This is a genomic window from Streptomyces enissocaesilis, assembly GCF_039533765.1.
GTDB classification, from domain to species: Bacteria; Actinomycetota; Actinomycetes; order Streptomycetales; family Streptomycetaceae; genus Streptomyces; species Streptomyces enissocaesilis.
Window position 1 is genome coordinate 229,836 of the sequence record NZ_BAAAUD010000047.1, and the last position, 225,638, is coordinate 455,473.

213 protein-coding genes, 6 tRNA genes, 3 pseudogenes and 3 riboswitches (2 of these 225 cut by a window edge) are annotated in these 225,638 nt (G+C 71.8%); of the genes and pseudogenes, 105 read left to right on the top strand and 117 right to left on the bottom strand.

The window, feature by feature from the left end; all coding sequences use genetic code 11:
• The 3 genes in view from ABD374_RS23440 to ABD374_RS23450 are tightly spaced (at most 35 nt apart) and all read left to right on the top strand, a layout consistent with a single transcriptional unit that may run on beyond the window.
• Nucleotides 1-2,481: the 3' portion of an ABC transporter permease gene (locus ABD374_RS23440; protein WP_344497556.1), read on the top strand. Its footprint begins 945 nt before the window's first position; only the last 2,481 of its 3,426 coding nucleotides appear in the window; its start codon lies beyond the left edge, outside the window; its stop codon occupies nt 2,479-2,481.
• 1 nt (nt 2,482) lies between these two features.
• Complete coding sequence (locus tag ABD374_RS23445) at nt 2,483-5,281, top strand: FtsX-like permease family protein (RefSeq protein WP_425577316.1); 2,799 nt, start codon at nt 2,483-2,485, stop codon at nt 5,279-5,281.
• 35 nt (nt 5,282-5,316) lie between these two features.
• Nucleotides 5,317-6,279, top strand: a complete 963-nt coding sequence (locus ABD374_RS23450) for an ABC transporter ATP-binding protein (RefSeq protein ID WP_344497557.1) — start codon at nt 5,317-5,319, stop codon at nt 6,277-6,279.
• A gap of 69 nt (nt 6,280-6,348) precedes the next feature.
• Here the strand turns inward: ABD374_RS23450 and ABD374_RS23455 are convergent, their stop codons facing one another.
• The 7 genes from ABD374_RS23455 to ABD374_RS23485 all read right to left on the bottom strand — a co-directional run bounded on the left by ABD374_RS23455 (nt 6,349) and on the right by ABD374_RS23485 (nt 14,998).
• Entirely contained in the window at nt 6,349-7,056 is a 708-nt protein-coding gene (locus ABD374_RS23455) for a DUF8010 domain-containing protein (protein WP_344497558.1), read from the bottom strand.
• Nucleotides 7,053-7,505: an acyl-CoA thioesterase gene (locus ABD374_RS23460; protein ID WP_344497559.1), complete on the bottom strand. Its 453-nt coding sequence runs from the start codon at nt 7,503-7,505 to the stop codon at nt 7,053-7,055. The genes ABD374_RS23455 and ABD374_RS23460 overlap by 4 nt, the downstream gene beginning before the upstream one ends.
• A 2-nt stretch (nt 7,506-7,507) precedes the next feature.
• Nucleotides 7,508-9,172, bottom strand: a complete 1,665-nt coding sequence (ettA, locus tag ABD374_RS23465) for an energy-dependent translational throttle protein EttA (RefSeq protein WP_344497560.1) — start codon at nt 9,170-9,172, stop codon at nt 7,508-7,510.
• A 159-nt stretch (nt 9,173-9,331) separates the two neighbouring features.
• A complete protein-coding gene (locus ABD374_RS23470) occupies nt 9,332-10,699 on the bottom strand; it encodes a Cys-Gln thioester bond-forming surface protein (RefSeq protein ID WP_344497561.1) in 1,368 nt (455 codons plus the stop codon).
• Nucleotides 10,700-10,958: 259 nt separating this feature from the next.
• Nucleotides 10,959-11,420 (bottom strand): single-stranded DNA-binding protein, encoded by a 462-nt coding sequence (locus ABD374_RS23475; protein ID WP_344497562.1) that lies wholly within the window; start codon nt 11,418-11,420, stop codon nt 10,959-10,961.
• A 108-nt stretch (nt 11,421-11,528) separates the two neighbouring features.
• A complete protein-coding gene (locus ABD374_RS23480) occupies nt 11,529-13,367 on the bottom strand; it encodes a GTPase (protein ID WP_425577317.1) in 1,839 nt (612 codons plus the stop codon).
• 8 nt (nt 13,368-13,375) lie between these two features.
• On the bottom strand, nt 13,376-14,998 hold the full coding sequence (locus ABD374_RS23485) for a dynamin family protein (protein ID WP_344497564.1): 1,623 nt from the start codon (nt 14,996-14,998) through the stop codon (nt 13,376-13,378).
• 318 nt (nt 14,999-15,316) lie between these two features.
• On the opposite strand from ABD374_RS23485, the gene ABD374_RS23490 reads away from it, so the two are divergent.
• Nucleotides 15,317-15,389, top strand: a tRNA-Arg gene (locus ABD374_RS23490).
• Nucleotides 15,390-15,505: 116 nt separating this feature from the next.
• Nucleotides 15,506-15,964: an archease gene (locus ABD374_RS23495; RefSeq protein WP_344497565.1), complete on the top strand. Its 459-nt coding sequence runs from the start codon at nt 15,506-15,508 to the stop codon at nt 15,962-15,964.
• Between the two features lie 45 nt (nt 15,965-16,009).
• Here the strand turns inward: ABD374_RS23495 and ABD374_RS23500 are convergent, their stop codons facing one another.
• A complete protein-coding gene (locus ABD374_RS23500) occupies nt 16,010-17,422 on the bottom strand; it encodes an RtcB family protein (RefSeq protein ID WP_344497566.1) in 1,413 nt (470 codons plus the stop codon).
• Nucleotides 17,423-17,953: 531 nt separating this feature from the next.
• Here ABD374_RS23500 and ABD374_RS23505 point away from each other — a divergent pair.
• The 4 genes from ABD374_RS23505 (at nt 17,954) to ABD374_RS23520 (ending at nt 19,946) form a co-directional block, all read left to right on the top strand.
• Entirely contained in the window at nt 17,954-18,253 is a 300-nt protein-coding gene (locus ABD374_RS23505) for a hypothetical protein (protein WP_344497567.1), read from the top strand.
• A gap of 246 nt (nt 18,254-18,499) precedes the next feature.
• Nucleotides 18,500-18,769: a hypothetical protein gene (locus ABD374_RS23510; protein ID WP_344497568.1), complete on the top strand. Its 270-nt coding sequence runs from the start codon at nt 18,500-18,502 to the stop codon at nt 18,767-18,769.
• A gap of 290 nt (nt 18,770-19,059) precedes the next feature.
• Entirely contained in the window at nt 19,060-19,329 is a 270-nt protein-coding gene (locus ABD374_RS23515) for a hypothetical protein (protein ID WP_344497569.1), read from the top strand.
• Between the two features lie 347 nt (nt 19,330-19,676).
• Nucleotides 19,677-19,946, top strand: coding sequence for a hypothetical protein (locus ABD374_RS23520; protein WP_344497570.1), 270 nt, complete (start codon nt 19,677-19,679; stop codon nt 19,944-19,946).
• A 195-nt stretch (nt 19,947-20,141) separates the two neighbouring features.
• Here the strand turns inward: ABD374_RS23520 and ABD374_RS23525 are convergent, their stop codons facing one another.
• From ABD374_RS23525 to ABD374_RS23540, 4 genes are all read right to left on the bottom strand, one after another.
• Nucleotides 20,142-20,333: a hypothetical protein gene (locus ABD374_RS23525; RefSeq protein WP_344497571.1), complete on the bottom strand. Its 192-nt coding sequence runs from the start codon at nt 20,331-20,333 to the stop codon at nt 20,142-20,144.
• 746 nt (nt 20,334-21,079) lie between these two features.
• Nucleotides 21,080-21,550, bottom strand: a complete 471-nt coding sequence (locus ABD374_RS23530) for an anthrone oxygenase family protein (protein ID WP_344497572.1) — start codon at nt 21,548-21,550, stop codon at nt 21,080-21,082.
• Nucleotides 21,551-21,574: 24 nt separating this feature from the next.
• Nucleotides 21,575-22,492, bottom strand: coding sequence for an ABC transporter permease (locus tag ABD374_RS23535; RefSeq protein ID WP_344497573.1), 918 nt, complete (start codon nt 22,490-22,492; stop codon nt 21,575-21,577).
• Nucleotides 22,489-25,140 (bottom strand): alpha/beta fold hydrolase, encoded by a 2,652-nt coding sequence (locus ABD374_RS23540; protein ID WP_344497574.1) that lies wholly within the window; start codon nt 25,138-25,140, stop codon nt 22,489-22,491. The genes ABD374_RS23535 and ABD374_RS23540 overlap by 4 nt, the downstream gene beginning before the upstream one ends.
• A 45-nt stretch (nt 25,141-25,185) precedes the next feature.
• Here ABD374_RS23540 and ABD374_RS23545 point away from each other — a divergent pair, with 45 nt between their 5' ends.
• Nucleotides 25,186-25,779, top strand: a complete 594-nt coding sequence (locus tag ABD374_RS23545; RefSeq protein WP_344497575.1) for an ATP-binding protein — start codon at nt 25,186-25,188, stop codon at nt 25,777-25,779.
• Between the two features lie 10 nt (nt 25,780-25,789).
• Nucleotides 25,790-26,056 carry a hypothetical protein gene (locus tag ABD374_RS23550; RefSeq protein WP_344497576.1) on the top strand — a complete coding sequence of 89 codons (267 nt, stop codon included), beginning with the start codon at nt 25,790-25,792 and terminating at the stop codon, nt 26,054-26,056.
• A gap of 123 nt (nt 26,057-26,179) precedes the next feature.
• Here ABD374_RS23550 and ABD374_RS23555 read toward each other — a convergent pair whose 3' ends face one another.
• The 7 genes from ABD374_RS23555 to iolC form a co-directional block, all read right to left on the bottom strand.
• Nucleotides 26,180-26,767, bottom strand: coding sequence for a DUF4291 domain-containing protein (locus ABD374_RS23555; RefSeq protein ID WP_344497577.1), 588 nt, complete (start codon nt 26,765-26,767; stop codon nt 26,180-26,182).
• 11 nt (nt 26,768-26,778) lie between these two features.
• The gene (locus tag ABD374_RS23560) at nt 26,779-27,267 is read right to left on the bottom strand and encodes a GNAT family N-acetyltransferase (RefSeq protein ID WP_344497578.1); all 489 of its coding nucleotides are present in this window, start codon (nt 27,265-27,267) and stop codon (nt 26,779-26,781) included.
• 99 nt (nt 27,268-27,366) lie between these two features.
• Nucleotides 27,367-28,866, bottom strand: coding sequence for a CoA-acylating methylmalonate-semialdehyde dehydrogenase (locus ABD374_RS23565; protein ID WP_344497579.1), 1,500 nt, complete (start codon nt 28,864-28,866; stop codon nt 27,367-27,369).
• 32 nt (nt 28,867-28,898) lie between these two features.
• A complete protein-coding gene (iolD, locus tag ABD374_RS23570) occupies nt 28,899-30,776 on the bottom strand; it encodes a 3D-(3,5/4)-trihydroxycyclohexane-1,2-dione acylhydrolase (decyclizing) (protein ID WP_344497580.1) in 1,878 nt (625 codons plus the stop codon).
• Nucleotides 30,773-31,654 (bottom strand): 5-deoxy-glucuronate isomerase, encoded by an 882-nt coding sequence (iolB, locus tag ABD374_RS23575; protein WP_344497581.1) that lies wholly within the window; start codon nt 31,652-31,654, stop codon nt 30,773-30,775. Before iolB ends, iolD begins: the two co-directional genes overlap by 4 nt.
• 27 nt (nt 31,655-31,681) lie before the next feature.
• On the bottom strand, nt 31,682-32,554 hold the full coding sequence (locus ABD374_RS23580) for a Cgl0159 family (beta/alpha)8-fold protein (RefSeq protein WP_425577339.1): 873 nt from the start codon (nt 32,552-32,554) through the stop codon (nt 31,682-31,684).
• Between the two features lie 8 nt (nt 32,555-32,562).
• The gene (iolC, locus tag ABD374_RS23585) at nt 32,563-33,606 is read right to left on the bottom strand and encodes a 5-dehydro-2-deoxygluconokinase (protein WP_344497583.1); all 1,044 of its coding nucleotides are present in this window, start codon (nt 33,604-33,606) and stop codon (nt 32,563-32,565) included.
• 126 nt (nt 33,607-33,732) lie between these two features.
• On the opposite strand from iolC, the gene ABD374_RS23590 reads away from it, so the two are divergent.
• The 4 genes from ABD374_RS23590 to ABD374_RS23605 all read left to right on the top strand — a co-directional run bounded on the left by ABD374_RS23590 (nt 33,733) and on the right by ABD374_RS23605 (nt 38,208).
• On the top strand, nt 33,733-34,644 hold the full coding sequence (locus ABD374_RS23590; protein ID WP_344497584.1) for a sugar phosphate isomerase/epimerase family protein: 912 nt from the start codon (nt 33,733-33,735) through the stop codon (nt 34,642-34,644).
• 243 nt (nt 34,645-34,887) lie between these two features.
• The gene (locus ABD374_RS23595) at nt 34,888-35,085 is read left to right on the top strand and encodes a MerR family DNA-binding transcriptional regulator (protein WP_344497585.1); all 198 of its coding nucleotides are present in this window, start codon (nt 34,888-34,890) and stop codon (nt 35,083-35,085) included.
• 410 nt (nt 35,086-35,495) lie between these two features.
• Nucleotides 35,496-35,810, top strand: a complete 315-nt coding sequence (locus ABD374_RS23600; RefSeq protein ID WP_344497586.1) for a heavy-metal-associated domain-containing protein — start codon at nt 35,496-35,498, stop codon at nt 35,808-35,810.
• 85 nt (nt 35,811-35,895) lie between these two features.
• Nucleotides 35,896-38,208, top strand: a complete 2,313-nt coding sequence (locus ABD374_RS23605) for a heavy metal translocating P-type ATPase (RefSeq protein ID WP_344497587.1) — start codon at nt 35,896-35,898, stop codon at nt 38,206-38,208.
• Between the two features lie 363 nt (nt 38,209-38,571).
• On the opposite strand, the gene ABD374_RS23610 is transcribed toward ABD374_RS23605, so the two are convergent.
• On the bottom strand, nt 38,572-39,861 hold the full coding sequence (locus ABD374_RS23610) for a citrate synthase (RefSeq protein ID WP_344497588.1): 1,290 nt from the start codon (nt 39,859-39,861) through the stop codon (nt 38,572-38,574).
• Between the two features lie 208 nt (nt 39,862-40,069).
• On the bottom strand, nt 40,070-42,319 hold the full coding sequence (recD2, locus tag ABD374_RS23615) for an SF1B family DNA helicase RecD2 (protein ID WP_344497589.1): 2,250 nt from the start codon (nt 42,317-42,319) through the stop codon (nt 40,070-40,072).
• Nucleotides 42,320-42,461: 142 nt separating this feature from the next.
• Between recD2 and ABD374_RS23620 the strand changes: the two genes are divergently transcribed.
• Together ABD374_RS23620 and ABD374_RS23625 are read left to right on the top strand one after the other, a co-directional pair.
• Entirely contained in the window at nt 42,462-42,959 is a 498-nt protein-coding gene (locus tag ABD374_RS23620; RefSeq protein WP_344497590.1) for a DUF2975 domain-containing protein, read from the top strand.
• Nucleotides 42,959-43,180 carry a helix-turn-helix domain-containing protein gene (locus ABD374_RS23625; protein ID WP_344497591.1) on the top strand — a complete coding sequence of 74 codons (222 nt, stop codon included), beginning with the start codon at nt 42,959-42,961 and terminating at the stop codon, nt 43,178-43,180. Before ABD374_RS23620 ends, ABD374_RS23625 begins: the two co-directional genes overlap by 1 nt.
• A gap of 127 nt (nt 43,181-43,307) precedes the next feature.
• Here ABD374_RS23625 and ABD374_RS23630 read toward each other — a convergent pair whose 3' ends face one another.
• From ABD374_RS23630 to ABD374_RS23655, 6 genes are all read right to left on the bottom strand, one after another.
• Entirely contained in the window at nt 43,308-43,628 is a 321-nt protein-coding gene (locus tag ABD374_RS23630) for a hypothetical protein (protein WP_344497592.1), read from the bottom strand.
• A complete protein-coding gene (locus tag ABD374_RS23635; protein ID WP_344497593.1) occupies nt 43,625-43,963 on the bottom strand; it encodes a hypothetical protein in 339 nt (112 codons plus the stop codon). The genes ABD374_RS23630 and ABD374_RS23635 overlap by 4 nt, the downstream gene beginning before the upstream one ends.
• 187 nt (nt 43,964-44,150) lie before the next feature.
• Nucleotides 44,151-45,329 (bottom strand): helix-turn-helix domain-containing protein, encoded by a 1,179-nt coding sequence (locus ABD374_RS23640; protein WP_344497594.1) that lies wholly within the window; start codon nt 45,327-45,329, stop codon nt 44,151-44,153.
• A 284-nt stretch (nt 45,330-45,613) separates the two neighbouring features.
• Complete coding sequence (locus tag ABD374_RS23645; protein ID WP_344497786.1) at nt 45,614-46,450, bottom strand: sugar phosphate isomerase/epimerase family protein; 837 nt, start codon at nt 46,448-46,450, stop codon at nt 45,614-45,616.
• A gap of 5 nt (nt 46,451-46,455) precedes the next feature.
• Nucleotides 46,456-47,625 (bottom strand): dihydrodipicolinate synthase family protein, encoded by a 1,170-nt coding sequence (locus ABD374_RS23650; protein WP_344497595.1) that lies wholly within the window; start codon nt 47,623-47,625, stop codon nt 46,456-46,458.
• Nucleotides 47,622-48,773: a Gfo/Idh/MocA family protein gene (locus ABD374_RS23655; RefSeq protein WP_344497596.1), complete on the bottom strand. Its 1,152-nt coding sequence runs from the start codon at nt 48,771-48,773 to the stop codon at nt 47,622-47,624. The genes ABD374_RS23650 and ABD374_RS23655 overlap by 4 nt, the downstream gene beginning before the upstream one ends.
• Nucleotides 48,774-48,868: 95 nt before the next feature.
• On the opposite strand from ABD374_RS23655, the gene ABD374_RS23660 reads away from it, so the two are divergent.
• The 3 genes from ABD374_RS23660 (at nt 48,869) to ABD374_RS23670 (ending at nt 50,784) form a co-directional block, all read left to right on the top strand.
• Complete coding sequence (locus ABD374_RS23660) at nt 48,869-50,008, top strand: LacI family DNA-binding transcriptional regulator (protein ID WP_344497597.1); 1,140 nt, start codon at nt 48,869-48,871, stop codon at nt 50,006-50,008.
• Between the two features lie 83 nt (nt 50,009-50,091).
• Nucleotides 50,092-50,211: a PmrA gene (locus ABD374_RS23665; RefSeq protein ID WP_344497598.1), complete on the top strand. Its 120-nt coding sequence runs from the start codon at nt 50,092-50,094 to the stop codon at nt 50,209-50,211.
• A gap of 135 nt (nt 50,212-50,346) precedes the next feature.
• Nucleotides 50,347-50,784 carry a TetR/AcrR family transcriptional regulator C-terminal domain-containing protein gene (locus ABD374_RS23670; protein WP_344497599.1) on the top strand — a complete coding sequence of 146 codons (438 nt, stop codon included), beginning with the start codon at nt 50,347-50,349 and terminating at the stop codon, nt 50,782-50,784.
• 100 nt (nt 50,785-50,884) lie between these two features.
• Here ABD374_RS23670 and ABD374_RS23675 read toward each other — a convergent pair whose 3' ends face one another.
• Nucleotides 50,885-51,727 (bottom strand): substrate-binding domain-containing protein, encoded by an 843-nt coding sequence (locus ABD374_RS23675; RefSeq protein WP_344497600.1) that lies wholly within the window; start codon nt 51,725-51,727, stop codon nt 50,885-50,887.
• 259 nt (nt 51,728-51,986) lie between these two features.
• On the opposite strand from ABD374_RS23675, the gene ABD374_RS23680 reads away from it, so the two are divergent.
• Nucleotides 51,987-52,769 (top strand): sugar phosphate isomerase/epimerase family protein, encoded by a 783-nt coding sequence (locus tag ABD374_RS23680; protein WP_344497787.1) that lies wholly within the window; start codon nt 51,987-51,989, stop codon nt 52,767-52,769.
• Between the two features lie 411 nt (nt 52,770-53,180).
• Entirely contained in the window at nt 53,181-55,013 is a 1,833-nt protein-coding gene (locus ABD374_RS23685; RefSeq protein ID WP_344497601.1) for a glycoside hydrolase family 3 protein, read from the top strand.
• 189 nt (nt 55,014-55,202) lie between these two features.
• On the opposite strand, the gene ABD374_RS23690 is transcribed toward ABD374_RS23685, so the two are convergent.
• From ABD374_RS23690 to ABD374_RS23700, 3 genes are all read right to left on the bottom strand, one after another.
• Nucleotides 55,203-56,636, bottom strand: a complete 1,434-nt coding sequence (locus tag ABD374_RS23690; protein WP_344497602.1) for a S28 family serine protease — start codon at nt 56,634-56,636, stop codon at nt 55,203-55,205.
• Between the two features lie 67 nt (nt 56,637-56,703).
• A complete protein-coding gene (locus tag ABD374_RS23695) occupies nt 56,704-57,066 on the bottom strand; it encodes a hypothetical protein (RefSeq protein WP_344497603.1) in 363 nt (120 codons plus the stop codon).
• Nucleotides 57,067-57,224: 158 nt separating this feature from the next.
• Nucleotides 57,225-60,962, bottom strand: coding sequence for an ABC transporter ATP-binding protein (locus ABD374_RS23700; protein ID WP_344497604.1), 3,738 nt, complete (start codon nt 60,960-60,962; stop codon nt 57,225-57,227).
• Between the two features lie 189 nt (nt 60,963-61,151).
• On the opposite strand from ABD374_RS23700, the gene ABD374_RS23705 reads away from it, so the two are divergent.
• Both ABD374_RS23705 and ABD374_RS23710 read left to right on the top strand, forming a co-directional pair.
• Nucleotides 61,152-61,280, top strand: a complete 129-nt coding sequence (locus ABD374_RS23705; RefSeq protein ID WP_344497605.1) for a hypothetical protein — start codon at nt 61,152-61,154, stop codon at nt 61,278-61,280.
• 133 nt (nt 61,281-61,413) lie between these two features.
• On the top strand, nt 61,414-61,755 hold the full coding sequence (locus ABD374_RS23710) for a helix-turn-helix domain-containing protein (protein WP_344497606.1): 342 nt from the start codon (nt 61,414-61,416) through the stop codon (nt 61,753-61,755).
• Between the two features lie 12 nt (nt 61,756-61,767).
• Here ABD374_RS23710 and ABD374_RS23715 read toward each other — a convergent pair whose 3' ends face one another.
• From ABD374_RS23715 to ABD374_RS23730, 4 genes are all read right to left on the bottom strand, one after another.
• A complete protein-coding gene (locus ABD374_RS23715; protein ID WP_344497607.1) occupies nt 61,768-62,685 on the bottom strand; it encodes a serine hydrolase in 918 nt (305 codons plus the stop codon).
• A 457-nt stretch (nt 62,686-63,142) separates the two neighbouring features.
• Nucleotides 63,143-64,825: a thiamine pyrophosphate-binding protein gene (locus ABD374_RS23720; protein WP_344497608.1), complete on the bottom strand. Its 1,683-nt coding sequence runs from the start codon at nt 64,823-64,825 to the stop codon at nt 63,143-63,145.
• A gap of 124 nt (nt 64,826-64,949) precedes the next feature.
• Complete coding sequence (speB, locus tag ABD374_RS23725; protein ID WP_344497609.1) at nt 64,950-65,948, bottom strand: agmatinase; 999 nt, start codon at nt 65,946-65,948, stop codon at nt 64,950-64,952.
• Between the two features lie 52 nt (nt 65,949-66,000).
• Nucleotides 66,001-67,488: a sodium:solute symporter family protein gene (locus tag ABD374_RS23730; RefSeq protein ID WP_344497610.1), complete on the bottom strand. Its 1,488-nt coding sequence runs from the start codon at nt 67,486-67,488 to the stop codon at nt 66,001-66,003.
• 182 nt (nt 67,489-67,670) lie between these two features.
• Here ABD374_RS23730 and ABD374_RS23735 point away from each other — a divergent pair, with 182 nt between their 5' ends.
• From ABD374_RS23735 to ABD374_RS23750, 4 genes are all read left to right on the top strand, one after another.
• The gene (locus ABD374_RS23735; protein ID WP_344497611.1) at nt 67,671-69,188 is read left to right on the top strand and encodes a PucR family transcriptional regulator; all 1,518 of its coding nucleotides are present in this window, start codon (nt 67,671-67,673) and stop codon (nt 69,186-69,188) included.
• Nucleotides 69,189-69,306: 118 nt separating this feature from the next.
• Nucleotides 69,307-70,464, top strand: a complete 1,158-nt coding sequence (locus tag ABD374_RS23740) for an acyl-CoA dehydrogenase family protein (RefSeq protein ID WP_344497612.1) — start codon at nt 69,307-69,309, stop codon at nt 70,462-70,464.
• Between the two features lie 5 nt (nt 70,465-70,469).
• Entirely contained in the window at nt 70,470-71,342 is an 873-nt protein-coding gene (gene tesB, locus ABD374_RS23745; RefSeq protein ID WP_344497613.1) for an acyl-CoA thioesterase II, read from the top strand.
• A 20-nt stretch (nt 71,343-71,362) separates the two neighbouring features.
• Nucleotides 71,363-72,310, top strand: a complete 948-nt coding sequence (locus ABD374_RS23750; RefSeq protein ID WP_344497614.1) for a cation diffusion facilitator family transporter — start codon at nt 71,363-71,365, stop codon at nt 72,308-72,310.
• On the opposite strand, the gene ABD374_RS23755 is transcribed toward ABD374_RS23750, so the two are convergent.
• The 3 genes from ABD374_RS23755 to ABD374_RS23765 form a co-directional block, all read right to left on the bottom strand.
• Nucleotides 72,253-73,059, bottom strand: coding sequence for a phosphatase (locus tag ABD374_RS23755; RefSeq protein ID WP_344497615.1), 807 nt, complete (start codon nt 73,057-73,059; stop codon nt 72,253-72,255). The genes ABD374_RS23750 and ABD374_RS23755 overlap by 58 nt on opposite strands.
• A gap of 146 nt (nt 73,060-73,205) precedes the next feature.
• Nucleotides 73,206-73,826 carry an SACE_7040 family transcriptional regulator gene (locus tag ABD374_RS23760; RefSeq protein WP_344497616.1) on the bottom strand — a complete coding sequence of 207 codons (621 nt, stop codon included), beginning with the start codon at nt 73,824-73,826 and terminating at the stop codon, nt 73,206-73,208.
• Nucleotides 73,827-73,848: 22 nt separating this feature from the next.
• Entirely contained in the window at nt 73,849-75,015 is a 1,167-nt protein-coding gene (locus tag ABD374_RS23765; protein ID WP_344497617.1) for a DUF418 domain-containing protein, read from the bottom strand.
• Nucleotides 75,016-75,293: 278 nt separating this feature from the next.
• Here ABD374_RS23765 and ABD374_RS23770 point away from each other — a divergent pair, with 278 nt between their 5' ends.
• From ABD374_RS23770 to ABD374_RS23815, 10 genes are all read left to right on the top strand, one after another.
• Nucleotides 75,294-76,910, top strand: coding sequence for a carboxyl transferase domain-containing protein (locus ABD374_RS23770; RefSeq protein WP_344497618.1), 1,617 nt, complete (start codon nt 75,294-75,296; stop codon nt 76,908-76,910).
• Between the two features lie 13 nt (nt 76,911-76,923).
• A complete protein-coding gene (locus ABD374_RS23775; protein ID WP_344497788.1) occupies nt 76,924-79,215 on the top strand; it encodes an ATP-binding protein in 2,292 nt (763 codons plus the stop codon).
• A complete protein-coding gene (locus tag ABD374_RS23780) occupies nt 79,212-80,150 on the top strand; it encodes a hydroxymethylglutaryl-CoA lyase (RefSeq protein ID WP_344497619.1) in 939 nt (312 codons plus the stop codon). Before ABD374_RS23775 ends, ABD374_RS23780 begins: the two co-directional genes overlap by 4 nt.
• A gap of 2 nt (nt 80,151-80,152) precedes the next feature.
• The gene (locus tag ABD374_RS23785; protein ID WP_344497620.1) at nt 80,153-81,313 is read left to right on the top strand and encodes an acyl-CoA dehydrogenase family protein; all 1,161 of its coding nucleotides are present in this window, start codon (nt 80,153-80,155) and stop codon (nt 81,311-81,313) included.
• 266 nt (nt 81,314-81,579) lie between these two features.
• On the top strand, nt 81,580-82,602 hold the full coding sequence (locus tag ABD374_RS23790; RefSeq protein ID WP_344497621.1) for an ABC transporter substrate-binding protein: 1,023 nt from the start codon (nt 81,580-81,582) through the stop codon (nt 82,600-82,602).
• Between the two features lie 2 nt (nt 82,603-82,604).
• Nucleotides 82,605-83,486, top strand: a complete 882-nt coding sequence (locus tag ABD374_RS23795) for a siderophore-interacting protein (protein WP_344497622.1) — start codon at nt 82,605-82,607, stop codon at nt 83,484-83,486.
• A gap of 141 nt (nt 83,487-83,627) precedes the next feature.
• Entirely contained in the window at nt 83,628-85,082 is a 1,455-nt protein-coding gene (locus ABD374_RS23800; protein WP_344497623.1) for a pyridoxal phosphate-dependent decarboxylase family protein, read from the top strand.
• The gene (locus ABD374_RS23805) at nt 85,066-86,340 is read left to right on the top strand and encodes a lysine N(6)-hydroxylase/L-ornithine N(5)-oxygenase family protein (RefSeq protein WP_344497624.1); all 1,275 of its coding nucleotides are present in this window, start codon (nt 85,066-85,068) and stop codon (nt 86,338-86,340) included. Before ABD374_RS23800 ends, ABD374_RS23805 begins: the two co-directional genes overlap by 17 nt.
• Nucleotides 86,337-86,924, top strand: coding sequence for a GNAT family N-acetyltransferase (locus ABD374_RS23810; protein WP_344497625.1), 588 nt, complete (start codon nt 86,337-86,339; stop codon nt 86,922-86,924). The genes ABD374_RS23805 and ABD374_RS23810 overlap by 4 nt, the downstream gene beginning before the upstream one ends.
• Complete coding sequence (locus ABD374_RS23815) at nt 86,921-88,741, top strand: IucA/IucC family protein (RefSeq protein WP_344497626.1); 1,821 nt, start codon at nt 86,921-86,923, stop codon at nt 88,739-88,741. The genes ABD374_RS23810 and ABD374_RS23815 overlap by 4 nt, the downstream gene beginning before the upstream one ends.
• Nucleotides 88,742-88,810: 69 nt before the next feature.
• Here ABD374_RS23815 and ABD374_RS23820 read toward each other — a convergent pair whose 3' ends face one another.
• Nucleotides 88,811-90,430, bottom strand: a complete 1,620-nt coding sequence (locus ABD374_RS23820) for a beta-N-acetylhexosaminidase (protein ID WP_344497627.1) — start codon at nt 90,428-90,430, stop codon at nt 88,811-88,813.
• A 228-nt stretch (nt 90,431-90,658) separates the two neighbouring features.
• On the opposite strand from ABD374_RS23820, the gene ABD374_RS23825 reads away from it, so the two are divergent.
• Both ABD374_RS23825 and glmS read left to right on the top strand, forming a co-directional pair.
• A complete protein-coding gene (locus tag ABD374_RS23825; protein WP_344497628.1) occupies nt 90,659-90,940 on the top strand; it encodes a hypothetical protein in 282 nt (93 codons plus the stop codon).
• Between the two features lie 34 nt (nt 90,941-90,974).
• Complete coding sequence (gene glmS / locus ABD374_RS23830; RefSeq protein ID WP_344497629.1) at nt 90,975-92,792, top strand: glutamine--fructose-6-phosphate transaminase (isomerizing); 1,818 nt, start codon at nt 90,975-90,977, stop codon at nt 92,790-92,792.
• Between the two features lie 121 nt (nt 92,793-92,913).
• Here the strand turns inward: glmS and ABD374_RS23835 are convergent, their stop codons facing one another.
• Nucleotides 92,914-93,435 carry a universal stress protein gene (locus ABD374_RS23835; protein WP_344497630.1) on the bottom strand — a complete coding sequence of 174 codons (522 nt, stop codon included), beginning with the start codon at nt 93,433-93,435 and terminating at the stop codon, nt 92,914-92,916.
• 812 nt (nt 93,436-94,247) lie between these two features.
• Between ABD374_RS23835 and ABD374_RS23840 the strand changes: the two genes are divergently transcribed.
• The 4 genes from ABD374_RS23840 to ABD374_RS23855 all read left to right on the top strand — a co-directional run bounded on the left by ABD374_RS23840 (nt 94,248) and on the right by ABD374_RS23855 (nt 96,821).
• The gene (locus ABD374_RS23840; RefSeq protein WP_344497631.1) at nt 94,248-95,468 is read left to right on the top strand and encodes a helix-turn-helix domain-containing protein; all 1,221 of its coding nucleotides are present in this window, start codon (nt 94,248-94,250) and stop codon (nt 95,466-95,468) included.
• A gap of 5 nt (nt 95,469-95,473) precedes the next feature.
• Complete coding sequence (gene orn / locus ABD374_RS23845; RefSeq protein WP_344497632.1) at nt 95,474-96,085, top strand: oligoribonuclease; 612 nt, start codon at nt 95,474-95,476, stop codon at nt 96,083-96,085.
• Between the two features lie 89 nt (nt 96,086-96,174).
• Nucleotides 96,175-96,247: transfer RNA gene (locus ABD374_RS23850), tRNA-His, on the top strand.
• A gap of 310 nt (nt 96,248-96,557) precedes the next feature.
• Complete coding sequence (locus ABD374_RS23855; RefSeq protein ID WP_344497633.1) at nt 96,558-96,821, top strand: polysaccharide deacetylase family protein; 264 nt, start codon at nt 96,558-96,560, stop codon at nt 96,819-96,821.
• Nucleotides 96,822-96,887: 66 nt separating this feature from the next.
• Here ABD374_RS23855 and ABD374_RS23860 read toward each other — a convergent pair.
• A pseudogene (locus ABD374_RS23860) lies at nt 96,888-97,374 on the bottom strand (hypothetical protein).
• Between the two features lie 277 nt (nt 97,375-97,651).
• Between ABD374_RS23860 and ABD374_RS23865 the strand changes: the two are divergent.
• From ABD374_RS23865 to ABD374_RS23880, 4 genes are all read left to right on the top strand, one after another.
• Complete coding sequence (locus tag ABD374_RS23865; protein ID WP_344497634.1) at nt 97,652-97,864, top strand: hypothetical protein; 213 nt, start codon at nt 97,652-97,654, stop codon at nt 97,862-97,864.
• A complete protein-coding gene (locus ABD374_RS23870) occupies nt 97,861-98,061 on the top strand; it encodes a hypothetical protein (protein ID WP_344497635.1) in 201 nt (66 codons plus the stop codon). The genes ABD374_RS23865 and ABD374_RS23870 overlap by 4 nt, the downstream gene beginning before the upstream one ends.
• A gap of 67 nt (nt 98,062-98,128) precedes the next feature.
• Entirely contained in the window at nt 98,129-98,365 is a 237-nt protein-coding gene (locus ABD374_RS23875) for a hypothetical protein (protein WP_344497636.1), read from the top strand.
• 100 nt (nt 98,366-98,465) lie between these two features.
• Nucleotides 98,466-98,702 (top strand): hypothetical protein, encoded by a 237-nt coding sequence (locus ABD374_RS23880; RefSeq protein WP_344497637.1) that lies wholly within the window; start codon nt 98,466-98,468, stop codon nt 98,700-98,702.
• Between the two features lie 216 nt (nt 98,703-98,918).
• Here ABD374_RS23880 and ABD374_RS23885 read toward each other — a convergent pair whose 3' ends face one another.
• The gene (locus ABD374_RS23885; protein WP_344497638.1) at nt 98,919-99,050 is read right to left on the bottom strand and encodes a hypothetical protein; all 132 of its coding nucleotides are present in this window, start codon (nt 99,048-99,050) and stop codon (nt 98,919-98,921) included.
• A 125-nt stretch (nt 99,051-99,175) separates the two neighbouring features.
• Between ABD374_RS23885 and ABD374_RS23890 the strand changes: the two genes are divergently transcribed.
• Nucleotides 99,176-99,952: an HAD family hydrolase gene (locus tag ABD374_RS23890; protein WP_425577322.1), complete on the top strand. Its 777-nt coding sequence runs from the start codon at nt 99,176-99,178 to the stop codon at nt 99,950-99,952.
• 450 nt (nt 99,953-100,402) lie between these two features.
• On the opposite strand, the gene ABD374_RS23895 is transcribed toward ABD374_RS23890, so the two are convergent.
• Nucleotides 100,403-101,458 carry a LacI family DNA-binding transcriptional regulator gene (locus tag ABD374_RS23895; RefSeq protein WP_344497789.1) on the bottom strand — a complete coding sequence of 352 codons (1,056 nt, stop codon included), beginning with the start codon at nt 101,456-101,458 and terminating at the stop codon, nt 100,403-100,405.
• Between the two features lie 272 nt (nt 101,459-101,730).
• On the opposite strand from ABD374_RS23895, the gene ABD374_RS23900 reads away from it, so the two are divergent.
• The 6 genes from ABD374_RS23900 (at nt 101,731) to ABD374_RS23925 (ending at nt 107,505) form a co-directional block, all read left to right on the top strand.
• Nucleotides 101,731-103,068, top strand: a complete 1,338-nt coding sequence (locus ABD374_RS23900; protein WP_344497639.1) for an ABC transporter substrate-binding protein — start codon at nt 101,731-101,733, stop codon at nt 103,066-103,068.
• Entirely contained in the window at nt 103,068-104,090 is a 1,023-nt protein-coding gene (locus ABD374_RS23905; protein WP_344497640.1) for a carbohydrate ABC transporter permease, read from the top strand. Before ABD374_RS23900 ends, ABD374_RS23905 begins: the two co-directional genes overlap by 1 nt.
• A complete protein-coding gene (locus ABD374_RS23910) occupies nt 104,087-104,935 on the top strand; it encodes a carbohydrate ABC transporter permease (protein ID WP_344497641.1) in 849 nt (282 codons plus the stop codon). The genes ABD374_RS23905 and ABD374_RS23910 overlap by 4 nt, the downstream gene beginning before the upstream one ends.
• A 31-nt stretch (nt 104,936-104,966) precedes the next feature.
• A complete protein-coding gene (locus tag ABD374_RS23915) occupies nt 104,967-106,451 on the top strand; it encodes a GH1 family beta-glucosidase (protein ID WP_344497642.1) in 1,485 nt (494 codons plus the stop codon).
• A 119-nt stretch (nt 106,452-106,570) separates the two neighbouring features.
• On the top strand, nt 106,571-106,951 hold the full coding sequence (locus tag ABD374_RS23920; protein WP_344497643.1) for a cupin domain-containing protein: 381 nt from the start codon (nt 106,571-106,573) through the stop codon (nt 106,949-106,951).
• A 116-nt stretch (nt 106,952-107,067) separates the two neighbouring features.
• Nucleotides 107,068-107,505 (top strand): CBS domain-containing protein, encoded by a 438-nt coding sequence (locus ABD374_RS23925; RefSeq protein ID WP_344497790.1) that lies wholly within the window; start codon nt 107,068-107,070, stop codon nt 107,503-107,505.
• Nucleotides 107,506-107,589: 84 nt separating this feature from the next.
• Here ABD374_RS23925 and ABD374_RS23930 read toward each other — a convergent pair whose 3' ends face one another.
• The 3 genes from ABD374_RS23930 to ABD374_RS23940 form a co-directional block, all read right to left on the bottom strand.
• A complete protein-coding gene (locus ABD374_RS23930) occupies nt 107,590-107,886 on the bottom strand; it encodes a DUF3303 family protein (RefSeq protein ID WP_344497791.1) in 297 nt (98 codons plus the stop codon).
• Between the two features lie 240 nt (nt 107,887-108,126).
• Nucleotides 108,127-109,533 carry a sensor histidine kinase gene (locus ABD374_RS23935; RefSeq protein WP_344497644.1) on the bottom strand — a complete coding sequence of 469 codons (1,407 nt, stop codon included), beginning with the start codon at nt 109,531-109,533 and terminating at the stop codon, nt 108,127-108,129.
• Complete coding sequence (locus ABD374_RS23940; RefSeq protein ID WP_344497645.1) at nt 109,530-110,219, bottom strand: response regulator transcription factor; 690 nt, start codon at nt 110,217-110,219, stop codon at nt 109,530-109,532. The genes ABD374_RS23935 and ABD374_RS23940 overlap by 4 nt, the downstream gene beginning before the upstream one ends.
• A 77-nt stretch (nt 110,220-110,296) precedes the next feature.
• Between ABD374_RS23940 and ABD374_RS23945 the strand changes: the two genes are divergently transcribed.
• Nucleotides 110,297-110,902, top strand: a complete 606-nt coding sequence (locus ABD374_RS23945) for a hypothetical protein (protein WP_344497646.1) — start codon at nt 110,297-110,299, stop codon at nt 110,900-110,902.
• A gap of 33 nt (nt 110,903-110,935) precedes the next feature.
• On the opposite strand, the gene ABD374_RS23950 is transcribed toward ABD374_RS23945, so the two are convergent.
• Nucleotides 110,936-111,802 (bottom strand): spermidine synthase, encoded by an 867-nt coding sequence (locus tag ABD374_RS23950; RefSeq protein WP_344497647.1) that lies wholly within the window; start codon nt 111,800-111,802, stop codon nt 110,936-110,938.
• A 24-nt stretch (nt 111,803-111,826) separates the two neighbouring features.
• Nucleotides 111,827-112,318: a hypothetical protein gene (locus ABD374_RS23955; protein ID WP_344497792.1), complete on the bottom strand. Its 492-nt coding sequence runs from the start codon at nt 112,316-112,318 to the stop codon at nt 111,827-111,829.
• A gap of 237 nt (nt 112,319-112,555) precedes the next feature.
• Here ABD374_RS23955 and ABD374_RS23960 point away from each other — a divergent pair, with 237 nt between their 5' ends.
• Entirely contained in the window at nt 112,556-113,917 is a 1,362-nt protein-coding gene (locus ABD374_RS23960; protein ID WP_344497648.1) for an NsdA family TPR-like regulatory protein, read from the top strand.
• Nucleotides 113,918-113,954: 37 nt separating this feature from the next.
• On the opposite strand, the gene ABD374_RS23965 is transcribed toward ABD374_RS23960, so the two are convergent.
• Nucleotides 113,955-114,551 carry a histidine phosphatase family protein gene (locus ABD374_RS23965; RefSeq protein ID WP_344497649.1) on the bottom strand — a complete coding sequence of 199 codons (597 nt, stop codon included), beginning with the start codon at nt 114,549-114,551 and terminating at the stop codon, nt 113,955-113,957.
• 203 nt (nt 114,552-114,754) lie between these two features.
• Between ABD374_RS23965 and ABD374_RS23970 the strand changes: the two genes are divergently transcribed.
• The 7 genes from ABD374_RS23970 (at nt 114,755) to ABD374_RS24000 (ending at nt 121,051) form a co-directional block, all read left to right on the top strand.
• The gene (locus ABD374_RS23970; protein WP_344497650.1) at nt 114,755-115,705 is read left to right on the top strand and encodes a phosphatase PAP2 family protein; all 951 of its coding nucleotides are present in this window, start codon (nt 114,755-114,757) and stop codon (nt 115,703-115,705) included.
• Nucleotides 115,590-116,798, top strand: a complete 1,209-nt coding sequence (locus ABD374_RS23975) for a hypothetical protein (RefSeq protein WP_425577323.1) — start codon at nt 115,590-115,592, stop codon at nt 116,796-116,798. Before ABD374_RS23970 ends, ABD374_RS23975 begins: the two co-directional genes overlap by 116 nt.
• Nucleotides 116,789-118,393, top strand: coding sequence for a hypothetical protein (locus ABD374_RS23980; protein WP_344497651.1), 1,605 nt, complete (start codon nt 116,789-116,791; stop codon nt 118,391-118,393). Before ABD374_RS23975 ends, ABD374_RS23980 begins: the two co-directional genes overlap by 10 nt.
• A complete protein-coding gene (locus ABD374_RS23985; RefSeq protein ID WP_344497652.1) occupies nt 118,390-119,745 on the top strand; it encodes an AAA family ATPase in 1,356 nt (451 codons plus the stop codon). The genes ABD374_RS23980 and ABD374_RS23985 overlap by 4 nt, the downstream gene beginning before the upstream one ends.
• Before the next feature lie 93 nt (nt 119,746-119,838).
• Nucleotides 119,839-120,180, top strand: a complete 342-nt coding sequence (locus tag ABD374_RS23990; protein WP_344497653.1) for a hypothetical protein — start codon at nt 119,839-119,841, stop codon at nt 120,178-120,180.
• Between the two features lie 153 nt (nt 120,181-120,333).
• A complete protein-coding gene (locus tag ABD374_RS23995; protein ID WP_344497654.1) occupies nt 120,334-120,987 on the top strand; it encodes a bifunctional DNA primase/polymerase in 654 nt (217 codons plus the stop codon).
• Nucleotides 120,978-121,051: transfer RNA gene (locus ABD374_RS24000), tRNA-Lys, on the top strand. The genes ABD374_RS23995 and ABD374_RS24000 overlap by 10 nt, the downstream gene beginning before the upstream one ends.
• A gap of 119 nt (nt 121,052-121,170) precedes the next feature.
• Here the strand turns inward: ABD374_RS24000 and ABD374_RS24005 are convergent.
• Nucleotides 121,171-122,475 carry a M6 family metalloprotease domain-containing protein gene (locus ABD374_RS24005; protein WP_344497655.1) on the bottom strand — a complete coding sequence of 435 codons (1,305 nt, stop codon included), beginning with the start codon at nt 122,473-122,475 and terminating at the stop codon, nt 121,171-121,173.
• Between the two features lie 329 nt (nt 122,476-122,804).
• Here ABD374_RS24005 and ABD374_RS24010 point away from each other — a divergent pair, with 329 nt between their 5' ends.
• The gene (locus ABD374_RS24010) at nt 122,805-124,607 is read left to right on the top strand and encodes a putative bifunctional diguanylate cyclase/phosphodiesterase (protein ID WP_425577325.1); all 1,803 of its coding nucleotides are present in this window, start codon (nt 122,805-122,807) and stop codon (nt 124,605-124,607) included.
• Between the two features lie 24 nt (nt 124,608-124,631).
• Here ABD374_RS24010 and ABD374_RS24015 read toward each other — a convergent pair whose 3' ends face one another.
• From ABD374_RS24015 to ABD374_RS24025, 3 genes are all read right to left on the bottom strand, one after another.
• Nucleotides 124,632-125,693 (bottom strand): LLM class flavin-dependent oxidoreductase, encoded by a 1,062-nt coding sequence (locus tag ABD374_RS24015; protein WP_344497656.1) that lies wholly within the window; start codon nt 125,691-125,693, stop codon nt 124,632-124,634.
• Nucleotides 125,694-125,890: 197 nt separating this feature from the next.
• Nucleotides 125,891-126,316: a VOC family protein gene (locus tag ABD374_RS24020; RefSeq protein ID WP_344497657.1), complete on the bottom strand. Its 426-nt coding sequence runs from the start codon at nt 126,314-126,316 to the stop codon at nt 125,891-125,893.
• A 96-nt stretch (nt 126,317-126,412) separates the two neighbouring features.
• On the bottom strand, nt 126,413-127,147 hold the full coding sequence (locus ABD374_RS24025; protein ID WP_344497795.1) for a maleate cis-trans isomerase family protein: 735 nt from the start codon (nt 127,145-127,147) through the stop codon (nt 126,413-126,415).
• A gap of 538 nt (nt 127,148-127,685) precedes the next feature.
• Here ABD374_RS24025 and ehuB point away from each other — a divergent pair.
• The 6 genes from ehuB to ABD374_RS24055 all read left to right on the top strand — a co-directional run bounded on the left by ehuB (nt 127,686) and on the right by ABD374_RS24055 (nt 131,740).
• Nucleotides 127,686-128,588, top strand: a complete 903-nt coding sequence (ehuB, locus tag ABD374_RS24030) for an ectoine/hydroxyectoine ABC transporter substrate-binding protein EhuB (RefSeq protein WP_344497658.1) — start codon at nt 127,686-127,688, stop codon at nt 128,586-128,588.
• Nucleotides 128,585-129,265, top strand: coding sequence for an ectoine/hydroxyectoine ABC transporter permease subunit EhuC (ehuC, locus tag ABD374_RS24035; protein ID WP_344497659.1), 681 nt, complete (start codon nt 128,585-128,587; stop codon nt 129,263-129,265). Before ehuB ends, ehuC begins: the two co-directional genes overlap by 4 nt.
• Nucleotides 129,262-129,912, top strand: a complete 651-nt coding sequence (ehuD, locus tag ABD374_RS24040; RefSeq protein WP_344497660.1) for an ectoine/hydroxyectoine ABC transporter permease subunit EhuD — start codon at nt 129,262-129,264, stop codon at nt 129,910-129,912. Before ehuC ends, ehuD begins: the two co-directional genes overlap by 4 nt.
• Entirely contained in the window at nt 129,902-130,657 is a 756-nt protein-coding gene (gene ehuA / locus ABD374_RS24045; protein WP_344497661.1) for an ectoine/hydroxyectoine ABC transporter ATP-binding protein EhuA, read from the top strand. The genes ehuD and ehuA overlap by 11 nt, the downstream gene beginning before the upstream one ends.
• Nucleotides 130,658-130,824: 167 nt before the next feature.
• Complete coding sequence (locus tag ABD374_RS24050; protein WP_344497662.1) at nt 130,825-131,583, top strand: IclR family transcriptional regulator; 759 nt, start codon at nt 130,825-130,827, stop codon at nt 131,581-131,583.
• An 83-nt stretch (nt 131,584-131,666) separates the two neighbouring features.
• Nucleotides 131,667-131,740 (top strand) — tRNA-Lys (locus ABD374_RS24055).
• Here the strand turns inward: ABD374_RS24055 and ABD374_RS24060 are convergent.
• The 5 genes and pseudogenes from ABD374_RS24060 to ABD374_RS24080 form a co-directional block, all read right to left on the bottom strand.
• On the bottom strand, nt 131,706-132,206 hold the full coding sequence (locus ABD374_RS24060) for a hypothetical protein (protein ID WP_344497663.1): 501 nt from the start codon (nt 132,204-132,206) through the stop codon (nt 131,706-131,708). The genes ABD374_RS24055 and ABD374_RS24060 overlap by 35 nt on opposite strands.
• Nucleotides 132,207-132,236: 30 nt before the next feature.
• Nucleotides 132,237-133,505: a sensor histidine kinase gene (locus ABD374_RS24065; protein WP_344497664.1), complete on the bottom strand. Its 1,269-nt coding sequence runs from the start codon at nt 133,503-133,505 to the stop codon at nt 132,237-132,239.
• Nucleotides 133,506-133,634: 129 nt separating this feature from the next.
• The gene (locus tag ABD374_RS24070) at nt 133,635-134,225 is read right to left on the bottom strand and encodes a lytic polysaccharide monooxygenase auxiliary activity family 9 protein (protein WP_344497665.1); all 591 of its coding nucleotides are present in this window, start codon (nt 134,223-134,225) and stop codon (nt 133,635-133,637) included.
• A 138-nt stretch (nt 134,226-134,363) separates the two neighbouring features.
• Nucleotides 134,364-135,662: pseudogene (locus tag ABD374_RS24075) on the bottom strand (SPFH domain-containing protein); the annotation flags it as partial.
• A gap of 29 nt (nt 135,663-135,691) precedes the next feature.
• A complete protein-coding gene (locus ABD374_RS24080) occupies nt 135,692-137,035 on the bottom strand; it encodes a peptidoglycan-binding protein (RefSeq protein WP_344497666.1) in 1,344 nt (447 codons plus the stop codon).
• 168 nt (nt 137,036-137,203) lie between these two features.
• Between ABD374_RS24080 and ABD374_RS24085 the strand changes: the two genes are divergently transcribed.
• Nucleotides 137,204-137,277 (top strand) — tRNA-Lys (locus tag ABD374_RS24085).
• Nucleotides 137,278-137,355: 78 nt separating this feature from the next.
• A pseudogene (locus ABD374_RS24090) lies at nt 137,356-137,532 on the top strand (galactose oxidase-like domain-containing protein); the annotation flags it as partial.
• A gap of 69 nt (nt 137,533-137,601) precedes the next feature.
• Here ABD374_RS24090 and ABD374_RS24095 read toward each other — a convergent pair.
• Nucleotides 137,602-138,636, bottom strand: a complete 1,035-nt coding sequence (locus tag ABD374_RS24095) for a glycoside hydrolase family 6 protein (RefSeq protein ID WP_344497667.1) — start codon at nt 138,634-138,636, stop codon at nt 137,602-137,604.
• Nucleotides 138,637-138,822: 186 nt separating this feature from the next.
• Nucleotides 138,823-138,951, top strand: a riboswitch (cobalamin riboswitch).
• Nucleotides 138,952-138,984: 33 nt separating this feature from the next.
• Between ABD374_RS24095 and ABD374_RS24100 the strand changes: the two genes are divergently transcribed.
• Nucleotides 138,985-139,203 (top strand): hypothetical protein, encoded by a 219-nt coding sequence (locus ABD374_RS24100; protein WP_344497668.1) that lies wholly within the window; start codon nt 138,985-138,987, stop codon nt 139,201-139,203.
• Between the two features lie 17 nt (nt 139,204-139,220).
• Nucleotides 139,221-140,027 carry a CbtA family protein gene (locus tag ABD374_RS24105; protein ID WP_344497669.1) on the top strand — a complete coding sequence of 269 codons (807 nt, stop codon included), beginning with the start codon at nt 139,221-139,223 and terminating at the stop codon, nt 140,025-140,027.
• Here the strand turns inward: ABD374_RS24105 and ABD374_RS24110 are convergent.
• The 6 genes from ABD374_RS24110 to ABD374_RS24135 all read right to left on the bottom strand — a co-directional run bounded on the left by ABD374_RS24110 (nt 139,991) and on the right by ABD374_RS24135 (nt 145,148).
• Complete coding sequence (locus ABD374_RS24110) at nt 139,991-140,668, bottom strand: class F sortase (RefSeq protein WP_344497670.1); 678 nt, start codon at nt 140,666-140,668, stop codon at nt 139,991-139,993. The two genes, ABD374_RS24105 and ABD374_RS24110, sit on opposite strands and share 37 nt — an antisense overlap.
• 1 nt (nt 140,669) lies before the next feature.
• The gene (locus tag ABD374_RS34720) at nt 140,670-141,524 is read right to left on the bottom strand and encodes a hypothetical protein (RefSeq protein ID WP_425577341.1); all 855 of its coding nucleotides are present in this window, start codon (nt 141,522-141,524) and stop codon (nt 140,670-140,672) included.
• 126 nt (nt 141,525-141,650) lie between these two features.
• A complete protein-coding gene (locus ABD374_RS24120) occupies nt 141,651-142,430 on the bottom strand; it encodes an HAD-IIA family hydrolase (protein WP_344497671.1) in 780 nt (259 codons plus the stop codon).
• 73 nt (nt 142,431-142,503) lie between these two features.
• A complete protein-coding gene (locus ABD374_RS24125) occupies nt 142,504-142,752 on the bottom strand; it encodes a hypothetical protein (protein ID WP_344497672.1) in 249 nt (82 codons plus the stop codon).
• 146 nt (nt 142,753-142,898) lie between these two features.
• Complete coding sequence (locus ABD374_RS24130; RefSeq protein ID WP_344497673.1) at nt 142,899-143,789, bottom strand: hypothetical protein; 891 nt, start codon at nt 143,787-143,789, stop codon at nt 142,899-142,901.
• Nucleotides 143,790-143,966: 177 nt separating this feature from the next.
• Nucleotides 143,967-145,148, bottom strand: a complete 1,182-nt coding sequence (locus ABD374_RS24135) for an ROK family transcriptional regulator (protein WP_344497674.1) — start codon at nt 145,146-145,148, stop codon at nt 143,967-143,969.
• Nucleotides 145,149-145,204: 56 nt separating this feature from the next.
• On the opposite strand from ABD374_RS24135, the gene ABD374_RS24140 reads away from it, so the two are divergent.
• Nucleotides 145,205-146,302: a Gfo/Idh/MocA family protein gene (locus tag ABD374_RS24140; RefSeq protein ID WP_344497675.1), complete on the top strand. Its 1,098-nt coding sequence runs from the start codon at nt 145,205-145,207 to the stop codon at nt 146,300-146,302.
• Nucleotides 146,299-146,799: a heme-degrading domain-containing protein gene (locus ABD374_RS24145; protein WP_344497676.1), complete on the top strand. Its 501-nt coding sequence runs from the start codon at nt 146,299-146,301 to the stop codon at nt 146,797-146,799. Before ABD374_RS24140 ends, ABD374_RS24145 begins: the two co-directional genes overlap by 4 nt.
• Nucleotides 146,800-146,965: 166 nt before the next feature.
• Here the strand turns inward: ABD374_RS24145 and ABD374_RS24150 are convergent, their stop codons facing one another.
• The 3 genes from ABD374_RS24150 to ABD374_RS24160 form a co-directional block, all read right to left on the bottom strand.
• Nucleotides 146,966-147,826, bottom strand: coding sequence for a fumarylacetoacetate hydrolase family protein (locus ABD374_RS24150; RefSeq protein WP_344497677.1), 861 nt, complete (start codon nt 147,824-147,826; stop codon nt 146,966-146,968).
• Nucleotides 147,827-147,947: 121 nt separating this feature from the next.
• A complete protein-coding gene (locus ABD374_RS24155; protein ID WP_344497678.1) occupies nt 147,948-148,787 on the bottom strand; it encodes a YidC/Oxa1 family membrane protein insertase in 840 nt (279 codons plus the stop codon).
• 118 nt (nt 148,788-148,905) lie between these two features.
• Entirely contained in the window at nt 148,906-149,190 is a 285-nt protein-coding gene (locus ABD374_RS24160; RefSeq protein ID WP_344497796.1) for a DUF6412 domain-containing protein, read from the bottom strand.
• A 376-nt stretch (nt 149,191-149,566) separates the two neighbouring features.
• On the opposite strand from ABD374_RS24160, the gene ABD374_RS24165 reads away from it, so the two are divergent.
• Both ABD374_RS24165 and ABD374_RS34900 read left to right on the top strand, forming a co-directional pair.
• Nucleotides 149,567-150,583: an SEC-C metal-binding domain-containing protein gene (locus ABD374_RS24165; RefSeq protein ID WP_344497679.1), complete on the top strand. Its 1,017-nt coding sequence runs from the start codon at nt 149,567-149,569 to the stop codon at nt 150,581-150,583.
• A gap of 387 nt (nt 150,584-150,970) precedes the next feature.
• Nucleotides 150,971-151,873, top strand: coding sequence for an SRA domain-containing endonuclease (locus tag ABD374_RS34900; protein WP_486388633.1), 903 nt, complete (start codon nt 150,971-150,973; stop codon nt 151,871-151,873).
• A 93-nt stretch (nt 151,874-151,966) separates the two neighbouring features.
• Here the strand turns inward: ABD374_RS34900 and ABD374_RS24175 are convergent, their stop codons facing one another.
• Nucleotides 151,967-152,626 (bottom strand): ATP-binding protein, encoded by a 660-nt coding sequence (locus ABD374_RS24175; RefSeq protein WP_344497797.1) that lies wholly within the window; start codon nt 152,624-152,626, stop codon nt 151,967-151,969.
• A gap of 207 nt (nt 152,627-152,833) precedes the next feature.
• Here ABD374_RS24175 and ABD374_RS24180 point away from each other — a divergent pair, with 207 nt between their 5' ends.
• Both ABD374_RS24180 and ABD374_RS24185 read left to right on the top strand, forming a co-directional pair.
• Complete coding sequence (locus ABD374_RS24180; RefSeq protein WP_344497798.1) at nt 152,834-153,679, top strand: helix-turn-helix domain-containing protein; 846 nt, start codon at nt 152,834-152,836, stop codon at nt 153,677-153,679.
• On the top strand, nt 153,679-153,879 hold the full coding sequence (locus ABD374_RS24185) for a DUF397 domain-containing protein (RefSeq protein ID WP_344497681.1): 201 nt from the start codon (nt 153,679-153,681) through the stop codon (nt 153,877-153,879). Before ABD374_RS24180 ends, ABD374_RS24185 begins: the two co-directional genes overlap by 1 nt.
• A 67-nt stretch (nt 153,880-153,946) precedes the next feature.
• On the opposite strand, the gene ABD374_RS24195 is transcribed toward ABD374_RS24185, so the two are convergent.
• On the bottom strand, nt 153,947-155,002 hold the full coding sequence (locus ABD374_RS24195; protein ID WP_486388634.1) for an alpha/beta fold hydrolase: 1,056 nt from the start codon (nt 155,000-155,002) through the stop codon (nt 153,947-153,949).
• Nucleotides 155,003-155,193: 191 nt separating this feature from the next.
• Here ABD374_RS24195 and ABD374_RS24200 point away from each other — a divergent pair, with 191 nt between their 5' ends.
• Nucleotides 155,194-155,547 carry a hypothetical protein gene (locus ABD374_RS24200; protein ID WP_344497682.1) on the top strand — a complete coding sequence of 118 codons (354 nt, stop codon included), beginning with the start codon at nt 155,194-155,196 and terminating at the stop codon, nt 155,545-155,547.
• 371 nt (nt 155,548-155,918) lie between these two features.
• Here ABD374_RS24200 and ABD374_RS24205 read toward each other — a convergent pair whose 3' ends face one another.
• Entirely contained in the window at nt 155,919-157,310 is a 1,392-nt protein-coding gene (locus ABD374_RS24205; protein WP_344497683.1) for a DUF445 domain-containing protein, read from the bottom strand.
• 203 nt (nt 157,311-157,513) lie between these two features.
• Here ABD374_RS24205 and ABD374_RS24210 point away from each other — a divergent pair, with 203 nt between their 5' ends.
• Complete coding sequence (locus ABD374_RS24210) at nt 157,514-158,800, top strand: SGNH/GDSL hydrolase family protein (RefSeq protein ID WP_344497684.1); 1,287 nt, start codon at nt 157,514-157,516, stop codon at nt 158,798-158,800.
• A 106-nt stretch (nt 158,801-158,906) separates the two neighbouring features.
• Here ABD374_RS24210 and ABD374_RS24215 read toward each other — a convergent pair whose 3' ends face one another.
• From ABD374_RS24215 to ABD374_RS24230, 4 genes are read right to left on the bottom strand one after another with little or no spacing between them, the layout of a single operon-like run.
• Nucleotides 158,907-159,632, bottom strand: coding sequence for a DUF1707 SHOCT-like domain-containing protein (locus tag ABD374_RS24215; RefSeq protein ID WP_344497685.1), 726 nt, complete (start codon nt 159,630-159,632; stop codon nt 158,907-158,909).
• A 39-nt stretch (nt 159,633-159,671) separates the two neighbouring features.
• Nucleotides 159,672-160,637: an ABC transporter ATP-binding protein gene (locus tag ABD374_RS24220; protein ID WP_344497686.1), complete on the bottom strand. Its 966-nt coding sequence runs from the start codon at nt 160,635-160,637 to the stop codon at nt 159,672-159,674.
• 6 nt (nt 160,638-160,643) lie between these two features.
• Nucleotides 160,644-161,522 (bottom strand): ABC transporter permease, encoded by an 879-nt coding sequence (locus ABD374_RS24225; RefSeq protein ID WP_425577327.1) that lies wholly within the window; start codon nt 161,520-161,522, stop codon nt 160,644-160,646.
• A complete protein-coding gene (locus tag ABD374_RS24230) occupies nt 161,515-162,315 on the bottom strand; it encodes an ABC transporter permease (RefSeq protein ID WP_344497687.1) in 801 nt (266 codons plus the stop codon). The genes ABD374_RS24225 and ABD374_RS24230 overlap by 8 nt, the downstream gene beginning before the upstream one ends.
• 201 nt (nt 162,316-162,516) lie before the next feature.
• Between ABD374_RS24230 and ABD374_RS24235 the strand changes: the two genes are divergently transcribed.
• Nucleotides 162,517-165,009, top strand: a complete 2,493-nt coding sequence (locus ABD374_RS24235; protein ID WP_344497688.1) for a transglycosylase domain-containing protein — start codon at nt 162,517-162,519, stop codon at nt 165,007-165,009.
• 42 nt (nt 165,010-165,051) lie between these two features.
• Here ABD374_RS24235 and ABD374_RS24240 read toward each other — a convergent pair whose 3' ends face one another.
• From ABD374_RS24240 to ABD374_RS24250, 3 genes are all read right to left on the bottom strand, one after another.
• On the bottom strand, nt 165,052-165,372 hold the full coding sequence (locus ABD374_RS24240; protein WP_344497689.1) for a DMT family transporter: 321 nt from the start codon (nt 165,370-165,372) through the stop codon (nt 165,052-165,054).
• 36 nt (nt 165,373-165,408) lie between these two features.
• Nucleotides 165,409-165,477: riboswitch (guanidine-III (ykkC-III) riboswitch) on the bottom strand.
• A gap of 68 nt (nt 165,478-165,545) precedes the next feature.
• On the bottom strand, nt 165,546-165,881 hold the full coding sequence (locus ABD374_RS24245) for a GroES family chaperonin (protein ID WP_093800676.1): 336 nt from the start codon (nt 165,879-165,881) through the stop codon (nt 165,546-165,548).
• Between the two features lie 44 nt (nt 165,882-165,925).
• Nucleotides 165,926-166,246, bottom strand: coding sequence for a DUF3618 domain-containing protein (locus tag ABD374_RS24250; RefSeq protein WP_344497690.1), 321 nt, complete (start codon nt 166,244-166,246; stop codon nt 165,926-165,928).
• A gap of 204 nt (nt 166,247-166,450) precedes the next feature.
• Between ABD374_RS24250 and bcp the strand changes: the two genes are divergently transcribed.
• The 5 genes from bcp to ABD374_RS24275 all read left to right on the top strand — a co-directional run bounded on the left by bcp (nt 166,451) and on the right by ABD374_RS24275 (nt 170,167).
• The gene (gene bcp / locus ABD374_RS24255) at nt 166,451-166,918 is read left to right on the top strand and encodes a thioredoxin-dependent thiol peroxidase (protein ID WP_344497691.1); all 468 of its coding nucleotides are present in this window, start codon (nt 166,451-166,453) and stop codon (nt 166,916-166,918) included.
• Between the two features lie 107 nt (nt 166,919-167,025).
• Complete coding sequence (proP, locus tag ABD374_RS24260; protein WP_344497692.1) at nt 167,026-168,528, top strand: glycine betaine/L-proline transporter ProP; 1,503 nt, start codon at nt 167,026-167,028, stop codon at nt 168,526-168,528.
• Between the two features lie 156 nt (nt 168,529-168,684).
• On the top strand, nt 168,685-169,374 hold the full coding sequence (locus tag ABD374_RS24265; protein WP_344497693.1) for an HNH endonuclease signature motif containing protein: 690 nt from the start codon (nt 168,685-168,687) through the stop codon (nt 169,372-169,374).
• The gene (locus ABD374_RS24270) at nt 169,371-170,027 is read left to right on the top strand and encodes an HNH endonuclease (RefSeq protein ID WP_425577329.1); all 657 of its coding nucleotides are present in this window, start codon (nt 169,371-169,373) and stop codon (nt 170,025-170,027) included. The genes ABD374_RS24265 and ABD374_RS24270 overlap by 4 nt, the downstream gene beginning before the upstream one ends.
• Before the next feature lie 56 nt (nt 170,028-170,083).
• Nucleotides 170,084-170,167, top strand: a tRNA-Leu gene (locus ABD374_RS24275).
• A 59-nt stretch (nt 170,168-170,226) separates the two neighbouring features.
• Here the strand turns inward: ABD374_RS24275 and rdgB are convergent.
• The 4 genes from rdgB to ABD374_RS24295 form a co-directional block, all read right to left on the bottom strand.
• Nucleotides 170,227-170,829: an RdgB/HAM1 family non-canonical purine NTP pyrophosphatase gene (gene rdgB, locus ABD374_RS24280; protein WP_344497695.1), complete on the bottom strand. Its 603-nt coding sequence runs from the start codon at nt 170,827-170,829 to the stop codon at nt 170,227-170,229.
• Nucleotides 170,830-170,851: 22 nt separating this feature from the next.
• Nucleotides 170,852-171,229, bottom strand: coding sequence for a hypothetical protein (locus ABD374_RS24285; protein WP_344497696.1), 378 nt, complete (start codon nt 171,227-171,229; stop codon nt 170,852-170,854).
• A 116-nt stretch (nt 171,230-171,345) separates the two neighbouring features.
• Nucleotides 171,346-172,077 (bottom strand): ribonuclease PH, encoded by a 732-nt coding sequence (gene rph / locus ABD374_RS24290; RefSeq protein WP_344497697.1) that lies wholly within the window; start codon nt 172,075-172,077, stop codon nt 171,346-171,348.
• A gap of 105 nt (nt 172,078-172,182) precedes the next feature.
• On the bottom strand, nt 172,183-172,416 hold the full coding sequence (locus ABD374_RS24295; protein ID WP_344497698.1) for a PTS sugar transporter subunit IIB: 234 nt from the start codon (nt 172,414-172,416) through the stop codon (nt 172,183-172,185).
• Between the two features lie 221 nt (nt 172,417-172,637).
• Between ABD374_RS24295 and ABD374_RS24300 the strand changes: the two genes are divergently transcribed.
• Both ABD374_RS24300 and ABD374_RS24305 read left to right on the top strand, forming a co-directional pair.
• Nucleotides 172,638-173,900: a PTS transporter subunit EIIC gene (locus ABD374_RS24300; RefSeq protein WP_344497699.1), complete on the top strand. Its 1,263-nt coding sequence runs from the start codon at nt 172,638-172,640 to the stop codon at nt 173,898-173,900.
• A gap of 265 nt (nt 173,901-174,165) precedes the next feature.
• A complete protein-coding gene (locus ABD374_RS24305) occupies nt 174,166-175,443 on the top strand; it encodes a PTS transporter subunit EIIC (protein ID WP_344497700.1) in 1,278 nt (425 codons plus the stop codon).
• An 84-nt stretch (nt 175,444-175,527) separates the two neighbouring features.
• Here the strand turns inward: ABD374_RS24305 and ABD374_RS24310 are convergent, their stop codons facing one another.
• Nucleotides 175,528-176,280 carry an MBL fold metallo-hydrolase gene (locus ABD374_RS24310; RefSeq protein ID WP_344497701.1) on the bottom strand — a complete coding sequence of 251 codons (753 nt, stop codon included), beginning with the start codon at nt 176,278-176,280 and terminating at the stop codon, nt 175,528-175,530.
• A 178-nt stretch (nt 176,281-176,458) separates the two neighbouring features.
• Between ABD374_RS24310 and ABD374_RS24315 the strand changes: the two genes are divergently transcribed.
• Entirely contained in the window at nt 176,459-177,001 is a 543-nt protein-coding gene (locus tag ABD374_RS24315; RefSeq protein WP_344497702.1) for a type II toxin-antitoxin system PemK/MazF family toxin, read from the top strand.
• 225 nt (nt 177,002-177,226) lie between these two features.
• Here ABD374_RS24315 and ABD374_RS24320 read toward each other — a convergent pair whose 3' ends face one another.
• From ABD374_RS24320 to ABD374_RS24350, 7 genes are all read right to left on the bottom strand, one after another.
• Nucleotides 177,227-178,177, bottom strand: a complete 951-nt coding sequence (locus tag ABD374_RS24320) for a PLP-dependent cysteine synthase family protein (protein ID WP_344497703.1) — start codon at nt 178,175-178,177, stop codon at nt 177,227-177,229.
• Complete coding sequence (locus ABD374_RS24325) at nt 178,177-178,455, bottom strand: MoaD/ThiS family protein (protein WP_344497704.1); 279 nt, start codon at nt 178,453-178,455, stop codon at nt 178,177-178,179. Before ABD374_RS24325 ends, ABD374_RS24320 begins: the two co-directional genes overlap by 1 nt.
• A gap of 93 nt (nt 178,456-178,548) precedes the next feature.
• Nucleotides 178,549-178,659: a putative leader peptide gene (locus ABD374_RS24330; RefSeq protein ID WP_344497705.1), complete on the bottom strand. Its 111-nt coding sequence runs from the start codon at nt 178,657-178,659 to the stop codon at nt 178,549-178,551.
• A 44-nt stretch (nt 178,660-178,703) separates the two neighbouring features.
• Nucleotides 178,704-179,513: an ABC transporter ATP-binding protein gene (locus tag ABD374_RS24335; protein WP_344497706.1), complete on the bottom strand. Its 810-nt coding sequence runs from the start codon at nt 179,511-179,513 to the stop codon at nt 178,704-178,706.
• Complete coding sequence (locus ABD374_RS24340; RefSeq protein ID WP_344497707.1) at nt 179,510-180,550, bottom strand: FecCD family ABC transporter permease; 1,041 nt, start codon at nt 180,548-180,550, stop codon at nt 179,510-179,512. The genes ABD374_RS24335 and ABD374_RS24340 overlap by 4 nt, the downstream gene beginning before the upstream one ends.
• 8 nt (nt 180,551-180,558) lie before the next feature.
• Complete coding sequence (locus tag ABD374_RS24345) at nt 180,559-181,569, bottom strand: ABC transporter substrate-binding protein (RefSeq protein WP_344497708.1); 1,011 nt, start codon at nt 181,567-181,569, stop codon at nt 180,559-180,561.
• 41 nt (nt 181,570-181,610) lie between these two features.
• Nucleotides 181,611-181,746, bottom strand: a riboswitch (cobalamin riboswitch).
• Nucleotides 181,738-182,049, bottom strand: coding sequence for a hypothetical protein (locus ABD374_RS24350; RefSeq protein WP_344497806.1), 312 nt, complete (start codon nt 182,047-182,049; stop codon nt 181,738-181,740). (Overlaps the previous riboswitch by 9 nt.)
• Here ABD374_RS24350 and ABD374_RS34725 point away from each other — a divergent pair.
• On the top strand, nt 182,040-182,399 hold the full coding sequence (locus tag ABD374_RS34725) for a helix-turn-helix domain-containing protein (RefSeq protein ID WP_425577331.1): 360 nt from the start codon (nt 182,040-182,042) through the stop codon (nt 182,397-182,399). The genes ABD374_RS24350 and ABD374_RS34725 overlap by 10 nt on opposite strands.
• Here ABD374_RS34725 and ABD374_RS24355 read toward each other — a convergent pair.
• The 5 genes from ABD374_RS24355 to clpS all read right to left on the bottom strand — a co-directional run bounded on the left by ABD374_RS24355 (nt 182,288) and on the right by clpS (nt 187,439).
• Nucleotides 182,288-182,704 carry a M67 family metallopeptidase gene (locus ABD374_RS24355; protein ID WP_344497709.1) on the bottom strand — a complete coding sequence of 139 codons (417 nt, stop codon included), beginning with the start codon at nt 182,702-182,704 and terminating at the stop codon, nt 182,288-182,290. The genes ABD374_RS34725 and ABD374_RS24355 overlap by 112 nt on opposite strands.
• Nucleotides 182,705-182,780: 76 nt before the next feature.
• Complete coding sequence (locus ABD374_RS24360; protein WP_344497710.1) at nt 182,781-184,229, bottom strand: amino acid permease; 1,449 nt, start codon at nt 184,227-184,229, stop codon at nt 182,781-182,783.
• A gap of 369 nt (nt 184,230-184,598) precedes the next feature.
• On the bottom strand, nt 184,599-186,143 hold the full coding sequence (locus tag ABD374_RS24365) for an alanine/glycine:cation symporter family protein (RefSeq protein WP_344497711.1): 1,545 nt from the start codon (nt 186,141-186,143) through the stop codon (nt 184,599-184,601).
• A 379-nt stretch (nt 186,144-186,522) separates the two neighbouring features.
• Nucleotides 186,523-187,125: a DUF2017 domain-containing protein gene (locus ABD374_RS24370; protein WP_344497712.1), complete on the bottom strand. Its 603-nt coding sequence runs from the start codon at nt 187,123-187,125 to the stop codon at nt 186,523-186,525.
• Nucleotides 187,125-187,439: an ATP-dependent Clp protease adapter ClpS gene (gene clpS / locus ABD374_RS24375; RefSeq protein WP_344497713.1), complete on the bottom strand. Its 315-nt coding sequence runs from the start codon at nt 187,437-187,439 to the stop codon at nt 187,125-187,127. The genes ABD374_RS24370 and clpS overlap by 1 nt, the downstream gene beginning before the upstream one ends.
• Nucleotides 187,440-187,520: 81 nt before the next feature.
• Between clpS and ABD374_RS24380 the strand changes: the two genes are divergently transcribed.
• Nucleotides 187,521-188,849, top strand: coding sequence for a nicotinate phosphoribosyltransferase (locus ABD374_RS24380; RefSeq protein WP_344497714.1), 1,329 nt, complete (start codon nt 187,521-187,523; stop codon nt 188,847-188,849).
• Nucleotides 188,850-189,014: 165 nt separating this feature from the next.
• On the top strand, nt 189,015-189,599 hold the full coding sequence (locus tag ABD374_RS24385; RefSeq protein ID WP_344497715.1) for an isochorismatase family protein: 585 nt from the start codon (nt 189,015-189,017) through the stop codon (nt 189,597-189,599).
• A 59-nt stretch (nt 189,600-189,658) separates the two neighbouring features.
• On the opposite strand, the gene ABD374_RS24390 is transcribed toward ABD374_RS24385, so the two are convergent.
• Nucleotides 189,659-189,973 (bottom strand): hypothetical protein, encoded by a 315-nt coding sequence (locus ABD374_RS24390; protein WP_093800654.1) that lies wholly within the window; start codon nt 189,971-189,973, stop codon nt 189,659-189,661.
• A gap of 151 nt (nt 189,974-190,124) precedes the next feature.
• On the bottom strand, nt 190,125-192,521 hold the full coding sequence (locus ABD374_RS24395) for an immune inhibitor A domain-containing protein (protein ID WP_344497716.1): 2,397 nt from the start codon (nt 192,519-192,521) through the stop codon (nt 190,125-190,127).
• Between the two features lie 377 nt (nt 192,522-192,898).
• Here ABD374_RS24395 and ABD374_RS24400 point away from each other — a divergent pair, with 377 nt between their 5' ends.
• Nucleotides 192,899-193,186, top strand: a complete 288-nt coding sequence (locus ABD374_RS24400; RefSeq protein WP_344497717.1) for a hypothetical protein — start codon at nt 192,899-192,901, stop codon at nt 193,184-193,186.
• Here ABD374_RS24400 and ABD374_RS24405 read toward each other — a convergent pair.
• The 3 genes from ABD374_RS24405 to ABD374_RS24415 all read right to left on the bottom strand — a co-directional run bounded on the left by ABD374_RS24405 (nt 193,175) and on the right by ABD374_RS24415 (nt 197,242).
• Nucleotides 193,175-193,840, bottom strand: a complete 666-nt coding sequence (locus ABD374_RS24405) for an RDD family protein (protein WP_344497718.1) — start codon at nt 193,838-193,840, stop codon at nt 193,175-193,177. The genes ABD374_RS24400 and ABD374_RS24405 overlap by 12 nt on opposite strands.
• A 70-nt stretch (nt 193,841-193,910) precedes the next feature.
• Nucleotides 193,911-195,614 carry an RDD family protein gene (locus tag ABD374_RS24410; protein WP_344497719.1) on the bottom strand — a complete coding sequence of 568 codons (1,704 nt, stop codon included), beginning with the start codon at nt 195,612-195,614 and terminating at the stop codon, nt 193,911-193,913.
• A gap of 260 nt (nt 195,615-195,874) precedes the next feature.
• Entirely contained in the window at nt 195,875-197,242 is a 1,368-nt protein-coding gene (locus ABD374_RS24415; RefSeq protein WP_344497720.1) for an FAD-binding oxidoreductase, read from the bottom strand.
• 97 nt (nt 197,243-197,339) lie between these two features.
• Here ABD374_RS24415 and ABD374_RS24420 point away from each other — a divergent pair, with 97 nt between their 5' ends.
• Nucleotides 197,340-198,770 carry a tetratricopeptide repeat protein gene (locus ABD374_RS24420; protein ID WP_344497721.1) on the top strand — a complete coding sequence of 477 codons (1,431 nt, stop codon included), beginning with the start codon at nt 197,340-197,342 and terminating at the stop codon, nt 198,768-198,770.
• Between the two features lie 285 nt (nt 198,771-199,055).
• On the opposite strand, the gene ABD374_RS24425 is transcribed toward ABD374_RS24420, so the two are convergent.
• Both ABD374_RS24425 and hppD read right to left on the bottom strand, forming a co-directional pair.
• Complete coding sequence (locus ABD374_RS24425; RefSeq protein ID WP_344497722.1) at nt 199,056-199,988, bottom strand: phage baseplate protein; 933 nt, start codon at nt 199,986-199,988, stop codon at nt 199,056-199,058.
• 81 nt (nt 199,989-200,069) lie between these two features.
• Nucleotides 200,070-201,218 carry a 4-hydroxyphenylpyruvate dioxygenase gene (gene hppD / locus ABD374_RS24430; protein WP_344497723.1) on the bottom strand — a complete coding sequence of 383 codons (1,149 nt, stop codon included), beginning with the start codon at nt 201,216-201,218 and terminating at the stop codon, nt 200,070-200,072.
• A gap of 143 nt (nt 201,219-201,361) precedes the next feature.
• Between hppD and ABD374_RS24435 the strand changes: the two genes are divergently transcribed.
• The 8 genes from ABD374_RS24435 to ABD374_RS24470 all read left to right on the top strand — a co-directional run bounded on the left by ABD374_RS24435 (nt 201,362) and on the right by ABD374_RS24470 (nt 207,988).
• Nucleotides 201,362-201,847: an Lrp/AsnC family transcriptional regulator gene (locus ABD374_RS24435; RefSeq protein ID WP_344497724.1), complete on the top strand. Its 486-nt coding sequence runs from the start codon at nt 201,362-201,364 to the stop codon at nt 201,845-201,847.
• A 66-nt stretch (nt 201,848-201,913) separates the two neighbouring features.
• Entirely contained in the window at nt 201,914-202,561 is a 648-nt protein-coding gene (locus ABD374_RS24440) for an ABC transporter permease (protein WP_344497725.1), read from the top strand.
• A complete protein-coding gene (locus tag ABD374_RS24445; RefSeq protein ID WP_344497726.1) occupies nt 202,554-203,795 on the top strand; it encodes a betaine/proline/choline family ABC transporter ATP-binding protein in 1,242 nt (413 codons plus the stop codon). The genes ABD374_RS24440 and ABD374_RS24445 overlap by 8 nt, the downstream gene beginning before the upstream one ends.
• Entirely contained in the window at nt 203,792-204,628 is an 837-nt protein-coding gene (locus ABD374_RS24450) for an ABC transporter permease (protein ID WP_344497727.1), read from the top strand. Before ABD374_RS24445 ends, ABD374_RS24450 begins: the two co-directional genes overlap by 4 nt.
• Nucleotides 204,629-204,684: 56 nt before the next feature.
• Nucleotides 204,685-205,629 carry a glycine betaine ABC transporter substrate-binding protein gene (locus tag ABD374_RS24455; protein ID WP_344497800.1) on the top strand — a complete coding sequence of 315 codons (945 nt, stop codon included), beginning with the start codon at nt 204,685-204,687 and terminating at the stop codon, nt 205,627-205,629.
• A 94-nt stretch (nt 205,630-205,723) separates the two neighbouring features.
• Nucleotides 205,724-206,386: an ArsR/SmtB family transcription factor gene (locus ABD374_RS24460; protein WP_344497728.1), complete on the top strand. Its 663-nt coding sequence runs from the start codon at nt 205,724-205,726 to the stop codon at nt 206,384-206,386.
• Nucleotides 206,387-206,453: 67 nt separating this feature from the next.
• Nucleotides 206,454-206,645 (top strand): hypothetical protein, encoded by a 192-nt coding sequence (locus ABD374_RS24465; protein WP_344497729.1) that lies wholly within the window; start codon nt 206,454-206,456, stop codon nt 206,643-206,645.
• Nucleotides 206,642-207,988 (top strand): MFS transporter, encoded by a 1,347-nt coding sequence (locus ABD374_RS24470; protein WP_344497730.1) that lies wholly within the window; start codon nt 206,642-206,644, stop codon nt 207,986-207,988. The genes ABD374_RS24465 and ABD374_RS24470 overlap by 4 nt, the downstream gene beginning before the upstream one ends.
• On the opposite strand, the gene ABD374_RS24475 is transcribed toward ABD374_RS24470, so the two are convergent.
• From ABD374_RS24475 to ABD374_RS24545, 15 genes are all read right to left on the bottom strand, one after another.
• Complete coding sequence (locus ABD374_RS24475; protein WP_344497731.1) at nt 207,915-208,706, bottom strand: S16 family serine protease; 792 nt, start codon at nt 208,704-208,706, stop codon at nt 207,915-207,917. The genes ABD374_RS24470 and ABD374_RS24475 overlap by 74 nt on opposite strands.
• Before the next feature lie 81 nt (nt 208,707-208,787).
• Nucleotides 208,788-209,429, bottom strand: a complete 642-nt coding sequence (locus tag ABD374_RS24480) for an IclR family transcriptional regulator (RefSeq protein ID WP_344497732.1) — start codon at nt 209,427-209,429, stop codon at nt 208,788-208,790.
• Nucleotides 209,430-209,777: 348 nt separating this feature from the next.
• Nucleotides 209,778-211,559, bottom strand: coding sequence for a DEAD/DEAH box helicase (locus ABD374_RS24485; protein ID WP_344497733.1), 1,782 nt, complete (start codon nt 211,557-211,559; stop codon nt 209,778-209,780).
• Nucleotides 211,560-211,678: 119 nt separating this feature from the next.
• Nucleotides 211,679-212,089 (bottom strand): type II toxin-antitoxin system death-on-curing family toxin, encoded by a 411-nt coding sequence (locus ABD374_RS24490; protein WP_344497734.1) that lies wholly within the window; start codon nt 212,087-212,089, stop codon nt 211,679-211,681.
• Nucleotides 212,090-212,124: 35 nt separating this feature from the next.
• On the bottom strand, nt 212,125-213,609 hold the full coding sequence (locus ABD374_RS24495; RefSeq protein WP_344497735.1) for an MFS transporter: 1,485 nt from the start codon (nt 213,607-213,609) through the stop codon (nt 212,125-212,127).
• Between the two features lie 117 nt (nt 213,610-213,726).
• Nucleotides 213,727-214,914: a lactonase family protein gene (locus ABD374_RS24500; protein WP_344497736.1), complete on the bottom strand. Its 1,188-nt coding sequence runs from the start codon at nt 214,912-214,914 to the stop codon at nt 213,727-213,729.
• Between the two features lie 137 nt (nt 214,915-215,051).
• On the bottom strand, nt 215,052-215,600 hold the full coding sequence (locus ABD374_RS24505) for an AAA family ATPase (protein ID WP_344497737.1): 549 nt from the start codon (nt 215,598-215,600) through the stop codon (nt 215,052-215,054).
• A gap of 67 nt (nt 215,601-215,667) precedes the next feature.
• Nucleotides 215,668-217,983 carry a xanthine dehydrogenase family protein molybdopterin-binding subunit gene (locus tag ABD374_RS24510; protein WP_344497738.1) on the bottom strand — a complete coding sequence of 772 codons (2,316 nt, stop codon included), beginning with the start codon at nt 217,981-217,983 and terminating at the stop codon, nt 215,668-215,670.
• On the bottom strand, nt 217,980-219,362 hold the full coding sequence (locus ABD374_RS24515) for a (2Fe-2S)-binding protein (RefSeq protein ID WP_344497739.1): 1,383 nt from the start codon (nt 219,360-219,362) through the stop codon (nt 217,980-217,982). Before ABD374_RS24515 ends, ABD374_RS24510 begins: the two co-directional genes overlap by 4 nt.
• Nucleotides 219,359-220,243: an FAD binding domain-containing protein gene (locus ABD374_RS24520; protein ID WP_344497740.1), complete on the bottom strand. Its 885-nt coding sequence runs from the start codon at nt 220,241-220,243 to the stop codon at nt 219,359-219,361. The genes ABD374_RS24515 and ABD374_RS24520 overlap by 4 nt, the downstream gene beginning before the upstream one ends.
• 287 nt (nt 220,244-220,530) lie before the next feature.
• On the bottom strand, nt 220,531-222,189 hold the full coding sequence (locus ABD374_RS24525) for a beta-N-acetylhexosaminidase (protein WP_344497741.1): 1,659 nt from the start codon (nt 222,187-222,189) through the stop codon (nt 220,531-220,533).
• 4 nt (nt 222,190-222,193) lie between these two features.
• Nucleotides 222,194-223,027 (bottom strand): carbohydrate ABC transporter permease, encoded by an 834-nt coding sequence (locus ABD374_RS24530; RefSeq protein ID WP_344497742.1) that lies wholly within the window; start codon nt 223,025-223,027, stop codon nt 222,194-222,196.
• On the bottom strand, nt 223,024-223,917 hold the full coding sequence (locus tag ABD374_RS24535; RefSeq protein ID WP_344497743.1) for a carbohydrate ABC transporter permease: 894 nt from the start codon (nt 223,915-223,917) through the stop codon (nt 223,024-223,026). The genes ABD374_RS24530 and ABD374_RS24535 overlap by 4 nt, the downstream gene beginning before the upstream one ends.
• Before the next feature lie 5 nt (nt 223,918-223,922).
• A complete protein-coding gene (locus tag ABD374_RS24540; RefSeq protein ID WP_344497744.1) occupies nt 223,923-225,227 on the bottom strand; it encodes an extracellular solute-binding protein in 1,305 nt (434 codons plus the stop codon).
• Nucleotides 225,228-225,461: 234 nt separating this feature from the next.
• A protein-coding gene (locus tag ABD374_RS24545; protein ID WP_093800630.1) for a DUF3039 domain-containing protein crosses the window boundary here: on the bottom strand, nt 225,462-225,638 show its 3' portion. 126 nt of this gene lie beyond the right edge of the window; only the last 177 of its 303 coding nucleotides appear in the window; the start codon falls outside the window, past its right edge — the gene reads right to left on this strand; the stop codon is at nt 225,462-225,464.

Sequence of the window (225,638 nt, forward strand, 5' to 3'; positions counted from 1 at the left end):
CTCCAGCTGGTGCTGCTCGCCGGTTGCGCGCTCCTGCTCGTCGCCCGCCTGCTCAGCGCCGAACGGACCGGCGAGACCGCCCTGTTGCGGGCGCGCGGCGGCTCCCGGCGGCGTATCACCGTGCTCGCCGCCGTCGAGGCCGTGCTGCTGGCCGTGCCCGCCGGGCTGTGCGCGCCGCTGCTCGCGGGGCCGCTGACCCGGCTGATCGCGGGCCAGGGGTCGCTGTCCCGGATCGGGCTGCGCCTGGACACCGCCCTGACCGGGCAGGTCTGGCTGGCCGGCGCCGCGGTGGCGGTCGGCTGCGCCGCGGCCGTGGTGGCTCCGGCGCTGGGCGCGGGCGCCGGGGAACGCGGCCGGGCCCGCGCGCTGCCCGGCCCGCTGCGGGCCGGCGCGGACCTCGCTCTCCTGGTGATCGCCGGTGTCGCGTACTGGCAGCTCGACCGGCAGACCTCCGGCAGCGGCGCCCTCGGCGGCGACCGCGAGGGCGAGCTGGGCATCGATCCGCTGCTGGTCGCGGCCCCCGCGCTGGCCCTGCTGGCCGGCACACTGCTCACCCTGCGGCTGCTGCCGCCCGTCGCCCGCCTCGCCGAGCGCCGCGCCGCCCGGGGCAGGGGCCTGTCCGTCGCGCTGGCGGGCTGGCAGCTCAGCCGCCGCCCGACGCGCGGCGCGGGCCCGGTGCTGCTGCTCGTGCTGGCCGTGGCGATGGGCATGCTGGCGATCGGCCAGGGGGCGACCTGGGACCGTTCGCAGGACGACCAGGCGGACTTCCGGGCGGGTGCGCCGGTACGCGTACTGGGCAGCCGCACCGCGCAGTTGGGCCAGGGCGGGGTGTACGACGGGATGCCGGGCGTGCGCTCGGCGGCGCCCGCCACCCGGACCGGCCTGGAGTTGTCCGACGGGCGCTCCGCGACCGTCCTCGCCCTGGACACCGCGCTCGCCGCCGAGGGGCTGCGGCTGCGCGACGACCTGGCCGGCGGCGAGGACCCGGACCGCGTGATCGGCGCCCTGCGCGAGTCGGGGCAGAAGCCGGGACAGGGGCCTGGGCAGGGGCAGGGGCAGCGGCAGGGACAGCGACCCGCCGCGCGCGACGGACTGCTGCTGCCCGGGGACACCGCCCGGCTCGCCCTCGACGCGACGTTCCGCTCGACAAGCCAAGGCGTCGGCGACGACCTGGCCCCGGGCCTGCGACTGACGCTGGAGGACCGCTACGGCGTGCCGTACCAGCTGTCGGCGGGACAGCTCCGGCCCGGCGGTCGCCCGCACACCTACAGCGTGGACATCGCCGGAGCGGCGGGCGCCCCCGAGGGGAAGCCGGCCGGCCCGCTGGCGCTCACCGCGATCGACATCGACCAGGAGCTGCTGGACGTCACCGACTCGCGCGAGCGGCTGACCATCGGCGCCGTACGGTCCATCGGCGCGGACGGCGCCTCCCGTGAGGTCCCGCTGCCCGAGGGGATGAAGTGGCACGCCGAGGCGTCCATCGGCTCGACGAGCCGCGCGGCCGTCGACGTCATGCCGGGCATCGGACGGCTGGACTCCTCCCCGGCCGAACCGCTGGACCTCACGTACCGCACGGGCAGGGCGAAGGACCCCGGCATCCGGTTCGCCGACCCGCGGGCCGTCAACGTCCGGATCACCACCGGCGCCGCGAAGCCGCCGCTGCCCGCCGCCGTCGTGACCGACCGGTTCCTGGACTCCAGCGGCGCCGAGACCGGTTCCCTCCTGGAGATCCCGCTGGCGGGCGAGTCCGTGAAGGTGAGGATCGCCGCGGTCGTACGGGAACTGCCGACCACGGGGCCGAGCACCCGTACCCTCGCCCAGGCCGAGGACCCCAGGACCGAGGGCGGCGCGGTCCTGCTCGACCTGCGGGCCGTCAACCGGGTGCTCGCCGCGCTGCCCGACGCCTCGCTCCCGCCCACCGAATGGTGGCTGTTCACCGAACCCGGCGCGTCCGGCCACGTGGCGTCCGCGCTGCGCGAGCGGCGCGACCTGGACCCCGCGCAGGTCCAGGTGCGCGAGGAGATCGCCCGGGAGCTGCACGACGACCCGCTGGGCGCGGGCCCGCAGGCGGCGCTGCTCGCGGCCGCCGTCGTCGCGGCGGCGCTGGCCGCCGTCGGGTTCTCGGTCAGCGTGGCGGGAGCACTGCGGGAACGTTCCGCCGAGTTCGCCGTGCTGCGCGCCCTGGGCACGCCCCGGCGGAGGCTCGCGCGTCTGCACGCCGCCGAACAGGGCCTGCTGGTCGGCCTGGCGCTGCTGGTCGGCCTGGCCCTGGGCACCGTGCTGACGCGCGCCGTGGTCCCGCTCGTCGTGCTCACCGAGCAGGCCGCCCAGCCCGTCCCGCGCGTCCTGGTCGTGCTGCCTCCGGGCCAGGTGGCGGCGCTGCTGGCCGGCGTGGCCGCCCTACCCCTGCTGATCGTGGTGGTGCTCGCGCTGCGCCGCGGCGATCCGGCGACCGCCCTGCGCACCCGAGGAGGCAACTGACATGGGCGGTGTGAGTGACATGGGGAGCGGCGGGAGCAGCGGGGGCAACGAGGGCAGCGGGAAGAAGGCCGCCGCCCCCTGGATCCGCACCCGGCTGCGTGCCGCGCCCGGCCCGGCGATCGCGCTCACGCTGCTCGTCCTGCTCACCTCGGCCCTCGCGGCGGCGTTCCCGCGCGCGGTCGACACGTACGAGGACCGGGGCCTGCGCCACGCGGTCACCACCGCACCGGCCCGCCAGAGCGTCGTCGAACTGACCAGCGACCTGTCGGACCCCACCGTCGATCCGGCGCGGCGCGACGCGTACGCCCGGCCCGCGCTCATGTCCGAGCAGTACCGCAAGGCGATGGCGCTGCTCCCGGAGGGGTTGCGGGCCGACGCCCGGCAGTCGGCGTACGGCGTGCGCACCATCGAGCCGTTCGCCGCGAACGATCCCTGGCTGCCCCGCCCGGACGGCCTGCCGCCCAGGTTCTCGCTGAACACCCGGGCCGCGCTGCCCGAGCACTCCCGGCTGCGCGAGGGACGGCTGCCCCGGGCCGAGGCCGGTGCGGTCAGCTGGCGGACGCGCGCGGTGGAGGCGGCGGTCACCGCCGCGACCGCCGAGGCGCTGAAGCTCGAGGTCGGTTCGACGGTCCACGTCGACTCGCCCGTACAGAGCGAGGACCTCGCGGTGACCGTCACCGGGATCGTCGAACCGCGCCTGCCCGAGTTGGGCTACTGGTCCGTCGAACCGCTGCTGCGCACCCCCGGCCTGAAGGTGGAGGCCGGTGGGGCCGACCCGAAGCGGTACTGGGTCGCGGCACTGCTGCTGGCCCCCGACGCCGGGCCCGCGGTCTTCGGCATCGACCCCAGACCCGAGCTGTACTGGCACTTCGCACCCCGGGCCGACGCGTTCACGGCCAGTGAACTGCCCACGCTCAGAACACGTGTCGCCTCCCTCGAACACGGTCCCGACCTGGCCCGGATGAGCGCCGAGGCCGTACCCGGCGTGCGGGTCGGCTCCCGGCTCGACGACATCCTCGGCTCCTTCTCCGGCACCCTCGGCGCCATCGGCCCCGTCGTCGCCGTGGCGGCGTTCGGCATCGGCACCGTCGCGTCCGTGGTGCTGCTGATGGCCGGCGGCCTGGCCGCCGCGCGCCGCACCGCCGAACTCGGCCTGCTGCGCTCACGCGGCGGCTCCCTGCGCGGCATCGCCGGACGGCTGTTCGCCGAGACCGCCGTCCTGGCGGTGCCCGCGGCCGCCGCGGGCTGGGCGACGGCCGCGCTGCTGCTCCCGGAAGGCCGCGCGCTGCCCGCGGCTCTGGCCTCCGGCGCCGTCGCCCTGATCGCCTGCTGCGCGCTGCCGCTGCGCGCCGTGTACGCCCACCGCAGGCCCCGGGTGCACGGCGGGCGCGACGACCTGATCCGCGCGAGGCCCTCCCGGCGGCGCACGGTCGCCGAACTCACCCTGCTGGTCCTCGCCGCCGGAGCGGTGACCGCGCTGCGCCGCCGGGGCACGGGCACGGGCCGGGTCGACGAGCTGGTCAGCGCGGCCCCGGTGCTGGTCGCGGTCATCGCGGCGCTCGTGCTCGTACGCCTCTACCCGCTGCCCCTGCGGCTCGCGGCCCGGGCCGTGGCGCGACGGCGCGGGGCGGTCGGCTTCCTGTCGCTGGCCCGCACGGGCCGCTCCCCCGCCGCCGCGCTGCCGCTGCTCGCCCTGCTGACCGCGCTGACCACGGCGGCCTTCGGCGGCTCCGTACTCGCCGGGATCGCGGACGCGCGGGAGCGGGTGTCGACGCTGGCGGTCGGCGCGGACGCACGGATCACGGGGCCGAAGGCCCTGCCGCCGTCGCTGGCGGACGCGGTGCGCGAGGTGGACGGCGTGCGTGAGGTGACGCCCGTACTCATCGACTACGACCTGAACCTGCACGACCGCAAGGGCTCGGTGTCGATGGTGGCCGTGGAACCCGAGGCGTACGCCCGGCTGGCCCGCCACACGGACCTGGGCGCTTTCCCCGCCGGGATCCTGAAGAGGCCCGGCTCCTCCTCCACCGGCTCCACCGGTCCGGTGCGGGCCGTCGCGTCCCCGTCCGTCGCCGAGCGGCTCGGCCCCGGTACGACGCGGCTCTCGTCGTCGGCCGGACCGTTCGACGTACGGGTCGCGGCCCAGCGCCCCGCCACACCCGCGCTGCCCGACGAGGGATTCCTGCTCGTCAACGCCGCCGACCTGGACCGTCCGGAGCCGAACACGCTGCTGGTCACGGGCGAGGGCATGGACACGGCGGCCGTGTCGGCGGCGGTGCGGGGCGCGGGCAAGGACGTCGTGGCCCAGTTCCGCTCCGAGGAGCGGGCCGCGCTCGCCGACTCACCGGTCCAGGCGGGCGCCGGCCGCGTCTACACGGCGGCCGTGGTGGCGGGCGCCGGGTACGCGGTACTGGCCGTCCTGCTCTCCCTGCTCCAGACCGTCCCCGAACGCCGGGCGCTCCTCGCCCGGTTGCGCACCATGGGCCTCACCCGTGCCCAGGGCAGGCGCCTGCTCGTCCTCGAATCACTCCCGCAGGCGCTGCCGGCGGCGCTCGGCGGGGCGCTGGTGGGCTGGGCGGCGATCGGGCTGCTGGGCCCGGGACTCGACCTGGCGGAGCTGGCGACGGCGCCGCAGCGGCTGGACGCGCTCGGCGCCGTACACCTGCGCACGGATCCCTGGTCGTTGCTGCTGCCCGCGCTGGGCGTGGTGGCGATCGCGGCCGCGGTGGCGGTGACGCAGGCGTGGTGGACGACGCGGCTCAGGACGACGACGGAACTCAGGGCAGGAGACGCACGATGACGACCGGGACCTCTCCCACATCCCCCACATCCCCCATGTCCCCCCTCCCCCCGGCCTCTCTGGCAGAGCTCGAACAGCGGGCGGCGAGCCGCCGCGACCGCCCGGCGTACGGTCACGACGCGCTGATCTCCTGCGACCGCCTGGTACGCGTCTTCACGACGGACGGGGTGGAGGTGCAGGCACTCCAGGGCCTGGACCTCCTGGTCGAGGAGGGCGAGCTGATGGCCCTGGTGGGCGCGTCGGGCAGCGGCAAATCCACCCTGATGAACATCCTGGCGGGCCTCGACGAGCCGACGGCGGGCGCGGCGAAGGTGGCGGGGTGCGACCTGCTGACGATGGGCGCGAAGGAACGGCTGCGCTACCGGCGGGACGTGGTGGGCTTCGTCTGGCAGCAGACGGCCCGCAACCTTCTCCCCTATCTGACGGCGGCGCAGAACGTGGCGCTGCCGATGCAGCTGCGTGGTCGGGGCCGGGGCCGTACGGCACGCGCCGACGCGCTCCTGACCATGCTGAAGGTCGCCCACTGCCGCGACCGCCGCCCGCACCAGATGTCCGGCGGCGAGCAGCAGCGCGTGGCGATCGCGGTGGCCCTCGCCAACAGCCCCTCGGTCCTCCTGGCCGACGAACCGACCGGCGAACTGGACTCGTCGACCGCGGAGCAGATCTTCGAGGCGTTCCGTACGGCGAACGAGGAGCTCGGCACGACGATCGTGATCGTCACGCACGACCAGCAGGTGGCGGGCGAGGTCCGCCGCACGGTGGCCATCCGCGACGGCCGTACGTCGTCCGAGGTCCTGCGCCGCACGGAGGTCGACGCGACGACGGGCCAGGAGTCGGTGGTGGCGAGGGAGTACGCGATGCTGGACCGGGCGGGCCGCCTGCAACTGCCCGCCGAGTACGTCCAGGCCCTGGGCATGGAGCACCGGGTGGTGCTGGAACTGGAGCAGGACCACATAGAGATCCGCCCCGACAGCGCCCCCGACAGCACGCCGGGCTGAGCCGGCCGGGAGAAACCACCCCGTCCGCATCCGCGCCACCTGCGCCGGGACCACCTGCACCGGGACCATTTACACCGGGGCCACCGAAAGCACCCCGAGCCCCGCCCGCCGCACCGCGATCGAGCCGTACGGCGTACGCAGCCGAAGCCAGCCCCCCGCGGCCAGCAGCGCCACCGCACCCGCGGCCGCGGTCGCGTCCGCGCCCACCGGCCCGGCCCGCAGGAACCCCAGCGACTGCGCCGCGTGCACCGCACGCAACGGCAGCTCCGTGTCGCCCAGCGTCCGCGCCCAGATCTCCCGGCCGATACGGTCCCGCGCGGCCCGCGTCCGCTCCTCCGGCGCCAGCGCCTCGTCCCGCGCCCGGAACTCCGCGACCGCCGCCGCGAGCGCCGCCCGCATCGCCTCGGGCTCCGGAAGCCCCGGGACCTGCCGCCAGCCGCCGCGCGGCGGCAGCACACCGGCCCAGGGCGGCCCCGTGACCGCGCCGGGCACCGCCACGGTCCCCGTGGACTCCTCGATGCCTTCGAGGAACTCCCCGGCGGACACGGTGACGTCCAGCTCGTCCACGCCCGTGCCCGGGCCGACGTCCGCGAGCCGCGACGTCCGCACGGCCAGCACCTCGAACGCCGGCGGCCGCCCGAAGACGGCCACCGCCCCGTCGCCCACCTGGAGACGGACCGCCGCGGCCCGGTCGTAACGGATCAGCCGCCCGAGGAACGCGGCGAGATCCGCCGCCTCCCCCGCGTCGGCAAGCGCCAGCCGCCCGAGCGCCGTCATGCGGCGACAGCCCCCCGCCGGCCGCCGCGGTCGCCGTCGTCCAGGTACTCCTGGAGGAACGCCTTCTCCTCGGCCGAGATCCGCCGCGGCCGGGCCGCTTCGAGGTCGTACGGCACGACGACGGTCGAGGCCCGGACGTACACCCGCTCGGAGCCTTCGGCGTCCTTCACCTCGTACGCGATCGTCAGCGACGCCGCGCCGATCTTCGTCACCCACGACTCGACGGTCACCGGCTCGTGCCGGTGGACCAGCGGCAGTTTGTAGTCGATCTCGTGCCGGGCCACGACGGACCCGCCGGCGAACGACGGCGAACCGTCCCCCGGCGCCAGCCGGAACATGAAGTCGATCCGCGCTTCCTCCAGGTACCGGAGGAAGACGACGTTGTTGACGTGCCCGAAGGCGTCCATGTCCGACCAGCGCAGGGGACAGCGGTAGATATGGCGGGACAAGATCAGCCTCGCGTCAGCTTCTTGTACGTCGCACGGTGCGGCCGCGCCGCGTCCGCGCCGAGGCGCTCGATCTTGTTCTTCTCGTACGACTCGAAGTTGCCCTCGAACCAGTACCACTTGGAGTCGCCCTCGTACGCGAGGATGTGCGTCGCGACGCGGTCCAGGAACCAGCGGTCGTGGGAGATGACCACGGCCGCGCCCGGGAACTCCAGCAGCGCGTTCTCCAGCGAGGACAGGGTCTCGACGTCCAGGTCGTTCGTCGGCTCGTCGAGGAGCAGCAGGTTGCCGCCCTCCTTGAGCGTCAGCGCCAGGTTGAGGCGGTTGCGCTCACCACCGGACAGGACACCGGCCGGCTTCTGCTGGTCCGGGCCCTTGAAGCCGAAGGCGGAGACGTACGCCCGCGAGGGCATCTCGACCTGGCCGACGTTGATGTAGTCCAGCTCGTCCGACACGACCGCCCACAGCGACTTCTTCGGGTCGATGTTGGAGCGGTTCTGGTCGACGTACGAGATCTTGACGGTCTCGCCGACCCGGATCGCGCCGGAGTCCGGCTTCTCCAGGCCCTGGATCATCTTGAACAGCGTGGTCTTGCCGGCGCCGTTCGGGCCGATGACGCCCACGATGCCGTTGCGCGGCAGCGTGAAGGACAGGTCGTCGATCAGGACCTTGTCGCCGAAGGCCTTCGACAGCTTCTCGACCTCGACGACGATCGAGCCCAGACGCGGGCCCGGCGGGATCTGGATCTCCTCGAAGTCCAGCTTCCGCATCTTGTCCGCCTCGGCGGCCATCTCCTCGTACCGGGCGAGACGCGCCTTCGACTTGGTCTGGCGGCCCTTGGCGTTGGAGCGGACCCACTCCAGCTCTTCCTTAAGCCGCTTGGCGCGCTTCTCGTCCTTGCGGCCCTCGACCTTGAGGCGGGATGCCTTCTTGTCGAGGTACGTGGAGTAGTTGCCCTCGTAGGGGATCGCGCGGCCGCGGTCGAGTTCGAGGATCCACTCGGCGACGTTGTTCAGGAAGTACCGGTCGTGGGTGACGGCCACAACGGCGCCCGCGTACTTCGAGAGGTGCTGCTCCAGCCAGTTCACCGACTCGGCGTCGAGGTGGTTGGTGGGCTCGTCGAGGAGGAGCAGGTCGGGCGCCTCGATCAGCAGCTTGCAGAGCGCGACACGGCGCTTCTCGCCACCGGAGAGGTTGTTGACCGGCCAGTCGCCGGGCGGGCAGCCCAGCGCGTCCATGGCCTGCTCCAGCTGGGCGTCGAGGTCCCAGGCGTTGGCGTGGTCGAGGTCCTCCTGGAGCCTGCCCATCTCTTCGAGCAGCGCGTCGGAGTAGTCGGTCGCCATGAGCTCGGCGACCTCGTTGAAGCGCTTGAGCTTGCCCATGATCTCGGCGGCGCCGTCCTGGACGTTCTCCAGGACGGTCTTGGACTCGTCGAGCTTCGGCTCCTGCATGAGGATGCCGACGCTGAAGCCGGGCGACAGGAACGCGTCACCGTTGGAGGGCTGCTCCAGGCCCGCCATGATCTTCAGCACCGTGGACTTACCGGCACCGTTGGGTCCCACCACACCGATCTTCGCTCCCGGCAGGAAGCTCAGCGTGACGTCGTCAAGGATCACCTTGTCGCCGTGCGCCTTGCGCGTCTTGCGCATCGTGTAGATGTACTCAGCCAAGAGAAACCGTCCGGCAATCGATGTGTGGGCAGATACACCCCATCTTGCCTGACGTCCACCCCGGGACGGAAACGGGTATGCCGACGGCCCCGGTACGCCGAAGCGCACCGGGGCCGCGGTAACCGCTCGGCGACCGGATGCCGCCGTGTCCGTTCCTCTTTACTCGGCGCCCGAACCCGGGGCGGACTCCTTCTTGCGGAAGAAGAAGACCGCGGCGCCGCCGAGGACGACGAAGACGGCCGCGATGCCCAGGATCATCGGTGTGGCGTTGGAGCTGCCGGTCTCGGCGAGGTCCGGACCGTCGACGGCGACGGCGACGGGGGCGTCACCGGCCGCGGCGGGGCTGGGCTGGTTCCGGGGCTCCTCCGTGGTGCCGACGCCCGTGGCGGCGGAGGTCTTGCAGTCGAGGATGCCCTTGAAGTTCTTGTTCAGACCGCCGGGACCCTTGATCGTGAAGCTGTACGGCTGGTCCTCCTGGACCGGGACCGTGACGGTCTGCGACTGACCGGCCTCGACGGTGTGCTCGGTGCCCATGAGCTCGAAGCTGAACGGCTCGTCGCCCTCGTTGGCGGCGGTGACGTCCACGCCGCCCTTCGCGCAGTTCTTCTTGGCGGAGAGCGCCGGAATGGCTCCCTTCTTCGCCCAGGTGGCGGTGGCGCCGGCGGAGACGGTGGACTCGCTGGAGCCGGCCAGGATCTGGGTCTGGCTCTGCGTGACACCGGTGAAGGCCCGGCCTACCGGCACCGGGGTGGTGGCCTGCACGGTCAGCGCGGACGAACCGTCGGCCGCGGCGGCGGGAACGTCGAAGTACAGCTCGCTGCCGTCGGCGGCGGCGGTGACGGGCTCGCCGTCCTTGCCGACGACCTCGACGCCGCTGGCGGCGGCGTCGGCGGGCGGGGCCACGGTGACGCGGTCCGCGTCGGTGCGGACGGTGACCGGGCCGAGCTTCTCGCCGGCCTTGCCGGAGACCGCGTTCGGCTCCAGGGTCAGGGACGGCCTGGGCTCGGCGGCGTCGCGCGCGTTCTTCTCCAGGTAGTCGGCGAGCTTCTCCGCCTTCGGGTCGAGCGCGTCGACCTTGACGTGGTCGGAGTACCGCCAGATCGCGACCTGCGTGCCGGCCGCGGCCGTCTGCTCGGTGAGCGAGTCGACTCCGGCCTGCTCGGCCAGCGCGCTCAGGTCGTCGACCTGCGGGTAGGAGTGCTCCAGGATCCAGCGGATCTTGCCGGCGTCGCCGTTCGTGCCGAGCGACGTCTGGCCCCAGGAGGTCTCCAGGTACTTCGCCTGCTCCTGCGTCGGGCGGTGGATGTCGATGCAGTACGTCTTGAGGGTGCCGCCGCCGTCGACGGTCATCTCGAACAGACCGGCGGGAATCCGCTGGTCACCGCCGTCCGTGTGGATGACGGCCTTGTCATAGGTCTTCAGCCCGTCGAGCGTGGCCGCCGCACCGCCCTGGTGCTGCGGCGCCTCCTCCGCGGCTGCGGGGCCCGCGGCGGCTATTGCCCCCACGGCGAGGAGGCCCGAAGCCACGGCCGTGGCGGTGAGACGGGCGGAACCCCGTCCCCGTACGGAGAACGCGCGGTACGCAGAGGACGCAGAAAATCGAGAAAAAGCAGAGAGCGAAGCAAACACAGAATTCCCCTTCGGGCGAGGCTCTCTCGCGTGGTGCGAGTGTGGGGAGGGCCTCGCCGGCAGACTCAAGTGCCCCGTGAGTATGCGGAAATCCTAGAGACGCGTGGAACGGCAGCGCCCTGTCATGCCGTCAGAGGGTCATTCCGAATCGGAATCGTTATCGCTCCTCGCTTCCCTGGACTGACGCTGTCGACAAATCGCCGTACGAATCAGCCGAGTTGTGGTCTTCTGTCACCGGACGCCGCGTCAGGGCCGGATCTCCCTTCACCACCCGCCTGAACGCGGATGTCCCGCGCGTCATGTCGTGTCCCACCGCCAGCGCCTCGATGTCCGCGGAGAATCTGCGCTGCCCGCCCTTCTCCTCGTCCCGGATCCTCAACCGCCCGTGCACGAGCAACGGTTCACCGATGGAGAGCGAACCGGCCAGGTTCGTCGCCAGTGACCTCCGTGCCCATACCGTGTAGAAGCTGGCGTGCCCGTCCGCCCAGCTCTCCTTCTGGCGGTCCCAGTACCGCGCCGTCACCGCGAACCGGAAACGGGCCACACCGCCCGCCGCCGAATCCCGGTAGTCCACACCGGTCGCGGCATTGCCCACCAGCGTCACCCAGGTGTCACTCATCCCAGCACCCCTCACCCCTGCGCCCTCGGCCGTCCCGGCCGGCCACCTCGACCCGCCGACTGGTCCCCATGCTGGACCGGACGCGGCGAGCCCGCCGGGGCCTGTGGACTACCGGCCGGTTGTGGACACTCCCGTCACCGCCACGTACTGCTCCCGCACCTCCCGGTACCGCAGCAGCTCCGCCGACACCGGATCCAGTACGCGCGCCCGGCCGCACCCGGCGGCCGCCTCCCGCAGCCGGCGTTCGGCGTCCTGCCCGTACCGCCGCGCCGGCCCCTTGGCCGCCGCCGAGCACGCCCACTCCACCAGCGGGCCGCCGATGATCCCGGCGAGCATCACCAGTACGGGAGGCAGCAGTTCCGGCTCCAGCACGCCCACGATCTGGCCCACCAGCCACAGCCCGCCGAAGACCTGGAGCAGCGTCATCGCGGCCTGGGTCAGCACCGCCGCGGGCCACCACGCGGGCCTCGGGGGCCGGCCGAGGGGCACTCCGGCCCGTACCGCCAGTACGTCCAGCTCCTCCGGAAGCCCGGCCGCGCCGCGCACCGCGGACTCCCGCACCGCCTGCGCCCAGGGGGCCGGCAGCCCGGCGGCGGCCTCGTCCGCCACCGCGCGCACGGCCTGCTCCACGCGCTGCCTGGCGGTGATCTCCCCCTCGTCCCCCTCGTCCTGTGTCCGCCGGTCCACCGGCTCGATCCCGGCCCCCGGCGTGCGGCTCTCCTCGTACCAGCGCCACAGCCTCAGCCACGGTGTCCCGCACGCCTTCCCCGCGTTCCTGCGCCACTCGCGCTCCGCCGCCTCGCCCACGGCCGCCGCGCCCACCGCCTCAGCCAGCCGGTCGGTGAACTCGGCCCGGGCCGGCTCGTCGAGCCCGGGCCGCCGCCCGTCGGCGACGTAGACCGGGCGCAGCCGGGCCGCGGCGCCGTCCACGTCGGCGGACAGCCGGCGCGCGGCGGCGCCGCGCTCCTGCACGAACTGGCCGAGCATGTCGCGCAGTTCGCCGACGCCCTCCCCGGTCATGGCGGACAGGGCCAGCACCGTGGCGCCGGGTTCGCCGTGTTCGCCGAGCGCCATGCCGTCCTCGTCGAGCAGCCGGCGCAGGTCGTCGAGGACCAGGTCGGCCGCGTCGCCCGGCAGCCGGTCCACCTGGTTGAGCACCACGAAGGTGACCTCAGCGTGTCCGGCGAGCGGCCGCAGATAGCGCTCGTGCAGTACGGCGTCGGCGTACTTCTCCGGGTCGACGACCCAGATCACCGCGTCGACGAGCGTGAGCACCCGGTCCACCTGGTCCCGGTGTGCGGTGACGGCCGAGTCGTGGTCGGGCAGGTCGACGAGCACGAGCCCGCTGAGCGCCGCGTCGCGCAGGCCGCCGTGCAGCGGCCTGCGGCGCAGCCGTCCGGGGATGCCGATCCGGTCCAGCAGTCCGGCGGCGCCGTCGGACCAGCTGCAGGCGATGGGCGCGGACGTGGTCGGCCTGCGCAGTCCCGTGTCGGAGATCTGGACCCCCGCGAGGGCGTTGAAGAGCATCGATTTGCCGCTGCCGGTGGCGCCCGCGACGGCGACGACGGTGTGCCGGGCGGAGAGCCGCTGGCGGGCGGCGGCCTCGTCGAGCACGCGGCCGGCCTCGGCGAGCGTGCTCGCGTCGATGCGGGTACGGGAGAGCCCGACCAGCTCGCGCAGGGCGTCGAGCCGTCCGCGCAGCCGGCCGCCGTAGGCATCGCCGTGAGCACCGCCGCGCGGCAGGCCGTCGTACTCGTCGGACTCCTGCGGTTCCTGTGGCTCCTGCCGTTTCTGCGGCTCTTCGGACCGGGGCCGCTCGGACGGCCTGCCCCTCGCCGTGCGCGCGGCGGCGCGCCGGGCGATCAGCCCGTCGTCCCACCGCCCCTCGCCGCGGCGGGCCCTGCGTCCCTCAGCGGTACCGTCCGTGTCATCAGTCACAGCAGTCACGTTCCCGGTCACTTTTCCTTCTGCAGTACGGAGAGCGCGGCGATCAGCGCGGCCTGCGGCTCCGGACTCACTTCGAGGGCGTCGACCGGCGCGAGCCGCCGGTCCCTTTCGGCGTTCAGTACGCGGTCGATGTACTCCGTGAGCAGTTCCCCGCCCTTGTCGCGCAACCGGGTCGCGGCGACCGCGCCGATCCGCTCGGCGAGCCGCTCCCCCGCGTTGCGCGCCCGGCGCCCGCCCAGCAGCGCGGCGGCGAGCAGGGCGGCGACGGTCTCGGGGTCGGGTGCGGGGGGGCGCTCCAGTTCCCGCACCTCCTCCTCGGCGAGCTCTTCGAGCACCCGGCGCCAGCGCCGCGCGGCCAGCCCGATCCGCTCGCCCGCCTCCCGGTCGGGGACGGCGAACACCAGCCCTTCCGCGGCGGGTTCGCTCCGCCATGCCTCGTGGACGTGCTCGTCGGCGGCGGCGACCGCGCACTGCAACAGCGCCGTGAGGCTCTCGACGAGCGAGTCGAGGAGTTCACCCGCCGAACTGTCCAGCGGATAACCGCGCCAGCGGGTGAGGGCGTCCCCGGACATGACCGCGCCGCGCTGGAGCCGTTGGCGCACCCGCTCGCCCTCCTTCTCGTACGCCTCCTCGACATCCGTGATCAGCCGTACGGACGCGGCGTACTGGGCGGCGACGGCCCCGGCGAGTCCGGGCATCCGGGTGTTGAGCGACTCGATGACGCCGGCCGCGGTACGGCCGACGGCCTGCTGCCGGGCCGCCGGGTCGTGCACCCGGTGCGCCAGCCAGGCGCGCAGCGGCTCGACGGCGGTGTCGGGCAGCAGACCGGTGCCGCCGCCCGCCGATTCGGGCAGCTCGGGGATGGTGAACCGGGGCACGTCGCCGAGCCCGGCCTTGGTGAGCAGCGCCCCGTACTGGTGCGACACCTCGCCGACGACCTGGTGGGGCACCCGGTCGAGGACGATGACGAGGGTGGCGTCGTACTCCTTCGCGGTACGCAGCAGGTGCCACGGCACCGCGTCGGCGTACCGGGAAGCGGTCGTCACCATCACCCAGACGTCCGCGGCGCAGATCAGCTCGGCGGCGAGCACCCGGTTCCCGGCGACCAGCGAGTCGATGTCGGGGGCGTCGAGGAGCGCGAGTCCGCGCGGCAGCGACCCCGCGGTCTCCACCCGCAGCGACCCCCCGGCCTCCTCGCCCCGGTCCGCCGCCGGTTCCGCCGCCGGCCCTCTGCCCGTCTCCTCCTGGTCCTCCTCCTGCCGCGGCAGCCACACGCGCGTGAGCTGCGGCAGTACGCGGAGGTTCGCGAACCAGTGGTGATCGTCCGGGTGGCACACGAGCACGGGCGTCCGGGTGGTGGGCCGCAGTACGCCGGCCTCGCTGACCCGTCTGCCGACCAGTGAGTTGACGAGTGTGGACTTGCCGGCTCCGGTGGAGCCGCCGACGACGACGAGCAGGGGTGCCTCGGGCTGTTTCAGCCGGGGCAGCAGGTAGTCGTCGAGCTGCTCCAGCAGCTCCAGCCGTGTCCGTCGCGCGCACGGAGCCCCTGCCAGGGGGAGCGGAAGGCCCACGGCGGCGACACGGTCGCGCAGGGCGGAGAGTGCGTCGATCAGCTGAGGCCGTGCGTCCAAGGTCACCACATGCGAAGAATGCCCAATTTTAGAGTCTTTTAGAAGCTTAAAGGCATCTCTGCGCGCCGATTGGCGGCCAGGGACAGGCGGTACGAGTGAGGTTCAGGCATAACGAGTGCACAACACCCGGGACGGGAGACGCCAAAAGCGATGCGCGATTCGCACTCGCCTGCGATTATCAGGTTCGCTTCACTGAACCTCCACATCGTGCCACGCAGGTGAAGCAACCGGCCCAAGGCGGTCGGAGCCCTATCCTTGTCCCCGGCAAGGCCCAGGACTCTCCCAGCCCGGGGCTCCAGGCCGACCGGCCACGATCCGGCCCCCGTAGCTCAGTGGATAGAGCAGGCGCCTTCTAAGCGCTTGGCCGCAGGTTCGAGTCCTGCCGGGGGCGCAAACCCACCCTGACCAGCGGAAGCGCTGGTCATTTCCTTTTCCCGCCCCCCGTACACCGCTGATGCGCCGAGCGCCTTCACGCATGGGCGCGCCGCGCATGGGCACGCATCCGTCATGGCCGGTGACACGGACAGGGACGGGCGGGAGGACCGGCGCCCGGGAGAGAGCGGGCACCGGGCGGTGCCGCACACGGCCGACCTGCGCGTCGAGGCATGGGGAGCGAGCCGCGAGCAGTGCCTGGTGGAAGCGGTGCTGGGGATGGTGGAGAGCTTCGCCGACCTCTCCGGCGTACGGGCGAGCGCCGTGCGGCAGGTGCGGGTGGCCGAAGGCAGTGACGACGACCTGCTGGCCTCGCTGCTGGACGAGGTGGTGTTCCGGCTGGAGGTGCACGGCGAGGTGCCGGTCGACGTCGAGGCGGAGCCGGTCGACGGCGGGCTGGACGTGCGGATGGCGGTGGCCGACGTGCGGTCGGTGCCGATCACCGGTGCCGTGCCGAAGGCCGTGTCCTGGAACGAGTTGCGCCTGGCCCCGGACCCGTACGGATGGTCGTGCGCGGTGACGGTCGACGTCTGAGGCGGCGCGGGGCGGGCACGGACCGGGCGTCCGGCGCGGCGCCGCTCATCCCTTGACCACGCCGAGCGGGACCAGGCGGGCCACCTTGCGGCACAGCCCCGCGCCCTCGCTCGCCTCCACCACCGCGTCGACGTCCTTGTACGCCTCCGGGGTCTCCTCGGCCAGACCGCGCCAGGACAGCGGGCGCACCGCGATGCCGTCCGCCTCCAGCCGGGCCCGCAGCTCCTTGCCGCCGACGGCGCGCGCGGCCTGGTGCCGGCTCATCACACGGCCGGCGCCGTGGCAGGTGGAGTGGAAGGCGCCGCCGCCGCTGACACCGGTGAGGACGTACGAGGCGGTGCCCATGGTGCCGGGGATGAGCACCGGCTGCCCGACGCCGCGCAGGTCCTCGGGCAGGTCGGGGTGGCCGGGCGGGAAGGCCCGGGTGGCGCCCTTGCGGTGCACGCACAGCCGGCGCGCCTCGCCGTTCACCCGGTGGGTCTCGGTCTTGGCCAGATTGTGGGACACGTCGTACACCAGCGTGAGCCGGCTGCCCGTCTCGCGGCGGAAGACCCGGCGGGCCGCCTCGGCCAGCAGCTGGCGGTTCGCGCGGCCGTAGTTGGCGGCCGCGGCCATCGCTCCGAGGTAGGCGCGGCCCTCCGGTGAATCGACCGGGACGCAGGCCAGCTGCCGGTCCGGTACGTCGATCCCGTACCGCGCCATGGCCCGGTCCATCGCCCGGACGTGATCGGAGCAGATCTGGTGCCCGAGCCCGCGCGAACCGCAGTGGATCATCACGCACACCTGGCCGGCGGCGAGCCCGAACGCGGCGGCGACCGGCTCGTCGTAGACCTCCATGACCTGCTGTACCTCCAGGAAGTGGTTGCCGGAGCCCAGGCTGCCGACCTGGCCGATCCCCCGCTCGCGCGCCCGCTCGTTCACCCGGCCGGCGTCGGCGCCGGTGACCGCCCCGCCGTCCTCGCAGCGCCGCAGGTCGCGCTCTTCCCCGTGGCCCTGCTCCACGGCGTACCGGGAACCGCCCTCCAGGACCCGTTCCAGCTCCCGGTGGCCGCTCAGCCGCCAGACTCCGCCCGGTCCGGCGCCGCGCGGGGTCACCCGGCCCAGTCCGTCCATGAGCGCGGGCAGCGCCGGCTCCAGCGCCTGCCGGTCTCGGTCGGCGGCCAGCAGCCGCACCCCGCAGGAGATGTCGAAACCGACACCGCCGGGCGAGACCACCCCGCCCGCGTCGATGTCGGTGGCGGCCACCCCGCCGATGGGGAAGCCGTAGCCCCAGTGGACGTCCGGCATGGCGTACGAGGCGCCCACGATGCCCGGCAGCGTCGCCACGTTGACGACCTGCTCAAGTGACTTCTCGGCGTCCCGCAGCAGCTCCCGGGACGCGAACACCACTCCCGGCACCCGCATCCCCCGCCGCGGGTCGATACGGAAGCGGTAAGGACGCTCCTCCACGAGTTCCATCGCGGCCTCCTGGATCCACCCGTCAGCAGCCACCGGCGCCCCGGTCGGTTCCCCCTGTTTCCAGGATGGCGCACACAGAAACCGCACGGTCCGCGCGCCTGCATCCGTACCCGCACATGCGGTGATCGTCCACCGTCACTTCGGCCTTTTCGACGGCGCTTTCCATACAAGCGGATCAGAATCCTGAACCACTGGCGTCCGCCTCGCCCGGGTGCGGAGAGGCCCTATATCAGCGCACAGCTACGGTCGGCGTACCCGGACACCCGGAAAATTCACGACCGAGCACCCCCAAACCCACTCCCCCTGCCCCACAGTGGCGGCACAGACGCCCTGAACAGGCATTACCCACAGGCAAGAAAATCCCCCTTCCCTCTTTCGGCGTAGCACCCCCGCACCGACGGCGGGCGCGAACAATACCGCGAGGGAGTGAATCTTGCTTCCTGCCGCGACCAGTTCGCGATGAATGCGTTAGGTATTTCATCGGCGCTTCCGCAGCGCCGGGACTCCCCCTCCTTTTGAAAGGCTAATCGCATGAACGCCAAGAAGGTCCTCGCCGGTTCCCTGCTCACGCTTGCCGCCACCGGCTTCGCCGCCTCCCCGGCCGCGGCCTACGGGGACCCGGACCACCAGCACGGAAAGGGCAACGGCCCGTCGTTCTCGCAGAACATCAACGTCATCGACGACGTCTGCCCGACCATCCAGGACATCGACGTCCTGACCATCGAGGTGCTCGACCAGGCCCGCACCAACCAGTGCCACGACATGAAGCACTCGGCCATCGTCGACAACTCCGACGCCCCCGCGCTGCCCATCCTCGGCAGCGTCAGCTAAGGCGCTCGACCTCTTCGATCAGAGCACTTTCCCGGTTCGCCGGGAGAAACGCCGGGTCTCGTGGACGCCTTCCACGAGACCCGGCGTCCGCATAGCCGACGCACTTCCCGCGAGGTGAGGGGAGATGTGGCAAAAGGGGGAATTATCGTGTCGGAACCACACCCCCTTCCCGATTGTGACGTTAAATATTGCATCGGCGCCTCCGCAGCGCCGGAACTTCCCCCTCCTTCATGAAAGGCTCATCGCATGAACGCCAAGAAGGTGCTCGCCGGCTCTCTGCTTGCGCTTGCCGCCACCGGCTTCGCCGCCTCCCCGGCGATCGCCACCGACGAGCCGTCGTACGAGTCGAACATCAACATCATCGATGACGTCTGCCCGACCATCCAGGACATCGACGTCCTGACCATCGAGCTGCTCGACGAGGCCCGCACCAACCAGTGCCACGACATGAAGCACTCCGCCATCGTCGACAACTCCGACGCCCCCGCACTGCCCATCCTCGGCGGCGTCAGCTAAAACACCGGGCCACAGCGCTCAGCCCCGGGGCTCCCCCCGGAAAGACCCCGGGTCTCGTGGACACATTCCACGAGACCCGGGGTTCTCTGCGGTCCGAGCGGAAAACCGACCGACAACAACCGTAAATACTCTTTACCACCTGCCCGCATATTTTCTTGAGACAAGCAGAGAAACAACAAAGGGAAAATTTCCGCGCGGAGCCGCAACTCCCCGGCGATTGCGACGTTAGGTATTACATCGGCGCCTCCGCGGCGCCGGAACTTCCCCCTCCCTTATGAAAGGCTCATCGCATGAACGCCAAGAAGGTGCTCGCCGGCTCTCTGCTCACGCTTGCCGCCACCGGCTTCGCCGCCTCCCCGGCGATCGCCACCGACGAGCCGTCGTTCTCGCAGAACATCAACATCATCGACGACCTCTGCCCGACCATCCAGGACATCGACGTCCTGACCATCGAGCTGCTCGACGAGGCCCGCGCCAACCAGTGCCACGACATGAAGCACTCCGCCATCGTCGACAACTCCGACGCCCCCGCACTGCCCATCCTCGGCAGCGTCCGCTAAAACTCTGAGCCACAGCACCCAGCCCTGAGGCTCTTCCACAGAGAACCCCGGGTCTCGTGAACACCTTTCACGAGACCCGGGGTTCTCTGCCGTCCGAGCGGAAAGCCAATCAACAACGACCATAAATAATATTTACCTCCCGTCTGCATCTTCTCATGACCCTCGACAACACCCACCCACAGAAATGCGGCAACCCTGACGCGACCTACACTTTCATGAGACAAACAGAGAAACAACGAAGAGAAAATTCCCGCGCGGAGCCGCAACTCCCCGGCGATTACGACGTTAGGTATTACATCGGCGCCTCCGCGGCGCCGGACCCCCTTCCTTCATGAAAGGCCCATTGCATGAACGCCAAGAAGGTGCTCGCCGGCTCTCTGCTCACGCTTGCCGCCACCGGCTTCGCCGCCTCCCCGGCGATCGCCAGCGACGAGTCGTCGTACGAGTCGAACATCAACATCATCGACGACCTCTGCCCGACCATCCAGGACATCGACGTCCTGACCATCGAGGTGCTCGACGAGGCCCGCGCCAACCAGTGCCACGACATGAAGCACTCCGCCATCGTCGACAACTCCGACGCCCCCGCGCTGCCCATCCTCGGCGGCGTCTTCTAAGCTTCCTGGAGCGCTGAGCCGCCAGCGCTGCAGTTTCGAGGCTTTCGGAGGGCCCCGGTTCCCGTGAATTTTCCGCGGGGACCGGGGCCCTTTTCGTTGTCTGCTGTATGGCCGACCTGATCGAGTGCCCCTGTACCCGGTAGTGCCCCGCCGCGTATCGAACCGCGGCGGGGCACTGCCGTTTCCCGTGGAGGGTCAGCGGTTGGACGAGGAGCCGAGGGCGGCTCCGGTGGCGACGGTGCCCAGCGCGCCCGCGCCGAAGGTGAAGGAAGCAGTGGCGGTAAGGCCCGCCGTGGTGCCGGGCAGGGCCCGGACGGAGCCCGCGTCGGCGTTCTCGCCGGTGGCGCCCGCGACGAGTTCGGCCCGGCCGTCGCGGTTGGTGTCCACCAGCCTCGTCGGGAGGCCGAAGCGGTCTCCGGCCCCGGCGCCCCCGGGGCGTCCTGGTGGAAGACCTGGGTGCCGGTGCCGGTCGGGCCGGTGTCAGAGCCGCGCATGACGACGACCGGCCCCGTGCGGCTGATCGTGCCGAGTGGCTCGCCGAAGAGGTCGCACTGCCGGGCGGCGTAGGTGAACATGCCGCCCTCGGCCATCGGGGTGTCCGGGTCGCTGTCGTAGCCGTCGGTGGCGCGGCCGACGGGGAGGTCGGCGTAACCGCCCTTGTTCACGTCGCCCGCCGCGATGTGTTCGCCGCCCTCGATGCCGTGGCCGTTCGTACCGACGAGCGTGGCGGCCGGTGCGAAGCCCTGCGGCGTACCCCGCCACTAGCGGACGGACCGGGAGTCGAATCCCTCACTGCCGGTGACCGCCGCCACGAGGCCGTCGGCGCCGTCCCGTTCCCCACGGAGGTGTCGAGGAAGTGGAGGTCGTCCACGTCGGGGATCCCGGACGTGGCGCGGGCGGCGCCGTCGCGGCCGAACCGCCCGGAGGGGACGTGGAGGTCACGCCCCTCCACCATGCTCACGACGTCCGGATCGCCGTCGTCGTCGAAGTCACCGGCCCTGGCCGTGCAAGCGGCGGAGCAGACAGCTCTCCGTACACGCCTCATCAGGCACCCGGGCTCCGCAGATGGATGCCCTGAGGTCAACTGTCCGTAACCGGACGGCTTTTCCTGACGCCGCTTCGCGGACCCGCCGTCATGCCAGCGAGGCGCTCACCACCAGGGCGAAGCCCGCGGTGACCAGCAGTGTGCGCACCAGGTGCAGCCTGTTCCACCGCGTCTCGAAGGCCGCGCGGGCCTCGCGGTCGGCAGTGCCGGTCCGCTCGGATGCGGCCAAGGCGTTGTTGAGGGGGATGTTTCCGGCAATCGTGATCAGGTGGTTGAGGATCACGAACCCCAGGCCGGCCGCCAGGAGGGCCCACTGCGCGGCCGACCGGCCGTCCTCGCCCGGGACCGCGAGCGCGGCCGTCGGGAAGGCCACCGAGGCGAGCATCACCGATACGAACACCCCGCGCGGTACGTCTTCGTTGATGCGCCGCATCGCCGCGACGAACTGCTCGTCGGTCAGCCGCCCCAGGGCGGGCATGATGCCGGTCAGGAAGATCAGCATGAACCCGGCGTACACCCCGGTGGCGACTACGGCGAGGGCGATCAGGAGAGTGGCCATGACGCACATCATGGCCGACCCCCGTCAGGAAACGATGTCCTTCCGGCCGAATCCCCGGAAGGCGAGGGCGAAGAGCACGAGGGCGTACGTCACCGACACCGCCGCCCCCTTGAGCATTCCGCCCCACTCCAGCTGCGGCTGGAGCGCGTCCGCCCACGCGAACTGCCAGTGCGCGGGCAGGAAATCGCGCCAGGAGCCGAGGGCCGTCACCGCGTCCAGGACGTTGCCCACGATCGTCAGGCCCACCGCGCCGCCGACCGCGCCCAGGGGTGCGTCGGTCTTCGTCGACAGCCAGAACGCCAGGGCGGCGGTGACCAGTTGGGAGACGAAGATGAAGGCGACGACGAGCGCGAGGCGCGGCAGGGCGTCTCCCGCGGGCAGGGATCCGCCCGTCGGCAGCTCCAGCGGGCCCCAGCCGTACGCGATCGACCCCGTCACCAGTGCCACGACCGGCAGCAGCACCATCGCCGCCAGGCTGAAGCCCAGAGCCACCGCGAGCTTGCTCCACAGCAGCCGGGCGCGCGGCACCGGCGCCGCGAGCAGGTAGCGCAGCGAGGACCAGTTGGCCTCGGAGGCCACCGTGTCGCCGCAGAACAGCGCCACCGGCACCACCAGCAGGAAGCCCGCGGAGACGAACAGACAGGTCGCCGCGAAGTTGGCGCCGGACGCGGTGGCGGTGTCCATCAGGGTCACCCGGCCGCCCTCCCTGCCGGGGGTGCCGCCGATCGCGAACGCGGCGATCAGGATGAGCGGCAGGGCGCCCAGCACCACGGCCATGACCATGGTGCGCCGTCTGCGCCACTGCCGCATCGCCTCGACGCGCAGCGGGAGCGTGTGACCGGGACGGTAACCGGGGGCCGATTCGGTCACCGGCCCGGCCGCCGGCCCGGTGGCCGGCTCGGTGGCCGGCCCGGTGGCCGGCTCGATGGTGTGGGTGCTCATGCGGAGGAGCCTCCGATCAGGGTGAGGAACGCGTCCTCCAGGCGGCGGTTCGGCCCGACGCCCGTCAGCTGGACGTCCAGGCGGACCAGTTCGCCGATGAGCGTGCTGGGCGATGCCCCGTCCAGCCGTACGAGCAGGCCCTCGTCGGTCCGTACGGCGGACCCGATGCCGGGCAGGGCGCCCACCTTCTCGGCCAGCGCCTCGCTCACCTCGCCCTCCACCGTCACGAGCAGCGTGTCCGTCCCGCCGGTGATCTCCGCGACGGGGCCGGCCTGCATCAGCCGGCCCCGGTCCATGACGACGAGGTGCGTGCAGGACTGCTCGACCTCCGAGAGGAGGTGGCTGGAGACGATGACGGTGCGCCCCGCCGCCGCGTACCGGATCATCACGTCGCGCATCTCACGGATCTGCGGCGGGTCCAGGCCGTTCGTCGGCTCGTCGAGGATGAGGAGGTCCGGCATGCCGAGCATGGCCTGGGCGATGGCGAGCCGCTGCCGCATGCCCTGCGAGTACGTCCGCACGGCCCGCTCCAGCGCGTCGCCGAGCCCCGCGATCTCCAGGGCCTCCTCCATGCGGGAGTCCTCGACGGGCCGGCCGGTCGCCTGCCAGTACAGGTCGAGGTTGGCGCGCCCGGTGAGGTGCGGCAGGAAGCCGGCGCCCTCGACGAACGAACCGACGCGCGACAGGACGGGCGAGCCGGGCCTGATGGCGTGCCCGAAGACCCGGATCTCGCCGCTGTCCGGCGTGATGAGGCCCATGAGCATGCGCAGGGTGGTGGTCTTGCCCGCGCCGTTGGGGCCCAGGAGCCCGAGCACCTGGCCCTTCTCGACGCGGAACGAGAGGTCCCGTACCGCATAGCGGTCGGCGGACTTGGCGTACTTCTTCGTCAGGCCGGTGATCTGGAGCGGCACCCCGGCGAGCTCCGGGTCCGGCGCGGGCGCGGCGGCCCGTCGCCGGGCGGTGAGCAGCAGCGCCACGGCCAGGGCGGCGCCGATCGCCGGCAGCCCCCAGACCCACCAGGGCAGCGGGGCCGCCTGGGTCTTCACACCCGACGCGGTGGGCACGGTGAGTGCCCCGTCCCCTTCGAGGGTCACGGTGTACGCCGTCGGGTCGGCCGGGGAGGCGTACCCGAGGTCGGTGGCGGCGAGGACGACGCGCAGCCGGTGCCCGGCCCTGACCTCGTGGTCGATCGCCGGGAGCCGCAGCTCGACGGTGGCGCCGTCCTTCGCGCCCGCCCCGGTGACGCGGACGGGCGAGACGAGCTGGGAGGGCAGCACCTGCTGGCGTCCGTCCGCGCTCACGTCGTAGACCTTGCCGAACAGGACGGCGTCCTCGCGGTCCGACCTCACCGTGACCCGGACGGTCGGTGAGCCGGTGACGCGCAGGTCCGAGGCGAGCTCCGCGGTCTCGAAGCGCGCGTTCTGGCCGGGGAAGTCGAGGGAGAGCCCGACGCCGAGGCCGGAGAGCCGGGACAGCGCCCCGACGCCCGCGACGCCCGGTACGGAGGAGATGGCGGGCGGGTTCGCACCGGCCGGACTGGCGAAGCGCTGCTCGCGCCCGCCCGTCAGCTTCAGCTGCCGCTGCCCGGCTTCGAGGCCGGGGTAACGGTCGCCGGTGGCGCCCCGCAGCTGGGCTCCGCCGTTCGTGGAGTCCACGCCTCCGGTGCGGGTGACGCGGAAGGCCGGTCCGGTGTCCGTGCCCTTCTCGTCCTTGAGGTAGCGGTCGAACCAGTCGGTGATCCGGCCCTCCACGCGGGCCGACTCGCGGTCCCCGCCGTCGTGCCCGCCCGCGATCCAGTCGACGGCGACGGGCGCGCCGTTGGCCTCGATCGCCTTCGCCATGGCGTCGGCGTGGTCGAGCGGGAAGAGCGAGTCGTTCTGTCCCTGCACGATGAGCGCGGGCACCTTGATGCGGTCGCCGACCGCGGACGGGCTGTGCGCCTCCAGCAGGTCACGGGCGGCGGCGTCCGGCTCTCCGGCGACCGCGACCCGTTCGTACATCGCGCACAGCCGCTTCTCGAACCTGTCGCAGCCGCCGCCGGTGTTGATGAAGAGCCCGGCCCAGAGCTTCTTGAAGACGCCGTGGGGGAAGAGGGCGTCGGCCAGGTTCCAGTAGGTGATCTGCGGGGCGACGGCGTCGACGCGCTTGTCGTGGCCCGCGGCGAGGAGCGAGACGGCGCCGCCGTACGAGGAACCGCTGACGCCCACGCGCGGATCGCCGTCCGCGTCGAGCCGTACCTCGGGGCGCCCGGCCAGCCAGTCGATCAGCCGCGACACGTCCTCGACCTCGCCCTTCGGATCGTTCAGCCCGATCTTCCCGGTGGACTTCCCGAAGCCGCGCGCGGACCAGGTCAGTACGGCGTACCCGTCCCGGGCCAGCTGCTCGGCCTGCGCTTGTACGTCGCGCTTGCTGCCGCCGAAGCCGTGGCCGAGGAGGACGGCGGGCCGGCGCTCACCGTCCGCACCGTCCGCCGTGAAGAACGAGGTGTCGATTCTCACCCCGTCCATGTCCATGATCCGTTCCTCGCGGTGCACGACGGGCGCGTCGCCGTCGGAGGCGACGGCCGTCCACGTACCGCCCCCGACGAGGACGGCGAACGCGGCGGCCGCGCCGGCGAGCGCCCGGCTGCGGGGAATGCGTAGCTTCATACCTGAACCCTAGGTCCCCGGTACGACAACCGATGCGGCCCCCGGGTGGACCTCGTCGGGGTACGTGAGGAGTACGGTGCCCTCGCCCCGTACCGCAGCCGGAGTACGCAGATCGAGACGCGCTACCTCCGGCTGCTCGGCGGGCTGCGCATCGAGGTGCACGACGGCACCTGCGAGTTGCCGGGTCTGTCCACCCCCGGCGGTGACCGGGGCAGCGGGCGCGGGCTGTGGCTAGTCGACGCGCTGGCCAACCGGTGGGGCGTCGGTGAACGCCCAGGGCTCGGCAAGGTCGTATGGGCCGAGATTTCGGCGCCTGCCGGGGACGGTGAGCGGCGCGGACAAGGTGGCGGTGAAACGGTGAGCGGTGACGGACACGCGCGGATCGGGACGGTGCTGCGCTTCGTGGACTGGACGCTGAGTCTGGATGTCTCGGGCAGCGAGCCGATCCATGAGGTGGAGTGCGCCACGTGTCATGAGGCTCCGAAGCCCGGCGGGCGGAGCGCCTTGGAGGAGTGGTGCCTGAGGCACGCGGGCCGTTCCCGGCACACCGGATTCCGGGCCGTCACGACCTCGTTCTTCCGTGCGACGTGTCACGAGGCGCTGCCGGAGGCTCCGGAGGCTGCTGATGGCGGCGCGTAGGCGGTGGGTCGTGCTGCTGCTCGCCGTGGACACGGGCCGCTGGTGGTTGGCGGACTCGGCGCGCGGGGGCCTGCGATCCACCGTGGAGCACTTCGATGAACGCTGGTACCGGTTCCATCAGTGGGCGCTCGACCGCCTCGGCCCTGCGCCGGGTTCCCCGTCTGCCGGGCAAGCCATGGACCGGCTCATCCGGCGTGAGAACGAGGCGGCCGAATGGGAGTCGCTCGTGGCTCGGCTGACTCAGGACGCGGGCGGTGACGAGCCTCGGCCGACGTAGGGCACTACCTCCGCTCCGGCCGTCAGACGGTGACGGCCGGGGCGGGGACTGCGTGGCGCCGGTTCGTGCAAGTTGCCTGCTTCAAGGGCGCCTTGGCGCTCCTGCCGGACGAAGCGGCAGCGGTTACGCCGCACCGCCCAGCGGAGCGAGCAGTTCCGCCGCCACCGGACAGACCCGCTCCTGCGGCAGCAGCCGCTCGGCGGCGTCCGTGTTCCCGGCCCGCACCAGCGCGTGGATCGCGTGGGCGAGCGGGGTGACGTCGGTGATGGAGACCGTCCACTCGTCCGCGTACCGCCCCGCCGCCTCCCCCGCCAGCCCCAGCTGGAGCGAGCGGTACGGGAGCGGATTCAGCCGTACGTCGCGCTCCGGGTCCCACTGGACACGGGCGGGCGCCTGCCGCAGCCGGCGCTTCCAGTCGGCCCGGTCGGCGTGGACGCCGGGTGCGTAGTGCGACAGGCAGGCGTTGCGCAGGGCCCAGTCGAAGCCGTCGCGGGTGATCTCGACGGCCAGGACGGTCTCCTGGTCCTGCTTCGTGCCCCAGCCGCAGCGGTACATCATCCACAGGAACGACGGCTTGATCCACGTCATCCGGTCCCGCTTCCAGGCGGCGGGGAAACGGCCGTCGCGGGCGGCCGGGACGCCGATGGCCGGGGCGTACGCCTGGTAGACGGTGACGGTCGTGTCCGTGTGGAGAGCGCGTATCTCACGCATCCGCGTCCACCTCAGAGAGCGAGGTGCATGATGTGCAGGCCGACGTAACCGCGCGTGGGGTGTCTGAACCCTTCCGGGAGCGTCCCGATCACGTCGAAGCCGATCGACTCGTACAGCTTCACCGCGTGGACGTTGGTCTCCACGACCGCGTTGAACTGCATCGCCCGGAACCCCGCCTCCCGCGCCCACTTCACGCTGTACTCGCACAGCGCCCGCCCCACGCCCCGCCCCGAGTGCTCGGGGTCGACCAGGTAGGTGGCGCTCGCGATGTGGGAGCCGTTGCCCATGTGGTTGCGGTTCATCTTGGCCGTGCCGAGGACCGTACCGGCGTCGTCGACCGCGACGACCGTACGGTTCGGGGCGGCCAGGTACCACCACGCGCGGGCGTCGTCCTCGCCGAGGTCGAGCGGGTAGGTGAGGGTTTCGCCCGCGGCGACGATCTCGTGGAAGAACGGCCAGACGGCGGGCCAGTCCTCGGCGATGGCTTCTCTGATCAGCATCCGGTCAGGATGCCGGTACGGGGCCGTGCCCCGCCAGGGGTTTTGTCACGGGCAGGGCCCCCGCCGGCCGTGGCGGGGGCCCTGAGCGGCGCCGGTGGATCAGTTGTTGCGCGGGAAGCCCAGGTCGACGCCGGCGGGCGCGTCCGCCGGGTCCGGCCAGCGGGTCGTGGTGACCTTGCCGCGGGTGTAGAAGCGGATGCCGTCGGTGCCGTAGATGTGGTGGTCGCCGAAGAGCGAGTCCTTCCAGCCGCCGAAGGAGTGGTAGCCGACCGGCACCGGGATCGGCACGTTGACGCCGACCATCCCGGCCTCGATCTCCAGCTGGAAGCGGCGGGCGGCGCCGCCGTCGCGGGTGAAGATCGCGGTGCCGTTGCCGAAGGGCGAGGCGTTCATGAGGGCGACGCCCTCTTCGTACGTGTCGACGCGCAGGACGCACAGGACCGGGCCGAAGATCTCGTCGCGGTAGGCGTCGGAGTCGGTGGAGACCTCGTCGAGGAGGGACAGGCCGATCCAGTGGCCGTTCTCGAAGCCCTCGACCGTGTGGCCCGTGCCGTCCAGGACCACCTTCGCGCCCTGCGCGGCCGCGCCCGTGACGTACGAGGCGACCTTGTCGCGGTGGGCGGCGGTGATCAGCGGGCCCATCTCGGACTGCGGGTCGTTGCCGGGGCCGATCTTGATCTTCTCGGCGCGCTCGCGGATCTTGTCGACCAGCTCGTCGCCGATCGCGCCGACCGCGACCACCGCGGAGATCGCCATGCAGCGCTCGCCCGCCGAGCCGTACGCCGCCGAGACCGCCGCGTCGGCGGCCGCGTCGAGGTCGGCGTCCGGCAGGACCAGCATGTGGTTCTTCGCGCCGCCGAGGGCCTGGACGCGCTTGCCGTTGGCGGAGGCGGTCTGGTGGATGTAGCGGGCGATCGGGGTCGAGCCGACGAAGGAGACCGCCGCGACGTCCGGGTGGCTGATGAGGCCGTCGACCGCGACCTTGTCGCCGTGCAGGACGTTCAGTACGCCGTCGGGCAGACCGGCCTCGGACGCCAGTTCGGCCAGCCTGACCGACGCGGACGGGTCCTTCTCGCTCGGCTTCAGTACGAAGGTGTTGCCGCACGCGATGGCCAGCGGGAACATCCACATCGGCACCATGGCCGGGAAGTTGAACGGCGTGATGCCGGCCACGACACCGATCGGCTGGCGGATCGAGGAGACGTCGACGCGGTTCGACACCTGCGTGGACAGCTCGCCCTTGAGCTGCGTGGTGATGCCGCACGCCAGCTCCACGATCTCCAGGCCGCGCGCCACCTCGCCCAGCGCGTCCGAGTGGACCTTGCCGTGCTCGGCGGTGATCAGCGCGGCGATCTCGTCGCGGTGGGCGTCGAGCAGCGCGCGGTAGCGGAAGAGGACCGTGGTGCGGGCGGCCAGCGAGGACGTGCCCCAGGTCACGTACGCGGCCTTCGCCGACGCGACGGCGGCGTCGACCTCCTCGACCGAGGCGAGCGCGACCTGCGTGGTCACCTCACCGGTGGCCGGGTCGGTCACCGGGCCCCAGTTGCCCGACGCGCCCTCGACGGTCTTGCCGCCGATGAAGTGGTTGACGGTCTTCATACCGGAAACTCCTTGTGTTGCAGCGGGGGCGGTCAGAGATGGCGGCGTCGCGCAGCGGCTTGACGGTCGTACTCCTCCCGGGCCTTGACCGTCGACGGGCGGGTCGCGGTCTCGGCCACGGGAACATCCCACCACGCCTGGGCGGCGGGCGCGCCCGACACTGTGTCGGGCGTTCGTGTCTCGACGTAGACACATGTGGGGCCGTCGCAGGCGCGCGCCCGGGTGAGGGCTTCCCGCAGGTCACGCACGGTCTTGGCGCGGATGACCCGCATGCCGAGGGAGCCCGCGTTGGCTGCCAGGTCGACCGGGAGCGGCGCGCCGGTGTACGAGCCGTCGGGCTCCCGGAAGCGGTACGCCGTACCGAAGCGCTCGGCACCCACGGACTCGGAGAGGCCGCCGATGGAGGCGTAGCCGTGGTTCTGGAGGATGACGACCTTGAGGGGGAGGCGCTCCTGCACGGCGGTGACGATCTCGGTGGGATTCATCAGGTACGTGCCGTCGCCGACCAGCGCCCACACCGGGCGGCCGGGCGCGGCGAGCTGCACGCCGATGGCGGCCGGGATCTCGTAGCCCATGCAGGAGTAGCCGTACTCGACGTGGTACTGGTCCCGGGAGCGCGTCCGCCACAGCTTGTGGAGGTCGCCGGGGAGGGAGCCGGCCGCGTTGATGAGGATGTCTTCGCGGGTGACGAGGGTGTCGAGTACGCCGAGGACCTGGACCTGGGTGGGGCGGGCGTCCTCGTCGGGGGCGGCGTAGGCGGCGGTGACGCGTTCCTCCCAGCGCGCCTTCGCCTCGCCGTACTCGGTGACGTAGGCGTCGGGGACGCGGTGGCCGCGCAGGGCCTGGACGAGCGCCTGGAGGGCGACGCGGGCGTCGCCGACCACCTGCCGGGCGCCCATCTTGTGGGCGTCGAAGCCGGTGATGTTGAGGTTGACGAAGCGGACGTCCGGGTTCTGGAAGAGGGTCGAGGATGCGGTGGTGAAGTCGGAGTAGCGGGTGCCGACGCCGATCACCAGGTCGGCGGTACGGGCGAGTCGGTCGGCGGTGGCGGTGCCGGTGTGGCCGATGCCGCCGACGTCCGCCGGGTGGTCGTACGGGAGCGAGCCCTTGCCCGCCTGGGTGGAGGCCACGGGGGTGCCGGTCGCCTCGGCGAAGACCTTCAGGGCCGTCTCGGCGCCGCTGTGGTGGACGCCGCCGCCCGCGATCAGGAGGGGGCGGCGGGCGGTGCGGACGGCGCGTACGGCTTCGGCGAGTTCGCGCTGGTCCGGCTGGTGCGCCCGTACCGGCCAGACGCGCTCGGCGAAGAACTCCTCCGGCCAGTCGTACGCCTCCGCCTGCACGTCCTGCGGCAGCGCGAGCGTCACGGCGCCGGTCCCGGCGGGGTCGGCCAGGACGCGCATCGCCTGGAGCGCCGCCGGGATCAGGGCCTCGGGACGGGTGATCCGGTCGAAGTACCGGGACACGGGACGCAGGCAGTCGTTGACGGACACGTCACCGGCGTACGGGACTTCCAGCTGCTGGAGGACGGGGTCGGCTGGGCGGGTCGCGAAGGTGTCGCCGGGCAGCAGGAGGACGGGGAGGTGGTTGACGGTCGCGAGGGCGGCGCCCGTGACGAGGTTGGTGGCGCCGGGGCCGATGGAGGTGGTGACGGCGTGCGCGGAGAGGCGGCCGCACTGGCGGGCGTAGCCGACGGCTGCGTGCACCATGGCCTGCTCGTTGCGGCCCTGGTAGTACGGCATGCCGTCCGAGCCGGGTTCGAGGAGCGCCTGGCCGAGGCCGGCGACGTTGCCGTGGCCGAAGATGCCCCAGGTGCCGGTGATGAAGCGGTGGCGGACGCCGTTGCGTTCGGTGTACTGGCGGGTGAGGAAGGCCACCAGGGCCTGGGCGGTGGTCAGTCGTCGGGTGGTCACTGCGTCGGCTCCTCGGGTCCGTACAGCGGCAGCCGGGGATCGACCGGCTGCGAGGGCCAGGTGTCGCGGATCCAGCCGTGGTCGGGATGGTCGCGGATCAGCCACTCCCGCTCCTCCCCCGGTCCCGCCATCACGTTGAGGTAGTAGAGGGTGTGGCCGGGCGCCGCGACGGACGGGCCGTGCCAGCCGTCGGGGATCAGGACGGCGTCGCCGGTGCGGACTTCGGCGAGGAGGTCCGTACCTCCGGGGCGGGACGGTGAGACCCGGTGGTGGCCGAAGCCGCCTTCGCGGTCGGTCTCGAAGTAGTAGATCTCTTCGAGCTCGGACTCGACGCCCGGGTGGTGCTCGTCGTGTTTGTGGGGTGGGTACGAGGACCAGTTGCCGCCCGGGGTGAGGACCTCGACGGCGATCAGCCGGTCGCACGCGAAGACGCTCGCGGCCGCGAAGTTGTTGACCTGACGCGAGCAGTCGCCGGTGCCGCGCAGTTCGACGGGGACCTCCGGTGCGGGACCGTAGCGGGCGGGGAGCCGTCGCCCGCACCTCGCTCCTGCCAGGGCGAAGCGGCCTCCCGCGCCGGAGGAGATCCGGGCGTGCGCGTCGCGGGGCACGTACGCGAAGTCGGTGACCGAGTGGAACACGCTCTGCCTGCCCAGCAGTTCGAAGGTCTCGTCCTCCACGCGCACCGCGCAGCCGCCGCTGAGCGGCAGCACGATCCACTCGCTGTCGCCGGCCGTGAGCGTGTGGGAGCCGCCGGGCGGCAGTTCCAGCACGCGCAGGCCCGAATAGCGCCAGCCGGCCCGCTTCGGATCGATGTCCAGGGCGTACGGGCCCCGCGCGGCGGCTCCCGCCCGAAGTACGTGCCTGTCGTTGTCCGTCATGCCCTCTCCCTACCCGCCGGCCTCGCGCTACAGCAGTCCGACAGCGGTGTCGACCGCCCCCGCCACGTCCCCGTCGGCCGGATAGAGCAGCGACCGGCCGACGACCAGGCCCTGGACGGTCGGCAGCCGCAGCGCCTCCCGCCACCTCTCGTACGCGCCGTCCTGGTCGGCGCCGACCTCGCCGCCCAGCAGCACGGCGGGCAGGGTCGAGGTCTCCATGACCCGCGCCATGTCGTCGGGGTTCTTCGTGACGGGGACCTTCAGCCAGGTGTACGCGGAGGTCCCGGCGAGGCCCGAGGCGATGGCGATGGAGTGCGTGACGGCCCCGGCGCTCAGGTCGTTGCGGACCTTCCCGTCCACCCGGCGGGAGATGAACGGCTCGACGAAGACCGGGAGCCGGCGTTCGGCCATCGCGTCGATGGTGCGGGCGGTGGCGTGCAGGGTGTCGAGCGAGCCGGGGTCGTCGTAGTCGATGCGCAGGAGCAGCTTGCCCGCGTCGAAGCCGCGGCGCTCCAGGTCCTGGGCGCGGGGGCCCGTGAAGCGGTCGTCGAGTTCGAAGGCGGCGCCGGCCAGGCCGCCGCGGTTCATGGAGCCGACGACGACCTTGCCGTCGAGGGCGCCGAGCAGGAGCAGGTCGTCGAGGATGTCGGCGGCGGCCAGGACGCCGTCGACGCCGGGGCGGGAGAGGGCCAGGCAGAGCCGCTCCAGCAGGTCGGGGCGGGCGGCCATGGCGAGTTCGCGGTCGCCGACGCCGAGGGCGCCGCGGGCCGGGTGGTCGGCGGCGATGATCATGAGCCGTCCGCTCGCGCCGATCAGGGGCCTGCGGGGGCGGCGGGCGGCGGCCTCGGCGATCGCTTCGGGGTGGTGGGCCCGTACCCGTACGAGGTCGCAGACGCGCAGGCCGGTGGTCACGTCGTGGGCTCCTGCGCGGGGACGGGGCCGCCCGCGAGGACCTGTTCCACCTCTGCCGGGCGGGGCATCGCGGAGGAGCAGGCGAGGCGGGTGGCGACGATGGCGCCGGCCGCGTTGGCGTACCGCAGGGTGTGCTCCAGGTCCCAGCCGGCCAGCAGCCCGTGGCAGAGGGCCCCGCCGAAGGCGTCGCCCGCGCCGAGCCCGTTGAACACGTCGACGGGTACGGGCGGGCACGCGGCCGTCGTACCGTCGCGGTGCGCGGCGAACACGCCCTTCGGTCCCTGTTTGACGACGGCGAGTTCGACGCCGGTGCCGGCGGCGAGCAGGGCGCGGGCGGCGGCGTGCGGTTCGCGTTCCCCGGTGGCGACTTCGCACTCGTCGAGGTTGCCGACGGCGACGGTGGCGTGGCGGAGGGCCTCGGCGTAGTACGGGCGGGCCTCGGCGGGGTCGCCGCCGGCCCAGAACATCGGTCGCCAGTCCAGGTCGAAGACCGTCGCAGTCCCCGTGCTCCCCGCGTTCCCCGCGCCCCGCGCCTCCAGCGCCGCGAGCGTCGCCGAGCGGCTCGGCTCCGCGCACAGGCCCGTGCCCGTCATCCAGAAGATCCGCGCCGAACGGATCGCGTCCAGGTCCAGGTCCTGGGCGCGCAGTTCGAGGTCGGGCGCCTTCGGCTGCCGGTAGAAGTAGAGCGGGAAGTCGTCCGGCGGGAAGATCTCGCAGAACGTCACCGGGGTCGGCAGGTCCGCGACCCCCGTCACCCAGCGGTCGTCGACGCCGAACTCCCGCAGCTGCCGGTGGAGGTAGTCGCCGAAGGGGTCGGTCCCGGTGCGGGTGACGACGGCCGTGCGCCGGCCCAGCCTGGCCGCGGCGACCGCCACGTTCGCGGCCGAGCCGCCGAGGAACCTGCCGAACGTCTCGACCTGTGCCAGCGGGACCCCGGCCCGCAGCGGGTAGAGGTCCACCCCGATCCGGCCCATCGCGATCAGGTCGTGCGGGGCGTAGGGGGCGCACCCGTCGTGCGGCTCGTACGAATGGGGCTCCATGCGCGTCCCTCCGGTCCGGCGGCTGTTCCCAGGTCTAGTGGGCGCCGCTCCACCCTGTCAACGTTTTGTCCTTACATTCGGACGAAGGCTTGACACTTTTCTCGCACGGCCGGAAAGCTGACGCCCATGACCTCTCCCGTACCCGCGCCGACCCGCATCCGGGTCGGTTCCGCCCCCGATTCCTGGGGAGTGTGGTTCCCCGACGACCCGCTCCAGGTGCCCTGGCAACGCTTCCTCGACGAGGTCGCGGAGGCCGGTTACCCCTGGATCGAGCTCGGCCCGTACGGCTACCTCCCGACCGATCCGGTCCGTCTCGCCGACGAGACGAGCCGCCGGGGGCTGTCCGTCTCGGCGGGCACGGTCTTCACCGGCCTCCACCGCGGACCCGAGGTCTGGGACACCACGTGGGCCCGGGTCGCGGAGGTCTCCGAACTCACCAGGGCCATGGGCGCGGAGCACCTGGTCGTCATCCCGTCCTTCTGGCGGGACGACAGGACCGGCGAGGTGCTGGAGGAGCGCACGCTGACGGCCGCCCAGTGGCGGACGCTCGCCCGGCAGACCGAGCGGCTCGGACGCGAGGTGCGCGAGCGGTACGGGCTGAAGATCGTCGTCCATCCGCACGCGGACACCCACATCGACAGCGAGGAGAACGTCACCCGCTTCCTGGACGCGACCGACTCCGCCCTGGTCTCGCTCTGCCTGGACACCGGCCACTACGCGTACTGCGGCGGGGACAGCGTCGAACTCATCGAGACGTACGGGGAGCGGATCGGCTACCTCCACCTCAAGCAGGTGGACCCGGAGGTCCTCGCCGGAGTCGTCGCGGACGAGGTGCCGTTCGGACCCGCCGTCGGGAGGGGCGTGATGTGCGAACCACCGGCCGGGGTGCCGGCGCTGGAGCCCGTACTGGCGGCGGCCGGGCGGCTGGACGTGGACCTGTTCGCGATCGTCGAGCAGGACATGTACCCGTGTCCGCCGGACAGGCCCCTGCCGATCGCCCGGCGCACCCGCCGCTTCCTGCGCTCCTGCGGCGCCTAGCCCGGGGGGCCTCAGGTCTGCGGACCGCGGCGGAACACACGCCGCGAACGTCACATTCATTGATCTCCTGTCACACATGTCCCGGTTGCGCGGGTCTTCCGTCACAGGCGTTCAACAGCCCCTCTCCCTCGTCACCCTGCGTCGTTCAACGAACACAGGCTGAGTGATCGCCGGCGTTCCGCGCCCCAGCTCCCCCGACGGCCCCCCGGTCGCCGCTGAGGCGCGCGCAGGGAGGTGCCACAGATGACTGACCGCAGACTCTGGTCGTACAAGGAGATCGCCGCGCACATCCGGGTCCAGCCGGACACCGTGCGCTCGTACCGCAAGCACGGGCTGCTCCCCCCGCCCGACCACACGGAGAACGGCAAGCCCTACTGGTACGCGGACACCATCCGCCTCTGGGTGTCACGCCGGCCGGGCAACAAGGGACGCAGGGAATGAGGGCGGCGCGGGACGCTCCCGCCCGTCGAGGTGCCCCGGGAGGACGCCCGCCGGGAATCCCCCGGCCCAGCGACTGATCACGGCGTCCTTCCGGACCCCTCCCCAAGCCCGACCCCCAGGCCCACCCCTCCCGCCGGCCCCCTCACCGGCGGGAGGGGTGGGCCGCCCTCTTGGCAGCGGACGGCAGACGGACGGCGGGCGCATGCCCTCGCGCGCGCCGCAGGGGCGTTTGCCCCGGCCCGTTCCGGCCTCCCGGCAGGCGCCGCGCCCGCGCGCGGTGGAATCCCCGCGGGGGCAGTCGCGCTTCAATACCCCCTAGGGGTATAGTGTGCACAGCGTCAGGAAGTCACGGCATCCCCGCGGCTTTCTGGGGCACCACGCCTGCGTAAGCCCGAGAGAGGGAGAACGACATGACCGCCGAGACCGGGACGAAGACCGAGACCACCACGACCGGCTCCTGCTGCTCGCCGTCCGGCTCCTGCCACGACACCCCGGCCGAGGTCCAGGTGGGCGCCGTCACCACCGAGTACCAGGTGAGCGGCATGACCTGCGGGCACTGCGAGGGCGCGGTCGCCGGCGAGATCTCGGAGATCCCCGGGGTCACCTCGGTGAAGGCGGTCGCCTCCACCGGCCGGGTGAGCGTCGTCTCCGACGCCCCGCTGGACCTGGAAGCCGTACGCGCCGCCGTGGACGAGGCCGGTTACGAGCTCGTCGGCCGGGCCTGACCCGGACCGCCTTCCCGACCGGGCCGTACCGGACCAGTTCATACTGGCCCCCGTACGGCCCCGTCCGTTTTCCTGGAGCAAGAACATGACCAGCACAGCGCAAGAGGCACCGACGCCCGCCGTGGACACGTCCCGGGTCGAGCTCTCCATCGGGGGGATGACCTGCGCCTCCTGCGCCGCCCGCATCGAGAAGAAGCTCAACCGCATGGACGGCGTCCAGGCCACCGTCAACTACGCGACGGCGAAGGCGAGGGTCAGTTACGCCGAGGGGGTGGGCGTCGCCGATCTCATCGCCACCGTCGAGAAGACCGGCTACACCGCCGAGGAGCCCCCGCCGCCCGCCGCCCCCGTCCCCGCCGCGCCGGAGCAGGCGCCCGGGCGCGAGCGGGACGACCCCGCACTCGCCCCGCCGCGGCAGCGCTTTCTCGTCTCGCTGATCCTCTCCGTCCCCGTGGTCGCGCTCGCGATGATCCCCCGGCTCCAGTTCGACAACTGGCAGTGGCTCTCGCTGACCCTCGCCGCCCCGGTCGTCGTCTGGGGCGGGCTCCCCTTCCACCGGGCCGCCTGGACCAACCTCCGGCACGGCGCCGCCACCATGGACACCCTCGTCTCGGTCGGCACGCTCGCCGCGTTCGGCTGGTCGCTGTGGGCCCTTTTCCTCGGACACGCGGGCATGCCGGGCATGCGCCACGGCTTCGAGCTGACCGCGTCCCAGCGCACCGACGGGGCTTCGGTGATCTACCTGGAGGTCGCCGCCGGGGTCGTCACCTTCATCCTCCTCGGCCGCTACCTGGAGGCGACGGCCAAGCGGAAGGCGGGCTCGGCGCTGCGCGCGCTGATGGAACTCGGGTCGAAGGACGTGACGGTGCTCCGGGGCGGTACGGAGGTACGCGTCCCGGTCGACGCCCTCGCCGTCGGGGACCACTTCGTCGTACGCCCCGGCGAGAAGGTCGCCACCGACGGCACGGTCGTCGAAGGCACCTCCGCCGTCGACGCCTCCCTGCTGACCGGCGAGTCCGTGCCGGTGGACGTGACCGCCGGGGACGCCGTCACCGGCGCCACCGTGAACACCTCGGGCCGGATCGTCGTCGAGGCGACCGGGATCGGCGCCGACACCCGGCTCGCGCGCATGGCCCGTCTCGTCGAGGACGCCCAGAACGGCAAGGCCGAGGTGCAGCGCCTGGCCGACCGCGTCTCCGCGGTCTTCGTGCCGGTCGTCCTGCTCATCGCCCTGGGCACGCTCGTCACCTGGCTGCTGCTCACGGACGACCCGGTCGCCTCGTTCACGGCGGCCGTGGCGGTGCTGATCATCGCGTGCCCGTGCGCGCTGGGGCTGGCCACGCCGACCGCGCTCATGGTCGGTACGGGGCGCGGCGCCCAGCTCGGCATCCTGATCAAGGGACCGGAGGTGCTGGAGTCGACCCGACGCGTGGACACCGTGGTACTCGACAAGACGGGGACGGTCACGACGGGGCGGATGGAGCTCAGGGACGTCTTCACCGCGCCCGGCACCGACGAGGCCCTGCTGCTGCGCCTGGCCGGCGCGCTGGAGCACGCCTCGGAGCACCCGGTCGCGCGGGCCGTGGCGTCCGGCGCCGCCGACCGGACCGGGCCGCTGCCGGAAGTGGAGAAGTTCGAGAACGTCGCGGGGCTCGGGGTGCGCGGTCTGGTCGACGGGCACGAGGTGCTCGTGGGGCGCGAGGCGCTGCTCGCCGGGGCGGGCGTGGAGCTGGGGCCCGAGCTGGCCGGCGCCAAGGCCGCGGCGGAGGCCGAGGGGCGTACGGCGGTGGCCGTGGCCTGGGGCGGGTCGGCGCGCGGCGTCCTGACCGTCGCGGACGCCGTGAAGGAGACCAGCGCGGAGGCGGTCGCGCGGCTGCGCGAGCTCGGCCTCACCCCGGTGCTGCTGACCGGCGACAACCGGGCCGTCGCCGAGTCGGTGGCGCGTGCGGTCGGGATCGGCCCGGAGGACGTGTACGCCGAGGTCCTGCCGCAGGACAAGGTCGACGTCGTGAAGCGGCTCCAGGCCGGGGGGCGCAGCGTGGCGATGGTCGGCGACGGCGTGAACGACGCGGCGGCGCTGGCCACGGCGGATCTGGGGCTCGCTATGGGCACGGGGACGGACGCCGCGATCGAGGCGGGCGACCTGACGCTCGTCCGGGGGGACCTGAGAGTGGCGGCGGACGCGATCCTGCTGTCCCGCAGGACACTGGGGACCATCAAGGGCAATCTCTTCTGGGCCTTCGGCTACAACGTCGCCGCCCTGCCCCTGGCGGCCGCCGGGCTGCTCAACCCCATGATCGCCGGGTTCGCGATGGCGTTTTCCTCGGTGTTCGTAGTGACAAACAGCCTCCGGCTGCGTACCTTCACAGGACGCACACAAAGTGACGCACGTCACTGAGGTTTGAGGGTAACCATTCCGGCCACCCGCGAGTCTAAGTAGGCGATGCCAAGAACGTCTTGGGGGACGTTCGCGGAATGTCTTGGGGGACGTTCCGGGCAAGCGTTGGCCGGGGCACGTGCACCGGGGAGCTTTGAGCGGCCCTCCCGTACGTACGCGTCCCGGCAGACCGCGCAGGGAGCTGTGCGCCCATCAGACGCCCGGCCGGATCCCGTGGGGGGAATCCGCTCCGGGAAAAGGGAAGCGCCCCGGCCTGCCGACCCGTGGGGGGATCGGCAGCGGGGCGCTTTCCGCTTTTCAGCAGGTGGTGCGGGCGACTCGGGTGGTGCGAGTGACGCGGTGCGGCCGGGGGAACCGGTCGGGTCAGCGGCCCTCGACCGGGACGAAGTCGCGCAGGACCTCGCCGGTGTAGATCTGGCGCGGGCGGCCGATGCGGGAACCCGGCTCCTTGATCATCTCGTGCCACTGGGCGATCCAGCCCGGGAGGCGGCCCAGCGCGAAGAGCACCGTGAACATCTCGGTCGGGAAGCCCATGGCCCGGTAGATCAGGCCGGTGTAGAAGTCGACGTTCGGGTAGAGCTTGCGCTCCACGAAGTACTCGTCGGCCAGCGCGTGCTCCTCGAGCTTGAGCGCGATGTCCAGCAGCTCGTCGTCCTTGCCCAGGGCGGAGAGGACGTCGTGCGCCGCAGCCTTGATGATCTTCGCCCGGGGGTCGAAGTTCTTGTAGACGCGGTGCCCGAAGCCCATGAGCTTCACGCCGTCTTCCTTGTTCTTCACCTTGCGGATGAAGCTGTCGACGTCGCCGCCGTCGGCCTGGATGCCCTCCAGCATCTCCAGCACCGACTGGTTGGCGCCACCGTGCAGCGGGCCCCACAGGGCGCTGATGCCGGCGGAGATCGAGGCGAACATGTTCGCCTGCGAGGAGCCGACCAGGCGCACGGTGGACGTCGAACAGTTCTGCTCGTGGTCCGCGTGCAGGATCAGCAGCTTCTCCAGCGCCGCGACCACGACCGGGTCCGGCACGTACTCCTGCGCCGGGACCGAGAAGGTCATGCGCAGGAAGTTCTCGACGTACCCGAGGTCGTTGCTCGGGTAGACGAAGGGGTGGCCGATCGACTTCTTGTAGGCGTACGCCGCGATCGTCGGAAGCTTGGCGAGGAGGCGGATCGTCGAAAGGTGACGCTGCTTCTCGTCGAACGGGTTGTGGCTGTCCTGGTAGAAGGTGGACAGCGCGCTGACCACCGACGACAGCATGGCCATCGGGTGCGCGTCACGCGGGAAGCCGTCGAAGAACCGCTTCACGTCCTCGTGCAGCAGCGTGTGCTGGGTGATCTCGTTCTTGAAGGCCGAAAGCTCGTCGACCTTGGGGAGCTCACCGTTGATCAGCAGGTACGCCACCTCCACGAAGGTGGAGCCGTCGGCCAGCTGCTCGATGGGGTATCCGCGGTAGCGCAGAATGCCCTGCTCACCGTCGAGGTAGGTGATCGCGGATTTATAGGCGGCCGTGTTGCCGTATCCGCTGTCGAGAGTCACCAGACCGGTCTGAGTCCGGAGCTTCCCGATGTCGAAGCCCTTGTCGCCGACGGTGCTGTCGATCACCGGGTAGGTGTACTCGCCATCGCCGTACCGCAGTACTACAGAGTTGTCGCTCACGTCATCCCTCACCGACGTAGTGCCTCTTCTTCGAGGTGCCCTGACTGTCTCTACCATCCCCCATTTGGCTCAGCAGAGTGCACTCGGGGTCGGCCATTAGGCCCATTCGCGGCACTCAGTGCCGCCAACCTGCTCATCCTGCCCCCTTCGCCCCAGTTCCGGAAGTCGGGAGGGACGTTTGCCAGGGACAGTCCCCCTATGAGGCGTTTTACTCCACCGCGCGGTTCCTCTCCACCCGGCCGGCCAGCCGGTGATCCAGCGCCGTACAGCGCCGGCCTGCGGAAACCGTACGGACGGCCTGGCCGATCGCCTTGCGGGAGCCGACCAGCACGACCAGCTTCCTGGCCCGGGTGACCGCGGTGTAGAGCAGATTGCGCTGGAGCATCATCCAGGCCCCGGTGGTGACCGGAATCACCACCGCCGGATATTCGCTGCCCTGCGAGCGGTGGATCGTCACGGCGTACGCGTGCGCCAGCTCGTCCAGCTCGTCGAAGTCGTACGGAACCTCCTCGTCCTCGTCCGTCAGGACCGTCAGGCGCTGGTCGTCGAGGTTGAGCGAGGTGACCACGCCCACGGTGCCGTTGAAGACCCCGTTCTCCCCCTTCTCGTAGTTGTTGCGAATCTGGGTCACCTTGTCCCCGACGCGGAAGACCCTGCCGCCGAACCTCTTCTCCGGGAGGTCGGGCCTGGCGGGCGTGATCGCCTGCTGGAGCAGGCCGTTGAGCGCTCCCGCGCCGGCCGGGCCGCGGTGCATCGGCGCCAGTACCTGGATGTCGCGCCTCGGGTCGAGACCGAACTTGGCGGGGACGCGGCGGGCGGCGACGTCCACCGTGACCCGTCCGGCGTCCTCGGTCTCGTCCTCGACGAAGAGGAAGAAGTCCGGCAGGCCCTGGGTGATGGGCTGGACACCGGAGTTGATGCGGTGCGCGTTCGTCACCACGCCCGACTGCTGGGCCTGGCGGAAGATCCGGGTCAGGCGGACGGAGGGGACCGGTCCGCCGTCGGCCAGGAGGTCGCGCAGCACCTCCCCCGCGCCCACGGAGGGCAGTTGGTCCACGTCGCCCACCAGGAGCAGGTGCGCGCCCGGCGCCACGGCCTTCACCAGTTTGTTGGCGAGGAGCAGGTCGAGCATGGACGCCTCGTCGACGACGACCAGGTCGGCGTCGAGGGGGCGGTCCCTGTCGTACGCCGCGTCGCCGCCCGGCTTGAGCTCCAGCAGGCGGTGCACGGTGGACGCGTCGGCCCCGGTGAGCTCGGCCAGCCGCTTGGCCGCCCGGCCGGTGGGGGCGGCCAGCACCACTTTCGCCTTCTTGGCGCGGGCCAGCTCCACGATGGAACGGACCGTGAAGGACTTGCCGCAGCCGGGGCCGCCGGTGAGCACGGCCACCTTCTCGGTCAGCGCGAGCCTGACCGCCGCCTGCTGCTCGGGCGCCAGCTCGGCGCCGGTACGGCCCGCCAGCCACGCCAGCGCCTTGTCCCAGGCCACGTCCCGGAACGCCGGCATCCGGTCCTCGGGGGTGCGCAGGAGGCGCTGGGCCTGCGCGGCCAGGGACACCTCGGCCCGGTGGAAGGGGACGAGGTAGACGGCGGTGACGGGATCGCCCTCGCCGCCCTCCGGAGGCGGCACCTTCTCCCGTACGACGCCCTCGTCCGCCGCCAGTTCGGCCAGGCAGTCGATGACCAGGCCCGTGTCCACCTGGAGCAGCTTCACGGCGTCGCTGATCAGCCGTTCCTCCGGGAGGTAGCAGTGGCCCTGGTCCGTGGACTGCGACAGCGCGTACTGGAGGCCGGCCTTCACGCGCTCGGGACTGTCGTGCGGGATGCCGACGGACTGGGCGATCCTGTCGGCGGTGAGGAAGCCGATGCCCCAGACGTCGGCGGCCAGCCGGTAGGGCTCGTTCTTCACCACGGAGATCGAGGCGTCGCCGTACTTCTTGTAGATGCGCACCGCGATGGAGGTCGAGACCCCCACGCCCTGGAGGAAGATCATGACCTCCTTGATGGCCTTCTGCTCCTCCCAGGCGGCCGCGATCATCCTGGTCCGCTTCGGGCCGAGGCCGGGCACCTCGATCAGCCGCTTCGGCTCGGTCTCGATCACGTCCAGGGTGTCGACGCCGAAGTGCGTGGTGATCCGGTCGGCCATCACGGGACCGATGCCCTTGATCAGCCCGGAGCCGAGGTAGCGGCGGATGCCCTGGATGGTGGCGGGCAGCACGGTCGTGTAGTTCTCGACGGTGAACTGCCTGCCGTACTGGGGGTGCGAGCCCCAGCGGCCCTCCATGCGCAGCGACTCCCCCGGCTGCGCGCCGAGCAGCGAGCCGACCACCGTGAGCAGATCGTCGGACCCGCGCCCGGTGTCGACGCGGGCGACCGTGTAACCGCTCTCCTCGTTGGCGTACGTGATCCGTTCGAGGACCCCTTCGACGACCGCCGGGACGAACGCTGCTGGACTGGACATGATCCGACGCTACCGCTCCGCACCGACAGCGCCGCAGGCGCTGGGGAAAACACCGGCGGCGATGGAGGGGCCCGGCCCACCCCTTTGCCACGCCTATCGATTTTCGATAGATTCCCATCGTTGATCGATCGAGGGAGAGATGATGGGAAAGCTGACAGTGCTCGCGCTGCGCGCCGTGCTCGTGGTGCTGCTCGCCGGCTCGGTGTTCGTACAGACGGTGATGGTGGCGCTGCTGGCCACCGACCTGGAGGAGAGCGGCGGGTCCCTCGCGGACCGGCGCTTCCCGATTCTCGTGATCGTGGTTCTGGGCCTCGTGGCGGTCCAGGTGGTCCTGGTCTGCGTGTGGCGGCTGGTGACGATGGTGCGGCGCGCAACGGTGTTCTCCGACGCCGCCTTCCGGTACGTGCACGTCGTGATCGGCGCGTTCGTGGCGGCCGCCCTCCTGGTGTTCGCGCTCGCGGTCGTCCTGGCACCGGGCGAAGCCGTGGCCCCGGGCGTCGTCCTCCTGCTGTGCGGGGTCGTCGTGGCGGTCCTGGGGGTCGCGCTCGTCGTGCTCGTCCTGCGGATGCTGCTCGCCCAGGCCGTCGCGCGCGACGTCGAGGCGACGCGGATGCGGGCCGAGCTGGACGAGGTGATCTGATGCCGATCGCCGTCGACATCGACGTGATGCTGGCCAGGCGGAAGATGTCCGTGGGCGAGCTCGCGGACCGCGTCGGGATCACCCCCGCCAACCTGGCGGTGCTCAAGAACGGCCGTGCCAAGGCGGTGCGCTTCGCGACGCTCGCTGCGCTCTGCGAGGCGCTCGAATGCCAGCCGGGAGACCTGCTGCGCTGGGAGGCGGAGGATCCAGCGGAGGGGTGAGGCCGGCCGTCGGCGTCGGTGGCCGGGGCCGGTGCGGCGCGGAAGTCCCGCGCTGTCGCACGTTCCCTGGAAGTGCTTGTTCGGGGTCGGCGACAGCACGGGACCGGTCAGGGCGGCTGACAGTTCGTCACTTCTCGTTGTCCGGGGCGGGCCCTGCCGCCTCCAGCCGCGCTCCCCGGCTCTCCGCGACCCGCTTGACGTCCCCCAGGGACTCGCTCAGCCGGCTGGCGAGGAAGTGCAGCTCGCCGCTGGTCACCCGGCGGTCCGCGAGCAGGTCGGCCGCGTGGCCCAGAAGGTCTTCCGCCATGCCGAGTTGAATGCTCTCGATGCCGTCCGCGACCCGTGACACATGGCCGGTGCCGTCACCCAGGACGTAACACGGTTTGCCCTGGTCCCCCGTCCAGGGCAGCAGCCGGAGCGTGTGCCGATCGCGCTGCTCGCCGTTCACGCGTCGACCTCCACCCCGTGGAGGAACCGTGGTCCGGCATCCACCCCGTGCACGGCGAGCCACAGCGCGCGCCGCCGCGTCCGTTGCCGCCGCACTTCGGCCAGTTGCCGCTCGTGCACTTCGAGGTACGGGCGGACCAACGGGCCGGTCTCCTCGTGCGGAGGACGCTCACCGGTGCGGTGGGCGGCGGGCCCTCCGACGTAGTCGCAGGAGTAGGGGTACGAGAACGGATACGCGCACTCGTACGCACGCGAGCCTGACGGCCGGTGCCGCCCTCTGCCGGGGAACGGAAGCCGCAACAGCGGCTCGAAGAGGCGAGCGATAAGGTCCGTCATGTCAGCCTGCTTTCCTCAGGACGGCCACGCTCCCGGACCGCGCCCAACGCGGTCGCGGGAGTCTTCTCAGAGGCGGGTGAGCCCCGTCGCCAGGGGTCGCACTGCGCCAGGAGAGCAACGCTAGGGAGAGCTGCGACCAGCGGCAATGGCACTTCGGTCGAGGGTCAAACGGAAGTGCCACACACCGTCACACGGGCATGCCCACGGCGTCAGCAAGGCTGCGCATCTCAGGAGTGAGCGTCCGGCGTCGGGCAAGGATCCCGCTCACGATGTCCCGGGCGTAACGCTGCTTGGGAAACCACTGGGGCGCGGTGGCCCGGATACCGGTCAGGATGTCAACGGCCTCCGCGTACTGGCGTGTGCGGGCGTGTGCGTTCGCCACGTCCAAGAGGTGCCGGTTGCGATTGTTCGAGGTCGGGCGCATGCCCTGCACCGGCACCTTCGCCGCCAACTTGAGCACCAGGTCGGGGCGGTCCACCACCATCGCGTTCTCGGCCCGCTTGAGCGCTACGGTCACAGGGCCGAATGCTTGCAGGAAGTTCCCCTCGGGCGTGTATTCCCGCCCCAGGGCCACCGCCGCGGCATGTGCCAGCCGGATGGCGTCCTCCGCCTCGCCGGGCCGGTTGTCCCGTACCGCGGCAGCGGACATCCGCAGCAGCAGCCACCCCCAGGCGCTCAGCTCGGCAGGCGTGGCGCGGGAAAGCCGGGGCTCCACTTCGTCGGCCCATCGAGACGCCAGGTCACGCGCTTCGCCCAGTCGGCCACGCCGGAGCAGGAGCCAGCACATGACGCTGGCCGTTGCTGCGCCGTGGAGCCGGTCGGACGACTCGTCCATCGAGCGCTCCAGCGCTGCTTCCGCCGCATCGAACTGCCGCATCTGAGTCAGTAGCCAACCGGTGAGCTGCAAAATCCGCGCACGGACGACGCGCCCCTCGGGGTCACTCCGCACCAGGGCGTCGGCATCCCGCAACAACGAAGGCAGGATCGTGCTCAGCTCCACGAAGCGGTCACCCGAGAACAGCGGCATCGCGGCGTCCAGTGCCTGGCGCACCCCGGCGGCGGTCGGCGGTTCGTCCACGGTGTCGACCGCTGATGAGGTCAGCAGCGCTCGGCACACGGGCTTCCACTGGTCGTTCGCATCGACGGCATCGTCCTCACCACAGGAGGCGATCACGAGTTGGGTGGTCGGCACCCGAAGCGCCGCCGCCAGCCGCCGCACGGTCTCCAGCCGCGTGTCCTCCCGCTCTCCCTGCTCCAGCTTGCGAATCAGGGACAGCGAGACGCCCGATTCGTTCGCGAGCTCGCGCTGCGACAGGCCCCGGCGTTTACGGACTTCGCGGAGCCGCTCCCCGACATTGGCACCCATGAAATGGAGCGTACGCCCGGAGACGCATCACGGGTGTCGGGGTTCCCGGAACCACCCACCGGGGGCGCGCTCGTCGGTGCGGAAAACCAAGGAGGCCCGGTCCGTCGACCGGGCCCCTCAGATCCCCCTCCGTAACAGGGCTCCCCGAATCCCCCCGGATCCCTCCCCGGAAGCCCTGATGCCAAGTACGACCCGCAAGGTGGCGGAAGGGTTGCACGGCGGAACGAAGAAATTTGATTACGGCAGGAGACGACCGCCAAGTGATCGCGTCCGCCACGTTTCGGTCATGAGGGAAGGACGTGCGTGATGTAGCGGTCGGCCACCTCCGCCAGGACTTCCGTGCCGTCCCGGGACCAGAGGGCCTCGTTGAAGATCTCCACCTCGATCGGCCCCGTGTAGCCGGCCGCGTCCACCAGTGCGTGGAAGCGCCGGAAGTCGACGGTGCCGTCGCCCAGCTGCCCCCGGCCCAGCAGGACCCCGGCGGGCAGCGGGGTGATCCAGTCCGCCAGCTGGAAGGCTGCGATGCGCTCGCCCGCGCGGGCGATGCCGTCCGCGACGCGGTCGTCCCACCACAGGTGGTACGTATCGACGACCACGCCCACCCGGTCCGCCGGGAAGCGTTCCGCGAGGTCGAGCGCCTGGCTCAGGGTCGAGACCACGCAGCGGTCCGAGGCGAACATCGGGTGCAGCGGTTCGATGGCCAGGCGTACGCCCCGTTCGGCGGCGTACGGCGCGAGTTCGGCCAGCGCGTCCGCGACGCGCTCGCGGGCGGCGTGCAGGTCGCGGCTGCCGGGCGGGAGGCCGCCGGAGACCAGGACCAGGGTGGCGGTGCCGAGGGCGGCGGCCTCGTCGACGGCCCGGCGGTTGTCGGCCAGGGCGGCGGCACGGTCGGCGGCGCCGACGCCCGTGAGGAAGCCGCCCCGGCACAGGCTGGTGACGGTCAGGCCCGCGTCCCGCATCAGACGGGCGGCGCGCTCGACGCCGTACTCCTGGACCGGTGCGCGCCACAGGCCCACACCGGGGACGCCCGCCTTCGCGCAGCCTTCGGCCAGCTCGGGCAGTGACCACTGCTTGATGGTCTCCTGGTTGAGGGAGAGCCGGGAGAGGCCGTTCGGCGGCAGGGGGCTCACTGGTCCACTCCGTGCAGGGTGAGGAAGGTCTTCATGCGGGCCTCGGCGAGCAGCGGGTCCGGGAACAGGCCGAGGCCGTCGGCCAGTTCGTACGCCCGGGAGAAGTGGGGCAGCGAGCGGGCCGAGTGGAGGCCGCCGACCATGGTGAAGTGCGACTGGTGGCCCGCCAGCCAGGCGAGGAAGACCACGCCGGTCTTGTAGAAGCGGGTCGGGGGCTCGAAGAGGTGGCGGGACAGCTCGACCGTGGGGTCGAGGAGCTCGCGGAACTTCTTCGCGTCGCCCGTGTCGAGCGTACGGACCGCTTCCGCCGCCAGCGGGCCCAGCGGGTCGAAGACGCCGAGGAGGGCGTGGCTGAAACCGTGGTCGTCGCCCGCGATCAGCTCGGGGTAGTTGAAGTCGTCGCCCGTGTAGCAGCGCACGCCGTTCGGCAGACGGCGGCGCAGGTCGATCTCGCGCCGGGCGTCCAGGAGCGAGATCTTGACGCCGTCGACCTTGTCGGGGTGTGCGGCGATGACCTCCAGGAAGGTGTCCGTGGCGGCGTCCAGGTCCGTACTGCCCCAGTAGCCGTCGAGCGCCGGGTCGAACATCGGGCCCAGCCAGTGCAGGATCACCGGCTCGGCCGCCTGGCGCAGGAGGTGGCCGTACGCCGCCAGGTAGTCCTCGGGGCCCCGGGCGGCCGCCGCCAGTGCGCGGGACGCCATGAGGATGGCGCGGGCGCCGGTCGATTCGACGAGGGCGAGCTGTTCCTCGTACGCGGCCGTGACGTCGGGGAGGGTGTGGACGACGCCGGGGGCCAGCTGGTCGGTGCCGACGCCGCAGGCGATCGCGCCGCCGGACGACGCGGCCTCGGCGGCCGAGCGGACGATGAGTTCGCTCGCTCCCGCCCAGTCGAGGCCCATGCCGCGCTGCGCCGTGTCCATCGCCTCGGCCACGCCCAGGCCGTGCGACCACAGGTGACGGCGGAAGGCGAGGGTGGCGTCCCAGTCGATCGCGGCCGGGGCGTCCGGCGACACGTCGGCGTACGGGTCGGCCACCACGTGCGCCGCCGAGTAGACCGTGCGGGAGGTGAGGGGGGTGCGGGCGCCGTGCGGTGCGAGGGCGAGGGGCTCGGTGCGGGGTGCGTACACGCGGTGCCCGTGCGCGCCGTGCGGGAGGTTGACCGTCACAGCGACAGCTCCGGTACGTCGTGGCGGCGGCCCTCGGCGGACGCCTTGAGGCCGAGCTCCGCCAGCTGGACACCGCGCGCGCCCGCGAGCAGGTCCCAGGTGTACGGCTCGTCGAGCGCGACGTGGCGCAGGAACAGCTCCCACTGGGCCTTGAAGCCGTTGTCGTACGGATCGTTGTCGGGCACTTCCTGCCACTGGTCGCGGAAGGAGTGCGTGACCGGCAGGTCCGGGTTCCAGACCGGCTTGGGGGTGGCGCTGCGGTGCTGCGCGCGGCAGTTGCGCAGGCCGGCGACGGCGGAGCCGTGTGTTCCGTCCACCTGGAACTCGACGAGCTCGTCGCGGTTGACGCGGACCGCCCAGGAGGAGTTGATCTGGGCCACCGCGCCGCCCTCCAGCTGGAAGATGCCGTACGCCGCGTCGTCGGCGGTGGCGTCGTACGGCTTGCCCTGCTCGTCCCAGCGCTGCGGGATGTGCGTCGTGACGTGCGCCTGGACGGTCGTGACCCGGCCGAACAGCTCGTGCAGTACGTACTCCCAGTGCGGGAACATGTCGACGACGATGCCGCCGCCGTCCTCCGCCCGGTAGTTCCAGGAGGGGCGCTGGGCTTCCTGCCAGTCGCCCTCGAAGACCCAGTAGCCGAACTCCCCCCGGACGGAGAGGATCTCGCCGAAGAAACCGCCGTCGATCAGGCGCTTCAGCTTGAGCAGGCCCGGGAGGAAGATCTTGTCCTGTACGACGCCGTGCTTGATGCCGGCGTCACGGGCGAGGCGGGCCAGGCCGAGGGCGGCGTCGAGGCCGGTGGCCGTGGGCTTCTCCGTGTAGACGTGCTTGCCTGCGGTGATCGCCTTTCTGATGGCCTCCTCGCGGGCCGAGGTGACCTGCGCGTCGAAGTAGATGTCGACCGTCTCGTCGGCGAGGACGGCGTCGAGGTCCGTGGACCACTCGGTGAGGCCGTGGCGTCCGGCCATCTCCTCGAGCACGTGTTCGCGGCGCCCCACCAGGACGGGCTCGGGCCACAAGGCCGTGCCGTCGCCGAGGTCCAGGCCGCCCTGCTCGCGGATGGCGAGGATCGAGCGGACGAGGTGCTGGCGGTACCCCATCCGGCCCGTGACGCCGTTCATGGCGATGCGCACTGTCCTGCGTGTCACGAAAGTTCCCTCCGTACGGCCATAGCAAGCGCTTTCTATACGCTATGAAGCTAGCCTGCGGACAGCTGCCCGTACAAGACCCGGAGGACGACCAGATGACAGTGACCTTGGCGGACGTGGCGGCCCGCGCCCAGGTGTCGCCGGCCACCGTCTCCCGCGTGCTCAACGGCAACTACCCGGTCGCCGCCACCACGAGGGAACGGGTGCTGCGCGCGGTCGACGATCTTGATTACGTGCTGAACGGGCCGGCCAGTGCGCTTGCCGCGGCGACGTCGGATCTCGTGGGGATCCTGGTGAACGACATCGCCGACCCCTTCTTCGGGATCATGGCCGGGGCGGCCCAGTCGCAGATCGGCGGGGCGGAGGGGGCCGGCTCCGGTGCGGGACGGGCCGGGAGCGAGAAGCTCGCGATCGTCTGCAACACGGGGGGATCGCCGGAGCGGGAGCTCACGTACCTGACGCTGTTGCAGCGCCAGCGGGCGGCGGCGGTGATTCTGACCGGGGGCGCGATCGAGGACCCCGGGCACTCGGCGGCGGTCGCGGCGAAGCTCGCGAAGCTGGCGGACGGGGGGACGCGGGTGGTGCTGTGCGGGCGGCCGCCGTTGCCGTCGTCGTTGCTGGGGGGCGGGGACGGGGAGGGGAACGGTGACGGTGACGCGGTGGTGGCCGCGCTCACGTTCGACAACCGGGGCGGGGCGCGGCGGCTCACCGAACACCTGCTGGCCCTGGGGCACCGGAGGATCGGGTACGTCGCCGGGCCGGTGGAACGCACGACCACACGGCACCGGCTGGAGGGGCACCGGGAGGCGATGGCCGCGGCCGGCGTCCTCGGCGGGGGTACGGGCGAGGATGAGCTGACGGTGCACGGGCCGTACGACCGGCAGTCCGGGTACGACGCGACGCTGGAGCTCCTGCGGCGGGAGCCGGGGCTGACGGCGGTGGTCGCCGCGAACGACACGGTGGCGCTGGGGGCGTGCGCGGCGCTGCGCGACCGGGGGCTGCGCATCCCGGACGACGTGTCGGTGGCGGGCTTCGACGACCTGCCGTTCTCGGTGGACACGGTGCCGGCGCTGACGACCGTGCGGCTGCCGCTGCACGAGGCGGGGGCGCGGGCGGGGCGGCTGGCCACGGGGCGGGAGGCGGCGCCGCCGGGGGGTGTCGCCTCGGTGGCGGCGGAGCTGATGGTGCGGGGGTCCACGGGGCGCGCGGGGCGTGCGGGGGCTTCGCGGGGCTGAGGTCCGGCCTGGACGGCTGGACCCTGCACCGGCTCCGCCACAGTGCGCTCACCCACGACGCCGGGGGCGGCACCTCCACCCCGATGCCGGCCCGCTCCCGTCACGCCTCCGTCCGCTCCCTGGAGCGGTACGCCCGCCCCGGTGTGGACGCGGTCGCCCGGCACGTCGCCGACCGCGACCCGGCCGCCCGCCGCCGTAGGTGACTCACGGCTGACGTCAGAGGCAGTGTTCGACGGAGAACCGCTGGGGTCGCGACCGTCCGGCCGGCGCGCGCAACTGGAACGGAGGCACGGTGGTTGTGGGGCCTGTACCAGCGCCACCCCTGGCTGGCACGCGCCATGGCTGCCCTGACCCGGCCGATGGCCTCGCCCCACGCGATGCGGTACACCGAGCGGGTCCTCAGTGCCCTGAACGGCCTGGGGCTGACACCGACCCAGACCATCCACGTCCACCTCACTCTTCTCGGGTACGCCCAGGGCGTCGCGGCGGCTGTCGAGCTGGAGTCGCAAGCGCGGCAGGACACCGGCATGACCCCCGAGGAGTGGATGGCCTCCAACGAATCGCGGCTGGAGACGATCCGGACCGCTGGGTCCTGTCCGACCCTGTCCACCCTCTTCGACCAGGAGGAATCCGACCTCGAACTCGACACTCCCTTCGAATTCGGGCTCGCACGGATGCTGGACGGAGTCGAATCACTCATCGAGCAGTCCGGAAGTCAGGACCACTGGGCCCGCGCCTGGAGGTCGAGCTCAGACGCCGCCTGTCAAAACTTCTGACAGCGACACCGGTCTGCTGTTCCCTTCCTGCTCGGCCTCCTGAATCCGAGCGAATCAGGGCTTCGAGATCATCCCGTTGCCCCTTCGGCGCGCATCCCGGTCACACCCCGTGCGCGGTCAGTGCGTCCGCCACCTGGGTGAAGAAGCGTGCGTGCGCCGCGTGGCTGGCCGGGAGTTCCGGGTTCCAGGGGATCACGCGCGCGGTGCCCAGGCGGGCCGCGTCGAGGGGGGTCGCGTTGGCGCGGGTGTCCGCCAGGACGATCTGCGGGGCGAGCGACGCGGTTTCGGGCCAGCCGACGGTGGACCAGTTCGCGCCGCTCCCGGCGGGCGGATCCATCAGCCGTACGCCCAGTCCGGTGAGGGCGCGCAGGTCGGGCCAGGAGTGGGGCCGGGCGAGGTGGACCCGGTCACCGGCCGGGGAGAGGGCCAGGACACGGGGTGCGTCGCCCGTCGCGGCGGTGCGCAGCCGTTCGCGTGCCGCGTCCAGGGCGGTCGGGGGCTCCGCGCCGCCGAGCGAGGCCGCGAGTGCGGCGAAGCGTCCCCGGATCTCGTCGAGCGAACGCTCCTGCCCGACGTCGAGGACCACGACCGGTGCCTGGGCTTCCAGATGCTTGGCCGCGTCCGGCTCGATTCCGTAGACCTGGCCGCCCCCGTAGCTGACGGCCACGACGAGGTCGGCCCCGGAGGAGAGCACGCGGCCGGGGTCGAGCGAGCCGCCCCCGCCGAAGTAGGTGACCTCACCGAGCGGGAGCCGGCCGGACTTGGCCCGGTCGGGGACGGGGCCGTCGTGGTGGGAGCCGAAGACGCCCAGGGGAAGTAGGCCGTGGTCCCAGAGGGTCGCGCCCGCCTGGAGGTAGGCCACGACCTTGGTGGGCCACCGGTCGGCCGACGACACCTGTCCGCGGTCGTCGCGGAACTGCCATATCGCTGCTGCTTCTGTCATGGACGAGTCCTGCCCCGCCGGAAGCCGCCGGAAGCTTCCGCACGCCCGGCCCGGTGGGCCCGCTGGTCCGTGCGGTGGCGGTTCCGCTTACGGGGTGGACTACCGGGAAGTCGTGGTGTGGACGAATGATGTGCTGGCAGCCGCCCGGCAGGTCCACCGGCGCGCCGGGTTCGCGCTCGTCGCCGGGAAGCCGCACCGCTGGTACGGAGCGGGTCCGGTGGGCCAGGACCGGCGGTTCCCCATAGGAAGGAACACCACAGTGAAGTACGCCTTCTCCACCCTCGGGGTGCCGGGCATGCCGACGAGCGAGGTCGTACGGCTGGCGGCCGAGACCGGTTACGACGGCGTGGAACTGCGCGCGCACCCCGAGGAGCCGGTCCACCCGGGCATCGGTGCGCAGGACCGGAGGGACGTCGTCGAGCGGTTCGAACGCGCGGGTGTCGAGATCCTGGCGGTGGCGGGGTACACCCGGGTGGCGGCCCCCGGCGAGGACGAACCCGTCTACGAGGAGCTCCGCGCCCTGCTGGCCCTCGCGCGCGACCTGGGCGCGCCGTACGTCCGCGTCTTCCCCGGCGGCGGCGACGGGCAGAGCCAGGAGGACGCGGACGCGACGGCGGCCCGGCGGCTGGGCCTGGCGGCCGAGACGGCGGCCGACCTGGGCGTGCGGATTCTGCTGGAGACGCACGACTCGCACCGGACGGGTGCGGCGGCCGCACGTGTCCTGGGGCCGGTCGGGCACAAGAACGTGGGCGCGCTGTGGGACGTGATGCACACCTGGCTGGGCGGCGAGACCCCGGCGGCTGCCCACGCCGTACTGGCCCCGCACCTCGGGTACACCCAGGTCAAGGACATCGCGTCGGCCGACGACACGACCCCGCTGGCGCTGGGGGCGGGCGCGTTGCCGCTGGGCGAGTGCGTCGCGCTGCTCGACGGCGACGGATGGGTGTGCTGGGAGTACGAGAAGCGCTGGTACCCGGCGGCGGCGGACCTGCCGGGGCTGCTGGCGGAGGGGCGGGCGTATCTGCGGGGCCTGTCGGCCTGACCGGTGGTCAGGCCGGGGGGGGCATGAGGGGCGCTGAGGGGTTTCGGGTGCCCCGGCCGTCCCTCCCGTGCCTTCTCCGCGCGGTCTCCGCATCGGAGGGAACCCGCGGCGAACCGCCTCCGTCCCATCGGCGTACTGCCGGTGAGTCTCCGCGGAGCGGTGTCGGCGCTCGCCGGCTCCCCCTCTCCGGCCGTCTGCGGCCGGCGGCACGGCCGCCACTGGTGCGCCCCCTCCGCAGGTGCCAGTGGCGGCTCCCGCCTTCCCCGTTCGGCCCCTTCGCCGCGCCCCCGTCCGCGACACGGGCCCCTTTGTGCTGCCGCACCCTTGACCTGGCAGTTAGTTTCCGGATATCCGTGACTCCTTGGAAGTTTCCTTCAACTCCGTTGTCGAGTACGGCCGTAAGGAGCTCACGTGCACCATCACCGCACCTCCAGACGCACCCTGCTCACCGCGACCGCCGCCGCAGTGGCCGCGACCGCCGTCACCACCACGCCGGCCATAGCCGCAGGTGGGGAGTCCGCGAGGAGATCCACCCGGGACCGCCTCAAGCGCCTCGTCTCCCGGATGAGCCTGGAGGAGAAGGTCGGCCAGCTCTTCGTGATGCGGGTGTACGGGCACTCCGCGACCGAGCCCGACCAGGCCGACATCGACCTCAACCTGAAGGAGATGGGAGTCAGGACCGCCGCCGAGCTCGTCGCGAAGTACCACGTCGGCGGCATCATCTACTTCACCTGGGCGCACAACACCCGTGAGCCCCGCCAGATCGCCGATCTGTCCAACGGGATCCAGCGGGCCGGGCTCGCCCAGGACACGCCCGTCCCCCTCCTCATCTCCACCGACCAGGAGCACGGCATCGTCGCCCGCGTCGGCAGGCCCGCGACGCTCGTGCCGGGCGCGATGGCGCTCGGGGCCGGCGGGTCGCGCGCCGACGCGCGGAAGGCGGCGCAGATCGCGGGGGCCGAGCTGACCGCCATGGGCATCGTGCAGAACTACGCGCCCGTCGCGGACGTCAACGTCAACCCCGCCAACCCCGTCATCGGCGTACGGTCCTTCGGGTCCGATCCGCAAGCTGTCGCCGGGATGGTCACCGCGCAGGTCAAGGGGTACCAGGGCGCCGGGATCGCCGCGACCTCCAAGCACTTCCCCGGGCACGGCGACACCAAGGACGACAGCCACTACGCCCTCCCGACGATCCGTCACACCGCCGAGCAGTGGGAGGAGCTGGACGCCCCGCCGTTCCGCGCCGCCATCGCCGCCGGCATCGACTCGATCATGACCGCCCACATCGTCGTACCGGCCCTCGATCCGGCCGAGGACCCGGCGACGCTCTCCAAGCCGATCCTGACCGGGGTCCTGCGCGAGCGGCTGGGGTACGACGGGGTCGTGGTGACCGACTCCCTCGCCATGGCGGGCGTACGCCAGAAGTACGGTGACGACCGGGTGCCCGTCCTCGCGCTCCTCGCCGGGTGCGACCAGCTGCTGAACCCGCCGGACCTGCCCACCGCCTGGAACGCCGTCCTCAAGGCCGTGCGGGACGGGGAGATCAGCATGGCGCGGATCGAGGAATCGATCCTGCGGATCCTGCTCCTCAAGGACAGGCTGGGGCTGTTCCGGAATCCTTACGCCTCTCCCCAGGACGTGGACCGGACCGTGGGCGTGCGCGCCCACCTCGCCGCGGCGGACAGGATCGCCGAGAAGACGACCACCCTGCTCGCCAACGAGGGCCGGCTGCTGCCGCTCAGCCGCCGCACGCACAAGAACGTGCTGGTGGTCGGGGCCGACCCCGCGTCGCCCTCCGGCACCACCGGGCCGCCCACCACCGTCGTCGCCGGGGCCCTGACCGCACTCGGCTTCACCGCCACGGCCCTGTCCACCGGGATCACCCCGACCCGGGCGAAGATCGACGAGGCGGTGGCGGCGGCCAAGGGCAAGGACGTGGTGGTCGTGGGGACGTACAACGTCTCGGCGACCAGTCCGCAGCGCACGCTCGTCCGCGAGCTGGCGGCGACCGGGGTGCCCGTCGTCACCCTCGCCATCCGCAATCCGTACGACATCGCCCAGCTCGACGGGACGGGGCTGCGCGCGAGCCTCGCGGCGTACTCGTGGACCGATGTCGAACTGCGCGCGGCGGCGCGGGTCATCGCGGGTCATGCCGGGCCCGGAGGGAAGCTGCCCGTTCCGGTGCAGCGGGCGGACGATCCGGCGAAGGTGCTGTATCCGGTCGGGTACGGGCTGACGTACTAGGCGTGCGCGTGGTGCGCCGGACCACCGGCGCACCACCAGGTGACGCGAAGCCCCCCGCACGTCCGGCGTGTGTCCGCCCGGGCGGGGAGAGGTCGGCCCGCCGCGCCCGCCGGGTGTGAGTCTTCGTCACATCCGGCGGGCGCGGCGGTCCGGGCGGGACGGCCGCACCGGTCGCACCGGCCGGACGCGTTACGGGCGCAGGGTCTGCCGCCGCTCCGTGCCGCGCTTGTCGAGCTTCGCGTCGTACGACGCCAGCGGCTTCGCCTTCGACGGGTCCGCCTGGACGGCGGCCGGGGCCACGCCCGCCCATTCGAGGATCGCGGCGGTCGCCTTCGCCTTCTGCTCGGGGACCAGGCCCGCGACGTTGGCGCCGTGGTTGGCGCCGGGCGCGGTGTAGACGTAGGAGTCGCGCGCGCCCTTGCCGAGGCGGAACGGCTCGGCGCCCCACGGGTCGTTCTCCCCGTTCACGAACAGCATCCGCGTGGCGTTGTGCCGCACCCAGCGGTCCACGTCCCGCATCGCGCTCGGCTCGAACTTCATCGGGATGTCGCGCGGCACGTAGGCGCGCGGCTGGAAGAAGTCCGGGCCGTACTTCATGAGGCCGTCGAGGTGCGGGTACTTCACCTGCGGCGCGCCCAGCTGGGTGCCCGCCTGGTAGTAGTACGGCGTGTACGTCGCCAGGCTCTGGTCGCTGTACGCGGCGAAGCCGGAGATGGCGTCGACGTAGTCGTAGACGACCTGGTCGGAGGAGTCGGCGGCGGGCACGTCCGCGCAGTCGCTCTCCTTGCTGTACTGCCAGAAGGCCCACACGAAGTCGAGGACCGTGGACTCGTACGCCTTGTCCAGGCTGCCGACGGTGTCGAAGGTGGCGTTGTTGGCGTCCGCCCACTCCTTCAGCTTCGCGCTCAGCGGGCCGCGCCGCTCAAGTGCCTCGCGCTGCACGGCGTTGAGCGCGTCGCGGCACTCCTTGGTGCCGACGCCGCGGAAGAAGCGGTCGTACGCCGAGTCCTCCTTGTTCACCACGTCGTTGGGGGCGACGTACGCGACGACGCCGTCCATGTCGCGCGGGTAGAAGCGCTCGTAGTACGTCGCGGTCATGCCGCCCTTGGAACCGCCGGTGGAGAGCCACTTCTTGGAGTAGATCTTCTTCAGCTCCGTGAAGACGCGGTGCTGGTCGCTCGCGGCCTGCTGGATGTCGAGCTTCGACCAGTCGGCGGGCGACGGCCGGGACGGAGTGAAGAAGCGGTACTCCAGCGACACCTGGTTGCCGTCGACGATCTGCGTCGGCTCACTGCGGCGCGGCGTCGTCGAGACGTTGTATCCGCTGGTGAAGAAGACCGTCGGGCGGTTCGTGTCCTTGTGCAGCAGGGTGATCCGCTGCTTGAACGTGCCCTTGGACGGCTGCCGGTGGTCGACCGGCTGGGTGTAGTTCAGTACGAAATAGCGGTAGCCGGTGTACGGCTTCTCCTCGGCCAGGCTCATGCCCGGTATCGCGAGGATCCGCTCCTTGATGTCCTGCTGCTCCGGCTCCGCGGTGGTGACCGCCCCGGCCGGTGTGCTGCCGAGTCCCACGGTGCCTATGAGCACCGCGAACGACAGCAGCAAGCTGCGCGCCTTGCGCATTCGCCCTCCCCTGTTGAAACACAGACGACGGGGCGAACCTAGCGGGGCAACTCCCGGACCACCAGCCTCAGCAGAGAATCCAGCCGGTGGACGCCCCCCTGGCGCCGACCGAACCGTGCGCCCGCACACAGCGGTTGAGGGCGTAGACCGTCACCGGCCCCGCGCGGTGGGTGAACCGGCCGCTGTCCTTGGCGGCGCGGCTGCCGCGCGCCTGGATGGTGACGGACATGCTCTGCCGTGCGCCGGGGCGCTTGGCGACGGTGACGGCGCAGGCGTAGCGGCGGCTCTTGTAGACGCGCAGCTCACCGGTGGCGAAGGCGACCGTCTTCACCTTGCGGCCGGGGCAGGCCGAAGCGGCCTCGGCGCTCCCGGCGCCGGGGCCCGTGAACACCAGGCCCGCCACCGCGACCGCCACGGCAAGTCCGTACATCAGGTGTTTTCTCATCGCCCCACCGAACACTCGCGCCCTCTTCCCCCTCGTGAGCGTACGCACACACGTGCGTACGGACGCCCGAGGGGTGCGGCTCGGTTGCGCTCGTCGCGGCGGGGATCCGGGACGGCCGTACGGGTTCCGGGGTCCTGCCGTGCTCAGACCGCCGCCGGCTCGTCCTCCCCCACGAAGGTGCGCCACAGCCGCGCGTACGTCCCGCCCAGGGCCAGCAGCTCGTCGTGCGTGCCGTCCTCGACGACCCGGCCGCGGTCCATGACCACGACCCGGTCGGCCCGCGCCGCCGTCGTCAGGCGGTGCGCGACGACCAGGGTGGTGCGGCGGCCGGTGAGCCGGTCGGTGGCCTGGTTGACCTGGGCCTCGGTGGCGAGGTCCAGGGCGGCGGTCGCCTCGTCGAGGAGCAGGACGTCCGGGTCGACGAGTTCGGCGCGGGCGAGCGCGATGAGCTGGCGCTGGCCCGCGGAGAGGTTGCGGCCGCGTTCGGCGACCTCGTGCAGGTAGCCGCCTTCGAGGGTGGCGATCATGTCGTGCGCGCCGACCGCACGGGCCGCCGCCTCGACCTCGGCGTCGGTGGCGTCGCTCCGTCCGTAGGCGATGGCGTCGCGGACCGTGCCCGCGAAGAGGTACGCCTCCTGCGGTACGACGCCGAGGCGGTGCCGGTACGCCGTGATGTCGAGGTCGCGCAGGTCGGTGCCGTCGGCGGTGACCCGCCCCGAGGTGGGGTCGTAGAAGCGGGCGACGAGCTTGACGACGGTGGACTTGCCCGCGCCGGTCTCGCCGACGAAGGCGACGGTCTGGCCGGCCGGGATGCGCAGGTCGATCCCGCCGAGTGCCTCTTCGGGCTCGTCGGCGGACCCGTACTGGAAGCGCACGTCCTCGAAGGCGATCTCGCCGCGCAGCGACAGGACGTCCCTGGGCCGCTCGGCGGCGGCGGTCGAGGTGGGTTCCCGGAGGAGCTCCTGAATGCGCCTCAGGGAGACGGTGGCCTGCTGGTACCCGTCGAAGACCTGCGAGAGCTGCTGCACGGGCGCGAAGAACAGGTCGATGTAGAGGAGGTACGCGACGAGCGCGCCCGTGGTCAGCGTGCCCGCGTCCACCCGCCCCGCGCCGACGATCAGCACCGCGGCGGCGGCGACCGACGACAGCAGCTGCACGAAGGGGAAGTAGACGGAGATCAGCCACTGGCCGCGCACGCGCGCCTCGCGGTAGCTGTCGCTGCGCTCCGCGAACCGCTCGGCGCCGGTGCGCTCGCGCCGGAACGCCTGGACGATGCGCAGTCCGGACACGGACTCCTGGAGGTCGGCGTTGACCACACCGACCCGGTCGCGGGCCAGCTCGTACGCCTTGACGCTCGACTTCCGGAAGAAGTACGTACCGATGACCAGCACCGGCAGCGTCATGAAGACCACCAGGGCCAGCTGCACGTCGATGACGAGCAGCGCGACCATGATGCCGAAGAAGGTGACGAGGGAGACGAAGGCCGTGACGAGACCGGTCTGGAGGAACGTCGACAGGGCGTCGACGTCCGTCGTCATGCGGGTCATGATGCGGCCGGTCAGTTCGCGCTCGTAGTAGTCGAGGCCGAGGCGCTGGAGCTGGGCGAAGATCTTGAGCCGGAGCGCGTAGAGCACGCGCTCGCCGGTCCGGCCGGTCATCCGCATCTCGCCGGTCTGCGCGGCCCACTGCACGACGACGGAGAGCAGGGCGAGTCCGGACGCCGCCCAGACCGCGCCGAGCGCGAGCTGGGTGACGCCCTCGTCGATGCCGTGGCGGATCAGGACCGGCAGGAGCAGCCCCATGCCGGCGTCGGCGGCGACGAGCGCGAGGCTGACCAGCAGCGGCAGCCCGAAGCCGCGCAGGAGGCGGCGCAGGCCGTACGACTCCTCGGACCGGACGGCGCGGTCCTCGTCGACGTCCGGTACGTCGTCGGCCGGCGGCAGCGCGGCGACCTGGGCGAGCAGCTCGGGCGTGGCCGGCATGCCGGGGGCGTGGTCGGTGCCCCCGGCGCCGCCGGACGAGGTCTCGTCCCGTACCCACAGGTCGGGCGTGATGCCGCGCTCGGCGTCGAACTCGGCGTCCAGCTCCGCCTGCACGGACCGGTCGTCGGCCGGCTCGGGGGCCTTGGTGAGGAGGTGCCCGGGCGATACGCCGCCGAGCTCGTCGGGGTCGGTGAGCAGCCGCCGGTAGAGGGCGCAGCGCCGCTGGAGCTCCTCGTGGGTACCGATGTCGGCGAGGCGGCCGCCGTCGAGCACGGCGATGCGGTCGGCGAGGTTGAGGGTGGAGCGGCGGTGGGCGATGAGCAGCGTCGTACGCCCCGCCATGACGGTCTTCAGCGCCTCGTGGATCTCGTGCTCGACGCGGGCGTCCACGGCGGAGGTGGCGTCGTCGAGGAGGAGCAGGCGGGGGTCGGTGAGGATGGCACGGGCGAGGGCGATGCGCTGGCGCTGGCCGCCGGAGAGGGTGAGGCCGTGTTCGCCGACGGCCGTGGCGTAGCCGTTCGGCAGCTCGGAGATGAAGTGGTGCGCCTGGGCGGCGCGGGCGGCGGTCTCGATCTGCTCGTCGGTCGCGTCCGGCAGCCCGTACGCGATGTTGGCGCGGACGGTGTCGGAGAACAGGAAGCTGTCCTCCGGTACGAGCCCGATGGCGGCCCGCAGCGAGTCGAGGGTGAGCTCGCGGACGTCGTGTCCGCCGACGAGGACGGCGCCGCGGGACACGTCGTAGAAGCGCGGGAGGAGGAGGGAGACGGTGGACTTGCCGCTGCCGGAGGAGCCCACGACGGCGACGGTCTCGCCGGAGCGGATTTCGAGGGAGAAGCCGTCGAGGACGGGCCGGTCTTCGGCGTAACCGAAGGTCACGTCGTCGAACTCGACGGTCGCGGGGGCGTCGGCGGGAAGTTCCCTGGTCCCGTCCTCGATGGACGGCCGGGTGTCGATCAGCTCCAGGACGCGCTCGACGCCGGCCCGCGCCTGCTGGCCGACGGTGAGGACCATGGCGAGCATGCGGACGGGGCCGACGAGCTGGGCCAGGTAGGTGGAGAAGGCCACGAACGTACCGAGGGTGATCTGTCCGCGCGTCGCGAGCCAGCCGCCGAGCGCGAGCATCGCGACCTGGCCGAGGGCGGGCACGGCCTGGAGGGCCGGGGTGTAACGGGAGTTGAGCCGGACGGTCCGCATACGCCCGGCGAAGAGCCGCCGGCCGACCTCGCGCAGCTTGCCGGTCTCCTGCTCCTCCTGGCCGAAGCCCTTGACGACGCGTACGCCGGAGACCGCGCCGTCGACGACGCCCGCGACGGCGGCGGCCTGGCCCTGGGCGTACCAGGTGGCCGGGAAGAGCCGGGTGCGGCTGCGCCTGGCGATGAACCAGAGGGCGGGGGCGACGGCGAGGGCGACGAGGGTCAGGACCGGTGAGAGCCACGCCATGATCCCGAGCGAGATGAAGAACAGCAGGAAGTTCCCGATGGTCATCGGGAGCATGAAGAGGAGGCTCTGGATGAGCTGGAGGTCGCTGGTGGCGCGGCCGACGACCTGGCCGGTGGAGAGCTCGTCCTGGCGGCGTCCGTCGAGGCGGGTGACGGTCCCGTACATCTCGGTGCGCAGGTCGTGCTGGACGTCGAGGGCGAGGCGGCCGCCGTAGTAGCGGCGTATGTAGGTGAGGACGTACACGACGACGGCCGCGGCGATCAGCAGCCCGGTCCACACGGCGAGGGACTTGGAGCCGTCCCCGATGACGTCGTCGATGACCACCTTGGTGATCAGCGGGACGAGCGCCATGACGGCCATGCCGCCGAGCGACGATCCGAGTGCGAGCACGACATTGCGCCGGTACCTCCAGGCATAGCCCGCCAGCCGCCGTGCCCATCCCTGATCCGCCGCCGCCACTGGTGCCTCCCGGTCGTCCCCACGTTCTGATCTGCCGGAAGTCACCAACGCGGTGAGGTGCGGATTTCATCCCGGCGTCATGAATACGGGTCTCCGGTCCCAGGACCTCCCAGGACCCCGTCACCCGTTCGGTGGAGTTCCCGACTGCTTCCCCGAGCCATACACTGGGGTATCTATACATTCGCGTGTATGGAAGATCCTTTTGTGGTCGAGATCGAGCCGGAGGTCCGGCTGTGGCTCACTTCGACATGGGCGGCAACCGTGACGCCATACGGATCCCGTACCGGCTCGCACCAGGGCGGAGGGTGGTTCTTCTGACGGTCTTCCGCAAGACCCGGCGGCGCGAAGACGCAGAGGTCGCGCGCGCCAAGCGGGCAGGGGTGATCCGCGCAGCCGGTCACGAGCCCGCACACGAGGAATCCACTCGTGTCGTCAAGAGAGGAAAAGAGTGATGGTGAGTCACGCCCATTGGAGGCTCGCCAGGGACCGGAAGGTCGCGCAGGGCATCGCGGAAGACCCGGAGGTCGCCAAGCGGCGAGAGGAGATCCAGCTGGCCTTCGACCTCGGGCAGGCGGTGTACGACCGGCGTACCGCACTCGGCATCTCGCAGACCGAGCTCGCCCAGCGCGCCGGTATGACCCAGCCGCAGGTCTCCAAGCTGGAACTGGGCGGCACCATGCCGACGCTGCCGCTGCTCGCCCGGCTGGCGCGGGCGATGGACGCCTCGTTGAGCGTGGAGCTCGACGGTGATACGTCCGTGGTCGCGTTCCGCGCACGTACCACCGCCGCCTGACCGGCGCCCCGGTCAGGGCTGCGGCACCGCCGGTATCTCCTCGCGCGGGGTCTGCGTCGGGGCGTACAGGGTGGAGGCGGAGGCCGTGGGGTTGAGGGCCTTGTGGATCGCGCGGGACACGGCCTGGACGGTGTTCACGCCGTCGTTCATGGTGGCGTTGTCGTGGGTGAGCACGGTGATCGCGTAGTCGTGGCCGTTGCCCGTGAACGCGCCGATGGAGTGCACCCGCCAGCCGTGCGTGGAGCGGGGCAGCCAGCCGTTCTTGACCTGGATGGTGGCGGAGGACGGGGCTCCGGCCGGAGTGCCCCAGCGCTGGGAGGAGATGACCTTGCCCATCAGGCCGAGGGTGTACTTGCGCGCGTTGTCGCTCAGGACGGCGTTCTTCGCGGTGAGCAGCGCGAGCAGCTTCTGCTCGTCGTGGGCGGTGATCCGGGTCAGGCCCCAGTAGCCACCCGTACCGGGGACGGTCTGCGTCATCCCGGCGGCGGCCAGGAAGCCCTTGATCTTCGTCATGCCGAGCTGGCGCCACAGCGCGCTGGTGGCGTTGTTGTCCGACTTGGTGATCATGTCGGTGGCGAGCCTGGCCTCACGGGACGTCAGGTAGCGGTTGGTCTTCTTGGCGTCCCACAGCAGCGCGGCGAGGACCGTCACCTTGACCACGCTCGCGGAGTCGTACTTCTGCGTGGCGCGCAGGGTGCAGGTGGTCTTGGTGGTGCGGTCGTACAGCGAGACGGCCGTCGTGGACCTCCGCCCCTTGAGCGCGGCGGTGATGTCCTTCGTCAGCTTGGCCGCGAGGCCGGCCTTGCCCGAGGTGCAGGCCACCGCCGGCGCGGTGGCAGCGGCGGCGGGTGCCGCCGCGGCAACGGGAGCCAGTGCGCCCAGTGCCAGTGTGGCGGCGATCGCGCCGCGGTGTATGCGGTGGTAGGTCATGGTATGGCTCCCCGTCCCCTGGTGTTCCTGGCTGAAATGACTCTTCAGGGGCGGAAAGGTTGCACGGAACGCGCTCCTGGAAGGGAAGTTCTGCGCGAAATCCTTCCGGGTGGTGATGCCTTCCCACGAAGGAAGGGGGAGGGACACGGCAACCGCCGATCCGAGCGGGGCCCGGCTCGGCGGGCAGCTCCACGCGGCGCTCGCCGCGCCGCAGAAGCTCAGCGCACCGGGCGACCACCACTCGTCGGGGCGGCCCGGGGCGTCGGCGAGGGCCGCCGAGAGGCCCTTCGGCCGTATGAACGGGCACCTGGAGAAGAGGAGCCCCTACTTCCTGAAGGCGCGCGGACGCGGCCACGAGAAGCGCCAGGAGTTCCGCGAGAACCGGTTCCCGCGCGCGGGCGCTCCGGAAGGGGCACTCGGCGCCGGCATGGCCGGTGCCGAGTGCCCGACCGGGCCGTCAGAGGTGCGTCGGGGCGAACATCCGCAGCAGGGCCGGGAGTACGAGCACCGAAGGACCGGGGGCCGACAGGGACTCGGCCAGGTCTTCGGCCAGGGTCTGCGGGGTCGTGCGGCGCGCCGGTACGCCGAAGGATTCGGCCAGGGCGACGAAGTCCGGGCGGGACAATTCCGTGCCGGTGGCCTCGTCGAAGGCGTCGGTCATGTACTCGCGGAGGATGCCGTAACCGCCGTCGTCCACGATCAGCCAGGTGACCGGGAGGCCGTGCTGGCGGGCGGTGGCGAGTTCGGCGATCGAGTACATCGCGCCGCCGTCCCCGGAGACCGCGAGGACGGGGCGGGCGGGGTCCGCCGCCGCCGCGCCGAGCGCCGCCGGGAAGCCGTAGCCGAGACCGCCCGCGCCCTGCGCCGAGTGCATGGTGTTGGGGTGGCGGGGGTCGAAGGCCGACCAGGCCCAGTACGCCAGGATCGTCATGTCCCAGAAGCTGGGGGACGCGTCCGGCAGTGCCTCCCGGACGGACGCGAGCAACTGCTGCTCCAGCGGCAGGTCCTGGGACGCGATGCGCTCCCGTACCTTCGCCAGGACCTCGCTCACGCGCTCGCGCGCCGTCTCGTCCTCGCGGTCCTCCACCGTCTCCAGGAGGGCCGACAGCGCCAGGCGGGCGTCCGCGTGGATACCGAGCGCCGGGTGGTTGGACTCCAGCTTGCCGAGGTCCGCGTCGATCTGGACGATCCGGCCGCGCGGCTCGAACGTGTGGTAGTTCGAGGACAGTTCGCCCAGGCCCGAACCGACCACGAGCAGGACGTCCGCGTCTTCGAGGAAGTCCGTCGTGTGGCGGTCCTCCAGCCAGGACTGGAGGGAGAGCGGGTGCGTCCACGGGAACGCGCCCTTGCCGCCGAAGGTCGTCACGACCGGCGCGTCCAGTTTCTCGGCGAGCGCGAGCAGCTTGCCGGAGGCGTCGGAGCGTACGACGCCGCCGCCCGCGATGACCGCCGGGCGGGCGGCCGTCGACAGCAGGTGGGCGGCGACGGCCGTCAGCTCGGGACGCGGGGGCAGTTCGCGCGGGGTCGCGTCCATCGCCGTGACGACGGGGAGGGAGGTCCGCGCGAGCAGGACGTCCTGGGGGATCTCGACCCACACCGGGCCGTGCGGGGCGGTCAGGGCCGACTCCCACGCCTCGGCGATCGCCGACGGGATCTGCGACGCCGTACGGACCGTGTGGACCGACTTCACGATGTCCCTGAACGACGCCTTCTGGTCGCGCAGTTCGTGCAGGTAGCCGTGGCGGCCGCCGCCGATGCCGGCCGACGGGACCTGGCTGCCGATCGCGAGGACGGGCGCGGACGCCGCCGCCGCCTCCTGGAGCGCGGCGAGGGAGGTGAGGGCCCCCGGGCCGGTGGACAGGAGCAGCGGGGCCGCCTCGCCCGCGATCCGGCCGTACGCGTCGGCGGCGAAGCCCGCGTTGTTCTCGACGCGCAGGCCGACGTACGACAGGGAGGACCGTCGCAGGGCGTCGAACATGCCCAGCGCGTGCTGGCCGGGCAGTCCGAAGACGGTGGTCGCGCCGAGGCCGGCGAGGGTCTCGACGACGAGGTCGCCGCCGTTGCGCCCGGGGGGCGGGTCCAGGGCGGCCTCGGTCTGCGCGGCGGTGGGCCGCAGGACCAGGTCGTGGTCGTGGGTCATGCGTACATCCCTTTCCGTCGTGCCGGGCCTCCCGGCCCGCGCCGACGTTCCGGCCGCGCGCCGCGGCCGGCCCGTCGTACGCGCGTGCGCGGCGGGCGGGCCGGTGCCGGCTCCGGCGGTGAGGTTACTTCGCGCTCTGCTCCGCGCCCCGGGCGCGGTCGGCCGCGATCTGCCGGGACATGATCGTCGTCAGCTCGTACGCCGTGTGGGAGGCCGCCACCGACGTGATCTCCGCGTGGTCGTACGCCGGCGCGACCTCGACCACGTCGGCCGAGACGAGGTTGCAGGAGGACAGGCCGCGCAGGATCTCCAGCAGTTCGCGGGAGGTCATGCCGCCCGCCTCGGGGGTGCCGGTGCCGGGCGCGTGGGCCGGGTCGAGGCAGTCGATGTCGATGGAGATGTAGAGGGGGCGGTCGCCGATGCGCTGGCGGAGCTGGTCGGCGACCTCGTCGGCGCCGCGCCGGTAGACGTCGGCGGAGGTGACGATGCCGAAGCCCATCTTCTCGTCGTCGGTCAGGTCCTGCTTGCCGTACAGCGGGCCGCGCGTACCGACGTGGGAGAGCGCCTCGGTGTCGAGGATGCCCTCCTCGACGGCCCGGCGGAACGGCGTGCCGTGGGTGTACTCGGCGCCGAAGTACGTGTCCCAGGTGTCCAGGTGCGCGTCGAAGTGGAGCAGGGCGACCGGGCCGTGCTTCTTCGCGACCGAGCGGAGGATCGGGAGCGCGATGGTGTGGTCGCCGCCGAGCGTCATCATGCGGGCGCCGGTGGAGAGCAGGTCGTCGGCCGCGGCCTCGATCGTGTCGACGGCCTCGTTGATGTTGAACGGGTTGGCGGCGATGTCACCGGCGTCCGCGACCTGCGCGAGCGCGAACGGCGAGGCGTCCTGCGCCGGGTTGTACGGGCGCAGGAGGCGCGAGGCCTCGCGGATCGCGTTGCCGCCGAAGCGGGCGCCGGGGCGGTAGGAGACGCCGGAGTCGAAGGGCACGCCGACCACGGCGACGTCGGCCCGGCCGCCGACCTCGTCGAGGCGGGGCAGCCGCGCGAACGTCGCGGGACCCGCGTACCGCGGGATGCGGGAGGAGTCGACGGGACCGCGGAACTGCTGCTCGCTGCTGCTGCTCATGTGAAATGCCTTCCTTCGTACGCTTCTTTGCGCTTTGTTGCGATTTTCGACTTTAGCCCGGCAGGGGGACGGGCGCGGACTCGGGCTCGTCCTCCGCGCCCCGGCCCGCCAGCCGCTCGCGCCAGGCGGCCAGGACGGCGGCGTCGGTCGGGCGGGTGGCGAGGCTGACGACGACATACGCCGCGAGTGACAGCAACAGGCCGTAGTAGACGGGCTGGTTGGCGAGGATTCCGTACCAGGCCATCAGGCCGACGACGCCGAGGCCGCCGACGGAGACGGCCGCCAGGGCGCCGTACACCGTGCCGCGCTTCCACAGCAGACCGCCGAGGATCGGCACCAGCAGGCCGCCGACCAGCAGGTTGTAGGCGACGGTGAGCGCCTCGACGACGTTGTTCAGGGCGATGGCGATGCAGACGACCGCGACGCCCATGATCAGGATGAAGACGCGGTTGCCGCGCACCTCGTCGTGGGCTTCGTGGGCTTCGCCGCCCGGCCCGTCCTTCGACACGGCGCCGCGCAGCCGCGACCAGATGTCGTTGTTGGCGACGGTGGCGCAGGCGATCAGCGCGCCCGACGAGGTCGACATCACGGCCGCCAGGGCCGCGGCGAGGACCAGGCCGCGCACGCCCATGGGCAGCTCGTCCTTGACGATGGTCGCGAAGGCGTCGTCGGCGTGGGCGAGGTTCGGGTAGAGGACCTTGGCCGCGGTGCCGATGACGGCGCCGGCGAGGGCGTAGACGAGGCAGTACGTGCCGGCGACCGTGCCGCCGTAGCGCGCGACCTTGTCGCTGCGGGCGGTGAAGACGCGCTGCCAGATGTCCTGGCCGATCAGCATGCCGAACGTGTAGATCAGCACGTACGTGAAGATCGTCTCGCCGCCGATGCCGAGCGGGTCGAAGTACTCGGTGGGCAGCTGCGCCTTCATCTCGCTGAAGCCGCCGGCCTTGACGACCGCGATCGGCAGGAGCAGGAGCAGCACGCCGATCGTCTTGACGACGAACTGCACCATGTCGGTGAGCGTGATCGACCACATGCCGCCGAGCGTCGAGTACGCGACGACGACGGCGCCGCCGAGGATGATCGACAGGGCGCGGTCCATGCCGAAGATGACGTCGAAGATCGTGGCGTACGCGATGGTCGACGTGACGGCGAGCATGAGCGTGTACGCCCACATGACGACGCCCGAGATGATGCCGGCGCGGCCGCCGCCGTAGCGGAGGTCGAGCATCTCGGAGACGGTGTAGACCTTCAGGCGGGCGATGCGCGCGGAGAAGAAGACGCTGAGGGCGAGGAGCCCGAGGCCGATGGTGAAGACCATCCAGGCGCCGGAGAGACCGTACTGGTAGCCGAGGCCGACGCCGCCGATGGTGGAGGCGCCGCCGAGGACGATGGCGGCCATCGTGCCGGAGTACATGGCGGGCCCGAGGCGGCGGCCCGCCACCAGGAACTCGCTCTTGGACTTGGCGCGGCGCATGCCCCACCAGCCCATGGCGACCATGCCGGCCAAGTAGATGACGATCACTGTGTAGTCGACGGCCATGGGCCCTCCTTCGCGCGCTCAGTGGCGTGTCGTGCAGAGATGTGTACGGAGCGCGGCAGCTCTTCCGCGGGGACATCCGCCCGTACCCGCGGCCACCGGTCGGGTCGACATTAAGTGGCTGAAAGGCGACGCTGAAGTGTACGTTTCCTCTACTTTCCAGATTCCAGATGGATGGACCATCCATGCCGGACGCCCCACCCCCTTCTCCCCCACCCCCTTCTCCCCCTTCGCCTTCCTCCCCTCCGACCCCGTCGGTTTCGCTGGCGGCGCTGCTGGCGCGGGAGGAACTCGGCCTGCGCCGGATCGCGGGCCCCGAGGACGCGGACCTGCACTGGGTGCACACCTCGGAGATGGCCGACCCGTACCCGTACCTGCTCGGCGGTGAGCTCCTCCTGACCGCGGGGGTCCTGCTCACGGACCCGGACCGGTACGTGGCCCGGGTGGTGGAGGCGGGCGCGGCGGCGCTCGGTTTCGGTGTCGCGCCGGTGCACGACACGGTGCCGCCCGCCCTGGTGGCCGCCTGCGAGCGCCACGGCCTGCCCCTGGTGGAGGTGGCGCCCGCGACCACGTTCTCGGGGGTCGCCCGCGCGGTGTGGCGGCTGATGGCGGAGGCCCGCCACCGCGAGTTGCGCCGGGTCGCGCAGGCCCAGCAGGGCCTGGCCACGGCGGCGGCCCGCCCCGACCCGGTCCCGGCGGTGCTGCGGCAGCTGACCGCGCGGCTCGACGGGGGCGGGGCGTGGGCGGTGCTGCTGTCGGCGGAGGGCGCGCCCCTGGCCACGGCGGGACGCCCCCCGTCCCCGGAGGCCCACGCGGCCCTGACCCGGCTGACCCGGGTGGTGAACCCGCCCCCGGACGAGGCCCCCGCCCGGGCCGTGCCCGCCTCCGCGACCGACACCGCCGCCGGCAGCCACCTCGCCGCGTACGCCCTCGCGGGCGGCCAGCGGCTCGTCCTCGGGGTGGCCTCCGAGCGGCGCGAGGCCGGGGACCACACCATCGCGGGCGTCGCCGTCGTCCTGCTGTCCCTGCTCACGACGCCGCACCAGGGCGCCGCGGAGTCCGCCCGCGCCGCCGCGCTGGTGCGGCTGCTGCTCGGGGCGGACGCCGGCGCCGTGGCACCGCTGCTCGGCGCGGACGAGTGGACCGTGGTGCACGCCCGGCCGGCCGGCGCCTCCGGCGGCCGTGATCCGCTCGCCGCCTCGGCGCTCGGGGCGGCGCTCGGCAGCGCGCTGGTGGACGCGACGGACGAGGAGGGCGCCGTACGGGTCCTGCTGGGCGGGGCCGGGGAGATCGGGGCGCAGCCGGGGTGGATCCTCGGGGTGAGCGCTCCCGTGCCCCCGCACGACCTGCCCGCGGCCGACGCCCGCGCCGCCCGGGCGGTGCGCCGGGCCGAGGCCACCCGCAGTCCCCTCGTGCGCGACCGGGCCGATGCGGGGGCGGGCGTGGCCTCGCTCGTCGCGCCCGAGGAGGCCCGCGCCCACGCCCGCGCCCGGCTCGCGCCGATCGCCGACACCCCCGCCCTCGTCGCCACCCTGCGCACCTGGTTGTCGCTGCACGGGAGCTGGGACCGTACGGCCGTCGCGCTCGACGTGCACCGCAACACGGTCCGCCAGCGCGTCGCCCGCTGCGCGGCCCTCCTCGAAGCCGACCTGGACGACGCCGACGTCCGGATGGACCTGTGGTTCGCGCTGCGCTGGCTGTGACGCGTACGACCGTGCACCGACCTGGACAGCTCTGGTGACCACCCGGTAACTTCGACTGAGCAAGCGCTTAGACAAGTCGGGTCGAAGCCTGAGCTGAAGACAGAGGGAGGGCGTCGTCGTGCGCCGTAGCGTTTTCAACGAGGACCACCAGGCGTTCCGGGAGACCATCCGCGCCTTCATCGAGGCCGAGGTCGTCCCCGTCTACGACGAGTGGTTCACCGCTGGCCAGGCGCCGCGCGACTTCTACTACAAGCTCGGCGAGCTGGGCGTCTTCGGCATCCGCGTCCCCGAGGAGTACGGCGGCGCCGGCATCGACTCGCACAAGTACGAGGCCGTGATGTACGAGGAGACCGCCCGCGCGGGCGTCTCCTTCGGCGGCTCCGGCGTCCACGTGCTGCTCGGCCTGCCCTACCTCGAGATGCTGGCCACCGACGAGCAGAAGAAGCGCTTCCTGCCGAAGTTCGTCTCCGGCGAGGAGATGTGGGCGCTGGCGATGACCGAGCCGGGCACCGGCTCCGACGTCGCGGGCATGAAGACCACCGCCAGGCTCTCCGAGGACGGCACGCACTACGTCCTCAACGGCGCCAAGACCTTCATCACCGGCGGCGTGCACGCCGACCGCGTCATCGTGTGCGCCCGTACCTCCGCCCCGCGCGAGGACGACCGCCGCTTCGGCATCTCCCTGTTCGCGGTGGACACCACGTCCGAGGGCTACTCGGTGGGCCGCAAGCTGGACAAGCTCGGCCTGAAGACCTCCGACACCGCCGAGCTGGCGTTCGTCGACGTGAAGGTGCCGGTCGAGGACCTGCTCGGCGAGGAGAACAAGGGCTTCGGCTACCTGGGCAAGAACCTGGCCTCCGAGCGCTGGGGCATCGCGTTCGGCGCGTACGCCCAGGCCAAGGCCGCCGTCCGGTTCGCCCAGCAGTACGTCACGGACCGCACCGTCTTCGGCAAGCCGGTCGCGGCCTTCCAGAACACCAAGTTCGAACTGGCCGCCTGCCAGGCCGAGGTGGACGCCGCCGAGGCCGTCGCCGACCGCGCCCTGGAGGCCCTGGACGCCGGCGAGCTCACGCCCGCCGAGGCCGCTTCCGCGAAGCTGTTCTGCACCGAGGTCGCGCACCGCGTCATCGACAGGTGCCTCCAGCTGCACGGCGGTTACGGGTTCATGAACGAGTACCCGATCGCCCGTCTGTACGCGGACAACCGTGTGAACCGCATCTACGGCGGCACCAGCGAGGTCATGAAGATGATCATCGCCAAGTCGATGGGCCTGTAGCCCTGGTGTCCGATCCACTCGACGACCTGCTCGATCTGCTCGACCTGGAGCGGATCGAGCAGGACATCTTCCGGGGCCGGTCGCGCTCGGCGGTCGTCCCCCGCGTCTTCGGCGGCCAGGTGGCCGCGCAGGCGCTGGTGGCGGCGGGCCGCACCGTCCCCGGAGACCGTCCCGCCCACTCCCTGCACGCGTACTTCCTGCGGCCCGGCGACCCGGACGCGCCGATCGTCTACACCGTCGACCGCATCCGCGACGGCCGCTCCTTCACCACCCGGCGCGTCGTCGCGGTCCAGCACGGCCAGCCGGTCTTCCACCTCTCCGCGTCCTTCCAGACGTACGAGGAGGGCCTGGAGCACCAGGCGGACATGCCGCCCGCGCCGGACCCCGAGACGCTCCCGACGACCGCCCAGATGCTGCCGGAGTACGCGGACCGCTTCCTCGACGCGGGTGTCGCCGACCGCATTCTCGAAGCCCGCGCGGCGGTGGACCTGCGGTACGTGGACACCCCGCCGTACGGCACGGTCGGCGCACCGCGCGAGCCGCGCTCGCAGGTGTGGTTCCGCACGAACGGCAAGCTGGCCGACGACCCGCTGCTGCACGTGTGCCTCGCCACGTACGTCTCCGACATGACGCTGCTCGACTCGGTGCTGCTCGCCCACGGGCGCGGCGGCTGGACGACCGGCGACGTCGTCGGCGCCTCGCTCGACCACGCGATGTGGTTCCACCGGCCCTTCCGGGCGGACGAATGGCTGCTGTACGACCAGGAGTCGCCGTCCTCGTCGGGCGGACGGGGCCTGGGGCAGGCCAGGATCTACACGCGGGACGGCCGGCTGGCGATCTCCGTCATCCAGGAGGGCGTGGTTCGCGTCCCGCGCTGATCGGACATACCGTCCGGTACATGAGCGAACAGGCCGGGAGCACCGTCACCGTGATCGTGGCGGCGATCGCGAACCTCGGGATCGCCGCCGCGAAAGCCGTCGCCGGTGTCATCAGCGGCTCCAGCGCGATGCTGTCGGAGGCGGCCCACTCGTTCGCCGACACCGTCACCGAACTCATGCTCCTGACCGCGCTCAAGCGCGGCGAGAAGCCCGCCGACGAGGAGCACCCGCTCGGCCACGGCCCGGAGCGCTACATCTGGGCGATGCTGGCCTCCGTCGCCACCTTCGTCGGCGGCGCCGTCTTCTCCGTCTACGACGGCGTCCACACCCTCGTCCACGGCGAGGAACCCGGCGACCCGCTCGTCTCCTACCTCGTGCTGGGCGTCGCCTTCCTGCTCGAAGGCTTCTCGCTCCGTACCGGCATCAGGCAGGTCCGCGGCGAGGCCGCCCGCTTCCACGCCCCCGTCACCCGCTACCTGCGCCACACCCCCGACACGGCGGTCAAGGCCGTCGTGATGGAGGACTCGGCGGCCCTGGCCGGCCTGGCGCTCGCCGCGGGCGGCCTGCTCGGCGGACAGCTCACGGGCTCGGGCGTGTGGGACGGCCTGGCCTCGGTCCTCATCGGCCTGCTGCTCGTGTACGTCGCCTGGGTGCTCGGCCGCAGCAACGCCCAGCTGCTGATCGGGCGTCCGCTGCCCAGGGAGATGCGGGCGGGCGTACGCGAGGAGCTCCTCTCGGTCCCGCACATCGTCGACGTACTGGAACTGACGACGCTCGTGCAGGGGCCGCGCGAGGCGCTGGTCGCCGCGAAGATCGACTTCCGGGACGTGGCGAGCGCCGAACAGATCGAGTGGGCGTGCGAGGAGGCCGAACAGCAGCTGCGCGAGCGCTATCCGGCGATCCGCCGCGTCTACCTGGACCCGACCCCCGGCCCGGGTCGCACCAGGCCGGCCGCGTCCAGCAGGTAGGCCGTCATCGGGTCGTAGAAGCGCGGGTCGGTGACGTGGTCGTCGAGCGGGACGGTGACCTGGAGCGTGCCCTCGGCCTCGGCGATGAAGAGCGCCGGGTCGTTGCAGTCGGCGTACCCGACCGCGTCGATCCCGCGCTGTCCCGCGCAGCCGGCCCACCCGTGGTCGGCGACGACCAGGTCGGGCAGCGGCCGCCCCTCGCGCTCCAGGCCGTCGAGGACCGCCCTCATCGGCTCGGGCGAGTGCGTGTGCCACAGGGTCGCGCCGCGCTCCAGCATCGCGACGTCCGCGAACTGGAACACCATGCCCTCGTCGGCGGTGAGCCCGCCCGGAATCCGTACGATCTCGCAGCCCGCGACGCGCAGCGCGTCCGCGGTCGCGCGGTGTACGTCGAGGAGCCCGCCGGGGTGCCCGGTCGCGAACAGCACCCGCTCCTTGCCGGCGGCGGCCTTGCGCAGCCGCGCCGCCATCCGCTCCAGCGCGTCGACGGTCAGTTCGGGGTCGATGGTGTCCTGGCCGTCGCGGTGTCCGGGGTCGTCGCTGACGCCGCAGCGCTCCGCCATCACGGCGAGGACGTCCTGCTCGTCGGTCCAGCGGTCGCCGAGTTCGAGGCCGAGCCAGTAGTGACGGTCGCCGTTCGCGAGCTTGCGGTAGTGGGAGAGGTTGTTGTCGCGGGGAGTGGCGACGTCACCGGCGATGCGGGTGCGGGTGAGGTGGTCGACGAGGGCGGCGCGGCTGGGTATCGGCATGGGCCCATTGTGCCGTCCGGCTCCGGCCCCCGTCCGGGAAAGCCGCCGCCGCAGAAGCCGGGGCGGCCGGGGAAGCCCGGGAAGCCGCCGGAGAAGCCGGGGCAGCCGGGTCAGCCGGGTCAGCCGGGTCAGCCGGAGAAAGCGGGTCAGGCCGCGGCGCGCGGCGTGAGCGCGCCGAACGCTCCGTGCGCCAGCCGCCGCAGCAGCCCTTCCATCGCCGCCCGCCCCGGCAGGCCCTTGCCGTACGACCCGAGGTGCGGCGTCGAGTTCAGCAGTCCGAACACCGCGTGCACGGCCGACCGCGCCTCCGCCTCCGGTACGCCGGGGTTCAGCTCCCGTACGACGGTGACCCACAGTTCGACGTACTGCCGCTGGAGCCGGCGCACCCGCTTGCGGTCGCTCTCCCTGAGCCGGTCCAGTTCGCGGTCGTGCAGGGTGATCAGGGGCCGGTCGTCGAGGGCGAAGTCGATGTGGCCGTCGATGAGGGAGCCGAGCACCGCCTCCGGGCTGTCCGCGGACTCCGCCGCGGCGCGCTGCCTGCCGCCGTCCAGCAGCCGCTCGCTGATGCCGACGAGCAGTTCGGCGAGCATGGCGTCCTTGCCCGGGAAGTGACGGTAGAGGCCGGGACCGCTGATGCCGACGGCGGCACCTATCTCGTCCACGCCCACACCGTGGAAGCCGCGCTCGGCGAAGAGGCGGGCGGCCTCCCTGAGGATCTGCTCGCGGCGGGTCGGGGCCGCGACGCGGGCGGCGGCGTTGGTGCTCATGAGGTCATTCTAGACCGGCCGGTTAGCGCTCGTTAACCTCATGGGAACGTCCGCCGGGACGCCCGTCGGGACGCTCGCGGAAATGGGTGAACGCCCGCAGCAGCCACTCCACCGGCCCGAGCCGGTACCGGCGCAGGAGCGGGCCGCTGAGGGCGAGCTGCGCCGCGTACAGGGCGAGCGCGAGGCAGACCGGGACGGCGATGCCCAGGCGTCCGTACAGGCCGAGACCGTAGCCCGTGAAGACCAGGGCCATGACGAGCGACTGGGTGAGGTAGTGGGTCAGCGCCATGCGCCCGGCCGGCGCGAGGACGCCCGCCGCCCGCGCCCCGCCCGGCGTACCGAACCAGAGCAGCAGTGCGGCGACGTACGCCGCGGTGAGTGCCGGGGCGAAGACGGTCCCGGCCATCCCGGCGAGCAGTTCCCAGCGGGCGGGGAGCGGGCCCGCCGTGCCGGCGGCGGAGAAGGCGGCGGTGGGCACGCCCACGCAGAGGCCGGCCACCAGGACGCGGCGCAGACCGGCGGTGCTCACCCGGGTGAGCCACTGCCGCTTGCCGGCCGCCAGCCCCAGCAGGAAGACCGCGACGACGAGGCCGCCTATGGTCAGCAGCGCGACGGCGGCGAACCACAGCTGTTCCAGGTTCGCTCCGACGACGTCGGCGAAGCCGCCCCGGTAGGCGGCGGTGAGTCCGGCGGCCTCCGCGGCGGCGGCGCCCGGCGCGGCGTCCGCGCCCGGGTCGGCCAGCGTCGCGAGCGCGCCGAGCAGCAGCAGGACCGACCCGAAGACGCCCCACACCCACAGCGCGGCGCGGTACGCGCCTTCGGGGGTGGCCCGGCGGGCGGCGAAGAGGATCAGGCCGAGCAGGGCGTACGTGGTCAGGATGTCGCCGACGTAGAGGAACACCGCGTGCAGGGCGCCGAGGACGAAGAGCCCCAGCAGCCGCCGCATCGTCCGCGGCCCGAGGCGGGCGCCGGCGCGCTCGGCCGAGACCGCCTGGAGGGTGAAGCTGTAGCCGAAGAGGAACGAGAAGAGCAGGTAGAACTTGCTCTGCGCGAGGAACTGCACCAGCCAGAGGGCCACGGTGTCGGCGGCGCCCGGCGGCCGGCCGCCCACCAGGCCGTAGGGACCGGCCATGGTCAGGCTGTTGACCAGGAGGATTCCGAGGAGCGCGAAGCCGCGGAGGGCGTCCACCTCCAGAACCCGCCGCCGCGGCCGCGGCTCCGTCCCGGTTTCCGCCGTGTCTCGCAGTGTGGCCACAAGCCCCGCCCCCGTATGCACCCCGTACGCACTCGGAGGAAATCCTGACAGCCCTCGGACGCCAGTGCGTCATACCGCAGAACGAATCCCTCCGGCCCCCTCCGGGCGGAGAACCCTGGACAGAGGGGTTAGCGGTCGTTAACCTGAGAGGGCGTTAACGCTCATTAACATGCTCACCGACAGCACACCGACCGGGCGAGGGGGCTCAGGAGATGCGGCAGGCACCGGTGCTGACCAGCACCGCCGATCCGGCAGCCGAGGCATGGCGGGCCAATGAAGCGGCCCACCGGGAGCTCGTGGAGGGGCTGCGCGGGCGGCTCGCCGCGGCGCGGCTCGGCGGCGGCGAGAAGGCCCGCGCCCGCCACACGGCGCGCGGCAAGCTGCTCCCGCGCGACCGCGTGGACACGCTCCTGGACCCCGGGTCGCCCTTCCTGGAGCTGGCTCCGCTGGCGGCCGAGGGGATGTACGGCGGGGCGGCGCCGGCCGCGGGTGTGATCGCCGGGATCGGGCGGGTGAGCGGCCGCGAGTGCGTGGTCGTCGCGAACGACGCCACGGTCAAGGGCGGCACGTACTACCCGATGACCGTCAAGAAGCACCTGCGGGCGCAGGAGGTGGCGCTGGAGAACCGGCTGCCGTGCCTGTACCTGGTGGACTCCGGCGGCGCCTTCCTCCCCCTCCAGGACGAGGTCTTCCCGGACCGCGAGCACTTCGGACGGATCTTCTACAACCAGGCCCGCATGTCGGGGGCGGGCATCCCGCAGATCGCGGCGGTGCTCGGGTCCTGCACGGCGGGCGGGGCGTACGTCCCCGCGATGAGCGACGAGGCCGTCATCGTGCGGAACCAGGGCACGATCTTCCTGGGCGGGCCGCCGCTGGTGAAGGCGGCGACGGGCGAGGTCGTCACGGCCGAGGAGCTGGGCGGCGGCGAGGTCCACTCCCGCACCTCGGGCGTCACCGACCACCTCGCCGAGGACGACGCCCACGCGCTGCGCATCGTCCGCACCATCGTGGCGACGCTCCCGGGACGCGGCCCGCTGCCGTGGCCGGTCGAGCCCGTGGAAGAGCCCAAGGTCGATCCGTACGGGCTGTACGGCGCGGTGCCGGTGGACCCCCGTACGCCCTACGACGTGCGTGAGGTCATCGCGCGTACGGTCGACGGCTCGCGCTTCCAGGAGTTCAAGGCGGAGTACGGCCAGACCCTGGTCACCGGCTTCGCCCGGATCCACGGGCACCCGGTCGGCATCGTCGCCAACAACGGCATCCTCTTCTCCGAGTCCGCCCAGAAGGGCGCGCACTTCATCGAGCTGTGCGACCAGCGCGGCATCCCCCTCCTCTTCCTCCAGAACATCTCGGGCTTCATGGTCGGCAGGGACTACGAGGCGGGCGGCATCGCCAAGCACGGCGCGAAGATGGTGACGGCGGTGGCGTGCACGCGCGTCCCGAAGCTGACGGTCGTCGTCGGCGGGTCGTACGGCGCGGGCAACTACTCGATGTGCGGCCGGGCGTACTCCCCCCGCTTCCTGTGGATGTGGCCCAACGCGAAGATCTCGGTGATGGGCGGCGAGCAGGCGGCGTCGGTGCTGGCGACGGTCAAGCGGGACCAGCTGGAGGCGCGCGGGGAGTCCTGGTCCGCGGCCGAGGAGGAGTCCTTCAAGGCCCCGGTCCGCGAGCAGTACGAGACCCAGGGCAACGCCTACTACGCGACGGCGCGGCTGTGGGACGACGGCGTGATCGACCCGCTGGAGACCCGGCAGGTGGTGGGCCTGGCCCTGACGGCCTGTGCCAACGCGCCGCTTTCCGACCCCGCCTTCGGCGTCTTCCGGATGTGAGTGACACATGACGATGTTCGACACAGTCCTGGTCGCCAACCGCGGCGAGATCGCGGTCCGCGTCATCCGCACGCTGCGGGAGCTGGGCGTGCGCTCGGTGGCCGTGTTCAGCGACGCGGACGCGGACGCCCGCCATGTGCGGGAGGCGGACACGGCGGTCCGTATCGGCCCGGCGGCGGCCTCGGAGAGCTACCTGCGCACCGACCGCCTGCTGGAGGCGGCGGCCCGTACCGGCGCCCGGGCCGTCCACCCGGGCTACGGCTTCCTCGCCGAGAACGCGGCGTTCGCGCGGGCGTGCGCGGACGCGGGGCTCGCCTTCATCGGGCCGCCCGCCCCGGCCATCGCGCTCATGGGCGACAAGATCCGGGCGAAGGAGACGGTACGGGCGGCAGGCGTCCCGGTCGTGCCCGGCTCGTCCGGCAGCGGCCTGAGCGACGAGGAACTGGCCGCGGCGGCGCGGGAGATCGGCATGCCGGTCCTCCTCAAGCCCTCGGCGGGCGGCGGCGGCAAGGGCATGCGGCTGACCCGCGTCGAGTCCGCGCTGGCGGAGGAGATCGCGGCGGCGCGGCGCGAGGCGCGGGCGTCGTTCGGCGACGACACGCTGCTGGTGGAGCGGTGGATCGACCGCCCCCGGCACATCGAGATCCAGGTCCTGGCGGACGCCCACGGCAACGTCGTCCACCTGGGCGAGCGCGAGTGCTCCCTCCAGCGCCGCCACCAGAAGATCATCGAGGAGGCCCCGTCGGTCCTCCTGGACGAGGCCACGCGCGCGGCGATGGGCGAGGCGGCGGTCTCGGCGGCGCGCTCGTGCGGGTACCGGGGCGCGGGCACGGTGGAGTTCATCGTCCCGGGCAACGACCCGTCGTCGTACTACTTCATGGAGATGAACACCCGCCTCCAGGTGGAGCACCCGGTGACCGAGCTGATCACCGGCCTGGACCTGGTGGAGTGGCAGCTGCGGGTCGCGGCCGGCGAGGAGCTCCCCTTCGCCCAGAAGGACATCACGCTCACGGGTCACGCGGTGGAGGCCCGTGTCTGCGCGGAAGACCCGTCCCGCGGCTTCCTCCCCTCGGGCGGCACGGTCCTGGCCCTGCACGAACCGCAGGGCGACGGAGCACGGACCGACTCCGGGCTCACCCAGGGCACGGAGGTCGGCAGCCTCTACGACCCCATGCTGTCCAAGGTGATCGCGTACGCCCCGGACCGCGCCACCGCCCTGCGCCGCCTGCGCGCGGCCCTGGCGGACACGGTCGTCCTGGGCGTCCCGACCAACGCGGGTTTCCTGCGCCGCCTGCTGGCCCACCCGGACGTCGTCTCGGGCGCGCTGGACACGGGGCTGGTCGAGCGCGACGCGGACAGCCTGGTCCCGCAAGGGGTCCCGCCGGAGGTGTACGCGGCGGCGGCGCTGCTGCGGGCCGGGGAGGAGACCGCCGCCGACGGCACTCCGCGCTGGACGGACCCCTTCTCCGCCCGCACGGGCTGGCGTCTGGGCGGCTTCCCCGCCTGGACGGTCCACCACGCCCGCGTACCGGGCCACGACCCGGTGGCGATCGGCGTGCGCACCACGGCGGCGGGCCCGGAGCTCCGGCTCCCCGGCCCGCACCCGACGGCCCCCGACCTGGCAACCGCCATCCCCCTGCGGCCGGTGGCGCCGCATGGCGCGCAGCCCCCGCCCACGGGGGCCGACGGCGGCGCCCCGACGCTCCCCGCCGACGCGACCACCCCGGGCGCGGGCGCAGCCCCGTCCCCCGGCACGGGCACGGGCACGGCCCACTCCGGGGGCGGCGGCGCGCAGTTGCCGCCCCGGGGGCCCGGGGGCCTGCCCCCTCTCCCGGCGGAGCCGCAGGCGCCGCCATCGGGAGGGGCCGGGACGGGGGAGGAGGAACCGCTCCCCACCCGCGCCCGCCTCGTCGCCACGGACGGCCGCACCGTCACCGTCGAGCTCGCCGGTGTGACCCACACCTTCAGCCGCGCCACCGGCCCGGAGGGCATCTGGCTGGGCCGGGACGGGGACTCCTGGCACGTCCAGGACCACGACCCCGTCGAGGCGAGCCTGACCGGCGGCGCCCGCTCGGGCGTCGACACCCTCGCCGCGCCCATGCCCGGCACCGTCACCGTGGTCAAGGTGGCCGTCGGGGACCACGTCGACGCCGGGCAGAGCCTCCTCGTCGTCGAGGCGATGAAGATGGAGCACGTCATCTCCGCCCCGCACGCCGGCACCGTCACCGAGCTCGACGTGACGCCGGGCTCCACCGTGGCCATGGACCAGGTCCTGGCCGTGGTCACCCCGCAGGAGGAGTCATGACCGGGGCACTGCCGATGCGGGTGCCGGCAGCCGGCCTGCCCACCCGTGTCCGCATCCACGAAGTCGGCGCCCGCGACGGCCTCCAGAACGAGAAGACCGTCGTACCGACCGAGGTGAAGGCCGAGTTCATCCACCGCCTCGCCGGCGCGGGGCTCGCCACCGTCGAGGCCACCAGCTTCGTGCACCCCCGGTGGGTCCCCCAGCTCGCCGACGCCGAAGCGCTGTTCCCCCTCCTGCACGACGTCGGCGCCGAGCTCCCCGTGCTCGTGCCGAACGCCCGCGGCCTCGACCGCGCCCTCGCCCTCGGCGCGCGCCGCATCGCCGTGTTCGGGAGCGCGACCGAGACCTTCGCGCGCCGCAACCTCAACCGGACCGTCGACGAGTCGCTCGCCATGTTCGAGCCGGTCGTCGCCCGCGCGAAGGAGGAGAGGGTCCACGTACGCGGCTACCTCTCCATGTGCTTCGGCGACCCGTGGGAAGGGGCGGTCCCGGTCCGCCAGGTGGTCGGGGTCGCCAGGGCCCTGCTCGACCTCGGGTGCGACGAGCTGAGCCTCGGCGACACCATCGGCGTGGCCACCCCCGGCCACGTCCTGGCCCTGCTCACCGCCCTCGGCGAGGCCGGAGTCCCGGCCTCCGCGATCGGCGTGCACTTCCACGACACGTACGGCCAGGCCCTCGCCAACACCCTCGCCGCGCTCCAGTACGGCGTCACCACCGTGGACGCCTCCGCGGGCGGCCTCGGCGGCTGCCCGTACGCGAAGAGCGCCACCGGAAACCTCGCCACCGAAGACCTCGTGTGGATGCTCGACGGCCTCGGCGTCGAGACCGGGGTCGACCTCGGCCGGCTCACCGCCACCAGCGCGTGGATGGCCGAACGGCTGGGCCGCCCCAGCCCCTCCCGCACCGTGCGTGCCCTGTCCCACAAGGAGTCGTAGTCATGCCCCTCGACCACCGCCTCTCCACCGAGCACGAAGAACTCCGCCGTACGGTCGAGGAGTTCGCCCACGACGTCGTCGCCCCGAAGATCGGCGACTACTACGAGCGCCACGAGTTCCCGTACGAGATCGTCCGCGAGATGGGCCGCATGGGCCTCTTCGGGCTGCCCTTCCCCGAGGAGTACGGCGGCATGGGCGGCGACTACCTCGCGCTCGGCATCGCCCTCGAAGAGCTGGCCCGCGTCGACTCCTCCGTGGCCATCACCCTCGAAGCGGGCGTCTCGCTCGGCGCGATGCCCCTCTTCCGCTTCGGCACGGAGGAGCAGAAGCGCGCGTGGCTGCCGCGCCTGTGCTCGGGGGAGATGCTGGGCGCGTTCGGCCTGACGGAACCCGACTGCGGTTCGGACGCCGGCGGCACGAAGACCACCGCCCGCCGCGAGGGCGACGAGTGGGTCGTCAACGGCTCCAAGTGCTTCATCACCAACTCCGGTACGGACATCACCGGCCTGGTCACCGTCACCGCCGTGACCGGCCGCAAGCCCGACGGCAGGCCGGAGATCTCCGCGATCGTCGTCCCCTCCGGCACCCCCGGCTTCACCGTCGCGGCCCCGTACTCCAAGGTCGGCTGGAACGCCTCGGACACCCGCGAGCTGTCCTTCTCCGACGTACGCGTCCCGCTCGCCAACCTCCTCGGCGAAGAGGGCCGCGGTTACGCCCAGTTCCTGCGCATCCTCGACGAGGGCCGCGTCGCCATCTCGGCGCTCGCGACCGGTCTCGCCCAGGGCTGCGTCGACGAGTCGGTGGCGTACGCGAAGGAGCGGCACACCTTCGGCCGCCCCATCGGCTCCCACCAGGCGATCCAGTTCAAGATCGCCGACATGGAGATGCGCGCCCACATGGCCCGCGTCGGCTGGCGCGACGCGGCGTCCCGCCTGGTCCGGGGCGAGCCGTTCAAGAAGGAAGCCGCCCTCGCCAAGCTCTACTCCTCCACGGTCGCGGTCGACAACGCCCGCGAGGCCACCCAGATCCACGGCGGCTACGGCTTCATGAACGAATACCCGGTGGCCAGGATGTGGCGCGACTCGAAGATCCTGGAGATCGGCGAGGGCACGAGCGAGGTCCAGCGCATGCTGATCGCCCGGGAGCTGGGCCTCACCGGCTGACGCCCGTACACCGGACGGGGCCGCCCCGGGGCGCGGGGCCGCCCCGGATCTCCTGGAGCTTGCGGGGAAGACGTGCGCGCCGGCGTCACGGCCGGGCGCATCCCGGCGGCAACCCCTGCTCAGCCCGGGGCAGTTCGGTTCAGCCGCCGCCCGGGGCCGTCCACCTCGCGGAACCGGCCCCTGGACATTGCATGAGGTTAGGCTAACCTACCTTCGGACTTGTCCCGTGGAGGACCCCGACCGTACGTACGAAAGCAGACACCGTCATGCCTCACGCCCGAGCCACCCGCCTCTCCCGCCGCAGCCTGCTCGCCGCCGGCGGCGCCCTCGGCATCGGCGCCGCGCTGACCGCCTGCGGCGAGACCTCCGCGAAGAACGAGGAGAAGGACGCCGGGAAGTCGGGCCCGTGGTCCTTCAAGGACGACCGCGGCAAGACGGTGAAGAGCCCCGCCACCCCCAAGAACATCGTCGCGTTCACCGGCGTGGCCGCCGCGCTCCACGACTTCGGCGTCGAGGTGAAGGGCGTGTTCGGTCCGACCAGGACCGCTGACGGCAAGGCCGACGTCCAGGCCGGCGACCTGGACATCGACAAGGTCAAGATCATCGGCAACGTCTACGACGAGTTCAACGTCGAGGAGTACGTCGCCCTCGACCCCGACCTCCTCGTCACGGCGATGTGGGAGAAGGACAAGCTCTGGTACGTCCCCGAGGCGTCCACCGCGAAGATCCTCAAGGTCGCTCCGAGCGTCGCCCTGTGGGCCGCGGAGACCACCGTCCCCAAGGCGATCCAGCGCCACGCCGACCTCGCCGAGTCCCTCGGCGCCGACGTCAGGGCCAAGAAGGTCACCGACGCCAAGGCCCGCTTCGAGAAGGCCGCCGCGCGCCTGCGCCGGGCCGCCAAGGCCAACCCGAAGGTCAAGGTCATGATCGGCTCGGCGAGCCCGGACCTCTTCTACGTCTCCCTCGCGAAGATGTCGGCGGACACGCTCTACTTCCAGGAGCTGGGCGTGAACTTCGTCGAGCCGAAGGTGGACGCGGCCGGCTTCTTCGAGAGCCTCAGCTGGGAGAACGTCGACAAGTACCCGGCCGACATCATCATGATGGACAACCGGACCGGGATCCTGCAGCCCGACGACCTCAAGAACAAGCCGACCTGGACCCGCCTGCCCGCCGTCAAGGCCGGCCAGGTCGTCCCGCGCACCACGGAGCCGATCTACTCCTACGACAAGTGCGCGCCGATCCTCGAAGACCTCGCCGAGGCCATCGAGAAGGCCAAGAAGGTCGCCTGAGCATGACCGGGTCAGCCGAGGAAGCCGAAACCGCCGCCGCCACCGCCCCGTTCCGCTTCTTCGGCCTGACGGTCCTCCGGACCCGGCGGCTCAGCACCTCCCTGGTCAGGGTGGTGTTCGGGGGCGAGGACCTGCGGGCCTTCGCCTCCGGGGGCCGGGACCAGAGCCTCTCCCTCTTCCTGCCGCACCCCGGTCAGCCGGAGCCGGTGCTTCCGCCGGAGACCGAGCCGGACTGGTTCGGGGCGTACCGTGCGCTGCCCGACGGCGTACGCGCGGTCATGCGCTCGTACACCCTGCGCGCGCAGCGCCGCGCCGCCGACGGGGCGCAGGCCGACGAGATCGACATCGACTTCGCCCTCCACGAGGACGGCGGGCCCGCCTGTCGCTGGGCGGGGCGGGCGGGCGCCGGTGACCGCGTCGTGGTCCTGGGGCCGGCCGTCGAGGACAACACCGCCGTGCGCTTCCGCCCGCCCGAGGACACCGACTGGGTCCTGATGTGGGCGGACGAGACCGCGCTGCCGGCCGCCGCGGCCGCCCTGGAGTGGCTGCCGGCCGGGACGAAGGCCAAGGTCTGGATCGAGGTCCGGCACGCCGACGACCGCCTGGAGCTGACCACGGCGGCCGACGCGGACATCACCTGGCTGGTGCAGGACGGGAACGCGCCCTCCCCTCTGGAGGCGGTACGGGACGCCGAGTTGCCGGACGGCACGCCGTACGCCTGGATCGCGGGCGAGTCGTCGTGCGTACGGGCGCTGCGCCGCCACCTCGTCCAGGAGCGGAAGTTCGACCGCAGGCGCGTGACGTTCGCGGGCTACTGGCGCCGCGGGCTGAACGAGGAGCAGTTGCGGGAACGGGAGCGGGCGGAAAAAGAAGACGCGCAGTAGCGCGCAACACCTGTGCCCCCTGGGGGGCGAGAGCGTTGCGAGACGTAGTTAGGTTAGGCTAACCTAATAATCACACCGCGCCTTCGCCCCCTCCTCCTGTCCTGAGGGCGCAATGAATTCCCGTACCCGGGAGGACAGTTCATGCGTTCACACCTGCTCAACGACACGACCGCCGAGCGGTACCGCCGGACCGCCACCGCAGCGGTCGAGCGGGTGGCGGACAAACTCGCCGCGACCAGAAAGCCGTTCACCGGCATCACCCCGGAGCAGCTCGCCCCCCGGTTCGACGCGATAGACCTCGACCGGCCGCTCGGCGACACCACCGCCGTCCTGGACGAGCTCGAATCCGTCTACCTCCGCGACGCCGTCTACTTCCACCACCCGCGCTACCTCGCGCACCTCAACTGCCCGGTCGTCATACCGGCCGTCGCCGCCGAAGCCGTGCTCTCCGCCGTCAACTCCTCCCTCGACACCTGGGACCAGAGCGCGGGCGCCACCCTCATCGAGCGCCGCCTCGTCGACTGGACGGCGAGCCGCATCGGCTTCGGCACCGCCGAGGAGACGGGCGCCGACGGCGTCTTCACCAGCGGCGGCTCCCAGTCCAACCTCCAGGCGCTGCTCCTGGCCCGTGAGGAGGCCAAGACCGACGACTTCGCCAAGCTCCGCGTCTTCGCCTCCGAGTGCGGCCACTTCAGCGTCCAGAAGTCCGCGAAACTCCTCGGCCTCTCCCCCGAAGCCGTCATCGCGATCCCCTGCGACAACGACAAGCGCATGCGGACCGTGGTCCTCGCCCGCGAACTGGCCCGCTGCACGAGCGAGGGCCTCGTCCCGATGGCCGTCGTCGCCACCGCCGGCACCACCGACTTCGGCTCGATCGACCCGCTGCCCGAGATCGCCGAGCTGTGCGAGCTGTACGGCGCCTGGATGCACGTCGACGCGGCGTACGGCTGCGGCCTGCTGGCCTCCCGCACCCGCCGCCACCTCCTCGACGGCATCGAGCACGCCGACTCGGTCACCGTGGACTACCACAAGTCCTTCTTCCAGCCGGTCAGTTCGAGCGCGCTGCTGGTCCGCGACGGCGCCACCCTGCGCCACGCGACGTACCACGCCGAGTACCTGAACCCGCGCCGGACGGTGGAGGAGCGCATCCCCAACCAGGTCGACAAGTCCCTCCAGACCACCCGCCGCTTCGACGCCCTCAAGCTGTGGATGACCCTGCGGACCATGGGCGCCGACGGCATCGGCGAGCTCTTCGACGAGGTCTGCGACCTCGCCGGCGAGGGCTGGCGGCTGCTCGCCGCCGACCCGCGCTACGACGTCGTCGTCCAGCCCTCGCTCTCCACCCTCGTCTTCCGCTACGTCCCGGCCGACGTCACCGGCCCCGCCGTGATCGACCGCGCCAACCTGTACGCCCGCAAGGCGCTGTTCGCGTCCGGCGACGCCGTCGTGGCCGGGACGAAGGTCGGCGGCAAGCACTACTTGAAGTTCACCCTTCTCAACCCCGAGACGACGCTGAGCGACATCGCGGCCGTCCTCGACCTCATCGCCGGCCACGCCGAGCAGTACCTGGGAGAGTCCCTTGTCCACGCCTCTTGAGCCTCTTGACTTCATCGGTATCGGACTCGGTCCGTTCAACCTCGGGCTCGCCTGCCTCACCGAGCCGATCGACGAGCTCGACGGCCTCTTCCTGGAGACGAAGCCGGACTTCGAGTGGCACGCGGGGATGTTCCTCGAGGGCGCGCACCTTCAGACGCCGTTCATGTCGGACCTGGTCACGATGGCCGACCCGACCTCGCCGTACTCCTTCCTCAACTACCTGAAGGAGAAGGGGCGGCTGTACTCCTTCTACATCCGCGAGAACTTCTACCCGCTGCGGACCGAGTACAACGACTACTGCCGCTGGGCCGCCGCCAAGCTCAGCAACATCCGCTTCGGCCAGACGGTCGCCTCGGTCGAGTTCGACGCCGGGTCCGAGCTGTACGTCGTCCGCACCCAGGACGCCACCTACCGCGCCCGCCACCTGGTCCTGGGCACCGGCACCCCGCCGTACATCCCGGACGCCTGCCAGGACCTGGGCGGCGACTTCATCCACAACTCGCGCTACGTGAGCGGCAAGGAGGCGCTCCAGGCGAAGAAGTCCATCACCCTGGTCGGCAGCGGCCAGAGCGCCGCGGAGATCTTCTACGACCTCCTCGCCGAGATCGACGTACACGGCTACCGGCTCAACTGGGTCACCCGCTCGCCGCGCTTCTTCCCGCTGGAGTACACCAAGCTCACGCTGGAGATGACCTCCCCGGAGTACGTCGACTACTTCCACGCGCTCCCGGAGGCGACGCGCTACCGCCTGGAGTCCCAGCAGAAGAACCTCTTCAAGGGCATCGACTCCGAGCTGATCAACGCGATCTTCGACCTGCTCTACCAGAAGAACCTCAACGGCCCGGTCCCCGCCCGCCTGCTCACCAACTCCTCCCTCAACACCGCGAGCTACGAAGCCGAAAGCGCGACGTACACCCTCGGGCTGCGCCAGGAGGAGCAGGGCAAGGACTTCGAGCTGAGCACCGAGGGCCTCGTCCTCGCGACCGGCTACCGCTACCGCACCCCCGCCTTCCTGGAGGGCGTGCGCGACCGGATCCGCTGGGACGGCCAGGGCCGCTACGACGTGGCCCGCAACTACAGCATCGACACGACGGGCCGCGGCATCTTCCTGCAGAACGCCGCCGTCCACACCCACAGCATCACCTCACCCGACCTGGGCATGAGCGCGTACCGCAACGCCTGCATCATCCGTGAGCTGCTGGGGTCCGAGTACTACCCGGTCGAGAAGACCATCGCCTTCCAGGAGTTCGCCGTATGAGCACGCCGCAGTTCACGATCCGCCCCCTCGACCCTTCCCCGAGCTCTCAACTCCGTTCGAGCAGGGGAGGCCCCATTTCGGACTTCGAGCTGCTGCACGGCTGGGTCACCCACCCCAAGGCCGCCTTCTGGATGATGCAGGACGCGTCACTGCCGGACGTCGAGCGCGCGTACATGGCGATAGCCGCCGCCGAGCACCACGACGCCTTCATCGGCCTGTACGAGGGCGAGCCCGCCTTCCTCATGGAGCGGTACGACCCGGCCCACGTCGAGCTCGTCGGCCTGTACGACGCCCAGCCCGGCGACGTCGGCATGCACTTCCTGGTCGCGCCGACCGACAAGCCCGTCCACGGGTTCACCCGCGCCGTGATCACCGCGGTGATGGAGGAGCTGTTCGCGGACCCGGCCACCCGCCGCGTCGTCGTCGAGCCCGACGTGCGCAACGACGCCGTCCACCGCCTCAACGAGGCCGTCGGCTTCGAGATCGTCGAGAAGATCGCCAAGCCGGAGAAGGACGCCTACCTGAGCGTCTGCACGCGCGCCCGGTTCGAAGCCGCACGCCGCACCGCCGGAGCCGCCCTGTGAACCGCGAGAGCCCCACCGGCGCCGTCTCCCACCTCTCCCCCGAGCGCTGGGCCCACGCGAGCCGGCTCCTCGTCCGCAAAGCGCTCGCCGAGTTCTCCCACGAGCGCCTGCTGACCCCCGAGCCCCTCGACGGGGGCCCCTCCCAGGCTTCCGGCTCCGGGGGGGACCGGTACGCCGTCCGCTCCGACGACGGCGCGACCGAGTACCGCTTCACCGCCCGCCGCCACGCGCTCGACCACTGGCAGGTCCTCCCCGAGTCCATCACCCGCCACCGCGACGGCGCCGAGATCCCCCTCGACGCCCTCGAGTTCTTCATCGAGCTGCGCGGGGCACTCGGTCTGAGCCCGGAGATCCTCCCCGTCTACCTGGAGGAGATCAGCTCCACCCTCTCCGGTACTGCGTACAAGCTCACCAAGGCGCCCGTCACCGCCGCCGCGCTGGCCCGTGCCGATTTCCAGGCCGTCGAGACGGGGATGACCGAGGGCCACCCCTGCTTCGTCGCCAACAACGGCCGTCTCGGCTTCGGCATCGACGAGTACCGCTCGTACGCCCCCGAGGCCGCCTCCCCCGTCCGGCTGATCTGGCTGGCCGCCCGCCGCGACCACGCCACCTTCACGGCCGGCGCCGGGCTGGAGTACGAGGACTTCGTACGCGCCGAACTGGGCGACGCGGTCCTCGACCGGTTCGCGGCGACGCTGAGCGGCCTCGGCCTGGACCTGGCCGACTACTACCTCATCCCGGTCCACCCCTGGCAGTGGTGGAACAAACTCTCCGTCACCTTCGCCGCCGAGGTCGCGCAGCAGCGCCTGGTCTGCCTCGGCGCGGGCGACGACAGCTACCTCGCCCAGCAGTCGATCCGTACCTTCTTCAACACGAGCGACCCGGCGAAGCACTACGTCAAGACGGCGTTGTCCGTCATCAACATGGGCTTCATGCGCGGTCTGTCGGCCGCCTACATGGAGGCCACGCCCGCCATCAACGACTGGCTGGCCGGTCTGGTCGAGAACGACGAGACCCTCCGGGCGACCGGCCTGACGATCATCCGTGAGCGCGCGGCCATCGGCTACCACCACCGCCAGTACGAGGCCGCCACCGCCAAGGGCTCCCCGTACCTGAAGATGCTCGCCGCGCTCTGGCGCGAGAGCCCCGTCCCGTCCCTGGCGCCGGGCGAGCGCCTCGCCACCATGGCGTCGCTGCTGCACACCGACCACGAGGGCGCCTCCCTCGCGGGCGCCCTGATCGCCGAGTCGGGCCTCGAACCGGCCGAGTGGCTGCGCCGCTACCTCCACGCGTACCTCACGCCGCTGCTGCACAGCTTCTACGCCTACGACCTGGTCTACATGCCGCACGGCGAGAACGTCATCCTCGCCGTCGAGGACGGCGTCGTCACCCGGGCGGTCTTCAAGGACATCGCGGAGGAGATCTGCGTGATGGACCCGGACGCGGTGCTGCCGCCCGCCGTCGAGCGCGTCCGCGCCGAGGTGCCCGACGACATGAAGCTGCTCTCGATCTTCACCGACGTCTTCGACTGCTTCTTCCGCTTCCTCGGCGCCACGCTCGCCACCGACGGCGTCGTCGACGAGGACACCTTCTGGCGGACGGTGGCGGAGTGCGTGGCCGGCTACCAGGAGGCGCACCCGCAGCTCGCGGACAAGTTCAAGCAGTACGACATGTTCGCGCCACAGTTCGCGCTGTCCTGCCTGAACCGGCTCCAGCTGCGCAACAACAAGCAGATGGTCGACCTCCAGGACCCGTCGGGCGCGCTCCAGCTCGTCGGCACCCTCGACAACCCGATCGCGCGGTACGCACCCGCCTGACCGGGAACGGTGAACGGGCGGGCGCCCGTGCCACAGCCCTCACGGGCGCCCGCCGCACCCTCGGTGCCCCTACTCCGCCGGCCAGGGCACCTGCGCCGAGCGGTAGTAGTCGATCCCCAGCGCCGAGAACCGCGGCCCCTGGGCCGCCAGCCGCACCTTGTACGCGTCCCAGTCGTGCGTGGCCGCCGGCGACCAGCCCAGCTCGGCGATGCCCGGCAGCCTCGGGAACGCCATGAACTCGACCTGGTCGTTGGTCCACAGGGTCTCCGACCACAGCGGCGCCTCGACCCCGAGGACCGACTCGGCCGGCGCGTCCGGCAGGTACGTCCCCGGGTTCCAGTCGTAGGAGCGCCGCACCTCCACAAGGCCCGCCCAGGTGAGTCCCAGCGGCGTATTCTTGTCGTACTTCATGTCGAGGTACGCCCGGTCGGCCGGCGACAGCACCAGCTTCGTCCCGTTCTTCGCCGCGCGGGCGACCTGCGCCTTCTCCGCCGCCGACGTCCTGTCGAGTCCCCAGTACTGGGCGACGGCGCCCTCGGCCGGCTCGGCGCCGGTCAGCTGGTGCCATCCCATCACCGTCTTGCCGTACCTGCCGACGACGGCCTGTGCCTTCTCCATGAAGGCGGCGTAGTCCGCGTGCGAGGTGGAGTGCGCCTCGTCGCCGCCGATGTGGAGGTACTTCCCGGGCGTCATCGCGGCGATCTCGCGCACCACGTCGTCCACGAACCTGTACGTGATGTCCTTCGGCACGCACAGCGAGCTGAAGCCGACGCTGGTCCCCGTGTAGAGGGGCGGGGCGACGCCGTCGCAGTTCAGTTCGGGGTAGGAGGCGAGCGCCGCGTTGGTGTGCCCCGGCAGGTCGATCTCGGGGACGACCTCCAGGTGGCGGGAGGCGGCGTACCGCAGGATCTCCTTGTAGTCGGCCTTCGTGTAGTAGCCGCCGGGGCCGCCGCCGACCTGGGTCGAGCCTCCGTACGTCGCGAGCCGCGGCCAGGAGTCGATGGCGATGCGCCAGCCCTGGTCGTCGGAGAGGTGCAGGTGGAGCTTGTTGACCTTGTAGAGCGCCATCTGGTCGATGTACGTCTTGACCTTGTCGACGCTGAAGAAGTGGCGCGACACGTCGAGCATCGCGCCCCGGTAGCCGTAGCGCGGCGCGTCCACGATCGTGCCGCCCGCGACCTTCCACGGGCCCCGCTGCCGGGTGTCCTCCTCCACGGAGGCGGGCAGCAGCTGACGGAGGGTCTGCACGCCGTGGAAGAGCCCGGCGGGCTTGCGGGCGGTGATGGTGACCCCGTGGCGTCCGGACTCCAGCCGGTACCCCTCGTCGCCCAGCGAGGCGTCCCCGGAGCCGAGCCGCAGCCGGATCCCGTCCTTGGCGTCCCTCTCCGTGACCGGAAGCGCGTAGCCGGTGGACGGCCTCAGGACGTCCGCGAGGTACGAGCCGATCCGCCGTGCCTCGCGCGAGTCGTCGTCGACCCTGATGCGCGTCCGGTGCGTGAGGGCGTAGGAAGGCCCGCCCTCGGAGACGGAGGCGGGCGCCGGAATCACTTGGCCCAGCGGTCTTGCCTCCGCGGCGGGCCCGGCGGCCGCCGGGGTGGCCGCGATGCCCGTCGTGCCGGCGGCGCCGCCGACGAGGACGGCGACGACCAGCGGAGCGAACAGGCGGGGGAGCGTTCTGCGTTGACTCACGGGGCGGTCCCTTCGACGGGCCTCGCAACAGTGGCGTAGTGCAGGCGAACGGTCACCATGCGTATCGCGCGCCCACTTCGGGGTCAAGGGTTCAGACCACTTCCGCGTCCGTGTCCCGCCCCGGGAGCCACCCGGACGCAACCGGCTCTCCTCGCTCCAGAAGCGAGATCCTGCCCGCATTCGGGCAGGATTCTTGCGTAAGCCCCGAATCCCCCGCAGTATCTACGGGTGCTCGAACGCCGCCCGTCGTCGCCGTACGACGACCTCATCGACCACCTGATCCGCAGCACCGCGCTCCCGCGCGGCGAGGCCGCCCGGGTGGTGCTCGACGTGCTGGCGTACTTCGACGAGACGGCCGAGGACTTCGTGCGCCGCCGCCACCGTGAGCTCCGGTCCGGCGGCCTGGTGAACGCGGAGATCTTCGAACGGATCGCGGCCGAGCTGCCGCACCGCGCCGTGGCGCCGCCGGAGCTCTCGCTCCGCCAGCTGCGCCGCATCGTCTACGGCTGAGCACCCACTCAACGACTCGAGGGACAGAGAACATATGTGCGGAATCGTCGGTTATATCGGCAAGCGCGACGTCGCCCCGCTGCTGCTCGAAGGGCTCCAGCGCCTGGAGTACCGCGGCTACGACTCGGCGGGCATCGTGGTGACGAGCCCCAAGGCCAGTGGCCTGAAGATGGTCAAGGCCAAGGGCCGCGTCCGCGACCTGGAGGCCAGGGTCCCCAAGCGCTTCGCCGGCACCACCGGCATCGCCCACACCCGCTGGGCCACCCACGGCGCCCCGAGCGACGAGAACGCGCACCCGCACCTCGACGCCGAGGGCAGGGTCGCCGTCGTGCACAACGGCATCATCGACAACGCCACCGAGCTGCGCGCCAAGCTGGTCGCCGACGGCGTCGAGTTCCTCTCCGAGACCGACACCGAGGTCCTGGTCCACCTCGTCGCCCGCTCCCAGGCCGTGACGCTGGAGGAGAAGGTCCGCGAGGCGCTGCGCCACGTCGAGGGCACGTACGGCATCGCCGTCATGCACGCCGACTTCTCCGACCGCATCGTCGTCGCCCGCAACGGCTCGCCGGTCGTCCTCGGCATCGGCGAGAAGGAGATGTTCGTCGCCTCCGACATCGCCGCGCTGGTCTCGCACACCCGCCAGATCGTCACCCTCGAAGACGGCGAGATGGCCACCCTCAAGGCCGACGACTTCCGTACGTACACCACCGAGGGCTCGCGCACGACGGCCACGCCGACCACCGTGGAGTGGGAGGCCGAGTCGTACGACATGGGCGGTCACGACACGTACATGCACAAGGAGATCTCCGAGCAGGCCGACGCCGTGGACCGCGTGCTGCGCGGCCGCATCGACGACCGCTTCTCCACCGTGCACCTGGGCGGCCTGAACCTCGACGCCCGCGAGGCGCGCGGCATCCGCCGCGTCAAGATCCTCGGCTGCGGCACGTCGTACCACGCGGGCATGATCGGCGCGCAGCTGATCGAGGAGCTGGCCCGCATCCCCGCCGACGCCGAGCCCGCGTCCGAGTTCCGCTACCGCAACCCGGTCGTGGACCCCGACACCCTCTACGTCGCCGTCTCCCAGTCCGGTGAGACGTACGACGTGCTGGCGGCCGTGCAGGAGCTCAAGCGCAAGGGCGCCCGCGTCCTCGGCGTGGTCAACGTCGTCGGCTCGGCGATCGCCCGCGAGGCCGACGGCGGCATGTACGTGCACGCCGGCCCCGAGGTCTGCGTCGTCTCCACCAAGTGCTTCACCAACACGGTCGTCGCCTTCGCGCTGCTCGCCCTGCACCTGGGCCGCATCCGCGACCTGTCCGTCGCCGACGGCAAGCGGCTCATCGCCGGCCTGCGCAAGCTGCCCGCCCAGATCGCCGCGATCCTGGAGACCGAGGACGAGATCAAGAAGATCGCCGAGGAGTACGCGGGCGCCCAGTCGATGATGTTCATCGGGCGCGTGCGCGGCTACCCGGTGGCGCTGGAGGCCTCCCTCAAACTGAAGGAGATCTCCTACATCCACGCCGAGGCGTACCCGGCCTCCGAGCTCAAGCACGGTCCGCTCGCCCTGATCGAGCCCGCCCTGCCGACGGTCGCGATCGTGCCCGACGACGATCTGCTGGACAAGAACCGCGCGGCGCTGGAGGAGATCAAGGCGCGCAGCGGCCGGATCCTGGCGGTCGCGCACCGCGAGCAGGAAAAGGCCGACCACACCATTGTCGTCCCGAAGAACGAGACGGAGCTGGACCCGATCCTCATGGGCATTCCGCTCCAGCTCCTCGCCTACCACACGGCGCTGGCCATGGGCCGCGACATCGACAAGCCGCGCAACCTCGCCAAGTCCGTGACGGTCGAGTAACGGCCGGCGGACCGGACCCGCAGGTACGACGAAGGCCGGCCCCCGCGCGAAGCAGGGGGCCGGCCCTGTGTCGCGCGGCGCTCAAGGAATCACGGGGTCACGGCATCAGGGGACCGGGGGATCAGGGGATCACGATGACCGGCCGCTGCGCGCGCCGCGCCAGCCGGCCCGCCACCGATCCGAAGATCCGCCCGACCAGGCCGTGCGTCGTCCCGACCACGATCGCGTCGGCCGAGTACTCCTGGCCGACCTCCTCCAGCTCGTGGCAGATGTCGCCACCGCGCTCGACGAGGATCCACGGCACTTCGGAGAGGTAGTCCGCGCAGGCCAGCTCCAGTCCGAGCACCTCGGTGCGGTGATCCGGTACGTCCACGAAGACCGGCGGCTCGCACCCCGCCCAGACCGTGGTCGGCAGCCTGTTGGCCACATGGACGATGATCAGACCGGAGCCCGACCGCACCGCCATGCCGATGGCGTACGAGAGTGCCCGCTCACTGGAGGTGGAACCGTCGAAGCCGACGACGACACCGTGCTGGAAGGCGGGATCGCAGGAATGGCGCGTTTGTTCCACCGCCCGGAGGTCGTCCAGGGGATCGGCGACCTGCTTGCGGTCCGCGGGTTCGGGGATTTCGTGACCGGCCATGGGTGTCTCGGCGAAGAAGTCCTCTGAGGAGGGGTCGCTTTTATTGAGGGAAAGAGTGGCAATGAGCGGTGGAGCTGTGTCCGGGAATCATCTTCCCAACCCCATACCCCCAAGGGTACGGCGACACTCCTCTTCTGCCCAGAGCCGACCGCCCCTCGGGCGGCGTCCAAGGGAGCATGCACGAGCCCGGCCCGTAAGGCAATGCCGGTTGCCCCTTACAGGTGTCTTGACGGACGGGCGCCGTCGGCCGCGACGCCCGGCGGACATGATCGACGACAAGGCCGGGGGCGCGGCCGGCGACGGGATTGACCGGGGTGCGTTCGGCCGTTCCCGCGGGCGGGAGCGGCGACAGCGGCGGCGGAAGGACGGGCGCGTCCGCGCCCGCGCACGGCGGGGGCGCACCGGGGCGGACACCACGCCGAGGGGTGTGCGCCGGGGGAACAGCGGCCCGGCACCCACACACCCATAGCTTTTCAGCCAACTTCCTGCCGCGACCCGACCCTTGGCGAAATGACCTCTCCACCCCTGTTCCACCAGGCATGAAAGGACCGTCTCCGGCCAACGCACCCTACGGGGACGGGCCATGAGAGCGAGGCGCACTTCCCTGCGGGGCCCACGAGTGGAACGCTTCGTGATCGAATGCTTCGCGCCAAGTGGCCTTGTCGACATAGTGCCGAATGCCGAAGTTGTCACGCCGGCGCCACGGGACGCAGTAGATTCGATCATGGGTATATACGGCGGGGGAATCATGCAGGACCGAGGGGAAACGTGCAGGACCGAGAGGACGCGAACACCGAGGGGGGCTTAGCGTCATGAGCCAGGACTCCACTGCCGTACCGGAGGCCGCACGGAAGCTCTCCGGACGCCGCCGCCGGGAGATCGTAGCGGTGCTGCTCTTCAGCGGCGGCCCCATTTTCGAGAGCTCCATCCCGCTCTCTGTGTTCGGCATCGACCGGCAGGACGCAGGAGTACCCCGTTACCGGCTACTGGTGTGCGCGGGCGAGGACGGGCCGCTGCGCACCACCGGCGGGCTCGAACTGACCGCCCCCTACGGCCTGGAGGCGATGAGCCGGGCCGGCACCGTCGTCGTGCCGGCGTGGCGGTCCATCACCTCGCCACCGCCGCCGGAAGCGCTCGACGCCCTGCGCCGCGCCCACGAGGAGGGCGCCCGCATCGTCGGGCTGTGCACCGGCGCCTTCGTCCTGGCGGCGGCCGGGCTGCTCGACGGCCGCCCGGCCACCACGCACTGGATGTACGCGCCGACGCTCGCCAAGCGCTACCCGTCGGTCCACGTCGACCCGCGCGAGCTCTTCGTCGACGACGGCGACGTCCTCACGTCGGCCGGCACGGCGGCCGGAATCGACCTGTGCCTGCACATCGTGCGTACGGACCACGGCACCGAGGCCGCCGGGGCGCTGGCCCGCAGGCTCGTCGTACCGCCGCGCCGCAGCGGCGGACAGGAGCGCTACCTCGACAGGTCTTTACCGGAGGAGATCGGCGCCGACCCGCTCGCCGAGGTCGTCGCCTGGGCGCTGGAGCACCTCCACGAGCAGTTCGACGTGGAGACGCTGGCCGCGCGCGCCTACATGAGCCGCCGCACCTTCGACCGGCGTTTCCGTTCCCTCACCGGGAGCGCTCCCCTGCAGTGGTTGATCACCCAGCGGGTGCTCCAGGCGCAGCGTCTGCTGGAGACGTCCGACTACTCGGTCGACGAGGTGGCGGGCCGCTGCGGCTTCCGCTCGCCGGTCGCGCTGCGCGGGCACTTCCGGCGCCAGCTGGGCTCGTCCCCGGCCGCGTACCGGGCCGCCTACCGGGCCCGGCGGCCGCAGGGCGAGATCCACCCGGCCCTGCCCGCGGTGGCCCAGACCGTGGACGCGCTGCCGCAGCAGGCCAGGCGCGCGGCGGCGGCGAGCACACCGGCGGGTCCCTCCGCGACCGCGTCGGCGGCCCACGATCCGGGGAAACCCGGCTCCGACGCCTACGCCCCGGGCCGTCCGACGCTGCCCGGCCAGCGAGAACGCCCCGTAGGGTGAGACACATGAACGATCGCATGGTGTGGATCGACTGCGAGATGACCGGGCTCTCGCTGACGGACGACGCACTTATCGAGGTGGCCGCACTGGTCACCGACTCGGAGCTCAACGTGCTCGGCGAAGGGGTGGACATCGTGATCCGCCCGCCGGACGCGGCCCTGGAGACCATGCCCGAGGTGGTGCGGCAGATGCACACCGCCTCGGGCCTCCTCGACGAACTGGCCGGCGGAACGACGCTGGCCGACGCCGAGGAGCAGGTCCTGGCGTACGTGAGGGAATACGTGAAGGAGCCCGGCAAGGCCCCGCTGTGCGGAAACTCGGTCGGCACCGACCGCGGGTTCCTGCTGCGCGACATGTCGACGCTGGAGGCGTACCTCCACTACCGGATCGTGGACGTCTCGTCGGTCAAGGAGCTGGCCCGCCGCTGGTTCCCGCGGGCGTACTTCAACAGTCCGGAGAAGAACGGCAACCACCGGGCGCTGGCCGACATCAAGGACTCCATCGCGGAGCTGCGCTACTACCGGGAGGCGGTCTTCGTGCCACAGCCCGGACCCGACTCCGACACGGCGAAGAAGATCGCCGCGAAGTACGTCCTGCCTGCACAGCCCGCGGAGTAGGACCCGGTGACGCCCGGCGAAACCTGGGCGCGAGCACCCTCTGGGACCCTGTACACTTTTTCTCAGCCGGTCGGGAACGACCGGCCACGGTGGGTGTAGCTCAGTTGGTAGAGCACCTGGTTGTGGTCCAGGTGGCCGCGGGTTCAAGTCCCGTCACTCACCCTGAATGATCAAGCCCTGACCTGTGAAAACAGGTCGGGGCTTCTTCATGCCCAAAACTTTGGGAACACAACGGGAACACAAACCCGCCGAACCGGTCGTATCGCCTGCCCATGGCGAGCATCGTGGAACCTCCCAAGTAAAGACGGCACTGCCACCCGCCAAGTGAAGTGGCGACAGGCCGGCGACTGGCAGTCAGAACGGTTCGGCGAGACAGAGCAGGCCGAACAGTCCAAGGCCCTCGCCGAACACCGGCCGGCCGATCAACTGCCTCCACACGACCGAGATGTTCCCGGCCGCCACGCCCCGGCGCATGCCGGCCCTGTCCTCGCCCGCATCGGCCACCTCCACCAGTGACCCGGCGCACACGGCCAGGCCCACCGGGGCCGGCGGGATGCTCGACCGGTGCCGGCTCGGCGGCTCGTGGCTGGTCCTCACCTTCCGCCAGATCGCGAACGGGACAGCCACCGACCCCACCCACTGTTCGGTGGCGGACTTCCAGACGATCATGGCGGTGACCAACAGCAGGAACATCCCTGTCCTGCCGGTCGGCGACGTCCTCCGCACCTATCTGTGAACCCGCCCGACACCACAGTGCCCCCTGCTCTCCCTTCGGGGAGGGCAGGGGGCGCCTTTCGGGCGTTCAAGCCCGACGCGTCGCCCCGTCTGGCCACACCACATCAACCGGCAGACCAGCCGCTCGTGCCTCGCCCACCACGTCCGCCGTACCGCCCCCCCTTACCCGATGGCGGCTCACCGTTCCACACCGCCACCAGCCTGTCCGCACGGGCCAGAAGCTCACGGTTCGCTGCCTCGTACGCCTGTCGGTTCGCCGTCCCGTACGGCATCACCACCACGTCGACAGCCGCCTCCACCAAGTGGTCGAAGACAGGCCCGTGCTCCGGTTTCACCTTCGTCTCGCGGTAGTCCCACGACGGGATCACCACAATCAGCCGACCCCCGACCGCTATGACCTCCTCGGCGAACAGACTGTCGGATCCGGCAGCGATGCAAGACACCCCCGTCAGGTCCTCCCGATACCTTCCGAGCACCTCACGCAGCGCCACGCGCACCAGCGGCACACTCTCGTCCGTCAGGTCCATGTGCCCGGTCACAGCCAAAGTCGTCACCCAGGGCCTCCTGAACTCGACAGCAGGTCGCGGATACCACCCCGCACCTCCCGCACTCCCCGCGATGCACTGTGCCCCACGGTGCACGGGTACAGCTCTCCAAGCTGTGTCCGCACCCGGTTCGATTGTGTACCGCGCGCCGCCTCGACAGCGTGCCAGGTCTGAAGTGCCAAAGAGTGTATTACCGCCTCGGTAACCCCCGCTGGGCATCCCGCAGTTACGCAGATACGCCGACTCTGATGATGCGAGGAGAAACCACACCGGAAAGCGAGGGGTCGTGCGCACACGTTCTGCGGCAGAAGCCAAGTCACTTCCGCCCATCGAGACGCTGTCTCAGCGCCAGCAGCGTGGCATGGACTGCGTCCACTGCGGCATCACCCTCACTCCGGCCACGGCCCTGGACCTCGGCCCGCGCAAGATCAAGCGGCTCGACTACACCACCCGGTGGTACCCCCGCGCCTGCACCAGCCACGGCAAGGGGCAGTCATGACGCCGTGCCCCAAGGGCGACCACGAGATTCCGGACGAGGACGAGATCGGCGCCCACTGCGCCGAGCACGGCGTCACCCTGCTCTGGTACGGGCCGCCGATCACCCCCGACGACCTGGCGCCTGCCCCTCGTTCCCGTACCCCCGCCCCCGCACCCACCACCGGACTGCCCGCCATCGAGCAGCGGCCACGCCCGTGACACCGTCGAGTGAAGCGCGCCAGCGAGCGCCGCCCGTCCCCCTGAACGGCGTAACCTGCCCGGCGAGATGACCCATTTTGCCGACGAGGCCCGCTCACGCACCGCCCGCCTGCTCCGCATGGCCGCAACCCATGACGAGCGCACGAGGGCGCGGATCGTCGAGTACGCGGCCAGCACCCCAGACCCGCCCCTGATGGGGCCCCACGGCATCCACACCACCGGATGCTCCCACTGTCGCCAGACGATGTGGATGCAGCGAGACCTCTGGGTCTGCTCATCCTGCGGCCGCATGGAGGACGTGTGAACTGCCCCACTGCCACACCCCCCTGCACCGCTCAGCCGCACCGCCCGAGCGCTGGTACTGCCGCACCTGCACCCGGTGCGCGGCCCCTGGGGACAGCGCCATGGACATTGAGCAGCGCCATGAGCAGCGTCACCACGCGTTCGCCCTGCTCGACATCGCATTGGGCGAGCGCGCCGTACAACGAGAAGCCGACCGGCAGATCGTCACTGAGATGGAGGCACAGACGGGCCAGACCATACAGACCCGCGGTTGCAGCAAGTGCGGCAGCACGACGTACCGCACTGTGGAGACCGACGAACCAGGGCAACCCGACCGGGTACTCGAGGTACATCTGTAATAACTGCGGAAACATGGAGGGCTGACAGCCCTTGGCCCCGGCCGGCCGCTTCTCCGAGGCTGGCCGGAGCTTCTCACTCCCGTACGAGGTCGGCGAGCGGGACACCGATCGCATCGGCGATGCGGATCAGGATGTCGAGCAGTGGACTGCTGTGGCCTTGCGGCGCCTTTCGTGCGTTCGGGCGCTGACATGCACGCTTCGGCGGGCTCCGAAGTGTCACGCTGCTTCGGCGACACCCCTGCGCACGGCCTCGGCGTACTCCGCCAGCAGTTCCTCATACCGGGCCGCATCCACCGCCACCCCAGCCCGCGCAGCCGACTCCACCAGGGCACGGATCTCCGTATTCACGGCCTCAGTGGACCGCACAGAGCCAGGTACGGCAGGGGACGGGGGCATGAGGCAAGGCTACGACGGAGGGCTGACAACCGGCAGGCTCCGTGGCTGGAATCCATCAGACCGTAAGATCCGGTTCCATGATTCGCGCAGTGGTGCTCGACGTCGGTGAGTGCCTGGTGGACGAGACGCGGGGGTACGGGACGTGGGCCGACTGGCTCGGCGTGCCCCGCCACACGTTCGCCGCGATGTTCGGCGCGATCATCGCCCAAGACCGGGACTACCGGGAGACCTTCCAGGTGTTCCGACCCGGCTTCGACCTGTACGCCGAGCGGGACAAGCGCGCCGCCGCCGGGCAGCCCGAGCACTTCGACGAGTCCGACCTCTACCCCGACGTCCGCCCAGCCCTGGCCGCCCTGCGCGACGCCGGCCTGTGGCTCGGCGTCGCAGGCAATCGGACCGTGAGGGCCGGCGGGATCCTGCGGGGGCTGTTCACCGAGGACGTCGACCTGATCGGCACGAGCGACGACTGGGGCGCCAGCAAGCCCGACCCCGAGTTCTTCGTCCGCGTCGCCGAGGTGGTGCCCTTCGAACCGGGCGAGGTCCTCTACGTCGGCGACCGGGTCGACAACGACCTGCGGCCTGCCGTCGCCGCTGGGATGTCCACCGCGCTGCTCCACCGAGGGCCGTGGGCCACGATCCAGTGGAACAGCGAGGAAGCCCGGCAGCTCCCGACGTTCCGCATCGAGTCGTTGTCCGGGCTCCCTGAGCTGATCGCCAAGTTCAACGCGTCAGGGCGCTGTCCGTCGTACCCCACCCGTCGCGGTGGATCTGTTCGGCGGCGGGCGATGGCCCGCTCGGTCGGCAGGGTGGGGCGCGGCACACGTCCACGCTCCCGACACCAAGATCAGATCTGATCGGGGTCGACCCTGATTCATTTGATTTCGAAGGGGCGGGCATCCCACCCGGACCCGGACCACACCCCCACACGATCGGCCCTCCCTGCCCCGGCCCCCAGGCAGCGGGGAGCGGCCGCTGCGCCCCGGCCGCGGTCGGGGGCGCAGTCGTGATCCCGTGCGCTGCGGATGGGGGGTTTTCAACTCACCCCGCCAGGATCATGGGGGACACCGCCGGGCGGTGTCCCCACGGGAACAGGGCACCCCCTCGGCCCGCATTCAGCATCACCCAGCGACATCGAGCGGCATCGAAATTGACCCGTATACCCATCTTTGATGAATCGCCGCAGGTCACCATGGGGCAAAGAATCAGGTTCACGTCCCGTCACTCGCCCTGATCGATCCGAGCCCCCGACCTGGAAACAGGTCGGAGGCTCGGATCTTCTGCGTTCCGTGACGGCGTCACGACCGTCATGACGACGCGCGGGTCACCAGCTCCGTCGGGAGCACGACCTGGCGGGGGGCGATGCTGCGGGTGCCCGCCGGGCGGCGGTCGGCGATCTCGGCGAGCAGCATCCGGGCCATCTCGCGGCCCATCTCCTCTATCGGCTGCCGGACGCTGGTCAGGGGCGGGTCCATGTGGCGGGCGATGACCGAGTCGTCGAAGCCGACCAGGGCCACATCGCCGGGAACGCTGCGGCCCCGCTCGCGCAGGACCTGGCGGGCGCCCGCCGCCATCACGTCGGACGCGGCGAAGACCGCGTCGAGGTCCGGGCGGCGCTCCAGCAGTTCCGTCATGGCGCGGCGGCCGCCCGCCTCGGTGAAGTCGGCGGGGGCGATCAGCCGCTCGTCGGCGTCGAGGCCGGCCGCGGCCAGTGCCTGCCGGTAGCCGTCGAGGCGGCACTGGGCGCCGTACACGTCGAGCCGTCCGGTGATGGTGGCTATCGTGCGGCGGCCGCGCGCCATGAGGTGGTCCACGGCGCCGCGCGCGCCCGCCACGTTGTCCGCGTCGACCCAGGCGAGCGGCTCGCGCTCGGAGCGGCGGCCGCTGATGACGGTCGGCAGGCCCAGCCCGGCCAGCAGCTCGGGCAGCGGGTCGTCGGCGCGTACGGAGACGAGCAGGACGCCGTCGACCCGGTGGCCCGCGAGGTAGTGCGCCAGGCGGCCGCGCTCGCGGTCGTTGCCGACGATGGTGAGCAGCAGCTGCATCTCGGTGCTGTCGAGGGCGGCGCCGACGCCCCGCAGGATGTCGGAGAAGTACGGCTCGGCGAAGAAGCGGGACTCGACCTCGGGGACGACGAGCGCGACGGCGTCGGCGCGGTTGGCGGCGAGGGCGCGGGCCGCGCGGTTCGGTACGTACCCCAGCTCGACGACGGCGGCCTCGACGGCGGCGCGGGTCTCGTCGCTCACCCGCGGGGAACCGTTGACCACCCGGGAGACGGTGCCCCGGCCGACACCGGCGCGCGCGGCCACTTCTTCGAGAGTCGGCCGTCCGCCGCTCCGGTTCCGGAATCCACGCGTCACGATGTCCTGACCTCCCCGCCCCGTGCGCCGTCCGGTCGCGATCCGGCGCTGCGCAATATCTCATAGCGGTCTCGGACCGCACATCCCGCCGTCCGGCGTCTTGACACTCCCACAAGGAGCCGCGAACCTTCAACACATCACAAGTGGGAGCGCTCCCACAGTACCCGACCCGTACACATCCCGCACGTTGCCCGCCCGGACCGCAGCCGCAATTCAAGGGCTCGCCAGCACAGTTGACCCGGGGGTCGGCACGTCAGGGCACCAAGGAGGACGCAATGCGCACCAGCACCCGAACGCCTCACCGGGCGGTGGTCGTCGCCGCTGTCGTGGCACTCGGCGCCGGCCTGCTCGGCGGCTGTGCCGAGGACAGCGACGACCCGGACGGCGGCCCCGGCAACAGCGGGACGGATGCCGGGGGCAGGACCACGATCGAGATCGGCACCTTCGGGGTCTTCGGCTACAAGCAGGCCGGGCTCTACGACGAGTACATGAAGCTGCACCCGGAGATCCTCATCAAGGAGGACGTGACCGAGCGCGTCGACACGTACTACCCGGAACTGCTGACGCACCTCGCGGCCAACAGCGGTCTCCAGGACATCCAGGCCATAGAGGTCGGGAACATCAACGAGATCGCCACCACCCAGGCCGACAAGTTCGAAGACCTGTCCAAGGCGCCCGGCGTCGACAAGTCGAACTGGCTGGACTGGAAGTGGGCGCAGGGGACCACCAAGGACGGGCGGACCGTCGCGCTCGGCACCGACATCGGGCCCATGGGCATGTGCTACCGCAAGGACCTGTTCGAGAAGGCGGGGCTGCCGACCGACCGCGAGGCCGTCGGCAGGCTGTGGGCGGGCGACTGGCAGAAGTACGTCGAGGCCGGCAAGCGGTACAAGGCGAAGGGCCCCAAGGGCACCGCCTTCACCGACTCGGCGGCCGGTCTCTTCGCCGCCGTCAACAACGGCTACGCGGAGCGGTTCTACGACGCCGACGGCGAATTGATCTACAAGGACAGCCCGGCCGTGAAGACGGCCTGGGACGTGGCGATGCAGGCCGTGGAGGGCGGACTGACGGCCAAGCTCAAGCAGTTCGACAAGGCGTGGGACCAGGCGTACGCGAACGGGACCTTCGCCACCGTCTCCTGCCCGCCGTGGATGCTCGGCTACATCAAGGAGAAGGCGGGAGCGGCGGGCGAGGACAAGTGGGACGTCGCGGCGGCCCCCAAGCCCGCCAACTGGGGCGGCTCGTTCATCGGCGTACCGAAGGCGGGCAGGAACAAGGCGGAGGCGGTCAAGCTCGCGGCCTGGCTGACCGCGCCCGAACAGCAGGCGAAGCTCTTCGACAAGCAGGCGAGCTTCCCCTCCACCCCGCCGGCGTACGAGCTGGACGCGGTCTCGGGCGCCAGGAACCCGTACTTCGGCGACGCGCCCACCGGACGGCTCTTCGCCGAGGCTGCCAAGGGGATTCCGACGCTGGTGCTCGGTCCGAAGGACCAGCAGATCGGTACCGCTTTCGGTGATGTCGGCATCCTCCAGGTGGAGCAGCAGGGCAAGAGCCCGGAGCAGGGCTGGGAAGCGGCCCTGAAGGAGATCGACAACGCGGTGGACGGCGGCTGATGCGCCCGTACACCGACCAGGCCGTGTCCCCCTCCGCGGGGGACGCGGCCGCGGACCGCCCGGGAACGGAGCCGGCGGCGGCCGGGCGGCCGGGGGACACCGACCGCCGCCGGGCGTGGCGCAGCAGGCGCTACCGCTGGGACACGAAGTACAGCCCGTACGCCTTCGTCGCGCCCTTCTTCGTCTTCTTCGCGGCCTTCGGGGTCTTCCCCCTCCTCTATACGGGCTGGTCGTCGCTGCACCGCGTGTCGCTGTCGGCGCCGAACGACATGCGGTGGGCGGGGCTGCACAATTACACGCGGCTGCTGGAGGACGAGTTCTTCTGGAACGCGCTGCGCAACACCTTCACCATCGGCGTCCTCTCGACGGTGCCGCAGCTGCTGATGGCGCTGGGCATCGCACACCTGCTCAACTACCGGCTGCGCGCCTCGGGTTTCTTCCGGGTGGCGATCCTCACGCCGTACGCCACCTCGGTGGCCGCCGCGACGCTCGTCTTCGTCCTCCTCTTCGGACGCGACTACGGGATGATCAACTGGGCGTTGGACGCGGTGGGGCTCGGGAAGGTCGACTGGCAGAGCGGGACCCTGTCGTCGCAGGTGGCGGTCTCCTCGATCGTGATCTGGCGGTGGACCGGCTACAACGCGCTGATCTACCTGGCCGCGATGCAGGCCGTGCCGAACGACCTCTACGAGTCGGCGGCGCTGGACGGGGCGACGCGCTGGCAGCAGTTCCTCCACGTCACCATCCCCTCCCTGCGGCCGACGATCCTCTTCACGGTCGTCGTCTCGACGATCGGCGCGACGCAGCTGTTCGGCGAACCGCTGCTGTTCGGCGGGGCGGGCGGGCAGAAGGGCGGGGCGTCGCACCAGTTCCAGACGCTCGGCCTCTACCTGTACGAGCAGGGCTGGTTCAACTTCCACCTCGGCCGGGCCTCCGCGATCGCCTGGGCGATGTTCCTGATCCTGCTGATCGTCGCGGGCGTGTACCTGCTGATCGCCCGGCGCCTGAGGAGGAGCCAATGACGAAACTGACGCGTGTGCGCGCCGGCCGCCATCTGCACGGCGGCCCCCTCACCTACGCCGTGCTGATCGTCTTCACGGCCGGCTCGCTGTTCCCCCTCGTCTGGACGGCGGTCGCGGCCTCCCGCAACAGCACCCGGCTGTCGCAGACGCCGCCGCCGTTCTGGTTCGGCGGGAACCTCTTCAAGAACCTCCAGACCGCCTGGACCGACGCCAACATGGGGCTCGCCCTGCTCAACACGGCGGTGGTGGCCGGGACGGTCGCCCTGGGGACCGTCCTCTTCTCGACCCTGGCCGGCTTCGCCTTCGCCAAACTGCGCTTCCGCTTCAAGAACCTGCTGATGCTGCTGGTGGTCGCCACGATGATGGTGCCGCCGCAGCTCAGTGTCGTACCCCTCTTCATGACCATCGCCGAGCTGGAGTGGACCGACCAGCTCCAGGCCGTCGTCCTGCCCACCCTCGTCAGCGCCTTCGGGGTCTTCTTCATGCGCCAGTACCTGGTGCAGGCGCTGCCCAGCGAGCTGATCGAGGCGGCGCGGGTGGACGGCGCGAGCAGTCTGCGGATCGTCTGGCACATCGTCTTCCCGGCCGCCAGGCCCGCGATGGCGGTGCTGGGCATGCTCACCTTCGTGGCCGCCTGGAACGACTTCTTCTGGCCGGTCATCGCGCTGACCCAGGACAACCCGACCGTGCAGGTGGCGCTCGCCAACCTCGGTCAGGGGTTCGTCCCCGACCAGTCGGTCGTCATGGCCGGCGCCCTGCTCGGCACGCTGCCGCTGCTGCTGGCCTTCACGCTCTTCGGGAGGCAGATCGTGGGCGGGATCATGCAGGGCGCGGTCAAGGGCTGACTTCCTCTCCCCTCCTACCAGGAGCGCTTCCATGACCGAGAGCACCGAGAACGCCGAGAGCACCGAGAGCACCGAGAGCACCGGAAGCTTTCCGTCCGGCTTCCTGTGGGGCACCGCGACCGCCGCGTACCAGATCGAGGGCGCGGCACGGGAGGACGGCCGCACCCCGTCGATCTGGGACACCTTCAGCCGTACGCCGGGCAAGGTGCTCGGCGGTGACACCGGGGACGTGGCCGCCGACCACTACCACCGCATGCCCGGCGACGTACGGATGATGGCGGACCTGGGCATGGGCGCGTACCGCTTCTCGGTGTCCTGGCCGCGCGTGCAGCCGGGCGGCCGGGGCCCGGCGTGCGAGCGCGGCCTGGACTTCTACCGCGCGCTCGCCGACGAGCTGCTGGCGGCCGGGATCACGCCCAGCCTCACCCTGTACCACTGGGACCTGCCGCAGGAACTGGAGGCTCCTTCCCTCGGCGGCTCCGCCACGGGCGGCGGCTGGCCGGAGCGCGACACGGCATACCGCTTCGCGGAGTACGCGGGTCTGGTCGCCGAGGCGCTGGGCGACCGCGTCGAGCTGTGGACCACCCTCAACGAGCCGTGGTGCAGCGCCTTCCTGGGGTATGCCTCCGGAGTGCACGCCCCCGGCCGCACCGACCCGGTGGCCGCCCTGCGCGCCGCCCACCACCTGAACCTGGCGCACGGACTGGCCGCCCAGGCGCTGCGCGCCGCGCTTCCGGCCCGGGCGCGGATCGGCGTAAGCCTCAATCCGAGCGCGGTCAGGCCGCTCACGCAGTCGCCGGGGGACCTGGACGCGCGGCGCCGCATCGACGCCCTCGCGAACCGGATCTTCACGGGCCCGATGCTGACGGGCGCCTACCCCTCCGACCTCTTCGCCGACACCGCGCACCTGACGGACTGGTCGTTCGTACGGGACGGGGACGAGGCGACGGCCGGCGGGCAGCTGGACACACTGGGCATCAACTACTACGCCCCGGCGGTGGTTTCGGCTCCCGACGACACCGCGAAGGGCTCGGGCCACGACGGCCACGGCGGCGGCGACCACTCCCCCTGGCCCGGCTCGGAGTCCGTCGTCTTCCACCGGCCGCCGGGCGAGCTGACCGCGATGGACTGGTCCGTCGACCCGACGGGCCTGTACGACCTGCTGATGCGGTATGCCCGCGAGGCACCGGGCGTGGCTCTGATGATCACGGAGAACGGCGCGGCGTACGACGACAAGCCGGCCGCCGACGGCACGGTCCACGACCCGGACCGCATCCGCTACCTGCACGGTCACCTGACGGAGGTGCGCCGGGCGATGCGGGACGGGGCGGACGTGCGCGGCTACTTCCTCTGGTCGCTGATGGACAACTTCGAGTGGGCGTACGGCTACAGCAAGCGGTTCGGCGCGGTGTACGTCGACTACGGAACGCAGGAGCGTACGCCGAAGTCGAGCGCGCGGTGGTACGGGCGGGTGGCGAGGACGGGCGTGCTGCCGCGCCCGGTGCCGGACGAGTGACCCGGTGGCCCGGTCCCCGGGCCCGGCCTCCTCCCCTCCCGCTCTCTCCCCTCCCCGATCCGACGTAGCCTGGAAAGTGGACTCGGGGTCGTTCACCTGCCCGCCGGAGGCGGATGGTCATGGCATCACTCGTCAGCAGAAGTTTCGACTCCTCGGACGAGACCCGTCCGTTCGAGGACAGCAAGGGCAGGCTCGACGTGATCACCACGGACCGGGGTCCGGTCGGCCGTGCCGTCTTCGAGCCGGGCTGGCGGTGGACCGAGCACGTCAAGCCCATCGCCGGGACCGACAGCTGCCAGGCCGCCCACGTCGGCTACGTGGTGAGCGGCCGGATGAAGGTCGTCATGGACGGCGGCGAGAGCATCGAGATCGGACCCGGCGATCTCGTCTCCGTCGCACCCGGCCACGACGCCTGGGTCCTCGGCGACGAGCCGTGCGTGTTCCTCGACTGGGTCGGCTTCGGCGACTACGCCTCCCCCACGCGCACAGCCGGTCGCTGAATCCGTTCCGTGAACCGTCGCGACCCCGCCGAGGGGCGGCTGTACGCCATTCGTGTTGTCATCGATGGAGGAGAGAACAACGTCCCGAGCGCGGGAGGAACCCCGACATCATGGCTATGAACAAGCAGCTCAAGGCTCGCGACATCATGACCGGCGGAGTGCAGTGCGTCGGCGCGCACCAGTCGCTTTTCGAGGCGTCGCAGATGATGCGCGACCTGAACGTCGGCTGTCTGCCCATCTGCGGCGACGACAACAGGATCACCGGCCTGATCACCGATCGTGACATCGTCGTGAAGTGCTGCGCCGAAGGCGTCGACCCGGCGACGGTGCAGGCCGGCACGTTGAACGGGCACGTGCACTGGATCGATGCCGACGCGGGCGCCGGCGAGGCCCTGGAAGTCATGGAAACGCACCAGATCAAGCGTCTGCCGGTCATCGACGTCGCGGGAGGCCACCAGCTGGTCGGCATGATCACGGAGGCCGACCTCGCCAAGAACCTCAGCGACGAACAGATCGCGGAGTTCGCGACGCGGGTGTACGCCGCCACCGGCTGAACGCTCCGCACACCCCGGGGCCGGCCGTTCGACAGCCGCCCCGGGCACCGCCGCTCAAGGGCCGGGCCCAGGACCGGTCCCGGATCAGTCCTGCGGCCGAAGGGCCGACAGGCCCTTCCGAAGGTCCTCGCGGTTCATCGCCGGCTGCACCGTCACCTCCGCGCCCAGCTCGAAGAACGGCTCCGCGACGGAGGGCAGCTGCGAGCTGTCCTGCATGTCGAAGACCATGATGCAGGACCGCTTGCCTTCGGTGCCGGTGAAATAGGCCGCCTCGGGCTTGAGCCGGTCCATCGTCGACTCCAGGAGCTGCGGAAGCGTGCCGTTCTTGAGCGCCTCCGTCGAGATCCTGGTGTCCATCACGGCTCGCAGCATGACCCTCATCGCCATCGCTCCTCACGCGGCGCACCACGGCCGGCGCAGTCCCAGCCGCGCACGCTGAAGCCCGGTGGCGTCGTCCCGCTCAGCCTCGTTTCGGGCGGTCGGAACAGCAACATCTCATCGGCCGTCCGGGCACGTGCGCACCCCGGCCGGGCGGGGAACCCCGGAAGCCGTTCGAAAAAGGTCGAAACCGGTCGAAGCTGCACGCCCGCGGACCTCCTTCCCGTCACCGCCCCCGCCCCGTCACCGTCCCGTCACCGCCCCCGCCGCCCGCTTGCGCCGCCCCAACCGGTGCCCGTTCTGCTCGCCCGCCGCGCGCCGGCCGTGGAGGCCGATCCAGATGCGGACCTCCGTACCACCGAGCACCGAATGCCCGATGCGCACGTCACCGCCCGTCGACTCCGCGACCCGTCGCACGATGTCCAGGCCGAGGCCCGTGGACCCGTCCCCGCCCCCGCTGTTGCCGCGCACCAGCGCCGCCTCCGGGTCGGAGATGCCGGGCCCCGCGTCCGAGACGAGGACGATGACGGCGTCGTCGCCGTTGTGCACGTCCACCGAGAAGGCCGTGCCCACGGGGGTGTGGCGGAAGACGTTGCCGAGCAACGCGTCGAGCGCGGCGGCCAGTTCGGGCCGGGTGACCGGAATGCGTACCGTACGGTCGACACCCGCCAGACGCACCTTCCTGCCCTCGTCCTCCGCCAGCGCCGACCAGAAGTCCATCCGTTCGCGCACGACTTCGGACACGTCGCAGCCCGCGCCGGGCCCGGGCAACCCCTGCCCCTGCGCCAGCGACCGCTGTTCGCGCGCCGTACGGATGATCGTGTCGACCTCGCGTTCCAGCTGCTCGACCGCGGCCCTGGTCTGCTCGGCGGCCGGTCCTTCACCGAGCGAGGCCGCGTTGAGGCGCAGCACCGTCAGCGGGGTCCGCAGCCGGTGTGACAGATCGGCGGCCAGTTCGCGCTCGTTGGCGAGGAGCTGGACCACCTGGTCGGCCATGGAGTTGAACGCGGCCGCGGCGGAGCGCAGTTCGGCCGGCCCCTCCTCGGGGACGCGTACGCCGAGCCTGCCCTCCCCCAGGTCGTGCGCGGCGCCCGCGAGCCGCTGGGCGGGCTGGACCATGCGTACGCCGAGCCGGTCCGCGACCGCCACCGAGCCGATGATCAGGGCGATTCCCACGCCCGCCAGGACGACCCAGGCGGTGGCCACGCCGTTGCTGACGTCACCTTCGGGCACGAAGACCTCGACGACGGCGATCCGTCCGCTGGCGATCGCGGTCGGCTGGAGCAGCGCGTAGCCGCCCGGCACCTCCGAGATGGAGGCGCGGCCGATCCGCCGCGTGGTCTCCAGGTCCTGCTGGGCCGCCCGGCGCTCGCCGATCACCAGCGGCACGCTGCCCGCCTCGTCGGCGGCCGGGACGTGCACGGCCATCCGGCCCGCGATGCCGACCTCGGTGGTCTGGACGGCCCGGTCCAGCGAGTCGCGGTCGGTGGCGATGGAGAGGGTGGGGCCGATGGTGGCGGCCCAGCGTTCGGCGTTGGAGAAGGCCCGGTCCCTGGCCATCTCCTTGACGACGAGCCCGAGCGGTACGGCGAAGGCCACCACGACCATCACGGTCACCGCCAGGCACACCCTGACCAGTGCCCACCTCATCGCGGCGGTTCCAGCTTCACGCCGACCCCGCGCAGGGTGTGCAGGTAGCGGGGGCTCGCCGCGGTCTCGCCGAGCTTGCGGCGCAGCCAGGACAGGTGGACGTCGATGGTCTGGTCGTCGCCGTAGCTCTGCTGCCAGACCTCGGCGAGCAGCTCCTTGCGCGGTACGACGACTCCGGGCCGCCCCGCGAGGAACGCCAGCAGGTCGAACTCGCGGCGCGTCAGGTCGAGCCGCGCGCCGTCCAGCTCGGCCTGCCGGCGCAGCGGGTCGATGGAGAGCCCGCCGACCCGGAGCACCCGGGACGGCGGCTCGGCGCCCGCGACGGCGCGGGCGCGGCGCAGTACGGCGGCCATGCGGGCGGACAGGTGCTCGACCGAGAAGGGCTTGATGAGGTAGTCGTCTGCGCCGTCGTTGAGCAGCCGTACGATCTCCGCCTCGTCGTCGCGCGCGGTGGCGATGATCACGGGTACGTCGGTGATGCCACGCAGCATCTTCAGCGCTTCCGACCCGTCGAGGTCGGGCAGACCGAGGTCGAGGACGACCACGTCGAAGCCGAAATGGGCGACCTCGCGCAGCGCCTCCAGTGCCGTACCGACGCTGCGCACCGTGTGGGTGGCTTCGGTCAGGTGCCGGATGAGGGCGGAACGTACGAACTGGTCGTCCTCGACCACGAGCACACTTGCCATGGGCGGCACCGTACGCCATGCGGGGGACGGAGGTGCCCCCTGGGCGGGGGTGGGACGGGTGGGGCGGGTGGGGCAGTATGACCCGGATGCAACGAGGATTCGTACACGCCGTGGCGTGGTCGCTCGCCACCGGCGCGGCGGTCACGCTGTCGTGGTGGGGCGTGCACACGGTGATGGCCGGTACGGCGTACGACCCTCCGCAGGCCCTCCCGATCCCCACCGGCCCGCCGGCGCGGGGCGCCACCGCGCGGAGCGGGGAATCGCCGTCGTCCTCGCTCCCGACACGGCGCTCCGAGGACGCCGGGAAGGCCACCGGGCGGCCGGAACGCTCCGCGTCGCCGCCGGCCACCGCGGCGGACCGCTCCACCCCGCCTCCGAGCCGCACGCCGAGCGGTTCCGCCGGCCCGTCCGGCGCCGGCTCCCCGTCGCCGTCGCCGTCGAGGCCGTCGACGGCCTCGGAGAGCCAGGTGAAGAGCTACACCACCGAGGGCGGCCGGGTGACCTTCGACCTGGGGAAGACCTCCGCCAAGCTGGTTTCCGCGACGCCGGCGACGGGCTGGTCGATGCAGGTCTGGAAGGATCCGTCGTGGATCCGGGTGGAGTTCACCGCGGGCGCGGCCGCGGTCTCGGTCTTCTGCACCTGGCACGACCACGAGCCGACGGTCGAGATCGTGAAGTCCTGACCGGAGTCACGCACCGCGGTCGCGTGAAGGCGGTCACGTGAAGGCGGACGCCGGCGGCTCCGGCGAGGGCCGGGCGCTCGCATCGGTGACGACGGCCGCGCCACCCGTGAAGCCGACCAGTTCCCGGCCGTGTTCCACCCGCCCCGGGTGCGGGTCGGTCGCGATGCGGCGGGTCCACTCGGCGATGGGCAGCGTACGGTCCGACGCCAGCAGCACCGCGTTGCCGAAGCGCCGCCCGCGCAGCACGGCCGGATCGGCGGCGAGGGCGAGCTCGGGCCAGACGGCGGCGGCGGTGGCGATCTGGCCGCGCAGGTACGCGAGGGGCGGGCCGTCGGCGAGGTTGGCGGCGTAGAAGCCCCCGGGCCTCAGCACTCTGCGTACGTCGGCGAGGAATTCGGTGCTGGTGAGGTGTCCGGGCGTACGGGCTCCGCTGAACACGTCCGCGATCACCAGGTCCGCCCAGCCGTCCGCGACCTTGCCGAGTCCGGCGCGGGCGTCGAGGGAGCGGACGCGGATACGGGCCTGGGCGTCCAGCGGCACCACCCTGCGCACCAGTTGGACGAGCGCCGCGTCCACCTCGACGATCTGCTGGGTCGAGCGGGGCCGGGTGGCGGCGACGTAACGGGCCAGGGTGAAGGCTCCGCCGCCCAGGTGCAGGACGTGGACGGGCTGTCCCGGCGGGGCGGTGAGATCGGCGATGTGGCCGAGCCTGCGCTGGTACGCGAAGTCGAGGTGGGACGGGTCGTCGAGGTCCACGTGGGACTGCGGGGCGCCGTCGATGAGGAGGGTCCAGCCGCGCGGCCGGTCCCGGTCGGGTATCAGTTCGGCGAGTCCGCCGTCGACGTGCTCGACGACGGGCTCGGGGGCGGCGCGCTCGCGCCGTCTGTTGTTCTTCGCCACACAGCCAGTATCGGTTCGATCCGCTCAGCGGACCCGGTCGGCCGCCTCGATCAGCCGGGCCGCCTCGCCGAGCGCGGCCCTGAGCACCGCCGGGTCGGTGAGCGGTCCCGTGTCGGTGGGCGGCAGCAGCCAGCCGGTGCCGCTGACGGGCGGTTCGGGAACCACGGGCCGCGCGTCGGCCCCGGTGTCGCCGGCCAGGCCCGCCGGGAGGCTCAGGCCGCGTCCGGCCGTCTGTGTACAGGCGCTGCCCGGCATGTCCCAGCCGTCGGCGGTGCCGGAGGGCACCAGGAAGCCGAGGGTGGCGCAGGGGCCGTCGTGCAGCACGGGGCCGACGGCGGGGGCGGAGGCGCGGCGGATGATGTCCACCGCTTCGAGGCCCTGCCGCACCGGGACCGTCACCAGGTCGCACGGCTCGACGCCAGGAACGCGGGAAGTCCCTCCCGCCGCCGGCGGACCGGCGCTGAAGTCCTGGGTGGGCCTGTGCTGAGCCGTTGTCCTTGAGCCGCTGATCTCCACGCCGGCCTCCAACAAGGGAACCCTCCTCGCTCGAACGGGAACCGCGCTCCCGCTCCTCATTCCTCAACGCGCCGAAGCGTCAACGGCTACGGTGCCGCGCCGCCGCAAAGGATGGCAGTTCATGGCAGATCGTGGGTGAGATATCCCGTTTGCAGCGAAACACCGTGTGTTCAAGTCGTCACAGCGGGTACGTTTTTGCTCCGCTGGAGCACGCGAACCTTGCGGGAGGTCCTGGCCATGCCGAACAACGACTTCCGCCGCCTGCGAGGGTCCCGCTCACCGGCCGAATTCGCCGCCGCCGTCCGCAGGGCGGCACGTGAGATCGGTGAACAGGTCGCGTGCGACGCGCGCTACATCGGGCGCGTCGAGGCCGGCGAGATCCGGTGCCCCAACTACGCGTACGAACGCGTCTTCCTGTACATGTTCCCCGGCCTGACACTGGCGGACCTGGGCTTCTCGGCCCGCGAAACGGTACGTGGCAGGGGGGCGCGCACCACCACGACCCACAGCGACAGCGACGAGGAGAGCGACGTGCTGCGTCGCGCGTTCATGACGAGCGGCACCACCACCGTGGCGGCCGTGTCCCTGGGACTCGGCGCCGCACCGAGTGCCTCCGGTGCGGCCGACGCCTTCGGTGTGTCCGGTACATCCGGTATGTCCGATATGCCGGCCGTCGCACACCGCCGACTCGGCGAGGCGGAGGTCAAGGCCGTGGAGGACGCGGTGCGGCAGATCCGGCTGCTCGACGACCGGCACGGCGCCGACGGCCTCTACAAGCGGGCCGCGCAGCCGCTCCGGACCGCCTACGCCCTGCTCGAGGCGAGCACGACGTCCCGCAGGTCGATGGCCGACCGGCTGCACGCCGGCGCCGGTGAACTCGCCCTCTCCGTGGGCTGGCTCGCGCACGACTCGGGCCGCTTCGACGACGCCCGCTCGCACTACGCGGAAGCGCTCGCGACGGCCCGGGTGGCCGGCGATCCCGCGCTGGAGGCCCACGCGTTCAGCAACTCGGCGTTCCTCGCCCGGGACACGGGCCGGCCGCGCGAGGCGGTCCGGGCCGCCCAGGCGGGACAGCGCGCGGCGCAGCACGTGGCCTCGCCCCGGCTGCTCTCGCTGCTCACCCTGCGCGAGGCGGGCGGCTGGGCGGGGCTCGGTGACCGTACGGGCTGCGAGCAGGCGCTCGGCCGCGCCAAGTCCCTCTTCGAGCGCGGTACGGCACAGGCCGATCCCGAGTGGATGAGCTTCTTCGGCGAGGCGGAGCTGGAGGGGCTGGAGGCCCAGTGCTGGTCGGCCCTGGGCGACTGGTCGCGCGCGGCCCGGCACGCCCGGCGCGCGACGGCGCTCCAGGACCCCCACTTCACCCGGAACCTGGCCCTCTACAACGCCGAGCTCGCCGACGACCTGGCCCGCGCCGGGGCGCCGGACGAGGCGGCCGCGGTGGGGCAGGACGTACTGGACCTCCTGGAAGAGGTCCAGTCGTCCCGCATCCAGACGATGCTCACCGCGACGACCCGCGTCCTGCTGCCGCACCGCCGCTCGCCGTCGGTGGCTCCGTTCCTGACCCGGCACGCGAGCGCGGGGACGTCGCGCGGCGTCTGAGACCTCCGCGCCCGGATCCCCCTGGCCGGCCGGTCGGTCAGGCGGTCAGATGGCCGGTGTCGTTCCAGCGCTCGATCGCCGGGTCGCCGTACGCCCAGCCGAGGACCGACAGGGACGTCGGGTCCAGCCGGATGCGGGCGCCGAACGAGACGTCCAGACCGAGCCAGCGGGCGCCCAGCGCGCGCAGGACGTGACCGTGCGCGAAGACCAGCACGTCGCGGTCGGCCGAGCGCGCCCAGGCGACGACCTCGTCCACGCGGCCGGAGAGCTCCGCGAGCGTCTCGCCGTCCGGCACCCCGTCGCGCCAGATGACCCAGTCGGGCCGCTCCTTCCGGATCTCGGGGGTCGTCATGCCCTCGTACGCCCCGTAGTCCCACTCCATCAGCGCGTCCCACTCCTTCGCACGCTCGCCGAACCCGGCGATCGCGCAGGTCTCACTGGCCCGCAGGAGCGGGCTGGTGCGCACCTCGGCGTCCGGCAGGCCGTCCAGCGGCGCCCGGTCCAGACGCTCGCCGAGCAGCTTCGCGCCGCGGCGGCCCTCGTCGAGCAGAGGGATGTCGGTCCTGCCGGTGTGCTTGCCGGACAGCGACCATTCGGTCTGTCCGTGCCGGGCCAGCAGGATGCGCGGTGCCATGACGGTGTCTCCCTGACGGTGCGAAGAACGGATGATACGGACGGAAAGGGCCGCCCGCACCATCATCGCGCACCCTGCCGAGGGGCAACCTCCCGGGCGATCACGACGTCCCTGTACTCGCGTACCCGGTGCGCGCACATGTTCTCGTACACCGTACGGTTGAAAGGGTGGCCAGACAGCCCGTAGGCCGCACATACAGACAAATGGAGAACGTTCGGATGCAGGACACCGCGCCCCGCAGAAGGCCACGCTGGTGGACCGAGCTGCTGCTGATCGTGGTCGTCTACGCGGCGTACACCGGTGGCCGGCTGTTCGTACGCGGTGACGAGGCGACGGCCGTCACCCACGGCCTGGCGATCCTGCGCCTCGAAAAGCTCCTGCGCCTCAACGCCGAGCACCCTCTCAACCGGCTCTTCACCGAGCACGCCTGGCTCGGCATACCCGCCGACTTCGCCTACGCGTCGCTGCACTACCTCGTCACCCCGGCGATCCTCGTCTGGCTCTTCAGGCGGCGCACCGCCCACTACCGGGCCGCGCGCACCTGGCTGATGCTCTCGACCCTGCTCGGCCTGGTCGGCTTCACGCTGATGCCGACCTGCCCGCCCCGCCTCCTCGACGCGGGGCACGGCTTCGTCGACACGATGGCGCAGTACAGCGTGTACGGCTGGTGGGGCGGCGCGGCGAGCGCGCCGCGCGGGCTCGGCTCGATGACCAACCAGTACGCGGCGATGCCGAGCCTGCACGTCGGATGGTCGCTGTGGTGCGGGGTGATGCTGTGGCGGCACGGGCGTACGCCGCTGATGAGGTTCCTCGGCGCCGCGTATCCGCTGCTGACCACTTTCGTGGTGATGGGGACGGCCAACCACTACTTTCTGGACGCGGTCGCGGGCGCTGCCGTGATGAGCCTCGGACTGGCTCTGACCAGGCCGTTCATGCGTCTGGCCGACCGGGTGCGGGGCCGGTTCGCACCGGTGGCGGACGCCGTGGAGTCCACCGTTTCCGGTGGCGTTGTCAGTGGCGGATGCGAGACTTCCGCGGGTGAGCGAATTCCTGGGCAGCGGACACGAACTGACACCTCCGCAGGTACCCCCGCAGGTGCCCCCGCAGGGGACGGTGCCGAAGCCGGCGACGGCACTGCGGCAGCGGCTCGCTGAGCTGCGCGGCCCGTCCGTCGCGCCACTGCCCCTGGACGCGCGCGCGTTGGCGGCGCTCGCCGCCAACCCGGGGTGCGAGCGGCGCGCGCTGCTCGACGGCGCGGGGGTGGACAAGACCGCGCTCGCCGCGGCGCTCGGCTCCCCGTCGGGGTTCGGGCAGTCGCAGTTCGCCTTCATGCGGGGCAACGCGTTCGAGGCCCGGGTCAAGGCCGACGGCGGCACGGAGCTGATGCGGCTGCTGTACGAGCGGATGGGCGCCGGCTGCGAGCCCCCCGCCCCCGGCGGGACCCGTGTGCCCGACCTGGCGGCGGCCGGTCCCGAGGGCCGGGCCGCGCGGACGGCGCTGGCCCTGCGCGAGGCCACGGCGGCGGGAGCCTGGACGCTGCTCGACCACCCGCTGCTGGCCCTGGAGGTGGCGGGTTCGCCCGCGTACCTGGAACCGGACGCGGTGGTGGTCCACCCCGACGGGCACTGGACCGTCGTGGAGATCAAGTCCTTCCCGGTGATCGACGGCTCGGCGGACGCGGCGAAGGTGGGCGCGGCCGCCCGCCAGGCCGCGGTGTACGTCCTGGCGCTGGAGCGGGTCGCGGCGAAGGTGGCGGGCGCGCGGGTGCGCCACGCGGTGCTGCTGGTCTGCCCCAAGGACTTCTCCAACCTGCCGGCGGCGTCGGCCGTCGACGTACGCAAGCAGCGGTCGGTGACCCGGCGCCAGCTGGAGCGGCTGACCCGCGTCGAAGACCTCGCCGCCGCGCTTCCCGAGGGCACGACCTTCGACGTGGACCAGCCGGCGGAGAAGCTGGCGGCGGCCGTCGGATCGGTCGGCGCGGCGTACGCCCCGGAGTGCCTGGCCGCGTGCGAGCTGGCCTTCCACTGCCGCGGGAAGGCGCGCGCGGCGGGCACGGTGGAGACGCTGGGCCGCAGCGTGCGCGGTGAGCTCGGCGGCCTGACGACGATCGACGAGGTCCTGGCCGCCGCGGAGGGGACGGCGGGGGATCCGGCCGATCCGACGGTGGCGGCCCTGCGCCGGGCGGCGGCGCTGCGGTCGCAGGCGCTGGCGATGTCCGGGGCGCCGGAGGGGGCGGCATGTCGCTGATCAGCACACTCGCGCGGCTGGACGCCGTACGGACGGGACGGGCTCAGGCGCTGGCCACCGTCCGGCACCGGCACCTGTCCGAACGGCCCCTGGTGTTCGTGCCGCTGACGACCGCGGGCGAGGCCGGTGCGCCGCTCGGGGCGCTCGTCGGGACCGACCGGGACGCGCCGCGGCTCCTCGCGGTGCCCCAGCCGCGCGACCGCGATCTGCGGTTCGCGTTCCTCGCGGAGCTGGCCGAGGCCGTCCTGCCCTACCTCGACGGGTACGCCGACGACGTCGAACCGGCCGAGCGGGGCGAGACCGATCCGGCGACCGGCAAGCGGGTCAAGGTCGAGGTCGAGCTGTGCAGGGACGCGCCGCAGCTGATCGTGCCGAGCCGGGCGGGCATCGAGTACGTACGGCTGCTCGGGCGGTCGACGCGTTTCCGGCGCACGGCCGAGCAGGCCGCCGAAGGAACCGGCACGCCCTACCCCGCGCCCCCGCACATCCCGCTGCTCGGCCGCTGGCTGACGCACTACGGCGAGCGGGCCCGGGTGCCGGGGTCCTCGCTGCTCCTCGCGGTGACCGACCTGCTGGGACGCCACTGGGCGACCGGGCAGTCCAGCCTGGAGGACCAGCACCTGGGCGCGCTGCTCGCCTGGATCGGTCCGAACGGCGCGGCGGGTGAGTCCGGCGCCGAGGCCGCGCTGCGCGCGGAGCTGGAGCGGGACGGACGGGGGCAGTTGGTGTGCCCGCCGGCCGGGCCCGCGACCGACCCGGCGTTCGACAACAAGCTGCTGGCACCCGCGATCGACCGCTACGACCGGGCCCGCAAGGCGCTCGCCGCCGCCGAGGACGGCCTCGCGGCGGACGCGCGCCTCGGTGAACTGGCCGCCGCCGAGCGGCACATCCGCGAGCTCCTCGCCGGGCAGATGCTGCCCACCTGGAAGGCCGTGTGGCGCGGGCTGGACCTGCTGCGGGAGTTGCCGGAGGGGACGCGGGCGGCGGACCGCTGGGCGCGCGACCGCTGGTCGTACACCGGCCACCGCGACCGTGTGCGGGCCGGGGAGCCGCCGCAGCCCCGGCGCGACGACGCGGTGACCGCCGCGCAGAAGCTCGCTTCCCGCGAGAGCGCGCAGGCGCAGCTGGAGGCGCAGGAGGCGCTCGACGATCCGCTGGTGATGGCCGGGCGGCGGCTCGCGGGCGAGGCGTTCACCAGCGAGGTACTGGACGTGGAGATGGCCATGAGCGAGGGCAGGCGGCCCAGCCCCCGCCCCCTGGTCACCGTCCGCACGGACGACGCCCCGCACCTGGGTGAGCGCACGAAGGTCTACCGCTCGCTGGACGGCAGGCCGCAGACGGCGGAGTTCGTGCGGTACGAGCAGGAGGCGGGCGTTCTGGTGCTGCGGGTGACCGACAAGATGGGCCGTGGCAAGGAGCCGGCGCCGGGGTCCGTGCCGGAGAAGGGCGAGCACGTCTGCTGGACGCTCTTCGAGCACGACCAGCGCGGCGGTCCCCAGCTGCCCGACCCGGAGGCGACGCCCTGGACCCACGGCGGCCCACCGGGCGCGAGTGCCGAGCACCCCGACCCCGTGACCCCGGAGGACCTCCTGTGACCCGTCCCCCCGCCGCCGGGGCGCCGCGCTCCGACCCCGGCGCCGAGGCCGCCCGCGCGACGGCGGCGATCCTCCACGACACGCTGCACGGTGCGCACCGCGGCGTCGTCGTGGACTCGCCGCCCGGCGCGGGCAAGTCGACGCTCGTGGTGCGGGCGGCGCTCGAACTGGCCGCCGCCGGACGCCCGTTGATGGTGGTCGCGCAGACCAACGCCCAGGTCGACGACCTGGTCCTGCGGCTCGCGGAGAAGGAGCCGGACCTTCCGGTCGGCCGTCTCCACAGCAACGACACCGACCCGTACGACAAGGTCCTCGACGATCTGGCGAACGTACGGAAGTCGGCGAAGGCCGCCGATCTCGCGGGGCTGGGCGTCGTCATCTCGACGGCCGCGAAGTGGGCGCACGTGAAGACCACGGACCCGTGGACGCACGCGATCGTCGACGAGGCGTACCAGATGCGTTCGGACGCGCTGCTCGCCGTGGCCGGGCTCTTCGAGCGGGCGCTGTTCGTCGGCGACCCGGGCCAGCTGGACCCCTTCTCCGTGGTCGGCGCCGACCAGTGGGCGGGGCTCTCCTACGACCCGTCCGCCAGCGCGGTCTCGACCCTGCTCGCCCACAACCCCGAGCTGCCCCAGCACCGCCTGCCCGTGTCCTGGCGGCTCCCGGCCTCGGCCGCGCCGCTGGTCTCCGACGCGTTCTACCCGTACACGCCCTTCCGCAGCGGTACGGGCCACGGCGACCGGCGCCTCACCTTCGGCGTCCCGTCCGACGGCTCGGGCCCCGACCGGGTGCTGGACGAGGCGGCCGCCTCGGGCTGGGGCCTGCTGGAACTCCCGGCCCGGCACACCCCGCGTACGGACCCCGAGGCGGTGGGGGCGGTGGCCCAGGTCGTACGCCGCCTCCTGGACCGGGGCGGCGCGGCGGTCAGCGAGCGCTCCCCCGACCCGGCCCCGCTGACGGCGGACCGGGTCGCGGTCGGCACGGCCCACCGCGACCAGGCGGCGGCGGTCCGGGCGGCACTGGCCGGCCTCGGCGTCACGGGCGTCGCGGTGGATACGGCGAACCGCCTCCAGGGCCGCGAGTTCGACGTGACGGTGGTGCTGCATCCGCTGTCGGGCCGGCCCGACGCGACGGCGTTCCACCTGGAGACGGGCCGCCTGTGCGTCCTGGCCTCGCGCCACCGGCACGCGTGCGTCGTGGTGTGCCGGGAGGGGGTCGCGGACCTGCTCGACGAGCACCCCTCGACGGAGCCGGTCCAGCTGGGCGTCACGGTCAAGTTCCCGGACGGCTGGGAGGCGAACCACGCGGTCCTGGCGCACCTGACGGAGCACCGGGTCCGGTACCGGCCGTAGACCGCCCGGGGCGTACTGAGGCGTACTTGCGCGGTCCGGGACAATGGACGGTGGCCATCGCGCACACGTGGCCGGAGAAGGGAAGGAAAACCCATGGCGGAACCCGAGCGCACCGAGCGGCGACTGCGTCCCGCGCCGCTGCTCTTCGAGCCTTCGGAGGCAGCCGCCGACCCCGAGCACTTCTTCGGCCTGGAGTCGATGGAGGACCCGGGCGAGCTGCTGGAACGTGCCACGGAACTGGCGCTGGCGTTCCGGACCGCGACCGACCGGGCCGTCGAGTTCCAGGCGATCGGCGCGGCTCAGCTCGCCGATCCCCAGCGCTTCGACCGGCTGACGGCGGCGGACATCGCGCGGCGCGCGGACTGGACCGAGGACTACGCCAAGAAGATGGTGGAGTTCGGCCGGGACCTGCTCCGCGGCCCGAAGCTGCCGTGAGCCGCGAGCCGTGAGCCGCAGCGGTTTCGCTCTTCGGGCCGTCACGGACTCTTGGCATATGCGGGCCGCACGATACCGTCTGCCGGCCCTCCGCGTCCCGGTTTCCGCGAACCCTCGGGGACGGAGCAGCCGCTGTCGGTAGATGTAGGTGACATGACCGCCCGCAAGCGAAACGACGTCTCCCCGTACGCGTACTCCGGCACTCCCGCCCATGTCACCGGCGCCGGCGCCGCCTGGCTCGCCTCCGCCGCCACGTATCCGCACAGCACCCTCTCACTGTGGGAGGCCCGCCCCGCCGATCCCGGCGTCCTGCCCTGCGGCTCCGTGTTCGACGTCGTGAGCGTCCCCGCGGTCTTCGGCCGCCGGATGCTGGACCGGTTATGGGCGGACGGGCCGGGTTCGGGTCCGGTCGCCGTCCACCGCGGCCGCATGCTGCTCTTCACCGCCCCCGGCACCGCCCAGCGGCTCCCGTCGCTGCTCACCTGGGAGGAGTGGGGCCGTACGGGCAGTACCGCCGAGGAGGGCGGGAGGAGCGGGAAGGGCGCCGTGCCGTCGATCCTGTGTCACGGCACGGGCGATGCCGTGACCGTCGCCCCGCTCAGCGCCCCGGCCACCGCCCCCGCCGGCGCGGGACCGCGCTGGCTGGTCGCCCCCGACGTCCGCCGCCCGTGGCTGCCGGGCGCCGAGGCGATGCTCTGGGCGTGTGTACGAGCGGCCCGCCCCGACCGGGGCACGGGGGCCCGGACAACGATTTTTCCTCCCGCCGATCAGGGTGCTAAGGTCTACGACGTCAGCAGGCGCCGCTAGCTCAGTTGGTTAGAGCAGCTGACTCTTAATCAGCGGGTCCGGGGTTCGAGTCCCTGGCGGCGCACAGACGGAGAAGGGCCCTCGCGAAAGCGAGGGGCCTTCTCGCTGCCCGGATGTCGCCCGCACTGTCGCTCGCGTTGTCCCTCGCGGTGCTGCCCGCGTCGAGCCGTCGGCGCCGGGTGGTCAGGCGCCCGGCGTGATCTGCACCGTCCACCCCCCGGACCGCGCGCGGTCCCCCACCTCCACCCTCGTCCCCTCCCCCGGCACCGTGAACGTCTCCCCCTCCCGTACCGGCGCGTCCGCCAGCGGCGGGTACACCGACCGGTCCCAGCACGTGTCGCTGTGCGGATGCGCGTCCACCACCTCGATCGGCCCGCCGCCCGAGGCCGGCCCGTTGCGCACCCGGTAGATCAGTACGCCTTCCGTGCACAGCGACCGGTCGTTGCCGGACCCGCTCCGCGCTTCGATGGCCAGCACGCTGTCCTTCCCGGTGCGTACGACCGCGAGCCGCGTGCCGCCCGCCCCGCCCCGGGCCGGATCCGCCGCCAGCGGCTCCAGCGTGAGCCGGGTCGCGCCGGTCTCCGACACGCAGGCCACCTGCCGCGGGTCCAGCCAGCCCAGCTTCCACTTGTGCCAGCCGAAGAGTTCCGGCGCGAGCCCGAACTGGCTGCCCATGACGTCCCAGTCCCCCACGTACGTGTCCCAGTCGCCCTTGCCGTCCACCGGCCGGTGGTAGAGATCGGGCAGGTCGAAGACGTGGCCGGTCTCGTGGGCCAGCACATTGCGGTCCGGCGGGTACTGCTCGAAGACAGTGACGATGCGCTTGATGTCCCGGCCGTCGGCCCGCAGCGGCTTGTCGAAGTTGACGACCTTGGTCGCGTCGGAGTCCACACCGGGCGCGTGCGGGTCGGCGACGAGATAGACGATGTCGTACTGCGTGAAGTCGACCCGGCCGTCGGCCGCGGCCACCGCGTCGCTCAGGTAGGACGTGCGGTGCCCGGCGTCCCAGTCGCGCTCTATGCCGTACGCCGTGGAGTCCCGCGGCATCTCGACCCACTCGCGCCGGGGGTGCGGCCGCAGGGTGAACTTCCCGTACGAGGCGTGCCGGAAGAAGTCGCTGGTGGCCGGGAAGTAGTCGGCGGCGATCTGGTCCGGGGTGAGCGTGGGCGCCGAGTCGGGGAAGGACAGGAAGATCATGACCGCGTCGAGGGTGCGCAGGGGACGCGGGTAGGCCGGGTTCCAGCTGTCGAGGCCCAGCGAATGGTGCGCCGTGGTGCGCGCCAGCACGCAGGGGCCCTCGCTCCGCGCCGCCACGGCGGGGCCGGCGACGAGGGAGGTGGCGGCGAGCGCCGTGAGGGAGGTGAACACCGCGGCTGTACTGCGCAGGCGTTCGCGCCGGCACCGGCGGGACCGGTCGGCTCCCCCGGGTGCCTGCTGACGGATCACGTCGACCTCCGGGTGCGTAAGTACGGGACGCCCCACCCACATTGTTGCGTTTTTATGAGGTATGCCCTGTTCCACTACCCCACACGAGTGACAGGGCCTTCAACGCCTCATCCGTAGCCCGACACCCCGGGAGGCATCACGGAAAGTCACAAACGATCGCGGAGGAACACCACAAGGCGCGCACGCGCAGAAACGATCGTTCGTGGACGTCGGGTGCGCCGCGTCATGGTGACGTAGCTGGATCGGCCGTCCCGGCAGCCTCTATGATCGGCACACTTTCCTGCATGGAATCCGCCCCGGGCGGTGGTTCTCCACCCCGCCGCCGACCCCGACGACACCTGGAAGCGATCAATGCCCTGCGGGAGCGAGCGGTGAGCGGAACCTTCGAAGGACCCGGTTCGGCCCCCCACACCATCCGGCCGACGGTCACACATCGTAACGACTCCGGTCGTTCCGCGTCCGAGCTGCGCGACTACCGGGCGGCCTTCCACGCCGCGCACCTCCCCATGGCCGTCGTGGACCGCGAGGGGCTCGTCGTCACCGCCAACCCCTCCCTCGCCGGGCTGCTCGGCACGGACCCCGACCAGCTGCACGAGCAGGTCGCGGCGGACCTCCTGGACCTCGCCGCCGACGCCCGCAGCCTGCACGCCTACCGCGAGGTCCTCGCCGGCCGGCGCGCCCGCTTCCGCTGCACCCGCAGGCTCAAGCACTCCGACGGGCGGTCCCTGTGGGCCGAGGTCACCATGACGCCCGTACCGGGCAGCGGCACGGTGCTGCTCTCGGTCGCGGACGTCAGCGACCGGCGTGAGCTCCAGGCCAGGCTGCGCCACCTCCAGATGCACGACCCGGTGACCCGGCTCCCCAACCGCACGCTGTTCTTCGAGCGGCTCACGTCCGCGCTGGAGAATTCGGCGCACGACGACGGGGGCACGGGCCGGATCGGCGTCTGCTACCTCGACCTCGACGGCTTCAAGGCCGTCAACGACACCCTCGGCCACCGCATCGGCGACCGGCTGCTGACCGCCGTGGCCTCGCGGCTGACCCGGTGCGCCGAGCAGTACGGCTACGCGCGGACCGGCGGCCATCTGGTCGCGCGGCTCGGCGGTGACGAATTCGCGCTGCTCGTCGAGGACTCCACCGGCACGGAGCAGCTCGCCGACCTGGCCCAGGCCGTGCTGACCGCCCTTCAGCTCCCCTTCGACCTGGCCGGGCAGCGGCTGGCGGTGTCCGCGTCCATCGGGGTCGTGGAGCGGGCCGCGGCCGGCACCACGGCGACCGGTCTGATGCAGGCCGCGGACACGACGCTGTACTGGGCGAAGGCGGACGGCAAGGCCCGCTGGACGCTCTTCGACCCCGAGCGCAACGCCCACCGGATGACCCGCCAGGCCCTGTCCAGCACGCTGCGTCCGGCCGTCGAGCGCGGCGAGTTCACGCTGGAGTACCAGCCGCTGGTGGACCTGGAGGGCGGCGGCGTACGGGGGGTGGAGGCGCTGGTCCGCTGGGAGCACCCGCAGTTCGGCACGCTGGCGCCGAATCGGTTCATCTCCATCGCGGAGGAGGACGGCTCGATCGTCCAGCTCGGCCGCTGGGTGCTGCGGACGGCCTGCCGCCAGGCGAGGCAGTGGCAGATCGAGCACCCCGGCACCCCGCCGATCTTCGTCAGCGTCAATGTCGCCGTGCGCCAGGTGTGGGACTCCGACCTGGTGGCCGACGTCGCCGGGATCCTCACCGAGACGGGTCTCGCGCCGGACCTGCTGCAGCTGGAGCTGACCGAGTCCGCGGTGATGGGCTCGGCGGGACGGCCGCTCCAGGCGTTGCAGGCGCTGAGCGACATGGGGGTGCACATCGCGATCGACGACTTCGGGACCGGCTACTCGAACCTCGCGTACCTGAGCCGGCTGCCGGTCTCGGTGCTCAAGCTGGACGGGTCCTTCGTCCGCGGCTTCCAGGACGAGGCGCACGCGAACCCGGCCGACGAGACGATCGTCGAGGCCATGGTGCAGCTCGCGCACCGGCTGGGGCTCACCGTCACGGCCGAGTGCGTGGAGACGACCGGGCAGGCCGCCCGGCTGCGCCGGATCGGCTGCGACACGGGGCAGGGGTGGCTGTACTCGCGGGCGGTGCGCCCCGAGCGGATCGCCGCGATGATCGCCGTCAGCCCGCAGCGGGTCTGACGGCGACCGCCGGGACGTCGCGCCCTACGCGCGGGGCAGGCCGTACGCGTCCGCGATGAGTTCGTACGAGCGCAGGCGGGCGTCGCCGCCGTGGGCGTTGGCCGTGATCATCAGCTCGTCGGCGCCGGTGCGCTCGGCCAGGTCGTCGAGGCCGGCGCGGACCTCGTCCGGGGTGCCGTGGACGACGTTGCCGAGCCAGCTGTCGACGAACTCGCGCTCCATGGAGCTGAAGGGGTACGCCGCGGCCTCCTCCGGCGTCGGGATCAGTCCCGGGCGGCCGGTGCGCAGACGGACCATCGACAGGGCGCCGGTGAGGACCTGGCGGCGGGCCTCCTTCTCGTCGTCCGCCGCCAGGGCCGACACGCCGATCAGGGCGTACGGGGCGTCGAGGACGGCCGAGGGGCGGAACGACTCGCGGTAGAGGTCGAGCGCCGGGACGGTGTTCTGCGCCGAGAAGTGGTGGGCGAAGGCGAAGGGCAGGCCGAGCGTGGCGGCGAGGCGGGCGCTGAAGCCGGAGGAGCCGAGCAACCAGATCGGCGGGCGGGCGGAGGGGCCCTGGACGGGTCCCGGGACCGCGTGGATGCGGGCGTACGGATGGCCGTCGGGGAAGTCGTCGTCGAGGAACCGGGTCAGCTCGGCGAGCTGCTGCGGGAAGTCGTCGGCGCCTTCATGGAGTCGGTCGGTGCGGCGCAGGGCGGCCGCGGTGGCGCCGTCGGTGCCGGGGGCGCGGCCCAGGCCGAGGTCGATGCGGCCGGGGGCGAAGGCTTCGAGCGTGCCGAACTGTTCGGCGATGACCAGCGGCGCGTGGTTGGGCAGCATGACGCCGCCGGAGCCGAGGCGGATGCGGTCGGTGTGGGCGGCGATGTGGGCGAGGATCACGGCCGGGGAGGAGCTGGCGACGCCGGGCATGGAGTGGTGCTCGGCGACCCAGTAGCGGTGGAAGCCGCGCTTCTCGGCCTGGCGCGCGATGGCGACGCTGGTGCGCAGGGCCTCGGTGGCGGTGGTTCCGCTGCCCACCGTCGCCAGGTCGAGTACGGAAAGGGGTACCGGCGCGCCTGCGCTCGCCGTGCCTCGAATCGCGTCCACCGGTGTGTCCTCCTGAGTGCGGTACGTACAACGGAGGTGCCAACAGGAGGGTGTCTCCGGTTATTCCCCGGGCGGGACCGGAGCCCGGCCCCGAGGGCACCGGCCGCGCGACCGGCCACCGCCTCCGGGCCGGGGCCCGCGGAGCACACCCCGGCCGGGAGCCCGGTCGTCCCGCCGGCCGGCCCGTGGTGGTCCGCTCAGACGACCCGCTCGCCGATGCCGAGCAGGTTCCCCTCGCTGTCGCGGAACCAGGCGCCGCGTTCCCCCCGGGCACCCTTGCCCGGGTGGTTCCCGTCGATCTCGGCGATCCCGTCCCTGGTCCGGAACCCGGGCACGTCGACCTCCTCGAACACCACGCCGCGCCGCTTCAGCTCCGCCACGACGGCCTCGATGTCGTCGACCTCGAAGGCAATCTGCGTGAAGGTGCCGGGCGAGGCCCCCGTCGACCGGAACAGCACGAACTCCGCGCCTTCGCACCGGTACAGCAGCCCACCGGGCCGTTCGTCGACGGGTCGCAGACCGAGCCGCTCGGCGTAGAAACGCCGCGCCCGGTCCAGGTCCCGGGCGGGAAGCCTGGTGGCCACGCGTGCCCGGGCTAGAAGGTTCTTGTCACCTGTGGTCATGCCTCGACTCTGCCGTGAGCGGCAGCCGCGGGGCAGGAGGCGGCCGGCGCGTGCCACGGCGGCGGCCCCACCGGACAGCGCGGGTCACAGTGCGGGTCACAGAGGCGCGTTCCGGTCGTCGCGGGCGAAGAGCGTTCCGAGCCCCTTGGCCCGCACCCGACGCCCCGCCAGCCGCAGCCCCTCCCACACCGTGACCTGGTTCGCGGTGAGGACCGGCTTGCCCAGCGTCTCCTCCAGCTCCGTCAGGTACGCCACCGTGTGCAGCGCCGTGTCCGGCAGCAGCACCGCCTCCGCGTCCGGACGGTCGCCCGCGCGGGCCAGCGCCAGCACCTCGTCCCGGCCCCAGGTGCCGGCCTCGGCGGCGGTGCCGATGCCGGCGCCGTGCGCCGCGACGACCTCGGTGCCCGCCGCTTCGAGGAAGCCGGTGAAGTGCGCCGTCACGTCGTCCGCGTACGTCGCCGCGACCGCGACCCGGGCGGCGCCCAGGTCCCGTACCGCGTGGGTGAAGGCGAACGACGTACTGGAGGCGGGCAGGCCGGCCGCCTGCGCCAGCAGGTCGACCTGGTCCCGCGCGCCGTCCGGGCCGAAGGCGAAGCCGCCGCGCGTGCACGCCCACACCACCGCCTCCGCGCCCGCGAGCCGCAGCTCCTCCACCCCGGCCGTGAGCCGGGCGGGTGAACCCATCTCCAGGAGGGCGTCGACGCGGTCCGCGTCCTCGCCGATGCCGGTGTGCACGACGGCCAGCCGCACATCGCTGTCGAGGAGCGTTTCCATCCGCGGGTAGTCGTCCTCCGCGGAGTGTCCGGGGTAGAGAAAACCGACCGCTGTCATGACCATCCCTCTTGTTCCTGTTGCCGGTACGGGTCGACCGCGCGCCCCGGTCCGCCGCGGCGCGGACCACATCGTGACCTGGTCCGCGGAGGGCACCGGCATCCGCAACTCGGCCTCCGGCCGCGGGACCACGTCGTACGCCGGCAGACCGGCGCAGCCGGCGAAGAGGCAGCCGGCCGCTCCCACCACCGCTTGTCCGGTCATGTCCACCCCATCCCGGCAGGGGACTTTCCAGATGTGCCGGGCCAGTCCGAGGAAAGCGCGTCCTGTGACCGCTGTCCCGGCTTCGGCGAGATATTCCCCCGGGGAAGCGGGACGTGGCGGCGGTGGGGAAACCGGCCGGAACGGGGGCGTACGCCGAGGGGCGGCGAAGTTTCACGGTGCGGCGCACACCGCGCTTGTCGAGCGATACGTGTACGAATCGGCCGGCCGTGTCCCCGTCGTCCCCGGCGGGTCGGGGCCGCTCCCGCGGCGCCAAGGGCCGCGGTGGCCGGAATCGACCGGCATACCTTGTCCGGAGCGGGGTAGCGGCGCGCCCATGGCTTCACCACCGGGGAATGACTCAGGCAGTACGGCAAGACGCTCGATACGCAGGCGTTCGCTCCTGTTCGGCACGGCCGCGCTGGGCGCCGCAGGGGCGCTCGGCGCGGCAGGGTGCAGCAAGGTTCCGGCCGGCGACACGCTCGCCCGGCTCAGGTCCCAGGGCACCGTCCGGCTCGGGATCGCGGGCGAGGCCCCGTACGGATACATCGACGAGCGGGGCGCGTTCACCGGCGAGGCGGTGGAGCTGGCGAAGGTGATCTTCAAGCGGCTCGGCGTGCCCGGCGTACAGCCCTCGCCGACCGACTTCTCCTCGCTGATACCCGGCCTCAACTCCCAGCAGTTCGACGTGGTTTCCGCCGGGATGTACATCAACAAGGACCGCTGCGCACAGGTCGTCTTCGCCGATCCCGAGTACCAGATGCTCGACTCGTTCATCGTCCGCAAGGGCAACCCGAAGAACCTCCGCTCCTACGCGGACGTGGTGAAGGCCGGGGCGAGACTCGCCACCGGCACCGGGTACGCCGAGATCGACTACGCGGTCGCCGCGGGCGTCCCGCGCAAGGAGATCGTCATCCTCCAGGACCCGGTCGCGGGCCTGAACGCCGTCGAGTCCGGCCGCGTCGACGTCTTCGCGGGCACCGCCCTCACCGGCCGGGGCGTGGTGAAGAAGAGCACGAAGGCCGAGGTGACGGAGCCCTTCGCGCCCGTCGTGAACGGCGAGAAGAAGATCGACGGCGGCGGTTTCGCCTTCCGGCCGACCGACACCGGGCTCCGTGACGCCTTCAATGTGGAGATCCACAGGATGAAGAGGAGCGGCGAGCTCTTCCGGATCCTGCGGCCGTTCGGCTTCACCGAGGCGGAGATGACCACGATGACCGCAGAGGAGCTGTGCGCATGACAGCCGGACTGTGGACCAACTGGGTCCTCCCTGGCATCTGGATCACCCTCCAGCTCACGGTGTACAGCGCGGCCCTGGCCGCCGTCGTGGCGTTCGGCATCGGCATGGCCCGCACCCACCGCTCGCGCCTCGTCCGCTTCCTGGCGGGCTTCTACACCGAGGTCTTCCGCGGCACGTCCGCGCTGGTGCTGATGTTCTGGCTGTTCTTCGTGATGCCGGTCCTCTTCGGCTGGGCGCTCGTCCCGATGTGGTCGGCCGTCCTGGCGCTGGGACTCTCGTACGGGGCGTACGGCGCCGAGGTCGTGCGCGGCGCGCTGAACTCGGTGAACCCGGCCCAGCGCGAGGCCGGGATCGCGCTCAGCTTCACCCCCTGGCAGCGGATGCGGCTGGTCATGCTGCCGCAGGCGGTGCCCGAGATGATCCCGCCCTTCAACAACCTGCTGATCGAACTGCTCAAGGGCACGGCGCTGGTGTCCCTGCTCGGCGTGGCCGACACGTCGTTCTCCGCCTATCTGGTGCGCCTGGCCACCCAGGAGAGCGCCGAGGTCTACTCGGTGACCCTGGTGATCTACTTCGTGCTCGCCTTCGTCCTCACCCGGGGCATGCGCGCGCTGGAGCGCAGGTCCAAGGCCGGTATCGGCATCACCGCCCCCGCCCCCGCCGGAGGCGCGCGATGAACCACTGGGACTGGTCCGCGGTCGCGGACTTCATGCCGGCGTTCCGGGACGGTGTGCTCGTCACGCTCCAGGTCCTGGCGCTCGGCTCGCTGATCTCGTTCACGCTCGGCCTGGTCTGGGCGATCGGCTACCGGGGGCCGCGCTGGGTCCGCTGGCCGGTGAACATCGTCACCGAGTTCATCCGCAACACCCCGCTGCTGGTGCAGCTCTTCTTTTTCTTCTTCGTCCTGCCGGAGTGGGGCGTGCAGGCCCCGGCGCTGGTCACCGGCACGCTCGCGATCGGGCTGCACTACTCGACGTACACCGCGCAGGTCTACCGGGCCGGCATCGACGCCGTACCGGCCGGCCAGTGGGAAGCGGCCACGGCGCTGAGCCTGCCGGTCCCCCGCACCTGGTTCGCGGTGATCCTGCCGCAGGCGGTCCGCCGGATCGTGCCCGCGCTCGGCAACTACGTGATCTCCATGCTGAAGGACACCCCGCTGCTCGCCGCCATCGGCGTCATGGAGATGCTCCAGCAGTGGCGGCTGGCCGGCGCGCAGACCTTCCAGTACGCCGAGCCGCTGACCGTCGTCGGTGTCGCCTTCATCCTCATCGCCTACCCGGCTTCCCTTCTCCTGCGAGTCCTGGAGCGCCGCCTTGTCCGCTGACCCGATCCCCCACGAACTGATCCGCTTCGACAACGTCACCAAGCGGTTCGGCGACAACACCGTCCTGGACGACCTCTGCTTCTCGGTGCGGTCCGGAAAGCACGTGACCCTGATCGGCCCCTCCGGCTCCGGCAAGACCACGATCCTGCGGTTGCTGATGACCCTGGTGAAGCCCGACGAGGGCGTGATCCGGGTGAACGGCGGGCAGCTCTTCCCGGCGGGCGAGAAGGAGGTCCGGGAGGTGCGCAAGAACATCGGCATGGTGTTCCAGCAGTTCAACCTCTTCCCCCACATGAACGTCCTGCGCAATGTCACCGAGGCGCCCGTGCGGGTCCTGGGCCTGTCGAAGGACGAGGCCGCCGAGCGCGCCAAGGGCCTGCTCGACCTGGTCGGGCTCGGCGACAAGCAGAACGCCAAGCCGGCCCAGCTCTCCGGCGGCCAGCAGCAGCGGGTCGCCGTCGCGCGGGCGCTGGCCATGCGCCCGCAGGTGCTGCTGCTGGACGAGGTGACGTCGGCGCTCGACCCGGAGCTGGTGGCGGGCGTGCTCGACGTACTGCGCGACATCGCCCGTACGACCGACATCACCATGCTCTGCGTCACGCACGAGATGAACTTCGCGCGGGACATCTCCGACGACGTCCTGATGTTCGACGCGGGCCGGGTGATCGAGTCCGGTTCCCCGGAGAAGATCTTCAGCGATCCGGAGCACGAACGTACGCGCGAGTTCCTCGGCGCGGTGCTCTGACCTCCCGGTCCGTCCGGGGGTCGTGACTCCGGCATATGCCGTGGTGGCGCGTCCCGGTTCACGGGCCCGGTGCGCGCCACCCGTCTTGTCAACCCCTTCCCCACAAAGGGCTCTTGACGGCTATCGTGGAGCAGATGCAAGCGGTCACAACCTGGTAGGGGGAAACCGTGGCACTGAAGCCGGAGCCGACCGCGCCGTTCCACTCGGTGCAGTACGCCCTGCGTGTGCTGGAGACGGTCTCCAGGCACGGGAGCGGTGTGACCGACGTACAGATCGCCCGCGAGACCGGACTCCCGACCGCCCATCTGACCTCCTTGCTGCTGATGCTGCGCCGCGAGGGGTACGTCGAACAGGTGGCGGACGGCGCCTACGCCGTCGGCGACTCGCTCGTGCTCCTCGGTTCCGGGGCCACCCGGCGCGAGGCGCTCCAGACCAAGCTGCGCCACCACCTCGACCAGCTGCGCGACTCGGTGGGCGCGGCGATCTACATAAGCCGTTACATCGACGGCGAGATCAAGATCATGCAGGTCGCCGAGGGCCCGCGCACGCCCAGGGTCAACGAGTGGTTCGACTTCAGGTCCGCGGCCCACGCGAGCGCGATCGGCAAGTGCCTGCTGACCCAGCTCGACCAGAACGGGCGCCGGGACCACGTCTCCCGCCACAAGACCGCCCGGCTCACCTCCAGGACGATCACCAACGAGCGGGTCCTCTTCTCGCAGCTGGACAGCCAGCCGCCCACGGTGCCGGTCCTGGACCTCCAGGAGTACGCGGTGGGCACGGTCTGCGCGGCCGTGCCGCTCACGGCCGGCTCCTCGGTGGGCTGCCTGGCCCTGTCCCTGCCCCTGGAGCACGCCCACCGCCTGCGCTCGGCGGCGGACACCCTGAACCGCAGGGCCGCGCCGGTGGTGCTGTCGCTGGCGCTGTGACCGGGGGTGGGCCCGGGGCGGCCCGGGAGACGGCCCGGGTGGTTCGTGGCACCCCTTCGGACCAGGTACTATTTACGAGTCAAGCGCCGCTAGCTCAGTTGGTTAGAGCAGCTGACTCTTAATCAGCGGGTCCGGGGTTCGAGTCCCTGGCGGCGCACAGACGAAAGACCCTCGCGGAAGCGGGGGTCTTTCTCGTGCTCCCGGCCCGGCAGCGGGCAGGTCAGCAGCAGCCGTCGTGGCGCATCCGGGCGCCGGCCGTCCGCCCAGTCGCCGGACGCGGCAGCGGTCGTACGGTCTGCCGTCCCGGCGTACGCACGCTCCCGGGCCGCCCGCTCGTGGACCCGGCCGGCGATCAGCGCCCGGTCCGTCCTCGCCAGGCGGTCGAAGTCGGTGAAGGGATCGCCGTCGACGACCGTCAGGTCCGCGAGCCTGCCCGGTTCGACCGTGCCGAGGTCCTGCTCCGCGCCGAAGATCTCCCCGCCGCCACCGCGGTCCCGGCGGCGGACCGGAGGAACCGCCTGCGCGGCATCGGCATCGGCATCGGCATCGAAGGCACAACTGCCCCCTGGGGCTCGTAAGTCGTGGTCCTTCCCCCTACTGCCGCACCGCACGCCCCGTGTCACGCGGACGGCCCGACGGGCGGTGTGTTCCGGTCAGGACTCCATGCGGCCGGCGGTCGGCTCGCACGGGATCCGCACCCGCAGCACGGTCGGCCCGCCCGGCGGACTGCTGACCGTCAGCGTGCCGCCGAACACGGCGATCCGGTCGGCCAGTCCGGTCAGCCCGGTGCCGACGGAGGCGTCCGCGCCGCCCGCCCCGTCGTCCCGTACCGCTATCCGGAGCAGACCGCCCTCGTGCCGGGCGACGACCGACGCGCGGGTGGCGCCGCTGTGCTTGGCGACGTTGGCGAGGCCCTCGCAGACCGCGAAGTACCCGGCCGCCTCGACGGACGCGGGCAGCCGGGGCAGGTCGACGTCGGTGTCCACGGGGACGACCGACCGGTCGGCGGCGTCGGCCAGGGCCTCCCCGAGGCCGTAGTCGGTGAGCACCTGCGGGTGGATGCCGTGGATGAGCGCGCGCAGCTCGGTCAGGACGTTGCCCGCCTCCTCGTGGGCGCGGGCGAGCCGGTCGGCGAGGGGGCCCGGCGGTGCGTCGAGCCGGGCCAGGCCGAGCGCCATGGTCAGGGCGACGAGCCGCTGCTGGGCGCCGTCGTGCAGGTCCCTCTCGATACGCCGCCGTTCGGCTTCGAAGGCGTCGACGAGCCGGGCCCGCGAGCGGGTCACCTCGACCAGCCGGTCGCGCAGTTCGCCTTCGCGGGGCGCGAGCACCAGCCGGGTCAGCAGGGAGCGCGCGCCGGCGATCGCCCCGAGGGGGTAGAGGAGGACGGCGAGGAGTACGAACCCGAGGAACGCCGACGCGAAGGCCTCCGGGTAGGTGGTGATCAGGGGTCCCTTGACCACCCGGGCCTCCTCCCCGTCGACGGCGAGCTGCACGGGGGCGGCCATCAGCCCCGCCGGCAGGCCGACGCCGACCGTCACGGCCAGCAGGTCGAGCGGCCACAGGACGAAGGCGTGGAGCACGGCGTACGCCAGCTCGCGCCAGGTCGCCTGCTCCGTGAGGCGCAGCTTGGCCCAGGCGGCGAGTCCGGGTTCGGCGGGCGCGCGGTGCGGGTCGTCGGCGGCCTCCGTGTCGACGAGGGCGAGCCGCCGGCGCTCGGCGGCCGCGAGCGGCACCCCGGCCAGCAGCAGCAGCGGCAGTCCGATCAGGCCGAACGAGAACACCACGAGGAGCAGCAGCGCGAGCAGGGCGGGCACTCCGGTGAGCGCACTGCTCACCAGATACGCGACCGCACGCCAGGGCCAGCCGGTACGGAGGTAGTCGGCCCTGGTCAGGGCTTGCCGGAGGGTACGGGCGCGCGTCATGACGGCAACGGTATGCGGGGGCGGCCGGGCGGCCGCCCCCGGGCCGGGAAGGTGTGCTGAGGGCCTGCGCCGAGGAGGTGTGGGGGGCGGGGCGGGGCGGACCCCGCCCCGCCCCTCACACACCGGACGTCAGAACTGGACGTCGGAGCAGGCGTAGAAGGCGTTGGTCGTGTCCGCGACGTTCCAGACGGCCAGGATGACGTGCCGCCCGGTCTTCTGGGTCGGGACCGTGCCCTGGTGGGTCAGGGTGGAGGGCGGCTGCTGACCGCCGTACGGGACCGTCATGAACGGCTGCGATTCGAGGGCCGCCCGGGTGAGGGGCTTGCTGGAGTCCCAGCCGTTCTTGGTGATGTAGTACCTGAAGTCGCTGGTCGCGTGCCTGGCGGTGAACTGCCAGCGGAAGCCGTAGCCCTGACCGGCGGTGAGCCTGGTGGCGGGCCAGGCTCCTCCGCGGGGGTCGTCGAGCTGGGCGAACTGGCTGTTGCCGCCGGAGCAGATCCTGCCGTCGGCCGGGCCGGAGGTGGGGAATCCCTTCGGCCCTTCGACGCTCTGCGGTTCCCACTGGATGTTTCCGCAGCCGGTCACCGTGCCGTTGGCACAGAGTTTCTGACGGCTGATGGGTGAGTCGGTGTAGCCGTGACTGCTCGCGCTGCCGGTGGCGAGGAAGGACACCCCGGCTATCGCGAGGCCGACCACGGCCGCACCTGTTTTGATTCGCATGCTGGCTCCTGAACGTGGGGGCAGTTCTGTGAGCTGTGCCGCGCGCGCTTGTTCTGCGGTCTAGACCAAGTCCCAATGTATGGACGGGACATGGTTGTGTCCATATCAAAGACAGGTTCATACCGACGGCGGACGCGTTCACAGCCCCTCCCCACGCCCCGTGTAGAAGGCCACCGTCAGGTCCTTCACGAGCGCCTTGCGTTCGTAGTCGTCCAGTTCCACGAGGCCGCGCGAGGTCAGCCGCGTCACCGTGTCGTCCACCGCGTCCACCACCGACGACAGCACGCTGTCCCGGTGCTGCGCGTCGAGCACGGCGACCTGCCTGCGCCGCATCGCCGCCGCGACCTCGGGCGCGTACTCGATCCGCGTCGGCTGCGCCGAGAAGACCTCGATGCCCACCGGCGCCGCCTCCGCCGCCAGCATCCGGGTCAGCGCGTCACCGACCGCCTCCGCGTCGCGCAGCGTCGGCGCGGTGTCGTGGAAGGCGTCGGCCGGCAGTTGCGACAGCACCCGGGCCATCGCCGCCTCGACCTGCTCGCGCAGATACCGGGTGTGGTCCTCGACGGCGAGCATCGCCCGCGCCGTGTCCCTGATCCGCCACACCACGAGCACCACGACCCGCAGCGCCACCCCGTTGGCGTCCACGGCCTCCATCGGCTCACTGCGCCAGTGCCGCAGCCGTACGTCGATCCGGCGGCGCAGCAGCAGCGGGCTCACCCACACCAGGCCGCTGCGCCGCACCGTCCCCCGGTAGTCGCCGAACAGCGAGAGCACCCATGCGTATCCGGTCCGCCCGCGCCCCAGACCGCCGAACGCGAACAGCACGACCAGCACCAGCACGGCCAGCACCGCCCAGGTCCCGAGCCCGATGCCGTGGTACGGGCGAGGGGGCAGCCCGAACAGTTCGGCGGCCCGCGCGGGCACCACCCCCCTCCACCACACCGCCGCCGCGCCCGCCGCGAGCGCGCCCGCCCCCACGACGACCGCGCTCCAGCCGGACAGCGAGGGGCCGGGCCGCTCCGACAGCCCGGGATCGGCGGGCGTGGCGGGCCGCAGGGACCGCACCTGCCCGGACAGCGGTACGGAGGCGGGCGAGACGGCCTCGGACGGTCGCAGGGCCGCGGCCCTGCGTTCGGGGCGCGGCCGTTCGGCGGCGCCTTTCCTGCGCCTGATCACCGTGGCGCCGGGCGGCAGCGTCAGCGCGGTCGGTCCGGTGTCGTCGCGGAACAGCAGGTGCACCGGGATCTCGATGGTGGTCTCGTTCCTGATGACCGGGGCCCGCCGGGTGTCCGGCCGCTCGGGGGCGGCCGGGGCGGAGCCTTCCGGCCCGGTTGCCCCGGCTGCCCCGACCGGCCCGGCTGCCCCGGATGTCTTGGATGCCCCGGATGCCTTGGGCTCCTCGGACGTCTTTGATGCCTCGGATGCCTCGGATGTCTCTGAAGCCGTGGTGCTCATCGTTGCCTCCGTCATGCGAAGAGCCGCTGCCAGGTCCGCGGGCCGGGGTAACCGTCGGCCGCCGCACCGCGCCAGCCCTGGGCCCGCTGGAACGCCTCGACGTTGCGCCGGTCCGCCTCGCTCCAGCGCGGCCCCGGCCCCCACGCGTAGTGCTTGCCGTAGCCCTTCCTCACCAGCTGGTGGCCGAGCTTCTCGACGTACTCGTTCGACTGGCCGGGCCTGAAGTACCCCCGTCCGGGGAACGCCGTGGCGCCCGTTCCGGCGCCGGCCACACCCGGGATGTCCTTGCCCGCGCCCTGGACCAGCAGCCGCCAGGTGTGCGGGCCCGGCACCCCGTCGGCCTCCGCACCGCGCCAGCCCTGGGCCCGCTGGAACGCCTGGGTGGCGCGCCGGTCGGCCTCGCTCCAGCGCGGCCCGGGGCCCTCCTCGTAGAACCGCTTGCCGCCCCGGTCGACGAGCATCCGCCCCAGTTGGGTGACGTACCCGTTGTCCGCGCCGGGCCCGAAGAATTCCGCGCCGGGATAGGCCGACTCGGCGGGAGTGTCACCGCTGCCGCCGGCTCCGACGCCCTTGTAGCGGTAGGGGATGTAGCGCGACGAGTTGTTCCAGTAGGCGTACGGGGTGGCCTTGTGGCGGGTGTGCGGGCGGGTCTGCTCGTAGGCCATGTAACGGGTGCGGGTGCCGTCGGTCCAGCCGCCGAAGATCGTGACGTGCGAGCCCTTGGTGGGGTCGGCCGGATTGTGGAAGAGCAGCATGTCACCGGGTTCGAGCTGGTCCCGCGTGATCCGGGTGCCGTACTCGGCGAGGCTCCCCGTCCATTCGTTGCCGCCGAGGTTCCAGGCCATCGAGACGTAGCCCGAGCAGTCCTGCCGGTACCCGTCCGACCAGTACTTCTCCATGCTGTACGGGACCTTGGCGGTCACCCAGCGCCGGGCGCGTTCGAGGATCTCGGCCCTGGTGATGTGGCGCGGGGCGGGTGTGGTGGACGCGGCCGGGGTCACGTTCACGGCCTGCGCGGGGTGCCCGGGCCGGCCGGGCCGCTCGGTCCACCCCGCCCCGCCCGGCCGCTCGCCGTGCAGCGGTCCGGTCCCGCCCTGCGGGGTGTCGGGGTCGCTGTCGGCGCCCGTCCTGGCGGGTGCGTGCCCGGTGGCGGCGACGTCCGCCGCGCCGGTTCCGCCGCCGAGCACCACGCCCGCGGCGGTGGCGAGGACCAGCGCGCGGCGGGCTCCGTGGGCGGCCGGGTGGCCGCCGGCCGCGACCGCCAGCCCGAGGGCGGCGGCCCGGCGCCGCTGGGCACAGCCCGGGCAGCCGCAGTCGGCCGCGGGTTCGTACTCCTCGAACACCGGCATCGTCATGCGGTTCCCCTCCCGTGGGTTCCTGTGGCGCGTATACACAGGTGACAGTGTTTCAACTACCTTTACATAATGCATGTTAACGGCACAAATAAATACTAATCGGACATTTCTCGGCGTGGCCGGTCCCGAGCACGCGCGCCGGTCGGGTAAAGTTCTCCGAGTCAGCAGGCGCCGCTAGCTCAGTTGGTTAGAGCAGCTGACTCTTAATCAGCGGGTCCGGGGTTCGAGTCCCTGGCGGCGCACGCACCACCGAAGCCCCCTCACTCCGTGTGAGGGGGCTTCGGTATGCGCACGCCGCGTCCGTCAAGGACGCGAAGCCGATGCGGCCCGGCGCCGTCCCCCGTGTCACCGACCTCGACCAGCGCACGGTCGTGCCGAAGGCGGGGAAGGCGGGCGACGGCATCTCGGTCACCGTGCCGAGGAACCGGGCGCCGGTCCCGTCCGGCTGCTCCCTGCTCTTCGTGACGGGCGGCCGGGGCACACCCTCGGAGGGCGTCTGGGCCGAGGTCCCTCGGCGGCCACGGGCGCGGACGCACCCGGGCAGGGCGGCAGAGGGAGGGCCGTGGTTACTTCTGCGCGTTGCGGGCCAGTTCGAGCGCGTACTCCTCGTACCACTCCCCCGCCTTCGGGCCGCCCTTGCAGTCGCCGTCCGACTCGCCGGGACGCTTGATCCACAGGTAGGCGTCGACCAGGTCGTCGCCGGTCTTGGTGGTCGGCTTCTCACCGAGCGCGCGGCCCGGCGGATTGCACCAGTTCTCCGCGGGGTCGCCCCCGGTGTACGGGCCGTTGCCGTTGCGGCTGGTGTCGATCACGAAGGGCTTGCCGCCGGCCTTCGCCGAGAGCCTCTTGCCGAAGTCCCTGCTCACCCCGGTGGTCTGGAAGTTGGAGACGTTCACCGAGAAGCCGTCGGCGTCCGCGATGCCCGCCCGCCGGAGCGGCTCGAACAGCGCGTCGGGCGACTTCCAGCCCGCGTTGCCCGCGTCCAGGTACACCTTGGCCTTCGGCTGCCGCTTGAGCCGCGTGACGGCGTCCTCGAGGAGGTCGTACCGCTCCTCGTGGAACTCCTCGGGCGTGCAGCCGTCGACCAGGTGCAGCAGCGCGTCCGGCTCCAGGATCACGGTGGCCGGGCGGCCGCCGATGCCCCGGGCGACCTCGTCGACCCACGCCCGGTAGGCGTCGCCGTCGGCCGCGCCGCCCTTCGAGAACTGCCCGCAGTCGCGGTGCGGGATGTTGTAGAGGACGAGCAGCGCGTCACGGTCGGCCTTCTCGGCCGCCTCGGTGAAGCCCCTGGCCTGCGCCTCGGCGTTCTCCGAGAGGATCCACTCGGCGGCCGGCTGCTCGGCGATCCTCCTGATCAGCCCGGCCTTCTCGTCGTCGCCCCGCTCGGCGTACTCCGCGACCTGCCGGGCGGCCCTTCCTTCCGGATTGACCCAGTACGGGTCACTGCCCTTCGGCTGCTGCTTCACCGACGGCTGCTCCGTCTCGCCGCCCCCGTCGCCGCCGGACGAGGAACAGCCCGTCAGCAGCAGCGCGGCGCCCACGGCCCCCACCGCGACCGCCCGGACACCCCTGCGCCCACGGTCGCCGCACCTGCCGTACATCCACTCCCCCTCGACCGCACCGACATGGCTGAGAACCCCCCGGCCTCCCCCGGACACATCCGGGCGAAACCATCGTGACACACGGGTCCGTCACCGGACATGGGAGACAGGGGGCGCGGGGCGGGCGGGCCCGCGCGGCGCCCTGTTGACAGTGTTCAGCCAGGCTGGGACTCTCCGGGGGACAACTCCACACATCGAGACGACGGTGGACAGGAACCCGGTGCGATTCCGGGACGGTCCCGCCACTGTGACCGCACGAGAGCCCGGGTGCCCCCGTACGGAAGTCAGGAACTGACCCGTCGTTCTCCTGCCATGGGGCGTGGAAACCCCAGAAGGAGGCTCACCGGTATGTCACTGCACACCGCGCAGCACACCGACACCGCGGCGGTCGCGTCCGCCGCGGCCGGCACCCGCGACTGGCTGATCATGGCCGCCGCGGCGATCGTCGCGCTGATCGCGCTCTACGCGGTCTTCATGGACAACGGCACGGTCGTCTCCGCGACCGGCGACTACCTGCACGAGTTCTCGCACGACGGCCGGCACCTCTTCGGTGCCCCCTGCCACTGATCGGGGCCGTACGCACCATGTCCGCACCTGTCACACCCGTACTGCCCCTGCTCGGGCGCGGGCTGGCGGCGGGCGGGGTGGCCGGCCTTGCCGCCGGCCTCTTCTCGCTGCTCCTCGCCGAGCCCCTGATGGACCGCGCGATCCGCCTCGAAGAGGCACGCTCCGCCGCCGCGGAGCATGCCCACGGGGCGGCCGCCACGGCCGTCCAGCACCACGAGGAACTCTTCTCCCGCTCCACCCAGCACGCCGGCCTGGTCGTCACGGCGGTCGTCGCGGGCCTCGCGCTGGGCGCCCTGTCCGCCCTCGCGTACGCCCTGGTGCACCGCCGTACGGGGATCGGCGAACGGCCGTGGCCCCGCGCCCTGACCTTCGGCGCGGCCGCCTTCGTGGCGGTCTCGCTGCTGCCGGGGCTGCGCTACCCGGCGAGCCCGCCGGGTGTCGGGGACTCCGGCACCGTGGCCGACCGCCAGGCCCTGTGGCTGGCCGCCGTCGTGATCGGCGTCCTCGGCATGGTGCTGGCGTGGCAGGTGTACGTACGCCTCGCCGGCCGGCCGGTCCCGGTGCGCCAGATCGCGGTGGCCGTCACGGCGGTGGCGACGCTGGCGGTGCTCTTCGCGCTGCCGGGCAACCCGGACGAGGTGCCGGTGGCGGCGACGCTGCTGTGGGACTTCCGGATGCTGTCGCTGGCCTCGCACGCGCTGCTGTGGGCGGTGTTCGCGGCGGTGTTCGGCGGGCTCGGGCTGCGGGCCGCGGGGCGTGGGCGGGGCCTGTCCCCGGGGCCCGTTCCTCAGACGCCGGCCGGACTGGAGGCGCCCGTCAGGTAGGCCGACACCACGACGTTCGCCGTGTAGGTGCGGGCCTTCTTGTCGTACGTGCCCCCGCAGGTGATCAGGCGCAGTTCCGCCCGGCCGCTCTCGCGGGGGCCGTACACCTTCTGCGGGTCGAAGCGTTCGCGGGTGAAGACCTGGACGTCGTCGACGGTGAACTCCAGGCTCTCGCCACCGGCCCCCGTCACCCGGACCTTCGCGCCGGGGCGGGTCGCGCTCAGGTGGTAGAAGACGGCCGGTCTGCTCTCGGTGTCGACGTGGCCGACGAGCAGGGCGGCCCCCGCCGCGCCCGGCCTGGTCCCGTCCCCGTACCAGCCGACCCTCGACGGCTGGCTGTACGGCGGCGGATCGACGGCGCCCGTCGTGTCGAGCCCGCGCGGCACGACGGGCGCCGTGACGCCGATGGACGGCACCTCGACGCGCTGCGGCGCCGCGCCCTCGACGGGGGCGTGCGCCGGAGGCAGCACCGCCCCCAGCGGGCGGCCGACCGCGGCCACGTCCCCGGTGGTCGGTGCCGAGCTGCCGCCGGGGCCGTCGGCCGTCCCGCGGCCCCACAGCCACAGCGCGAGCAGCAGCACCGCCCAGGCGACGCCGGTCAGCAGCCGTGCGCCGCCGGACGGCTTGTCCTCGCCGGACACGTCAGTCCGTGTCCGTACGCCGGCGCCGCGCACTCCGGTACGCCACGGCCACGGCCGCCACGCCCGCCAGCACGAGGCCGATCACGGTGTGCGGTGTCCCGGGCCCGTCCTCCTCGGCCGCGGCGAGCTGCGCCGTACCGCCGCCGCCCGCGTGCACGGGGGCGTGGGGGGTCGGGTGGTGGTCGGGGCGCTGGTCCGAGCGGTGGTCGGGGCGGTGGTCGGGGCCCTGGCCCGGGTGGTTGTCGGGGCGCTGGCCGGGACGGTGGTCCGGGTACTGGCCGGGGTCCTGGTCCGGGCGGTGCTCGGGACGCTGGCCGGGGTCCTGGTCCGGGTGGCGGTCGGGGCCCTGGTCAGAGTTCTGGTCCGGGCGCTGACCGGGACGCTGGCCGGAATTTTCCTCCGGGCGCTGGTCGGGGCGCTGGCCGGGCTGGTCGGGACGCTGGCCGGACTGGTCGGGCTGGTCGGGACGCTGGCCGGACTTGTCCGGGCGCTGGCCGGGCTTGTCGGGACGGACGACGGTGACGGTCCCCTTGGCCTGGCCGCCGTCCTTGCACTTCACCCGGATCTCGTACTCCTTGGGCTGGGCGTCCGACCGGATGTGGGCCTCGGTGAAGAGGGCGCCGCGGTCCGGGGCCGGGCTGAAGTGGACGGCCGTCGAGAAGGCGTCGGACGTGCCGGTGGCCTTCCCGCCCTTGCACACGTCTACCCGCAGATCCACCTCCCCGCCGGGCGCGATGGTGGACGGCGTGACGGCGATCCGGCCTTCGGCCCCGTCACCGGCGTGGGCCGTCGCGGCCGGCGTGACGACCACCGCGGCCGCCACGCCGGCACACAGAGCGAACTGCAATGAGCGCATAGTGAACCTCCTGGTCCTACGAAGATTCACCGGTACGGGCCGTTTCCGCATCTCCAGGGGCGCGTCAGTGCGCCGTACGGGCCCAGGAGCGCGCCGCGCGGCGGCCGGGCCGGGCGGACGGCCGGGTCAGACGCGGTCGACGAGGTCCGCGATCGAGTCGACGATCGTCGACGGCCGGAACGGATAACGGTCGACGTCCGCCGGCCCCGTCAGACCGGTCAGTACGAGAAACGTCTCCATGCCCGCTTCCAGCCCCGCCAGGACGTCCGTGTCCATCCGGTCGCCGATCATCGCGCTGGTCTCGGAGTGCGCGCCGATCGCGTTGAGTCCGGTCCGCATCATCAGCGGGTTGGGCTTGCCCGCGAAGTACGGGTCCTTGCCGGTCGCCTTGGTGATCAGTGCGGCGACGGCTCCGGTGGCGGGCAGCGGACCCTCACGGCTCGGGCCGGTCTCGTCGGGGTTGGTGCAGATGAAGCGCGCACCGGCGTTGATGAGCCGGATCGCCTTGGTGAGTGCCTCGAAGCTGTACGTACGGGTCTCGCCCAGGACGACGTAGTCCGGGTCGTGGTCGGTCAGGACGTAACCGATGTCGTGCAGCGCGGTGGTCAGTCCCGCCTCGCCGATGACGTACGCCGTGCCGCCGGGCCGCTGGTCGTCGAGGAAGCGGGCGGTGGCGAGCGCCGAGGTCCAGATGTTCTCCACGGGCACGTCGAGGCCCATGCGGAAGAGGCGCGCGTGCAGGTCGCGGGCGGTGTAGATCGAGTTGTTCGTGAGGACCAGGAACGGCCTGCCCGATTCGCGCAGCCGCTTGATGAAGGCATCGGCGCCGGGGATGGGCGTGCCCTCGTGGATGAGAACGCCGTCCATGTCGGTGAGCCATGATTCGATCGGCTTGCGCTCTGCCATGTGCCGGACTCCTGCCGTACGCAAAAAAACGCTGGGGCGCCCGGACCACGCCGTCCGGGCGCCCCCACCTTAATCAGACTGCCGTGATCTTGACCCCGTCGACCACCCGGTACCAGATGTTGCTGCCGGTGCGGCGGAAGCCGACGCCGGCGGCCCCGGCCGGGACGTCGAGGGTCGGCGACCGGGGCTGCGAGACGACGAGGCGGGAGGAGAAGGACGAGTCCGGCTCGAAGCCGGTGTCCGGGCGCGGGACGCGGGAGACGGCGGCGTACGTGCTCTTCATGGCGGCGATGTGGGCCTTCACGGCGTAGTACTGGGGCACGCGGCCGTGCTCGGGGACGCCGGAGCGGATCGGTGCGCCGGGGTCGTGGTCGTGCGCGTTCGGGGAGTCCTTCGGGTAGTCCGCGCAGGGATGTCGGCAGACGGCCGTGAAGGCGGCGCGGCACGGCGGTGGCGGGGACGGCCGGTTCAGCGGTGGGGCGCGCGGTGGCGCCGGGCCACCGCCACAAGAGCCGCGCCGCCGAGGACGAAGGCGCCTGCGAGGGCCCCGAGCACGGGCAGGTGGTCCTGGCCGGTCCGGGCGAGGGCGGGAGGTTCGTGGAGACCGCTCCTCGGGTCGTCGCCGGGGCGGTGGCCGTCGGGGGAGCCGGTGGGGGCGTCCGGCTCCGGGGCGACGGGGGAGCCGGTTTCCGCATCCGGGTCCGAATCGGCATGCGTATCGACGTCGGCATGCGTATCCGTACCCGTACCCGTGTCCGTCTTCGCTCCGACAACGGCGAAGCGGTAGTCGTTCGACTCGCCGACCCACTCGCCGTCGTCGGGCTGCCGCTGGACGACGGCGGCGTTGGCGACGGCTTCGGTGGGAACCGTGCCGGAGTCGAAGGCGAGCCGCACCTTCACGGTGACGGTACGGCCGGCGGCGACGGTGAAGCCCGGGAAGCCGCCGTCGAAGACGCCGATGTGCTCGTCCTCGTCGGTGGTCTCGAAGGGGACGCCGATCCACCGCCCCGCGCCGTCGTCGAACTCCAGCTCCACCTGCCCGGCGTCGAGCTCCCGGTCCTTGTCGGTGAGAACGACGACCGGGTGGATGCTGCGGCAGCTCCGGTCGGTGGCGTTGGTGAGCTCCAGGCGCCATTCGCCCGCCGCGCCGCCCGCCCGGTAGGTGTCGGGGCCGCCGCGCAGGCGGGTGGTGAGGGGGAAGTCGGGGGATGCGGGATCACCGCAGGAGGGCTGCTGGTCCGCGAAGGCGCCCAGGGCCGCGACGCCGTCCGACGAACCGTCGTCGGCACGGGCGGTGACGGCCGCGGAAGAGACCACAGCGGTTGCCGCCGCGGCTCCGAGCGCGAGAGCACCGCGCACGCGCACGAGGAGCCGAGCCCTTGCAGGTCGAGATCGCCCGGTCATGATCCGTGACCCTGCCACGCGTACGCGGCGGGCCGTGTACGCCACACCCCGGTGCGCTTGTACGACTGGATGAAATCCCTCCGACGGACCAGCCGCCGGCCACTCACCGCGCCCCCTTCCCCTTGTTCCCCGCTACTCCCCCGCGCCCCCCGCGCCCCCCGCAGCCCCGGCGTCCCCGGCGCTCCCGGCACCCGGGAACGCGACGTCCGCATGACCGAAGACCGGGGCGAGGACGAGCTGCGCGGCCCCGTCGGCGACGGCGCGCCCGTCGCCCACCGCCGCGGCGACCGGCACGGCGGGTCCGCTGCCCTCGCGCCGGGCGAGTTCGGCGAGTACCGCCCCCACACCCCGTACGAACACGTCCTCCTCCGCCGCGACGACACGTCCGCCGAGCAGCACCCGGTCGATGTCCAGCAGCCCGACGAGGTTGGCCGCCCCGGCCCCGAGGACCCGCGCGGCCTGCGCGAGGTCACCGCGGGCGACGGCGGCGAGGCAGAGCGCCTCGATGCAGCCGCGACCGCCGCAGGAGCAGCGGGCCCCGTCCAGCTGGAGCGTCTGGTGCCCGAACTCGCCCGCCCCGGTGCGCGCCCCGCGGTAGAGCGCCCCGCCGAGCACCAGCCCGGCGCCGAGCCCCGTACCGAGGTGGAGGTAGGCGAAGGACCCGCCGGCGGGCCGGGCCCGGAGGGCGAGGCCGAGAGCGGCGGCGTTGGTGTCCTTGTCCACCACGACGGGCAGCCCCAGCCGCTCGCTCAGCACGTCCCGCAAGGCGAAGCCGTCCCACTGCGGAAACCCGGTGACGCGGTGCAGCACCCCCCGGCCGTGGTCGAGCGGCCCCGGCACGGCGACCCCGACCCCGAGCAGCCCTCGTGGGGCGAGGGGAAGGGCCCGGGGCGGGGGGAGGGCCAGGGCGGCGATCTGGCGGGACGCCGCCTCGATCACCGCCGGCGCCCCCGCCCCGAAGTCCAGCGGCGTTCTCCGCGCCGCGACCGTCGTGCCCGCGAGGTCCACCAGGACCGCCGTCAGCTCGTCGCGGTCGAGGTGCAGCCCGACCGCGTACCCCGCGTCCGGCACCAGCCGCAGTACTGTCCGCGGCTTGCCGCCCGTGGACGCGCGCCGGCCGGCCTCCGCCGCGAGCCCCTCCGCCCGCAGCCGCGCGGTGATCTTGCTGACGGCCTGCGGCGTGAGCCCGGTGCGCTCGGCGAGCTCCAGACGGCTGATGCCCGCCTCGCCCGCCGTGCGCAGCAGATCGAGGACCAGCGCCGCGTTGTGGCTGCGCAGTGCCGGCAGGTTCACGCCCGTATTGCTCCTGTTCACGAGCCCATTGTCCACCGCGCTTGCACTTTGGCAACAGCGTTGTTTAAGTGGGTGTCATGACTGGCACCGGTACCGACACCCACGCGCCGCTGCGCGTCGGACTCGTGGGCTACGGCCTCGCGGGCTCCGTCTTCCACGCCCCGCTCATCGCCGCCACCGACGGGCTCGCCCTCGACACGGTCGTCACCTCGAACCCGGAGCGGCAGGAACAGGCCCGCGCCGAGTTCCCCGGCGTCCGCGTCGCGGCCTCGTCCGACGAGCTGTGGGCGCGCGCGGACGAGCTCGACCTGATCGTGATCGCCTCCCCCAACAAGACCCACGTCCCCCTCGCGACCGCCGCCCTCGAGGCGGGTCTGCCGGTCGTCGTGGACAAGCCGGTCGCCGGCACCGCCGCCGAGGCGCGCGAGCTGGCGGCTCTCGCCGACGAGCGCGGTCTCCTCCTCTCCGTCTTCCAGAACCGCCGCTGGGACAACGACTTCCTCACCCTCCAGCAGCTGATCGCCTCCGGCGAGCTCGGCGACGTGCAGCGCTTCGAGTCCCGCTTCGAGCGGTGGCGCCCGCGGCCCAAGGGCGGCTGGCGCGAGTCGGGCGACCCGGCGGAGATCGGCGGGCTGCTGTACGACCTGGGCAGCCACGTCGTCGACCAGGCGCTGGTGCTCTTCGGCCCGGCGGTCCGGGTGTACGCCGAGTCCGACGTACGCCGCCCCGGCGCCGAGGCCGACGACGACACGTTCATCGCGATCACGCACGCGAACGGCGTCCGCTCGCACCTCTACGTGAGCGCCACCACCGCCCAGCTCGGCCCGCGCTTTCGCGTGCTCGGCTCGCGCGCGGGCTATGTGAAGTACGGCCTGGACCCGCAGGAGGCCGCACTGCGCGAGGGCAGGCGGCCGGCGGCGGACGGCGCCTGGGGCGAGGAGCCGGAGGCGGCCTGGGGCCGCATCGGCGCGGGCGAGTCCCCGGCGACGGGCGGCGGCAGCCCGGTCCCGACGCGGCCGGGCGACTATCCGGCGTACTACGCGGCCGTCGCCACCGCCGTGCGCGCGCGGACCGCTCCCCCGGTCACCGCGGCGCAGGCGGCCGCGGCGCTCGACGTACTGGAGGCGGCGCGCCGCTCGGCCCGCGAGGGCGTGACCGTGGAGATCCCCGCATGAGCCCGACGAACCCCACGACCGGGCCCGCAAGCTCCACGACCGCCGAACTGATCGCCGAACTGGCCGCCCAGGAACGCCGCCTGGTCCTCCCCCGCTTCACCCACGAGGACGCCTGGGCCCTCGGCGGCCTCCTGGTCGAGCTGGCCCGCGAGCGCGACGCCCCCGTGGCGATCGACATCCGGCGCGGCACGCAGCAGCTCTTCCACTGCGCGCTGCCGGGGTCGAGCGCGGACAACGACGCGTGGATCGACCGCAAGCGACGCGTCGTGGAGCGGTACGCGGAGAGCTCGTACCTGGTCGGTACGCGCTTCCGCGCGAAGGGCACGACCTTCGAGGACTCCTCGCGCCTGGACCCGGACGTGTACGCCGCACACGGCGGCGCGTTCCCGGTCGCGGTGGAGGGCGCGGGCGTGATCGGCACGGTCACCGTCTCCGGCCTCCCGCAGGCGGAGGACCACGCGATGGTGGTGGAGGCCCTGACCCGCTTCAAGGGCTGAGCCCCGCCCCGGCCCCGCCCCTCGGTCTCCGGACGGCGCGATCGCCGGACGACGCGGCACCGTCCAGCCCGTCCGGCGACCGAGGGCACACCCGGAGGCCGTCCGGCGCCCCGGGTTCCCGCCGCCCCGCATCCCCGCATCCCCGCCGGAGAGACGGTGACGCCTCCTACGCCTCCTTGAGCTCCTGCCGCTGGCGCCCCAGCCCCGACACCTCCAGCTCCACCACGTCCCCCGACCGCAGGTACGGCTTCGGCTCGGGCTGCCCCATCGCCACGCCCGCCGGCGTACCCGTGTTGATCACGTCGCCCGGGTACAGCGTCATGAACTGGCTCACGTACCGCACCACTTCGCCCACCGGGAAGATCTGCTCGGCCGTCGTGCCGTCCTGCTTCAGCTCACCGTTCACCCACAGCTTCAGGTCCAGCGCCTGCGGGTCCGGCACCTCGTCCGCCGTCACCAGCCACGGGCCCAGCGGGTTGAACGTCTCGCAGTTCTTCCCCTTGTCCCAGGTCCCGCCGCGCTCGATCTGGAACTCGCGCTCGGAGACGTCGTGCGCCACCGCGTACCCGGCGACGTGCGCGAGCCCGTCCTCGGCCGAGTCCAGGTAGCGGGCGGTGCGGCCGATGACGACGGCCAGCTCGACCTCCCAGTCGGTCTTCGTGCTGCCGCGCGGTACGAGCACGGTGTCGTCGGGGCCGACGACCGTGTCCGGGGCCTTGAAGAAGATGATCGGCTCGGCGGGTATCGCCGCACCCGTCTCGGCCGCGTGGTCGTGGTAATTCAGCCCGATGCACACGATCTTGCCGATACGGGCGAGCGGCGGGCCGACCCGCGTCCCGGCCGCACCGTCGATCACCGGCAGCTCACCGCCCGCCGCGGCCGCGCGGATCCGGCCCAGGGCCCCCTCGTCGGCGAGCAGGTCACCGTCGATGTCCGGGACGAGACCCGACAGATCCCGGAGCGTCCCGTCCTGGTCGAGCAGCGCCGGACGTTCGGCCCCCGCCGTTCCCACACGCAGCAGCTTCATGGTCAGTCTCCTTGGTCGAGTGTCGCGCCCGGCCCCGGCCGATGGGTGCGGCCATCGGAGGATTGGTCGATCCTCCAAGGTCGTGGTCCACTCTGCAAGACCCCGTTCACGGACTGGACTGCTACGCGGCAGTAGCAACCGCGCCCCCACCAGCGGGAACGTCCCGGTAGAGGCAGGCCCGCTCGACCGCGCTCCACGTCATGCTGGTGACCAGGTACAGCGCGGCGGCCAACGGCACCACGGCCACCGTGAAGAGCGTCGCGAAGGACATCAGCGGCATCACCTTGGTCATGGCACTCGTCGCCCCGGCGCCCGGCACCTGCGGCCCGCCCTGCGTACCCGTGCCCTGCGCACCCGTGCCCTTCGTACTCGCACTCGCGCCCGGGGCGCCCGTCCCCGGCGCCCCCATGCCCGGTGCGTCCGCCAGCTGCCGCTTGGTGCGCCGGTAGTCGAACGTCGCCACCGCCGCGACGACCGCGAACAGCGCGACGTACAGCAGCCCCTGCGCCCCGAAGACCCCGCCGTCCGCCAGCGCGTCGGTCCAGCGGCCGCCGAGCGGGCTGGCGAAGAGGGCGTGGCCGAGGAGCTCGTTCGGCTCGCCGCCGATCTGCCGGTTCGAGAAGAGGTGGTACATCAGGAAGAACGCCGGCAGCTGGAGGAGGCTGGGCAGACAGCCCGACAGCGGCGAGACCTTCTCCTTGGCGTGCAGCTCCAGGACCGCCTTCTGGAGGCGCTCCGGACTTTTGCTGTGCTTCTCGCGCAACTCGGCGATCTGCGGCGCGAGCCTGGTGCGAGCCTTCTGGCCGCGGGCAGCCGCCCGTGACAGGGGATGGACGGCGAGTCGTACGCAGGCGGTGAACAGGATGATCGCGGCGGCCGCGGCGGAGGCGTGGAAGAACGGTTCGAGCAGATCCGCGAGGCGCGTGACCAGGCCGGCGAAGGCGGACATGAGGTCGGACATGGTGAGCCCTCCGAAGGGTCTCGTCGTGCCGGAAGAGAGACAGATCGGCATCGACGACCCACGCGGAGCACGCGAGGTGAGGCAAGGGCAGGGGGGAGAGGTGAGGCGGCTCGCGTCCCTACGCGGTGGTCGTCGAAGGACGACGACCCGGCGCCCGGGGCCTGGTCCGCCCGCGCGCGTCGGGATCACGCTGGGGCAGGAACGCGGTGCGCTGCTCCCGGTCCCGTATCGCCGTACGCACCCGGGTGCGTGGCACCGCGGGAACGGAGCGCGCCGCGACGAGGGCGCAGGCGGCGAGCGCGGAACCGGCCGCGGCGGTCGCGGCGACCGCGACGGCGGCGGAGAAGCTGCCGTTCTCGACGAGGAGGACTTCGGTGAGGAGGAAGAGGACAAGGCCGGCCATGCGCGCCAACCGCGCCGAACAACTGATCACGTTCCCCCTCCTCCCACCCGCTCTCACCGGCTCTCACCGGCCCTGATCGGCCCTGATCGGCTCATCAACTCATCGACGATGCCAAGGCCCGGCACTGACAACGGCCCCTGCCGGGCGCTTCCCATCCGCCGGATCCGAGGCCGGCACCTGCGCGTCGGGCCTCGCGTCCGCATCACATGGCCCGTACTGACTGACGCACAACGCGACCACCAGGTTCCCCGCGAGCGCCACGATTCCCGCCGGGCACGGTGCCGGTGGTCCCTGGTGGTCCCGGCCCGAATCGTGTCCCGTCTCTGGCGCTCCGGGCTCTCTCGCCGGCGCGGCGTACAGCAGTACGGTATGGACCATGCGCCCCGACACGTCTGCCGATCACGCCGATCACACCGCCGAAGCCGAGCGCCTGCTGCGCACCGCGACGCAGTATCCCGAGGACCAGGAGCCGCTGTACCTCCAGGCCGCGGCCCACCTGGAACTCTCCGGCGACCGTGCCCGCGCGGCCACGCTGTACGACCAGCTCCTGACGAAGGCTCCGGACAACCCGCCTCTCGTGAAGGCCCTCAAGGCGGCCAACCTGTGGGAGTACGGCCACGAGGCGGAGGCCCGCGCGATCATCGACGGCATCCGCGCCGCGGCCCCGCGCGAGCCGGCGCCCTGGGTGATCATCGCGGAGGCCCTCGAATCCCACGACGAGCTCCACGCCTCCCACGACGCCTTCACCGCCGCGGTGACCCTCCTCGTCGACCCGTCGGAGGAGATCCCGTACGCGGCCGGACCGCTCCTCACCGGCCGCCACCGCGTACGCCGCATGCTGGGCCTGCCGCACGACGAATGGGACGCGCTGGCGGACACCGTCAACGCCGGCCCCATCGCCCTGGACGAGCTGCACGACCCGAACCGGCTGTGGTCGCTGGGCTCGGACAACCCGGCGGAACTCCGGGCCGAGATCGCCCGCCTGCGCGCCGAACTGGGCACGTACCGCACCGCGCTGTCCCGTCCGTTCCCGGTGGCGATGCTGCACTGGACCGAGGAGGAGCTGCGCGAACTCCTGTCGGTGTACCCGGCCCTGACGGCGGACTACCCCACCCACGCCGCCCACCTGTCCGCGGTCGAGGCGTCCCTGCGCGACCTGTCCTCGACCGGCACCCAGAACCTGGGCATCGTGTGCGGAACGGTCCCCTCCTACGAGGCGTTCGCCGCATCGGAATCAGCGTCGCCCGAAGACGCGTCCCTGCTCCCCCAGTACGCCACGACCCTGGCGGCCCGCGGCCGGGCGACCTCCTGGCCCCCGGCCCGCAACGCCCCCTGCTGGTGCGGCTCGAACACCCCCTACCGCGACTGCCACGGCACCCCCGACCTCCCCTGACTCTCCCGCTGGGCCCCTGAACGCCACCGTCTACCCAGACCTGCGCGAGGGGCTCGCTGGCCGTACTCCGTCCGCTACGCCCCGGCGGAGCCGTCACGCGCGGCAGCAGATCACACGAATAAGACACACGGCAAGGCCGGGGCTGGCAGGGGCATCCTGCTGTGTGTGTCCGTACTGGTAACTGGCACTGCTGAGTCCCACCCTGGCCTGAGCATTCAAGCAAGTCGTGGACTTTAGCCCCACCTTGTGAGATCACCTGCCCCACTCAAGATCAGAGCAGTACCTTCACAATCAAACTTTCACCTTAGAACTGTTTCCTTGATCCTTTCCCGATCACCCGGTCCCTGACGCCACCAACTGACCTAAAACGACACCACTGGGAGCTTTGTGTTGGATATAGCTGTTGGTACAGCACTTAAGCGGCGAGAGATTCATCTACGCTACGGCGGTAGTTGGCAAGGAGGCATCAGCCCGTCAGGAACAACACCTCACGTCATGCTCTTCACTGACCCCACGCGAGGTCACCAACACGGTTACTTTGACGGTTGGGGCGCTGACGGTTGCTATCACTATTGCGGCCAGGGTCAGTACGGAGACCAGGAAATGGTCCGCGGGAATCTTGCGATCCTCAATCACGTCAAGGACCAGCGTTCCCTCCATCTCTTTCGATCGACCACTCGCGGGGTGGTAGAACACCTAGGCCAATTCACCCTTGACTCGGAGCGCCCTTGGTACACCACAGATGCCCCGGACACGGACGGCGCGATCCGTAGCGTCATCATGTTCAGGCTTCGCCCGCTCGACTCAGCCCCATCAGGGGTGGAACTCCCCTTCACCCCGCCCACTTCTACGGTTGTGGAAGACGTCAACGTCGAGCAGCACAACGTAGAGCAAATGGTCGTCAACCCGAGCAGTGAACCGCGACTTGTTGATCGTCGCGAGGCAAAGCTCGTCAGGGCGTACCAAAGACACCTACAGTCACAGGGGCACACAGTTGGCCGGAAGAAGATCATTCCCGCCGGTGAGCTAAAGCCCTTGTTCACGGATCTCTATGATGCTACCGACAACATACTGATCGAGGCGAAGGGAACCGTTACTCGCGAGGCAATCCGCATGGCGATCGGCCAGCTTTTCGACTATCGACGCTACATAGCCCCAAGGCCAAGAATCGCCCTACTGCTCCCGTCCCGCCCTCGCAAGGACCTCATTAACCTCTGCCACTCTGATGAAGTTGCCGCATTTGCGATCTGGCCGAAGGGTGATGACGCATACGTAACGAGCCGGGATTAAGCAGGCACAGCAGGAAATGCTACGGCTCGCCAAAAGCCGAGGTAAGTTCCTACCTTCGTCCCTGTTGATCAGGCTAGCGGACCCACTAGCCCATCAATAGACGCTTCTCCCCCCTTTCGCCTCGAAGTGCGTCTGGGCGCGGTCAAGGACCTCGTCCGGGTCACGACCGTGGGCGCGTAGCCAGTGGAGGAGGTCGACGATCAGGTCGATCGTCGCCTCTTCCGCCACAGCCAGTCCGAGCGGGCCCCTCGGGTCTGCGGTGGGATGCGTGGCCCGGCGGTAGAGCGCCAGAGTCCCTTCGGCCCTCGTTACACGGCAGCCGCCTGTGTGGCCTGTCGGTGCCACCAAGCCGGTAGGCAGTTCACACCACGTCACCTTGGAATCGGCGCGCAGGATGACACCCCAGCGGTCCGTGATCGCATCGACGATGGCCATGCCCCTGCCCGACTCGTCGCCATCCCTGGCAGCGAGCAACGTGGGCAGGGCGCGCGCGTCCGGGTCACGGACTTCGATGCGGAGGCGCGTGCCGGCCATGGAGACGGCGAGCGTCGCCGGCGTACCCGGGCCGATATGTGTGAGGACGTTGGTGACCAGTTCGGACACGCAGAGCTGGGCGACATCGATCAGTTCGGGAAGTCCCCAGAGCCTGAGCTGCAGAGCCATCACGCGCCGCAGACCAGCGACCTCTTCAGCCTCCGCAAGGAAGGGTAGGTCCCATGCCTTCCTTGGAACCTCGCACTGACATTCATCCATGCCGACAGCCCTCACTTTCACGAGCGTGGCGATCGCTCAGCGCAGCGACCCTCGCACCCAGAGTGACAGTGAAACTCTCAATATGGAACTCTCATCTATGAGTTGAGGGAGCACGCCACGCCTGCGCGCGCCCCAGGCGTGCGCCGTCTTGCCTGTACCGCTCCAGGCCGTGCAGGCTCAAGGAGATCGACACGAAGGGCCATGACCGTGCCAGTTGGACCGACTACCCGCAGGCGCCAACTCGGCGCGGACTTGCGCCGACTGCGTGAGCGCAAGGGCCTCTCACTGGAGGAGGCCGGAGCACTCGTCGGCATCTCGAAGGCCACACTGAGCCGATACGAAACCAAAGGCGGATCGGTCAAGTGGCCCGCTGTGGATGCCCTTTGCCGCGAGTACGGGACGTCGGAACAGGAGCGTCAGACTCTCGTCACGTTGGCCAAGGAAGCCAAGACTCGCGGGTGGTGGCGTTCGCTCGCCGATCCGATTCCTGAGTCGATGAACCTCATGCTGACCCTCGAGGACGAGGTCATCCGTGAAGACCACTACTCGTGCATGTACGTGCCCGGCCTGCTCCAGACGCGCGCATACGCCGAAGCCGTGCATCGCGCTTCCGAGATGCGCTGCACCGAGCAAGAGATTGCGCACATGGTCGACATCCGCATGAAGCGTCAGGAACTTCTGGACCGGGCGGAACCACCGCACATCTGGGCCGTGGTCGACGAGGCGGTCATGCGCCGCATGGTCGGTGGACCCGAAGTCATGCGTGAACAACTTCGGCACATCCTGGAGCTGACCAAGCGGCCTCACATCACCGTCCAGGTACTGCCCTTCGCCAGCGGTGCACACGCTGCGGCGGTCGGCAGCTTCGTGATTCTCGGCGGCCAGGAACCTGAACTCGACGTGGTGTATGTGGACATCATCGGAGGCGGGCTCTTCATGGAGAAGCCCGAGGAACTGGAACGCTATAAGTTGGCGTTCCGATACCTACAGGCTCAGGCACTGGACATCACCGCCTCCGCCGCACTCCTGAGCCGAGCTTCCGAGGAGCTTTGATGGATCACGAAGGCATCCGTTGGATCAAGTCCTCGTACAGCGGGGGGAGCGGAACCGAGTGCGTCGAGGTGGCACCCCTCGCCGAGTGCACCGCGGTGCGCGATTCGAAGGTGCCCGACGGGGCGTGTATCGCCGTGCGGCACGGCGCATGGGCGGGGTTTGTCCGTGCTGTGCGGCGCGGGGAGTTCGACGCGGGCTAGCGTCGAGTCGAGCACCCGCCGGTCCGGCCCCGCGAAGGTACCCGCATCGGGCACCTCGGGGGCGGCGTCACGCGCGCGGTGAAGGAAGGGTCAGGCGCGGTCCGGGCCGGGCGTCCGGGTGGCGGTGGCGTGGGGGAGGAACGCGGTCAGGGGCGCGTGGAGGGCCCGGGGGTTGTCCAGGTGTACGTCGTGGGCCGCGTCCGGGATGACCTCGGTGCGGGTGGACAGCGGCGGCGGGTTCGCATTTCCGCGGCCTCCGCCTCCGGCATCCAGCCCTGCGCGCCCAGGACGACCAGCGTGGGGCAGCGGATCCGGTTCCACTCCGCCCAGAAGTCGCGTTCCGCGTTCTCCGCCGCCGTGGCCACCATGACGTCACGGTCCACACGCGGGTGCCAGCCGTCGGGGCGTTCCTCCGGGCCCGCCGCCCACGCCCGGCCCGCCGCACCGCCGCCGAAGAAATCGGCCGCGGCGGACCGGGAGGCGAAAGGGACCGGCCAGGAGGCCGGCCAGTCGGCGATGGCCGCGGGGAGGCCGGGTCCGGGCCCCCCGGGCCCGCCTCGACCAGGGTCAGGGACGCGCCCCTGTCGGGGTGCGCCGCCGCCGTCAGCATCGCCGTGCGGCCGCCCATGGGCTGGCCGACCAGGAACACCGGGCCCAGGGCCAGCCCGTCGATCACCGCGAGCACGTCGCGTACGTACGACGCCCTGGAGACCGAGGGCGGGCGGCGGGTGCTCGTGCCGTGGCCCCGGGCGTCGTACGCGATCACGTGGTGCGCCGGGGCGAGGAGTTCCGCCAGGACGTCCCATTCGGCCGCGTGGCCGGCCAGGCCGTGGAGGAGGAGTACCGGTGGACGGCCGAGACCCGGTTCCGGGTGCGGGTCCGGATCCTCGTAGTCGCGGCAGGTCAGGTGTACGCCGCCGCGTACGCCGCCCCGCAGGCCGTCCCGTACGCCACCTCCCGCGTCGGCCGCCGGGCCCACCACGGTTCGTATCCGCAGGGGAGACCAAGCTGCCGAACGTCTCTCGCCGCGGCCCTCGGTCGTAAATCGCCGGAGCGGGGAGGGGTGGGGACGGCGGGGCGGCTTCAACTCCGCCGCCCGATTCCTGTGGTTGGGACATGACACAGCAACGGGCTTCGGACGGGCCGTCAGGGCCGGTGTTCCTGACGTCGCATCAACGCCGTCGGTGCATGCGATTCGTCCTCCTGGGGCATGTATCGGGCTATTCGAGTGGATTGGGTGCGTAATACGCCTGCTTCGGCGCGAGATGGGGAGATCCTCAGACAGTCCGTACGTACATCACGAAAGGGACCCCCATGCGTATCAGCACCGCGCTCGCCGCCTCCGCCTTCGCCGCCTCTGTCCTGCTGGGCAGCGCCGGCACGGCGCTCGCCTGCGACGGCGAGAACGGCCCTGAGGGACGCCACCACTCCGAGGAGTACAACGACGGCCGCCACCACTCCGACGAGTACGGCGACAAGGGCCGCCACCACTCCAAGGGCAAGGAGGCCGGCTACGCCGAGTACTGCAACATCGGCGGTGAGAACGGCGTCACCCACGCGCGCTTCATGGGCTACAAGGAGCACAGCAAGGGCAAGTACGACGGCCACCACGAGGGCTACCAGCACCACGGCTCGTACAAGAGCTACTGCGTCTCTTCCCACAGCTGACAGCTCCGCGCTGCCGCACCACCAGAACGGCCCCGCCCCTGCGGCTTGTCCGCGGGCGCGGGGCCGCTCCCATGGTTGCCCGCCCGTGCAGCCGAACGCCCCCGGGCCGCGGAAACCGGATCGTGAAAAGCGAGGACGCGGGAAACCGGATCGTGAAAAGCGGGGACGCGGGAAGCCGGGTCGCGAAAAGCGGGGATGCGGAAAGCCGGTCGCGGAAAGCCGGGACGTTGTTGAGCACGTGGAGGCTGCCGTACGTACTACCGGCAGCTCCCCCAGTGGCCGGGCACGTGACCGACGACAGGCGGTCACGTGCCCGGCGCGTGTCCCCGGGCCACGGTGCCCCGGGCTCCCGGGCCCCGGTGCCCGCCGGCCTAACCGCCCACCGCGTGCGACACCGTGTGGATCAGCAGCCCCGCCAGCGCCCCCACCACCGTGCCGTTGATCCTGATGAACTGCAGGTCCCGCCCGATGTGGGCCTCGATCTTCTTCGACGTCTGCTCCGCGTCCCAGCCCGCCACCGTGTCGCTGATCAGCGAGGTGATCTCGCCGCGGTAGGTCGTCACCACGTACACCGCCGCGCCCTCCACCCACCCCTCGAGCTTCTCCTGCAACCGCCTGTCCGTCGCCAGCCGCGCGCCCAGCGAGAGCAGCGAGGCCCGCACCCGCAGACGCAGTTCGCTCTGCTCGTCCTCCGCCGCCGAGATGATCATGGCGCGTACGGACCCCCAGGCCGAGGCGATCACGTCCTGGACCTCCCCCCGCCCCAGGATCTCCGACTTCAGCCGCTCCACCTTCGCCCGCGTGTCCGTGTCCGACCGGAGGTCGGACGCGAAGTCCGTCAGGAAGCGGTCGATCGCGCCGCGCGCCGGGTGGTCCGGCATGTCACGCATCTCGGAGATGAAGCGCAGCAGCTCCTTGTAGACGCGTTCGCCGACCTTCCTGTCCACGAAGCGCGGCGTCCAGCCCGGCGCCCCGCCCTGCACCGCGTCCATCACCGAGTCCACGTGCAGCACCAGCCAGTCGTGGGCGCGCGCGCAGACCAGGTCGACCGCGCGGTCGTGCGCGCCGTCCGCGACGACACTCTCCAGGGCCTTCCCGATCCCCGGGGCGATCTCCACGGCGTTCGCGCGCCGCGTGATCGCCTCGCCGACGACCGCCTGGACGTCGGAGTCGCGCAGGACGGTCAGCGCGCCGCGCAGGGCCGTGGAGAGTTCCTCCGTCACGCGGTCGGCGTGGTCCGGCTCCGCCAGCCAGGTGCCGACGCGGCCGCCGATGCCGATGGCGCGCAGGCGGGCGCGTACGACGTCCTCGGAGAGGAAGTTCTCACCGACGAAGGAGCCGAGCGTGGTGCCCAGCTGGTCCTTCTTCGTCGGGATGATCGCGGTGTGCGGGACGGGCAGGCCCATCGGGCGCTTGAAGAGGGCCGTCACGGCGAACCAGTCGGCGAGCGCGCCCACCATGCCCGCCTCGGCCGCCGCCGCGACGTACGCCGGCCAGCCGCCGACGCCCGATCGCTCCGCCCAGGTGGCGAGTACGTAGACCAGCGCGACCAGGAGCAGCAGCCCGGTGGCCGTCGCCTTCATGCGGCGTACGCCCTGGCGCTTCTCCTCGTCGGCCGCGCTGTACGCGAAGGGCGGGAGGGGGGCGGACGAGGACGAAGAGGAGGAGGAAGAGGACGAAGAGGACGGGGACGCAGACAGGGGGGTGGGCGGGGGCTCGGGCGGCGGGGAGGTCACGTGGGGGGAGTTCTCCTTGCCGGACATGTCGTCAGTTCCCTTTTCGTTACGATCCATCCGCTCCACCCGTTCGCCTCGCACGCACCATCTCGTACGTAATTTTCCCTACCTGACCTACTCGTGGAACGCACTGCGAGTTCCCGGCGTCCACCAGGGCGGTGCAATGGCGCATCATGGAGTGAGTTCGAACGGAGCCTCGGGCTCCCCGCGCCCGAGGAGATACACCGAGCATGACCAAGCGCAACGGTTATGCCGCGCTCGCCGCGCTCGCCGCGGTGGCGGTCCTGGTTTCCGGGGCCATATTCGCCGGAGCGATGCTCGGCGGTCCCGCCGACGACACCCGGGCCCAGCCCCGTACGCCGCTCCGTTCCGCGGCACCCGCCACCTCCGCCTCCTGGATCGGCACCTGGTCCACCGCGCCCGCCCTGGCCGAGCCCGGTACGGAACAAGGGTTCCCGGGGCGTTCCCTGCGTAACGTCGTGCACACCAGCATCGGCGGCACCAGCGCCCGCATCACCCTCTCCAACCTCTTCGGCACACAGCCGCTGCGCATCACGCACGCCTCGATCGCCGTCGCCGCCACCCCCGGCGCCCCGACCGCCGCGAACGGCACCATGCGCCGGCTGCTCTTCGGCGGCTCCCCCTCGGTCGTGATCCCGGCCGGCGGGCAGGTCGTCAGCGACCCCGCCCCGCTGAAGGTCCCGCACGACACGGACCTCCTGGTCACCACCTACTCCCCCACGCCCAGCGGCCCGGTCACGCACCACCCGCGGGCCCGCCAGACGTCGTACGTCGCGGAGGGCGACCGTACGGAGGACCCGCGCGGTGACGCCTACACCGGGCAGACGCCGTACTGGCGCTACCTCACCGCCGTCGACGTCCTCAACGGCAGGGCCGAGGGCTCGGTCGTGGTCATCGGCGACTCGATCACCGACGGCGTCACCTCCACGGCCGGCGCGAACCGGCGCTGGACGGACGTGCTCGCCGACCGCCTCGACGGGCGCTACGGCGTACTCAACGCGGGCATCAGCGGAAACCGGCTGCTCAGCGACGGGGTCGGCCCGAGCGGTCTCGCCCGCTTCGACCGTGACGTGCTGTCGCGCTCCGGCGCGAAGGCGGTCATCGTCGTCCTCGGCATCAACGACATCCTCCGGCCGCCGCACGAGCTGGACGCGGCGCGCATCACGGCGGGTCTGGAGCGGCTCGCGCGCCAGGCGCGGGCGCGCGGGCTGCGCGTGGTCGGGGCGACGGTGATGCCCTTCGAGGGGACGCGGGCGCACACTCCGCAGCTCGAAGCGGTGCGGGACCGGGTGAACGAGACGATCCGTACGGGCGGCGTCTTCGACGCGGTCGTGGACTTCGACCGGGCCCTGCGCGACCCGTACGCCCCGGACCGGCTCCTTCCGGCGTACGACTCGGGCGACCACCTGCACCCGAGCGACGCGGGCTACCGGCGCATGGGCATGGCGTTCGACCTCGCGAGCCTGAACAGGAGCACGGCGCCGGCCGGGGTGTGAAGCCGCCGCCCGTCCCCCGGCCCGTCCGAGACGTCGCCGCGCCGTACGCGCATTCATGCTTCGTACGGATACGGATACGCGTACGGCGCGACGCCGTCACGCGGGGTCAGTCGAGCTCCTTGCGGTCGGCCCGGGCCTTCTTCGCCAGCTTCTCCTGCTTGCGCGCCTCCTTGAGGCGCTGTTTCTCGGCGCGCGTGATCTTGCGTTCCACACCCACCCCGCCCATCAGCGCGAACCCGGTGACCGTCACGCGCGGCGAGTCCGGTGCCACCGGCTCGGACGGCTGCGACGACTTCTCCGTACGGTCGCCGAAACCGCCCATGAAGCCGAAGCCCTTGACGTTCACGTCCAGGCCCGGCGGCACCGTGACCGCCATGCCTCCCATGATCGCGAAGCAGCGGATCACGGTGTCGCGGTCCTCGAAGCGCGCCTCGCGCAGGTCGATCTCGCCGCCGCCCATCAGCGCGAACGCCGTGAACGTCCGGCCCACCGTCCACGTGCCCTGGCGCCCGAAACCGCCCCAGAAGGCGAAGGCGCCCCTCGACGTGGCCGTCCCGCCGATCCGGTCCCGCCAGGAGACCCGCGTACCGGGCGCACCGGGGGAAGGGGCAAGGGTCGCGTCCGGTCCGGCCGGGCCGCCCGCGCCCGGCGCCGGCAGGTCACGCACCAGCGGCTCCAGCTCACCGTGCGTACGGGCCTCGTACACGGCGTCGAGACGCTGGTCGAACTCCTCCATGTCCAGCCGTCCCTCGGCGACCGCGTCGCGCAGCACCTCGGCGACCCGTTCGCGCTCGGCGTCGGAGGCGCGCATTTCCGGAAGTCCACTGGTCATACGTCCAGACTAGTCAACAGCGGTGCGCCGTCCCAGTGTTCAGAGCGCCGACCGGTCCGCGTACATCTTCGCGATCACCGCCTCGATGTCCGGCTCCCGCACCGACAGGTCCACCAGCGGATACCTCTGGGCCACCGCCGCCACCAGCGGCGCCGCCGAGACCGACGCCGGGAACGCCAGCCACTGCCTGGGCCCCTCCACCTTCACCACCCGCGCGCCCGCCACCTCGATCGGCGGAAGCTCGCGCTCCAGGTCCACCACCAGGGTCCGCTCGCTCTCGCCCACCTCGTGCAGCCCGCCCGGCGTGCCGTCGTACACCAGGCGCCCGTGGTCGATGACCATCACGCGCTCGCACAGCTGCTCGATGTCGGTCAGGTCGTGGGTCGTCAGCAGGACCGTCGTGCCGCGCTCCGCGTTCAAGTCCCGCAGGAAGTCGCGGACCCTCGCCTTCGAGACGACGTCCAGACCGATCGTCGGCTCGTCGAGGTACAGCACCTCGGGATCGTGCAGCAGCGCCGCCGCGATGTCGCCCCGCATCCGCTGCCCCAGCGACAGCTGCCGTACCGGCACGTCCAGCAGCTCGCCCAGGTCGAGGAGGTCGACGCAGCGCGCCAGGTTCGCCTTGAAGCGCTCGTCCGGGATCCGGTACATGCGGTGCATCAGACGGTACGAGTCGCGCAGCGGCAGGTCCCACCACAGCGTCGTACGCTGCCCGAACACCACCCCGATCCGCTGCGCCAGCCGCGTCCGCTCCCGCGCCGGGTCGATGCCCGCCACCCGCACGCGGCCGCCGCTCGGCGTCAGGATGCCGGTCAGCATCTTGATGGTGGTGGACTTCCCGGCGCCGTTCGGCCCGATGTAGCCGACCATCTGGCCGCGCGGCACCGAGAAACTGATCCCGTCGACCGCCCGCACCCGCGTCTTCTCGCGTCGCAGCCGGCCCTTCTTGCGGCGTACGTCGAAGACCTTCTCGACGCCGTCCAGCTCGATGAAGTCACTTTCCATACGGCATCAGCTCCCCGTGCTGCGGTACGAACGAAGGCCCACCCGCCACGCCGCCCCGGCCAGCGCACAGCACACCACCGCCACCGGCGGCGACAGGAAGGCGAGCCAGGACGGCAGGTCGAGCGGGTAGGGACGGTCCAGCACGTACAGCGCCGGAAGCCAGTTGACGAAGGCCAGCGGCAGCACGAACGTCACCCCGCGCACCAGGTCCTTCGCGAAGACCGTCGGCGGGTACTGGAGAAGCGTGGTGCCGCCGTACGTGAAGGAGTTCTGCACCTCGGCCGCGTCCTGCGCCCAGAACTGGAACGCCGCCCCGGCCACGAACACCGCCGAGAAGATCGCCGCCCCGCTGAGGACCATCACCGGCAGCACGAGGACCTTCAGCGGCGTCCACGCGATGTCCAGCGCCACCAGCGCGTACCCGAGCACCAGCAGGCCCTGCGTGATCCGGCCCAGCCTGCGCAGCGCGAAACGGTCGGCCGCGATCTGCGCGAGGACCGGGACCGGGCGTACGAGCAGGGTGTCCAGCGTGCCGTCGCGCACCCGGCGCCCCAGCCGGCCCACCGAACCCATCACCAGGTCGCAGAGGCCGAAGGCCGTGCCCGCCGTCCCGTAGAGGAAGGCCACCTCGGGCAGCGTGTAACCGCCCAGCGCGTCCACGTGCGAGAACATCAGCAGGATGCCGACGAAGTCGAGGCCGGTCGCCGCGAAGTTGCCGAACGCCGTCATCACGAAGGAGGCGCGGTACGCCATCGTCGAGCGGATCCACATCGCCGCGATCAGCCCGTACGCCCTGACGCCGGACCACAGCCGCCCGGCGGGCCGGACCGGGACGGCCGCCTCCGCGCCCTCAGCGGTCCCACTCGTTCCGGTCGCCTCAGCCACCCTGGACCACCACCCTGCGCGCAGCCACCGACTGGAGCAGCCGCCCGGCCGCCAGCAGCACCGCCGCCCAGCCGGCCTGGAAGGCGTACACCCGCACCAGGCCCCACCCCGTGTGCTTGCCGAGGAAGACGTCGGCCGGGATCTGGAGCAGCGACGACCAGGGCAGCGCCTGCGCGAACGTGCCGAGGGCGCCCGGGAAGAGGGTGAGCGGCAGCACCATCCCGGAGAAGAAGAGACCGGCGAGCCAGGTGATCTGCGCGACACCCGCCCCGTCGAGCAGCCAGAACGCGGACAGCGCCACCAGGAACCGGATCGCGAAACTGACGACGACGCCGAGCGCGACGGCGACCAGGAACGCGACCCACACCAGCGGACCGGCGGGCAGCGCCAGATCGAACGCGAGCGCGCCGAGCGCCATCGGGACGACACCGCGCCCGAGGAGATGGAAGGCGGCCCGCCCCAGGTCGCCCGCCAGCCAGAAGAGCTGGAGGTCGGCGGGGCGGTAGAGGTCGATCGCGATGTCGCCGGTACGGATCCGCTCGATCAGCTCGTCCTCGAAGCCGCCGCCCATCATGGCGGCGGTCATCAGCAGCGCCTGCCCCAGCCACACATAGGTGAGGGCCTGCGACAGGTCGTACCCGCCCAGGTGCGGACGCTCGTCCCACAGGGCCGTGAAGGTGTACGCCATGATGAAGCCGAAGACGGTGTTGGTGAACACCCCGGCCGCCGTGGCCACCCGGTACGTCGCGTGACGGCGGAACCCGCCGGCCGCGACCACCGCGTATACACGCACACCGACCCCCTCGATTCGCTTCCGGCACCAAAACGCCCGACCCTAGCCCAACAGGGTCAACCGCCGCAGGCGTTTTTGGCCGGGGGATCGGGGCACCGGTCCGGGGTGCGTGCAGTATGGACGTACCAGGCGAATCGCCCGATACCACACCGTTATGCCGGAGAGCGAACCTCTGGCCCCGCCCAGGGAGTCTCCACAGTCATGAGCGATGAGCCACAGCAGCCCCAGGGGTGGGCACCCCGGGACCCCTCCCACCGGAACCCGGAAGGCGGGAACGGGAAGGGAGAGGGGAAGAGGAAGACGGAGACGAAGACGGAGGGCACGAAGGAGGCCGGGGGGAAGAAACCCCGGCCCCGGCGCACCGGCCTGCGCCGCCTGGTCCCGACCTGGCGGATGCTCCTCGGCACGTTCCTGCTGCTGGCCCTGCTCCTGTGCGGCGGGTTCGCCGCGGGCTACGCGCTCGTCGAGATCCCGGCCGCCAACAGCGCCGCCACCGCCCAGAGCAACGTCTACCTCTACGCCGACGGCTCCCAGCTCGCCCGCGACGGCGAAGTCAACCGCGAGAACGTCAAGATCGCCCACATCCCCAGGACCGTCCAGCACGCCGTACTCGCCGCCGAGGACCGCGACTTCCACTCCGAGCGGGCCGTCGACCCCCAGGCCATGCTCCGCGCCGGCTGGAACACCGTCACCGGCAAGGGCAAGCAGTCCGGCTCCACCATCACCCAGCAGTACGTCAAGAACTACTACCTCGGCCAGGAACAGACCGTCACCCGCAAGGTGAAGGAGTTCTTCATCGCGATCAAGCTCGACAGCGAGGAGAGCAAGAACGAGATCCTCGAGGGCTACCTGAACACCAGCTACTTCGGGCGCAACGCGTACGGCATCCAGGCCGCCGCCCAGGCGTACTACGGCAAGAACGTCGACGAGATCACCACCGCCGAGGGCGCCTATCTCGCCTCACTCCTCAACGCCCCCAACGCGTACGACATCACCGCCCACCCCGAGAACAAGGCCGGCGCCCTGAGCCGCTGGAACTACGTACTCGACGGCATGGTGACGGAGAACTGGCTGAGCCCCGCCGACCGCGCCGCGGCCGAGTTCCCCGCCCCGCAGGAGGCCAAGCCCGCCTCCGGCCTCTCCGGACAGCGCGGCTACATCGTCCAGGCCGTCGAGGAGTACCTCACCAGCAACAAGATCCTCGACGAGGACACGCTGGCCACCGGCGGCTACCGCATCACCACCACCCTGGAGAAGTCCAAGCAGGACGCCTTCGCCGAAGCCGTCGGCGACCAGGTGATGTCGCAGACGAGCAAGGACCGCAAGGCCGACCGCAACGTGCGCGTCGGCGGCGCCTCCATCGACCCCGCGAGCGGCAAGGTCGTCGCGATGTACGGCGGAATCGACTACACCAAGCAGTACGTCAACAACGCCACGCGCCGCGACTACCAAGTCGGCTCGACCTTCAAGCCGTTCGTCTTCGCCTCGGCCGTCGAGAACAGCTCCACCACCCAGGACGGCCGCCCGATCACCCCGGACACCGTCTACGACGGCACCAACGAGCGGATGGTGGAAGGCCCCGCCGGACCGACGGGCTACGCCCCGGAGAACGAGGACCAGGCCTCCTACGGCCAGGTCACCGTCCGCACCGCCACCGACAAGTCCGTCAACTCGGTGTACGCGCAGATGGCACAGGACGTCGGCCCCGCCGAGGTCGAGAAGACCGCCGTGGCCCTCGGCCTCCCCGAGAACACCCCGAGCCTCGACCCGTACCCCTCCATCGCCCTCGGCGTCGCCACCGCCAGCGTCCTCGACATGACGGAGGCGTACGCGACCCTCGCCAACCACGGCGAGCACGGCACGTACACGATCGTCGAGAAGATCACCAAGAACGGCCAGAACGTCCGCAGCCTCCCGAAACAGGACACGGGCGCGGACGCGGACGGCGGGCGGAGCATCTCCCGCGAGGCCGCCGACACCACGACGTCCATCCTCAGGAGCGTCGTCGACGGCGGCACGGGCACGGCCGCCCAGTCCGCGGGCCGCCCCGCCGCCGGCAAGACCGGCACCGCCGAGGAGGACAAGGCCGCCTGGTTCGCGGGCTACACACCCGACCTGGCGACGGTCGTCGCCGTCATGGGCCAGGACCCGGACACCGGCGCACAGGAACCGCTGTACGGAGCCCTCGGCCAGCCGCGCATCAACGGCGGCGGCGCGCCCGCGCAGATCTGGGGCCAGTTCACGGCCGCCGCGCTCGAAGGCGAGCCGGTACGGGACTTCGAGCTGGAGACGGCGGCCGGCCCGGCCGAACCGGCCACCCCGCCGTCCGGGCAGCCGGACACCGGGGAGCCGCAGGAACCGCCGACGAGCGAGAACCCGCAGGGGCCGACGCAGAGCCCGGCCGACGGCCGGGACCAGGGCGGCACGACCGACACCGGCACCACCACCGCCCCGGACGACACCACGGGCACCACGGGCCCCACCGACGGCGGAACCACGGGCACCGGCGGCGCCACGGCCGACACCGGCGGCACCACGGACACCGGCGGCACCGCCGGCAGGGGCGGTCCGGGCGGCGCCACGGGCCCCGCCGACGGCGGGACAGCCGGCACCGGTGGCCCCGCCGACCCGGGAGGCGGCGCCAACGGCGCCCCCTCCGAGGGCCTGCTGGGCGGCGGTCGCGGCCGCCCCTGACGCACCGGCGGGCCACCCGGCCCGCCCACGGCGAACGGCCCGCTAGTGGCCCGAGGTCGCCTTCAGCCCCACCACCGCGACCAGCAGCAGACAGACGAAGAAGATCCGGGCGGCGGTCGCCGGCTCACCCAGCACCACCATGCCGAGCACCGCCGCACCGGCCGCGCCGATACCGACCCACACGCCGTACGCCGTACCGATCGGCAGCGTCCTGGCGGCGTGCGACAGCAACACCATGCTCGCGACGATCCCCGCACCCGTGAACACACTGGGCCAGAGCCTCGTGAAACCGTCGGTGTACTTCATCCCGATCGACCAGCCCACTTCGAGCAGACCGGCGACAACCAGCAGAACCCAGGCCATGACGGCACCTCCGGAAACGAAACGCGGAATCAACGGGGTGCGTCGTCTTTGCCTTACAACCCGGTACGGCGCGTCTCGTCGGGGGTGCTCCCACCGTAGCAAAACCCGGCGGAAAGGGCCGGTGACTCCAGTCACCGGCCCTGCCCACTCACCCGCTCACCCGGTCCCTGGACCTACAGGTACAGACCGGTCGAATCCTCCGACACCCGCTCGGAAGCCACCGCGTGCAGATCGCGCTCCCGCATCAGTACGTACGGAGTGCCCCGCACCTCGACCTCGGCCCGGTCCTCCGGGTCGTACAGCACCCGGTCGCCCGGCTCCACGGTCCGTACGTTCTGGCCGACCGCCACCACCTCGGCCCAGGCCAGCCGCTTGCCGACCGCCGCGGTCGCCGGAATCAGAATGCCGCCGCCCGAGCGGCGCTCGCCCTCAGGAGTGTCCGACCTGACCAGCACCCGGTCGTGCAGCATCCGGATGGGCAGCTTGTCGTGCGTGGTGTTCTCGCTCACGCCCCCGAACCTACCTGTCCGATCGTCCGTCATGAGCCGGAGGGTCAACCGCGCCGACGGCGCGTCGACAGGGCGATCAGCCCCACCAGGCCCACGGCCGCCAGTGCCACCGGCACGATCCGCTCCAGACGCGGCGACCCGTCCTCCGACACGAACTGCGCCTTCACGTCGGACACCGTCCGGTTCACCGCGACGAACGCCCGGCCCGCGGTCTGGTCCACGGTCGAGGCGACCCTGGCCTTCGCGTCACCGACGATCGTCTTCGGGTGCAACCGCACCCCGATCTCGTCGAGCGTTACGGCCAGCTGGTCCCGCCGGCTCTTGATGTCCGCCTCGATCTGCGCAGGGGTCCTGGCATCCGACACTGCGCTGCCTCCGTGGTCGTGGGCCGAATCCGGTTGGTTCTTCGGCGACAGTCTGTCAGCTGGGGCCGTCCCGCACCCCACGGCACCCCCATTACGCTCGGGGCCGTACCGGTATCGCGTCTCGCGTCACCGCGTTACCCCTACCCAGACATCCCGGCATACGACATCCCACATCCGTCACCCCGCACGAGGAGACCAGACCTGATGAGCGAGCGACTCCAGCCCGGCGACACCGCCCCCGACTTCACCCTGCCCGACGCCGACGGCACCGAGGTCTCCCTCGCCGCCCACAAGGGCCGCAAGGTCATCGTCTACTTCTACCCGGCCGCCCTGACCCCCGGCTGCACCAAGCAGGCCTGCGACTTCACCGACAACCTGGAGCTGCTGGCCCGGGCCGGATACGACGTCATCGGCGTCTCCCCCGACAAGCCGGAGAAGCTCGCGAAGTTCCGCGAGAAGGAGGACCTCCAGGTCACGCTGGTCGGCGACCCCGCCAAGGAGGTCCTCACGGCGTACGGCGCCTTCGGCGAGAAGAAGCTGTACGGCAAGACCGTGACCGGCGTCATCCGCTCGACGGTCGTCGTGGACGAGGAGGGCAAGGTCGAACACGCCTTCTACAACGTGAAGGCGACCGGCCACGTAGCCAAGATCATCAAGGACCTCGGCATCTGAGAACTGTGACCAAGGTCCCGGAACCGGGGACCTTGGTTTGCACCACCAAATACAAGGCAGAGGTTCCACTTGGACACCGGAAACGCGTCCGAGGAAAGGAATCTGCCATGGCGGCCCCCGGCCCCGGCCCCGACCACGGGGCCGACCCCGAAGCGATCAAGCGCCACCACACCCTCTTCCGCGCCGCCAGAAGACGGAAGAACCCGCCACTGCGCCGCTCCGACATCACCGTCACCGACGACGCGGCGGTCAAGCGGGCGGTCAAAGCGGCCTCGCTCGGCAACGCCATGGAATGGTTCGACTTCGGCATCTACAGCTACCTGGCGGTGACGATCGGCCATGTCTTCTTCCCGTCCGGGAACGACACGGTCCAGCTCCTCTCCTCCTTCGCGACCTTCGCCGTCGCCTTCCTGGTCCGGCCCGTCGGCGGCATGGTCTTCGGCCCCATGGGCGACAGGATCGGCCGCAAGAAGGTCCTCGCCCTGACGATGATCCTGATGGCCATCGGCACGTTCGCCATCGGCCTGATCCCGTCGTACGCCACCATCGGCTTCTGGGCCCCCGTCCTGCTGATCCTCTTCCGCCTGGTTCAGGGCTTCTCCACGGGCGGCGAATACGGCGGCGCCTCCACCTTCATCGCCGAGTACGCCCCCGACAAGCGCCGGGGCTTCTTCGGCAGCTTCCTCGAATTCGGCACCCTCGCCGGCTACACCGGCGCGGCGGGCCTCGTCACCGCCCTCACCGCCTGGCTCGGCTCCGACACCATGGAAGCCTGGGGCTGGCGCGTCCCGTTCCTGGTCGCGGGCCCGCTCGGCCTCGTCGGCCTCTACCTCCGGATGCGCCTGGACGAGACTCCCGCCTTCCAGAAGCTGGAAAACGGAAACGCCCGCGCCTCCGAAGCCGCCGACCCGGTGGAGACCACCGCCAAGGGCGACCTCGCCAAGATCTTCCGGCAGTACTGGCCGACACTGATCCTGTGCATCGCCCTCGTCGGCGCGTACAACGTCACCGACTACATGCTGCTGTCCTACATGCCGACGTACCTCTCCGACGAACTCGGCTACAGCGAGACCCACGGCCTGCTCATCCTGCTGGGCGTCATGGTCTGCCTGATGGCGGTCATCAGCCAGGTCGGCCGCCTCAACGACCACTTCGGCCGCAAACCGCTGCTGATGGCGGGCATGCTCGGCTTCTTCTTCCTCTCCCTCCCGTCCTTCCTCCTCATCAAGCAGGGCAGCATCCCCGCGATCATCGCCGGCATGCTGATGCTGGGCCTGTCCCTGGTCTGCCTGCTGGGCACCATGTCGGCGGCGCTCCCGGCCCTCTTCCCGACGCACGTCAGGTACGGCTCCCTGTCGGTCGGCTACAACCTCTCCGCCTCCCTGTTCGGCGGCACGACGCCCCTGGTCATCACCGGCCTCATCAGCCTGACCGGCAACGACCTCATGCCGGCGTACTACTCGATGGCGGCGGCGCTCGTCGGCGTCATCGCGGTGGCCTGCATGAAGGAGACGGCCCGGAAGCCGCTGGCGGGCTCCCCGCCGTCGGTGGAGACGAAGAAGGAAGCGGCGGAACTGGTGGCGGCCCAGTCCCCCGGCCCGAAGTTCTGACCCGCCCCCCGGCCCGAGGGCGGCCCGACCGGTCACAGCGACCACCGGGCCGCCCCAAGTGGTGCGGGGCGTTCCGCATTTCGGACGTGACCATCCGATAACCGGTTCGTTGATCCGTACGAGGCCGCGAACGTGCGGCCGGATACGGAGGGAACCATGCCGGTGAGCCCGTACACCCGCGAACGCCTCGCGGAGGCAGCCAGCTCGTCGAGGACTCTGTCCGAGGCACTGACCAAGCTCGGGGTCGACCCGAAGAGTTCGTCGCGCGCATACATACGGGAGCGGATGAAGAAGTTGGGAATCGGCACCGCCCACTTCGAGCGCGAAGGCGTGCGGTGGACCAGGGAAATCCTCGAAACAGCCGCCGCAGCCTCAACCAACATGTACGAGGTGCTACGACACTTGGGGATCGCCCCCGTAGGCGGGCAGCACACGCACATCAGCCGTCGCATCCACGCCCTGGGTATCGACATCTCGCACTTCACTCCGCAGGCGCGCACGGTGAACATGCGGGGCAACCGACACCGTCGGCCGGCTCAGGAGATCCTGGTGGAGAAGCGCTCAACGCACGCCAAGCGCACCCCCAACGTGCGCCTCAAGCGAGCGATGCACGAACTCGGCGTCAGCGATCTCTGCGCCCTGTGTGGAATCGGACCCGTTTGGCAAGACCTCCCATTGGCTCTGGAGGTCGACCACATCGACGGCAACTGGCGCAACAACCGCGTTGAAAACCTGCGACTCCTTTGCCCCAATTGTCATTCGACAACGGATACTTATCGCGGACGCGGAAAGGGGCGCAGACCGGCCGTACCCGGCTCGTCACATCTCGGCGGCGAGGGGCGGTGACCCAAACCCGGTGGTACACGCGGGAGTTGTTGATCGATGCTGCCGCACGATGCCAGACCGTTGACGAGGTCATCGCTTTCCTGGGCACGACTCCCTACGAACGCCTCGGCCGCTACCTGACGCAACGCTTCGCGCACTACGAGATCGACGTCTCGCACTTCTCGCCCCGCCGACGCAACCGGCCGACCACCGCAGAAGTGCGTCAAGCCGTCACGGATTCCCTCACCATCGCAGACACGCTGCGGCGACTCGGCCGGCCGGACAACGGTCGGCAACGGGCGTTGTTGCGCCAGTGGACAGCTGAGGACGGTGTCGAGACCTCGCACTTCCTGGGGCAGACCCACCAGAGAGGCAAGCCCGGCCCGACGCCAGCGAAGCGGGCTGAGGACGTACTCGTAAAACACGAGGGCAAGCACCGGACCCGCACAGCGATTCTGCGCCGGGCTCTGCGCGAAATCGGCGTTCCCGAGGAATGCGCCCGGTGCCGCACCGGTCCGGTCTGGCACGGTAAGCCGATGACGCTTGAGGTCGACCACATCAATGGCGACTGGAGCGACGACCGGGCCGGGAACCTTCGGCTGCTGTGCCCCAACTGCCATGCCGTCACCAGCACCTGGTGCCGGGGAGGCGACCGCCGCCGCGCGCATCAGTGATCCGTAATGCGGCCGTGCCATCGCGCTCCACCGCCCGGTACCATGGCAGGCGGCTAGCGGCGGTGGTGCAATGGTGACACAGCAGACTTAGGATCTGTGGCCCGTGAAACGGCTTGAGGGTTCGAATCCCTTCCGCCGCACAGCAAGCGGCCTGCGAATCGAAGGATCGGTTCGCAGGCCGTTCGCATGCGCACGGCACTCAGCCCAGCAGCTCCCGCACCACCGGGGCCAGCGCGCGGAATGCCTTGCCGCGGTGGCTGATGGCGTTCTTCTCCGCCGGGGTCAGTTCCGCGCAGGTCACGTCGTGGCCGTCCGGCTGGAGGATGGGGTCGTAGCCGAAGCCGTTCGTGCCGGCCGGGGTGCGGCGGAGGGTGCCCGTCAGGCGGCCTTCGACCACGCGTTCCGTGCCGTCGGGCAGGGCCAGGGCCGCCGCGCAGGCGAAGTGGGCCGCGCGGTGGGGGTGGTCGATGTCCGCCAGCTGGGCCAGGAGGAGGTTCAGGTTGGCCTCGTCGTCGCCGTGGGTGCCGGACCAGCGGGCCGAGAAGATGCCGGGGGCGCCGCCCATGACGTCGACCGCGAGGCCGGAGTCGTCGGCCACGGCGGGGAGGCCGGTGGCCCGGGCCATGGCGTGGGCCTTGAGGAGGGCGTTCTCGGCGAAGGTGACGCCGGTTTCCTTGACGTCGGGGATCTCGGGGTAGGCGTCCGCGCCGACGAGGTCGTGGGTGAGACCTGCGTCGGCGAGGATCGCGTGGAGCTCGGTGATTTTCCCGGCGTTGCGGGTGGCGAGGATCAGGCGGGTCATGCCCCCAGTATCTACGGGGTATCTAGGGGGTGCAGACCTTGCCGATCTCGGTGGCGGCGGCGGTGACGGGGGCGATGTCCGGCGTGGCGTCGCCGTTGTCCACGGCGGTGCGGACGTTGTCGACGGCCTGGTTCAGGTCGCCGACGGCCTTCGACAGGTCCGCGTTGTCCGTGGTGTCGTCGAGGCTCTTCAGTTCCCTGTCGATGTCGTCGAGGGCCTCGGTCAGCTGTGTGGGGTCCTCCGCCGCCGTGGAGACGGCGGTGGAAAGCTTGTCGACGCTGGTGGCGATGGCCTCGGCGGTCCGGGCGCAGTCCATCGCCTTGTCGAGGGCTCCGCAGCCGACGAGGCCGGTGAGTGCGGCGGCGGTGACGAGGGTGGCTGCGATACGGCGACTGCGCATGGAGCGGGTCCTCCCCGGACGACACGGGATACGTGGTGGTGCGGACGGGCGTACGGTTCGGCCCGTACGCCCGTGGTGTGGGAGACGCCGGAACGGGCGTCCGCGGTTGCCCGGAGTCAGAGGGTGGCTTCGAGGGCCAGGGTCTGGAGGGCCGTGAGGTCGGCGCAGCCTCCGGCGGCGAGGTCGAGGAGGGCGTTCAGTTCCTCGCGGTCGAAGGGTTCGGCCTCGGCGGTGCCCTGGACTTCGACGAAGCGGCCGTCGCCGGTGCAGACGACGTTCATGTCGGTCTCGGCGCGGACGTCCTCCTCGTAGCAGAGGTCGAGGAGGGGGGTGGCGCCGACGATGCCGACGGAGACGGCGGCGACGGTTCCGGTGAGGGGCTTGCGGCCGGCCTTGACGATCTTCTTCTGCTGGGCCCAGGCGACGGCGTCGGCGAGGGCGACGTAGGCACCGGTGACGGCGGCGGTGCGGGTGCCGCCGTCGGCCTGGAGTACGTCGCAGTCCAGGACGACGGTGTTCTCGCCGAGGGCCTTGTAGTCGATGACCGCGCGGAGGGAGCGGCCGATGAGGCGGCTGATTTCGTGGGTGCGGCCGCCGATCTTGCCGCGTACGGATTCGCGGTCGCCGCGGGTGTTGGTGGCGCGGGGCAGCATCGAGTATTCACCGGTGACCCATCCTTCGCCGCTGCCTTTGCGCCAGCGCGGAACGCCTTCGGTGACGGAGGCGGTGCAGAGGACTTTGGTGTCGCCGAAGGAGATGAGGACGGAGCCCTCGGCGTGCTTGCTCCATCCGCGTTCGATGGTGACCGGGCGGAGCTGTTCGGGGGTGCGGCCGTCGATTCGAGACATGGTGTGGAGCCTAGCCGTACATGCGTGAGGGGCCCGTTCCGGTACGTACGGAATCGGGCCCCTCACGGGTGTTGCGCGGGTGAGTCGGGGGGAGTCAGGGGTGACTCACATCATGTCTTCGATGTCTGCTGCGATGGGGTCGGCGTCCGTGCCGATGACGACCTGGATGGCGGTGCCCATCTTGACGACGCCGTGGGCACCGGCGGCCTTGAGGGCGGCTTCGTCGACCTTGCCCGGGTCGAGGACTTCGGTGCGGAGGCGGGTGATGCAGCCTTCGATCTCGTCGATGTTCTCGATACCGCCGAGCCCGGCGACGATCTTCTCAGCCTTGCTGGCCATGTCTTTCTCCCTGTTGTTCAAAGCGCGACGTCTCGGCCCACCATGGCCGTTTTGTCACGGTAACTCACGGTTGGCCCAACTTCGCGGGCGAGTAACCGCCCTGTGCCGAATGATGGCGGTCACCGGCGCCCTGGCTTCCGGCCGAGCTCCGGACCGTACCGCAACTGGTCTACACCAGTTTGCGACGCCCGCCAAACCTGGCTCGTTCCGGGAGGACGCGCATGAGTTCGAACAGCGGGGCCGCGCCGCGGCGGACATGGCGGAACGGCCTGTTCCAGGGGCTCCAGAAGGTCGGCCGCAGCCTCCAGCTCCCGGTGGCGGTCCTGCCGGCGGCGGGTCTGCTCGTCAGCCTCGGCAACCTGTTCTCGGCCTATCTGGACGGACCGTTCTGGGACAAGACGTCGAAGGTCCTCCTCAACGGCGGTACGTCGATCCTGGACGGCTCCTTCGGTCTGCCGCTGCTGTTCTGCATCGGTGTCGCGATCGGTTTCGCCAAGAAGGCGGACGGTTCCACGGCGCTCGCCGCGGTGGTCGGTTTCCTCGTGTACTTCAACGTGCTGAAGGCGTTCCCGCGCGAGGGCACGGTGACGGAAGCCCTTCCCGAGGGCACTCCGCAGAATCCGGGGGTGCTCGGCGGCATCCTGATCGGGTTGCTGACGGCGGTCGTCTGGCAGCGTTTCCACCGGACCAGGCTGGTGGACTGGCTCGGCTTCTTCAACGGCCGCCGGCTGGTGCCGATCATGATGGCGTTCCTGTGCGTCGTCCTGGGCGTGCTGTTCGGTCTGCTGTGGGAGCCGGTCGGTGACGGGCTGACCTGGTTCTCGAAGCAGCTGATCGGCCTCGGGGCGTGGGGCGCCGGCATCTTCGGCCTCGCGAACCGCCTGCTCATCCCCATCGGCATGCACCAGTTCCTGAACACCTTCTTCTGGTTCCAGGCGGGCGAGTTCAGGACGCCGGACGGCAAGGTCGTGCAGGGGGACCTGACGCGGTTCTTCGCCGAGGACCCGTCGGCGGGGCAGTTCATGTCGGGCTTCTTCCCGATCATGATGTTCGGGCTGCCCGCGGCGGCTCTGGCCATCGCGCACTGTGCGCGGCCCGAGCGGCGCAAGGAGGTGACGGGCCTGATGGTGTCCGTCGCGCTCACGTCGTTCGTCACAGGTGTGACCGAGCCGCTGGAGTTCTCCTTCATGTTCGCGGCGCCGTTGCTGTACGGCCTGCACGCCCTGCTGACGGGGGCGTCGATGGCGATCACCTGGGCGCTCGGGGTGCATACGGGGTTCAGTTTCTCCGCCGGTCTGATCGACTACGTCGTGAACTGGCACCTGGGGACCAGGCCGTGGCTGATCATTCCGATCGGGCTCTGCTTCGCCGTCGTGTACTACCTCGTCTTCCGCTTGGCGATCACGAAGCTCGACATCCCGACGCCGGGCCGCGAGCGCCCGGAGGCGGAGGCGGAAGTCGAAGGGGACACCACCGAGCCGTGACGCCGCAGCGCCCCAGCGCGTCCCCCGGGCAACGGGAGCAGGGGAAGCGAGGGCCCTCGGACCTGTCCGGTCCGGGGGCCTTTGACGTGCGTGGACGGATGTGTCCGGGAGCACGGAATCGAGGGTTCCTTATCCGTCCTTCACCGTGCTAAAACTGGTCTACACCACTGGGTGGTGTAGACCACGTGGCGAGTGCGCCGCGTTGTACCGGAGACGCCGCCGTCCCCCTTTCCCCCTGGCGGCGCCTTGCCCCATGGAGGAATTGATGTCCACGGACAGCGCCGCCCCCGCGGCTGCCAAGAAGAAGGGCGCCGGCGCGATGGCTGTCATGCAGCGCATCGGCCGCAGCCTCATGCTGCCGGTCGCCGTGCTGCCCGCCGCCGCGCTCCTGGTGCGTTTCGGCCAGACCGACATGCTCGGCAAGGAGTCGTTCCCCACCTTCATCACCAAGCTCGCCGGTTACATGGCGGCCGGTGGTGGCGCGATCCTCGACAACATGCCGCTGCTGTTCGCCGTCGGCATCGCGATCGGGTTCGCCAAGAAGTCGGACGGCTCGACCGCGCTCGCCGCCGTCGCCGGTTACCTGGTCTTCCAGAAGGTGCTCGCCACTTTCACCGACGCCAATCTGCCGAAGGTCGCCGCCGTCGCGGACGGCAAGATCGTCATGAACGAGGCGCCGGTCAACGCCGGTGTCCTCGGTGGCGTGGTCATGGGCATCGTCGTAGCCCTGCTGTACCAGAAGTTCTACCGGACCAAGCTGCCCGCCTGGGCCGGCTTCTTCGGCGGCCGTCGGCTGGTCCCGATCCTCTCCGCCTTCGCGGGCCTGGTCGTCGGCATCGTCTTCGGCCTGATCTGGCCGGTCCTCGGTGCGGGTCTGCACAACCTCAGTGAGTGGCTGGTCGGCTCCGGTGCCGTCGGCGCGGGCATCTTCGGTGTCGCGAACCGCGCGCTGATCCCCATCGGCATGCACCACCTGCTGAACTCCTTCCCGTGGTTCCAGGCCGGTACGTACAACGACGGCGGCGTGGACTACCACGGCGACATCGCCCGCTTCCTGCACGGCGACCCGACCGCCGGCCAGTTCATGACCGGTTTCTTCCCGATCATGATGTTCGCCCTCCCGGCGGCCTGCCTCGCGATCACCCACTGCGCCCGCCCCGAGCGCCGCAAGGTCGTCGGCGGCATGATGTTCTCCCTCGCGCTCACCGCTTTCGTGACCGGTGTGACGGAGCCGATCGAGTTCACCTTCATGTTCATCGCCCCGGTGCTGTACGCGATCCACGCGGTCCTGACCGGTGTCTCGATGGCGCTGACCTGGGCGCTCGGCATGAAGGACGGCTTCGGCTTCTCGGCCGGCGCGGTCGACTTCTTCCTGAACCTCGGTATCGCGACCAACCCGTGGGGCCTGGCCCTGGTCGGCCTCTGCTTCGCGGCGGTCTACTACGTGGTCTTCCGCTTCGCGATCACCAAGTTCGACCTTCCGACGCCGGGCCGCGAGTCCGACGAGGAGCTCGCCGAGCTGCAGAAGGCCGAGGCGAAGTAGGCCCGCACCGGCCGTACGGAGGAGGGCCCCGGACCGCGACTGCGGTCCGGGGCCCTCCTCCGTGTCGCGGAACGTCTCGCCGCGTCAGACCTCGTACTCCGCGCCCGCGACGGCCAGTTCCGTCGGCCCGTCGTACACCGCGCGCGCGTCGGCCAGGTTGACCTCCGCGTCCGTCCACGGCGGGATGTGCGTGAGGACCAGCCGGCCGACGCCCGCCCGGCCGGCCTCCTCGCCCGCCTCGCGGCCGTTGAGGTGGAGGCCCGGGATGTCCTCCTTGCCGTACGTGAACGACGCCTCGCACAGGAACAGGTCGACGCCGTCGGCCAGTTCGCCCAGAGCGGCGCAGGTCCCGGTGTCGCCGGAGTACGCGAGCGACCTGCCGCCGTGTTCGACGCGGATGCCGTACGTCTCGACCGGGTGGTGGACCTTCTCCGTACGGACCGAGAAGGGGCCGAGTTCGAACGTGCCCGGCTCGAGCGTGCGGAAGTCGAAGACCTCGGCCATCGACTTCTCGGTGGGGGTGTCGGCGTATGCCGTGGTGAGGCGCTGTTCGGTGCCCTCCGGGCCGTACACGGGGATCGCCGGGGCGCGGCCCCCCTCGTGCCGGTAGTAGCGCGCGACGAAGTAGCCGCACATGTCGATGCAGTGGTCGGCGTGGAGGTGGCTGAGGAAGATGGCGTCGATGTCGTAGAGACCGACATGGCGCTGCAGCTCGCCGAGGGCGCCGTTGCCCAGGTCGAGGAGCAGCCGGAAGCCGTCGGCCTCGACGAGGTAGCTCGAGCAGGCCGATTCCGCGGACGGGAACGACCCTGAGCAGCCGACGACGGTGAGCTTCATGGAGCGTGAACCTCCGTAGCAGGGACGGGGAGGGTTCGTGCGGGTTCAGGTGCGTCGAGCGTAAGGCGCGAAAGTCCCGGTCGCTCCTCGATGGCGGGGGGTTGTGGGGGAACTCACCTGCACTGTCACTGGTTCGGGCGGAGCGCGCGCCGGGCGGTGCGCCGGTACCGTCGACGGTATGGACACGTCGTGGTGGGTGGCGCTGGTCGCCGTCGTGGTGCTCGCGCTGGTGGCGGCTCTCGTCGACGGATGGGGGCGCGGGCGGCGGCCGGGCGGGCGTGCGCGGGGGCGTTCGGGCGGGCGTGCGGATGAGCGTACGAACGGGCGTGCCGACGGACGTACTGAGGGGCGTACGCGTCCCCCGAAGGGGCCGCGCGGGGCTCGCGGGCCCGGTCGGCGCGGGCCGGAGCGGGGGCCGCGGGCGGGTGAGATCTGGTGGGCGGACGTGCCGTACGAGGACGGGCCGGGGTCGAAGGACCGGCCCTGTCTGGTGTTGTCCGTACGGGGGGACAGCGCCCTGATCGCGAAGATCACCAGCAAGTTCCACGACGAGCGGCCCGGGGTGATCGTGTTGCCGCCGGGGGCGGTCGGGGACGCGCGGGGGCGGCCGAGCTTCCTGGAGACGGACGAGCTGCGGGAGGTGGGGGTGCGGGGGTTCCGGCGCCGGGTGGGGATCGCGGATCCCGGGGTCTGGGCGCAGGTCCGGCACCTGGCGCGGTGAGCCGGCACCTGGCGCGGTGAGGTGCGGCCCGGGCCGGCGGACCGCGGCGCGGGGCCTTTCCCCTTGTCCGCCCCTCCCCGGACCGGGGCGGGCCCCGGACTCCGGACGCCCTCCGGGCGTGTCCTCGATCACCGGACGGGCTGAGTTTTCAGCCCGCCGGGGTCCCCCGGACGGAGCCTGGGGGAGATGGAGGACCGGGGTCCGGAGGGCGGAGGCGGGGCCCCGTTACGCCCAGAGCTGGCCCTGGAGGGTTTCGATCGCCGCCTCGGTCGTCGGGGCCGTGTAGACGCCCGTGGACAGGTACTTCCAGCCGCCGTCCGCGACGACGAACACGATGTCCGCCTGCTCGCCCGCCTTGACCGCCTTCTTGCCCATGCCGATCGCCGCGTGCAGCGCCGCCCCCGTGGAGACGCCCGCGAAGATTCCTTCCTGCTGGAGGAGTTCGCGGGTGCGCGTCACCGCGTCGGCCGAGCCGACGGAGAAGCGGGTGGTGAGGACGGAGGCGTCGTACAGCTCGGGGACGAAGCCCTCGTCGAGGTTGCGCAGGCCGTAGACCAGGTCGTCGTAGCGCGGCTCGGCTGCGACGATCGTGATGTCCGGCTTGTGTTCGCGCAGGTAGCGGCCCACGCCCATGAGCGTGCCCGTGGTGCCCAGGCCCGCCACGAAGTGGGTGATGGACGGGAGGTCGGTGAGGATCTCCGGGCCGGTGGTGGCGTAGTGCGCTCCGGCATTGTCCGGGTTGCCGTACTGGTAGAGCATCACCCAGGAGGGGTTCTCCGCGGAGAGCTCCTTGGCGACCCGTACGGCTGTGTTGGAGCCGCCCGCGGCCGGGGACGAGATGATCCTCGCGCCCCACATGGCGAGCAGGTCGCGCCGTTCCTGGGAGGTGTTCTCCGGCATGACGCACACGATGTCGTAGCCCTTGAGGCGGGCCGCCATCGCGAGGGAGATGCCGGTGTTGCCGCTGGTGGGCTCCAGGATGGTGCAGCCGGGCGTCAACCGGCCGTCCTTCTCGGCCTGTTCGACCATGTGGAGCGCGGGGCGGTCCTTGATCGAACCGGTGGGGTTGCGGTCCTCCAGCTTGGCCCAGATGCGGACGTCGTCGGAGGGGGACAGCCGCGGGAGGCGGACGAGCGGCGTGTTGCCGACCGCCGCCAGCGGGGAGTCGTACCGCATCAGACCATGCCGCCGGCGACGGCCGGGAGGATGGTGATGCTGTCGCCGTCGGCGAGCTTGGTGTCGATGCCGTCGAGGAAGCGGACGTCCTCGTCGTTGAGGTAGACGTTGACGAAGCGGCGCAGCTGGCCGCCCTCGACGATGCGCTCCTGGATGCCGGTGTGGCGGGACTCCAGGTCCGCGAAGAGACCGGCGAGGGTGTCGCCGTTGCCTTCGACGGCCTTGGCGCCGTCGGTGTAGGTGCGGAGGATGGTCGGGATGCGGACCTCGATGGCCATGGCTTTCGACTCCTGTCAGGAGGGTGGCGTGAAAGGCGCGCGGCAGTCAGTCCCCCGCGCAGGGGCGTGCGTGTGCTCGATGGGGCCCGCGGCTCAGGCGGCGGCCGTACAGATCGCGCTGGCGAGCCGGCACAGGTCGACGTGCAGGCGCGCCACGAGCAGCACGGTGCTCGGCGTCGTCTCGCTCACGTCGTGGGGAACCATGCGGTCATCGTATAGATTCCCGGCCCCTTTCCCGGCATGTGATCTCACATGGTGGTCGGAAAGCGTTCGACAGATGGACGGAGTCCGGGCGGCGGGAGGTAGACGACGGTCGGGACGCCGGTCGTCGGATGGGTGCTGACCTCGGCCGATACGCCGTAGACGGTGCGCAGGAGGCCGGCTGTGAGGACCTCTTGCGGGGGGCCGGAGGCGACGACGCGGCCGCCGTCCAGGACGTAGATGCGGTCGCAGTAGTACGCGGCGAGGTTCAGGTCGTGCAGGGCGAGGAGGTTGGTGGTGCCCAAGTCGCGGACCAGGCTGAGGATTTCCAGCTGGTAGCGGATGTCCAGGTGGTTGGTCGGTTCGTCGAGTACGACGAGGGCGGGCTGCTGGACCAGGGCGCGCGCCATCAGGGTCCGCTGGCGTTCGCCGCCGGAGAGGGACGGGAAGCCGCGCTCGGCGAGGTCCGCGACGCCGACCCGGGCGAGGGCCGTGCGTACGAGGTCCGCGTCGGTTTCCGTGTCCTGTTCCCAGAAGCGTTTGTGCGGCGAGCGGCCCATGGCGACGACTTCGCGGACGGTCAGTTCGAAGTCGGCCCGGCCGTCCTGCGGGACGGTCGCGATGCGCCGGGCGCGGGCCCTGGCGCTCATGGTGTGCAGGTCGTCGCCGTCGAGGAGGACGCGGCCGTGGGTGGGGCGCAGCGTTCCGTACACGCAGCGCAGGAGGGTCGTCTTGCCGCTGCCGTTGGGGCCGACCAGGCCGACGGTCTCGCCGTCGGCGGCGGTGAGGGTGACGCCGTCGACGAGGTGGCGGCCTCCGGTGCCGTACGAGAGGTCTTCCGCGGTGAGGGTCGTCATGCGGGGGCTCCTTCGGGGCGGCGGCGCAGCATCCACAGGAAGAACGGGCCGCCGGTGAGGGCGGTGAGTACGCCGACGGGGACGTCCTGGGGCGCGGCGACGGTACGGGCGGCCAGGTCGGCCACGACCAGGAAGAGCGCCCCGCCGAGTGCGGCGACGGGCAGCAGTCTGCGGTGTCCGGCGCCGACGGCCAGCCGGGCGGCGTGCGGGACCATCAGGCCGATGAAGCCGATCGCGCCGCTGAAGGCGACGAGGACGCCGGTGAGCAGCGAGGCCAGGACGAAGACGGCGGCGCGGAAGCGGCCGGTGTCGAGGCCGAGGGCGGTGGCGCCCTCCTCCCCCGCCAGGAGGAGGTCGAGGGGGCGGGCGAGGGTGAGGAGGGCGGCCGTGCCGGCGGCCAGGACGCCGGCGGGGAGCGCGAGCATGTCCCAGCGGGCGCTGCCGAGGCCGCCGAGGGTCCAGTGGAGGATCTCCTTGAGGTGGTCGGCGCGGGCCGAGGTGACCAGAATCAGGCTGGTCAGGGCGGACAGGATGTAGGAGACGGCGACTCCGGCGAGGACGAGGCGTCCGGTGGTCAGGGCGCCGCCGCCGCGCGCGAGCCCGTACACGAGGACCAGGGAGCCGAGCGCGCCCGCGAAGGCGGCGAGCGGGACGGTGACGGTGGTGGCGAGGCCCGCGCCGATGCCGAGCACGATGACGCCGACCGCGCCGACCGAGGCGCCGGAGGAGACGCCGAGGAGGAAGGGGTCGGCGAGGGGGTTGCGCACGAGGGCCTGGAGGACGGTGCCGATGACGGCGAGCCCGGCGCCGACGACGGCACCGAGCAGGACGCGCGGCAGCCGTACGTCGAGGACGATCGTGCGGTACGGGCCGGGCCCGGCGGAGCCGGTGACGATGTCCAGGACCTGGCCGGCCGGGATCCGTACCGACCCCAGGGCGAGTCCGGCGACGGCCGCCCCGGCGAGCAGGGCGGCGAGCGCGGTGAGGACCAGGGCGTGGCGCAGCCGCCCGCGGGCGGCGGGGGTCTTGCAGCTCACGGCGTCCGCTACTTCCCGGGCTCGGTGTGGAGCCGGCGCGCGAGGGTGTCGACGGCGGCGGGCGCCCGTACGCCGAGGACCATGTCGGAGAGCGGCAGGACGGCGAAGCGCTTGTTCTTGATGGCGGGGACGTCGGCGAGGGCCGGGTCTTCGAGCAGGCGCTTCTTCTTCTGGGCGACGGTGGTGGCGCCGTAGTCGACGATGAGGATCACCTCGGGCCGGCGGTCGACGACGCTCTCCCAGGAGGCGTCGCCGAATGCCTTGGGGAGGTCGGCGAAGACGTTCCTGCCGCCCGCACGGGTGATCATTTCGTTGCCGATGCCGGCGCCGCCGACGGTGAAGGCGGTTTTGTCGCCGCTGTCGTAGACGAAGACGGGGACGGGGCGGGTGTCCTTCAGCTTCTTCCCGGTGGCGGCGGCCCTCGCCTCGGCCCGGTCGATCCAGCGTTCGGCGCGGTCGCCGATGCCGAAGGTGCGGCCGACCTCGCGGATTTCCCGGTAGAGGTCGTCCATGGTCGTCCGGCCGGCGCCGGGGCAGGACTCCACGTTGAGACGGGAGTCGATGCCGGACTTCTTCAGTGCCTCGCGGCTCCGGCCGTCGCCGGCGGCGAAGGCGGACGCGTAACCGCCGTACACGAAGTCGGGGTTGGCGGCGAGCAGCTTCTCGTACGAGGGGTACTCCTCGGCCAGCACCGGGGCGGCCTTGTACTCCTTCTCGTACGCGGGGAGCACCTTGTCGTCGAGGTAGGCGGTCCCGGCGAGGGACTTGGCGAGGCCGAGTTCCAGCATCACCTCGGTGACGTGCTGGTTCATGGTGACGACGCGGGTGGGGGGTGCCTGGTACGTCGTCTTCACACCGCAGTTGGTGACGGTGTAGGGGAAGCCGGGGGCCGCTTTCGCGGCGGGGCCGGGCTTGTTGCCGCCGTCCGCGGGTGCCCCGGTGCCGCAAGCGGTGAGGGGGAGCAGGGTGGCGGTGGCGGCGACGAGTGCGCGGCGGGAACGCCGGGTGCGGCTGGACACGGTGGTGCCTCCTCCGGGGGATTTCCTCGTCCCCTGGTCGGTGGTGCGGAAGGCGGCAGGTCAGTTCCTGGCTTCCAGGCGTGCTGATGCCTGGTCACAGTGGCGGGACCGTGCCGGATTCGCACCGGCTTCCTGGGTCCTGCCGCCCGGGTCGCGCCCAGTCTCCCATCAGGGCTCTGGCCGGCCCCACTCGGGCCGGGCGGAGTCCTGGACGGTCTCGGCGAAGTCGCCGCGCTCGTATCCGGGCACGAAGTGCTCCCGTACGCCGGCCTTGACGTTGCCGAAGGCGGTGTCCGGTTCGGGGGTGATCGACCTGGTGGTGTTCCTCCAGCGGCCCGGCGGCCGGTCGCGGTGGTCCGCCGCGTCCCGTACGCCGCCGACCCGTGATCCGGTGGTGCGTCCGCTGCTCGGCGCCGTCGTCGCCGATCCGGCGGCCGGCCGCAGCCTGCGGGCGACGGCCCGCCGGGCGGGTGTCGGCACGCCATCCGACGCGGCCGTTCCGGGACCGTACGGGCACCTCGCCCGCCGGGTTCGTGGAGGGCGTACGGCTGGAGGCGGCGCGCGTCCTGCTGGAGGGCGGGGCCGGGGTCACCGGGGCGGCCGCGCGCAGTGGCACCGGCAGCGACGAGAGCCCGCGCCGGGCCTTCGCCCGGCGCTTCGGGGTGGCCCCGTCCGCGTACGCCGCACGCTTTCGCGGTACGGCCGTGGCCGGCGGCGGTTACCCCTCGACCTTGACGTCTTCCTCCGTGATCACGCCGTCCACGATGCGGAACGAACGGAACTGGAAGGGGCCGGCGTCGTCCGTGTCGGCGGTGGAGACCAGGACGTAGTGGGCGCCGGGCTCGTTCGCGTAGCTGATGTCGGTGCGCGACGGGTAGGCCTCGGTGGCGGTGTGCGAGTGGTAGATGATCACGGGCTCCTCGTCCCGGTCGTCCATGTCGCGGTAGAGCTTGAGCAGGTCCGAGGAGTCGAACTCGTAGAACGTGGGCGAGCGGGCGGCGTTCAGCATCGGGATGAAGCGCTCGGGGCGCCCGGAACCGGCCGGTCCCGCGACCACGCCGCAGGCCTCGTCGGGGTGGTCGGCGCGGGCGTGCGCGACGATCTGGTCGTACAGGGCCTGGGAAAGGGTCAGCATGGGCCCCAGGATAAGCAAAGGGCCCCGCCCGTACCGAGGGGTGGTACGGACGGGACCGCATGCTGGACCGGGGAGGTCAGGACCGGGGCGGGAGACTCTGCGCGGTGTCGCGCTTCTTGAGCATCAGCCACGAGACACCGAGCAGCAGGGCCCACACGGGCGCGCAGTACAGCGGGATCCGCGTGTCCTCGCCGATGCCCATGATCACGACGACCATGCCGATGAAGAGGAGGGCGAACCAGCTCGTGTACGGCGCTCCCGGGGCCCGGAAGGAGGACTTCGGCAGTTCGCCGCGGTCGGACTTGGCCCGGTAGCGGATCTGGCTGACCAGGATCATGATCCAGGCCCACATGCCGGAGATGGTCGCGAAGGAGACGACGTAGTTGAACGCCTTGCCCGGCCACTGGTAGTTGATCCACACGCCGGCCAGCATCAGGACGGCGGAGAAGGCCGTGCCCACCAGGGGCAGGCCGTTCCTGGTCAGCCTGGTGAAGAACTTCGGGCCCTGGCCGTTGAGCGCGAGGTCGCGCAGCATGCGGCCGGTGGAGTACATGCCCGAGTTGCAGGAGGACAGGGCGGCCGTGAGGACCACGAAGTTGACGATGGCCGCGCCGACGCCGAGACCCATCTTCTCGAAGGCCGCCACGAACGGCGAGACGCCCGGCTGGAAGTGGGTCCACGGGACGACCGACAGGATCATGATCAGCGCGCCGACGTAGAAGACGGCGATGCGCCACGGGACGGTGTTGATGGCCTTGGGCAGGACCGTCTCCGGGTCCTTGGCCTCGCCCGCGGTGACGCCGACCAGCTCGACGGCGAGGAAGGCGAACATGACCAGCTGGAGGCTCATCACGGTCTGGCCGATGCCGTGGGGGAAGAAGCCGCCCTGGTCCCAGAGCAGGGTCACCGAGGCGGTGTCGCCGGCGTCGGAGAAGCCGAGGGTGAGGATGCCGGCGCAGATCAGGATCATGCCGACGATCGCGGTCACCTTGACCATCGAGAACCAGAACTCCAGCTCGCCGAAGAGCTTGACGGAGATCAGGTTCACGCAGAAGAGGGCGACCGTGAAGACCAGGGCGAAGACCCACTGCGGCTGGTCGGTCCAGCCGTCCGTGTTCTTGGTCCAGTACTGCATGTACTCCGAGGCCGCGGTGACCTCGGTGATGCCGGTGACGACCCAGAAGAGCCAGTACGTCCAGCCGGTCACGAAGCCCGCGAAGGGGCCGACGAACTCGCGGGCGTACTCGGAGAAGGAGCCGGAGACCGGGCGGTACATGAGGAGCTCGCCGAGCGCCCGCATGATGAAGAAGATGACCAGGCCCGCCATGGCGTAGGCCAGGATCAGGCTGGGGCCGGCGATGGAGATGCCCTTGCCCGCGCCGAGGAAGAGGCCGGTGCCGATGGCGCCGCCGATCGCGATCATCTGGATCTGGCGGGCGCCGAGTCCGCGCTGGTACCCCTCGCCGGGTGCCGCGCCCTCGGCCTCACTGCCGTCGTGCTGTTCGTCGACCTGCACTGAGGTCATGATGTGTCGCGCCTTTCTCCACGCTGGTCCGCGCCTGCGGTGAGGCCGCGGATCAGGTCCTGATCCCCCCGGATATGGATGGAGTGCTACCGGCGGTCGGCCGGCCCGAGCGCCGCCGGGGACATGGGTGGCGTCCCCGGCGATCGAGAAGATTTATCACGATCGTCCACATGATCCAGTGGGCCCTGTGTGGCGCACACCACGGAGAGAGGCGGAGAAATGGCGCTTAACCCGCCAGAACAGGCCACTTCGGTGACAGGATCGTTATCCGGATTTGAGTGTTCGCTGAGAGAACACCCGGGGAAAGCAGAACGGGCCCGTGCGCACCGGAAGCCGGTGCGCACGGGCCCGTGAGCCGCTGGGGGAACGTCAGCCGGCGCTCACCGGCGCCTTGTCCTCGTCCCCGTCGGCGCCCTTCGCGACGTCGCCGCCGGCCTCCCTGGTCTTCACGTACGCCAGGAAGGAGGCGAGCTCCCGCTTGACGACCGGGGCGAGCAGGTAGAGGCCGATGATGTTGATGACGGCGAGCATGAAGAGCACGGCGTCGGCCATGTCGATCAGGGTCTCCAGCGCGAGGAGCGAACCGGCGATCGCGAACAGGGTGTAGAGGACCTTGTACGTCAGCTCGCTCGTCCTGCTGCGGCCGAAGAGGTACGTCCACGCCTTCAGGCCGTAGTAGCCCCAGGTCAGCACCGTGGAGATGGCGAACAGCATCACCGCGACGGTGAGGATGTACGGGAACCAGGGCATCACCGTGGCGAAGGCGTCGGAGGTGATCGTGACGCCGCCGATGGACTTGCCCTCGCGGGCCTCGGTCCAGCTGGCGGGTTTGGCGATGACGATGGTCAGCGCGGTCATGGTGCAGATGATGACGGTGTCGATGAACGGCTCCAGCAGGGCGACCAGGCCCTCGCTGGCGGGGTGCTTGGTCTTGACCGCGGAGTGGGCGATCGGCGCGGAGCCGAGGCCGGCCTCGTTGGAGAACGCGGCCCGCTGGAAGCCGACGATCAGCGCGCCGATCACACCGCCCGCGACACCCTGGGGGTTGAACGCACCCTCGATGATGTCGCCGACCGCGGCCGGGACGGCGGTGACGTGGACCAGGATGACGGTCAGGCAGGCCAGGATGTAGATGCCGGCCATGGCGGGGACGAGCCTGCTCGTGACGTTGGCGATGGAGCGGATGCCGCCGAGCAGCACGATGCCGACGAGCGCGGCGACGAGGATGCCGAAGAACAGGGCGCCGGCCGACGAGCCCACCAGGCCGCCCTCACCACCGGTGACGGACACCAGCTGGGCGTAGGACTGGTTGACCTGGAAGAGGTTGCCGCCGAAGAGGCCGAAGAAGAGGACCATGAAGGAGGCGAGGACCGCCAGGACCTTGCCGAGGGTCTTGCCGCGGGCGCCGAAGCGGTCGACGAGCCCCTTGGGCAGGTAGTGCATCGGGCCGCCGGAGACGGTGCCGTCGGCGTGCACCTCGCGGTACTTCACACCGAGCGTGACCTCGACGAACTTGGTGGCCATGCCGAGCAGGCCGCACAGGATCATCCAGAAGGTGGCGCCGGGGCCGCCGACGGAGACGGCGACGGCGACACCGGCGATGTTGCCGAGACCGACGGTGCCGGAGACGGCGGCGGTCAGGGCCTGGAAGTGGTTGACCTCACCGGCCGACCCCTCCTCGTCGTACTTCCCGCGCACCACGTCGAGGGCGAGGCGGAACTTGCGGACCTGCACGAGTCCGAACCAGCCGGTGAAGACCAGGCCGGCGACGACGAGCCAGGCGACGATGAGGGGCAGTTTCGCGCCGCCGACGGACACGGAATAGAAGACGACTTCGTTGAGCCAGGTGGCTATGGGCTCGAAGAATCCGCTGACGGCTTCGTTGACGGATGTGGTGATGGAGTCGAGTGACACGGTGACTACCTCGATGGCGCATGGCTGCGACGCGTGGGAGGGCGCGGCGAGCGGCGAGCGGAAGTGCGGTTCTTTGAACGAACGCCGTTGTCCGGTGGGCGACTTGCGGCCCGCGGGTCCTCGGACGGGAACCTTTGGCGCCTTGGTGCCTTGGTCGTGCATGCGCCGGGGTGACCGGCTCTCCAGGGTCGGCGAGGGGTGGTGCCTTAGTGGAGTCGTGAAGTCTTACCACGCCCACCGGGGTTTGGTTGGTGACGCAGGTCACACGCAAAAAGGAAAAACCGCCACTGCGGGGCATAACCGCAGCGGCGGTGACAGGATCGTTATTCGGACACGTCCGGCCGGAAAGCGAACGGCTTGATCCATTCGTCCGGACGAATCAGGGCATCATGGTCTCGACAAGGCTTTCCTGGAGCGCGCCGAGCCACAGGTACGCCATCACCAGCGGCTTGCGCGGGTCGGAGTCCGGCAGCCGGTAGAGCCGGCCGTCCTCGTCCTCGTCGGTGACCTCCAGGCGGGCGCCGATGGTCAGCCGCAGGTCGTTGAGGGTGCCGAGCCAGCGCCGGCATTCGTCCCCGCTCAGCTTCAGCACGGCACCGTCCTCACCGGTGGCGGCCGGCGCGTCGAGGCTGCGCACGACCGCGAGGGCGTCCTCGCGCTTGCGCGTCCGCAGGTCGTTCTCCGTGAAGCGCCTGAATTCGGCCGAATCGGCCCGTACCTGCCGCTCGTCCTGCTCGCCGGGCCCGGCCTGCGGGTCGCCGTACGCGTCGGGGAAGAGCCGCGCCAGCGCGGGATCGGCCGGCGCCTCGCTGGGCCCCTCGGCGAACAGCGCGGCCAGCGGGTCCTCGCCCGCCACAGGCTGCTCGCCGGGCCCGACCAGCTCCAGCAGCTGTACGGCCAGACTGCGCAGGATCGAGATCTCGACCTCGTCGAGCGCGACGGCCACGCCGCCGTCCGCCGTCCCCTCGAAGAGCCCGGCCATCAGCCGCGGTCCTGCGTGAGCGTCGCCCAGAGCCCGTAGCCGTGCATCGCCTGCACGTCGCGCTCCATCTCCTCGCGGCTGCCGCTGGAGACGACCGCGCGGCCCTTGTGGTGGACGTCGAGCATCAGCTTGTGCGCCTTGTCCTTGGAATAGCCGAAATAGGTCTGGAAGACATACGCGACATAGCTCATGAGATTGACGGGGTCGTTGTGGACCAGCGTCACCCAGGGGACGTCGGGTTCGGGGACGGCGGAGGTTTCCTCGGCCGACTCTGGGCGTTCGATCTCTGCGGGAGCCGTACTCACTCGTCCCATGGTGCCACCCGCCGACGGGCCCCGCACAAACGGCCACCCAGAAATCGTCACTCTGACGAGATGAGGGGGTAGCATCCCCTCATGAACACTGCGGACCTTGGGCTGCCGGTGGACGTGCCGTCGACAGCGCTCTTCACCGACCAGTACGAGTTCACCATGGTGCAGGCCGCCCTCAGGGCCGGCACTGCCGACCGTCGTTCCGTCTTCGAGGTCTTCACCCGCAGACTGCCCGAGGGGCGGCGCTACGGCGTCGTGGCGGGCACCGGGCGCGTCCTGGACGCCGTGGAGAACTTCCGTTTCGACACGGGCGTGCTGGGCTTCCTGCGGGAGCGCGCGATCGTCGACGAACCGACGCTGGAGTGGCTCGCCTCGTACCGCTTCACGGGCGACATCTGGGGCTACCCGGAGGGCGAGGTCTACTTCCCGGGCTCCCCGGTCCTGCGGGTCGAGGGCGGCTTCGCCGAGTGCGTGCTGCTCGAAACCGTGATCCTCTCGATCCTCAACCACGACTCGGCCATCGCGGCCGCCGCCTCCCGGATGGCCGCCGCCGCGGGCGGCCGCCCGCTGATCGAGATGGGCGCCCGGCGTACGCACGAGCTGTCCGCCGTCGCGTCGGCGCGCGCCGCGTACGTCGGCGGCTTCTCCTCCACCTCGGACCTGGCGGCCGGCTTCCGGTACAACATCCCCACCGTCGGGACCAGCGCGCACGCCTTCACCCTGCTGCACGACAGCGAGCGCGACGCCTTCCGGGCGCAGGTCGCCTCGCTCGGCAGCGGGACGACGCTGCTGGTCGACACGTACGACGTCGCCGAGGCGGTCCGCAGCGCCGTCGAGGTGGCGGGGACGGGGCTCGGCGCGGTCCGCATCGACTCGGGCGACCTGCTGCTGGTCGCGCACCGGGTGCGCCAGCAGCTGGACGAGCTGGGCGCCACCGGGACGAGGATCGTGGTGACGAGCGACCTCGACGAGTACGCCATCGCCTCACTGGCGGCGGCTCCGGTGGACGCGTACGGCGTGGGCACGCAGCTGGTCACCGGCAGCGGGCACCCCACCGCCTCCATGGTCTACAAGCTGGTCGCCCGCGCCGACTCGGCGGACCCGAAGGCTCCGCTGCGGCCGGTGGCGAAGAAGTCGCTGGGCGGGAAGAGCTCGGTCGGCGGCCGCAAGTGGGCCGCGCGCCGGCCGGACGCGTACGGCGTCGCGGAGGCGGAGGTCGTCGGCACCGGGCCCCTGCCCGCCGAGCTGGCCGGCCGGGAGCTCCAGGTCGAGCTGGTCAAGGGCGGCCGGGTCGTGGCGCGCGAGCCGCTCGACGACGTACGGGAGCGGCACATCGCCGCGCGCGGGGGCCTGCCGATGTCGGCGGTGCAGCTGTCGAGGGGCGAGCCGGTGATCCCCACCGAGTACGCATGAACACCGGGTGAGCGGGAAGCGGAAGGCCGGAGGGCGGGCCGCCGGCGGCGTCGCCGGCTCTCCGGCGGCCAAAGGCCCTCTGCCGCAGGACCGTTGAAATCCCTACTCTCGAACCATCGCTTCACAGCGGACACCCGCCGCCGATCCCCACCGAAGGGCCCCGCCATGCACCGCGCCTTGATCGTCGTGGACGTCCAGAACGACTTCTGCGAGGGCGGCAGCCTCCCGGTGGCGGGCGGCGCCGAGGTCGCCGCCGCCATCACCGACCTGATCGGCCAGGCCCCGGCCGGCTACCGCCACGTCGTGGCCACCCGCGACCACCACGTCGACCCCGGGGACCACTTCTCCTCCAGCCCGGACTACGTCCACTCCTGGCCGGTGCACTGCGTCGCCGGTACGGAGGGCGTGGGCTTCCACCCGAACTTCGCGCCGGCCGTCGCTTCGGGCGCCATCGCCGCCGTGTTCGACAAGGGCGCCCACGCGGCGGCGTACAGCGGCTTCGAAGGCGTCGACGAGAACGGGGTCGCGACGGCCGACTGGCTGCGGGAGCGCGGTGTCACCGAGGTGGACGTCGTCGGCATCGCCACGGACCACTGCGTGCGGGCCACGGCCCTGGACGCGGTCCGCGAGGGCTTCACCACGCATGTGCTGCTCGACCTGACCGCGGGCGTCTCGCAGGCGACGACGGAGCGGGCGCTGGAGGAGATGCGCGAGGCGGGCGTGGAGCTGTCGGGCAAGCCGGTGGTCTAGGCGGCTGCCTTCCGCGCTTCCCCCCGCTTCCCCGTCTCCCGTTTCCCGCCCGTGCGGGCTCAGGCCGGGCGTACGGGTCTGAGCAGGGCCCGTATGGGGTGCCAGAGCTCCACGGTCTCCTGCGGCGCCGTGCGCCACAGCAGGCCGTCGGGGTGGTGCAGGACCGCCGTGATCTCGTCCGGCGTCGGCGGGTGGGCGTTGCCCCGCAGGTAGACCGCCCGCAGGCCGAGGTTGCGCAGCCGCGTCAGGGCGCGGGCCCGGTTCACGGAATGGACCAGGACGCGGACCTTGTGGCCGTCGGTCACCGGGCTGGGCAGGGTGAGAGCGACCACCACACTGCCGCCGGGCAGCCGTACGAAACCTCCACCGGACATGCCGATCAATCCCCCATAAGACGTCGTGTCAATAAGAACTGGTCAAGAGGCATCTAAACGCGATCGGCCGCCGCCCGCTAGAGGGCGACGGCCGATCATGTCCTGACCTGCGGTTATACGGAGGATCTGGGGGCACCCCCCGGAAAACTCCCTACTTGGTCGAGGGACCGACCTTCACGGTGACCGTCGAGCCGTTCCTGGGCTCGCCGGCGACCGAGATCCTGGTGTTGGTGTCAGTGACCTTCACACCACCGGTCGGGTTCTCCTCGTACCAGTACGTCCCTTCGCGATCGTCGAAGACCGGGACGCCCTTCTGCGACGCCAGCTTCAGCGGTACGCCCGCGCTGTGCAGCGTGAAGCCGTCCGTGCGGTAGTGGCCGAAGGTGGAGTCGAAGGACTGGATCTTGTTCCTCAGGAGCTTGCCGTCCGCCCACTTCAGCGGCTCGGCGTGCGCGTCGACCGGAAGGATCAGGCCCTTGCCCGGGTGGGCGCTGGTGTTGTTGTCCTTCTGCGAGGTGTCCCACTGCCAGATCAGCAGGCCGTTCTGGTACGGGTAGTGCTCGACCCAGCTGGGACGGGTTCCGGCGAAGCCGAAGTTGTACGGGCCGACCGCGAGCGTCCTGTCGTACGACACGTACTGGCGGTTCTCGGCCAGGTAGTACTGGGCGTAGTCCTCGGTGAAGGAAGCGCCGACGCGCGAGAAGCCCTTGGCGGTCCAGCCGTTGTCGTCGCCCTCGGCGTCGTCCGTGAAGAGGACGGCGCCGTCGGCGCCGACCGTGATCGCGTCGGCCGCGAAGCCCTTGCCGCCCGCGCCGCCGTCCGTCTGGTAGCGGAAGCGCAGGTCGATCTTCCTGCCCGCGTAGGCGTCCAGCGGGAAGGCGAGCTTCTTGTACGCGCCGCCCTCGCCGGTCAGCCCCGGCTTGCCGGCGGCGTCGCGCGGAAGCGCCTTGCCGTCGGCCGTGCCGTCGACGACGGTCCACGTCCGGCCGGCGTCGGTGGAGACCTCGGCGTACAGCCAGTCGTAGTTCGCCTCGATGTCCCACCAGCCCTGGAGCGACAGCTCGGCCCCGGCCCTGCCGGTGAGGTCGACGGAGCGGGTCAGGGTGTTCTTGAGGTCGTCGCCCATGCCGCTCCACCACTGCTTGGAGCCCTCGGCGGGCTTCACGACGGGCGTGGTGACGGACTTCTCGGGCAGCTCGACGACGAGTGCCTGCGGGTTCTTGGTGTTGTACGCCGAGACGCCCAGCTTGTGGGTCGACTTCGTCGCGGCCTTCGCCTTGTCGTAGTCGAGCCAGCCCAGCTGGAACTTGTCCCAGGCGGTCATGTCGCCCGGCAGGTCGCCGATCTCGTTCTCGCCCTTGCCGAGCCAGGAGCCGGCGGACATCAGCGACCAGAAGCCGACGCCGTTCTCGCCCCTGCCCGAGGTGTCGTACAGGTCGGGCAGGCCCAGGTCGTGGCCGTACTCGTGGGCGAAGACGCCGAGGCCGCCGTTCTCCGGCTGCATGGTGTAGTCGCCGACCCAGATGCCGGTCCCACCGATCTGGGTGCCTCCGGACGGGTTGCCGGCCGGGCCGGTCCTGCCCGCGTCGGTGCCGTACGCGTACCAGCGGTGCGCCCACAGGGCGTTCTCGCCCTGGGCGCCGCCGCCCGCCGACTCGTCCTCGCCCGCGTGGACGATCTGGAAGTGGTCGATGTAGCCGTCGGACTCGTTGAAGTCGCCGTCGGAGTCGAAGTCGTAGCGGTCCCACTGGTCGTAACCGGCGAGCTGCGCCTTGATCTCGGCGTCCGTCTTCCCCTTGGCCTTCTGGTCGGCGGCCCAGGCGGTCACACCGTCGCGGACGGTGTCCCACACGTTGGCGCAGTTGGAGTCGCCGCAGTAGTTGGAGCCGTAACGGGCCTCGTTGTAGTCGACCTTGACCCAGTCGGAGACCTCGCCCTCGACCGAGTAGCGGCCGGAGGAGGTCTTCTCGTAGTACGTCTTGAGGGAGTCCTTGCCCTTGCCCTCGCCGAAGTACAGCTCCTGGAAGTGCTTCCGGTCGTAGTCCTTCTGCCAGGCCGTGGAGTTGTCCTCGGCGCGGTCCGGCTCCTCTATCCGGTTGTGCGCGGGCCCGGGCTCGCCGCCGTACTTCTTGACGGGCGGCTTCGGTCCGTCGCCGTCCGGGTCGAACAGGGTGGTGTCGTCGACCTTGTCGCCGAACTCCACCAGGATCGTGAAGATCTTGTCGGTCTTCTCCCGGCCCAGCTCGACGTACTTGCCCCTGTCGAGCTTCACGACCTTGGAGCCGCCGCGCTTCTGTACCGTGGCGTCGCCCGATATGACCTGTTCGAGCGCCGCTTTGCGCTCCCGCGCCTGCTGCTCGCTGAACGGGCCTTCGAGGTCGTGCTCCACATGCCCCTGGGCGGGCGCCGGGTCGCGGCGCTCGATGCCGGCCGCGGTCGGCGACGTGTCGTCGGCCTGGGCGGTGGCGGACGCGGATGCCGTCGCGGCGGTCGCGGCCATGGCCACGACGATCGCGGCGGCTCTGATCCGCCTTCTGCTGGTGGTCACTTGACGATGTCCTCCCCTGCGGCCGCGTCAGCACGGAAGAGAGTGAGGGGTTCCGAGCGCGGCACGCGTCACAAGTGACGACATTCGACCGGAGTTGCTGAAGAAAAGACAGGTCTTGACTTGAACAGCTCAAGTACACTATGCAGACGCCCGGTTCCGGATACCGGACACTTTCGATCGGTCATCAGGCTTCTTCGAGGGCGCGCCGATCCCGGCTGACGGAATGCGGAATGACTCCGTGCGCCCCCGGTGCACCGGCACCGTGGGTCAGGTCACGCTTACTGCCGGTTCCGTGGGGGCACTCACCGTCGTAGAGTCGCTCGAAGTGCGACCCGGTTGAGGAACCCCCATCTGCTGCTCCGAGGACGGATACCGCCATGCCGCGTCCGACTGCCGCACAGTTCGCCTACGGCTCAGCCACCGTCGTCTTCTCGACCCTCGCCATGCTGCTGTTGTCCCGCACCGCGTCGGGCATCGGCGCCGCGGTCATCGCCCTCGCGGCACTCGCGCTGGGCGTGCTGGTCGCACTGACCGTTCCGGCCCCCAAGAGGGAGCGCACGGCGCCCCGCGCGGGCGACACGACCGCCACGGAAGCGGCCCCCGACGCCGTGGACCACGCGGCCCGGGCACACTCGGCGGTCGGCGGGCACTCGCTACGCGGTTGAGACCACCACGGTCTTGGCCGCCTTGTCGTGGAGCCCCTGCCTGTAGGGCTTGTCGACCATGATCATCACCAGGTTGACGAGCCACCACAGGCAGAAGCAGCAGATCAGGGCCGGCGCCCACAGGACCACCGCGCGCAGCAGCGACGCGTTGGTCTCCGGGACCATGCCGCTGTTGAGCATCGCGACGCGCAGGTTCATCAGCCGCTTGCCGACGGTCCGGCCGTCCTTGGCCGTCATGTAGGTGTCGTAGCCGATGTACACGACCATCGAGACGAGCTGCCAGACGAGCGACTTGCCGCCGGACATCTGAGTGGAGACCTCGTCCCAGTCGTCGCTGTTGTAGCTGTCGAACATGCCGAGCAGCCAGCCGACGAGAGCCAGCGGAACACCGACGACGAGTGCGTCCACGACGCGGGCCGCGACGCGCTTGCCGAGGGGGGCGAGCGGCGGCATCCCGGCGAGCGGGTCCGCGGCGCCGCCGCTGTAGGGCGGGGGCGGGGTGCCGTAGGGGGCGCCACCGTAGGGCGGGTCCCCGTAGGGAGATCCGCCGCCGGACGGGGGTGGCGGCGTCGACGGCGGCGGATCTTGGGGCGGCTTCTTGCGGAACGGGTCGTCATCGGGCGGCTGGCCGGGCGGCGGCTGATCGTTGCTCATGTCCGCAGTCGACCGCGCCCGCCCGCCGACCGCATCCGGTCGGGTGCCGTTCGGGGGACCCGGCCGCCCCTCAGTCCCCCGCCACGAACGTGCGCGCCGCCTTGTCGTGCCAGCACTGCCGCCACGGGCGGTCGAACAGGCACCACGCGACATTGACGACCCCGACCGCGAGAACGCCGAGCACGCCGTACACGAGCCAGCGGCGCAGCGCGGCGCCGAACGTCGGGGGCTCGTGCGCCTCGATGTCCCGCACGTGGATCCGGCACAGCTTCTTGCCGAGCGTACGGCCCCACTTGGCGGTCGGCAGCGTCTCGTACACCACTCCGAGGACGAGGTACGCGCCGAGCACGATGCCGAGGTACCCGGCGGTCGTTCCGTCGAGCAGCCATACGGTCACGGTCTCGCCGGAGAGCTTCGCCGCCTCGATCTTCTCGTCGATGTGCGCGAGCGCGGCGGACACCAGGGGTACGGCGACGGCGCCGACCGCGGCACCGAGGAGGACCGTGTCGATCAGCCGCGCCGCCAGCCGCTTGGCGAGGCCGGCGGGCCTGGCCGCGGCCTGGGCCTGGGCGGCCCGCAGGAACGGGTCGCTGACCGGCGGCTTCCAGGGCACGACGGGCGGTGCGCCCGCCTCGTCCTGGTCCGGCTGCGCGAGCTGGTGCACCTGCTGCGCCCACGAGGCGGCCCCGCCGCCGGCCCCGGAAGCGACGGGAGTCCCGACGGGAGCCCCCGCACCGGCGGCCTGCGGCCCCTGCGCGTGACCGGGCTGCCCCGGCCCGGCGGCCCGGACCGGCACCTGTGCCTGACCGGAGCCCTGTCCCTGGACAGGGACCTGGGGCTGACCAGGGACCTGGGGCTGACCAGGGGCCTGGGGCCGGCCCGGCTGCGGCTGCGGCTGCGGCTGCGGCTGCGGCTGCGGCTGCGGCTGCGGCTGCTGACCCTGTCCTTGGGCATCGGCTCGCCCGGCGGCCTGCTCCCGGCCCGGAGCCCGAGGTTGTGTCCGGCCCGGAACCTGGGCCTGTCCCGCCCCCGGAGTCATGGTCCTGATGGCCATCGTGCCGTCGGTCCGGGCCGTCCGGGGGGACTCCGCCCCGTCCCGGCGCACGGCGCGGATGGTGACGGTGCCGTCGGTGGGAGGCGGCGTACGGACGCCGGGGAGCGCGCCCCCGCTGGGGTCGGCGCCGGAGGCCGGTCTCCCGGCCTCCCCGCCGCCGGCCCGGGCCGGGTCGCCCGCTTCGGCGGGCCGCTCCGGCGCGGAGCCGCCCGTACGACGGAGGTCGACCCCGCCGCCCCCGCGGCGCGGGTCCGACGAGGGTCCGGGAGCGGCCGCGTCACCGGGACCGGGGGCACCGCCGGAGCCGCCGGGAGCGGGCGCCCCGCCCTGAACCGACGGGCCGCCGCCGGGGGCGGCCGGCGAGTCGGCGGGCGCCGGGGCGGAGCCCCAGGAGATCCGGCGGTCGCGGTCGCCGCCGAAGCCGGTCTGGCGGGACGTGTCCGCCTGCCAGGCCGACGCCGGTTCCGGGGCGCCGCCGTGCAGGTGCGCGCCCTCCGGCTCCTCGTCGAAGAAGACCGGGCCGGTCTCCTCGACGGAGGGGGCCGGGGGCGTGGCGGCGGGCGCGGGCGGCGGGGACTCGCTGTCCGGCGGGGCGGGGCGGCTGGTCCCGGGCACCCAGGCGGCCCCGTTCCAGAACCGGACGTAACCGGGGATGGACGGGTCGGGATAGTAACCAGGGGCGGGGCTGCCGTCGCCGCTGGCCGGGGTGGGGGCGCTCATCACCGTGTCCCGTATCTAGTCGATGGCCTCGTTGACGAGGTCCACATCTATCAGACCGCCGCGACGCGCCGGGCCCGTCCCGCTGGAAGCACTCCTTTCCGGTCGTCTCCACCGCCTCCCCGGAAGCTTTCGCGTACGGGTGCGTGGGGAACCCGGCGGAGCGGCCGTCGGGCGCCGGGAACGCAGGGTGCCGCGGGAGACCCGCGGCACCTGCGGACCCCGGGCACCGCTCCCTTGCCGTAAGTCCGGGGCCCGGAGCCTCAGAAGAGCTTGCCCGGATTGAGGAGGCCGAGCGGGTCGAAGGCCGCCTTGACGGCGCGCTGCAACTCCACTCCCACCGGACCGAGTTCGCGTGCCAGCCACTCCTTCTTGAGTACGCCGACTCCGTGCTCGCCGGTGATGGTGCCGCCGAGTTCCAGGCCGAGCGCCATGATCTCGTCGAAGGACTCGCGGGCACGCCGCGACTCGTCCGCGTCCAGATGGTCGAAGCACACCACCGGATGCGTGTTGCCGTCGCCCGCGTGCGCGCAGACCCCGATGGTGAGGTCGTACTTCTCGGCGATGGCGGCGGTCCCCTCCAGCATCGCGCCGAGCTTCGAGCGCGGTACGCACACGTCGTCGATCATCGTGGCGGGCTTGACCGCCTCCAGCGCGGTGAGGGACATCCGCCGCGCCCGCAGCAGCAGTTCGGACTCGGCGGCGTCCTCGGCGGGGACGACTTCCGTGGCGCCGGCCTCGGTGCACAGCGCGCCGACGGCGGCGAGGTCGGCGGCGGGGTCGGGGGTGTCGAAGGCGGCGAGCAGGAGCGCCTCGGTGGACTCGGGGAGGCCCATGGCGGCCATGTTGTTGACGGCGCGCAGGGTCGTACGGTCCATGAGTTCGAGCAGCGAGGGGGCATGGCCCCGCGCCATGATCGCGCAGACCGCGTCGCAGGCGGCGGCGGCCGACGGGAACTCGGCGGCGAGGACGAGCTGCTGCGGCGGGGCGGGCTTGAGCGCCAGGACCGCCTTGACGACGACGCCGAGGGTGCCCTCGGAGCCGACGAAGAGCCGCGTCAGGTCGTAGCCCGCGACGCCCTTGGCCGTGCGCCGCCCGGTGGTCAGGAGGCGGCCGTCGGCGAGTACGACGTCCAGGCCCAGGACGTACTCGGCGGTCACGCCGTACTTCACGCAGCACAGCCCGCCCGACGCCGTGCCGATGTTGCCGCCGATGGTGCACATCTCCCAACTCGACGGGTCCGGCGGGTAGGAGAGCCCCTTCTCGGCCACGGCGCGCGACAGCACCGCGTTGATCACACCCGGCTCGACGACGGCGATCCGGTCGACAGCGCTGATCTCCAGGATGCGGTCCATCTTCACCAGGGACAGCACGATGCAGCCGTCGGTCGCGTTGGCGGCGCCGGACAGCCCCGTCCGCGCGCCCTGCGGCACGACCGGCACCCGCAGCGCGGTCGCCGTGCGCATGATGTGCTGGACCTGCTCGGCGGTGCGCGGCAGGGCGACGACGGCCGGGGCGCCGGCGTCGCAGAAACCGGCCATGTCGTGGGCGTACGAAGCCGTGATGTCCGCGTCGGTGATCAGTGCCTCGGCCGGCAGGCCCGCGCGTAGTCGTTCGAGAAGATCGTCCATGGTCCCAGCGTGGCACCCGGGGCCATCGGTGTGAACCCGCCCGCGTTCCACTCCGCGCGTCCGGATGTGCTCTTCGTACGGGCGCACAGTGATCGCCATGGAGACGGAACACCAGGTGAAGCGGCGGCGGCTCCCGGTCACCGTGCTCATGGGCACGGCGGTGCTGGTCGCGGGTGTCGCAGGGGTCTTCGCGTCGGGGGCGCCGGACGAGGCCCCGCCGGTGCCGGGTCCCGTCGGGCGTGCGGCGGCCGCCGTCGAGGCCGTGGGCGCCGGGGTGCCGGCTTCGCCGTCCGACCTGACCGCGCTCATCGGGGACCGCGAGGCGTGGCTGCGCGGGCACCCCGACGACCACAGCACCTGGGCGGTGCTCGGCTCCGCGTACCTGGAGCGGGGCCGCTGGACGGCCGACCCGGCGGACTTCCCGCGCGCGGAGATGGCACTGCGCCACTCGCTGTCCGTACGGCCGAAGGCGAATCCGGACGCCGTGGCCGGTCTCGCGGCGCTCGCCCACGCACGCGGCGACCACCGCGCCGCGAGGAAGTGGGGCGAGGAGGTCCGCAAGCGCTCGCCGAGACGATGGACGGCGTACCCGGCCCTGATCGGCGCGTACCGCCACCTGGGCGACCAGAAGGCGGCCGCCGGGGCGGTGAAGAAGCTCCAGGCGCTGCACCCGGGCCCGCAGGCACAACGGCTCGCCGCGGAGGTGTACCGCGACCGGGGCTGGCGGGAGGACGCGGCGGCGGCGCTGTCCGACGCGACGGCGCTGGCGGACTCCACGGCCCAGAAGGTGACCGGGCTGTACGGCATGGGCGAGCTGGCGTGGGAACGCGGCGAGCCGGACGAGGCCCTGCGCCACTACGAGGCGGCCCTGCGCACGGACCCCGGCTACGCGCGGGCCAGGGCGGGCCGCGCCCGGGTCATGGCGGCGCTGGCGCGCCCGGCCGACGCGGAGGGCGACTACCTGGTGGCGCTGGCGCAGACGCCGCTCCCGGGCATCGGTCTGGAGTACGGCGAACTGCTGGAGTCCCTGGGCCGCGAGGACGAGGCGAAGGAGCAGTACGCGCTGGTACGGGCCCGGGTGGCGCTGACCGAGCAGCGCGGGGGCGGCGGCGACGAGCTGCTGCTCGGGCAGCTCGACGCGGACCACGGCGCCCCCTCGGCAGCGGTCCGCCGGCTGCGGGCGGAGTGGAAGCGGCACCCGAACGCGTACGTCGCGGACGCCCTGGCGTGGTCCCTGTTCCGCGCGGGCGGCAAGAAGAACACCGGGGAGGCCCTGAAGTACGCCCTCACGGCCACGGACCAGGGTCCCCGCAACGCGCGGTTCTTCTACCACCTGGGGATGATCGAGCGGAAGCTGGGCAAGTCCGGTGCGGCCAGGCGCCACTTGGAGGAGGCGCTGCGCATCAACCCGTCGTTCTCGCCGCTGCCGGCCGCGCGGGCGCGCGAGGAGCTGAACGCCCTGGGCGAGCCCCCGCGAGGCGCCCCCCGCCGGACGCCTGACGAGCCGGCCCCGCCCCGGGCACGCTGAGTACCGCTTCACCTGCCACGGTGGCAGGAGAGGACGCGCCGGAGCGCTCTCCGCAGGGCGCCCACGCAACCGCCCCGGACACACCGACGTACCCGGACGTTCGACACCCGAGGAGACCCCCGGCACGGCACCGGCCCCCCGCCCCGGGAACACCACGACACCCCCGCCGCCGGGCACACCGGACCCCGCCCCACCTGCCACGGCGGCAGAGGACGCCGCGCCGGGGCGCTCCCCGCAGGGGGCCGAACGCGACCACCCCGGAGCGACGGCACCCCCGCCGACGGCTCAGGCGTGCTGCTTGTAGTAGATGGAGTACCTGCGCGCCCCCGGCTCCCCCGAGGCGAACCCCATGCACAGCCGCGGTTTGCCGGTGCGCCGCACCGCGAGGCCTTCCGGTTCGCGGTGGTCGAGGGAGTAGCCGGCCTCGGTGCGGGTCCGCTGGACCGGCTCGCCGGTGCGGATGTCGATGCAGGAGACGTACGTGTTGCCGTGCCCGGAGGGGGGATTGGCCGGCCCGTACGGTTCGCCGGCCAGCTGGTACAGGTAGTCGCCGTACAGCGCGAAGCCCTGGAAGTCGATGTCCGGTTCGGGGTGCGCGGCGGCCTGCGCGAAGTCGTGCAGGGGCTTCGAGAAGTCACCGGCGACGGCGTGGGCCAGCGAGAAGACGCGGTAGCGCACCTTGCCGCCGATGCGATGGCGGACGGCGATCCGCTTGCGGCTCATGTCCACGGACGGCTGGTTCGCGGTGGACCCCTCGACCGGGTGGCGGGTCGGTCCCGCCGAGCCGCGCCGTACCTGCCGGTCCACGAACCGGAACCGCGTGATGCCGCGCCCGAACGCCATGGAGTCCGCGACCCGCGCGTCCGTCTCCGTCCAGATCCAGGTCGCCCCGGCCGCGTCCCGCTCGACGCCCATGCCGACGCCGTGCCCGTGTCCCAGCAGGTACATGCGGCCGAGCCGGGCGCCCTTGAGGTCGAGCTGGTTGAGGCACATGTCGCCGCGCTGCCGTCTCTCCGTGCCGGTGTACGCCTTCGGCTCGCCGGAGAGTCTGATGCCGCCCTGCATCATCTGGAGGACGTACAGCCGCTGCCGGGAGTCGTCGAAGGCGAAGGACTGGAGGACCGTGGTGTGCCCGAGGGGCTTCTTCCAGTGCCACCGCTTCGACGGCACGGCCAGGTCGATGCGCTCGTCACTCGTGCTCGCACTCACACTAGTCATGGCCATGACTCACGATAGCGGCCCACGGCCCCACGGGGCAGGGGCGCGTGGGGCCGCGAAGGGCGCGAAGGAAGCGAGGGATCAGAGGTTTCCGCGCTTCTCCTGCTCCCGCTCGATCGCTTCGAAGAGGGCCTTGAAGTTGCCCTTGCCGAAGCCCATCGAGCCGTGCCGCTCGATCATCTCGAAGAAGACGGTCGGCCGGTCCTGGACCGGCTTGGTGAAGATCTGGAGCAGGTAGCCGTCCTCGTCGCGGTCGACGAGGATCCTCAGCTCGCGCAGCGTCTCGACGGGTACGCGCGTCTCGCCCGCCCACTCGCCGAGCGTGTCGTAGTACGAGTCGGGGGTGTCCAGGAACTGGACGCCGTTCGCCCGCATGGAACGCACGGTCGCGACGATGTCGTTCGTGGCGAGCGCGATGTGCTGGACGCCGGCGCCGCCGTAGAACTCCAGGTACTCGTCGATCTGCGACTTCTTCTTCGCGATCGCGGGCTCGTTGATCGGGAACTTCACCTTCAGGGTGCCGTCCGCGACCACCTTCGACATCAGCGCCGAGTACTCGGTCGCGATGTCGTCGCCCACGAACTCCTTCATGTTGGTGAAGCCCATGACCTTGTTGTAGAAGGCCACCCACTCGTTCATCCTGCCGAGCTCGACGTTGCCGACGCAGTGGTCGATGGCCTGGAAGGTGCGCTTGGCCGGCGGCGCGACGACCGGGTCGGCGGCGACGAAGCCGGGCAGGTAGGGGCCGTCGTAGCCCGAGCGCTCGACGAGGGTGTGGCGGGTCTTGCCGTACGTCGCGATCGCGGCCAGTACGACGACGCCGTGCTCGTCCTTGACCTCGTGCGGCTCCTCGATGCCGCGCGCGCCGTGCTCCACGGCGTAGGCGTACGCGGCGCGGGCGTCCGGGACCTCGATGGCGAGGTCGACGACGCCGTCGCCGTGCTCGGCGACGTGGTCGGCGAGGAAGCGGCCCCGGTCGGTGGAGGGCTTGATGACGGAGGTGAGGACGAAGCGCGCGGCGCCGTTCGTCAGGACGTAACTCGCGGTCTCGCGGCTGCCGTTCTCCGGTCCGGAGTAGGCGACGAGCTTCATGCCGAAGGCGGTCGAGTAGTAGTGCGCGGCCTGCTTGGCGTTGCCGACGGCGAAGACGACCGCGTCCATTCCCCTGACCGGGAAGGGGTCGGCCTCGCGCGCGGTGCCGGGAGTGGTGTGCTGCGTGGTCTCAGTCATGGCGGCAGGCTCTCTCCGTATCGCAAGCTGCGCAATAGTTCGCTGAAACACTGGGCAATGTGCCCACCCGATCGCCAGAATGGCCGGGCGATCTGTACAGGATGACCAGGCTCAGCACGAGGTGTCGGGAAGCAGGGCGGCCCATGTCCACAGACGGTATCGACGAACTCGACGGCCGGCTCATCGTGCTGCTGGCGCGCGAGCCGCGGATCGGGGTGCTGGAGGCGTCGCGCCGCCTGGGGGTGGCGCGCGGGACCGTGCAGGCGCGGATGGACCGCCTTCAGTCCAATGGAGTCATCCGCGGATTCGGTCCGGACGTCGACCCGGCAGCGCTCGGCTATCCGGTGACGGCGTTCGCGACGCTGGAGATCAAACAGGGCCAGGGCGCCGACGTACGGGCGCACCTGGCGTCCGTACCGGAGGTGCTGGAGCTGCACACGACGACGGGGCACGGCGACATGCTCTGCCGCCTCGTCGCCCGCTCGAACGCCGATCTCCAACGTGTGATCGACCGGGTTGTGGGCTTTGATGGCATCGTGCGGGCCTCCACGGCGATTGTCATGGAAAATCCCGTGCCCCTGCGGATCATCCCGCTGGTGGAGCAGGCCGCGGCCGACGGGCCCGGCTGACAAGGACCGACCGGCGACGGCCGACCGACCGAGGGCCGGCCGACAAGGGCGGACGAGGGAGCGCGCGTGAGCTTCTGGGAGTACCTGGGCACCCGGCACCAGCAGTTGCTCACCGACGCCCTGCAGCACGTCAGCGCGGTCTTCCAGTGCATGGTGATCGCCACCCTGCTGGGGATCACCGTCGGCGTGCTCACCTACCGCAGCCCCTGGGCCGGGAACCTGGCCGTCACCTCCACGGCCACCGTCCTCACGATCCCCTCCCTCGCGCTGATCGGCCTGCTGATCCCGGTGGTGGGGCTCGGCGTGCCGCCCACCGTGATCGCGCTGGTGCTGTACGGGCTGCTGCCGATCGTCCGCAACGCGATCGTGGGCCTGCGCGGGGTGGACCCGACCGTCGTCGACGCGGCCAAGGGCATCGGGATGTCCCGGGCCGCCCGGATGCTGAAGGTGGAACTGCCGCTCGCCTGGCCCCCCATCCTGACCGGCATCCGGGTCTCCACCCAGATGCTGATGGGCATCGCCGCCGTCGCCGCGTACGCCTCGGGCCCCGGCCTGGGCAACGAGATCTTCCGCGGCATCGCCTCGCTGGGCAGCGCCAACGCGATCAACCAGGTGCTCGCGGGAACGCTCGGCATCGTCGCCCTCGCCCTGCTCTTCGACGCGGCGTACGTCCTGCTCGGCCGGCTGACCATCCCGAGGGGGATCCGTGCCTGAGGCGGCGAGGGGGACAGCGGCTTCCGGTGCCACCATCGAGCTGGAGAACCTCTCCAAGCGCTACCCGGGCAACCCGAACCCGGCGGTGGACAACGTCTCGATGGAGATCAGGGCCGGCGAGACGGTGATCCTCGTGGGCCCCTCCGGCTGCGGCAAGTCGACCACGCTGAGGATGATCAACCGGCTGATCGAGCCGAGCTCCGGGCGGATCAGGATCAACGGCGAGGACGTCACCGACATGGACCCGGTGAAGCTGCGCCGCAAGATCGGGTACGCGATCCAGTCCTCCGGGCTCTTCCCGCACATGACGGTCGCCGAGAACATCGCACTCGTACCGAAGATGACCGGCTGGCCGAAGGCGAAGGTGAAGGACCGGGTCGAGGAGATGCTCGACCTGGTGGGGCTCGACCCGCGCGAGTTCCACGGGCGCTATCCGCGGCAGCTGTCGGGCGGCCAGCAGCAGCGCGTGGGGGTGGCGCGGGCGCTCGCCGCCGATCCGCCGGTGCTGCTGATGGACGAGCCGTTCGGGGCCGTCGACCCGATCACCCGCGACCACCTCCAGGACGAACTGATCCGCCTCCAGCACGACCTGCACAAGACGATCGTCTTCGTGACGCACGACTTCGACGAGGCGATCAAGCTCGGGGACCGGATCGCGGTCCTGCGGGAGCGTTCGCACATCGCGCAGTTCGACACCCCGGAGGCGATCCTCACCAATCCGGCGGACGACTTCGTGTCGGGTTTCGTCGGGGCGGGAGCGGCCCTGAAGCGGCTCAACCTCACCCGTGTGCGGGAGGTGGAGATCGCCGACTTCCCGACGGTGAGCGTGGACGACCCGCTCCAGACGATCTTCAACCGGCTGCGCGGCGGCCTGCACAACGAGCTGCTGATGCTCGACCGGCGGGGCCGCCCCTACAAGTGGCTGCGGCGCGGCGACCTGATGCGCGCCAAGGGGTCGCTGGCGCGGGCCGGGCACCTCGTGCACGACACCGTGACGCGGGACGCCACGCTGCACGACGCGCTGGAGGCGGTGCTCATCGACTCGGCCGGGCGGGTGGCGGTGACGGGGCGGCGCGGCGAGTACATCGGGGTCGTCGACATGGAGACGCTGCTGAACTCGGTGCACGAGATGCTGGAGGCCGACCGGCTGACGGCCGTCGAGCACCGGCACGACCTGGAGGAGCTGCGCCACCACCGGACCGAGGCGGAGCTGGAGGGCGGTGCGGGCGGATGAGCGACGCCTCCAGCGGTCCCTCCCAGGAGGGCGTGGACCAGGACCTGCTCACGGAGGAGGAACAGGGCGGGCGGGCGCCGGCGCCCCGTGCCCCCGAGCGGCGGTTCGTCTGGCGGAAGCTGGTGGTCATGCCGGTCGTGCTGGCCCTCGTGCTGCTGGCGACATACCTGTGGATCTCCCACGCACGCCTCGACACGATCGCCGAGAACTCCCTGGCGGGCGGCAATGTGAAGCTGCGGCTGTGGCAGCACGTCAAGCTCACCGCGGTCTCCACGTTCTGGGTACTGGTCATCGCGGTCCCCCTGGGCATCGCCCTGACCCGGCGCCGCCTCAGCCGGGGCGCCCCGCTGGTGACGGCGGTCGCCAACGTCGGGCAGGCGACGCCCGTCATCGGCCTGCTGGCGCTGCTGGTGATCTGGCTGGGCATCGGCCCCACCACCGCGATCGTCGGCATGGTGGTCTACGCCGTGCTGCCGGTGCTCTCCAACACGGTGGCCGGACTGCGGGCGATCGACCCCCAGCTGGTGGAGGCCTCGCGCGGCATCGGCATGTCGGCGGCGGGCACCCTCACCAGGGTCGAACTGCCGCTCGCCGTACCGCTGATCCTGGCGGGCGTGCGCACCGCGCTCGTCATCAACGTCGGTACGGCCACGCTGGCCACCTTCGGCGGGGGCGGCGGCCTCGGCGACCTGATCACCTCGGGCATCCAGACCCAGCGGACGGCGGTCCTGGTCCTCGGCTCGGTACTGACGGTGGTGCTGGCCCTGCTGGTGGACTGGCTGGCGTCCCTGGTGGAGCTGGCGATGACCCCGCGCGGGCTGGAGGAGGGGTGACAGGGGTGACGCGGTCCTCGTCCGTCGTACGCACGGCACTGGGCGCGGCGCTGGCGATGCTGCTGGCGGCGGCCGGGCTGTCCGGCTGCGGCCTCAAGAGCGGCTCTCCGATGGCCGACGACGTGGTGCCGGGTTCGGTCGGCCGGGGACAGCCGCTCAAGGGCGCTTCGCTGACGGTCACCTCGAAGAACTTCAGCGAGAACATCGTCCTGGGCCACATGATCGGCCTGGTCTTCAAGGCGGCGGGCGCGGAGGTCCTGGACCGGACGAACCTGCCGGGGTCGATCAGCGGCCGCGAGGCGATCGTCAAGGGCGACGCGGACGCCATCTACGAGTACACCGGCACCGCCTGGATCACCTACCTGGGCAACCAGGAGCCGGTCGTCGATCCGCTGGAGCAGTGGCGGGCGGTGCGGGACGCGGACGTGGGGAACGGGGTCACCTGGCTGCCGCCGTCCGCGCTCAACAACACGTACACGCTGGTGATCAGCAAACGGAACAACGCGAAGTACCGGCTCAGGACCATGTCGGACGTCGCGGAGCTGTCGCGGCGCGATCCCTCGGCGGTGACGCTCTGCGTGGAGAACGAGTTCGCGTCGCGCGAGGACGGGCTGCCGGGGCTGAAGAGGGCGTACGACATGGACATCCCGGCCGGGAACGTCAGGAAGATGGACGCCGGGATCATCTACACCCAGGTCGCCGAGTCGGGGTCGTGCCTGCTCGGCGAGGCGTTCACGACCGACGGCCGGATCGAGGCCATGGACCTGGACACCGTCACGGACGACAAGCACTTCTTCCCCAACTACAACGCCGCTCCCGCGCTGCACGCGGCGACGTACGAGAGGTATCCGGCGATCGCGGGGCTGCTGAACCCGTTGAGCGCGCGGCTGAACACCGAGGTGGCGCGGGAGCTGAACGCGAAGGTGGACGTGGACGGGGAGGACCCGCACGAGGTGGCGAAGGAGTGGCTGGTGAAGGAGGGCTTCATCAAGGAGGGATAGGCGCCGGGTGGGCGGTCCCGCGGAGGAGATGATGCAAAGAGAATGTTGCAACGAAGTGGTTGCATAGGTTTCTTTGCAAGCCTAGGGTGGAGGCATGCCCCAAGAGCCCGAGCAGCCCGGCACCCCCGCATCCGCCGCACACCCGGAGCCCGACACCCCGGAGCCCGACACCCCGGAGCCCGACACCCGGGAGCCCGACAGCCGTGTGCTGGACGCCCGTTCACTGCGCGGGCTCGCCCACCCCCTGCGCATCCAGCTGCTGAAGTCCCTGCGCCACGACGGGCCCGCCACCGCCTCCCAACTGGCCCAGCGGCTGGGCGAGTCCAGCGGCGCCACCAGCTACCACCTGCGCCAGCTCGCCTCCCACGGCTTCGTCGAGGACGACCCCGAGCGCGGCAAGGGCCGCGAGCGGTGGTGGAGGGCGGCGCAGGAAGGGACCACCTTCAGCAGGGAGTTGCACAACAGCCCCGACCCCGCCGTACGGGGAGCCGCCGACCTCTTCATGCACGAGATCGCCAACATCCACACCCAGGAGGTCAGCACCTGGCTCGGCACCGCGCGCGAATGGCCCGAGGAGTGGGCCGGCGCCTCGGACCTGAGCGACTTCACGCTCCAGCTCACCCCCGGGCAGCTGAAGGAGCTGAACGAGAAGATCCACGCGCTCATCAACAGCTACCACGGACTGTCCGTGTCCGGCGAAGACTCCGCCCAAGTCCGCCTGCACACGCACTCCTTCCCCCGCCGCCCCACGGACTGACCCCGCGGACCGACCCCACGGACCGACCCCGCAGACCGATTCAACGGACCGAAGGGAACCGCCCGCCATGCACCCCGACATACACCTCCGGCTCCACCACCAGCGCGCCGCCGAACTGCGCGCCCGGGCCGCCGGGCACACCCGCGCCCCCCGCCCCGCGCCGCGTCACCCCCTGCGCGCCCGCCTCGGCTGGACCATGGTCGAGCTGGGCCTGCGCCTCGCCCAGCAGCCCCCCGCCCGGCCCGCCCGTATCGCGTGAAGACGCAGGGGCGGAGGAGACCGTTCGCGGCCGTCCTGGCCGCCAACACCGTCTCCACAGCGGGCACTTCGCTCACGATGATCGGCGTCCCGTGGTTCGTGCTCGACACCACGGGCAGCGCCGGCCGGGCCGGCGTCGTCGCCTTCTGCGCGACACTGCCGGTCGTCGTCGCCGCGCTCGTCGGCGGCCCCTTCATCGACCGGATCGGCCGCCGCCGGGTCTCCGTCGGCTCCGACCTGGTGTGCGGCCTCGCCGTCGGCGCGATTCCGCTGCTGCACTACGCCGGTGCGCTGGAGTTCTGGATGCTGTGCGCGCTGATGGCGGTCGGCGGCCTCGCCCACACGCCCGGCACGACGGCCCGTTACGTCCTCCTCCCCGACCTCGCCGCCCACGCCGGCACCACCCTCACTCGCGCCGCCGGCCTCTTCGAGGGCGTCTCGCGCGGGGCCCGCATGATCGGGGCCGCGCTCGCGGGCGTACTGATCGCGCTGCTCGGCGCCGAGGCGGTGCTGCTGCTCGACGCGGCGACGTTCGCGGTGTCGGCGCTGCTGGTCGCGGCGGGGGTGCGGGGCGTACGGGCGGCCGAGCCGCAGAAGGCGGCGCCGGTGTCGTTCACGACGTACCGCACTGAACTGCGCGAGGGGTACGTCTTCCTCCTGCGCCAGCGCCTCCTGCTGGCCGTGGTCCTGATGGTGATGCTCACCAACGGCCTCGACCAGGGCTGGAGTTCGGTCCTCCTGCCCGTCCACGTCGAGGGCGGCCCGGGCGGCGCGGCCGTCCTGGGTGTGCTCGCGGCGGTCTTCGGCGGGGCTGCGCTGCTCGGCGCGCTGCTCTACGGGGCGGTCGGCGAGCGCTTCCCGCGCCGGGTGGTCTTCACCGTCGCGTTCCTGCTCTGCGGGCTGCCGCGCTTCGCCGTCGCCGCGCTGGTGGACGGGACGGCGGCGCTGGCCGTGACGATGGCGGCGGGCGGTCTGGCCGCCGGGATGCTCAACCCGATCCTGACGACGGTGACGTACGAACGCGTCCCGCAGGAGCTGCGCAGCCGCGTCGGGGGCGTGTCCACGGCCGGCTGCGAGCTGACCATGCCGCTGGGCGGCCTCGCGGCGGGACTGCTGGTCGAGGAGGCGGGGCTCGTGACGGCGCTGCTGGTGTTCGGCGGGGCGTACTTCCTGGTGACGCTGAGCCCGGCGGTCTTCCCCTCCTGGCGGACCATGGACGACGTACACCCCATGGGGGCCGTACCGCCCGCAGAGCCGGTCCGGCCGCCCGCTAGCAGCTCGGAACCTTCCCGCTCTTCCTCTCCAGCGCCACCAGCGCCCGCACCGCGTCCTTCAGCGTCGTGACGGGCACCAGGCGCAGCCCCTCGGGCTTCTCGGCCCGGGCCTGCGCGCACTCCTCCTCCGGTACGAGGAAGACCGTCGCCCCGTCGCGCCGGGCCGCCTGCGTCTTGAGCGGTACGCCGCCGACCGGGCCCACGTCGCCGTCGGAGGTGATCGTGCCCGTACCGGCGATGGTGCGGCCGCCGGTGAGGCCGCCGCCCGAGCCGTCGCCGTCCAGCTTGTCGACGATGCCGAGGGAGAAGAGCAGCCCGGCGCTGGGGCCGCCGATGTCGGCGAGGTTGAGGTCCACCTTCACCTGGTCGGGGCTCCTGCCGAGGTGCCCGAGCGCCGCGTCGACGGCGGTCTCCTGCGACTGCTCCATCTCCGCGGCGTTGTGCTTCTCGATCTCGGCGTCGGTGTCGCCGGTCGGGTAGACCGCCTCCTTGGGCATGACGGCCCGGTCGGTCCTGAACCACGCGTCGACGACCTGCCCCAGGTCGATGTCGACGGACGGCCCCGTCGCCACGATCGTCGTCATCAGCAGTTCTCCGGTCGTCTCGCGCACCGGCGCGCCGGTGATGGTGATCACCGGTTCGCCCTTGTCCTCACCGAGCACGTTCGCGGTGCTGCCGGGCTGCGCGAGGACGTACGGCAGCGGCGCGAGGGCGGCCACGGCGAAGAGCGCGAGCGCGGGGGCCCCGCAAAGGGCGAGGACACGGGGGCGGGAGAGACGTGAGAGCACGCCCCCCAATCTAGTGGGCGCACGCCCCTCTCCCCCGTGCACCCCTCGCGCCCGCCGCACCCCTCGCACCCCCGCGCCCCTTCACCTCAGCGCGTCGGCGACCTCACGGGCGGCGTCGACCACGCGCGGCCCCACCCGCTCGGGAACGGAATCGGCAAGCATGACGACGCCGACACTGCCCTCCAGGCCGGTGATGCCGACCAGGGGCGCCGCCGCGCCACTGGCACCGGCCTCCAGCTCGCCGTGGGTGAGGGTGAAGCCGCCGTCCTCCAGGGCGCCCTGACGGGCGGCGAGGATGGCCCGGCCGGCCGCCCCCCGGTCGAGGGGGTGACGGAACCCCGTGCGGTACGCCACGTGGTAGTCGGTCCACGTCGGCTCGACGACCGCGACCGCGAGGGCCTCGGCGCCGTCGACCAGCGTCAGGTGCGCCGTGGCCCCTATGTCCTCGGCGAGGGAACGCAGCGCGGGCAGCGCGGCTTCCCGTACGAGCGGATGAACCTGCCGGCCCAGGCGGAGCACGCCGAGGCCGACGCGGGCGCGGCCGCCCAGGTCGCGGCGTATCAGCGCGTGCTGCTCGAGGGTGGCGAGCAGGCGGTAGACGACCGTGCGGTTCACACCGAGTTTGTTGGACAACTCGGTGACGGTCAGACCGTGGTCGGTGTCGGCAAGCAGTTTGAGGACACGTAGTCCCCGGTCGAGCGTCTGGGAAGTTTCCGCGGTCACGACGCCCACTCCTCTGTGGTGAGTGCGACGGCTCTCCGACGGGTGCGCCGCCGGTCCCGTCGGCGTCGCGCGCAGAGGCCGCCGGCAGGCCATGGCACCGGCTGCGCTCCGCGGCGGCTCTGCCACGGGGCGTATGCGTTCCGGGAAAGGTAGCGATCGACTCCGCTCAGCGGAAGACCTCGTCCAGAATCCGGGCGCCGAAGGTGAATTCATCCCTATTCGACCCGAATGCGCATTCTCTTCGGGCCGACGGGGCCCACCCCTCGGAACGGACGGGGCCCGGAGAAGCGCCTCCGGGCCCCGCGCGTCACTTCCCGGCAGACGCCCCGAGAGGCGCCCCGGCAGGCGTCACCGCATGCGGGTGGCCCACTCCTGGACCTTCTTGATCCGGTCCTGGAGCTGCCCGGCCGTGGCCTCGGCGCTCGGCGGACCGCCGCAGACCCTGCGCAGCTCGGTGTGGATGACGCCGTGCGGCTTGCCGCTCTGGTGGACGTACGCGCCGACCATCGTGTTGAGCGACTTGCGCAGCTCCAGCAGTTGTTTGTGCGTTACCACGGGACGCGCCCCGGCCGGCTTCTCCAGCAGGTCGGCCTCCGCGGCCGGCTTCTGGCGGCTGTGCGCGATCTGCCGGGTCTGGCGCTTCTGGAGGAGGAGCTGCACCTGGTCGGGCTCCAGCAGCCCGGGGATGCCGAGGTAGTCCTGCTCCTCCTCGCTCCCCGGGTGGGCCTGCATGCCGAACTCGGCGCCGTCGTACAGCACCCGGTCGAAGACGGCGTCGGACTCCAGTGCCTCGAAGGGCAGCTGCTCCTCGGTCTCCTCGTCCTCCGGCTTCTCGGCGTCGGCGAGGAGCTTGTCCTCCTCGGCGAACGGGTTCTCTTCCTCGCCGCCCTTCTTGGGCCTGTCGAGGACGTGGTCCCGTTCGACCTCCATCTCGTTGGCGAATTCGAGGAGCATCGGAATCGTGGGAACGAACACGGACGCGGTCTCGCCGCGCCTGCGCGATCGCACGAAGCGCCCGACCGCCTGGGCGAAGAAGAGCGGCGTGGAGATCGTCGTCGCGTACACGCCGACCGCCAGGCGCGGTACGTCGACGCCTTCCGACACCATGCGGACCGCGACCATCCAGCGGGAGTCGTCCGCGCTGAACCGGTCGATCTTCTTCGAGGCGGCCTTCTCGTCGGACAGGACGACGGTCGGCCGGTCGCCGGTGATCCTCTTCAGGATCTTGGCGTACTCGCGGGCGCTGTCCTGGTCGGTGGCGATGACGAGCCCGCCGGCGTCCGGGATGCCCTTGCGTACTTCGGTCAGCCGCTTGTCGGCGGCCGCGAGGACGTTCGGGATCCACTCCCCCGTCGGCGCGAGCGCCGTGCGCCACGCCTGCCCGATGGCGTCCCTGGTCATCGGCTCGCCGAGCCGGGCGGCGATCTCGTCACCGGCCTTGGTGCGCCAGCGCATGTTGCCGCTGTAGGAGAGGAAGATGACGGGCCGCACGACACCGTCGGCCAGGGCGTTGCCGTAGCCGTAGGTGTAGTCGGCGGAGGAGCGCCGGATGCCGTCGTTCCCCTCCTCGTACGCGACGAAGGGGATGGGGTTGGTGTCGGAGCGGAAGGGCGTGCCGGTCAGGGCGAGACGCCGGGTCGCCGGGTCGAACGCCTCCTGGCACGCCTCGCCCCAGGACTTCGAGTCACCGGCGTGGTGGATCTCGTCGAGGATCACCAGCGTCTTGCGCTGCTCGCAGCGGTTGCGGTGGAGCATGGGGCGCACGCCGACACCGGCATAGGTGACGGCGACCCCGTGGTACTCCTTGCTGAGCGGACCGGCGCTGTAGTCGGGGTCGAGCCTGATGCCTATCCGGGCGGCGGCCTCCGCCCACTGCTTCTTGAGGTGCTCGGTCGGCGCGACGACGGTGATCTGCTGCACGACGTGGTGGTGCAGCAGCCACGAGGCGAGCGTCAGCGCGAAGGTCGTCTTGCCGGCGCCGGGCGTCGCGACGGCGAGGAAGTCGCGCGGCTGGTCCTGGATGTACTTCTCCAGCGCCCCCTGCTGCCAGGCGCGCAGCTTGTTGGCGGTGCCCCAGGGGGCGCGGCCGGGGAAGGCGGGTGAGAGGTGGTGGGAGGCGGTAGTAGTCACGGTCTCCGGTTCGCTGGCTCTCGGGGTCACAGGGGTGCGTACGACAACCGGGCCACCCTACCGGTGGCCCGGTCGCGATCCCTGCCGGACAGCCGGCCCCGGCTCGTGTGCGACCGGAGTCACAGCCGGCCGCTGCGGACTCGCCTTTCCGGAATGATCAGATCGCGCAAGACCTGCCCGATGGCCGGCACATCCTCCAGACGGCCCGTGGCCACCTCGACGACCGAGTGCTCCGCCCTGTCGAGGTCCGGACGCAGCTGCACCTCGTTCATGGCCAGGAAGACCACGCAGGACACCCAGGCCGTGCGCTTGTTGCCGTCGGCGAACGGGCGGCTGACCGTGAGCGACTGCAGCAGGGCGGCCGCCTTGTCGAAGAGATCGCCGTACGCCTCCTGACCGAACAGGGCCGCAGAGGGGAGGTGCACGGCCGACTCCAGCAGCCCCGCGTCACGCACCACGACCACCTGGTCGTCCACGGCCTGCTCGGCGACGGCGAGCACATCCTCGGCCGTCAGGTACACGAACGTCACCTCAGCCGGTCCAGCCCCTTGGGGTCGAAGCGGTACTACTTGACTTCTCGCCCACCCAGCCGCGTCGCCACCCACGCCCCCGCCAGCGCCACCCCCGCCATCGGCAGGAACACCGCCGCGAAGGCCGCCGGGTGGGAGGCGGAGGCGGTGGAGGCGGTGTGGGCGGAGCCCACCGCGCCGCCGCCCAGCGCCGCGAAGACCGCGCCGCCGGCCGCGAGGAGCATGACGTTGGAGAGGCCGTCGGATATCTGGAGGGCGGCGGAGTTGGCGCCCGCCTCCTTGGGGGCCGAGAGCTTGAGCAGGAGCACGCTGGTCGAGGCGATGACCGTGCCCATGCCGAAGCAGCCGACGCCCCAGGCGACCGCGACCACCCACACCGGGACGGCGGTGATCAGCACGCTGGGCGCGGCCGCGATGGCCGCCGCGACCAGGACCATGCCCCCGGGCACCATCCGCTCCCGGTACGGCTCCATGCGCGGCCGCGACTGCACGTACGAACCGAGCGCCCACGTCGCACCGCCGACCGCGAGCGAGAGCCCGGCCGCCGTCGGGGACAGCCCGCGCTGGGTGACCAGCATCAGCGGTACGAAGGACTCCGCCGCGATGAACGACCCGGCCGCGACCCCGCGCAGCAGCACCACCGAGGGCAGCCCGCGCGCCGCCCGGTAGGTGCCGCGCGGCAGCAGCCCCAGGACGGCCGGCACGAGCAGCGCGCCGCCCACCGCCGCCGGGAGCAGCGAGAGCCACCGCACGCCGTGGACAGACGCGGCCTGGCCGGCGTACTGGAGCAGCCCGGCGCCCAGCGAGATGCCGAACGCGAGGCGGATGCGGCGGCGGTCGAAGGCCGGAACGGGGACGCCCGCCTCGGCGGGGCCGGCCGCCGTGCGGCGTATCGCGGGCAGGGCGAGCGCGAGCGGGAAGACGACCAGGACGGGGATGCCGACGAAGACCCAGCGCCAGCCGAGGTGTTCGGTGACCGTCCCGGACACGAGCGGGCCCACGACGGAGGGCACGACCCAGCTCGCGGCGAACGCGGCCAGGATCGCGGGCTGGAGGCGCGCCGGGTAGGCGCGGCCGACGACGACGTACAGGGCGACGATCACGAGTCCGCCGCCGAGCCCCTGGACCGCCCGGCCGAGGATGAACAGCCACATCGCGTCCGCCGTGCCGGAGAGCAGCAGCCCGGCGGCGAAGGCGCTGATGCCGGTGGCGAGGGGGGCGAGGGGGCCGCTGCGGTCGGACCACTGGCCGGACAGCACCATGGCGAAGAGGCTGGTGGTGAAGTAGGAGGAGAAGGCGAAGGCGTAGAGGGAGACGCCGTTCAGCTCGCGGGCGGCGACGGGCATGGCCGTGCCGACGGCGGTCGCCTCGAAGGCGATCAGCAGGACGACGGCGATGATGCCGACGCTGAGCGCGCGGTGGGCTCTGCCGAGAACACCGCTCCGGTCGGCGGCGGGTGCGCCGGGTGTCCCGGCGGCTGCGGGCGCGACCTCGGCGTCGCGCGGTTCCAGGGCGGTCATCCGCTCAGAGTAAGGGGCGTACTGGCGAATGACCCCTGTCGTTGGGACGGTGGACGCTCGGCCTTTGGTCGTACGTCCGGGGCTTTCGCCCGGGGCCCCGGCCCGGGCCGGCCGGCCCTACACCGGCAGCACGCACACCGGGACCGGCGCCGCCAGCACCGCGCCCGCCGGCGACAGCCGGCCCGTGCCCCGGTCCACCCGGAACACGGCGACCGTGCCGGACTTCTGGTGGGCGGCGAACAGCAGCGTGCCGGACGGGTCGAGCGCGATGTGCCGGGGGTACGCGCCTCCGGACGGCGTGAGGGACAGCGGCCGCAGCGCCGCGCCGCCGCGTTCGACGGCGAAGACGGCGATGCTGTCGTGGCCCCGGTTGGAGACGTACACGAACCGCCCGTCGGGCGAGACCAGCACCCCCGCCGGGTAGTTGCGCCCGGTGAGCTCGGTGCCGGGCGGGAGCGTCGGCTGCGGGGCGCCGGGGGTCAGGGTTCCGCCGCGCGGGTCGTAACCGCACACGACGAGCGTGCTGTCCAGCTCGTTGACGACGTACGCGTGCCGGCCGCAGGGGTGGAAGGCGAGGTGTCTCGGTCCGGCGCCCGGCCTCGTCGCGGCGCGTCCGCGCTCCTCCAGCCGGCCGGTGCGCGGGTCGAGCCGGTAGGTGTGGACGGAGTCCGTGCCCAGGTCGACGGCGACGACGTACCGCCCGCCGGGATCGGTGACCACCATGTGCGCGTGCGGGCCCGCCTGCCGCTCGGGATCGGGCCCGGACCCGGTGTGCTGTACGACGTCGGTGGCTTCCCCGAGCACGCCGTCGCGCCCGACGGGGTGTACGGACACGCTCCCGCCGGTGTAGTTCGCGGTCAGCAGGAACCGCCCGCCGGGATGCACGGAGAGGTGGCAGGGGTCGGCGCCACCGGTGGCGCGGGCCCGTCCCAGCACCTCGGGCGCCCCGGCCCCGACGCGCACGGCGGTGACGGCGCCCTCGGCGCGCTCGTCGACGGCGTAGAGGGTGCGACGGTCGGGCGAGAGCGTGAGGAAGGAGGGGTTCTGCACGCCCGCGAGCACCCCGGTGGAGGTCAGTTGCCCACTGCGCGGCCGGTAGGAGGCGAGCCCGATGCCGGTGCCGCCGCCGGGCTGGGTGGTGTACGTACCGAGATAGGCGCGGCGCGTCGCCTGTGCGGCCTGCGCGCTCCCGGACACCGCCAGCGCGGCGACGCCGGCGCCGGCCAGTGCGCCGAACCGCCGCCGGGTCACCCCCGTCGCCCCCGTGCCGCTGCCCGCACCCGTCGCCGTACGCACGTCGCTCATGGAAGCCCTCACGCTCTCGGATCGCCGGTGTCGTCCGCCGGCCGTGCAGCGGTCGCGGTCGATGGTGGCCCGCACCACTGCGCGCAGGCAAGGGCCGCGCGCATCCGTTCGCGCGCCGCCCCCGGGCGCGACGGCGCTCACGGAGCCACCTTGCTCTCGTGCAGTCGCGCGAGGATCTCCCCGACCGTCACCTCCGGTGTCTGCCGGGCGGTGTCCAGCCACAGTCCGATCCGCTCCGTCTCCTCGCGCAGCACCCGGTCCAGGCCCTCCACGGTCCAGCCCGCCCCGTAGCCGGTCTTCGCCCGTCCCGCCTCACGGGCGGCCACCGCTTCCCGGCCGGGGGCGAGCACCACGACGTACAGGGGGCGGGTGCGTACGAGCCGGACGTACGCCGCCAGCTGCTCGCCCACCACCACGTCCTGCACGACCGCGGTCCAGCCGCTGCGCGCGTACTCGTCGGCGACGGAGGCCGACAGGCGGTGGCGCAGCCGGAGCTGGGCCAGGGCCTCTTCGCCCGCCCCGGGCAGCATCTCCTCGCGCCCGGAGACGATCGTCCGGCGGAAGGCGTCGCCGCGTACGTGGGCGGCGCGCGGCAGGCGCTCGGCGAGCGCCTGCGCGACGGTCGACTTGCCCGCGGCCATGACACCGGTGACCAGGATGACGGCGGGACCGGGCGCTTCGTCCATGGACCGACCCTAGCGGCAGGGCGTTCGGGCGCCACCGGGAATCGCGTGGCCCGCCCGGTCCGCCCGGCTACGGACCGGGTACGGCGACCGCCGCCTGGGGGCGGATCGGCAGGCGGTTGACCGGGCGGCCGGTGGCCGCCCGGACCGCCGAGGCGACCGCCGCCGGGGACGTGACCACCGGGACCGCGCTGACCGGCTTCGCGCCGAAGGGGGCGACCACGTCGCGCTCCTCCACCAGCTTCACGATGCGGATGTCCGGGGTGTCCAGGGACGTCGGGAGCGCGTAGTGGGTGAGGTCGGGGTGGCGGATCAGGCCCCGCGGGGTGCGGAGGTTCTCCGTCAGGGCCGCGCCCACGCCCTGTGTGACGCCCGCCTCGATGCGGGTGGCCAGCTGGGCCGGGTTGAGGACGCGGCCCACGTCCTGGGCCACCGCCATCTCCACCACCCGGATCGAACCCAGCTCGATGTCCACGTCCACGATCGCGCGGATCGCGCAGAAGGCCAGGCCCACGAAGGCGTCGCCCTGGCCCGTGTCGTCGAGCGGTTCGGTGGGGTGGGGGCGGCACTGGGCCGTGGCCCAGAGCTCCTTGCCCTCCATCGCCTCCATCACCGTGGTGGAGAGGACCCCGTCGTACGAGGTGATCTTGCCGTCGGCGATCTGCAGGAGCTCCGTCGACATGCCGAACTTGTGGGCCAGCGGCTGGAGGAGTTGGGTGCGGACCATCTTCGCCGCGCGTTCCACCGCCCCGCCCGACACCCAGGTGTGGCGGCCGTGCGTCGCGGGGCCGGCCGGGGGCTGGTCCGTGTCGACCGACGCCACGTGGACCTCTTCGACGCCCAGGACCTCCTGGACGATCTGGCGCGCGAGCGTGGTGAAGCCCTGGCCGGTCTCGACCGCCGCGCAGATGACCGTGGCCACGCCGTCGTGGACCTTCACCGTGGCGGTGGAGACCTCGTCGGTGCCCTCCGCGCCCAGCATGTGCACCATGCCGACCGCGTAGCCGACCCCGCGGCGCACGGCGGCGGGATCGCCCGCGCCCTCCGGGCCGCCCGGCAGCAGCCACTCCTCCCGGGGGGTGTCCTTGGGGAGGGCGGGGAGGGGGTAGTCGCGTACGGATCGGAGGAGTTCGGCCACGGGGGCCGGGCAGGTCACCGTCTGGCCGGTGGGCAGCAGGTCGCCGGTGGCCAGGACGTTGCGCAGGCGCAGTTCCGCCGGGTCGATGCCCAGCTTCGCCGCGAGCTTGTCCATCTGGCCCTCGTACGCCGCGCACACCTGGAGGGCGCCTTCGCCGCGGACGTGGCCGGACGGGGGGTTGTTCGTACGGACCGCCCAGCCCTCGACGAAGGCGTGCGGCACGACGTACGGGCCGCAGGCGAAGGACACCGCCGCCGCGAGGGATTCGGAGGAGGCGTCGGCGTACGCGCCCGCGTCCAGGAGGATCTGTGCCTCGACCTTCACCAGGCGGCCCTCGGCGTCCGCGTGGTGGCGGTAGCGCAGGAGCGTCGGGTGGCGGTGGGCGTGGCCGAGGAAGGACTCCTCGCGGGTGGCGGCCAGCTTGACCGGGCAGCCGGTCCTGAGCGCGAGGAGGCCCAGCGGGATCTGGAAGCTGCCGTCCTCGCGGTCGCCGGTGGCGCCCGGGACGCCCGTGACGACGACCTTCACGCGCTCCTGCTCCAGGCCGAAGCAGGCGGCGGCGCGGTCGCGGTCGGTGTGCGGGTCGGTGGACGCCGTGTAGAGCTCCACGCCGCCGTCGGGGCGCGGGACGGCCAGGCCGGCCTCGGCCCCGATGGGCGCCGGGTCCTGGCGGCCGATGCGGTACAGGCCCTCCACGATCACCTCGCCCGTGACTTCCGGGTCGCCGAAGCTGAGGGGGATGTGGCGGATGAGGTTGCCGTCGGGGTGCAGGGGGTCGGCCGCGAAGGCCTGTTCCGGGTCGGTGACCGGTTCGAGGATCTCGTACTCGACCGCGATGGCGGCGGCGGCCAGGCGGGCCGTGTCGGGGTGGTCGGCGGCCACCGCGGCGATCGCCTCGCCGTGGTGGCGGACCAGGTCGGAGGCGAAGACGGGGCGGTCGACGACGCTGCGGCCGTGCGCGGGGTCGCCCGGCACGTCCTCGTGGGTGACCACCGCCCGTACACCGGGCATTTCGGAGGCGGCGGAGGTGTCGACCGAGACGATCCGGGCGTGGGCGTGCGGGGAGCGCAGGACCGCCGCCCAGAGCAGCCCCTCGGCCCACAGGTCGGCCGCGTACGGGAACGTGCCCTCCGTCTTCGCGCGCGCGTCGGCCGGGGGAAGGGAAGCGCCGATGCCGTGGGTGGGCGGCTCGGTCCGGGTGCCGTCGACCGCCGGTGCGCCGGTCGCGGTGGCCGCGTCGTTGCTCACGCCATGCCTCCGTCGTGCGGGTGCTCGTGCGGGTGGGGCTGCTGGACACCGCCCGCGCCCGGGGGCGCCTGGTGCGGGATGCGGGCTTCCTCGGCCGCGGCGGTCGCCTCGCGCTCGGCGACGACCTCGCGCACGGCTTCGAGCACGCCCCGGTAGCCGGAGCAGCGGCAGAGGTTGCCGCAGAGCGCCTGGCGGGTCTCCAGCTCGGTGGGGGCGTGGTTGCCCTCGAGCAGGTCGTGGACGGTCATGGCCATGCCGGGTACGCAGAAACCGCACTGGACCGCGCCGCAGTTGGCGAGGGCCCGCTGGACGTCGGACGGCCGGCCGTCGGTGGCCAGGCCCTCGACCGTACGGACCTCGCTGCCGGCGGTGGTGGCGGCGGGGACGAGGCAGGAGGCGACGAGACGGCCGTCGACCTGGACGGCGCAGGCGCCGCACTCGCCCTGGGAGCAGCCGTCCTTGGCGCCGGCGAGGCCGAGGCGCTCGCGCAGGACGTACAGCAGGGACTCGCCGATCCAGGCGTCGGTGACGGGGCGGTCGGCGCCGTTCACGTGCAGGACGTAGGAGGCGTGGGGGTGCTCGCTGTGGGCGGGCTCGCCGGGGGCGGGCTCGTGGTGGGCGTCTGCCGGGGGGGCCGCGGGCGCGGTGCCGGGGGCTTCGGGGCCGGTGCCGCGCGGGAGCGTCCCCCCGGGCGCCGGACGTTCGGGTACGGGGACTTCTCCGGGGTGGTCGCGTTCGGCGCCCTGCGGGGAGCGCCCCGGCACCTCCTCTCCCGCCGCCGCGGCCTGTTCGGCGGGGGCGGTCGCGTCCTCCTGCGGCGGGTGCGGCTCGAAGTCGTGCGCCGGCCCGGGGGCCGCCCAGGGGGCGGGGGCTCCGCCCGCGTCGGCCGCGGTCGCCCAGGGGGCCGGCGCTCCGCCCGGCAGGGTGTCCGAAGGGTGCGCGCCGCCCCACTGGGACGCCAGTGCCGACATCGTGAACTCGCCCGACTCGTCCGGGAGGTCGCCGTCGGCCACCGGGACCGTCCACTGGCCCGTGAGTTCGGACGCGACCGGGGGCGTGGGCGCCGGGGCCGTGTCGAAGCTCCACTGGCCCGTGGTCCCCGGGTCGTGCGCGGGCGCGTCCGTGCCCTCGGGCTCCGGCCACCGCATCTCGCCCGGTACCGACGGTGCGGCCCAGGTGACGCTCTCCCCCGGCGCCTGCGGGGTGATGTGAGGCGGCACGTAGTCGTGTCCGGGGGCCGCCAGCGGGTCGCCGAAGTCCGGCATGCCCTCGGGCAGCTGTACGAACGCCGTGGCGTCGGCGTCGTACTCGCCGCCCTGCGGGGTCGGCTGCCAGGTACCGGGGTGCGGAGGCCCCCCGGGGTTCTCGTTCTCGCTCACGACAGTGCCCTCCCCAGCGCTCGTCGGGCCAGCGCGGCGACGGTGCGCCGCAGGTGCAGTACGGCGGGCGGCAGTGCTGCCTCGGTCCCGTCCGCCGGGTCCGGGATGCAGGCGGCGGCGACGTACTCGCCGAACGCGGCGCACGCCTCCGGCGCCAGCTTGCGGTCCGCGTCCCACTCGATCAGCGAGGCGATCCAGGCCTCCGCCTCCAGGGGCCGCAGCGGCACCTGCGCGATGGCACCCACCGCGCACCGCACCTCGCGCCGCGCCGGGTCGAGGACCAGGGCGACGGACGCGGTCGCGCGGCCGGGACCGGTGCGGCCGGTGGCCTTGACGAAGACCTGCGGGGCGTGCAGCAGCGGTACGCGCACGAAGCCGATCAACTCGCCCGCGCCCAGCATGTCGCGGCCGGCGAGGAGGTGGGAGACGGGGGTCTCGCGGCGTGCGCCGCCCGGCCCCGCGATCACCAGCGTCGCTTCCATCGCGGCCAGTACGGGCAGGGTGTCGCCGGTGGGCGCGGCGGTGACGATGTTGCCGCCGAGCGTTCCCGCGTTGCGGATCTGGGGCGGTCCCGCGGCGCGCGCGGCCGCCGCGAGCGCCGGGATGAGGGCCGCGAAGTCGGGCCGTCCCATCCGGGCGTGCGTGAGACCGGCGCCGAGCAGCGCGTTCCCGTCCTGGTACTGCCAGCCCCGGATCTCGCTGATCCGGCCGAGCCCGACCAGGGCCGCGGGCCGCAGCTGCCCGGAGTTCACGGATGCCATCAGGTCCGTACCGCCCGCGACGGGCACGGCGGCAGGCATGGCGGTGAGTGCCGCCACGGCCTCGTCGAGCGAGGCCGGGAGCGTCACGGACTGCGCCGCCCGCGGTGCGTGCGTGGTCAACCCAGCTGCCCCTTCCCGGTGTCCCGGCTGTCCCGCCTGTTGCGCCGTACCGTACGTGCTCACAGCCCGGACGAGGCAACTCTGGCACATCCTGCGAACCGTTCGACGCGAGGGTCCACTAGGAACCCCTCGTCCCCGACCAGGGCATTCGCCCGCTTTCGTACTCCATTGGCGGTGAGTGCGAATTGCCACTCTTCAGCGAATCTCATGCGACTTACGACGTATGCCGAGCCGGGACCCCACGGTCCCAGGCCCGGCACGGCGCGGCACTCTTCTTGCCTCGGGGCTCACACGTTTGGGGGCGCCCCCTCGATCGGGCGTCCGAGAGCGGCGTGGTCGCCGTCGGGGGCCGGGCGCTTCTGCCAGGGCAACGGGCCGCCCGGTGGCCGGTAATCGACCCCCAGTGCGTCAAGCCGCCGGTAATGCCCGGTCATTCGCGCCTCGAAACCGGCGAAGTCGCGTTCGGCGGGTGCCGGCAGGTCCGCCCAGGCGACCTCGGCGAAGGCGGCCAGGCGGGGGAACGCCTGGTAGTCGACGCGGCTCTGGTTCTCCATCACCTCGGTCCAGAGGTTGGCCTGGGTGCCCAGGATGTGCCGCGCCTCTTCGGGTGCGAGGCCGGGGGGCACGGGCTCGAAGCGGTAGACGTCCTCCAGGGTGCGCACGTAACCGATGGGCATCGGCTCGTCCGGGCCGCCGTGCTGGCGGTGGTCCAGGTACACCTGCTGCTCGGGGCACATGACGACGTCGTGGCCGGCCTTCGCGGCTGCGATCCCGCCCGCGTAGCCGCGCCAGGAGGAGACGGCGGCTCCCGGCGCGAGGCCGCCTTCGAGGATCTCGTCCCAGCCGATGAGGCGGCGGCCGCGGGCGGTGAGCCAGGTGTCGAAGTGGCGGACGAACCAGGACTGGAGTTCGTCCTCGTCGGCCAGGCCGAGTTCCTCGATGCGGGCCCGGGCGGCCGGGGACCGCCTCCACTGGTCCTTCATCACCTCGTCGCCGCCGATGTGGATGAAGGTGGAGGGGAAGAGTCCGAGGACTTCCTCGAACACACCCTCGTAGAAGCGGAGGGTGCTGTCCGTGGGGGCGAGTACGTTCGGGTTGATGCCCCAGGTGTCCCAGACGGAGAGGGGCGCAGTGGCGACGTCCGTGTTGCCCAGTTCCGGATACGCGGCGATGGCCGCCTGCGAATGGCCCGGAATGTCGATCTCGGGGACGACGGTGATGTGCCGCTGCGCCGCGTACGCGACGATCTCGCGGATGTCGTCCTGCGTGTAGTAACCGCCGTGCGGTGTCCGCGTCCACAGGCCGGAGGCCCGGTGGCCGTATTGGGTGCGCGGCCGCCACGCGCCGGTCTCCGTCAGTTTCGGGTGGCGCTCGATCTCGATGCGCCAGCCCTGGTCGTCGGTGAGGTGGAAGTGGAAGACGTTGAGCTTGTGCGCGGCGAGCAGGTCCAGGTAGCGCAGTACGCCGTCCTTGGGCATGAAGTGGCGTGACACGTCGAGCATCAGGCCGCGCCAGGCGAAACGCGGCTTGTCCTCGATGGCCACCATCGGTACGGACCACCGACGCGCCGGGTCGACGGGCGCGCGCCGGAAGGCGTCCGGGCCGAGCAGCTGGCGCAGCGTCTGGGCGCCCCAGAAGACGCCTGCCGGGCCGCCGCCCTCGATGAGGACGAGGTAGCCGTCGACGACCAGGCGGTAGCCCTCGGGGCCGAGTTCCCGTGCGGTGTCGGGGTCGATCCGCAGCTCGACGCGGTTGCCGTCGAGGCCGGCGTCGGTGCCGTCCGCCAGCGGCAGCCCGGTGGCGGCGCCCACCGTGGCGCGCAGCCACTGGGCGACGCCCTCGGTGCCGGGGTGGGCGAACAGCGCGGTGTCGTGGCCGAGGGGGTAGTGGCCCTGGGCGGGGGGCGCCCAGGCGGCGGCTCCGGGAGCCGGTACCAGATCGAGCATGGCGTCAGTCCTTAACCGCTCCGCCGAGTCCCGAGACCAGGCGTCGCTGTACGAGTACGAAGAAGACGAGCACCGGGACGGTCATCACCGTCGAGGCTGCCATGATCCCTCCCCAGTCGTTCTCCTCCGGTTTGAAGAAGACCAGCAGTGCCATCGGAAGTGTCGACTGCGAGGTGTCGCTGATGATGAAGGACTTGGCGAAGAGGAAGTCGTTCCAGGCCGAGATGAAGGAGAAGACACTGGTCGCGACGAGTCCGGGGAAAACCAGCGGGAAAAGGATCTGCCACAGGAAACGGGAACGGCTCGCGCCGTCGATGTACGCCGCCTCTTCCAGCGCCTCGGGAACGGCTTTCACGAATCCGCGGAGCATCCACACCGCGAAGGGCAGCGAGAAGGCGATGTGCGGCAGGATCAGCGAGCCGAGCGTATTGAGCTGTCCGAAGTCCCTCATCAGGAAGAAGAGGGGGATCGTCAGCGCCTCGACCGGCACCATCTGGGCGACCAGGAACATGATCAGGAGGGTGGTGCGGAAGGTGAAGCGGAATCGGGTGACCGCTGTCGCCGCGAGAAAGGCGATCAGGGCGGAGGCGATCACGACCACCGACGCGACCAGCAGGCTGTTGAGGAAATAGCGGCCGAATTCCTGCTGTTCGAAGACGCGCCGGAAGGAGTCGAGCGAGGGGGAGAGCGTCCAGGGTCTGGCCTCCGTCGACTGGATTTCGCCCGCCGGTTTGAAGGCGGAAAGCACCATCCAGTAGAGGGGGAAGGCGACGGCCAGTGCGATCAGCAGCGCGGACGCCTCGGCGGCGAGGCGCCAGGGGCGGCGTACAGGACTCATAGTTCCTCTCCCTGGCGTCGCAGCAGGCGCAGGTACCCGAGGGTGACCGCGAGCAGGATCAGCAGCATCACGACGCCGATCGCCGCGCCCAGGCTGTACTGCGAGGACGCGAAGGCCTTCTGGTAGGCGTAGACGTTGAGGACGAGGTTCTGGCCGGCGATGCCGCCGCCGTTCGTCATGACGTAGATCTGGGTGAAGATCTTGAAGTCCCAGATGACCGACTGGATGGTGACGACCACCAGGATCGGCCGCAGCATCGGCGCCGTGACCGACCGCCAGATCCGCCACTGCGAGGCCCCGTCGAGGGACGCCGCCTCCAGCACCTCCGCCGGGATCGCCCGGATGCCCGCGTAGACGGTCACCATCACGAACGGGAACGAGCACCAGACCACTTCGAGGAGGACGAGCGCGAAGGCGCTGTAGCGCCCGTACGTCCACGAGTGGTCGCCGAGCCCCAGCACCTTGTTGACGGGGCCGAAGTCCGGGTCGAAGAGGAACACCCAGACGGTGGACCCGGTGATCGCCGGGGTCGCCCACGCGCCGAGCGCGGCCATCATCAGCGCGAGGCGCGGTACGGCCCGTACGCGCGTCAGCAGCACGGCCAGCGCGCAGCCGAGGGAGAGCGTGGCGAGGACGCAGGCGGCCGCGAAGACGACGGTCGCCAGGAGCACCTGCCAGAACTGAGGGTCGCCGAAGAGCGCGGTGTAGTTCCCCAGGCCCTTGAAGGCGGTCGGTTCACCGCCGCTGACCTGCGCCTGGGTGTACTCCAGGAAGGAGATCAGGCCGAGCTGGTAGATCGGGTAGACGAGCAGGCCGCCCAGGACGACGAGGGCCGGCGCGAGGTAGAGCCACGGCGTCCAGCCGCTGCCGCGTCGTGCGATCGCGTTCATACCGCTCAACGCGCCGCGCCGAACGCGTCGTTCATCTTCTTCGCCGCGTCGCCGGAGGCCGCCACCACGTCCTTGCGGCCGCTGACGACCTCCTGGAACATCGTCGGCAGGACGAGTGAGGAGTCGATCTGCGCCCAGCCCGGCGAGGCCGGGGCCGCCTTGGCGCCCGCCTCGAGCGTCTCGATGAAGGGCTCGACGAACGGCTCCTTCCTGGCCGCCGTCTCGCGCACGTCGGTGTACGTCGGCAGGAAGCCCATCGCGTCGAAGAGCTCGCCCTGCGTCTTCTTGCCGGCCAGCTGCTTCATCAGGTCGACGGCGAGCGTGCGGTGCGAACTGCTCTTCAGTACGCCGAGGTTGTTTCCGCCCGCGAACGCCGGGGCGATCTCGCCCGCCTTCACACCGGGCAGCGGCACCACCGCGTACTTGCCCTTCACCGTGCCGGCCTCGACGGCGGCGTGGCTGAAGTCGCCGCCGATCGCCATGCCGGCCCTGCCGGACGCGAAGGCGGTGACGGTGTCGTTGCCGCCCATCTCGGCGCACTTGGCGGCCGGGCAGTTGTCGGGGCCGAAGAGCGAGGTGTACGCCTTGATGCCCTTGCGGGCCGCGGGGCCGTCGATGGCGGAGGTGTACGTTCCGCCGCTCTCCTCGGCGAGTTCGCCGCCGTTGGCCCAGATGAAGGGCATCGCGCCGTACGTGTACGCACCGCCGACCGCGAGCCCGTACATGGCCGGTTTCGCCCTGCGGATCTTCTTCGCGGTGGCGGCGAGCTCGGCCTGCGACTTCGGCGGCTCCAGTCCCAGCTCCTCGAAGACGTCGGTGCGGTAGTACAGGGCGCGTACGCCGACGAAGAGCGGGGCGCCGTAGACCTTTCCGCCGACCGTCACCGACTGCCTGGCGGCCGGGTCGATGTCCTCGGCGTCGGCCCAGGCGCCGAACTCCTCGGTGACGTCGGCGAGTCCGCCGTCCTTGACGTAGCCGGCGGTGTCGGTGTTGCCGTACTCGATGAGGTCGGGGGCGCTCTTGGGGTCGTTGAAGGCGGCCTTGATCTTCTGGGCGCGGGTCTCGACCGGTATGTACTCGATCTCGACCTCGGCGCCCTCGTGCCGCGCGCGGAAGGCGTCGACGGCGCGGTCGACGACCTTCTGCTTGGGCGCGTTGCCGACCTCCTGGAAGAGCCAGACACGCAGGGTGCCGCTCTTCTCGTCCTTCTTCGCGCTGTTGTCGGAGGTCTGCGGGGCGCAGGCGGTGGCGGTCAGGCCGGCCAGCACGAGTGCGGCTGCCGGCACGGCGATTCGGGCAGAGAGCTTCATCCGGGACTCCTGTGAGTCGGCATTGCAACATGCGCAACGTCGGTTTCGCACTGCACAACAGGCAGGAGGCTAAAGGGAGCCCCACAGGGCCGACAAGAGGTCTGAACCACTTGGGCGCCGTCTCCACCACCTTGTGACCGGCGCGAGCACTCCGTGCAACGCGGACGGCCCCCGCGGCGCGCCGATGCGCGCCGCGGGGGCCGTCCCCCTGTTCCCGCTTACCGCTGCCGCGTACTACTTCTTTCCGCTGTTGTCCTTGCCGCCCTTGTCCTTGCCGCCGCCCGCGCCGAGGTCCTCGAAGATCTCCTTGCACATGGGGCAGACCGGATACTTCTTCGGGTCACGGCCCGGGACCCAGACCTTGCCGCAGAGCGCCACGACGGGCGTACCGTCGAGTGCGCTCGCCATGAT

Bases quoted from the DNA above. Each gene is read 5' to 3' on its own strand.
- ABD374_RS23445 (WP_425577316.1), top strand. From the start codon at position 2,483: ATGGGCGGTGTGAGTGACATGGGGAGCGGCGGGAGCAGCGGGGGCAAC.
- ABD374_RS23450 (WP_344497557.1), top strand. From the start codon at position 5,317: ATGTCCCCCCTCCCCCCGGCCTCTCTGGCAGAGCTCGAACAGCGGGCG.
- ABD374_RS23455 (WP_344497558.1), bottom strand. From the start codon at position 7,056: ATGACGGCGCTCGGGCGGCTGGCGCTTGCCGACGCGGGGGAGGCGGCG.
- ABD374_RS23475 (WP_344497562.1), bottom strand. From the start codon at position 11,420: ATGAGTGACACCTGGGTGACGCTGGTGGGCAATGCCGCGACCGGTGTG.
- ABD374_RS23495 (WP_344497565.1), top strand. From the start codon at position 15,506: ATGGCCGGTGACACGGACAGGGACGGGCGGGAGGACCGGCGCCCGGGA.
- ABD374_RS23500 (WP_344497566.1), bottom strand. From the start codon at position 17,422: ATGGAACTCGTGGAGGAGCGTCCTTACCGCTTCCGTATCGACCCGCGG.
- ABD374_RS23505 (WP_344497567.1), top strand. From the start codon at position 17,954: ATGAACGCCAAGAAGGTCCTCGCCGGTTCCCTGCTCACGCTTGCCGCC.
- ABD374_RS23510 (WP_344497568.1), top strand. From the start codon at position 18,500: ATGAACGCCAAGAAGGTGCTCGCCGGCTCTCTGCTTGCGCTTGCCGCC.
- ABD374_RS23515 (WP_344497569.1), top strand. From the start codon at position 19,060: ATGAACGCCAAGAAGGTGCTCGCCGGCTCTCTGCTCACGCTTGCCGCC.
- ABD374_RS23520 (WP_344497570.1), top strand. From the start codon at position 19,677: ATGAACGCCAAGAAGGTGCTCGCCGGCTCTCTGCTCACGCTTGCCGCC.
- ABD374_RS23530 (WP_344497572.1), bottom strand. From the start codon at position 21,550: ATGGCCACTCTCCTGATCGCCCTCGCCGTAGTCGCCACCGGGGTGTAC.
- ABD374_RS23535 (WP_344497573.1), bottom strand. From the start codon at position 22,492: ATGAGCACCCACACCATCGAGCCGGCCACCGGGCCGGCCACCGAGCCG.
- ABD374_RS23540 (WP_344497574.1), bottom strand. From the start codon at position 25,140: ATGAAGCTACGCATTCCCCGCAGCCGGGCGCTCGCCGGCGCGGCCGCC.
- ABD374_RS23555 (WP_344497577.1), bottom strand. From the start codon at position 26,767: ATGCGTGAGATACGCGCTCTCCACACGGACACGACCGTCACCGTCTAC.
- ABD374_RS23560 (WP_344497578.1), bottom strand. From the start codon at position 27,267: ATGCTGATCAGAGAAGCCATCGCCGAGGACTGGCCCGCCGTCTGGCCG.
- ABD374_RS23565 (WP_344497579.1), bottom strand. From the start codon at position 28,866: ATGAAGACCGTCAACCACTTCATCGGCGGCAAGACCGTCGAGGGCGCG.
- iolB (WP_344497581.1), bottom strand. From the start codon at position 31,654: ATGACGGACAACGACAGGCACGTACTTCGGGCGGGAGCCGCCGCGCGG.
- iolC (WP_344497583.1), bottom strand. From the start codon at position 33,606: ATGGAGCCCCATTCGTACGAGCCGCACGACGGGTGCGCCCCCTACGCC.
- ABD374_RS23590 (WP_344497584.1), top strand. From the start codon at position 33,733: ATGACCTCTCCCGTACCCGCGCCGACCCGCATCCGGGTCGGTTCCGCC.
- ABD374_RS23595 (WP_344497585.1), top strand. From the start codon at position 34,888: ATGACTGACCGCAGACTCTGGTCGTACAAGGAGATCGCCGCGCACATC.
- ABD374_RS23600 (WP_344497586.1), top strand. From the start codon at position 35,496: ATGACCGCCGAGACCGGGACGAAGACCGAGACCACCACGACCGGCTCC.
- ABD374_RS23605 (WP_344497587.1), top strand. From the start codon at position 35,896: ATGACCAGCACAGCGCAAGAGGCACCGACGCCCGCCGTGGACACGTCC.
- recD2 (WP_344497589.1), bottom strand. From the start codon at position 42,319: ATGTCCAGTCCAGCAGCGTTCGTCCCGGCGGTCGTCGAAGGGGTCCTC.
- ABD374_RS23620 (WP_344497590.1), top strand. From the start codon at position 42,462: ATGGGAAAGCTGACAGTGCTCGCGCTGCGCGCCGTGCTCGTGGTGCTG.
- ABD374_RS23625 (WP_344497591.1), top strand. From the start codon at position 42,959: ATGCCGATCGCCGTCGACATCGACGTGATGCTGGCCAGGCGGAAGATG.
- ABD374_RS23635 (WP_344497593.1), bottom strand. From the start codon at position 43,963: ATGACGGACCTTATCGCTCGCCTCTTCGAGCCGCTGTTGCGGCTTCCG.
- ABD374_RS23640 (WP_344497594.1), bottom strand. From the start codon at position 45,329: ATGGGTGCCAATGTCGGGGAGCGGCTCCGCGAAGTCCGTAAACGCCGG.
- ABD374_RS23660 (WP_344497597.1), top strand. From the start codon at position 48,869: ATGACAGTGACCTTGGCGGACGTGGCGGCCCGCGCCCAGGTGTCGCCG.
- ABD374_RS23665 (WP_344497598.1), top strand. From the start codon at position 50,092: ATGCCGGCCCGCTCCCGTCACGCCTCCGTCCGCTCCCTGGAGCGGTAC.
- ABD374_RS23670 (WP_344497599.1), top strand. From the start codon at position 50,347: ATGGCTGCCCTGACCCGGCCGATGGCCTCGCCCCACGCGATGCGGTAC.
- ABD374_RS23675 (WP_344497600.1), bottom strand. From the start codon at position 51,727: ATGACAGAAGCAGCAGCGATATGGCAGTTCCGCGACGACCGCGGACAG.
- ABD374_RS23690 (WP_344497602.1), bottom strand. From the start codon at position 56,636: ATGCGCAAGGCGCGCAGCTTGCTGCTGTCGTTCGCGGTGCTCATAGGC.
- ABD374_RS23695 (WP_344497603.1), bottom strand. From the start codon at position 57,066: ATGTACGGACTTGCCGTGGCGGTCGCGGTGGCGGGCCTGGTGTTCACG.
- ABD374_RS23705 (WP_344497605.1), top strand. From the start codon at position 61,152: ATGGAAGATCCTTTTGTGGTCGAGATCGAGCCGGAGGTCCGGCTGTGG.
- ABD374_RS23710 (WP_344497606.1), top strand. From the start codon at position 61,414: ATGGTGAGTCACGCCCATTGGAGGCTCGCCAGGGACCGGAAGGTCGCG.
- ABD374_RS23715 (WP_344497607.1), bottom strand. From the start codon at position 62,685: ATGACCTACCACCGCATACACCGCGGCGCGATCGCCGCCACACTGGCA.
- ABD374_RS23720 (WP_344497608.1), bottom strand. From the start codon at position 64,825: ATGACCCACGACCACGACCTGGTCCTGCGGCCCACCGCCGCGCAGACC.
- speB (WP_344497609.1), bottom strand. From the start codon at position 65,948: ATGAGCAGCAGCAGCGAGCAGCAGTTCCGCGGTCCCGTCGACTCCTCC.
- ABD374_RS23730 (WP_344497610.1), bottom strand. From the start codon at position 67,488: ATGGCCGTCGACTACACAGTGATCGTCATCTACTTGGCCGGCATGGTC.
- ABD374_RS23735 (WP_344497611.1), top strand. From the start codon at position 67,671: ATGCCGGACGCCCCACCCCCTTCTCCCCCACCCCCTTCTCCCCCTTCG.
- ABD374_RS23750 (WP_344497614.1), top strand. From the start codon at position 71,363: ATGAGCGAACAGGCCGGGAGCACCGTCACCGTGATCGTGGCGGCGATC.
- ABD374_RS23755 (WP_344497615.1), bottom strand. From the start codon at position 73,059: ATGCCGATACCCAGCCGCGCCGCCCTCGTCGACCACCTCACCCGCACC.
- ABD374_RS23760 (WP_344497616.1), bottom strand. From the start codon at position 73,826: ATGAGCACCAACGCCGCCGCCCGCGTCGCGGCCCCGACCCGCCGCGAG.
- ABD374_RS23770 (WP_344497618.1), top strand. From the start codon at position 75,294: ATGCGGCAGGCACCGGTGCTGACCAGCACCGCCGATCCGGCAGCCGAG.
- ABD374_RS23775 (WP_344497788.1), top strand. From the start codon at position 76,924: ATGTTCGACACAGTCCTGGTCGCCAACCGCGGCGAGATCGCGGTCCGC.
- ABD374_RS23780 (WP_344497619.1), top strand. From the start codon at position 79,212: ATGACCGGGGCACTGCCGATGCGGGTGCCGGCAGCCGGCCTGCCCACC.
- ABD374_RS23785 (WP_344497620.1), top strand. From the start codon at position 80,153: ATGCCCCTCGACCACCGCCTCTCCACCGAGCACGAAGAACTCCGCCGT.
- ABD374_RS23790 (WP_344497621.1), top strand. From the start codon at position 81,580: ATGCCTCACGCCCGAGCCACCCGCCTCTCCCGCCGCAGCCTGCTCGCC.
- ABD374_RS23795 (WP_344497622.1), top strand. From the start codon at position 82,605: ATGACCGGGTCAGCCGAGGAAGCCGAAACCGCCGCCGCCACCGCCCCG.
- ABD374_RS23800 (WP_344497623.1), top strand. From the start codon at position 83,628: ATGCGTTCACACCTGCTCAACGACACGACCGCCGAGCGGTACCGCCGG.
- ABD374_RS23810 (WP_344497625.1), top strand. From the start codon at position 86,337: ATGAGCACGCCGCAGTTCACGATCCGCCCCCTCGACCCTTCCCCGAGC.
- glmS (WP_344497629.1), top strand. From the start codon at position 90,975: ATGTGCGGAATCGTCGGTTATATCGGCAAGCGCGACGTCGCCCCGCTG.
- ABD374_RS23835 (WP_344497630.1), bottom strand. From the start codon at position 93,435: ATGGCCGGTCACGAAATCCCCGAACCCGCGGACCGCAAGCAGGTCGCC.
- ABD374_RS23840 (WP_344497631.1), top strand. From the start codon at position 94,248: ATGAGCCAGGACTCCACTGCCGTACCGGAGGCCGCACGGAAGCTCTCC.
- orn (WP_344497632.1), top strand. From the start codon at position 95,474: ATGAACGATCGCATGGTGTGGATCGACTGCGAGATGACCGGGCTCTCG.
- ABD374_RS23855 (WP_344497633.1), top strand. From the start codon at position 96,558: ATGCCGGCCCTGTCCTCGCCCGCATCGGCCACCTCCACCAGTGACCCG.
- ABD374_RS23870 (WP_344497635.1), top strand. From the start codon at position 97,861: ATGACGCCGTGCCCCAAGGGCGACCACGAGATTCCGGACGAGGACGAG.
- ABD374_RS23875 (WP_344497636.1), top strand. From the start codon at position 98,129: ATGACCCATTTTGCCGACGAGGCCCGCTCACGCACCGCCCGCCTGCTC.
- ABD374_RS23880 (WP_344497637.1), top strand. From the start codon at position 98,466: ATGGACATTGAGCAGCGCCATGAGCAGCGTCACCACGCGTTCGCCCTG.
- ABD374_RS23890 (WP_425577322.1), top strand. From the start codon at position 99,176: ATGATTCGCGCAGTGGTGCTCGACGTCGGTGAGTGCCTGGTGGACGAG.
- ABD374_RS23900 (WP_344497639.1), top strand. From the start codon at position 101,731: ATGCGCACCAGCACCCGAACGCCTCACCGGGCGGTGGTCGTCGCCGCT.
- ABD374_RS23905 (WP_344497640.1), top strand. From the start codon at position 103,068: ATGCGCCCGTACACCGACCAGGCCGTGTCCCCCTCCGCGGGGGACGCG.
- ABD374_RS23910 (WP_344497641.1), top strand. From the start codon at position 104,087: ATGACGAAACTGACGCGTGTGCGCGCCGGCCGCCATCTGCACGGCGGC.
- ABD374_RS23915 (WP_344497642.1), top strand. From the start codon at position 104,967: ATGACCGAGAGCACCGAGAACGCCGAGAGCACCGAGAGCACCGAGAGC.
- ABD374_RS23920 (WP_344497643.1), top strand. From the start codon at position 106,571: ATGGCATCACTCGTCAGCAGAAGTTTCGACTCCTCGGACGAGACCCGT.
- ABD374_RS23925 (WP_344497790.1), top strand. From the start codon at position 107,068: ATGAACAAGCAGCTCAAGGCTCGCGACATCATGACCGGCGGAGTGCAG.
- ABD374_RS23930 (WP_344497791.1), bottom strand. From the start codon at position 107,886: ATGAGGGTCATGCTGCGAGCCGTGATGGACACCAGGATCTCGACGGAG.
- ABD374_RS23935 (WP_344497644.1), bottom strand. From the start codon at position 109,533: ATGAGGTGGGCACTGGTCAGGGTGTGCCTGGCGGTGACCGTGATGGTC.
- ABD374_RS23940 (WP_344497645.1), bottom strand. From the start codon at position 110,219: ATGGCAAGTGTGCTCGTGGTCGAGGACGACCAGTTCGTACGTTCCGCC.
- ABD374_RS23945 (WP_344497646.1), top strand. From the start codon at position 110,297: ATGACCCGGATGCAACGAGGATTCGTACACGCCGTGGCGTGGTCGCTC.
- ABD374_RS23960 (WP_344497648.1), top strand. From the start codon at position 112,556: ATGCCGAACAACGACTTCCGCCGCCTGCGAGGGTCCCGCTCACCGGCC.
- ABD374_RS23965 (WP_344497649.1), bottom strand. From the start codon at position 114,551: ATGGCACCGCGCATCCTGCTGGCCCGGCACGGACAGACCGAATGGTCG.
- ABD374_RS23970 (WP_344497650.1), top strand. From the start codon at position 114,755: ATGGAGAACGTTCGGATGCAGGACACCGCGCCCCGCAGAAGGCCACGC.
- ABD374_RS23980 (WP_344497651.1), top strand. From the start codon at position 116,789: ATGTCGCTGATCAGCACACTCGCGCGGCTGGACGCCGTACGGACGGGA.
- ABD374_RS23990 (WP_344497653.1), top strand. From the start codon at position 119,839: ATGGCGGAACCCGAGCGCACCGAGCGGCGACTGCGTCCCGCGCCGCTG.
- ABD374_RS23995 (WP_344497654.1), top strand. From the start codon at position 120,334: ATGACCGCCCGCAAGCGAAACGACGTCTCCCCGTACGCGTACTCCGGC.
- ABD374_RS24005 (WP_344497655.1), bottom strand. From the start codon at position 122,475: ATGTGGGTGGGGCGTCCCGTACTTACGCACCCGGAGGTCGACGTGATC.
- ABD374_RS24020 (WP_344497657.1), bottom strand. From the start codon at position 126,316: ATGACCACAGGTGACAAGAACCTTCTAGCCCGGGCACGCGTGGCCACC.
- ABD374_RS24025 (WP_344497795.1), bottom strand. From the start codon at position 127,147: ATGACAGCGGTCGGTTTTCTCTACCCCGGACACTCCGCGGAGGACGAC.
- ehuB (WP_344497658.1), top strand. From the start codon at position 127,686: ATGGCTTCACCACCGGGGAATGACTCAGGCAGTACGGCAAGACGCTCG.
- ehuC (WP_344497659.1), top strand. From the start codon at position 128,585: ATGACAGCCGGACTGTGGACCAACTGGGTCCTCCCTGGCATCTGGATC.
- ehuD (WP_344497660.1), top strand. From the start codon at position 129,262: ATGAACCACTGGGACTGGTCCGCGGTCGCGGACTTCATGCCGGCGTTC.
- ABD374_RS24065 (WP_344497664.1), bottom strand. From the start codon at position 133,505: ATGACGCGCGCCCGTACCCTCCGGCAAGCCCTGACCAGGGCCGACTAC.
- ABD374_RS24070 (WP_344497665.1), bottom strand. From the start codon at position 134,225: ATGCGAATCAAAACAGGTGCGGCCGTGGTCGGCCTCGCGATAGCCGGG.
- ABD374_RS24080 (WP_344497666.1), bottom strand. From the start codon at position 137,035: ATGACGATGCCGGTGTTCGAGGAGTACGAACCCGCGGCCGACTGCGGC.
- ABD374_RS24095 (WP_344497667.1), bottom strand. From the start codon at position 138,636: ATGTACGGCAGGTGCGGCGACCGTGGGCGCAGGGGTGTCCGGGCGGTC.
- ABD374_RS24100 (WP_344497668.1), top strand. From the start codon at position 138,985: ATGTCACTGCACACCGCGCAGCACACCGACACCGCGGCGGTCGCGTCC.
- ABD374_RS24105 (WP_344497669.1), top strand. From the start codon at position 139,221: ATGTCCGCACCTGTCACACCCGTACTGCCCCTGCTCGGGCGCGGGCTG.
- ABD374_RS34720 (WP_425577341.1), bottom strand. From the start codon at position 141,524: ATGCGCTCATTGCAGTTCGCTCTGTGTGCCGGCGTGGCGGCCGCGGTG.
- ABD374_RS24120 (WP_344497671.1), bottom strand. From the start codon at position 142,430: ATGGCAGAGCGCAAGCCGATCGAATCATGGCTCACCGACATGGACGGC.
- ABD374_RS24140 (WP_344497675.1), top strand. From the start codon at position 145,205: ATGACTGGCACCGGTACCGACACCCACGCGCCGCTGCGCGTCGGACTC.
- ABD374_RS24145 (WP_344497676.1), top strand. From the start codon at position 146,299: ATGAGCCCGACGAACCCCACGACCGGGCCCGCAAGCTCCACGACCGCC.
- ABD374_RS24150 (WP_344497677.1), bottom strand. From the start codon at position 147,826: ATGAAGCTGCTGCGTGTGGGAACGGCGGGGGCCGAACGTCCGGCGCTG.
- ABD374_RS24155 (WP_344497678.1), bottom strand. From the start codon at position 148,787: ATGTCCGACCTCATGTCCGCCTTCGCCGGCCTGGTCACGCGCCTCGCG.
- ABD374_RS24160 (WP_344497796.1), bottom strand. From the start codon at position 149,190: ATGGCCGGCCTTGTCCTCTTCCTCCTCACCGAAGTCCTCCTCGTCGAG.
- ABD374_RS24165 (WP_344497679.1), top strand. From the start codon at position 149,567: ATGCGCCCCGACACGTCTGCCGATCACGCCGATCACACCGCCGAAGCC.
- ABD374_RS24175 (WP_344497797.1), bottom strand. From the start codon at position 152,626: ATGGATGAATGTCAGTGCGAGGTTCCAAGGAAGGCATGGGACCTACCC.
- ABD374_RS24185 (WP_344497681.1), top strand. From the start codon at position 153,679: ATGGATCACGAAGGCATCCGTTGGATCAAGTCCTCGTACAGCGGGGGG.
- ABD374_RS24200 (WP_344497682.1), top strand. From the start codon at position 155,194: ATGCGTATCAGCACCGCGCTCGCCGCCTCCGCCTTCGCCGCCTCTGTC.
- ABD374_RS24205 (WP_344497683.1), bottom strand. From the start codon at position 157,310: ATGTCCGGCAAGGAGAACTCCCCCCACGTGACCTCCCCGCCGCCCGAG.
- ABD374_RS24210 (WP_344497684.1), top strand. From the start codon at position 157,514: ATGACCAAGCGCAACGGTTATGCCGCGCTCGCCGCGCTCGCCGCGGTG.
- ABD374_RS24215 (WP_344497685.1), bottom strand. From the start codon at position 159,632: ATGACCAGTGGACTTCCGGAAATGCGCGCCTCCGACGCCGAGCGCGAA.
- ABD374_RS24220 (WP_344497686.1), bottom strand. From the start codon at position 160,637: ATGGAAAGTGACTTCATCGAGCTGGACGGCGTCGAGAAGGTCTTCGAC.
- ABD374_RS24235 (WP_344497688.1), top strand. From the start codon at position 162,517: ATGAGCGATGAGCCACAGCAGCCCCAGGGGTGGGCACCCCGGGACCCC.
- ABD374_RS24240 (WP_344497689.1), bottom strand. From the start codon at position 165,372: ATGGCCTGGGTTCTGCTGGTTGTCGCCGGTCTGCTCGAAGTGGGCTGG.
- bcp (WP_344497691.1), top strand. From the start codon at position 166,451: ATGAGCGAGCGACTCCAGCCCGGCGACACCGCCCCCGACTTCACCCTG.
- proP (WP_344497692.1), top strand. From the start codon at position 167,026: ATGGCGGCCCCCGGCCCCGGCCCCGACCACGGGGCCGACCCCGAAGCG.
- ABD374_RS24265 (WP_344497693.1), top strand. From the start codon at position 168,685: ATGCCGGTGAGCCCGTACACCCGCGAACGCCTCGCGGAGGCAGCCAGC.
- rdgB (WP_344497695.1), bottom strand. From the start codon at position 170,829: ATGACCCGCCTGATCCTCGCCACCCGCAACGCCGGGAAAATCACCGAG.
- ABD374_RS24285 (WP_344497696.1), bottom strand. From the start codon at position 171,229: ATGCGCAGTCGCCGTATCGCAGCCACCCTCGTCACCGCCGCCGCACTC.
- rph (WP_344497697.1), bottom strand. From the start codon at position 172,077: ATGTCTCGAATCGACGGCCGCACCCCCGAACAGCTCCGCCCGGTCACC.
- ABD374_RS24295 (WP_344497698.1), bottom strand. From the start codon at position 172,416: ATGGCCAGCAAGGCTGAGAAGATCGTCGCCGGGCTCGGCGGTATCGAG.
- ABD374_RS24300 (WP_344497699.1), top strand. From the start codon at position 172,638: ATGAGTTCGAACAGCGGGGCCGCGCCGCGGCGGACATGGCGGAACGGC.
- ABD374_RS24305 (WP_344497700.1), top strand. From the start codon at position 174,166: ATGTCCACGGACAGCGCCGCCCCCGCGGCTGCCAAGAAGAAGGGCGCC.
- ABD374_RS24310 (WP_344497701.1), bottom strand. From the start codon at position 176,280: ATGAAGCTCACCGTCGTCGGCTGCTCAGGGTCGTTCCCGTCCGCGGAA.
- ABD374_RS24315 (WP_344497702.1), top strand. From the start codon at position 176,459: ATGGACACGTCGTGGTGGGTGGCGCTGGTCGCCGTCGTGGTGCTCGCG.
- ABD374_RS24320 (WP_344497703.1), bottom strand. From the start codon at position 178,177: ATGCGGTACGACTCCCCGCTGGCGGCGGTCGGCAACACGCCGCTCGTC.
- ABD374_RS24325 (WP_344497704.1), bottom strand. From the start codon at position 178,455: ATGGCCATCGAGGTCCGCATCCCGACCATCCTCCGCACCTACACCGAC.
- ABD374_RS24330 (WP_344497705.1), bottom strand. From the start codon at position 178,659: ATGGTTCCCCACGACGTGAGCGAGACGACGCCGAGCACCGTGCTGCTC.
- ABD374_RS24335 (WP_344497706.1), bottom strand. From the start codon at position 179,513: ATGACGACCCTCACCGCGGAAGACCTCTCGTACGGCACCGGAGGCCGC.
- ABD374_RS24355 (WP_344497709.1), bottom strand. From the start codon at position 182,704: ATGCTGACCCTTTCCCAGGCCCTGTACGACCAGATCGTCGCGCACGCC.
- ABD374_RS24360 (WP_344497710.1), bottom strand. From the start codon at position 184,229: ATGACCTCAGTGCAGGTCGACGAACAGCACGACGGCAGTGAGGCCGAG.
- ABD374_RS24370 (WP_344497712.1), bottom strand. From the start codon at position 187,125: ATGGCCGGGCTCTTCGAGGGGACGGCGGACGGCGGCGTGGCCGTCGCG.
- clpS (WP_344497713.1), bottom strand. From the start codon at position 187,439: ATGGGACGAGTGAGTACGGCTCCCGCAGAGATCGAACGCCCAGAGTCG.
- ABD374_RS24380 (WP_344497714.1), top strand. From the start codon at position 187,521: ATGAACACTGCGGACCTTGGGCTGCCGGTGGACGTGCCGTCGACAGCG.
- ABD374_RS24385 (WP_344497715.1), top strand. From the start codon at position 189,015: ATGCACCGCGCCTTGATCGTCGTGGACGTCCAGAACGACTTCTGCGAG.
- ABD374_RS24390 (WP_093800654.1), bottom strand. From the start codon at position 189,973: ATGTCCGGTGGAGGTTTCGTACGGCTGCCCGGCGGCAGTGTGGTGGTC.
- ABD374_RS24400 (WP_344497717.1), top strand. From the start codon at position 192,899: ATGCCGCGTCCGACTGCCGCACAGTTCGCCTACGGCTCAGCCACCGTC.
- ABD374_RS24405 (WP_344497718.1), bottom strand. From the start codon at position 193,840: ATGAGCAACGATCAGCCGCCGCCCGGCCAGCCGCCCGATGACGACCCG.
- ABD374_RS24410 (WP_344497719.1), bottom strand. From the start codon at position 195,614: ATGAGCGCCCCCACCCCGGCCAGCGGCGACGGCAGCCCCGCCCCTGGT.
- ABD374_RS24415 (WP_344497720.1), bottom strand. From the start codon at position 197,242: ATGGACGATCTTCTCGAACGACTACGCGCGGGCCTGCCGGCCGAGGCA.
- ABD374_RS24420 (WP_344497721.1), top strand. From the start codon at position 197,340: ATGGAGACGGAACACCAGGTGAAGCGGCGGCGGCTCCCGGTCACCGTG.
- ABD374_RS24425 (WP_344497722.1), bottom strand. From the start codon at position 199,988: ATGACTAGTGTGAGTGCGAGCACGAGTGACGAGCGCATCGACCTGGCC.
- hppD (WP_344497723.1), bottom strand. From the start codon at position 201,218: ATGACTGAGACCACGCAGCACACCACTCCCGGCACCGCGCGCGAGGCC.
- ABD374_RS24435 (WP_344497724.1), top strand. From the start codon at position 201,362: ATGTCCACAGACGGTATCGACGAACTCGACGGCCGGCTCATCGTGCTG.
- ABD374_RS24450 (WP_344497727.1), top strand. From the start codon at position 203,792: ATGAGCGACGCCTCCAGCGGTCCCTCCCAGGAGGGCGTGGACCAGGAC.
- ABD374_RS24455 (WP_344497800.1), top strand. From the start codon at position 204,685: ATGCTGCTGGCGGCGGCCGGGCTGTCCGGCTGCGGCCTCAAGAGCGGC.
- ABD374_RS24460 (WP_344497728.1), top strand. From the start codon at position 205,724: ATGCCCCAAGAGCCCGAGCAGCCCGGCACCCCCGCATCCGCCGCACAC.
- ABD374_RS24465 (WP_344497729.1), top strand. From the start codon at position 206,454: ATGCACCCCGACATACACCTCCGGCTCCACCACCAGCGCGCCGCCGAA.
- ABD374_RS24495 (WP_344497735.1), bottom strand. From the start codon at position 213,609: ATGACCGCCCTGGAACCGCGCGACGCCGAGGTCGCGCCCGCAGCCGCC.
- ABD374_RS24500 (WP_344497736.1), bottom strand. From the start codon at position 214,914: ATGAGCGACGTGCGTACGGCGACGGGTGCGGGCAGCGGCACGGGGGCG.
- ABD374_RS24505 (WP_344497737.1), bottom strand. From the start codon at position 215,600: ATGGACGAAGCGCCCGGTCCCGCCGTCATCCTGGTCACCGGTGTCATG.
- ABD374_RS24525 (WP_344497741.1), bottom strand. From the start codon at position 222,189: ATGCTCGATCTGGTACCGGCTCCCGGAGCCGCCGCCTGGGCGCCCCCC.
- ABD374_RS24530 (WP_344497742.1), bottom strand. From the start codon at position 223,027: ATGAGTCCTGTACGCCGCCCCTGGCGCCTCGCCGCCGAGGCGTCCGCG.
- ABD374_RS24535 (WP_344497743.1), bottom strand. From the start codon at position 223,917: ATGAACGCGATCGCACGACGCGGCAGCGGCTGGACGCCGTGGCTCTAC.
- ABD374_RS24540 (WP_344497744.1), bottom strand. From the start codon at position 225,227: ATGAAGCTCTCTGCCCGAATCGCCGTGCCGGCAGCCGCACTCGTGCTG.